Genomic DNA, 230686 nt, shown 5'->3' with positions numbered 1-230686 from the left:
GCATATTCTTTGGCAAATATTTTTAATAAATTTTATGCTAATTGTCCTATTACTAATATCACGGATCAGGAAATACAAGATGCAAGACTAGCACTTTGTGTAGCTATGGTTAAAGCGATGAGTATAGCATTAGGTGTGCTAGGTATATCGATACCAGAAAGGATGTAGTTTATGGAACTGTTGAAAACTAAAATTATACAGCACTAATTGTGTTAAAAATATTCTCAAAATGCTCATTTACTACATGTAAACTGCGCTTTTTCAAATATTTTTGCCTTATTATTATTTGCCTAATTTCAGCTTTCAACAGTCCCTTTATTTACTTTTTATCTCAGCTAAGATCCGATGATAATTTGTATAACGTAGCCTATTTATATTACCATTTTTTAGATGCTTAACTATTTCACATCCTTTTGAGTTTTCTTCATGAGAGCAATTTCTAAATTGACACATACCTTTGTATTTTTTGAAATCCAAAAAGCCATCAAAAAGTTCTTCCTGGGAGATATTCCATAGACCAAACTCTCGAATACCGGGAGAATCGATAATAGCGGTGGTTTCATTTATTTCATATAGCGTGGAACAGGTGGTAGTGTGGCGCCCTTTTTTTGTTGAGTCAGATACTTGACTTGTAATTGTAACTTGTTCACCCAGAATAGTATTTAAAGTTTCAGATTTACCAACTCCTGATTGACCTAAAAATATAGAAGTTTTACCATTCAGTGTATGTAGTAGATTTTTCATGCCAATATTATCTTTTGCTGATATATATAAGATTTTATAGCCAATTAAGCTATAAATTTCAGTTAATTGTTGTATAAGTTGTTTGTCTGATTCGCTTTGGTTATCAATCTTATTTATAACTATAACAGGTGTAATCTCACTACTATGTATAGCTGCTAGGTATCTATCTATATAGTGTTCAACAGGGGCTGGAGAGTGAGAAATAATTATAATAGCTTGATCTATATTTGCAGCTATATTTTTATTTTTACGTTGATAGGAGTTAGGGCGAGATATAAGGTTTCTTCTTTCTAGAAGATCAATTATTATGTAAGTTGTATCTAAATAATCAACGATTACATTATCTCCAACCGTTAATTCTCCTTTCAAGTGGCTTCTTAATAGACAGGAAACCTTTTGATTATCTTCTAATTTAACAATAAGATTGCCACCAAAGTTGGTTATAATTTTTCCTTGCTGTTTCAAAAAATATTATTCAAAGTATTAATCTAAGGTTTTTTAATTATAAACTTCTTTTACTAAATTTGCTTCGCAAAAATAAGTTATTTGAATAAAAACGCTATCTTTGTTACTATCAGTAAAGGGGAACTATTTGTTCACGAAGTTTTGTTAAGGAGAAAAAATGAAAAAATTTAAACTACTATCTTTAGTCATGTTAGCTGGTTTTTCTGTTAGTTCAGCATATGCAGAAGGTGCTAAAAATGCACCAGAAGACAAACTATCACCAGTAGGCTACTGGGTTCAGTTTGATGAGGATAAAGATGCTGGGATTGGTAAAGTTCAAGGTGTTGTACATTCTTATTTTGCTAAAAATAATAAATATGGAAATAAAGATACACTTGAGATGGAAATAGTTGTACCAATTATGGATGTTATTAACAACAAGATTGTACCCGCCCAGGTTCATTGCGATATTTGTGGTAAGGGAGATGTCAATGGCTTTAAATATAATTATACTAGTTCAAACGATAATTTGATGCAGGGTCTTGTTTTTGCTGGAAACTTGCAGCCTCAGGAAAATACAAATAGTTCTGACAAAAGTCTTGAATTTGATAAAGGTGGGGTGCTAAATCCAAATGACGGTAAAACTTATAATTCTAAAGCTCAAGTGCAGGATGGTGGAGAAACTCTATTTGCCAGAGCATATAAAGGAAGTGGTTGGTACGCTGTTGGTAAAAACGCTCACTGGAAGAGAATTACAGAGGCTCAGTATGAGCAAGTCAAACAAAAATGTGGGTTAAATGAAGAAACAGGTACTTATCCATATACAGATAAAGATGGTAAAGTGACAAATCAAAAATTATTTGAAGAGTGCTATAATTACGATTTTGGGGTAAAGAAACCAGTATAAGTTTTGGCAATACTTAAATTTATTTCTGTGTAAGATAGAGATTTCTTTACTAAATCTCTATAATCTAATTCTAGTAATTTCAAGCAGTTTTTGTCTAAATGAGTAATTATCGTCAAATAAAAATATTGCCACAAAATTTGGCTAATCAAATAGCAGCGGGTGAAGTAATAGAAAGACCTTCATCTGTAGTTAAAGAGTTAGTCGAGAATGCTATAGATGCTGGAGCATCAAATATTGTTATTGAAATCCAAGATGGTGGCAAATCATTTATACGGATACGAGATAATGGTAATGGTATAACAAAGCAAGATCTGGCTTTAGCTTTGGTGGCTCATGCAACCAGTAAAGTTTATACTTTAGAGGAACTTGAGGCGGTTGCAAGTATGGGTTTTCGTGGTGAAGCTTTAGCAAGTATAGCATCAGTCTCAAAATTAAAAATAATCTCTAAGCACATACAAGCACAGGACGCTTGGCAGATTAATAACCACACTAATGAAGTTGTACCAGCAGCTCACATTACAGGAACAACTATAGAAGTTAATGAACTATTTTATAATACCCCAGCACGCCGTAAATTTTTAAAAAAAGATAATACTGAATTTTTACACGTTTTCGATTTACTAAAAAAATATATGCTGTGTTATTTTGGTGTATCCTTCAAATTTATCCACAATGGCAGAGAAATAAAAAATCTAATAGTAGCTGAAGATATTCAACTTAAATATAACCGTGTGCTTGATTTGTACAGTCAAGAGTTTATTGAAAATGCTATTTATATTGATGAAAATGCAGGAGATGCACACTTATGGGGTTGGGTAGCAAGTCCACGTTATAATCGAGCTAAAGCTGATATGCAAAGTTTTTATCTTAACGGACGTATTATTAAAGATAAGATTGTAAGCCATGCAGTGAAAGCCGCATATAAGGATGTAATGTATGGTAATAGGTATCCAGCATTTTTACTTTATCTAGATATGGATTACAGAGAGGTTGATGTTAATGTTCATCCTGCTAAGAGTGAAGTTCGGTTTAGGAATCAGCGATTTATTTATGACTTTCTCTTTGGCAGGATTAATCAAGCTATAACTACTAGTGCGGATGTACAAACTACTAATGATGATTTAAATTATAATTTGCAACAAAAGAAAACATCAGTAAATAATCCTCTTAATATTGGTAATATGAGTTTGGATATCTCTGTAACCGAAGATACGCAACTAACATCTGAAGTATTTGAGTATGCTGTAACTGAAAATAATAACAACAATAGTAAAAATGAACTTCATATTAACCAACCTAAGAAAGAAGGTGGGTTAGGTCAAGCGATTTGTCAGATTCATGGTATATATATACTCTCTCAAGTTGATGATGGGGTTGTGCTTGTAGACATGCATGCAGCACATGAAAGAATACTCTATGAGGAAATGAAAAAAACTTGGCATGCAGATGCTGATAAATTTAAACAGAATTTACTGATGCCTCTAACTTGCCAGCTATCTAGTAATATAGTTGCCACTATTGATGAAAATCTACTAGTTTTTGAAAAGCTAGGTTTTGAGATCTCAATAGTAGCAGATGATGCTGTATTAGTCAGAGCTGTTCCTATATATGTTAAAAATAAAGACATTCATGATTTAATATCTAATGTTGCAACAGAGCTTACATCTTCGGGAAAGACAAAAAGCGTTGAGTTTTATCTAAATCATATACTTGCAACAGTGTCATGTCATGCTGCTGTCAGAGCAAATGATAAAATTAGTGTACAAGAGATGAATCATCTGCTTAGACAGATGGAAACAGTTGAAAACTCTGGTCAGTGTAACCATGGTAGACCGACCTGGGTAAAGTTATCTTTTGGTCAGCTTGATAGTTTCTTTTTGAGAGGTAGGTAACAAAAACTATTTTGTTGAAAATATTTAGTTTTATATTTATAGTGTGTAAGTAGCACTCTTCACAAGTAAGGGTTGTTATTGTTAATTTTCATTAATACATCCTCTAAACGTTTTTGATTTTTTGATAGGTTAAGAGCTATATAGTTTACACTGTTAGAAAATGTGGCCTGGAGATAACTTTTCAACACACTTAAACTACAGATTTATATCTTATTGATCTTACTAAATTATTAGTTTGTCATAATCTCATAGAGAAAAGACATCAAATATCTAAAAATTTTACAGCTAAAAGCAAAACTAGTACAGGTTGAGCCTTTTGCGCGTAAGAATCATTTTTTTAATTCAATCGCACCATTTTTTTGTGTTTTGCAATCAAAAGAATGTCTTTATTGATTCCAGGTATATTTTCAATACTCTCAATATATGCTTTAGTTGCTTCATCATGGCCTTCTTGCAAAGCCGCGCTTAATCCTGGTTTACCATTACTATCTCTTGCTATCAAAAGCATTTCTTTGTTGATCCCGGGTATATCTTTAATACTCTCAATATACGCTTTAATAGTTTCAGCATGATTGCATTGTAAAGCTAGTTTTAGTCCTGGTGTACCATTACTATCTTTTGCAGCCAAAAGTATTTCTTTATTGATCATAGGTATATCTTTAATACCCTCAATATATGCTTTAACAGTTTCAGTATGACCTTCTTGCAAAGCCATTAATAATCCAGGTGTGCCATCAATATCTTTTACGGCTAAAAGTATGTCTTTATTGATCATGGGTATATCTTTAATACCTTCAACATATGCTTTAACTGTTTCAGCATAACCTTCTTGCATAGGCATGAATAATCCAGGTTTACCATCGATATCTTTTGCAGCCAAAAGAATATCTTTATTAATCAGAGATATATTTTTAATACCTTCAATGTATGCTTTAACTGTTTCAGCATGATTATTTTGTAAAGCCATGTATAACCCTGGTACATTATCACTATCTTTCGCCGCTAAAAGTACATTTTTATTGATCGTAGGTATATTTTTAATACCTTCAATGTATGCTTTAACTGTTTCAGCATGACCATCTTGCAAAGCCATGTATAACCCAGGTGTGCCATCACTATCTTTTGCTGCTAAAAGTATATCTTTATTAATCATAGGTGTATTTCTAATGCCCTCAATATACGCTTTAACTGCTGCAGCGAAGCCATCTTGCAAAGCTATGAATAACCCAGGTGTGCCATCACTATCTTTTGCCGCTAAAACCTTTTCTTTTTCCCCATGACTAAGATTTACAGATAAGATCTGCTTAATGCAATTGGTTACGGCATCGACATCATTGTCATTTAGGGCTGAAAACAACAAATTAACATTATCATTTAGATTTTGCTTGTCTGTATAAGAGTAAGAGTAATGAATGTGTACTTGATATTTAGTATTAGTTTTACTATTTAAAATTGAAGTATGTGAGCAAGGATAGTGTTTAACGTAAGAGCTATTATCCCAAACAAAAAGTCCTGAATTAAGTATATCTGTGCTACTATGTATAAGATACGGTGCTAGGTAAGTATTAAAATCACTATTGACAGAGTCAGATAGGACGATATGATAATCTGAAGGTTTTGCCTGATTATTTTTTATATCATTGTATCGAATTTTTAATCTGTGATCAAAACATATTTCAAAAGAAAAATTTATCTGATTATCAAGCGTTAATGTATGGCCATAGTTTAAATTTAAAGGCATATAGATTGAATCAGTTTGCGATTTTTTTTCGTTCCAGAAACTTCGCTTATTATACTTATATACATTCTTTTTATTATAGATAACATTCAAAGTATTAAATACGAAATTCATTTGCTTAATATTATTAACGTCAAATTTGCTATACTCATTTCTGATGAAATTTGTAGCATTTAAACTACTTACTTTACTAACAGCATAAATATTTTGGAAATTAGTCTTCTCAAAAGCTTTTTTGTACACTTGATAACGGTAGTTGGCAAGAGAGTTTAGTTGTGGATATTTATTTGCTAAACGTGGCTTGTGATAATCAAGCTCCTGTTCGACGGTATTCTTTATTTGCTTTGAAATAGTGTTATCCTCAGTATCATTTTTTTGCACCAAACTAGTGTGAAGGTCTAGAAGATCATCGTAAATACTGTTAACAGGTTTTTTACGCATACATGTACCAGGCACTAAAATTACATATGCCGGAATGTTTGAAAGTCCTGTAAGGTATTTCTTGTACTCCTCCTTTGTGGAGCCAGGATGCTCCTTGTCTTTATAGGTTAAAAAATATTCAGGACAGATGACTAAATGCCTTTGTCCTATTTTATGCTGCACCAGAGTATTGGCATAACTCTTTATTGTATCGATTTGTGATTGGATGTAATCGTCAGGAGATAAATTAACTAAGTTCTTAGTGTGTACATGAGCGCCATGAATAATATGGACAACCATATCGCTATTATTTATTGACATGCGGGATTCCTTGCTTAATTTTATTGCTGCGTTGTAAGTTTTAGTTTATGCAACCTTAATGACATAACATAAATTTTAAAAATGTTTATATAGTGATTGAATATGATGGTCATCAGAAAATACGATTTTCAGGTTTAACTAAAAATTTTTCACTACCTTAAGATTTATACCTTTATTAAACTATCTAGATATTTTTCAGCATCTAAAGCAGCCATGCATCCTGTGCCAGCTGAAGTTACAGCTTGCTTATAAATATGGTCAGCTACATCACCAGCTGCAAATACACCTTTGATGTTTGTTTGAGTAGCATCACCAGCTAAACCTGATTTGACTTTAATATAGCCACTTTCCATTTCAAGTTGACCCTCAAAGATGCCAGTATTTGGCGTATGACCAATAGCAATAAATACACCGGTTACATCAATTTTAGATTCTTCATTGGTTTTGATATTTTTGATACGCAGAGCGTTAACCCCCATATCATCACCAAGAACTTCTTCTAAAGTTGTATTCCAAATAATATTTACATTACCATTTTGGGCTTTTTCCATTAGCTTATCTATAAGAATTTTTTCAGATCGTAATGAATCTCTACGGTGGATTAAAGTTACAGATTTAGCGATGTTTGATAAAAAAAGAGCTTCTTCAACAGCTGTATTACCGCCACCGACAACAGCAACATCTTTGTTCTTATAGAAAAAACCATCACAAGTAGCACAAGCTGATACACCTTTACCCATGAATTTTTCTTCTGACTCTAAACCAAGGTATTTAGCTGTAGCTCCAGTAGCGATAATCAAAGCATCACAAGTATATTCTCCTAGTTCACCAACTAATTTAAACGGCTTATTTTGTAAATCTACTGAATTTATTGTGTCATAAGTTATTTGAGTATCGAACCTTTCTGCTTGCTTTTGTAGTTTTTCCATTAGATCAGGACCCATGATACCATCAGGCTCACCTGGCCAGTTATCCACATCTGTAGTGGTTGTTAGCTGACCACCTGGCTGCATGCCTGTGATTATTATAGGGTTTAAGTTTGCACGAGCTGCATATATTGCTGCAGTATAGCCTGCTGGACCAGATCCTAAAATTATTAGTTTATGATGATTTGCCATGTTTTCTATAAATATAATAAAATTCTTTATTTAAAAAATTATAGCATAAAGTTATATGGTACTAAATTTATAAAAATGTATTTGCTATAAAATCACTAGTTCGAGGCATAATCATAAAGCGCATCACATTAGTGTTGATTTTAATTATTTTTTATTTAAAATAATAATAAAACTATAAGAATTATTATGCATTATTATAAAAAATTAAAAGAAAATGTAAAAGATATATCAGATAACTGTAATTGGGGAGATTATTATAATCATTTAGACTTACCAGGAGGGTTATGCTTTGGTTTTGCCGCCATGTGGGGTCAGGCTTGCTTAATAGGAGATACTAAAACTTTTTATGCTAGACTGGAATTGCTTACCAAAGACTATTCTAATGCCCACCAGAAGCTTAGTGATATAATAAAAGGGCATATTGCTTTACAGCAAAAAGCAACTTCTTATATAAAAAAAGATTTAGCTGAATATACTGTCCTTTATAGACGCGCCCTTTATGATCATGATTTGGTAATATCTATAAGAGCTTTCTTAGATGGGTTATTAGCTTACCATCGGCCTTATAATACTTTCTTTGAAGGCTTTGAGTACAACATAAAATCTCAAAATATACTTAAAATATCTCCATGGATAGTAAATCAGGGATTGTCGTATCGTAGTACTTATGGAAGCGCCTTGGGTTCTGTAGACTCTCCACTACTAGAAGTACATAATGAGCCATTCTATGGCAGTATGTCAGAGTATGCAGAGATTTTAAAATCTTTAATCGTCAAGTGTATAGCATCTAACTACCGTTTTTACATTCTTCTAGGAAGTATTAACCATACTATAGCAATAAGTTTTGAAAACAGTTACTTACTATTATATGATGCTAATAATATGCATAATAACCAGGTTGAAGCTAGTAAGTTTACAGCTAACTCTTATGGTTATGTACTACTATCAGATAAAGTGTTTAAATCTTTTAAATCTAATAAAGACGTTTCGAATTCATTAGCTTTAAACTTATCAATTTACATACATCCAAAATACCATCTTTCTAAATTTGAAGTTTATAAAAATAGTGCTAAAGTATTGAATTTTATATGGGTAAAAGCGGAAATTATTAGTTTGTTAGAAGAATATATAAGAATAAACAGTTGTAATTTTAATAAATATGATAATAACAAGGTATTTAATGATACCCTAAAAATGATTAATTGTTCTAAAAATTTGGAGGATATACTTTCATATATCGGTAAAGAATTAACTTTAATAAGAAGTGTCGAAAATTCGTTATCTAAACACGAAAATTATATAAAAAGTGAGATAACGAAATTAGATGAAAGAAATAACTATATTAACGTAATGAAGAAAATATTTGTAATAATTAGTAAAAATTTAAAAAGAAATTTTGGTTTTGAAACTTATAGAGAAGATCTGGTTAGCAAAATTATAAAGCAAAAACGTCTAGGTTATGGAGATTTATTTTGGATTGCTTGCCAAAATGGACATATGGATATAGTTAAGTTATTGTTAGATCATAAGGACATTAACCCAAATATAGCTAAAGGGGCGAAAAGAGGCACTCCTTTATATATTGCTTGCCAAAATGGTCACATAAATATAGTTAAGTTATTACTAAAACATAGGCTTACTGACCCAAACATTTCTACAACCGATGGGTGTGTCCCTTTACACATTGCTTGCGAAAATGGCCGTAAAGACATAGTTGCATTTCTGCTAGAAAATGGTGCTAATCTAGATGTTGTCACTAAAGATAACATTAGCCCTCTCGATGTGGCTAGTAACGCAGATCATAAAGACATAGCAGTATTGCTAAGAATGTGGAAGACGTATTTTGGTCAATAACGTTATAAAGGTATAACACATACTATAGGAAGATTACCACAATTATTTATTGCTCCATACAAACTGGAGTAATCGTCGAAGTTATTTGCAACAATAATAATAAAATCGGTATTGTCACTTAGTGACAATTGAGTAGAGCTTGGGTTTAGTATTTTGCCAGATATGTTTAAGCTGCGGTTATTGGTAAATATATTTTCCAAGTGTAAATACTGTGATGAGCCGCTGGAAAGATCTTTACCAAAGCATATTCTCCAAAACTTTTTAATGCAATCTACGTTTCCAAATATTTTGGCATATAGTAGGTTATGATATTGTTTTTTAATTTCTTTACATTTTTTGCTGGTAGGTAGTTGATTAAATATATCCAGTAATTTTCCGCTAAGTAATTCATTACGTGCATCACGAGCAATTTGTGTTTCGGAAGTAAAGTCACAAATACCATATCCTTGAAACCACCCATAATCGTTATAGTCTTTATATGTATGGCAATGAAGTGTGATGTGATCGGCTATTGGTTCTATGTTGCAAAGAGTATTTAATATAAATGAAGTATACGAATGAGCTTTACGAGGAAATCTTTCTATTTTTTTACAAATTAGATTAAATAAATTGTTAGGATCTGAAGAGCTGTACTTGTCATATTTCCAGTTTTGAATTTCATTGTTAAATGTATTTGCTCTTACTATCCCTTTATTACCATTGTGCCTAAAGAAATTTATAACCCCTCTGTTCTTACGCCACTCTAGGTATTCATCTGTAGCGATTTGAATTGCTTTTTTAATATTTTTCACACTCAGTGGTTCATCCACACCTACTTTAAGCTCAGTATACTTACCCCAAAATGCGGTTTGAAAGTAGGTTGGTATAATCGCATTAATTATTTCTTTAAACCAAGCTTGACAGTCACTTAAGTTCTGGAAAGGAGCTTCTGGGAGTCTGGCTTTATAATCATACCTCATTTCAGTTAATGGTGAGGTGCAAACTGCTCTGCAATATGGGCAAGTAGAATTAGCAAATAACCAGCTTTCTATGCATACTATATGTAATAAACGTTTACAACATGTAGTTTCACATGCTCTAGCATCTTTTTTACTTTTGTTATGGTATATGAGATCTTGACAAATACAACATTCTTCATCTTTATGAGCCAAGAGTTCGCTATAGCTTAGTGTTTTATATTCATTCATTTTGTTTAATCCTTATGCTGTAGGAGGTTATTTTTATAAATAAATTAACTAAATATAGTTAAATATATTTTAATAAATAAAAAATATATAATTAAATTATTATACGACAGTAGTCAAAAATTTCAACCAATATTTGTTTAAACAAAAAAATTTTAAATAAGTTGTATATATAATTATATTTTAATTGTATTAAATTAAAATATAAAAGCTATAGCATAGATTTGATTTGTTTGATCTCATTTTTTTGACTAATTTTAATCTCTAAAGCTGACTGAGGAAAAACACTAAAGTCATCAGTTCTTAATATCTTTTTAGAAGCAGAGCAATGGATATTTGTTACTTTTGTGGTATCTAAAATTTCTTTTATATTATTTGAGTTAATACCACCTCCAGGCATTATTTGTATTTGGCAGCCAAACTCTTGTTGTAGGGATTTTATGGTTTTTAATCCTTCTATTACATTTGTAGCTGCTCCTGATGTGAGAATTCTATCAAAACCAAGATCAACGATTTCTTTTGTACTAGTGTGTATTTCAGCTGTTAAATCTATAGCTCTATGAAAAGTTAGCTCTTTATTGGCTTGTTTTGTAAGTTTAATAAATGGCTCTAAGAACTCTTTATCGACTTTATTTTCTTTTGTTAAGGCTCCAATCACAATCCCATTTACATCTAGTTCAAGCATCATTTGCAAATCATCAAGCATAATCTGTTGATCAGTTTCATCATAATAAAAATCACCAGCTCGATGACGAATCATGGCTTGCAATGAGCCTGTGAAATTATCTTTAGCAAATTTTACTAAGCTAGGTGAGGGCGTAAGTCCTTCAACTCCAAGAGCAGAGCAAAGCTCTAGCCTATTGGCTTTAGCCCTTTGAGCATGTATAATTGACTGGTAGTTATCAATACATATTTCTAAAGTAATCATAGTTATACTAAAATCCTTCATCATTTAATTTTACTAACATAAATCTTATGCGATTATTATACCCAACTTACTCAAAAACGAAGATACCATATTTTAACCGGCATTTGTAAGTTAAGTCACTAATAATGTAGAGAACTTTATTATCAGGTCCCACTTGAGGTAACTATTAAAGCTGATCATAAAAATATAGTTATGTTGTATGAGTGTGAAAAACGTACTACCGTTAATAGCAGTGAATAGATATGGTTATCATCCTTGTCGCATAACACTTAAATTACACAACCCAAGCATTCCGTAGCCGCTTTTACAAGGGTTTCTTTTCAAATTTCATATCAATATGAGCTTACGGTAGTTATAAGTTGCTGGGATTAAGTTTATTAAGACTAATAATTTATATTTTATTAATAGTTAAATAAATCGCTATATTGCATTCTAACTTTAAAATTTTTATCTAAAGTATATTGAAATTAAGAAAAAATTATATAAAATAATTTAGTTAAAATACTAATAAAAAATACAAATATTTTATTTTATATTATTATTAAATAGGTGGTATTATGAATAAAAAATTAATAAGTATGGTAGCTCTACTAGCATCGACTTCATTATTAAGTAGTTGCGGCTCATCAGAAAAAGTAAAAGAGTATCAGATAGTTACCGACTGTAGTAGTGTAGTATGTAGCGTGGTAGTGGATGATGTTGATTTACTTAGATATACAAATGTGCTAGGTAAACACGTTGACCAAGTATTAAAATCAGAGCCTGTAGGAGCTGCTGAAGGTACACAGTTTGATGTCACATGGAATATATCAGGTGGAGATTATGCTTCAGCTCAGCAAATGTTAGATGCAGGGTTAACAGCATGTGAAAATGATGTGTGTTCAGATACAGCAAACCCTACAGGATATGTATTTGATTCTGTGGGATCAAAAGAAATAAGTGTTTCTGGGAGCATAGTTAATCCTGATGGTACTACTCAAGAGATAAGTCTTACAAAGACTTTTACAGTTGAGTATGGAGCTCCTAAGATAGTTTCTGAAGTAATCTCTGGATTAAATTACCGTTTTACGGCTGACATAACAGATACTGGAATACCAGATAATGCAACCTTTACTTGGAAAGTAAATGGTACAGAAATCGGTACAGGCCAAGAGATAAATTATTTTTTTCCAGTAGCAAATACAACTTACACAGTAACCTTGGAAGTATCTTTAGATGGTAAGGTGATAGCAACATCTACAGAGGATGTAATAACAGGTAACGCTATATCTGTTTTATATGAAGTTCCAAATGGGACCACAAAAACAGCAGAGGAAATAGCAGTAGAGTTTGTGGGTTACAGTGGTGATAAAAAGAACGTTGCAACGGTGGCTGCAGAAGGTGGTAAACTAAGGTTTACTTGTGAAACAGGTTACCATGTTACTCAGGAAATGGTTGATCTTGCACCAGATCGTGTAGTTCGTATTTCTGGAGTAACTGGAAGTAGCGGGACTGTAATGTATAGTGATAGCAGCTGGAGTAGTGGTGTTACTTACGCGGCAATGAATAATGCTTATAATAGTACAGGGATTGGCTGTATAGCTGATTAGTGGTTTAAGATTTATATCCACAATTTCTTATTAAGTAGCGGTAAGTAATGATTCTGTAAATAATATTGTTTTTATTAAATCTTAGAATCAATATTTTGTGAGTTATAAAAAGATCAGGTAGTTAGGCTTGTTGAAGTCTATACTTATATTTACCAGCCAGTAACTTCTTTAAGTTTTTTACCAATCTCAGCAGGAGACCTTGTGTAAGCGATACCAGCGGCTTCAAATGCAGCAAATTTCTCTTCTGCTGTACCTTTACCACCAGAGATAATAGCACCAGCATGGCCCATACGTTTTCCTGGAGGTGCAGTTACACCTGCGATATAACCAATAACAGGTTTAGTTACATTATGTTTGATGTATTCTGCAGCTTCTTCTTCAGCTGTACCACCAATTTCACCGATTAAAACGATAGCTTCTGTTTGAGGGTCATTTTCTAACAGCTTTAGAGCTTCTATTTGGTTCATACCAGGTATCGGGTCACCACCAATACCGATACAAGTAGATTGCCCAAAACCAAGTTTAGTAGTTTGAGCTACTGCTTCGTAAGTTAGAGTGCCAGAACGAGAGATGATACCAACTTTACCAGGCATATGAATATGTCCAGGCATGATACCAATTTTACATTCACCTGGAGTAATTATACCAGGACAGTTTGGACCAATAACTCTAACATCTTTACCTTCTAAATACTCTTTAACTACTAACATATCTAGAGTTGGTACACCTTCTGTAATAATTACCACTAATTTAACACCAGAATCGATGGCCTCTATAGCAGAATCTTTTACAAACGGAGCTGGTACATAAATTACAGATGCGTCAGCACCAGTAGCTTCTACAGCTTCTTTCATAGTGTTAAATACTGGTTTACCTAAGTGAGTTTGACCTCCTTTTCCAGGAGTTACACCACCAACGATATTTGTACCATATGCAATAGCTTGTTCTGAGTGGAAAGTACCGTTTTTACCAGTAAATCCTTGTACTAAAACTTTTGTATTTTTATTAACTAATACGCTCATTGTTTAATATCCTTTTAACTGTTTTAATTAATTAACCTAGTGATTTTACAACCTTATCAGCAGCATCAGCTAAACCATCAGCAGGAATAAGCTTTAATCCAGATTCAGATAAAATCTTAGAACCAAGTTCAGCATTATTACCTTCTAGACGTACTACTACAGGTACCGTCACGTTTACTTCTTTAACAGCTTCGATAATAGCTTCTGCAATCATATCGCAACGAACAATACCACCAAATATGTTAATTAAGACAGCTTTTACATTTTCGTCATCTAAAATTAGTTTGAAAGCCTCAATTACTCTCTCTTTAGTAGCTCCACCACCAACATCTAGGAAGTTGGCAGGTTTACCACCGTACAATTGAATGATATCCATAGTAGCCATCGCAAGTCCAGCACCATTTACCATACAACCGATATTACCTTCTAGAGCAACGTAATTTAACTCATGCTCAGAAGCTTTTAATTCTTTAGCATTTTCTTGAGATTTATCTCTAAGAGCTAGTAGCTTAGGGTGTCTATACAGAGCATTTGAATCTAGGTTGATTTTGCCATCAACACAAACTATATCGCCATTTTCTCTAACAGCAAGAGGATTTATTTCAAATAAAGCAAAATCACATTCGATAAAAGCTTTATATGCACCTAACATAGTTTTTGTAAAATCATTGATTTGCTTACCTTCTAGACCAAGTTTAAAAGCAACTTCACGAGCTTGGAAAGGTTGTAGACCAACCAAAGGATCAACTTCTACTTTAAGGATTTTTTCAGGGGAGTTATGTGCTACTTCTTCGATATCTACACCACCTTCAGAAGACGCCATAAATGTAACTTTACGACTAGATCTATCAACTACAGCGCCTAAGTATAGTTCACGAGATACAGGATAAACGTCCTCAAACACACCTACAGAGTTTACTGGCTGACCATCAGCATCTGTTTGGAATGTAACTAAATTTGTTCCGATAAGTTTTTCAGCAACTTCACGAGCTTCTTGAGATGACTTGACAACTTTAACACCACCAGCTTTACCACGACCACCAGCATGTACTTGAGCCTTTATTACAGCAAATTTACCACCGATTTGATCAAAAGCTTGAGCTGCTTCATTTGGATTAGTCGCTACAATACCTTTTTGAACCTTTAGACCATAACTTTCTAAAAGCTCTTTAGCTTGATATTCATGTAAGTTCATTGATTTTTCCTTATTTGATCTATTTACGAAATTTAAGTCAATACCTTGTAAATGATAACGTATTTAAGTACATTTTTCTAATAAAAATACGTTAGAAATGTTTATAGATTATATTATGTTTATTAGTTTTTATAGTCGTTGTTTGGTCCTGTGTTTGCTGCATGTAAAAGAAAAGATAAACTGTTTGTAAATTCTTTATAAAGTGACTGCTGCAAACTAAAATTATATGTTTCTAACTGTGTTAAAAATATTCTCCAAATGCTCATTTACTACGTGTAAACTGCGCTTTTTCGAATATTTTTGCCTTGTTACCACCCATCTAATTCCAGCTTGCAACAGCCCCATAAACTAGTTCTAGATTTCAAAATATTAGCTTAAATTGGTGGAATTTTCCTATCATATTCAGTATAGTGTGTTTGATGTTATAAGTAGAAAATTATTAGAAAACTATTCGTAAATTAAGGAGAGTTGCATGAATAAACTATATGATATGTTTGTAAAAGTTATATTCAGTCCATCAACGCCAGCACAACTTCTGTTAGTATCTATATTTGGTTTTGTATTTGGATTTATACCAGGCTTTAGTTGTGCACCATTTTTATTTTTACTAATAATAGTTTTAGTATTGATATTGCGTGTAAATATAGGGCTGTTTGTTATTATTGCATTTTTTGCAAAATTATTGTCATATCTCTTAGAGGGTATAAGCTTTACTATAGGTAGATGGCTATTGGATGGTTTTACTCAACCACTATTTAAAACTGTAGTTAATACACCTGTTTTGGCATATTTGGGTTTTGATTATTATTTGGTAACAGGCGCTTTTTTTGTCTCTTTAATATTAGGTATTGCATTTGGATTGCTTATTGCTAAAGCTTATAAAAAAATGGTTGCTAAAATGGTAAGTATGCAATCTCAAAGCCAAATGTACCAAAAAGTTACTAGCAAATTAAGTGTTAAAATAGCCTCTAAAATAATTTTTGGCAAAAACATCGCTAAAGTTGATTGGCAAAAAATCCAAGCTAGAAAATTTAGACAACCTATAAGAGTTTGGGGAGCTGTGTTGGTAATACTGTTTATTGCTGGTATAGCTTTTGCTCCACAAGTTTTAGAGACAGCTTTAGTTTCAAACATAATAAAACAGCAATTAACTAAAGCAAATGGGGCTACAGTTGATTATGATTCTATAAGTTTAAATATTGCTAGTGCAAATCTTCAGGTTAATGGTTTGGGAGCTGCTGACCCAGCTAATCTAAATAAAGATAGGTTTTATGCAGGGTCTATAAACGCAAGTTTAGATATATCTAAATTACTAACAAAGCAGATCTCTCTTAAGAATGTCGAGGTTACAGATGTTAGTCTTGATAAAACTAGAGATAAAAAAGGTTCGTTATATATTAAATCTCAGAATATAAATGCCTCTGCTACTGAAAAAAGCTCTCAAGAGGTTGCAAAAAGCATAAAAAAAGTTAGCACTAGTATGCAACAAATTGATATTCAAGAAATTACAAAAAAAGCAAAGGTGACAAAAGATGTTGCAAAAGGAATCAAACAGGTTGTAGAGTTTCTTGCGTACTTTAGGTCTCCTACACAATCACAGGGTGACAGCTCTAAAACAACAGCTGCTGAAATCAGCCAGCAGGCTAAAGTATATGGTTATGCTAACATTCAAGCTAAGCATCTACACGATAAGGCTCCAGACTTTACTATTCAAAACATTAATATTAAAGGTTATGAAAATGAGGGTATGGTTTATGATGTCAAGATTTCGAACCTTTCAACAAATCCAATTCTATTAGCTAAACCAACAGAAATTAATGTAAAATCATCAAGTAATGATAAGATGGCCGCGAGAGTAGTTATATCAAATCAAGTAGGAGTTGATAATACAGTAAGTTTTGATCTGAAAAACTTAACTGGTGAGCTTGCTAAGGGTTTGAGTATTCAAGGAGTTGGAATTGACGCAGATAGCTTAGATATCGCAGGTAGTGGTAAATGGCAGTTTAAGGATGCTAGAAATATTAGTTTTGACATACCTTTAAAGCTAAATTTCACTGACGTTGCTGTGAGTTTTCAAAAAACAAAGCAAAAAATTTCAGATTTGACTTTAGATGCTACTATTTCTGGTGATTTGGACAAAGTTAGTTTCACTGCAGACACGTCATCATTAACTAGTTTGTTAAGCACAGAGGCGGCTAAGAAAACAGCTGAAAACTTGGCTAAACAGGCTGGTTTAGATAAAAAAACAAAAGATCTGCTTAAGAAGACAACTATTAATGGTAAGTCTCTCAATGATTTAAAACCTGAGGACGTTAAGCAATTAGCTTCACAATTTGGTGTCAGTCTAAGTTAGAAAAAACTATTATTGTTTCTCAAAAATTTCTAAAGCTTTTAAAAAAGTATCAACATTGGAGTCTTTTTTTGTAGCATTTTCACTTAGATAACGTCTAAACACTTTAGCATTTGGTAAACCATTGAATAAGTTTAGAGTATGTTTAGTGATGTTATTAAGTTTAATAAGTGGGTCTTTTTTCATTTGTTCTTCTATATAGCTGGCCATATGATAGGCAACGTCTAAAGGGGTTATTTGATTATAATCGTCATTATGGTTATGAAAGAGCTTATCAAAATCTGTGAAAATCATTGGGTTGTGATAGGCTTCGCGACCAATCATAACACTATCAACATTCTCTAGATGTTCTTTAATTTCTACAGTAGTTTGTATCCCACCATTAATACCTATTTCAAGATTTGGAAAATCTTTTTTTATACGATATACAGTATCGTAATTAAGTTCAGGAATAGTTCGGTTTTCTTTTGGTGATAATCCACTTAACCAGCCTTTACGGGCATGGATACATATATAGTCAACTCCAGCATCTGCTTGCTTAGCTACAAAATTATGTAATTCTTGGTAGCTATCATTATGATCATATCCAGTACGGCATTTAACAGATATTGGGATACCTAATTTATCTTTCATAGCTTTAACACAGTCTGCTACTAGCTCTGGTTCAGCCATTAATGATAGCCCAAAGTTACCTTTTTTAACTCTCTCGCTAGGGCAGCCAACATTTATATTTATTTCATCATAACCTAAATCTTGAGCTAATTTGCCGCACTTAATAAAGTCTTTGGGCACACTTCCTCCAAGTTGGAGGGTTACTGGGTGTTCTATTTCATTATATTTTAGCAGAAAACTTTTGTCGCCATGTAAAATAGCATTTAAAGTTATCATTTCAGTGTAGAGCATGGTTTTTTTTGTGATAAAACGCATCATGTATCTATAATGCCTATCTGTCCAATCGAGCATTGGCGCTATGCAAATTTTTCTATTAGAAACTTTCATGAAATTTTAAAGTGCTTGACGTTTTTTTATTAAATCATCATTATAATCGATTCGTTTGATGATTTGGTCTATTTTTGAACGGTATTTTTCTGTATCTGCAGAATACCGTGCGTATTGAGGGTTCGGTCTATCATACAGCCAGTTTGCTAGATCCCAATTATAAGTAGTGTCAAAACATAGTTGTCCAAATTCACTAAGACGATAAGCAGCTTGTGTTTGCAAACATCCTGTCATAAATACGTCAGCATAAGTTTGTAATATAGGGAAATCTTTGTTGGGAAATTCAGCGTCTTTAAAGTCTTTAACATACATCCAAAAGTTACCCTTAGGTAAACTTTTAACACCTAGTGGTAAAATATCTTTACGCGGGATTTTAACTCTACAGTATGAAGCTTCACGCAAATCTGTAGCTAATATATCATTAGCAGAAGCTTTGTAGTAAATAGCATTCATAGTATAACCTTTATTTGGTATGGCTAATAAAAACGTTGCTCTAGATTTTTCACCACGAGAAGCCCAAATTCTCTCAAAACCATTTACTAGTACAGGAGGAGCATATTCAGAATTTGGTATTGTTAATCCTCTTGAGTCTTTGTTCATAAGGCTACCATAACCAATTACATAATTATCCACCTTAGTATTTATACCAGGACGACAGTTTATGCTATTCTCAGGAGTTTGAGAAACTTTACCTTTTTCTAGAATCTTTAATTCATTTTCACGAATTGATTTTGTTGCTATGGGACTAGTTAACCTTCCTAATAAAAAGCTTACCGATATGGTAAAAAAAATAACCACTATAATTAGGATATTTTTGCTTTTGTTGCTCAAAATAATCACTTTTTAGGTAAAGTATCCAAACTTACTTATCTATATTAGCACCTTTTTTTTAAATGAAAACCCGTTTGGGTTAGATATAAAAATAACAACAATTATAATCAATTAATATAAATATTTATTTGTGTTATAATCTTAACTAGTTATGTTTAGAATACCGAGAAATTTTTTGGAGCTTATTAATGTCAGAAAACAAAACTTATGATTCATCGAGTATTAAGGTACTTAAGGGTTTAGATGCTGTAAGAAAAAGACCTGGAATGTATATAGGTGATACAGATGATGGTAGTGGTTTACACCATATGGTTTTTGAAGTTGTTGATAATGCTATTGATGAAGCATTAGCTGGACATTGTGATGACATTAAGGTAATCATAAATGCTGATGGTTCTGTATCAGTATCTGATAACGGTAGAGGTATACCTACAGATATACATAAAGAAGAAGGGCGTTCAGCAGCTGAAGTTATTTTAACAGTGTTACATGCTGGCGGTAAGTTTGATGATAACTCTTATAAAGTATCTGGTGGGTTACATGGTGTTGGTGTTTCTGTGGTTAATGCGCTATCAGAAAATTTAAAATTAACTATTTATAGAAATGGTATAGAGCACTTTCAAGAATACGTTCATGGTGTGCCACAATTTCCATTAAAAGAGGTTGGTCTAACTACAAAAACAGGTACTACAATAACTTTTAAGCCAAGCAAAGAGACCTTTTCATTTGTGGATTTTGATTATGACATATTAATGAAAAGGATTAGAGAATTATCTTTTCTTAATTCTGGAGTTAAAATTGAGTTGATTGACAAAATCAACGATAGATCAGAAATTTTCAAATATGATGGTGGAATCATAGCTTTTGTTCAATATTTAAATAAAAGCAAGAAACCTATACATGAAAATGTGATTGCTGTAAATGGTATAAAAGATGATATCCAAGTTGAATTAGCTTTGCAGTGGAATGATTCATACACAGAATCTATATTTTGCTTTACCAATAATATTCCCCAGCGTGATGGAGGTACTCACTTATCTGGCTTAAAAGCAGCTGTTACTAGAACTATGAATAACTATATCGAAACAGAGGGCTTGAATAAAAAGCTTAAAGTAAACCTAACGGGTGATGATGCAAGAGAAGGTTTAGCAGCTGTATTATCAGTTAAGGTTCCTGATCCAAAATTTTCATCTCAGACAAAAGAAAAATTAGTCTCTTCGGACGTTAAGTCAGCTGTTGAATCATTAGTAAATGAAAAGCTTCAGGAATTTTTATTAGAAAATCCTAAAGAGGCTAAAATAATTTGTGAAAAAATTTTAGATTCAGCAAAAGCTCGTGAAGCTGCCAGAAAAGCTCGTGATATGACACGCCGTAAAGGTGCTTTAGATATAGCTGGTTTGCCAGGAAAGCTAGCAGATTGTCAAGAAAAAGACCCTGCTTTGTCTGAGTTATACCTAGTAGAGGGAGACTCTGCAGGCGGATCTGCTAAGCAAGCTCGTGATCGTAAATCCCAAGCTATATTACCTCTTAAAGGTAAAATATTAAATGTAGAGAAAGCACGATTTGATAAAATGCTTGGCTCGCAAGAAGTAGGTACTCTAATTAAGGCCTTAGGGTGTGGTATTGGTGTAGATGATTATAATCCAGATAAAACGAGATACCATAAAATTATCCTTATGACCGATGCTGATGTTGATGGATCTCACATTAGAACATTACTTTTGACATTCTTTTATAGACAAATGCCAGAGCTGATTAGAAGGGGTTATTTATACATTGCCCAACCTCCTTTATACAAAGTAAAACGTGGCAAACAAGAAACTTATCTCAAAGATGAGGATGCATTAGCAGAATACCTTGGTAACATAGGTCTTGAAAATGCTGTTATATATCTTGATGGCGGTAATGCTATTTCTGGGCAAGTATTGGCTAATTATTATGAATTATACCAAAAGTCTGAAAAGGTAATAAAAAAATACGCTAAGATTTATCCAGAAAAATTACTTAGAGTAATGTCATATAGCCCTAAATGTAGCGATGAAGATATTTCAATATGGTGGAATGCTATCGTTGATAAATGTAATCAAAAAGCATTGTCTTATGAAAGATTTAAACTAATAGAATCCAAATATATTGATGCAGAAGGTCAAGAAAGGATTTCATACGGTGTTAACCATTATATAAATGGTTACGATACAGATTATATTGTCAAAAATAATTTTTTTATGACTAAAGATTACGAATATTTAATTAGCTATGGTGAGGTTCTATCAGATATACCATTTAAAGGAGCGTATGTTGAAAGAGGTGGACGTAAAGAGTATGTTGATGACTTTGAGGCTGCTATAGATTGGCTATTAAAAGAGGCAAGAAAAGGTCATGATGTCCAACGCTATAAAGGTCTTGGTGAGATGAACCCAGAACAGCTTTGGGAAACTACTATGGATCCTGAAAATAGAGTTTTGCTGCAAGTATCTATAGCTGATGCTGTGGAAGCTGATGCCTTGTTTACTACGTTGATGGGAGATGAGGTAGAACCCCGCAGAGAGTTTATTGAGTCAAATGCTTTGAACGTTGTTAATTTAGACGTTTAAAGTGAAATATTTTAAATCAGAGACATAGATCTGTTTATCAAATAGTCAAACTTTTGGATAAACTTTTGATGAGTGTACGCTTTATTCATTGTTAACCATTTTGTTGCAGTTGATAAGTGGTGTATATCCACGAATCTATATTCATTATCATTGTGCTTTTTATATTCTATTGCGATTCTAGAATTAGAATTATGTGATAACATTTTAAAATGCTCAACTTTTTCTATTTGATATAGTAGGTTATCTAGGTTGTCATAAAATTTTATATCGTATTTAGCGATGTCATTTATTATGATCTCGATTTTTCTTCCATTTAGATTAGAAATTCTCAGAAAATAGTTTTTAATTTGAGTACTACCAGAATGCACACTATCATAAGTTTGGTATACGTCTGGATTTAACCATTTATCGCGGTGTAATATAATATTGGCATTTGGAATTTTTAATATTTTAAAGTTAGTATTTGCAATTTCTTGTATACCAGAGTTATTTAATTGCTGAAACAGTTTTTGCCTTCTTCTTCTTGAAAAATGATCTTTCACGCAATCAGCTATTTTAAAAAAGTTATTCATTTTTTCATAACCTGTGTATATAAGTGTTGATGGAGTGTATATATAAATACGAGTAAATTTATTCCAAAACAAATGGAGGTATAACATTTTATAATTTTGATCTATTGTTATAAACTCTTGGTTTCTACAAAGGTAATTATATGGGGCCTTAAATGTAACAATATCATAAAGACCTTTTGTAACGGTTTTAGTTACATCAAGTAAAGGTTTTGTACTATAATGTACTAAATCATATGCTGGTATACTGCCTAAGCTATATAAATCTTCAAAGTATTGTTCAGGATACGCATCACTTTTAAAATAACTACTGTATTTTCTCAAATTTTGTTTATTTATTTTTTTCTGTAGCTCATTTACACCCTCATAACCACTGTATTTATTATCTTGAAATAAGCCACTTGGAAATATTTTTCGAGTTTTTTCTTTGTATTCTTTAACATTCTTTTCGTAGTTAGCATAGTCACTTTTAAATTGTTCTGTTATGCTAAGGAGTGTATATGGAATGTAAAAATTTTTTCTTTTTACAGGTTCAAGGCAAATTTGAAACCCCACATCATATGAAGCTATTGAATCTATTTCACTATACTTAAGTTTACTAAGGGCACTTATTCTGCTTATGTTAACTTCCTTAGACTCGTCACTTATATCACAGTATTTAAGCAATACGAAAGTAAAGTTTTGCCGATTTTGAAATTTTTTATCCCTTAATTCAGAAGTGATTAGGTTTAATGAAGAATTATTATACTTTTCTGTTCTTATTTGGTTCATCGATTTAAAAAAATCTTCTTTTAATGGTAGAAAATCTATATCAAAATATAAACCTCCAAAGTTAGCAAGAAAATGAACGTTATAAGTATCTTTTACAAAAGCATAGAAATATGGTTTATTGTATAATTTATAAACTTTTAATAGAAATCTAAAATTTTCCGTTTCAACGTCAGTCTCGCCTAAATTGTATAAGTAACTTTCAAAGTTAACTACTATTGCAGGGATACATTTAAACCTATCTTCTACTTCTTTTTTTAAGACCCATTTTTCCTTATCTGCGAACTTTTCTTTGAAACCCTTATGACTCTCGTAGCTATATTTATAATTTAAGCCGTAGAAAGCTTCTGTTTTTTTAGGTAACAATGAATAAAAATTTTTATACGAAGTCTGGCGTCCACTTTTGTAGTGATTAATATCATTACCAATAAATAAACCAGAATTCCCTGTCGTAGGTAAAGAAATGTTTGTTAAACAACTAGTGATATTAGCTATTTTATTTTGAGATTTTAAAGTTTTGTAAACAGCTTCATTACACCATAGAATAGGTATGAACAGACTTTTAGAAGTGTATAAATGTTTAGCCCAAATATTAAGATTTTTATATACAAAATGCGGGACATCTTTCCCTTCTGGGCCAGCCCAATAAAAATGAATAAAATTACTTTCCATACTTATGCCTTTGGTTAATAGCCATTTCAAACCAGTAGTTTATTATTTAACTTATAATAAGAGTTGTATTTTTGTTAAATTATACATAAAAATTTATTATTTTAATATATTAAATACTTTAGAAATTTTTCTATAGATTTGACAAAACTGACATAGCTTTTCTATGGTCTACTAGTTCATTGCTCTTGCTGGTACTTTTATTTAGCCTAGATAAAATTGTGTTCATGGAACCTAAATAAAAAAGTCTATTTTTTAAAAGGGTTTTTCTTATCCATCCCAGTGAAACTGAAGTGGTTAGCAGTTATGTTACTTATCATAGTATTACTAAAAGTATGTTGTTCATCTAGCATTGATCTAAAATCCTCCACAGTAATTGCATATAATTTCTTAATTTCATATGCTTTCGCTAACTCTTTGATAGTACGTATTTTAAACCCATCTTTTGAACGATTATCTATTATATATCCATTTGTTATAGTTAATGCCACATGATCTACATCATTGATTATTAAAAAACTACCAGGGATTAGATCCTTTACAGAATTTAGATCAATTTCTGTAAGATAATTCTCATCTGATATAAGAAACTCACCTACTGAGTTACCCATTATAGAGTGTAAATATCTTTCATTACCCCATGGAAGCATTTTTGTCATAAGAAACTTCGAATAAATATGCGACTGTTGAGAAATATCACCTAGCTTTAAATCAATATAGAATTCTGCTAGATATACCGCATCCCAGCAATTAGCTTGTAAACTTATTGTAGCAGATAATCCATGAAACTTTTCTTCAAGAGACATATATTTAGAACCTACATCAAATTGTGTTCCTTTTCTCCAAGTAATTAAATCTCCTATTAATGCAGCCATTAAAAGTATGCGATATGATCCTTCAACTTTTTTTATATACTCTAAATTTTCCTTATTATTTAAGACCTTAAGACGATATTGCTTACGACACAACAATAGCTTTTGCAAGTATCCTAGTTTCTTTGGCATAGAAGGAGTCTTTATATATTCATGTATATAAGCAAGCGCTTCAATGTAACTCATAATAAATTATTTTTTATTAAATAACTTAAATATTATTATATAATATATTAAACTTTTTAAAATAAAAAATTCATTAAAATAAGTTAAATTTATATGTACTAGAGATTAGAATATATATTTCAATTTATAATTGGATTGGTATTACTGTGTTTTATCCTTTACCTATTAGTTATATAACGTAAATTTGCAAGGTTTTGATAGTACTACTTCTAATTTCTTGGGATCTATTTACTTATTTTGTTATCAAAATACCATCATATATGGCTTTGAAGGCTTTTCATGGAAGATTATTTAGGGCTATTTCTGACATTTCTTACAAAAAAAAGTATTTCTTTGTCCTATGACTAAGCTTTGTATTTCTGTTTTACAAGTATAACAAGGCTGTTTAACTCTGCCGTAAACATTCAGTTGTTGGGTAAAGTACCCGGGTTTACCTTCTGTGTTCTTATAATCCTTAAGGGTTGTTCCACCTTCTTTTATAGCTTTTTCAAGGATTTTTTTAATAGAAATTACTAGTCTGTTAGCTTCTTTTTTTGTGATAGTATTTGATTTTCTGGTTGGAAGTATACGACTATCAAAAAGAGCTTCTGAAGCGTAAATATTACCTACACCTACTACAATACCATTATCCATAATAGTTTGTTTTATTTTTCGTGAGGTTTTTGCTAGCTTTGAAAGTAGGTAATCACAGTTAAAGTCAGCTGTTAAAGGCTCTACACCATGAGATGCTAAAACTTGATGTTCTAATGGAAATAGAGTCTCATTGATTAACCAATAGCCAAACTTACGTGGGTCATTATATATTAGACTTAGTTGATTATTTAAATCTAAAATAATATGATCATGCTTAATTACAGTATAGGTTGAAGAGTTTTTAATCTTAATTACTCCGGACATACCTAAATGGATTATTAATTGCAGATTCTTTTCTAAAAAAACTATTAAATGCTTGCCTCTTCTTTGTACGTCTTTTATTTGTTTGTTTTTTAATTTACCTAACGCTACTTTATCAAGAGGATACCTTAACTTTTCCGTATTTATCTGTATATTTTTAATAGCATGGTTAATTACGCTATCTAATAAACCTTTTTTTACAGTTTCTACCTCAGGTAACTCTGGCATAAAATCCACATTAGTTATAAAAATTAGGATTACTATATGATAACATATTAGCGATGGTTAGTTTGCGAGTAATATGGGAGAAATATGCAATTAAGTCAGCTGAAATCCTCTATACATAAAAGGTTAAATCAAAAATATATTTATAGTTGTAACCAGGATATAGACTTTAAAAAGCTCAAAGAAACTTCTATTGTTATTGCTAACGATACCTCGATAGTTTCAGTGTTGGCACTTAAAACCTATTTACCAGATATGCATATAACAGTGCTAGATGATTTTGATAATAGAGCAAAAGGATTTGAGAGACTACTCAGTAGAAATAATATATCTTATATTAACCATATTAGTTTTTGGGACCATAATAGTTTACTTTTTGTAAAAAATAATTTTATATCCCAGATTGACCAAGATAAAAATAGGTTTATATTATTTATTTGTGGTCCAGAAATGCCTTATTATTCACAACGTAAAAATTTAGATAGGCAGGTTTTCTTTGATATTACAGAGTTAAAAAGTTTAAAAACACTAATAGAAGAGTTTGATGATTTATCAGTAAGAACTTGGGAAAAGTATCTATGTTTGCTTAAATCACCAGCTGAAATATGGTTTAGACAAATGTTAAACGCTAAAAATAATAAGGTTGTAAGTGATACTACGGGAGTTTGCTTAAACGGTTATAAATTCGTAACTGCTTCTATACTTATGGCCAAAAAATTCAAAACATTTCTTTCTAAAGAAGAAAATGTAGGTATTTGTCTGCCAACTAGTGCGGGTGGTTATTTAGCAATTTTATCTTTACTTATAAGCGCAAAAACAATAGTTAACCTTAACTATACTGCTTCAGAAGAGTCTCTAAGGCATGCTATAACAAGTGCTGGAATCAAAACGATAATAACCTCTAGAGCATTTGTTGAAAAGCTCAAACATAAAGGTTTTTTTGTTGAAGACGTTTTCTCTATGTGTAAAATTTTGTATCTAGAAGATATAAAAGGGCAAATATCAAAGTTTGAATCTATAAAAACATTTTTGGAAGTCAAATTGTTTTCTCCAAGTTTACTTGTTAAAAAGTACATTAAACCTACTAAGCTTGATGATCTGGCATTTATTATTTTTAGTAGCGGAAGCGAAGGCGTACCTAAAGGAATAGCTATTAAACACAAAAATTTACTAGCAAATGTTTACCAAAGTACTTTAGTTATTGAATGTAGGGAAACCGACTCGGTTGCTGGAGTGCTACCTATATTCCATGCTTTTGGTTTAACTATTTCCTTGGTTTCTTTTTTCCAAGGTGGATTCATTTCTTGTCATCCTGACCCTACAGACGCTAAGGGAGTTGCAAATTTGATTAAAGAAAATAAAGCCACAGTGCTATGTGCAACGCCGACTTTTTTGAGAATTTATACTAAAAATAAGTCAGTTAAAAAAGAAGACTTTGCTACACTAAGACTTATAATTACAGGAGCAGAGAAGCTTTCTAAAGAAGTTCGTTCGATGTTTGAGGCTAAATTCGGTAAAGTTATTAATGAAGGGTACGGTACTACAGAATTATCACCAGTTGCTGCAGTTAATAGACCAACAAAAGCTCCAAATAAAATTGGCACAGTTGGCTTAACGGTTCCTGGAGGACAGTTTAAAATAATTCATCCAGAATCACATGAGGAGCTACCGTTAGGTATAGAAGGTATGATTATTTATCGAGGTGTTAATAAGATGGATTATTACCTTAATGATCCTATCAAAACTAAAGAAGTCATGATAGATAAGTATGGGCACACTTGGTATATAACTGGTGATAAAGGTAAGATTGATGGTGAGGGCTATCTAACGGTTGTTGATAGGTATTCACGATTTGCTAAAGTGGCAGGTGAAATGATTAGTTTAGGACTATTAGAGCAGCAGATTTATGATGCTTTGCGTGGAAAAGGTTATGATTCTCAAGAAATGGACTTTGAGGTCTTAGCTGTAGCTACAAATGACTCTAAACGTGGTGAGATTATTAATTTACTTTATACCTTAGAAGAACTCGAACCTAATCAGCTTAAAGATATAGTAAGGCAGTCAAAGATAGAGAATCTGTATAAACCATCAAATTATTTTAAATTAATAGCTATACCAAAGCTTGGCTCAGGAAAAACTGATTTTTCTAGGGCAAAAAAACTCACTAATGAACTACTTAAGGTTTAGAATGCATTTTTCAGTATTATTGCAGGAATCTATAGAAGCTTTAAATATTAATCCTCAAGGAATCTATATCGATGCTACTTTTGGTAGAGGTGGGCACTCTAAAGCTATTTTAGATAAGTTAACTACAGGAAGTTTAATAGCTTTTGACAAAGATATAGAAGCTATAGAGTATGCTAAAAATAATTTTTATAAATACAATAATTTTAAGGTGGTTCATTCTAGTTTTACAAATATATATGCTTATTGCTATAAACAAGATCTTCTTGGTAAGATAGATGGAATTATTATGGATTTGGGGGTTTCTTCCCCTCAGCTAGATAATGCTAACCGAGGGTTTAGTTTTATGCATGATGGTCCTTTAGATATGCGTATGGACACCACTCAGGGACAAACAGCTAACGAAGTCTTGGAAACTTTAACAGTAGAAGAGCTAGCATATATTTTTAAAGTCTATGGTGAAGAGAGATTTGCCAAAAAAATAGCGATGAAAATTAAAGAGTATATAAGCGTAAATGGCTCTATTAACACTACTACTGAGCTAGCTGAATTTATAAGAAAAACGATTGGTCAAAGAGAAAAGAAAAATCCAGCTACTAGATGCTTTCAAGCGTTGCGTATATACGTTAATAATGAGCTTAAAGATTTAGAAATTTTATTAGATAATATACTAGATATTTTGAGAGTAGGTGGTAGATTAGCAGCTATATCTTTTCACTCATTAGAAGATAGAATAGTAAAACAAAAGTTTACTAACTTGACAAATCCTAAAGTAGAAATTAACAGAATTAGCCGTATGCTTCCACAAGATGAGGGTCTAAAAAAACTACAGTGGGTAGTTAAGAAAGCAAAGGCAACTGAAAATGAATTAGACAAAAATATACGCTCAAGAAGTGCTATTTTGAGGGTGGTAGAAAAGTTATGATGCTAACAAACCGGCAAATCAGGATAAGGCTTTTTGAATCTCTTAGAAATAGTTTTTTTAGGAAAACAGTTGCTATATCATTCGTGCTTTTATTTCTTTTACTTGTTACAGCTTTTAGTTTGATAGTTTTACGCTTTGAATATAAGATACAACTTAATGAACAAAAAGAATTGATCGTAGAAAAAACAAAATTGGATGAACAATGGAGCCAAATAGTTTTAGAGTATAGTTCTCTAGCTACACCCACGGTTGTTGAGAATTTTGCACAAAAAGAACATATGTCTTTGCCAACAAAAAACGATATCAAATTTTTAAATGAGGGTGTTGATGAGTAGTTACCGTCATAAACTAAGGCATTTAGTCATTTTAATTCTTTTGATATTTAGCTTTTTATTTTTGTTTTTTAAGCTTGTGTATATGGAGACAGCGCAGCACCAGAAATTAAAGCAAGAAGGTGATAATCGTAGTGATAGAGGTATAGACATTAAGGCTTACCGAGGTATTATTTTAGATAGAAATGGTAATCCTCTAGCAATAAGCACCCCCGTTGATACTATTTGGGTGGACCCTTACTATATAAAATCGTCGGATCCAAAGTTACAAAAAATAATGAATATTTTGGATTTATCACAAAAAGAGCAAGATAAGGTAAGAAACCAAGTTAAAGTTAGGGAAGGCAGGAGCGGGTTTGTATATATAAAAAGGAAAGTTCAGCCATATCTTTCTCAGCAGATTAAAGATTTAGACATAACAGGTATTCATGTGATACGTGAATTTAAACGTTATTATCCATTAGCAGAAGTAGCAGCACATATTATAGGTTTTACAAATGTTGACGGTAAGGGTCAAGAAGGCTTAGAGCTTCAATTTAATAAATTTCTTACAGGTGAAAATGGTTATTTTGAATATAAGAAAGATTTAAAAGGTGGAGTTGCGTCTAAGGTTGAGGATAAGTTTATAGAATCAAGAAACGGTAATAATTTGCAGTTAAGTATAGATTCAAGATTGCAATATGTAGCTTATAAATACCTAAAAGAGGGAGTGATACAGACAAACTCTGATGCCGGTTCAGTTATTATAGAAGATATTCGTACGGGCGAGATATTAGCAATGGCTAACTATCCATCTTATAATCCTAACACAATGGCAGATGCCTATCCTGATAGTCGTAGAAATAGGGCTGTTACAGATGTTTATGAGCTTGGTTCTGTTATGAAAGCATTTGCTGCAGCAACAGCTCTTACTTATGGTGTTGATGTTACGTCTGAGGAGCCTGTAGTAGATACCCATCCAGGATATTATCGTATAGGTAAAAACACAGTAAGGGACTCTAGGGATTATGGTGATATTGACTTAAGACATATTTTAATGAAATCTAGCAACGTTGGTATTTCTAAGCTTATCCTGGGATTAGAAGAACCTACTATATTAGAACCTTCTTTGAGAAATTTTGGATTTGGAAGTAAGACAGGCATAGAGCTTCCTGGCGAAAGAGATGGTTTTGTGCCAATTAAAGAGAAGTGGGGAGATTTTCAATTAGCAACCTTATCTTTTGGTTATGGTATGAACGCTACAGATTTACAACTTGTAGCAGCAACAACAGCAATAGCAAATAATGGAGAGTATATAAAGCCTACTATACTTAAAAGAAGGTCTGAGGATGTTGTAGATACTAGTTCTATAGTTTCAGATAAGGTTGCGCAAGAAATGATAAGTATGATGCAATCTGTAGTAGAAGATCTTGGTGGTACTGGTTCAAAAGCAGAAATTCCCCTTTATCATGTTGCAGGTAAAACTGGTACAGCACGTAAGCTTTCTGGAGGAACTTATGGAGCAAATTATCTGGCAAGTTTTATTGGTATGGCACCGGCAAGTGATCCTCAGATAGCTATTGCAGTTACCATAGATAATCCAAAGGGTGATAGCTATGGTGGTGGGGCAGTAGCAGCTCCAATATTTGCTAAGATAGCATTAAGTAGCTTACAAATCTTAGGTATCAAGCCAGACAAGATTGCTAAGTAGTTCTTTGTTTTTATTATCCAATAGTATATAATTATCCATTGGTAAACTGTTCCTTTGTGCGGTTTACTAGATGTTAATTTAGAAACAAACGGAGAAAATAATCATGTTAACAACTCAAGATAAGCAAAATATAGTAAAAGAACATCAAAGAACAGAAGGTGATACAGGTTCACCAGAGGTTCAAGTAGCACTTTTAACAGCTAGAATTAATGATCTTCAAGGTCATTTTGCAAAACATAAAAAAGATAACCACTCAAGAAGAGGTCTTTTAAGATTAGTTAGTCAACGTCGTAAATTGTTAGACTATCTTCATGATAAAGATGTAGAAAGATACCGTAGCTTAATTGACAAACTAAACCTACGTAGATAATAATCGGTAATTCATCTAAAATTTCTTCATCACATATTAAAAAATATCAAAAACATAAGGTTGAACTGTGAAAATATATAGAGAAGTCTTTGAATTAGGAAATAAAAAAATCACCTTAGAAACTGGTGGCATGGCTCGTCAAGCAGATGGTTCTGTAGTAGTTAGTTGCGGCAAGAATATTGTACTAGTAACTACAACAGTCAAAAAAACTGTAGCAGCTGGAGCTGATTTTTTTCCTCTTTCTGTACACTACTTAGAAAAGTCGTATGCAGCTGGAAAAATTCCTGGAGGATTTACAAGAAGAGAAGCTAGACCCCCTGAGGAGCAAATTCTTATTTCAAGACTTATTGATAGATCTATTAGACCATTATTTCCAGATGGTTTTTTTAATGAGATTCAGATAGTAGCTACGGTTATTTCTTATGATGGCAGTTTTTCACCAGATATACTGGCTTTAATTGGAGCGTCTGCTTCTTTAGCTATATCTGGAGCACCTTATGATGATGTTATAGCTGGTGTTAGAGTGGGTTACATTAATGGTAAATATATTCTAAACCCTAATAAAGAAGATTTAAAAGAATCAGCTCTTGATTTAGTAGTTTCTGGTACAGATGATGCTATTTTAATGGTGGAGTCTGAAGCAAGAAGTTTACCAGAAAGTGTAATGTTAGGAGCAGTCCTATATGGACATAAGCATCTTAGAACTATAATTTCATCTATTAACAAGCTAGTAAAAGTAGCCTCTAAACCGCGTATAGAATATACAGTTCATCAAATTAATAAGGTTCTTAAGGAACAGATTAAATCTAATTTTTTTGGTGAAATTAAGAATGTTTATATAATAGCTTCTAAGCAAGATAGAAATATTAAATTAGCAGAGATTAGAAAGAATGTGTTAGAACATGTCTTTTCTAATGATGTTGATAACAATGAATATACTGAAAAAGAAATTATAGAAGCATTTCATTCTATAGAAAAAGATCTAGTAAGATCAAATATCCTTGATGGTAAACCAAGAATTGATGGTAGATGTACAGAAACAATTCGTCCAATAAATGTAAAAATTGGCGTTTTACCGGGCGCTCATGGCTCAGCTTTATTTACTCGTGGAGAAACACAAGCTCTTGTAGTTACAACGTTAGGCAGTGATAGAGACGCGCAATTGGTTGAAAGCTTAGATGGAGTTGAAAAAGCTAGATACATGCTTCATTATAATTTTCCACCGTATAGTGTTGGTGAATGTGGAATGGTTGGAATGGCACCAAAACGCCGCGAAATTGGTCATGCTAATCTTGCTAAACGTGCTACTAATGCCGTATTTCCTAATGAAGATGTTTACCCGTACGTTGTAAGGGTTGTCTCTGAAATATTAGAGTCAAATGGTTCAAGCTCTATGGCGACTGTGTGTGGTTCATCGCTTTCGATGATGGATGCAGGTGTTCCTATAGCTGAGCCTGTAGCTGGTATTGCGATGGGACTTATTAAGGATGGTTCAAGATACGCAGTTTTATCTGATATTCTGGGAGATGAGGACCATTTGGGTGATATGGACTTTAAAGTTGCTGGTACTAGATATGGTGTCACAGCTTTACAGATGGATATCAAAATCAAAGGTATTTCTAGAGAGATTTTAGAGCAAGCTTTAGAGCAAGCAAGAGTCGGTAGATTACATATTTTAGGTATAATGAATGAAGTTATTAAAGAACATAAAGAAGATGTTTCATCTGCAGCTCCTCAAATTCATATACTTAACGTTAATCCTAGTAAAATAAAAGATATCGTTGGTCGCGGTGGCTCTACTATAAAAGCAATAATAGAAAGAACAGGTGCTCAAATTGATACAAACGATACTGGTGAAGTTAAGGTTTTTGCAAAAAATAAAAGTTCTCTTGATATGGCAGTTAGAGAAATAGAGGCTATTGTGGCAGAGGTCGAAGAAGGACAGGTTTATAAAGGTAAAGTTGTTAAAATCTTAGAGTCAGGAGTGTTTGTTAATCTAATGGGCGATAAAGATGGTTATCTATCTTTTCAGGATATCGAACAAACCGGTGTAAAATCAAACTCTATAGTTGAAGGTCAAGGTCTTGAAGTTATAGCCCAAAACATAGATAGAAATGGTAGAGTTAAACTTTCTCTAGTAGCAAGGTAATTTTATGAGTACAGAAGTTCAAAGCGTTGATCCTATTAATTTTACAGATGCAGCTTCTCTAAAAGTTAAAGAACTTATAGAAGAAGAGGGGGATGATTCTCTTAGCTTAAGAGTTTATATAACAGGTGGAGGGTGCTCTGGTTTTCAGTATGCTTTTGCATTTGATAATGAGATAAAGCAAGACGATATTGTTATTACTAAAAATGGAGTTAGACTTTTAGTTGATTCAATGAGTTTCCAATATCTAGTTGGGGCAGATGTTGACTACAAGGATGACGTTGAGGGAGCATACTTTGTTATTAGAAATCCAAATGCGAAAACTACGTGTGGTTGTGGCTCATCTTTTTCTGTATAATACATACTCATAATGTTTTATTAAATCTTAGTTTGGAATTTTTATGAAAATTGCTAATTTTGAAGTTGGAAATGGCAAACCATTTTTTTTAATGTCTGGTCCATGTGTAATAGAGTCCGAGCAGATGGCTATGGACACAGCTGGGTACTTAACAGAAGTAACAAAAGAGTTAGGTATTAATTTTGTCTATAAGTCATCCTTTGATAAAGCTAATCGCTCATCTATCGACAGCTTTAGAGGCTTGGGGGTTGATAAGGGTCTTGAAATTCTATCTAAAGTAAAAAAAGTTTATAATGTCCCAGTTGTGACAGACGTACACGAGGATACTCCTTTTGCGGAGGTTGCAGAAGTTGTTGATGTTTTGCAAACTCCAGCTTTTTTATGTCGTCAGACAAATTTTATATTAGACGTATGTAAGCAAAATAAGCCAGTAAATATTAAAAAAGGGCAGTTTTTAGCACCTTGGGATATGCAACATGTAGTAGCTAAAGCAAAATCGACAGGCAATGAAAACATAATGGTTTGTGAAAGAGGTGTTAGTTTTGGTTATAATAATTTAGTTTCAGATATGCGTTCTCTTGAGATAATGAAGTCTACAGGTTGTCCAGTGGTTTTTGACGCTACACATTCTGTTCAACTTCCAGGTGGCCAAGGTAGTTCTTCTGGCGGTCAAAGAGAGTTTGTGCCAATACTTTCAAAAGCTGCTATTGCAGTTGGTATTGATGGTTTATTTATGGAAACACATCCTAATCCTGATCAAGCAAAAAGTGATGGTCCAAACTCTTTTCCAATGTATAAAATAAAAGAGTTTTTAAAGTTATTGAAAGAACTTGATTTTTTAGTAAAATCTCAACCTAAGATACAGCTATGAAAGGAAGTAAGATATAGTGTCAAATAAAGTTTTTATAATGGGTATCGTAGGAGGTTCTGGTTCTGGGAAAACACTTTTTTCGAATGCTGTAGTTGAGATGTTAGAAACTCACCATCTTGATAAAGTAGCAGTTATCTCTGAAGATAGATACTATAAAGATTGGGGTACAATCCTTGGTCAAGAAAAAGCAGCTAAAGTTAACTACGATCATCCAGATGCTTTTGATCATGCACTTTTAAAGAAAGATCTTGTAAAATTAATAAAAGGTGAAGATATTTACGTTCCATATTATGATTATAATACTCATTCGCGGGTTAGCTGTATGTCTGAGAGGGTAACAAGTGGAGTTAACGTTATAATATTAGAAGGCATTATGCTATTTAACGATCCAGAGATACTTAATATGATGGATTTTAAAGTATATATGGATACACCATCAGATCTATGCTTTATAAGACGATTATTACGAGACCAAAATGAAAGAGGTAGAACAGTTGATTGTATTGTTAATCAGTATTTAGATACTGTTAGACCTATGCATATAAAGTTTATTGAGCCTTCTAAACGAAAAGCTGATATAATTATCCCCGATGGGGCACAAAATAAAACTGTAATAGATATTGTTTACAATAAGGTAAAACAATTATTAAAATAAAACGTCCTAAAATAAAGGAGTATAAACTATGGCTAGAGTAACAGTAGAAGATTGTTTAGATAAAGTAGAAACAAGGTTTGATTTAGTAGTATTAGCTTCTATGCGTGCAAATAATATCTTAAAGAGTGGCTACACTGAATCAGGAAATGAAAAAAAAGAGAAGGCAACAGTATTAGCATTAAGAGAAATTGCAGAATCAAAACTTACAGCAGAAGAAATACTAAAAAGTGAGATCGTTGGATAATTAAATAAGCCAAAAATTATTGACTTATTATAAAGTATATATATAATATGTTTTTGTCGGGTGCTTAGCTCAGCTGGGAGAGCATCGCCCTTACAAGGCGAGGGTCGGGGGTTCGAACCCCTCAGCACCCACCACGACAAATTCAAAGATTTTACTGTATTAATATCGTTATAAAATACTGCAAAAAAATGCTTAGTTATTTTAAACTTAATTCATGGTCTAACGAAAGTAACAGTAATAATGAGACATATCAAATCAATTCAGTAAATTAGTTTTTATAGTAGTTTAGCTATATTAAACCCAAGATATTTTATTAATAATTAAAAGCCCAACTTTGATTGTATTTGTTAAATTTATTACATAAAATTGCTCTAATTAATTTTTTAAACTAAAATCTAAATGGGAAGATCTAGAAAAAATAAGCTTAAAGAAGGTATCTTTGAAGCTGAAATTATATCCTTAAGCCATGATGGTAGAGGTATAGCAAAGGTTGATGGTAAAACCACTTTTATACCTTTTACACTCCCTACTGAAATAGTTAAATTTGAATATACGTTTTCAAAAACTAAGTTTGATGAAGGTCGAGTGATCGAGTTTGTTAAAAAATCACCAGATAGAATCGCTCCTAAATGTGAGTATTTTGAAACTTGTGGAGGCTGTAATCTACAGCATATGTCACCTATAGCTCAAATCGAGCATAAACAAAATACCTTATTTAACCAGCTAAAATATATTGGACAAGGGGTAGTTCCTGAAAGTATTTTACCGCCGTTACAAACGGAAAATACGGAAGGATATCGAAATAAAGCTAGGTTAGGTGTTCGTTATGTAAATAAGAAAAATAAAATCCTAGTTGGTTTTAGGGAACGTAATGGCAGATTTTTGGCAGAAATTGATAAATGTGTAGTTCTAAACCCTGTAGTGGGTGAGCAGATAGCATATATAGCAAGCTTTGTTGAAAGTTTATCCATTTATCAGCAAATAGCTCAACTAGAAGTGGCTATAGATGATTATAGGACAGCTATTATCTTTAGGCATTTAGAACCATTCACTAATGAAGATATTGAAAAATTAAAAAAATTTGGTAACGAAAATAACTATTGGATTTATCTTCAGTCAAAAGGACCTGACACTGTGTTTAGGTTGCATCCAGAAAAATCTCAAACACCAACTCAACTTAGTTATCAACCAGCTGACGGTATAAAAATAAACTTTGAACCAAACGATTTTACTCAAGTAAATAGCGACATAAACAGAAAAATGATCCAAAGAGCTATAACTCTTTTGGACGTATCAAAAGATGATTCAATTATTGATTTATTTTGTGGTTTAGGCAATTTTACTTTTCCGCTATCACAATATGCTAAATCTGTTATAGGTGTAGAAGGTGAACAGGCTATGGTTGAGCGAGCAATACAGACAGCAGATACTAACGGTATTCTTAATGTGAAGTTTTATACTGCTAACTTATTTGAGAGTTTCGAGGGTAAAGAGTGGTTCAGTAATTTTGAATATAATAAAATGCTTTTGGATCCACCAAGAGCTGGAGCTTTGGAAGTTTGCCAAAATATTGAAAAATTTGGTGTTCAAAAAATAGTATATGTATCATGTGATACAGCAACTTTAGCTAGAGATGCTGGGATTTTAGTTAACCAAAAAGGATACAAGCTAGTACATGCTGGAGTAATGGATATGTTTCCTCATACTATGCATGTTGAATCTATAGCAGTTTTTGAAAAAACTTTTTAAGCTAAAATTATATGGTGCTATAGAACTAATGGTAAATGATTTTGTTTAATTGTACAATTTTATAGCTATTGTTTTATAATTAAAAGGTAACCAAAATGCTAAGCATAATTTTAAGGAAATTTTATACTCAGACATATACATACTTGGCTAGTTTTAAAGATTTTAAAAAAGAAGATATCTTCGACGGCTGGAGTAAAAAAGAGATAACTTGGTTATTTGTTTGTATATTATTAACAGGTATAACAAGTATTTTAACCCAAGCAGAGGCTATTATCTTTATATATTCACTGTTAAGTATAATTAACCTTATATTGGTTGCAAAAGGTAAACTCTTAAACTATTTTATAGGTATAGTTAGCTGCTTTTTATATGCTATTATTTCTTTACAGAATCAGGTATATGGACAATTTTTGCTATTTATATTGTTTTTTACTCCAATGCAATTTTATGGTTGGTACATCTGGTCAGACCCTGAGAATATGCATACTAGCTCAACAGTAAAAGCTAGGCGATTGACTTTAAAACAGTTTTTATCGATTTTAATTATAGTCGCGATATGTGCGTCTTTATATGGCTATTTCATTTTATACAAACTTTTTGAGCAAAATATAGGTTTATTAGCTGATTCTGTGGTGGGAGTAGTTTCTGTAATAGCATTCTTACTGATGGTGAGATCTTACGCTGAACAGTGGGTGCTGTGGCTTATTATAGATATTTTAACAATTGTGATTTGGTTAGATGGTTTAGTAGGTAAAGAAATTACGTTAGCTTTGACTCCTGTTGTTATTACTAGGTCTTTAACTTTAATTAATGCATTTTATGGTTATATTAGTTGGTTGAAAATGAATAAAATGCAAACTAAGGAAATAAAATGGTAATAAATATGTTCTAGAAATTCTTTACTTAAATTAGAAGTTATTTATTATAGCCTGCTAAAAACAAATTTTATCTGCGTAATTAACTTAACTTGTAAATCACCATTCTATATAATTTACAATTAGAAGCAAAAAATATTTAATTTAAATGACTGTTAGGCAAACACTTTTTCTAATTTTGACACCAATTATAGCAATGTGCGTACTATCTTTTGGTAACGGCTTTTTTACTACTTTTTCTTCGATCGAGCTTAATACTCTTGGAAGATCTAATTTTATAATAGGGATTATATCGGCTGCATATTTTTTTGGTATGACTACAGGTTCTTATTTTTCTCAGTTTACAATTACAAGAGTAGGTTATATTAGAGCTTTTGTATTGTTTGCTTCATTAATGGCTATAAGTACATTAATACTTGGTATTTTTAAGGGCATTTTTGTTTGGGTATTTTTTAGGTTCACTTGTGGATATGCTTTAGCAGCTTTATTTCTAATTATAGAAAGTTGGTGTATTTTATCGTCTGATAAAAAAAATAGAGGGTTAGTGTTTTCAATATACCTACTTGTATATTACGGTACACAAGCTTTTTCTCAGCTAATGATAAACTTTAATTTTAGTGAAAATTTGCTAGCATATTGTTTTATATCATCTCTATGTAGTATAGCTATTGTACTTATGGCGTTTACAGGAACAGTAGCACCTGTGCCTAATTCAGAGCAGGTTTGTTCCCCTATGAAAATTATAAAAAAAGTACCACTTGCAATGGCAGCTAGTGTTATAGGGGGTGCATTGTTAGGCTCAATATACACTTTGCTCCCTATATTTTTAGTTAGAGTTGATATTACGCATAATATGCTTTCAATTTTAATGATGACGACTATTTTAGGAGGGATGTTACTACAAGTTCCTATAGGTAAGCTATCTGATTTGATCGATCGTAGAAAAGTTATATTATTAGTAGCATTGGGGCTTATAATAACTTCTGTTTGTATTTGTCTATTTTACAAAACTCATTTATTATTTTTTATAGCAGTCTTTTTATTTGGTGGGTGTGCTTTTGTGGTGTATCCTTTATCAATATCTCATGCTAGTGATTTTTTAGATGAGCATGAAATTTTAGGAGCTATAGGCGTAATAACCATTGCATATGGAGTTGGTTCTGTTATTGGACCTATAATAATTTCTAATATTATGGATTTTGTAGGCCCGTTTGGTTTTTTTATCATAACAGCTTTATTCAGTACATTATTATGTTTATATACATTTTATAGATTATCAGCAAGAAAATCAGCTACAGGAACGGTGCAATTCACACCGATATCCCCTGAAAGTGTAGGGTTTAGTGAAGCTCAAGAAGTTGTTTCAGATAAGCTTATAGAGTAGCGACGTACTAAGTATATTGATTGCAAAGCTATTACACCTAGCTTATAATGACACAATAGATTTTTCAAGATTTCAAAAGACTTAATTTACCTAAAGGAGAATAGTTATGTCATCGTTAATTAAGCAAGTTGTTGCTAGACAGATATTAGATTCACGTGGAAATCCTACTGTTGAAGTAGATGTTGTTTTAGAAAGTGGTGCTTTTGGTAGAGCTGCTGTACCTTCTGGAGCATCTACTGGGATTAAAGAAGCATTAGAACTTAGGGATGGTAATAAAGACATTTATTTAGGAAAAAGTGTTTATAAAGCAGTTGAAAATGTTAACACTAAAATTGCCCAAGTTATAAAAGGACTAGATGCTTTAGACCAAAGATTAGTTGATAAAACTATGATAGATTTAGATGGTACAGAAAATAAAAAAAACCTAGGTGCAAATGCTATCTTAGGTGTATCTTTGGCTACAGCTAGAGCAGCAGCTTCACATTTGAGAAAACCTTTCTATCGTTATTTAATGGATGTACAAGAATATCTCATGCCTGTACCAATGATGAACGTTATCAATGGTGGTGCTCATGCGGATAACAATGTTGATATGCAAGAGTTCATGATAGTACCAGCGGGCTTTGAAAGTTTTTCAGAAGCACTAAGATGTGGTACAGAGGTTTTTCATACCTTAAAGAAAGTTTTAATAGAAGATGGTTATAGCATCGCTGGGGTAGGTGATGAAGGCGGCTATGCTCCAGATCTTCCATCAAATGAAGCTGCTATAGAAGCGATACTAAAAGCAGTCAAAAAGGCAGGTTATGAGCCAGGTAAGCATGTATTTATTGCTTTAGATCCAGCTAGTAGTGAGTTTTACAAAGATGGTAAGTATGAACTTAAGTCAGAAAATAAATCTCTAACAAGCCAAGAAATGGTTGATTACTACGCTGCATGGGTTGAAAAATACCCTATAATTTCTATCGAAGATGGTCTTGCTGAAGAAGATTGGGATGGCTGGAAATTATTAACAGAAAAACTTGGCTCAAAAGTACAATTAGTAGGTGATGATCTATTTGTAACAAATCCTAGTATCTTATCTAAAGGTATTGAAAAAGGTGTAGCCAATTCTATTTTAATTAAATTAAACCAAATCGGGTCTTTAACAGAAACTTTTGAGGCTATGGCTATGGCTGGCCAAGCAGGGTACACTTGTGTGATTTCACATCGTTCGGGTGAGACTTCTGATACGATTATAGCGGATTTAGCAGTAGCTACTTGTTCTGGACAAATAAAAACAGGCTCTCTTTCTAGATCTGATCGTATAGCTAAATATAATCAATTACTTAGAATAGAAGAAGAGTTAGGTGAAAATGCAATCTACCCGGGTATAAAAGCATTTGTGTTTAACTCTGATGAAGAAGAACCTCAAGAAATAGTAGTACAAGAAACTGAAAATGAAAAAGTTGTTATTCAAGTTCAATAACAGTAGTAGTTTTTTGCAAAATGGGTAAATCTAATACTTTTTTCTATATTTTTATAACAATAGTGTTACTTTTGATTACTATCTTACAATATGATTTGTGGTTTAGTAATACAGGATTACTTAGTTATGAGCATTTAAAAAAAGCAGTAAAAACTCAAACAAAGGAAGTCCAAGAGCAATATCAGACCAATGCCCAATTATATTCTGAGGTTGTTTCTTTACGTAAAAACAGTGAAGTACTAGAGAGTCTCGCCCGCCAAAATATGGGTTTTATAAAGAAAGGAGAGGTCTTTTATAGTGTCAAATGATTCTAGTAAATATGTAATAATTCCAGCTGCGGGTATTGGAACTAGAATGGCACTTGATATTCCTAAACAGTATTTTAAGCTTTCAAATAATAAAACTATCCTAGATACAGCTCTAGAGAAATTTATAGAACCCGATTTTTTTGATAAGGTCATAGTAGCTCTTAATAAAGATGATAACTTCTGGAAAGATTCTATATATTTTAGTCATCCTAAAGTAGTTACTTGTTTAGGGGGGGAGACACGTTTTGATAGCGTCTATAACGCTTTAAAACAGATACAAATAAGATCTCAGACTACCTGGATATTTGTTCATGACGCAGCAAGACCAAATGTTACATTCCAAGATACTAAAAATTTGTATGAAGCTGTTAAATTGTCTAAATGTAAAAGTGGGATCTTAGGTATTAGAGCCTTTGAAACGGTTAAGCAGGTGACTTCTAATAGCCCAATTACTATAGATAAAACACTTAATCGTGATAACATATGGTTAGCTCAAACTCCACAATTATGTGAGCTTAGTTTGTTGTATAATGCTTTTGAATATTGCCGGCTTAATGATTTAGCAAAGCTAGTTACAGATGAAGCATCAGCATTAGAATTATATGGAAGCAGTCCTTTAATTATTCAAGGATCTAGAAGTAATATTAAAGTAACAACTCAAGAAGACTTAGAGCTAATAGATTGGCTTTGCCGAGCTTATACCAATTCCAACACATATTAGTACTTTCTAACTTTGTATTTCATACCTAATTTAATCCTTTGATATTTGCCAATAGCCACTGCTATTGCCTGCACATCAAAAACTTAAATTAGTCATAAACTCCTTTGTGATAAATGCACCAATTTATGTTGGAATTGATATTAGCTAAGTAGTAATCCTATTATGTATCCAAAAATTATTACACATCCTATTATCACTAATAATGAATCTAATACAACCTTGCGATACTCTTTGCATTTAACATTTTTATAGATGATTAATACAGGTAGTATATATAATAAAAAAGCTACTGTTGGGGCGACCAGGATCCCTATTATGCGGAGTATACTAAAATTACATATCGTACAAACCCATAAAACTAAAAAAATAATAGTTATACAAAGGGTATTAATTAAAGAGTCTTTTACTTGTATATTACAAACACCTTTAAATAAATATCTGAACAAAAACTTTAAAGCTTCTTTTGAACCTATATAGCAGCCAATAAAAGAACTTATAATAGCTGTAAATACTATCATTGGTGCTAATATCTTTAAAAAAGTATTAGGGTGTTGCTTTTGTATTAGAGTTACTATAGAAAGATTATTAACGTTAGCCATATGAAGGTCAGCTACTGTAGTGCTTAATAAACATGAAGTTACAAAAAGTAGTACAAAAATAAATAGGATTAATGAATTAACCTTAAGTATTTTATATACTTTAGCTTTTTCATCCTCATGTTTAAGTTTGATATTCTCTCTGTAGAATATTACTAAGCTAGAAATAACAGGTGAATGATTCATTGACAATACAAGGATAGGTAAGACCATAAGTAATCCTTTTATGTAACTAATAAAACTAAAACTACTTTCGGTTATAAATTTGCCATTCCAGTAAGGAATTATATATACAGACAGAGTAATAACTAATATTATAAGAAATAAAACAGTAAACTGCATAAATCTAAGTATTATATTTATTCCTAAAGATACTATTATTAAAAGGGTTGATAAAATAAAAAAACTAAACCAAATACTTTGAGAGAGGTTAGAGTCCGTAATATTGTAATATAATAAGAAGTTACCTAATTCGCTGTTTAGACCTATAGAGTACATGGGCATATTTAAGAAAATAGCAAAAAAGTACAGTACCACACATATTAAACCGAGTAGCTTTCCTAGATTATGTGTAAAAACCTCTGCGATACCGCCATCATTAGCTCCAATAACAGTGTTAGCCATGTTTTTATGAGAATAGTAAGTTAAAGGAAGTGCCAAGATGAGTACTGTGGTTAATGCCCAAAAACCACTATCACCAGCTTGAATAGGTAAGTAAAGGAGCCCCGCTCCAACAGCTGTCCCAAAAAGTGTGAAAATCCATTGAGTGTCTATTTTTATGGTATTTGTATGATTTGTTTTTTTCACCTTTTGCTCCAATCCAGTATTACTTTGCCACACTTGCCACTTTTCATAATTTCGAAAGCTTCTTGGTAGTCATCTATATTAAATCTATGTGTAATCACAGAATTCATATCTAGTCCAGCTTGGACCATACTAGACATTAGATACCAAGTTTCAAACATTTCTCTACCATATATGCCTTTTAATATAAGACCTTTGAACAATATTGCACCCCAGTCAATAGTGATATCTCCAGATGAAATACCTAATAAAGACACCTTACCACCATGATTCATTACATTTAACATCATTGAGATTGCTGAATTTATACCTGACATTTCTAAACCTACATCAAAGCCTTCTGTCATACCAATTTCAGACATTATATCTTTCATTTTTTTGGTCAATTCATCTTGTGATTTAAAATTTCCCACGTTAAAAGCAAAAGTAGCACCAAAATCTTTTGCTTTCTTAAGTCGATATTCATTAATGTCAGTTACAACGATTCTTCTAGCACCACAAAACCTCGCAATTTTAACAGCCATAAGGCCAATTGGACCAGCTCCTGTAATAAGGACATCTTCTCCAGTTAGGTTAAACGATAAAGCAGTATGCACTGCGTTACCAAGAGGATCAAAAATACTAGCAATATCATCACAGATGGTATCAGGAACTTTAAAAACATTAGCAGCAGTCATCACTAAGTATTCAGCAAAAGCTCCCTGTACATTTACTCCAATACCTACCGTGGACCTACACAAATGACGTTTTCCTGCTTTACAATTACGACAAAGTCCACATACTAAATGTCCTTCACCAGAGACTCTATCGCCTATATTTAATCCTTTTACTCCATCACCCTTGGCTGCTACTTCACCAACAAACTCATGCCCTATAATCATAGGCACAGGGATTGTTTGTTGAGACCACTTGTCCCAGTTATATATATGTAGATCCGTACCGCAGATAGCAGTTTTTCTTATTTTAATTAAAACGTCATTATAACCATATTCTGGTATAGGAGCGTCATTTATCATCCAAATTCCAGGCTCTTTCTTTAACTTTGCTAAAGCTTTCATATTTAAAAAAATCCTTTATGTAGTTTTGTTTATTAAAGTTGTTGCTTAAATCTTAGTACTATAGCTAACTACGCTAAAAAGTAGTACGTCATTCAGTTGGGATTGACCACGTAATCTACTGGAATAGCTTGATTTTAAGCTATTCCAGTTAGTACTGCTTTTTATACCTAGCAGGCTATAAATGCTCATAGATATATTAGAGTTAGTTTTTATTTTCATTTTCATCAAAAATGCTGAAAATAGTAAGCTTATTTAGCTCTAGCTTATTTTTTGTTGATATGAGTTTAAATTAACAAGCTTTTATTTCCTAAGTTCTGTCAAGCATTATATGATGTTCAGCTCTTTAGCTGCTTTTGTAAAGCTATCCACAGCTTTATCTATTTGTTCAAAAGTATGGGCAGCTGACATTTGAGTTCTAATTCGGGCTTTGCCTTTTGGAACTACAGGGTATGAAAAAGCTATAACATAAATACCATATTCTAGAAGTTTATCAGCAAGAATTGCTGCTGTTTTTTCATCATATATCATTACTGGGATAATAGGATGTTCCCCAGGAACCAGATCAAAACCAGCTGCTGACATTTTTGTTCTAAATCGTTGCTGGTTTAATTGGAGTTGTTCCCTTAGGTGGTTAGAATTTTTAGTTATTTCAAGAGCTTTTAGAGATGTTTTTGTAATAATAGGTGCTAAAGCATTTGAGAATAAATATGGCCGAGATAGATTTTTTAATAAATCTACTACTTCTTTTTTTGCACATATATATCCACCAGATGCTCCACCTAAGCCTTTTCCGAGAGTTCCTGTTAAAATATCCACACGACCCATAACATTACAATGCTCTATTGAGCCTTTACCATTTTTTCCTATAAAACCAGCAGCATGAGAATCATCAACCATAACTATAGCATTATATTTATCAGCTAGATCACAAATTGATTTTAAATCTGCGATTATACCATCCATAGAAAAAACACCATCTGTAGCAATCATCTTAAATCTAGCTCCAGCTTTATCAGCTTCGATAAGCTTATCTTCTAGTTCTTTCATATCATTGTTATCGTATCTAAATCTCATAGCTTTGCAAAGTCTAACACCATCTATAATACTGGCGTGGTTTAAAGAATCGCTAATAATAGCATCTTCTTTTGTGAGTAGAGTTTCAAATAACCCAGCATTAGCATCAAAGCAAGAAGGGTATAAAATAGTATCTTCAAATCCAAAAAAATCACTCAACTCTTTTTCTAATTGTTTATGCACACTATTTGTTCCACAAATAAACCTTACAGAAGCCATACCATATCCACATTCTTCAATATGCTCTTTTGCATAAGCAACTAGTTCTGGATTATTCGCAAAACCAAGGTAATTATTTGCACAGAAATTAATTAAAGTCTTACCATTTTCTAGAGTTATTAACGGTTCTTGGGGGGTTGTTATAATTCGCTCACTTTTGTAGGTTCCTGCATTTTTTATTTCTTTAATTTTATCTCTAATACTGCAATAAAAGCTTTTATCCATAATAGTTGACCTCATTTCTACTAATCACAAAAAATAATATAATATGTAAATATAGCGGAAACTAGTACATTTTGGAAATATTTTGATTAAAAGTACTTAAGAATATCAGGAACATAAAAAGAAGAAAGAAAAGTTCTCTCTTTTAGAATTTAATTACTCAGCAAAAGCATCTTGCGAGTAATTTGCTAAACTATTGACGTTATCACCAGTAATAACATTTTGGTAGTAAGTAGAAGCTGTACCCATCGCTGGTTGGTTTATAGCCCAGAACATAGATCCACCAAAACCTTTTTCGGCAACGTAGTCAATCATTTGTTTATCAAGCTCCAGTCCTTCCCATTCTCCAGATGCAGCTTGCCCACCTGGTTCAAAGCCAAGAACTACTAAGCTTGGATTTACGTATTTAGAGAAGCTATTTAACATATCCTCATAAACGGCTTTAGTCCAAGTTTTGCCATTAGGCATATCATTAGGACTTACATCGTAAGCCATTATATTTACCCAATTGACAACCTCATCTAATGAAGATCCATTGTCTTTTAACCATTTTTCAATAGCTATACCTTCTCCATCAGAATTAAAGTTGTTTGCAAAACCGTGATTTTTACTACTTTCAAAGAAAGCGTTAAATCTGGTAGTATAACCTATTTGCTTATCACTCATGCCTTCAGCATCTAGTTTTTCTCTTAAGGTTTTAAGAGTTTTAGCTAAAGTTGCTAGTTGTTGCTCTTTATTAGGGTTGGGTGAACCATCAGCCAATTGGCTTAAATGTTCCCAGTCAAAATCTACACCATCACCACCAAGTTTTAATAGTTCGATAACCTGATTAACAAAAGCGTCTATTTGATCATCACTAATTGTTTGTTGTAAATCAGACCAGCCACCAATTGCCCATATGAACTTACCATTATTAGAATGGGTTAGGTTTATGAGAGAGTCTATACGCACCCTCTGCCAATTATAGTTATTATCCCACGGGTTTTGATAGTTACCCATAACACTTAGAACATCAGCGCCAGCCATACTTTCATTTATATGACCACTATTCCATTTTTTATTAGCAGGATTTTCTGGATTTGGCGAGCTATCTAATGTTAAGAAAGAGTATAGTACATGAGTATATGGAGCCACATCTTCAGCACTACCTTTATAGTCACCACTTATTAAACCTGGCTTCCAGTTTTCCCAATAACCTATAACTTTTTTACTAGCTTCAATAGGAGCGACTTGTTCAAAAGTTAAATTAACATTTTGCTCGTTTTGATCAGCCACAAAAGAACTAGGATTTATACTATCTTTGTATCCAGAGATTTTATCAGCAGATACAGTCCAAGTATTACCATCTTTTGGTAGTTGCTCAGTATAAACACCACTAGCGTTAACCTTTAGTTGTTGAGAATCACCATTACTACTTGTGAATTTTAAAGTAGTCTCTTTACCTTTTGGTAGATCAGTAACAGTAATATTTACAGCTTCTGTTGGGATTTCTTCTGATGTAAATTGTAATTGTGCTTCTGACTTATTAAAGCTATAGACTACTACTTCAGTAGGTTCTGATACGTACGCTCTGCCATCATAAGTAAAGTCTTTAGCCGTAATTGTATATTTAACACCTTCAGTAGATGCAGGTAAGTTATCAATAACTGTTGGAGAAGTGAAATTTACGGTACCTTCTGAAGCGACATTTCCAGCTTCATCCTTAACTACATAATCTACAGCTTTTGAAACGCTTCTGTCTGCAGAGGCTATTAAGTTTATAGATCCTACTTGTGCTTGTTCATAACTTATTGCGATGTTTTTAGTTTCACCTTTAGCTATAGAGAAGTTATTAGGAGTTGCAGTACCACGGCTGGAACCGATAGAGCTAACAGAAACTTTTAATTCTCCTGCAGGGACTTTAAGGTCAACAGAAGAGCTCCAACTAACATTTTTCTCAGCTACTTTAGTGTTATTTTTATCAAATACAGTTACAGTAGGTAAAGAAGAGTCAGTAACAAAGGCAGGCTTTGCTGGTATAGTAATAGTAAGAGTAGCTTTTTCTTTAGCAGGATCTTCACCTACTAGTTTCCAAGGTCCCCATTCTCCAGAAGTTTCAGGGTTGTTACCTTGCGTCCACCATTTAGCCTCGTATATAGAGTTGTTATATGTTACTTGGTCACCTGCAGTATAAACAGCAGAAGGATCCCAGGCTTTTATACCTGGAGTAGGTTCAGGAGCAGGTTTTGCGGTATAAGTTAACGCAATAGTTGTAGTTGTAGCAGAAACTGTTACTGTAGAAGGAGAAATAGTACCTTCATCACCGTTAAGTTTAACAGTATAAGTTTCTGAGCCATCTTTTGGATATTCTAAAGTAACTTTACCATTTGAAACAGTAAAAGTACCTTTTGAACTTACAAAATCGATACCAGCTGTAGTAGGAAGTTGACCTTGAATAGAAACATTTGCTGTAATCTTTTCAGCTGGAGTTGGACTTGGACCAGGACCTGTCTCATCCCAAGCATCAGCGCCATATATACCAGAAGGTCTATACGCAGCTGATTTACACCAACCTTCATATGGCCAAGGTTTACATTTATAAGTTTTGCCTTGATCAGTTACAATAGTACCTGCAGAGTAGCTACTTAGGTCAGAAGTAGACCAAGCTTCAGTAGCAAAAGCTGAAGACCCCATTAGGCTTAAGGTTACTATTGAAATTAATTTTCTTTTTATATTCATATTTTTCTCCTTAGTTTTAACATAAACAATTATGTTTACTGACTATGATTATAACTATAAGTCAATAGATTTGGTAGGTGTGTAATTAATAGTCACTAGTTAAAATTAATTAGTAATATAAAAGTATATAAAGTGCTAAATATATTTAAACCACTTATTTACTTAAAATAATGAGCATTTGGAAAAATGTTATATGTTTCTAATTCTGTTAAAACTATAATTTTAGAATGTTTTTACCTTGTTATTCTTATCTAATAACAACTTGCAATAGCTTCACAATACATAATAAGCAATTACCTATAGAATTCTAAACGCTAAAAAATCGAAAAACCGTAAAAAACTTTAAAAATTTTAGAAAAAGCTCTTGCGTTGAGAGAGGGAGGTGTGTATTATATGTCTTCACTGGCTGACGGGTGATGTTAGCGGTAGAGAGGGTTTAGGCCTGGAAGATATTTAAGAGATATATTATATACAAACACTTTGTTGATAAATTTGAGTTTAGTAATTGAGTCAAGAAATAGATTAAACTGAAGAGTTTGATCCTGGCTCAGATTGAACGCTGGTGGTATGCTTAACACATGCAAGTCGAACGGTAGCAGGTCTTCGGATGCTGACGAGTGGCGGACGGGTGAGTAACGCGTAGGAATTTACCCATTTGAGGGGGATACCAGTTGGAAACGACTGTTAATACCGCATAATATCTGAGGATTAAAGGTGGCAACTTGTTGCTGTCGCGAATGGATGAGCCTGCGTTGGATTAGCTAGTTGGTAGGGTAAGGGCCTACCAAGGCGACGATCCATAGCTGATTTGAGAGGATGATCAGCCACATTGGGACTGAGACACGGCCCAAACTCCTACGGGAGGCAGCAGTGGGGAATATTGGACAATGGAGGAAACTCTGATCCAGCAATACCATGTGTGTGAAGAAGGCCTTAGGGTTGTAAAGCACTTTAGTTAGGGAGGAAGGTCTGTTAGTTAATAGCTAATGGAATTGACGTTACCTGAAGAATAAGCACCGGCTAACTCCGTGCCAGCAGCCGCGGTAATACGGGGGGTGCAAGCGTTAATCGGAATTACTGGGCGTAAAGGGTCTGTAGGTGGTTTGATAAGTCAGATGTGAAAGCCCAGGGCTCAACCTTGGAACTGCATTTGATACTGTCAAACTAGAGTATGGTAGAGGAATGGGGAATTTCTGGTGTAGCGGTGAAATGCGTAGAGATCAGAAGGAACACCGATGGCGAAGGCAACATTCTGGACTAATACTGACACTGAGGGACGAAAGCGTGGGGATCAAACAGGATTAGATACCCTGGTAGTCCACGCTGTAAACGATGAGTACTAGCTGTTAGGTTCGGTGTAAAGGGCCTAGTGGCGTAGCTAACGCGATAAGTACTCCGCCTGGGGACTACGGCCGCAAGGCTAAAACTCAAAGGAATTGACGGGGACCCGCACAAGCGGTGGAGCATGTGGTTTAATTCGATGCAACGCGAAGAACCTTACCTGGTCTTGACATCCACAGAACTTTTCAGAGATGAATTGGTGCCTTCGGGAACTGTGTGACAGGTGCTGCACGGCTGTCGTCAGCTCGTGTTGTGAAATGTTGGGTTAAGTCCCGCAACGAGCGCAACCCCTATTGATAGTTACCATCATTAAGTTGGGTACTCTATTGAGACTGCCGCTGACAAGGCGGAGGAAGGTGGGGACGACGTCAAGTCATCATGGCCCTTACGACCAGGGCTACACACGTGCTACAATGGGTATTACAGAGGGCTGCCAAACCGCGAGGTGGAGCGAAACTCAGAAAGGTACTCTTAGTCCGGATTGTTCTCTGCAACTCGAGAGCATGAAGTCGGAATCGCTAGTAATCGCGAATCAGAATGTCGCGGTGAATACGTTCCCGGGTCTTGTACACACCGCCCGTCACACCATGGGAGTGGGTTGCTCCAGAAGTAGATAGCTTAACGAATGGGCGTTTACCACGGAGTGATTCATGACTAGGGTGAAGTCGTAACAAGGTAGCCGTAGGGGAACCTGCGGCTGGATCACCTCCTTAAAGGAAATACGAAAAGAATAATAAGAATAGAGCTTAATTGCTAATTCAGATAAATTGATAGAGTGTTTGTAGATAATAGATTTTAGTGTAAATAAGATACGGGTCTGTAGCTCAGTTGGTTAGAGCGCACCCCTGATAAGGGTGAGGTCGGTAGTTCAAGTCTACTCAGACCCACCATTTTTTTGGGGCCATAGCTCAGCTGGGAGAGCACCTGCTTTGCACGCAGGGGGTCAGCGGTTCGATCCCGCTTGGCTCCACCATTATTTTATTTGCATGAAGATAGAGATATTTAACAATTTAGTATAGAGATAGACTTAAGAAAATAAGTGCAAGCGGTGGATGCCTTGGCATTCAGAGGCGAAGAAGGACGTGTTAGTCTGCGATAAGTCTGGGGTAGCTGACAAATAAGCATTGATCCCGGAATTTCCGAATGGGGGAACCCAACTAGAGTAGTCTAGTTACTTTATCTGATATAAGATAGAGAGCGAACGAGGGGAACTGAAACATCTAAGTACCCTTAGGAAGAGAAATCAATTGAGATTCCCATAGTAGTGGCGAGCGAAGTGGGAAGAGCCTGGTATGATATAGTCTTAATTATAGTAGAACAAGTTGGGAAGCTTGACGATAGAGGGTGATAGTCCCGTATACGAAATGATTAAGATGGAACTAAGCATACGAACAAGTAGGGCGAGGCACGAGAAACCTTGTTTGAACATGGGGGGACCATCCTCCAAGGCTAAATACTCCTGAATGACCGATAGTGAACTAGTACCGTGAGGGAAAGGTGAAAAGAACCCTTATAAAGGGAGTGAAATAGAATCTGAAACCGCTTGCATACAAGCAGTAGGAGCATGATTTAGTCATGTGACTGCGTACCTTTTGTATAATGGGTCAGCGAGTTACTTTTAGTGGCGAGGATAACTGAATAAGGGATCCGTAGCGAAAGCGAGTTTTAATAGAGCGCCTAGTCGCTAGGAGTAGACCCGAAACCGGCGCGATCTATCCATGGCCAGGTTGAAGGTTAGGTAATACTAACTGGAGGACCGAACCCGGTACTGTTGCAAAAGTATGGGATGAGCTGTGGATCGGAGTGAAAGGCTAATCAAGCACGGAGATAGCTGGTTCTCCCCGAAAACTATTTAGGTAGTGCCTCGTGAATTGACTGATTGGGGTAAAGCACTGTTTCGACTAGGGGGCTTTTACGAGCTTACCGACTCGATGCAAACTCAGAATACGATCAAGTTTTATCACGGGAGACACACGGCGGGTGCTAAGGTCCGTCGTGGAAAGGGAAACAGCCCAGACCGCCAACTAAGGTCCCTAAGTCATAGCTAAGTGGGAAACGAAGTGGGAAGGCCCAGACAGCCAGGAGGTTGGCTTAGAAGCAGCCATCCTTTAAAGAAAGCGTAATAGCTCACTGGTCGAGTCGGCCTGCACGTAAGATTTAACGGGGCTAAGCTATGCACCGAAGTTGCGGAATATATTTAATATATTGGTAGGGGAGCGTTCTGTAAGCCGATGAAGGTGAATTGAGAAGTTTGCTGGAGGTATCAGAAGTGCGAATGCTGACATGAGTAACGTAAAATAAGTGAGATTCTTATTGGCCGAAAACCCAAGGATTCCTACGCAATGTTAATCAACGTAGGGTAAGCCGGCCCCTAAGGCGTAGCTGAAGAGTGAAGTCGATGGGAAACAGGTTAATATTCCTGTGCTGCTTATATGAACGAAGGAGGGACGGAGAAGGCTAGGTAGGCTTGGCGCATGGTTGTCCAAGTGAAAGTAGGTAGGTAGAGGTGCTAGGCAAATCCGGCATCTTGATAATCTGAGATACGAGACGAAGCCGAATTTATTTGGCGAAGCTACTAATGCCCTGCTTCCAGGAAAAGCTTCTAAGTATATTGTATAAGTAACCGTACTGTAAACCGACACTGGTGGGTAGGTAGAGAATACTAAGGCTATGAGAGAACTCTGGTGAAGGAACTAGGCAAAATGACACCGTAACTTTGGAAGAAGGTGTGCCCTTAATGGTGAAGTACTTGCTACGTAAGCTGTTGAGGGTTGCAAATACCAGGTGGCTGCGACTGTTTATCAAAAACACAGCACTCTGCGAACTCGAGAGAGGAAGTATAGGGTGTGACGCCTGCCCGGTGCTGGAAGGTTAATTGAAGGGGTTAGCTTAGGCGAAGCTCTGGATCGAAGCCCCAGTAAACGGCGGCCGTAACTATAACGGTCCTAAGGTAGCGAAATTCCTTGTCGGGTAAGTTCCGACCTGCACGAATGGCGTAACGATGGCCACACTGTCTCCACCAGAGACTCAGTGAAATTGAAATCGCTGTGAAGATGCAGCGTACCCGCGGTTAGACGGAAAGACCCCGTGAACCTTTACTATAGCTTTGCACTGGACTTTGATCATTTATGTGTAGGATAGGTGGGAGACTAAGAAGCATGGTCGCTAGATCATGTGGAGTCGACCTTGAAATACCACCCTTGAATTATTGAAGTTCTAACTCAGCCGGAAGGCGAGGACAGTGTATGGTGGGTAGTTTGACTGGGGCGGTCTCCTCCTAAAGAGTAACGGAGGAGTACGAAGGTGCACTCGGTATGGTCGGAAATCATACCAAGAGTATAAAGGCAAAAGTGCGCTTGACTGCGAGAGTGACGGCTCGAGCAGGTACGAAAGTAGGTCTTAGTGATCCGGTGGTTCTGTATGGAAAGGCCATCGCTCAACGGATAAAAGGTACTCCGGGGATAACAGGCTGATTCCTCCCAAGAGTTCATATCGACGGAGGAGTTTGGCACCTCGATGTCGGCTCATCACATCCTGGGGCTGAAGCAGGTCCCAAGGGTATGGCTGTTCGCCATTTAAAGTGGTACGCGAGCTGGGTTCAGAACGTCGTGAGACAGTTCGGTCCCTATCTGCCGTGGGCGTTAGAGATTTGAGAAGAGTTGCTCCTAGTACGAGAGGACCGGAGTGAACGAACCACTGGTGTTCCGGTTGTTTCGCCAGAAGCATTGCCGGGTAGCTACGTTCGGACGGGATAACCGCTGAAAGCATCTAAGCGGGAAGCCTCCTTCAAGATTAGATCTCTCTAGCTATAAGCTAGTAAGGAACGTTGGAGACTACGACGTTGATAGGCTGGGTGTGTAAGTGCAGTAATGTATGTAGCTTACCAGTACTAATGATCCGAGAGACTTAAGTCTATTTCTATGCTGAATTGTTAAATATCTTTATATACCAAAACTCAAGTTTTGGCGATGATAGCTTGTAGGAACCACCTGATCCCTTTCCGAACTCAGAAGTGAAACTACAACACGCCGATGATAGTCTGGCAGTTGCCCAGGTGAAAGTAGGTAGTCGCCATCTTTTTTAAACCCCAAAAAAACAAATCTAAAGCCTCGTACTAAAATACGGGGCTTTTTTGTTTGGGAGACTTGAAGTTAATCGATAGCTACCCTTGAGATGGTTATTATTATAAATTCCAGCAATCAAATTAAACCTCAAACCAAATCGTTTTCTTCTGTTTCTATAACGATCGGCAATAATTTTAAATCGCTTAACCATGCCAATCACATTCTCATTTAGAACACGTTGACTAGACAGTTCACGGTTTTTCTTTTTGTCATCTTTGGTTAGTGGGTTCTTCCTTATTCTTTTCTTCGGCAATTCTGAATGCTGATGCAGCTTATGTATCCCTTGATAGCCCGTATCGGTGAGGCTTTTTATCTCTGGGTGGATATGAACACCAGATTCTTTAAATAATCTAAAGTCATGCCTCTTGCCATTGCAAAAATTGGTACAAATAATTTCCTTTTTCTTCTTATCCACGATAATTTGCGTCTTTAACGTATGTCGCTTCTTTTTGCCAGAATAAAAGCTTTTTTGTTTTTTTAGGTCGTTCAATGGGTGTTTCAGTTGCATCTATCAGTACAACCTCATAGTCAACATCACTTTTTAATAATGCCTTACGTCCAGGCAATGAGAATTGCCCATCTTTAATCAGAGTATCTTCAACCCAGCGTATATTACGATAACAAGCACTTTCACTTAGACCATAGCTGCGTGAAATATGAAAATATGTTCTATATTCGCGTAAATATTCCAGCGCCATAAGCAGCCTATCTTCTATAGACAATTTATTCGGCTTGCCTCCTTGTGCTTTTAGTTGGAATTGCGCTTCATTTAATATCATTGTCATGACAGTAAAAGTAGTGCGTTTAACACCTGTAAGTCTACGAAATCCTTCTGGTGACTCATCTTTAATCTGCTCAAATTTCATCAACACCATTCCAATAAAAATAAAAAGTTTAATCAATTCAGCAGGTTATGCAAGAGGTCTAATGACTTTATGCAGGGCAATTGCATTAAAAATGTCTTGACAACCTTATTATTTTACAGTTATAACTAGTAAAGTTACTATTTTTGGTAGAGTGTCCACCTAAAATGCCTATAAATACAGCTTATTTAACGAAGTTATAAATAATAAAGCGTCATTTTAATTATAACCAGTTAATTTTAGGAGATCTGAAACCGCTTGCATTGATCTTGTAAAGAAGTTAAAACTGTTTTTCTTTAATAAAGATAAATAGTTTCACCTCGTTGTAATGCAAGGAAGAGCTGATATATTTCTTCACTAGAAAATTTTTGGTTAATGATTGGTTGTTTATCATTGATATTTTTCTTTGCTAAAATATCCTTTTGTAATGATGTATCTTCTAATAAAGACAAGGTGTTAACTGGATTAAAAGTTTTATTACAATAAGAAGTAACTAAAGTAGTAAACATATCTCCTGAAAAATTGGTATAAATGATTTTGGGAATTTTCTTACTATAATCATCTTCTTTATACATAATAGATTCAAAGACCTCTATATATGAATGAGCATTAGTGACTTGTCGATCATAAAATTTATCCCAGAAAATGAGCATACTACAAGCTATAGTCATTTTTTCTGTAGCTGTTTTGCAGTCATGAATATCTAGGATAGAAGCCATATGACCACTTACCCCATTTCCAAGCACCATACCAGTTTCATAACAGGCTTTATTTCGTGTAGCTATGACATTTGAAGATTCAGTATAATGATTATAAGCCATATTATTGCTTGGAGCTTTTCCAAGAACTCCAAGTTTATATTCTTCCCTTTTGATAGTCTCCCAATTAGAGCCTGTATAAACTGTTGATATATCTACATTATGTTTATAGTCTGCCAATACAGAGGTAATAACTTTTCGTGTATCATTTATCAGCATAGCTCCTAATGCAACCTTAGGAAAAATTTTGAATAGAGCATTCTTTTCTCCTACGTTAATCTTTTCAAAGTCTTCGATGAAATGTTCAAGTAAATCATAGAATGTTTTAAGTTGAGGGGTGTTTATCTTTAGTTTAGCTTCTTTATTACTTCTATAATACTGGAAATATTCATTATTATTTAAAGATTCTCTATATTTTTTATTTTTTGCTATGTCGATTTGTCCGTTAATATATTTTTGAGCACCTTCCAAAGTTTGTTCTTGGATAGGCTTTTTTTGATAACTTTTTTTGTTTTTGTCAGTCAGAGTATCGATTTCTTCTGGCGATAATTTTGATAGTAATTTTTCATACTTACTTTTCCATTTTTTAAGTATTTTAACCTGTGCGTTATAAAGTTGATTATTTTTATCTTTAATAAGTTCCTCAACTAGCATTTTGGAACGAGTAAAATTACCAGTTGCAATATTTCTAGATTTCATAGCTATATGTTTAAAAGCAAGCTGTATACATGGGTATGTAATAAAGTATTCAGCTTCATTTATAAATGAAGCATCATTTTTGAAGTCAAAAAATATTTCATTATTCATGATTTTATTGACTTCAAAAATAAAATCTTCTTTTGTTGGCGTTTTATGCAAGTCCTTATTTTTGCCTGATAAATAATTGTATAATACGTTCAGTTGGTTTTCGTAATTCTTGTTTGCTAAAATATTGGCATTAACCTTAGTAGTAAGCAATTGTTCTGGAACTTTACCTAAAATTGGATGGAGAAAGATTAAACACTGCCGAATATAGATATCCTGATAGGTTAAAACAGTTGGTTCTTTTAAGTGAGCATCAAGCATCTCGAATTCATAAGCATACACTAAAAAATTATTAATTATTTCCTCTGGCTTGTACAAATAAAACCAAGGGATCATGTAATAGTCTTCATTATACATAATTGGTTGATCAATATGAGACTGTGTTATATTCCTCAAAAGGCTTCTATTAAGTGAGAAATCATTATTTTCTATTTCATTTTTATTGATTGCAAGTAAAAACATTATGGCTCCTTTTTATTGTTTTACAACCTTACTAAAGATACAGATTCAAAGTATAATTTGATATGGGGTGTATTTAATAAGAAGTAAGGATTTTTACTAGTTGTAATCTTCCTAAAAGACCATTTTATAGAGCCTAAAATATTTTAAAATAATATAAGTAGTTAGCTACGTAGTAAACTTAAAAGTTGAGGATACAATCTAGCATTTATAAGAAAAAAACACTTTAAGGAACTAGTTTATGAATTAGGTTATACTTTTGTTGGGATAAAATTAAGCTCAGTTTTTATTGGTAGAACCTAGTTTTCTAATCAAACAATAATAAAATCCATCACCATTTTCTTCAAATGGTAATATTTGGTAGCCAAATTCAGTTTCATAGTTTTCTAAGAGGTCTATTTTTTCAATTTTAGCATCATGATTTTTATTTAAAAACTTTTTTATTTGATCTTGGTTTTCTTGCTTTAGTATTGAGCAAGTTATGTATAAAAGATAACCGTCTTCTTCTAAATTATTATCCCATAAGTTTTGTAAAATCTGTTGCTGTAATATCTGGATATTTTCAATATCTTTAGGTTTGCGTAAAAGCTTAATATCAGGATTTCGTTTTAAAGTTCCTAAAGCTGAGCAGGGTGCATCAAAAACTATCTTGTTAAATTTCCCATCAAATGGTTTAGTCAAGTCATGTTTGACTACGTTTACACTATTACTTTGAGCAATTCTGTTTATACTACTTTTTAATAATTCTAATCTTTTATCAACAATATCTATAGCGGTAATTTTAGCTTCAGAATTTAATTCTAAAATATGGCTAGTTTTACCACCAGGAGCAGCACATGCATCTAATATCGTATCATTATTTTGAGGGTTAATTATCCAACCAGCGTATTGTGCAGATATATCTTGTACTGTGAAATAACCATCATTAAAAAGACGATTTTTTTGTATATCAAGAGCAGTTTCTAGTTCTATACAGTTTTCTATATTAGTAGTAGAAAATGCGATATTGTTTTCTTTTAGGTAATTAATAACTAATTGAGAGTCTTTATTTCTATTAAGACGTATAAACATATTAGCTTTAGATTTGACACCTTTAGCTACTTTGAGATAGTGTTTTGGATATTGCTCTTTGAGTATGTTGATTATCCAGTTAGGCAGATCTATAAGCTTGTATTCTAAATATTGAATTTTAATTTGCTCTATATTTCTTAGAATATTTCTTAATACCCCATTGACAAGTTTTTTTGCCCAAATAATTTTTAAATCTTTACAAGCATTTACAGTTTCATTAATAATAGCGTAGTGAGGCTGGTTAGTTTCTAAAAGTTGTAAAGTTCCAAGCATTATGAGAGTTTTAATGTTGGGTTTAGTATTTTTACTTATAAAGTTTTGAGCGATTCTTTCTATAGAATAATAATTTCTAAAAAACTCGTAACAAAGTAACTTTATAAAAGATTTATCTTGATTTGTTATTTGTAATTTAGATAGTTTATTATCGATAGTTAAAAGAGAATATTTGTTAGCTAAAATGTCTGTAATAGATTTAGCAGCAATAGCTCTAGTATTCATTATTTAACGTGTTTTGCTAGAAGTTTTATAAGCTTTGGTTGTATTTTTTTGTTCCCAGCAACTATTACTTGTAAATTGTGAATATCACTAACACCTTTAATGTCTGTAATAATAGCACCAGCTTCTTTTGCAATAACGTATCCAGCTGCGATATCCCATAATTCAACATAACTACAAGTCCAAAGTCCATCAATATATCCAGCTGCTAAATATGCCATATCCATAGCGATACTACCAGAATATCTGTAGCCTGCAATTTGCTGTTGAAGTTTTATTAATTCTGCTACGTAACTATCATTAAAAGTTTTGCGTGAATATTTTAATGATGCTGATATCAAAGTATCATCTAGCTCTTGACTTTGCGACACTCTGATTTTTTTACCATTTAGTTGAGCACCTTGACCTTTATATGCACTAAACATTAAATCCAAAAATGGATTATAGATTACACCAAGTACTAATTCATCATCTTTTTTAAGAGCTATAGAAATACAGCAGTGGGGCAGTCCATGAACAAAGTTGTTAGTGCCATCAATAGGGTCAATTATCCAAGAAAATCTACTTTCTTTGTTACCGAATTCGCCAGCTTCTTCTGTAATAAAATAATCATCAAAGCCTAGTTTTTTTATGTTATCCACAAGAAAGTTCTCTACAGCTATATCAATATTTGACATGATAGTATTATTAGCTTTCTTAGAAGTTTTTATAGAGCTTAGGTCATTTTGAGCTTGTAGAATTATTTTTCCAGCTTTTCTGGCAGTGGTAGTGATCGCATTTACGATTGGCTTCATAATTAGAATTTAAAGTTTTAAATTTTTTAATATGATACCTTATTTATCGCTAAAATAGCATAGGTAGATTTAAATAAACTTGTATTACACGTTATGCACAGCTGTTGAACGTTGACTAATTTAGAATCTATGATTCTAGTATCCAGCATTAAATTATAGCAGTTATTAGGTAGGTTATAGCAAGTCCACCAAAAAACAACCACGCAAATAATATTAAAGCTAATAATAAAGGTTTAATTCCAGCTTTGATAAACTTAGATACATGAGTTTCTAAGCCAAGAGCAGTCATAGCCATAGCTAAAAGAAATTGGTCTATTTGAACTATTGAGTGTACAGCAAAGTGTGGTAGGAGATCTAAAGAATTGAATCCTGCCACCACAATAAATCCAATAGCAAACCAAGGAATAATTTTCATAATAGAATCAGTAGACGGTTGAGTGTGTGTTTTATGTGCAACATCAATTACAGTTCTAGACAACCATATGCCTATAATTATTAGCATAGGAGCTAACATCATTACACGGATCATTTTTACAGTTACAGCTATTTCTTCAGCATGATGACCAACAGCACTACCAGCTGCTACTACTTGCGCGACCTCATGAATAGATCCACCAGCAAAGATGCCGTACTGTGTTTGGTCTAAATTCCCTAAAAGGCCAGCTTTCATTAAGACAGGATATAAGAACATACTAATTGTACCAAATAATACAACAGTACCTACGGCCATAGCAGCTTTATAGGATTCAGATTTTAGCGTTCCTTCAGCAGCTAATACAGCAGCAGCTCCACAAATAGCACTACCAGCGGCTACTAATATAGAACTATCTCTATCTAGACCAAAAACTTTTGTGCCTATAGCTATTCCTAACACTAAAGTTGAAACTAACATGATTATAGATACTAGAAGACCAGCTAACCCTACAGATGCTATAAGTTGGAAAGTTAAATTAAAACCATAAAAGATAATAGCTAATCTAAGTATTTTTTTAGCACTGAATACTATGCCATCTTTCCACTGGCTTATAATTTTACTGGCAGGTGTGTGGGTTAGTAACATACCTAGTAAAATACCAATAATTAAAGGACTAATTCCTAGTTTGGCAACAACTGGGACTTTTGCAATAAAATATGCAATACTAGCTACTGATGCAACAAATATGACACCATAAATTGTATTTAGAGAGAGATGTTTTGTCATTTTTAATACCTTGTTTATTATTATCTACTTATTTATAACTATACGCTATTAGTGATTTTTTTAAAAATAAAAAGTTTTTATAAACGTTATCAAAAAAACTAATATGTATATTTGTTATAAAGAGTAAGAAACCATTGAAAAGGATTTAGTGGGCAATCGACTTTATGTTTTCTTTTGAATAAATAGCAGCAAAAACAATCAATATAAAAGATATTAAATAAAAGATAAGCACAGCATGCATTACAGTTGTTAAGCCAAAAAATTTGTTTATAAAAGCTCCAGTTGTTGTTGATAAAGCTGTACCTGTTGTACCAAATAGAAGAATAGTAGTTATTAGTGTTGGTGGAGGATTCTGCATTTGGAAAGTTCCATAAGCTAGTAATCCAGCATAGATATAGCAGTTAAACAAACCAAATATAATAGCAGCTTTTAAGACTATGTTTATATCAGGGATATAGACAATACATGATAATGCGATTAATCCTACAAATGTAAATAATGGAAGAATAAGCCTTAAAGGAACTACTCTAGTTATCAATGGACTTATGAATAAACCTATACTTTGAGCTGTCCAAAAGTATGATAATGGTTTATTTGCATCTATGACACCCCATCCAAGTACTTCTTGGAAATATGTTTGAGCATAACTAGTCATAGTTATTTGAGCTAGCAAAAATAAAAAAGCGGAGAAAGCTATGCAATACAAACTAAAGTTCCATGAAGAAAAATTCAGATTAAGGTTTGAGCTTTTAACGTCGGTAGTGTGTCTATTAAGTATTGAAAAGTCAGAAAATACTGATAATAACAGAATTGCTATAGCTGTTATTTGTAAAATTGAGTATATAGTATACCATTGGAAATTTTCCGTAATTAAATATGCAGCAAAAATTGGTACTAATGCACCACCAAAACTAAAGAAAAAGTCAGTAAAAATAACATTCATAGCTCTTATTTTATGATCATTGTAGATATGTACAATCATATAGCTACTTATAGCCATAAATAGCCCTCCGGTAATACCCACACAAGTTAGTAATATCTTTAGTGTAAACATAGAAGGGAAAATGCTTGTAAGTAGTGAAGACATAATACCAATTGCTACAGCGACTAATAATAAAAGTTTTATTGAAAATCTATTCATTAGAAAACCAATTATAAGTATAGCAAACCACATTGATACATTAATAAAGGTAAAAGCAAAACCTATATTGCTATCATCAAAGTATTCTGATAATGGACGCATTACAGCTCCAGTAACTAAAACAACATTGGCTGTATAAAAGTAGCAAAGATAGCAAATTATGGTTAACAAAAGCTTATTTTTAAAAGAAGTTGTACCATTTGTTATATTTTCCATTAATGATTCCGCAGTATAGATGATATGAAGGTTTTATTCTTGCACATTGTTATGTTTTTAGCAAGAGACTTACTTACCACTTTTAATATAAACTAATTATATACTTTTTTAGTTTAGATAAAATATTGTAGTAAGATGATTGCTGTATAGAAGAGCTTTTATGGTTTTTTTTATACTGATTATTTTCTAGATATAAATTATTACAATTTTTATCCTGTTCTGGCCTAATGTAGACTCCACTTTCTAGTAAAATAATTTCATTTTCAATAATAGTCATTATCTGGAGTATACTGCTGCTATTTTCTAATAACTTAAGCACAAAAATAGCTCTGTCATTATAATGATGGTTACTAAATATATTATGAAAAGAATTATATATATATTTATCTTTGAGTATCTGTATACAATAAAGTTTTATATCTACTAGAGAGAGATTTTGTTGCTCTAAATTAATTTGGGGTGTTAGTGGTATTTGTTTTAATGGTTTCTTATCTATTTCATTATTATATTTAACTAATAAATCTTTGAGCATCTCTGAGAATTCACTAAAGTTTTCACATTTATGCATTTTATTTATACAATCAAAAGTTTTATTTACATCTAGGTTGAGGATATGTTCCAATAACAATAAAGTTTCTTTTATCGCATTTTCTGAATCGCCTATAATAGGGCTGTTTTTGTACATACTGTTTTTATTGATATTTTTATTAATTAGTGTGGAGTATATTTCGCTAACAGTCATTAACGTATAATCTAGTAAAGCTTCCATATTATTATTTATATGTTCATAGTTATCTTCCGAAATTTTACTCTCTAGTAATAACTTTTTAGCGTAAAATAAATTTTCACTATCTACATAAATGTAAGATTTATTTAAAAGTGGGTGTGTAATATCAATTTTGTTATTTGTTTTTTCAGCTAAGTATGGTTGTCCATACTTATTACATCCTATTTTATTATCTTTGTTAGTATATGCAGGTAAATACTCCATTATTCTATCGCCTTTTGGATTTCTTCCGAAAGGCATTTTCACATATGATATTCTAGTCATATTATAAATATATTGTTGTAGCTTGTGAGCAAATTCTTGAGCAAAAGGTTTTATGTGACTACTATTATATTCTTCATTATAAAGACCAGCTACGCACACATCTAACTCTACAAAATTTATAATCTCATTTTTCAATAAATTAACTTGGCCTCGATGATTGAAAAAGCTAGCACAAAGATACGCTAACTCGTGTGCTGATAATGCGCCTGCTTTTTGATAAGTTTCTCCATGCCCAGTAAAAAATAGTTTCATTTTAAAAGAAGGACTGTTTTTTAGCTGTAGTGAATCTCTTAGAGCCGGTATAACAACGGTATTTAGCTCTTTAATACATTGGCTATAACTGTCTGTACGTGACACTATAAATTTAGCGTTTTTATAACTATCTTTAGTCTTCTTTTTTCCATAGACAGTCATCTCTTCATATACTTGTTTAGCAGAGTCTTTTGAAATTAGTAATCTATTTTTAATAGAACTATATTCTTCAACAGTAGTTTCTACAAAACCATTATCGATGTTATTTTGGTAAGTTGGACCACCTACTCTCATGTCTATGGCATTATTTATAGGATTTATACCATCTTTGGATGTTGAATAGCTAGCTAACATCCATATAAAATCATACATAATCAACCTTTACTTATAGTTTTTATTATTTTAGCATGTGTATATTTTTTGACGTATCATTTGTAGTGAGGACCTGAATTTCTGGAGTTTTGCTTTGTAGCGAGACAATAATAATTATTGAGTTTCTGTAAATTTATATCTCTTTCTTTTATACTGCCTTCTTGCATCCATAAGGTTCTATTAACTTCGTATATATCCATGTTACGTTCAATGTATTTATCAGAGATCTCTCTTTTTTCCTCATGAAAGTGATATTTTACTAATGAGGAAGTCCCACTTAGCACATATATAGCATTTTGTAGGCCTATTTCTAATTCTTGAAATATCTGACTTTTAGTACTATTTCCACCCATGCTAGGGTAGTAAAACATACAAGGTTCGCCCAAATACTTGTTAGTTTCAATTTTTACAAACGCACCAAGAGTACGTGTGTTCAAATCATTTTCTAAGTGACATATTTCAAGGTTTTGTATAGCTTTAGCAAGTGCTTTAAATAACTTATTCTTTCTTGCAGAAGTATCATGGTAGAAATCAATTCCATCAATATCTCGATTATATATATTCATAATAGCTTCACACAGGGTAAAAGAATCTGTATTGGTTAAAATATTTCTTGTTTTATGTGATGAACCAGATATTCTTTGTCCTGGATGAGAGTACCGCTGAGCTGATGTCAACGTAACATTAGAAGCGTCATATTTTATTTTATTTAAAATAGTCGCATTGATACCTAATTCTTGTTTAAGCTCATTAGAATTTTCTATATATTCTTGCATTATAGCATTAGATGTTTCGTAATCTACCAGATCATAGCTGCATTGGCAACCCTGTTTTATAGATGAAGTATTAGCTTTTCCACCCGTTTTAGTTTTTATAATAGTGTGTAGTTCTTTATATTTTTCTGCATTCCATTTTTGAGTGGCTTGCATTTTTATTATAGCCTCAATTTGCGCAGAATAATAACCTGGTTCTTCTTTTTCATATTGGTCAGGTTTTTTAAGCCCATGTATATGGTTTTGCTTTTCTAATGGTACTTTTACCATATGACGACCGTCTGTAAGTAAAATTTTCCATAGACTTTCTTCACTTTTATCTGGAAATGGCATACTAAATATTTGTAATATTTCAAAATTAACCTTATCTTATACTTACATCGTCTAGTTTTATATATGGTTTTTTTAATAGAAGCCATCAATTTGGCACTGGGTATATAGTAAGGTTGCTGTTGCAAATGACCAAATTTATATCAAAAAATAAATTTAAATAGCATCACCCATTTGAAATATTGGCATGTACATACTTACTACTAAGAAACCAACTACACCACCTAAAACTACCATAATGATAGGTTCTAGCATTGAGCTTAGACTCTCAACAATTGTATCTACTTCTTCTTGATAGACTCTATTTAGATTGCCAAGCATAGTTTCTAATGCTCCAGATTCTTCACCTACAGATATCATTTGCTCTACTAAAAAAGGAAAGCAACCAGTCTCAACTATAGCATCTTTAAAAGAAGCTCCTTCATTAATACTTTTTTTAATATCAAGAGCCGCTTGGTCATATTTAGCATTACCTGTTGCTAGAGAAACCATATCTAAAGCTCTAGTTAAGCTCATACCAGATTGAACAGTAATTTCAAGTGTGCTAGAAAACCGTGCTAATGCAGATTTGAAAACCACTTCTCCAATAATTGGTATTTTAAGCATGAAGTGGTCTTGAAATATTTGGATCCGTGGGTATTTAAGTTTTAATGACTTGTAAACACCAATAACTATAAAGATTCCTAGTATTATTTTCCACCAAGCATCTTGCATAAAATTCGATGCATTAACAGTCATTTGTGTAATTGCTGGTAAAGGTTTTCCAGAGTTTATAAACATTGCTGAAAATGCTGGCACAGCAAAAGTTAATAAAATACCAGTTACCCCTGCAGCAATCACACATACAATTATAGGGTAAGATAGAGCTTTCTTAACTTTCTTTTTGATAGATTGTAAATTTTCCCGCTGATCAGCAATTTTATTTAGCATTAGATCAAGATTTCCAGATTCTTCACCAGCTGTTATCAAGCCTATATATAACTTATCAAAAAGTTTTGGAAATTGACTAAGAGCCTTAGAAAATGATTCTCCAGATTCAATAGACTGCTTAAGTTGGATTGTCATAATCTTTAAGCGAGGATGCTTTCTGATTCCCATTATAAATACCTCAAACGATTTTATAATAGGGATACCAGCTTTTGTCATAGTAGCAAGTTGACGAGTCATTTCAGTAATATCTTGGTATGAAATTTTTTTTGAAAATATATCTTTAGGTTGCTTTTTGAGCTTAATTTCAGAATAGCCTTTTTGTCTAAGTAAGATTTCAGCTTTTTCTTTTGTATCAGCATCAATAGAACCCTTTATTCGCTTACCATTTTTTAACTTTACCTTGTAATTCCAAGATATTATAGTTATTGTGTTTTTATCTTTTTTTCCAAATAACATAACTTTTTTTCCTTAACTTACACGGTATGCTTCTTCCATTGACGTTAAACCTTCAGCAACCCTGACAAGAGCTGATTGTCTAACGGTAGCTACACCTTCTTTTTGCGCTTGTTGAGCAATTTTCATAGTATTTTTGTCTTCTAAAATCATTCTGGATATTGCTCTAGAAACAGGCATTACTTCATATAATCCTAGACGCCCTTTATAGCCTTTAAAACATCTTGGGCAACCTTTGGGATTAGGTTTATATATAGTTGCTTTCTTTATTTCACTAAGTGTAGTGTTAAATGTTTCTGATAATATATAATCATTTAACCCACTATCTTCAACAAGCATAGCAAATTCAGTTTCAGTATCCTTAACTTTACACTTTGGACATAACTTACGTGTTAAACGTTGGGCTATAATCAACGTAACAGAAGTTGCGATGTTATAGCGGGGTAACCCCATATCTACAAGCCTATTGAGGGTTTCAGGAGCACTATTTGTGTGTAAGGTGGACATTACTAAGTGTCCAGTTTGAGAAGCCTTAATAGCAATCGAACCAGTCTCAATGTCCCGTATCTCACCCACCATGATAATGTCTGGATCTTGACGTAAAAAGGCTTTAAGAGCTGCTGCAAATGTAAGCCCTTGTTTATTATTTACACTCACCTGATTAATGCCTCTTACTATTAATTCCACGGGGTCTTCAGCTGTAGATATATTTTTCTCAATTTTATTTAGAATATTTATTCCAGTATATAAAGTCACAGTTTTACCAGAACCTGTAGGACCTGTTACAAGAACCATTCCTTGTGGTTGATGTATAGTATCTAGATAAAGCTTTTTTTGTTTCTCTGAAAAACCCAATGCTTCTATAGGAATTTGAGTGTTACTAGAATCCAAAATACGCAGCACTACTTTTTCACCAAAACTTACTGGGCAAGTACTTACACGAAAATCAATCGCTTTTTCGCGTGAGAGGGATATTTTAAATTTACCATCTTGAGGTATCCTTTTTTCTGCAATGTCTAGACTTGCCATGATTTTAAGTCTAGAGATAACTTTTGGTCCTAAGTTTTTTGTCGTGTTAAATGTCTCTACTAAAAGGCCATCAATTCTATACCTAATTCGGAAATTTTTTTCATAAGGTTCAAAGTGTATATCGGAAGCCCCTTTTTGTATAGCATCAACTATAGTATTGTTTATAAATCTGATAATAGGAGCTTCATCATCTTCTGTGTCTAAAAAAGCATCTCCTTCACGCTCTCCTTCATCGACAAAGTCAATGTCAAGCTCGACATTTTCCATTTTTTCACTGAGTGAGGAATCATCAGTTTTTTGACCTTCATCTTTCAAGTATTGATTAAATTCTAGTATTTTTTCTTTTAAGTGGTTTAGTTCACCAACTATTGCAATAAAAGCTTGATTATATTTGTTACGTAAGGTTTTTAATATTTGTTGGCTGTCTAGTGGGTTTGCAATTGCAACATACACAACGTGTTTTCTTATGAAAAGAGGTAAGCAATTATTTTTTTCACAAAATTCTAGATCAAAAAATTCTTGTGGTAAAAATTTAACATTAATAGCAGTTAAGTCTATATATTGTAAACGTAACAAAGTTGCAGATTCAAACATAAAATCTCTGCTGTTAACTATTTCGTGCTCTATTAAATAGCTTAAAAAACCTGTTTTGCCTAAGTCTTTTTCAAGGCTGACTTCTTCTAGCTTTTCTTTGGTTATAAGTTTACGATGTAAAAGTAAAGAGGCTAGTTTTTTGCAAATTTGAGGATTATTAATCATTTAATTAAATTTAGCTACAAATTACCAGAAATTATAACACGATTGCTTATATTATAAAAAAACAAAAAACAATTTATGTTTTATATATTCTAGTGGTTTGAAAAAAATATTTTACTAAAATTCAGTGGTTCATGTATAATCGCCACTGGCAAATGTTAAACAATATTTATATGAAAATAGATAAATTTATTTCCCACCGTGGGGCAAACACGGATTTTGTTGAAAATACAATACAAGCATTTGAACACGCTAAAAACTATGGTTTTAAATGGTTTGAGATTGATGTTCAAATGAGCAAAGATGGCGAACTGTTTTTGTTTCACGATAAAACTTGCCAAAGGCTGGCTAGTTTAAATTCTGAAGTTACTGAGATGACAATTGATAAGCTTAAAGATTTAGAAATTGTACATCCTATTTTGGATATTAAGGGCTCGATACCAACTTTTAAAGAATATCTTGATTGGGCTACCAAAAATGATGTTTATACAAATGTAGAAATAAAGATAAATAAAAGTTGTTTAGAATATGAAAAAACTATTGTCACAAAAGTTTTAGATGTTTTGGATGGTTATCCAGAGATTCAGAGTAAAATTTTTATATCAAGTTTCTCTAATTCTGTAATGAAGTTTTTGGAACAGGATAAAAAATATCAAAAAGGTAAGTTGTATTATACAACTAACTGGGATGAAGATTTCAATTATATAAACACTATTTTATACACACACTTTCAAGTAAATAAGTATTTAGCATTAATTATAAACTATGATTGCTTGAGTCAACAGAGGTTAGAATACCTTAGGAAAAAATTTGGCAATGTATTTGTCTACTCAGCTTGCTCTGATTATGAGGTTGAAACTTTATTATCATGGGGAGCAGATGCTATATTTGTGGATAAAAAAGAGCAACTTCACTTAAAGTCTATAAATACTGCTTAAGTAGTATTTCTACTTCTTTAATTATGTTCTCACTATGAGAGCACTCCGAAGAGTGAAAATATTTTAATTCGATATAAGGATCAGCAATCCTATATTTGAAGCTAACAAATGGATATTTTTGTTTTATTATTTCTAGTTTTTCAGCTAAAAAACTTTCACCTATCCTATAAATATCCCATTTTTTTCTTATGACTTTTTTATAGTGAGTTTGTTTTTCAAAGTCTAAATTTTCAAGCATAGGGATACATTCTTTAGGGGGGCCAGGAAAAGCATAAATATATCTATTTTTTTCAAACTCTAGCTTAAAACCATTTGCACTACCATTATTATTAATTATAGTTTTAGAGTCTTCAGGGAACAAAGCTTGCTTTTTTGCTCCTAAAGTAACTTTACCATATTTTCTAATCATTCTTTGCTCTATCTTTATCCAAGAATCTTGGTCTAGCACTAGCTCTTTGTTAGAAAAAGTAGCTATTGCTTCTGCTGTTAAGTCATCTTCAGTAGGTCCTAGACCACCAATAGTTATTATGCTATGATGTGAATTTTTTAAAAAAAATATACTAGATACGATATCTTTTACATTATCGTTACAGATTATATGAAAACCAATATTAAATCCATTTGCAGTTAGATGCTTGGCAAAAATGGTTGTATTAGTATTAACTATATCACCATCAGTTATTTCATCACCAATAGCTATAATTCCAAAATCGTACTTCATTTTCCACTCACAGGACTGGGTAACCAGACAGAATTTTAATTATTTTTATTTTATTTTATGATATAAATGTAGCCAAAGATATAAAAATATATGTTTTTAGAGCATATATATGTAACTCTAAGGAATAATTAAGATGAATATACTATCTACAAACGTTTATGTTGGACCTAACATTTACGCAAATTTTCCCGTTATAAGACATGAAATTGAGTTGGGGATTCTAGAAAACTGGCCTACTGCTAAAATAGGTAAAGAGTTTATTAATAGTTTAGTTAACAGTTTGCCTGGGCTTGCCGAGCACGGTTGTTCTTACCGTACTGAAGGAGGGTTTATCCGTAGACTTAGAGAGGATGAAGGTACTTGGATGGGACATGTGTGGGAACATGTGATCCTAGAGCTCCAGAGTATGGCGGGAAGTGAAGTAACTTTTGGACGCACAAGATCTACTGGTAAAAAAGGTCACTATAGTATGGTATATGAGTATAAGCAAAAGGACGTTGGCTTATGTGCTATGGAGTTAGCAAAGGATCTTTTGCTTTCTTTATTGCCAGAAAATCTTAAGCAAGAAGTTGGGTTTAAGAAAGAAGAATTTGATTTTGAAGAGGAAAAAGTTAAATTTATAAAATTCGCTCAAAGTAAAGAGTTTGGTCCAAGTACAGGATCACTTGTTGAAGCTGCTAAGAAAAGAGATATACCGTATATTCGATTAAACGAGCATTCTCTAGTTCAGTTTGGTTATGGTAAACACCAGCAAAGAATTCAAGCGACTATTACAAGCCAGACTACACACATTGCAGTGGAAATGTCATGTAATAAAGAGCAAACCAACAAAGTTTTGTCAGGCTTAGGTTTGCCAGTACCAAAGCAAAGAATGGTACGCACAGAAGAGGGAGCAATTAGTGCAGCAAAGCATTTAGGGTTTCCTTTAGTTGTTAAACCTTTAGATGGGAACCATGGTAGAGGGATTTCGATTAATTTAACTACATTTGAGCAGATTAAGGAAGCTTTTGTGGAGGCGAGTAGAATCTCAAGGTATGTGTTAATAGAGCAATATGCCACAGGTTTTGACCATAGAATGCTTGTTGTTAATGGAAAACTAGTTGCTGTAGCAAAAAGAGTACCTGGACATGTAATTGGTGATGGTAAACACACTATAGAAGAGCTTGTTGATATAGTTAACCAAGACCCACGTAGAGGTGTAGGTCATGAGAAAGTTTTAACTCGTTTAGAATTAGACTATCAAGCAAATACTTTGATGAAAGCAGCAGGATATACTAAAAATACTGTTTTAAACGATGGGGAAATGTTTTACTTACGTTCTACAGCTAATCTTTCTACAGGTGGGACAGCTATTGATGTTACAGATATAGTACATCCTGATAATAGGAATATGGCTGAAAGAGCTATCAAAGCAGTTGGTTTAGATGTGGGTGGAGTTGACTTTTTGATAGATGATATAACCCAATCTTACCATGAAATAGGTGGTGCAATCTGTGAAGTAAACGCAGCTCCAGGCTTTAGAATGCATGTGGCACCTAGTGAAGGAAAACCTAGAGATGTTGCTGGTGCTGTGATTGATATGCTATTTCCAAAAGAGTTGGGTAATGCACGTATTCCTATAGCAGCTATTACTGGTACTAACGGTAAAACTACAACTTCTCGTATGGTTGCACATATGTGGAAAAATGCCGGTAAGGTTGTTGGTCTTACTACGACTGATGGGGTGTATATAAATGGTAAGCTTACGGTTGCTGGAGATACTACAGGTCCAGTATCTGCCCAAATGGTACTAAAGGATCCCTCTGTGGAAATAGCTATTCTAGAAACTGCAAGAGGAGGGATCCTAAGAAGTGGTTTGGGATATGATTATTGTAATATTGGAGCATGCCTTAACGTTGCTTCCGATCACTTGGGCCTTAAAGGTGTAAATACTCTAGAAGATCTTGCTAAAGTGAAAAGTGTAGTTGTTGAAGCAGCAAAAGATGTCGCGGTATTAAATGCTGACGATCCACATGTTTTAAAAATGTCTGCTAAAGTAACTGCAAAAAACATTTTTTATGTAACAATCAATCCTGAGCATGCTTTGGTTAAACAACATATTAGAGCTGGTGGTAAAGCATGTATTATTGAAAAAGGAGTTAATGGTGATATGATTACGATCTTTGATAATCATATTCATATACCTGTATTATGGACGCACCTAATTCCAGCTACTATCGAAGGGAAGGCTATTCATAATGTTCAAAACTCTATGTTTGCTATAGCTATAGCTTATAGCATGGGTATGAGCTTAGATGATATTAGAGATGGTTTAAGAACTTTTGTTACAACGTTTTATCAAAATCCTGGGCGCATGAATTGGTTTGAAGAACATCCTTTTAAAGTTTTAATGGATTATGCTCATAATCCAGCGGCTATAAAACTAGTTAGTCATATGGTTGCAAATATGGATTTTACTGGTAAAAAAATATGTGTTTTAGCATCACCAGGTGATAGACGAGATGAAGATATTTATGAAATAGCTAAAGTTGCAGCACCTTTCTATGATTATTTTATCTGTAAGCGTGATGATAATCTACGAGGTAGAAACCCAGCTGAAGTGCCAAATATGTTAAAACAAGCACTAATAGAAGCTGGTGTTTCAGTTAATAATATCGAGACAATAGAAAATGAACAAGAAGCTGTAGATAGAGCCCTTTTTATTGCTAAAGAAGGGGATTTGGTGGCAATATTTGCAGATAAATTAAAAAGGACATGGAAGCAAATTATATACTTCAATAAAAAAGATGAATTTGCTGAAGAAACTAAATCTAAAAAGCAAGAGTCTTTTTCTGCTTCTATGATAGCTCAAGATCCTAGTTTATCTAAGGAGTTATCAGATGTAATAAAAGCAGGTATCATAACAGATGAAAGTGGCGTGCGAGTTGTTTATCATAATGAAGATAGTGATTAAAATTGTTTTTTGTTTAGGGAGAGTATACTACAATGATTCCAGAAGGCTATTCACGTAGATTAGTTGGGCCTAACTTGTTTTTTAAAGAAACAGGAACAGTTTTAGATGTGCCATTAACTGAAGATAAAGAAAAATTAACAAAGCTTTTTTATGAAGAAGCAAATAGAATCTTGCCAGCTTTAGGGTGGGAAGAAATTAAAATAGTACATAAATTTTTTAACAATGGTATTAGGCTAGCTATAACAGCACCTGTTGATATTACAATGCCAGCATGTGACGTTATAGACTTTATTTGGCTATCTGTGAGAGAATATATCGAAAAAGGAAGCTTTAAGACTTTAGAAGCTGCCAAAGAGATTCTTTTACCATTAATAAATGAGGATAAAAACTTAACTTATCGTAAATTGTACGAACTAGCTAAGTCTAAGGGATTTAATGCTTTTAGAGATAAAAATAAAGCATTTGTAGGTTCTGGTTCTGGTTGTTATGAATTTGATCTAGAACATGATGATGTCTCTTTGATTCCTTGGCAAAACGTTTATGATATCCCAGCAGTTATAGTTACAGGTACTAATGGTAAGACTACCACCGTACGGCTTACAGATTATATTTGTAGGTTCGCTGGTAAGGTTACAGGCTATACATCTACAGATTGGGTTAAAGTTAACGATGAGCTAATAGATGAAGGTGATTACTCTGGTCCTACAGGGCACCAGTTTGTACTTACTAACAAAAAAGTTGAAGTTGCTTTGTTAGAGTCTGCTAGAGGAGGTTTGTTAAAAAGAGGTTTGATAGAAACATTTGTTGATGCTGCAGCTGTTACTAATGTTTCTGCTGATCACCTTGGTGAAGATGGTATAGAAACAGTAGCTGAATTAGCTGAAGCAAAATCTATAGTCTTTAGAGCTATGGGAAAAAATTCCCATGCAATTATTAACCTTGACAATTCCTACATGAAAGAAAGGTTTGACTTGATAAAGTGTAATAAAATAGTTGTTACTCAAAATCCTGAAGCTCATGATATAAGTTACTATTTATCTAAATCAGATTATGCTTGTATCGTAGAAGATGACAAATTTAAATGGTTAGATAAAAATACAAAAACTGAGATTCTAAAAGTAGTAGATGCGCCTTTAACAGTAAGGGGTTTTGCAAAGCATAATATTGAAAATGCTATGGTATCAATAGCATTAGCATTTAAACTTAAGGTTAGTTTAGAAACTATTGCAGCCGCATTAAAAAGCTATAAGAACGACCAAAATGTTAATAGAGGTAGAGCAAACATTTTTGAATGGGATAATAAAGTGGTTGTGCTTGATTATGCTCATAATGAAGCTGGTGTGGAAGCGTTACTTTCAATGATGCAGCAAGCATATAATAAAGGTGGTAAAAGGTACCTTATGATGGGAACCACTGGTGATAGAAAGAATCTAATATCCTCCATAAATGATGTTATATTAAAGTATGGTGTGGATTTTATAGTAATTAAAGAAACTGATAAATACTTAAGAGGAGCAAAGCCCTTTGAATTACCATTGGCAATACGTGAAGACCTGCAAAAAAAAGGTTTTAATGTTGCAAATACTTATATATCACATGGTGAACTTGAGGGGGTTAAATATATTTTAGATAAGCTTGATGACAATGATATCGGAATATTTTGTTGCCAAGCAGAGCTTGAAAGTGTAGCTAATTATTTAGGGAATTATTGTGCAAAGGACTAAGTTTATCAAGGGTACAAAAATATATAAAAAACTTATGCTCAGGCTGTAATAATTGTAGGACTCATGGTTATTAAAAACTAATACTCTGTGTTAAAATAACTATATATAAAAAGAAAGTTTTAAAATGTAATATTTTATTAAGTTTAGAGCTTAAACAATATATAAAATATGGAACTACAAGAAATAAAAAATTTTATAGTCGGCTGTATAGATAATTACCTTAGCAGAATTTATAAAAATCATAAAAATAGAGCTAACGAATTAAAAACATTTGTGAAAAATTGTAGTTCATACCATGAAATATGTTTAAGGATTATTAATGAGCATAGTTTATTTAATTTAGGATACTCGTTAGTTAATGTGAATCTAAATCCAACCTTTGAGCATTGGATAAAAAATAAAAATACAGATGGAGCATATTACCAAACCGTTATTGAACCAGCTTTTAACACTATATTCTCTATTAATTACAATAGTTTACCTTTAAAAAATTCTAGTTCAAATTTTGGAAAAACGTTAATCTTTAGGGAGAATTGTGATTTCTATGACGATTTAGTGCCATTTTTAGAACAACAAAAAATACACTATAAAGTATTAAAAAAAGGAAATGAATGGCTACGAGATACTTTTTTTGTTGGCAAAGAAAAAATATATATTAGAACTAAACAAGAGATTAACGTTAAAAAACAGCAAAATAATCTTCCATGTAATGTAAATAGTAAAAAAAATTATACGCAAAATCAATTTAGAAACTTACAAGATGCATACCTTATTACAAATAAATTCTTATCTATGAATCATAATTTTTATGATAATCATGATTTTATGGCTCAACATAGTAGTAAAAGAGATTTACAGAATCTTATTAAACAAGATTTAAAAAAAGACACTATTAGACCATTAGAAGGAGGTAACCTTTTTGAGGCAATAAATTGTGAAGATGTTAAGTATTATTTTATAGGTGTCAACGTCTTACTTAATGAATCAGACTTTAGAAATATAAAATATGGGACTATGTCTGATCCAAGTAACTTATCTAATAGAGATATACTATCAAAATGTCATGTTGAGCTAGAAAGGTATAAAAAAATTTTTAAAACTGATAATGTTATATGTCTTCCTCAGTGGGCATATCACTTAGATTTGCAAATATCATATATGGGTGATTCTACATTCTTAATTCATAGCTTCAATGAGGTATTAAATAACATAGATGAAATTTCTTCAGATATAAATAAGAAGGATCAAGTTGCTAAATTTGCTAGAGATGCCTTGCAGCGAGAATTGGTAATAAAATATATAGACGCTATACTAAGATCTTGTAAATTCAAGACTATAAAATACGCTGGAATATTGCATAAAACTTACCAAGGTGTTGGTGAAAATGGTGAAATAGTAGAACTTAACCCCAAATATGCCCTAGGACAAGAAGCTATTTCAACGTTCATTAATGGTATAGATTTATGTACTCATAGTAATAAAAAGTTTTATCTCACGATAGATAGTCCATGTAATAATCATAAAGCATACTTTACTAAATTGTTGAAGAAACAAAATATAGAGGTTGTTTACTTAAAAGTAAACGGTAAATCTGCTGAAGATACAGTAAAACACATTAGTTATAGGGGAGGAGCATTACGTTGCCAGACAAACTTTATTCCATTTGACTATTTGAACCAGCTTTGAAGGAAATATTGATTAAACCTATATAAATAGTTTTACCAGTATGCCTATAACCTATCCTCAGAATAGATAATGAATTAAACATACTACATGCGTAGCAATTCCTTCTTTCCTACCTATGAATCCAAGTTTTTCAGTAGTGGTTGCTTTTATATTTAGCTGATTAGTTTCAATACTAAGTATTTGAGCTAAGCATATTTTCATTTTTTCAATATAAGGAAGCATTTTAGGAGTTTGAGCAATTATTGTACAATCTATATTGCCAATTTGATAATTTTTGGCATCAAGCATTTTTTTAATTTCTGATAAAAAAAATTTACTATCGGTATTTTTATATTTATTATCAGTATCAGGGAAATGTCTACCAATATCACCAAGACCTAAAGCACCTAACATAGCATCACAAAGAGCGTGAATTAAAACATCGCCATCTGAATGAGCTTCAAGACCGAGGTGATATGGGATTTCCACACCACCAATTGTTATGTTTTGCTTTTGATCAGTAAATTTGTGTACATCATAACCATGACCTATTCTAAACATTTTACTAATTATCCTTCTTGTGTAATCGGATAATTATTATTTACCCAATCTTGAATACCACCATTAACTGACACAACAGTAGTATACCCCATCTTTTGTAGGTTAAAAGCAGCTAGTGCCGAACGATAACCGCTACCACAATATAAATAGATTTTTTGGTCTTTATTAGGGATTAAATTTTCGATCTTGACTTCTATTTGACCTTTACTAAGGTGTGTAGCACCGGGAATATGAAATTGGGAAAATTCTGAATCTTCTCTAACGTCAATAACAATTCCGTCAAGCGATTTGTCTTTATACATATTGTATAAGGCAGTAGCAGATATTTCTTCTACGTTTGACCTTGCGTTATTTATAAGTTTGATATACTCAATAGGCTTAAAGTTTTCCGGTGTTGTAATAGGATAGTTTTTAGCATTCCAAGCTCTCCAACCACCATCAACAGATATTACATTTTTATAACCCATACTTTGCAAAAGTTCTGCAACTAGTGCGGATCTAAAGCCACCACCACAATAAAAATACATTTTTAGGTTTTTATTTGGTATTAGTTGTTCGATTCTACATTCTATTAAACCTTTGCTAATATGTATAGAATTTGGAATGTATCCATTAGCAAATTCAGATTCTTCTCTAGTATCAATTAGCAAACCATCAAGGGAGTCGGATATGTACATTTGGTAGATATCATCTACTGTACATTCTTTAATTTTTGATTTTGCCTCGTTTACTAGCTTTATAAAACCTTCTGAGTGTTGCATACTTACCCTTTAATATATTTTCATAGTTAAATATTTTATACATTTAAGAGTAAAAAAAGAATAAGTATTTAATTTGAAAAATTATAAGCATTACCAAGCAGCTATAGCAGCATCATTAGGATAAAGTTCTTGAACTAATTGTAGTATTTGATCATTATTTAAAGATTTGACATATTCTTCTAAATTTGGATTGTCTTTTTGACTGTCTTGAACAGCAATTATATTTGCAAAAGGTGAGTCTTTAGGTTCTACAAAAAGAGCATCTTTTAGAGTCAATCCTGCTTTGGGAATATAGTCATTGTTTACAACCCCTATATCTACATCACCTAAATTATTAGGAATTTGGTCAGCTTGTAGAGGTATTATTTTTAGTTTTTTAGGATTACTAGTTATATCACTAGGAGTAGCCTGCCAAGTAATACCATCTTCGAGCGTTATCAAACCAGCATCTTGAAGGATCATAAGTGCTCTACCTTGATTAGTAGGGTCATTTGGGATAGCAACTGTAGCACCATTAGGTAATTGATCAAAGTTTTTATATTTCTTAGAAAATACTCCCATAGGGTACAAAAATGTCTTACCAATATAAGTAATTTTGTAACCAAATTTTTTGATTTGATTTTCCAAGAAAGGTATATGTTGAAATACATTTGCTTGAATCTCACCATCATTTAGTGCTCTATTTGGAATGTTGTAGTCTCCAAATGTGACTAATTTAACATTAAGGTTATATTTTTCTTTAGCAATCTTTTTACTTAGCTCCATAATCTTATCTTGAGGGGGACTAGTGATATAACCAACCGTGATTTCATTTGACTGGTTAGAAACTACAAAATTTTGATATAGTTGTAATCCACTGGCTACTGTTAAAATAATAGTTACTAACCATAAAGCTGTTAGTTTTCTAGCAGAAACTAAATAGTTACCAAAAGATTGAGTTAGCTGCACTAGAATAACTAGCATCACTACACCACCAAGTAGCAAAGTATAATCCCCATAGTTATAGCCTTTGAAGTAAGTCAAATCACCTAAACCGCCACCACCAACTATACCAGCCATAGCTGAAAAACCAATTAGTGATATACATGTTAAAGTAGCTGCATCTATAAGAAGTGCTTTTGACTCAGGAAGTAAGACTTTGAAAATTATTTGTATTCTAGTAGCCCCCATAGCCTTTGCTGCTTCTATAAGACCATGGTCAACTTCACGTAGAGCCGATTCCGTTAAGCGAGCATAAAATGGTAAGGCAGCAATTGCTAGTGGAACTATAGAAGCAGTAGTACCGATAGTTGTGCCTACTATAAGCCTAGTTAGAGGATAAAGTAAAATTAATAAAATAATATACGGAATACTTCTAGTAACATTTATTACTATGCTAAAAACTTTATTAAAACTTTTTACCAGAATGTTTTTACTTTCTTGGGTGGTATACAGTAATATACCTAAGATTATCCCACCTATTACTGCTACAAGTGTAGCAATAAATACCATAAAGATAGTTTCCCATGTCGATTGAGCTATTAAGCTAAGTTCTTGGAAATTAAATATTGTCTGCTGGTGCATAACCTAATACCTTTAAATTAACATCTTGATTTGTTAGGAAGCGCAAAGCATTTTCCCAGTCTTGTCTTTCGCCAGTAATATGGCAAATTGCTATACCAACGATTTGATCTTGGATAGTCTCAATGTTCGCTTGGATGATGCTTGCGCTAGCATTAAACTGACGTGATATTTCAGCAATTATAGGCATTTTGCCTTTTTCCCCATAAAAAGTTAGTTGAACGAGAGGGTAAGTATTTTCGTAACTATAAGGGTTATCATAAAGTCTCTTTGCAATAAATTCTGGTATTTTTGTATGAATACTAGTTTCAACGAATGATTTTGTTACTTCAGTTTGAGGATTTAAAAATATGTCTAAAGTTTTACCTATTTCAGCAATTTGACCTTTATCAATAATTGCAACTCTATCACAAACTTTCCTTACCACATCCATTTCATGAGTTATAAGTACTATTGTTAGACCTAGTTCTTTATTTAGTCTTTTAAGTAGAGCTAAAATTTGTTTAGTAGATGTTGGATCTAATGCAGATGTAGCTTCATCTGAAAGCAAAACTAATGGATTAAGAGCTAATGCTCTGGCAATAGCCACTTTTTGCTTTTGACCACCACTTAATTCTTTGGGATATGCTAAAGCTTTGTTAGGTAACTCAACTAAGTCTAGTAACTCATGTACTCTTTTTTTTATTTCAGATTTTGGTATACCTTGTATTTCTAATGGCAAAGCTATGTTTTCAAATACATTTCTCGAAGAAAGTAGATTAAAATGTTGAAAAATCATAGCAACTTTCTTGCGAAATTCACGTAACTGTTTAGGAGTCTTTTTTGTAATATTTTCCTCAGCAATAAATATTGAACCATCAGAAGGCTGTTCTAAAAGATTTAAACATCTAAGTAAAGAACTTTTGCCAGCACCACTATGACCTATTATGCCAAATATTTCACCTTCTTGGATTTCAAGGTTTATGTTATCAAGGACCAGATTGTTAATATTATTGGTTATATATTCTTTTTTAAGATTTTTTATCTCTATCATTTTTTAACCTTTGTCTTGTCGCCTATTTTGCTTTCTTGCCCATTTATTAATCTTTGGATATTTCCTTTATGTTTTATAATTATAATTATCGCTATTATTAAAAAAGGAGCTGCGACCTTTAGATTTGCTAAAAATGTTACAGAAACACTAGCTATCATAGTTGCTACTAAAGCTGATAAAGAAGAGTAGCGTGTGATTATAGCTACACATAACCAAGACACTATAAATATAATACCTAATACCCAGTAAAAACCAAACAACGCACCTATTAATGTAGCAACACCTTTACCTCCTTTAAAGCCAAAAAATATTGGGAAAACATGTCCTAATATCGCATATAAAGCAGTACAAGCGATAATAAATTCATTATTAGTTAGCATTTTTGCAACTAGTATGGGTATTAAACCTTTGAGTATATCAAAAATAAGTGTTATAGTTGCTGGTAGCTTACCGCCTACACGTAAAACATTTGTTGTGCCTGGATTTCCTGAACCAACACTTCTTGGTGAGGGTAGGCGAAATACATAACATACAATAATAGCACTATTAATAGAGCCTAATAAATAAGCAAATATTAGCAAACCAAAATTTAATAAATTCATATACCACCGTTAAAAGTTTTAAAATCTTCAATATATTATAAAAGATAATATTATCTAGGCAATAGCTAAAACAACTATTTTTATTGCTTTGTTGATATTATTTTTATAGGATTAGTAGCTAAAAAATTATATTTATAAAAGTATATATCTATCTTAAGGATTAAGTTTTATGACAGTAATGAAATTCGAGATCTCTAAAAAACAAGGTAAAGCAAGAAGAGGAAAAATAACTTTCCCTCGTGGAGAAATCCAAACACCTGCTTTTATGCCTGTAGGTACTTATGGTGCAGTGAAATCATTATCACCAGTAGAGCTTAAGGAAATGGGTGCTGATATTATCTTAGGTAATACTTTTCATCTTTGGCTACGTCCAGGTACTGATATCATTAAAAAACATGGGGACTTACATGATTTTATAGGATGGGATAAGCCTATTTTGACAGATTCTGGCGGGTTTCAGGTCTTTAGTTTAGGCAAATTACGTAAACTTACAGAAGATGGAGTAACATTTAGTTCGCCTGTTAACGGCTCAAAAGTTTTTTTATCTCCTGAAATATCAATGCAAGTTCAAAAGGATTTAGGCTCTGATATTGTTATGTGTTTTGATGAATGTACACCATATCCAGCAACTGAAAAAGAAGCTAAAGAGTCTATGGAACTTTCTATGAGGTGGGCAAAAAGATCCAAAGATGCTCATGGAAATAACTCATCAGCATTATTCGGTATTATTCAGGGTGGTATGTATGAGCATTTGCGAGATGAGTCTCTAGAAAAACTTACAGAAATTGACTTTGACGGATACGCTATAGGTGGTTTATCTGTTGGTGAACCTAAAGAGGACATGATAAGAATATTAGATCATATTGCTTGTAAAATGCCAGAGGATAAGCCTAGATATCTAATGGGAGTTGGAACTCCAAAAGATTTGGTCGAAGCAGTATATAGAGGCGTGGATATGTTTGATTGTGTAATGCCTTCACGTAATGCAAGAAATGGACATATCTTCACATCAGAAGGAATAATTAGGATTAGAAACTCTAAATATAAAGAAGACACATCTGCATTGGATCCAAATTGTGATTGCTATACATGTAAGAATTTTAGCAAGAGCTATTTGCACCATCTTGATAAAACTAAGGAGATTTTAGGCTCAAGATTAAATACTATCCATAATTTAACTTTTTACCAAAGTTTAATGAAAAAGATTCGTAAAGCTATAGAAGAAGACAGTTTTGAAGAGTTTAGAAACGGATTTTTAGAAAATTATAAATAATTAGTCATTAATTATGTGTTTGATGGGTTTAGTTTTATAAATATTTGCCTTCTCTAGGATCTATATAAAGATGTTGCTTTAGTATTTCGTAAATGTTATATTATAATAATATAAAAGTTATTTATATATGATATCTTTGTTAAAGATGGCATTAAATAAAGGTAGATTTAACTTGGAGATGCTTTTGAAGTAAGATAGCTTTGGTTTGATACGGGTAGCTCTAAGTTAACAATTCACAATTTATTAATGTCATTAGAAACATATAATTTTAGTTTGCAACAGCCCCGCATTGTAAGGTAGACGATGGAAGGCTATTGACTTTATTGCTATGGGGTACAAAAATTTTTTAAAGCTTTATAAAAATGACAAATATAATATTTCAAACCCAGAAAAATAGAAATTATGAATTTGACAAATACGTTAATGACTATGAAAAGCAAGATATTTGTTACGAAGTTCCTTTTATTTACCAGAATAAAATAAACTTGTGCTCTATTTCTTCTTTTTATATGATGCTTTTGTTTTTTAAACGATATAATGAGCTAGACAAAAGTGAATTAGCAAAGTGTATAGAGCATTCTCCATATAATGCAAATATTTATCAATTTTATACTAACAAAGGTATACCATATATTCATAACGATAATAATTTTTTAGTAGAAATTAAAAAGAAGTTTGGTTTTAATATACAACATTGGGACATTAGAGATTATGGTGAAAGTAAAAATGGTATATATGAGCTTCTTGATAAGGAGGGACCATTTGCTGTTGTACACGAATGGAAACATGTAGTTTTGGTAAAGGGGATTATAGGAAATAATGTAATTTTTCATGATCCATGGAGCGGAAGGAATTTACAGTGTAGATACGATGATAGGTCATGGGATTGGACTAATGCATGGTTACATGACCCAGGACCTTTATTTAACAGAAACGGCATCATTGTTAAGAAAAATTTTAAAACTTATTTAACAGAAGCGATAAACGCTTATATGACTGCGTATAAACAACAAGGAAATAGAGGGTTATTCCATAGACACTCTAAATCAGGCCTAGATAGAATAAATAAATTCTTAGAAAATATAAAAACGATTACAACAAATGATAGCCTTATGCTTGAAATAAGAAGTTTTATGTTAAAAGAATACCCGTATAATCTATATAGTGGGCAAATTAATCTTAATAGGCATTCAGGAGCAACATATCTTCTACTTGCTATACGCTTATATCTTAAGCAAGCTGAAGAAAGTGATTTAGGTGTATATTTATCTAAAATAAACGAGTATTTAAAAACTATAAATCCTAGCATACTTATAATAGATTGGAGCTCTAAAATCAGAGAGAATATAAAGGATTTTATATGTAAAAATTGCAAGATGAGTTTTTAGGAAAACTCACGGAATCTGTAGGGCAATAGAGAATGGTGCGTTTAAAGAGTTCGGAAAAGATTTTTTCAAAGCTTGTGAATGATAGGTTATAAATTTGATGGGAGTGGTTTATTATAAGAATGGCTAAATTTCATGTAAAACTAAGTTTTGAAGCCGCGATCAGTTACAAGTGCTAACCTAAAGGCTGATCTTAATATTATATCAGGGATAGTATTTATGTAGTTTGCCCAATCATTAAATTGAATATCTACTGCCGGTAATATAGCAGAAGAGTTATTTAAACTTTCTATACTATTTAACATAGCCTGGTGTACTTCAAAAAAACTGTGTCCACTAAAGTAATACAATATTATTGGGGCGATTATCTCAAAATATTGATTATATTTTTCTTTATCTACATGAAGAAGAAATAATACTTTAACAGACATTAAACCTAACCCTGATATGCCAGATATATATAGTTGATTGTGTTCTTTTCTATAATTATTCCAATTGCTATTTATATCTTTAGGGCTATTAAATATGTATGCTTTAGGAACGTAATTATTAAATATTTTATTAGGCCTTTTAAATTCTTCTCCTGTATTTTCTTTGTTAATAAACCCCATCTTTTCATAGTTTTTGGGGCTATCGACTTTCTCTGGACCTTTATTTTTAAATTTGTCAGTAAGATATAATTTTTTTAAAACGTAATCAGCTATATACCCATTATTTTCTAGGAAAAATTCCTTTTTATCATTCAAAACATAAAGCATCCAGTTAATTGCTTGAACAAGCATAATGGACGCAGATGCTTTAATAATAAACAAATTTTCTTTTTTACTATAAAGTTCATAAATGACAGAATAATACTCCACTAAACGAGAATCTATATTTTTATTATAAATTTTCTGGTAATCTTTCTCTAAAACCAATTCATAATCATCGAAGTACTCTAAATATGCTTTTGCATAACTAAATGGAGAAGCTGAATTCGTTAAACAAACAAGGTTATATATTCTTTTAGAATCTAAAAAGTTGTTGATACGATCATGTTTTTCATATAAATAGTCTATTTTTACAAATGAAAATAAAGATTCTAAATAAGTAATCATTTGATTAAAGATTTTGTCAATAAAGGAAGCTAAACCCTGGTTTTTGCTTTTTTCTTTAATTAGAAGATAAGCTAATGAAGTTTCAAAGATTTTTCTAAAATCAGTATATTTTTCATCGTTTGGATTCAAAAAAGGATATAATAGGTCTTTTCCTCCATTTATTAGATATTTCTTAATATCTTTCGTTGAGGCACTAATAAGGTTAGGGTTGCAACTATAAATAGAATTGCTTTTTAACTTGCCCTTTATATAATCTAGAAAGTATCTCTGGTTTATTTTTTCTATTTTATATAAAGATGTTAAAAAATATTTATCAGCAAACAGATGAAGCTTATGTTTACTAAGGAAAGAATAACCTTGTCTTTGGGTATTATATGAATTAATCTCAGAACTAATAATATCTTTTATAATTAAATGTTTTTTACGTGGTTTATAAGTGTTACTGGTGAGTATTCCTCGAATTTTGTCAATTAAGTTCTTAAGCCGTTTTTTATGGTGGATATGCTTTGCTGTTAGGTACTCTTGATTTACCGTTTTAAGCTCTTTTTCAAAACACATAAAGTTATCGTCGTGGAATATTTCAATATATTGCCCATTCAACATTATTTCTCCTATAAAGTTTTACAGATGTGTATAATTTTTAGCTACATCCCATGCAAGATTAATTATAATTGTATAACAAAACTTACATGTAAATATATTAATTAATATTTATAATTTAAATTTGTTTAAAAATAATATTTATTTTAATAAGTATTCTATATTATAAGTTGGTTATGCGCAAAATTATTTTTATTTTTTTAATAGCTTACACCTTATTTCTTTAAAATTTTCATTAATAAGTAAGTAAAGCTTTGTTTATAATTTATATTTCATGAATTTTATTGAGATGAGTAGGGTTGGTCGTAATTTTAAGTTACAGTGATTCGCTACTACCTTTATTTTGGCTGGCGATATGTTTATCACAATTTTTTAATAAGTGATTAACACATTGATAATACTCCTTTACTAAGGTAAAATTCAAACGATTAAAATAAAAATTTTTGGAGAAAAATAATGAAAAAGATTATATTGTCTTTAGCGGCTATTGCGTTGTTTACTACAAATTCTTTTGCTGCAGATGCAGCGCAGTCTGCTGGTAGCCCGTATAGTGGTCTTTTAATGTTGGTAGTGTTTTTTGCTATATTTTGGTTTTTACTTATTAGACCACAGCAAAAGAAAAACAAAGAACTTCGTAAAATGTTATCTGAATTAGCTAAGGGTGATGAGGTTGTAACTAATGGTGGGATTATTGGTAAAATAGCTAAGTTAGATGACACTTTCGTTGACTTGGAAATTGCTGAAAATATAGTTGTAAAAGTACAAAGAAATGCTGTATCAAATATTTTACCAAAAGGGGCTACTAAGGCTTAATAAGCTTTGAATCTTATTTTTTTAACCTTTTTCTTTTTTATAAAAGGACCTTTCAATGAGCAATAATAAAAGTTTTCCTATAAATCAGTTTCCATTATGGAAAAACCTTTTGATAGCTTTTATATTAGTGATAGCTTTATTTTATGCTTTACCAAATATCTTTGGTAAAAGTCCAGCTTTGCAAATATCACAAAAAAATGGTGATATAACTAGCCAAACTCTTACTCAGATCGAGGACATTTTAGATAAAAAAAATATAATTTACCAAAAAGCAACCATAGCGGATGATAAAAGTAATATTGCTGTAATTTTTGGGGATGTTGCTGAGCAGCTTAAAGCTAAACAAATTTTAAAAGAGCAATTAGGAAACCAGTATATTATAGCTATGAATATGCTTACTAACTCTCCTAATTGGTTGTCAGTGTTAGGTGCTAATCCAATGAACTTAGGTTTGGATCTACGTGGCGGTATGTATCTTATGTTAGAAGCTAATACCCAATCAGCTATAGACGCTCAGCTTGGTAATACTTTAAGTATAATCTTAAATGCGGCCAAAGAAAAAGGTATAAATATAAATAATTCAACAAAAGCAGAAGATAAGACTGTTACTAATGTACCTACAGAGTACACTAATAATGGTTTTATTTCACTAACGTTGAATAACCCTTTAGACATGCAGAAATTTATAACATACCTAGACACAGATTTTAGAAAAAACCAAGATCCTGACGTTCTTTACACAGCTAAGGGTAACACAATATTTATTACTTATACGAGTCCAAAGATATTGCAGTTAGAGCAAGGTGCTATATCTCAAGTAGTAACGGTCATGCGTAATCGTATTAATGCTCTTGGTGTGGCTGAAGCGTCAGTAGCTCAAGCTGGACAAAATCGTGTTGTTATAGAAATACCAGGTTTACAAGATGCTACCCAAGCTAAGCAGATATTAGGTGGTACATCTACAGCAAATTTTTATTTAGTGAATCCTGTTACTAATCGTTTAGCTACAGAGGAGCAGGGTTATAAAGTTTATTCTTTAGATAGTGGCAGAGGTTATCAAAGTTACTATAGTTTAAAAGGAACTCCAGTTGCAGGTGGGGCTGATATTATTAGTGCTAATCCATCTATTGATCAACAGACTGGTACGCCAATCGTTATGGTTGAGCTAAGTAGGGGGGCGGCTAGTAATTTTAGAGAAATTACTGGTAAAAACGTTGGCAATCCTATGGGTGTAATGCTTATAAATACAACTTATGAAAAGACGTTAGATAAAAATGGTAAAGAGCAAAACACTGTAAATAAAACTGAAAAGTTGATTAATGTTGCAACTATTCAGTCGGCTTTAGGTTCACATTTTCAAATTACTGGATTAAATCAAAAGGAAGCAAATAATTTAGCTCTTATGATTAAATCAGGAGCATTACAAGTACCTGTTCATATTGTACAAGAGCAGCAAATAGGTCCAAGCCTTGGTAAAGATAATATTGAGAAAGGGACTCTTTCAATAGTGATAGCTCTTTTAGCAGTTATAATTTTTATTGTGATTTATTATAGAGTTTTTGGTGTTATTGCCAATATAGCTTTAATCATGAACTTACTGCTAATAGTAGCGGTTATGTCAATTATACCTGGTGCAACTTTAACTTTACCTGGTATAGCTGGTATAGTGCTTAATTTGGGTATGTCTATAGATGGTAATGTACTAATCTTTGAGAGAATTAGAGAAGAAATTCGTGCTGGTACACCACGCCAAAGCGCTATTCATATAGGTTATCAAAAAGCATTTACAACAATAGTTGACTCAAATATAACAACATTGATTGTGGCGGTAATTTTATTTTTTATCGGCAGTGGAGCAGTAAAAGGATTTGCCATTACTCTAATGATAGGTATAGTAACCTCTATGTTTACAGCTGTTACAGTGTCCAGAGCAATGACAAATTTTGTCTATGGTAAGAGAAAAAAACTAGATAAAATCTCTATTGGAATATAATTTTTAGGTTGGGTTTATAATGGAATTTTTTAAGCAAAAGACTCAGATAGATTTTCTAGGAATAAAGAAATATACAACTATCTTATCAGTGTTAATGATTGTTATATCATTGATTTTTATTTTCGCCAAAGGTCTAAATTTAGGGTTAGATTTTACAGGTGGTTATCAAGTACAAATCCATACACAAAAAAATGAAAATTCACAGACTTTAGCTGATAAGTTGATTAAGGTAGGTTTTGATAACACAACTATTACAACTTTTGGTGAAAATGGTGACTATTTAATCAAATTTGCTCCTAATGTAATTAACTTAAAAGCTAATGATTTAGATGATGCTCAACAACAATTGCAGCAAAAAATAGAAACTGTCCTTAACGCAAAGGTTCAAAGTGTTAACTATATAGGCCCACAAGTTGGTAAAGAACTAGCAAGCAATGGTATTTTGGCTATTATTATAGCTCTAGTGTGCATACTAATATATATTAGTGCTAGATTTGAGTTGAAATTTGGTATAAGTGCATGTTTAGCATTACTGCATGATCCTATAGTTATATTAGGTATATTTGCTGCATTTCAATTAGAATTTGACCTTACAGTTTTAGCAGCTGTGTTAGCTGTAATAGGTTATTCGTTAAATGATACTGTAGTAATTTATGATAGAGTCAGAGAAAACTTTAGAAAAATGCGTAATGCAAGTGTAGTAGAAGTAGTTAATAGAAGTATCAATGATACTTTATCAAGAACTATCCTTACATCAGGATTAACTATGTTAGTAGTTGTAGTATTGTATTTGTTTGGTGGTAGTTCAGTACACAATTTTTCTTTAGCACTAATCTTGGGCATAGTTGTTGGTACTTATTCTTCTATATATGTCGCAGGCGTTTTAGCAGTAGCTTTAGGATTAAGTAGGGAGTCACTATTACCTAAACAAGTTGAAAACAATGACACGTCAGTATTTTAATGAAGATGTAGTTAGTTTGCAGTTTTAATAGTGTATAATATCACTAAGAGTTTGTAATAAGGAAGTAATATGAAAAAAACTTTTTTAGCGGTAATACTGTCAATTTCTACATTAGGTTTAGTATCAGCTATGGCAAATGACTCTACCAAAGAGATTGCTCCAAAATCTCAGAAGCATTATAGTGATAAGCTTGTGAGTATTTATGCAGAGGATGTAAACGATTCTAAAGTTGTTGATACTATAACATTTAAAAATCTAGATGAATACAATATTTTTTATTGTAAAGATAATAATTGGTGTGAAGTTGTTAATCAAAAAGATGGTAACGTTGGTTGGATTAATTTAGAAGAACTAAAAAAAGCTCAGGATAGATATGCACAACAAATGTATAAAAAGAATTTAATGCAAAAATTACAACAAGACAACCAAGCACAAAGTCAACAAATAGCAGAGTTACAAGGAATTGTAGTTAGAATGCAAAAAGATTTCTCTGTGGCTTTACAAAATCAACAAATACAAATTAATCAATTAAAGCAGGCTATCTACCGCTAAAAAATAGGAGCCACATGGCTAAAAAAAATTGTTTTCCTATCGCAACTAAGTCTAAAACTTTACCTGTAGTATCCGATAATGATCTAAATTCATATCTTAATTTTGTTAATAGTTTACCTATATTATCGGTTGAAGAGGAGCAAGAGTTGGCAAGACTTTATAAGTATAAAAAGGATTTAGATGCAGCACAACACCTAGTAATGGCACATCTTAGATTTGTGACCAAAATTGCTAAAGGTTTTGCTGGATACGGCTTATCTATTGCTGATCTTATCCAAGAGGGTAACATTGGTCTTATGAAAGCAGTTAGTAAGTTTGATCCAGAACAGGGGGTTAGATTAGTTTCTTTTGCTGTTCATTGGATTAAGGCAGAAATGCATGACTATGTACTTAAGAATTGGAAAATTGTAAAAGTGGCGACTACAAAAGCGCAAAGAAAGCTATTTTTTAATTTAAGGAGTAGCAAGGGTAAGATTGGTTGGTTAAGCTCCGAAGATATAAAGCAAATAGCTGATGAGCTTGGAGTTAAAGAAGAAACTGTTATTGAAATGGAAAAAAGAATGTGTCAAGGGGATGCTAGCCTTGATCTACCATATAAAGATGATGAAGGAGAAGATACAAATCAACAAAGCTTATATCTTGAAGATAAAAACTCAGATGTTGAGCATCAGATAGTCCAGCAAGATTATTATGATAATCTTATGGAAGCTGTAAAAGAGGCTCTAAGTAATTTTGATGCTCGTACAAAAGATATTGTTATGTCTAGATATTTGTTGGAAGAGAAAACTACCCTTCAAGATTTAGCAGATAAATATAAAATTTCTGCTGAGCGGGTTCGTCAAATAGAAGAAGAGGCTTTAGTTAAACTTAAAAAAGCTATTAAAAACCGTAGTTAATAAACCTTTCTTTATCTTAAAATCTTTATCTTGAAATTACTTATGCTAATATAATAGCTATTATATTATAAATTTTTACTAGAGTAATCTGAATGAAAGATTGTATACCTAGACTAAGGTTGCAGGTAAAAAAACAAGTAACTTTAGATGGCTCAAAAAGCTTATCTAATAGAGCTTTAATAATTGCTGCTGTAGCTAAAGGTCAAACTAGTTTTGAAAATTTACCTAATAGTGCAGACGTTTTAGCTTGTGTGGCAGCGTTAAAAGAACTTGGCTGCGATCTCAAACATAATCGAGAAACAAAATCTTTAATTATAAATGGTTGTGACGGAGTATTTAAAAATAAAAAAGCTAAGATTTTTTGTAATGAATCTGGCACTTTAACTAGGTTTATAATTCCTATGTGTGCCACCCAAGACGGCGGTGAGTTTTATGTGTATGCGAAACAAAGAATGATGGAAAGACCTTTAGCTGATCAATTAAAACCACTAGAAAATCTTGGAATTCAAGTTACATACCATAATACTGAGTATGCGATGCCAATAACTATTCATTCAAATCTTTTAAATGGTGGCGGTATACAGGTTGATGGTAAAAAAAGTTCACAGTTTGCTTCGGGATTACTTATGGCAGCACCATTAATGCAAAAGGGATTATCTTTAGAGTCAATTACAGATCACAAGCAACCGTATTTAGAAATGACATCTAAGGTTATGTTAGAATTTGGAGTAAATGTTGAAGTTGATAATAACATTTATAAAGCTAAAAATTCTAATTATGTTTCACCTGGAAGATACGTAGTTGAGCCAGATGTTTCTACAGCTTCATATTTTTGGGCATTTGCTGCTATTACTGGTTCTGCCATTAAAGTTTTGAATGTAACTAAGCATTCAAAACAAGGAGATATAAAATTTTTAGAAGTATTACAGAAAATAGGTTGCGCTATTAATTATTATGATGATGGTATCGAAGTAATTGGAAATAACCAGTTAAAAGGGATACATGTTAATATGCGTAACTTTTCTGACACTTTTATGACTTTAGCTGCTATAGCTTGTTTTGCCGAAGGTGACACCTATATAGAAGGTCTTAGTCATACACGTGGGCAGGAGTCAGACAGGGTTGCGGCTATAGCAGAGGGTTTAACTAGATTAGGAGTTTATGTTGAAACTACAAAAGATAGTATATTAATTTCACCAGCAAGAAGTAGTTTAAAATCAGCAGAAGTTGATAGTTATAATGACCATAGAATAGCGATGTCATTAGCATTATTGGGTTTAAGGATTGATAAGGTTATTATTACTAATGCTGAGGCTGTTAATAAAACGTGTCCAGATTATTTTGATAGAATGAGAAGTTTGGTAAGTTAGCTTATGACAGCAAAAGACCGGATTATTATTAAATACCTTCAGCAACGATGGTATAAAAAAACTTTGGTAATTACAGGTTTAGAATGTAATTATTCGGGTAATATTAGATCTTTGAAAACAGTAGTTTGCTCAGGGTATTTAGAAACTGGTGAAAATGGGTGTATTTTTGATATACACGCTTGGCCATTTGAGTCTAGATTTTTCGATTTGATCATAATTGATAGTGCTTTTGTAGATAGTAGACAGAAGCAAAAAGCCTTATTAAAGCAGTTATATTTCTGTCTTTCAGATGATGGAGAAATTATCGTTGCAGGAACTACAAACATTCGAGCTTATAGGCTTGTTTCAAAATTTCTCTCTAGCGGTTTTCTTAGTAAAAAAATAGAGTTATTAACAAATTCTGACAGCGCTTTTATTAACTTATTTAAGAGAATTTTTAGCAAAAAATTTGTAGCTTTTTTTAAAAAAGATAATTTCTTTAAAATAGATCCTTTAGAGATTTCAGAGTTACTTGAAAAGCCAGCTAAATGTAAAGCATATAGTGGTGCAAGTGCTAAAAGTATATATAAGGGTTATTATGAAAAAAAATAGTTTAGTTGCATATACTGATGGAGCATGTAAAGGAAATCCTGGTATAGGCGGTTGGGGAGCTATCTTAAGTTACGGCGATATCACTAAAGAAATATACGGAGCAGAATTTAACACAACAAATAATAGAATGGAGCTTTTAGCTGCAATTGAAACATTAAAAACTCTAAAAAGAAAATGTCAAATTAGTATCTTTACAGATTCAAAGTATTTACAAAATGGAATTAATCAATGGTTGACTAACTGGAAAGCAAATGGCTGGAAAACTAGTGGTAGAAAAGAAGTTAAAAATAAAGATTTATGGCAAGAATTAGACCAGCTAACAAGGACACATGAAGTTAGTTGGCATTGGGTTAAAGGGCATAGCGGCAACCAAGGTAATGAAAAAGCAGATCAATTGGCAAATAAAGCAATACTGGAGCTTATAGAAAAGTCTCATGAAAAGTCTTAGTCATAAAAGGATTTTAGTTTTATATACTGGTGGTACTATAGGCATGGTTAGTACAGCTAATGGTTATGATGTAGAAGACGGTTACTTAACAAAAACAATTAACAGCATAATTGACTTTTATAATCATAAAATGCCAAAGTTTGTTATAAAGGAATACAGACCACTTATTGATTCTTCTAATATTAAGCCTACAAATTGGCTGACTTTAGCCTTAGATATTGTTAAAAACTATGATAATTATGATGGATTTGTAATTTTACATGGTACAGATACTTTAGCTTATACAGCTTCTATTTTGTCTTTTATGCTAGGAGAAATCCAAAAACCAGTCATTATAACAGGCTCCCAAATTCCTATTTCACAAATTCGCTCAGATGCTGTATCAAATATTCTAAATAGTTTTATATTTGCTTGTAGTGATATGATTAAAGAGGTCTGTGTGTATTTTAATAAACGCTTATTAAGAGGTAATAGAACTACAAAAATAAGTGCTACAGGATTTGACGCATTCTTATCACCAAACTATCCTGTACTAGCTCATGCAGGTGTAGATATTAGGGTGGATGATAGATTACTATGGCAACGCACTATAGATGCTAAACCAACAAAACTAGAGAATTTGGAAATACCTAATATTGCTATCTTGAGTGTTTTTCCAGGTATGAGTACAAAATTTTTAGAAAATATTTTAGAGCCTCCTATTCAAGGGCTAATCCTTAAAACTTATGGGGCTGGGAATATGACAGATGAACCTAAAATTCATGATGTTCTTGCTGGTGCAAACGATAGAGGAGTTGTAGTAGTTAATTGCACACAATGTATGTATGGAAGTGTTAAGATGGGAGCTTATAAAGCTGCTAGTGGTTTAGTCAAGGCAGGAGTTGTATCAGGGTATGACATGACAGATGAAGCAGCATTTGGTAAATTGTTTTATTTGTTGGGTCAAAAAGGTTTATCACAAAATCAGGTAAAAGAATCGTTTGAAAAGTCTTTGCAAGGTGAAGTTACTATTGAAATTTAGTTAGCGGTAAGCTAATGTAGCTAAAAATAAATGGAAAATAAAAAAGTTTCTTAGCTTAAACGTTTTTGTTTTCTAATCGTTTACTGAATAACTACTAACCACTAATATGCTGTGAATAAAATTAAAGTGCTCCGAATAAAATATTAAAATCTTCCTTTGTTTGAAAAGGGTAGATTGCGTAAGCAAGACAGTAGTAGTTTGGCAAAGTAAAAAATTAACAACATAATTTGATGATGAATAAAATAAGTTTTTTAAAAAAAATATAGGAGAATCGTATGAGTAATATAAATGAGTTAATTAAGGGTAATAGAGAATGGGCAGAGGAGGTTAAAAAAACTAATCCAAAATTTTTTGAAACATTATCAAAAGGACAATCTCCAGAGTATCTTTGGATAGGTTGCTCAGATAGTCGAGTGCCAGCTAACCAAGTTTGTGGATTGGTGCCAGGAGAGGTTTTCGTGCATCGTAACGTTGCAAACGTTGTTTCTTTGACAGACCTTAATTGCTTATCAGTTTTACAGTTTGCTATTGAAGTTTTGAAAGTAAAAAAGATTATTGTTTGTGGACATTACGCATGTGGTGGTGTGGAAACAGTTGTAAGAGATAAAAGTTATGGTCTTATTGATAACTGGTTAACGTCTATTCATGAAGTCAAGGAACAAAATAAAAAATTTATAGAAGAAACTTTAGGTTGCTTTAGGCAAGATGAAGAAAATTATATGAAGAAAAAAGTAGATGTTATGTGTGAGTTAAACGCTTTACATCAAGCTTTAAATTTATGTAAAACTACAGTTGTAAAAGCAGCTTGGCAGAAGGGGCTGAAATTTACTATACATGCAGCTATATACGGTGTTGCTGATGGTAAACTATATGAAATAGGTGGAGGTGTAGGCTCTAGAGAAGAGATGGATATCGTTTACGATCAAGCTATAGCATCGATTAAGTCTAGATACTGTCAATAAAATTACTAGTTTAATTCTATCTGCCAATTAATCTGTATAATACATATGCAATTAAACCAGTTGTGATATTTATAGCAAATAAAATAGCTATAAACTGGTTATGACTATCATCAGTTAATAATGTAAATGAGCTTAAAATGCTGTAAATACTAAAAAAAATCAAGCAAGCAGCTTTGAATGGTGGCTTTTTAATTATTGCAATTATTGAAAAGAAGCACATGCTTAATTGAAAAATACCAATTTGAAAAATTGCAGGAGTGAAAATCCATCCTTGAAATTTGCTTACACTATCCCCATATAACAAACACATGTAGCTGTTAATAAAAGTTATAATGCTGAAGTTGCAGGCTATAAAGTAGTTTGCGTATATTCTACTATGATTTTGACTGTAAATAATAATGCTGTGACAGAAAGCGAGGATAAAAGGTGTTATTAGTAGACATATACTTATAATAATAGTTACCATATAATGATCTTGAAAAGTTGTAAAATAAGTATGTCGAATTTTACAGTAAATATTTTGCCTTGTCATATATTTACAAAATAAAGATATAGACAATCTAGGTGATGATAGTTAAAATTTGCTACTAGGATATTTTGTTAAATAAAAATAGGAAAAAGTTAAAATGGATGTAACTGTTGAAAAGAAAGAAGGAATTAATTGTTCACTACTAATAGAAGTACCGGCTGATGAAATTGATAATATGGTGACTAAGAAAATAGCACAAACTGCTAAGTCAATAAAATTAGATGGTTTTAGGCCCGGTAAAGTTCCAGCAAACTTAGTAAAAAAGAAATATGGTGAGCAAATCCGTTTTGAAGTTATCTCTGAGTTGATACCTAAAAAATATACAAAAGCTATACAGGATGAAAAGCTTGAAGTTGCTGGCATAGAAGTTGATTTAAAAGAAAATGAAGAAGGTAAAAATCTTAAGTTTGTAGCTAACCTTGAGTTGTTTCCAGAAATTGAAGTAAATGGTTGTGACAATATAGCGGTTGAAAAACCAATAGTTGAACTAGGTGATAAAGAAGTCAAACAAATGATAGAAAACCTTAGAAAGCAATTTGCTACTTATTCTGAAGTTGATAGAGCTGTAAAATCAGATGATAAAGTTACTATAGATTTTGTTGGCAAAAAAGATGGAGAGGTTTTTGATGGCGGTTCAGCTAATGATACGGATGTGATTATTGGTTCTGGACAGATGATACCAGGCTTTGAAGATGGTATTATTGGTATGCTAAAAGATGAGCAAAAAACTATTACAGTTACTTTTCCGAAAGATTACCAAAATCAGGAGCTTGCAGGTAAAGATGCTCAGTTTGATATAACAGTGAAAAAAATCCAACAACCAGAATTACCAGAAGTAAATGAAGAATTTGTTAAGAAATTTGGAGTAAAAGGTGGGGTGGATAGTTTTGAGTCAGAAATCAAAGAAAATATGCAACGCGAATTGAAGTTTATAATCCAAAGGAAAATTAAAGAACAAGTTTTTAAAGGGTTAAGAGATATAGTTGAGTTTGACGTGCCAAAAGCTTTAGTTAAGAGAGAGATTGATGCTGCTAAGAAAAACCTACTAAATAGCATGGGTGGAGCAAAAAGTAACTTTGATGTTAACCAGTTGCCAGATAATTTATTTGAGGCAAATGCTAAGCAAAAAGTAAAAACAAGTTTGATACTTGATAGCATAATTAAAATTCAAAATTTTGAGGCTGATGATAGGGAAGTTGACAGCTTATTGGATGAAATGGTTCAAGCATATGAGGAACCAGAAAAAACTAAAGAGCAAATCAAAAAAAACCCGAGAGAAATTAATAATTTAAAAGCACTAGTGATAGAAAATAAGCTAACTGATTGGGTTTTAGACCAAGCTAAAGTTACTGATAAAAAAGAAGATTTCTTTGCGATTATTAAAGAAAATATGCAAGCACAACAAGCTGGGTTTTAAATTAAAATTCAGAGAGAAGAGGTTTTTTTATAGATGATAACTAATAATTTAGTACCTACCGTTATAGAAAAAAGTGCAGGTGGTGAGCGTGCTTTTGATATTTATTCAAGACTTTTAAAAGAGCGAATAGTTTTTTTAAATGGTGAAGTGAATGATCAATCAGCAAATCTTGTCATTGCCCAACTATTATTTTTAGAGTCAGAGGATCCAGACAAAGATATTTATTTTTATATCAACTCTCCTGGTGGAATGGTAACAGCTGGTATGGGTGTGTATGATACGATGCAATTTATAAAGCCAGATGTTAATACTATTTGTATAGGACTTGCTGCTAGTATGGGGTCTCTTTTATTAGCAGGTGGAGCAAAAGGCAAAAGATATAGTTTGCCTAGTTCACAAATAATGATTCACCAACCATTGGGTGGTTTTAGAGGGCAAGCATCTGATATAGAGATTCATGCTAAAAATATTCTACGGATTAAAGAAAGGTTAAATGATATTTTGGCTTACCATACAGGTCAAGATCTTGAAACTATAGTAAAAGATACAGATAGAGATAAATTCATGATGGCAGAAGAAGCAAAAGAATATGGTTTAATAGATAATGTTATTCAGTCACGTGAAGCAATGAAAAAAGTAAATAATTAAAGGAATCTAATTAATAAAGATGTCTAAAATCCTATATTGTTCTTTCTGCGGGAAGTCACAGCAAGAAGTAAAAAATATTATAGTTGGTAGAGAAGGTAACATTTGCAATGAGTGTATTGATAAATGTGTAATTAAAATTCATGGTGGTAATAAGATATTAGATGCTGAAGACATAAGTTTTGAGAAATTACCTAAACCACTAGAAATTAAAAAATATTTGGATGATTATGTCATTGGTCAAGATAATGCTAAAAAAGTTTTATCTGTGGCGGTGTATAATCATTATAAAAGAATTACTTCTAAAATACTAAATGAAGATGATACCGAGCTTAAAAAAAGTAATGTCCTTTTGATAGGGCCAACTGGTTCTGGTAAAACATTATTTGCGCAAACTTTAGCTAAATTACTTAACGTTCCATTTGCTATCGCAGATGCAACAACTCTTACAGAGGCCGGTTATGTGGGTGATGACGTTGAAAATATAATTGTTAGATTATTGCAGAACGCTGAGTTTGATGTGGCTAAAGCACAAAAGGGTATTATCTACATAGATGAAATTGACAAGATTGCGCGTAAATCAGAAAGTGCATCTATAACCAGAGATGTATCAGGAGAAGGTGTACAACAAGCATTACTTAAGCTTATAGAGGGTACAGTAGCTTTAGTTCCACCTAAAGGAGGTAGAAAGCATCCTAATCAAGAGATGATAGAAGTTGACACCACTAATATTTTGTTTATTTGTGGAGGAGCTTTTGCTGGTATTGAAAAAACTGTTAAACATAGAATGGATAAGGTAAGTATTGGGTTTAACGCGGATATAGTTGAGCAAAAAAACAGTCTTAACGTAGAAAAATTAATGCAAAAAGTAGAAAGTGAGGATTTAACTAAATTTGGTTTGATTCCAGAACTTATTGGGCGTTTACCTATCGTTACCGTGTTAAATGAGCTAAAAGAAGAGGATTTAGTAAGAATTCTTAAAGAGCCAAAAAATGCTTTGATAAAACAATATATTAAATTATTCAAAATTGATGGTATAGAGGTTGAATTTACAGACCAGGCTCTTATTGAGATAGCTAAAAAAGCTATAGTTAAAAAAACTGGTGCTAGAGGTCTAAGAACAATTCTTGAAGGGATATTACTAGAGCTAATGTTTTATATTCCATCAACTCAAGATATGAGTAAAGTTATAATAAGTGACAAAACTATCTTGGAACAAGAAGAGCCTATTTTAGTTACAAAAACACAAGAATATAAACAGTTAAAAGATATAATTTAATTTACAGGGGTTATATAAACTTATGTCAGAAATTTTAAGCGTTGTTCCTGTTATCCCACTACGAGATGTGGTTATTTATCCTGGTATGACGATCCCTTTGAATGTAGGGCGTACAAAATCTATAAACGCAGTAAAAGAAGCATCCAACAATTATAATAATTCTATATTGTTGGCTACTCAGAAAAATAGCTCTAGTTCAGGTGATGTTGCTGAAAATATTTATGATATAGCTACTTTAGCAAAAATCATACAGATAATGAAGCTTCCAGATGGAAGCTTAAAAATTATAGTCGAAGGAGTAGCTAAAACACGAGTAGATAAATATGTAGATGAAAAGGATTGCATTTATGCTCATATGGAAGATGCTGCTTCAAAGCCTATTCAAACACAAGACTCTATCCAGTTAAATAAAGAGTTAAAAGCTATAATTTTATCTATATCAGAGTCACTGAAAGAGTTTGTTGAATATAGTGGCACTATTACTAAAGAAGCATTGTCTACTTTAATAAATACTCAGCATCCGGAGAAATTTATATATGAAATAGCAGCTATTCTTAATTCTAGTATTGCTAAAAAACAAAAAATTTTAGAAGTAGAGGATTTAAAGGCTAAAGCATTAATTCTACTTACGTGCTTAGAAGAAGAGCTTGAAATACTTGAGTTAGAGGCAAAAATTAAAGATAGGGTAAAAGCTCAAGTTGATAAAAATCAAAGAGAGTATTATTTAAACGAACAAGTAAAAGCTATTTACAAAGAGTTAGGTGAGGCTGATGAAGAATCTGAAACTTCAGCTCTTAAGAAGAAAATAGAATCTGCAAAGATGTCTAAAGAGGCGAAAGAAAAGTGTTTAAAAGAGCTCAAAAAGCTAAAATCTATGCCACCGTCATCTTCGGAATCTGCCGTATCTAGAAACTATATTGAGACTATACTTTCTCTGCCATGGGGTAAGCGCACTAAAGTTAAAAAAGATATTAATTTGGCGGAAAAGGTTTTAGAAAAAGACCATTATGGTATCAAAAAAGTTAAGGAGCGTATATTAGAGCATTTAGCTGTCCAGATAAAGAGAGATTCTAATACTAAAGCTCCTATTTTATGTTTAGTGGGGCCTCCAGGTGTAGGTAAGACTTCTATAGGGCAATCTATAGCCAGAGCAACAGGGAGAGAATATGTACGTATGGCATTAGGTGGAGTCCGTGATGAATCAGAAATAAGAGGTCATCGTCGTACTTATATAGGATCTATGCCAGGACAAATAATCCAGAAGATAATTAAAGCAAAAGCTGAAAACCCGTTATTTTTATTAGATGAAATAGATAAAATTTCGTCTGATTTTAGAGGTGATCCGTCTGCAGCGCTGCTTGAAGTTCTTGATCCTGAACAAAATAATACTTTTAATGATCATTATTTAGAAATAGATTATGATTTGTCAAAAGTTATGTTTGTAGCAACAGCTAACTCTTTGGATATTGATCCAGCTTTACGCGATAGATTAGAGATTATTAATTTAGCTGGTTATACTGAGATAGAAAAGCAAGCTATTGCTAAGCAATATTTAATACCAAAAGCTTTGAAAAATAATGGCCTAAGTAATAAAGAATTAACTTTCACAACAACGGCAATTCTAGATATTATTAGATATTATACCAGAGAGGCCGGAGTGAGAAACTTGCAACAAAAAATTAACAGCGTTTGTCGTAAAGTAGTTAAAAATACACTTAAAAATCCAGAAATTACTAAAGCTTCGATTACTCAAAAAAATTTACAAGAGTACTTAGGGGTTTATCAGTACGATTATGGTGTTAAAAGTTTAAAATCTAAAGTCGGGCAAGTTACAGGTTTAGCTTGGACATCTGTTGGTGGTGAACTTTTAACTATAGAAGCTTTAGCTATGCCTGGTAAAGGGAAAGTTAAATATACAGGTAGCTTAGGTGATGTGATGAAAGAGTCTATTGATGCGGCATTTAGTGTTGTTCGTTCTATGTCAAAAGACTATAAGCTTGAGGATGATTTTTATGAGAAAAAGGATATTCATATCCATGTCCCAGAGGGGGCTACTCCTAAAGATGGTCCAAGCGCGGGTATTGCGATGACTACAGCTTTAGTTTCTGTATACACAAATAAGCCAGTTCGTAATGATATTGCAATGACTGGTGAGATAACTTTAAGGGGAGATGTTTTAGCTATAGGCGGCTTAAAAGAGAAACTTTTAGCTGCATTAAGAGGTGGGATTAAGGAAGTTTTAATCCCAAAACAAAATGTTAAAAATCTAGCTGAAATTGATAAAGAAATAATAGAAAAACTAAAAATAACCCCTGTTAACAACATAAAAGAAGTTTTATTAAGGGTTTTTTAGTATTTTAGTGTTGAAATGGCGTTTTTTTAGTGTTATAACCTTAATTGACAGTATGTCATTAAAAACAGAAGGAGTCTTAAAAATGAATAAAGGTGAATTAGTAAGTGCTATCGCAAAAGAAGCAGATGTTACTAAAGAAGTTGCTAGTAAAACTTTAGATGCTACGATCGCAGCAGTAACTAAAGCTTTAAAAGCAGGTGATAGTGTAACTTTAGTTGGTTTTGGTACTTTTCAAGTTAAAGAAAGAAGTCCAAGAGAAGGTAGAAACCCTAAAACAGGTGAAACTATCAAAATTGCTGCCTCAAAAGTTCCTAGCTTTAAAGCTGGTAAAGGTCTTAAAGACGCAGTTAAATAATAAAAAATCAAATTTTATTAGCGATTTTTTATATAAGCATACTTAACAGTATGCTTTTTTTATCTATAATATGATATATAGTCAACCCTTTACAATCCTGTTATAATAACTATAATTAAAAACATTAATCTAATGTTCGTTATACTCGTGTATGAATACGATAAGGATATCTTAGTTTATGGATTTTATATCTTGTGGATTCCTACTTATATGGGAATGATAGTGGTTTTAAATTGGGTTAGCTATATTTAGGTTATTAAGTTTAAGAACTTTTATTAAATAAGGTTGGAAAAATGTTACAGTCTTTTAATGATAGGCTAAAAGGTCCGTTTACTTGGATAATTATTATCTCAATAAGTTTTATTTTTGTAATAACTGGTATGAGTTTCTTTTTTACAAATGTAGGAGCTAGTAGATCATATGTTGCAAAGGTTGGAGATAATGAAATTAGTACAAGACAGTTTGAACAATATGCACAAAATGCTAAAACAAGAATTCAAAAGCAACAGTTGCTTGACCAGCTAGTTAGCCAGTATTTGGTTTTAGCTGATTCTCAGCAGCATAACGTTCAGGTTTCAAAACTAATGTTGCAAGCAACTATATTTAATAATCCTATGTTTTTTGAAAAGGGTAAATTTTCTAGTGATAAGTTAAAGCAGTTAGCTAATTACTTGGGCGGTTTAGGCAAGCTAGAACAGATACTTTCGCAAAACATCAAGGCTAGTATTATTCCTCAAACTATAACGGATACATCCTTCACCACTGAATACGAGTTAAAATCTTTATCTAATGTTTACTCAGTTAATAAAACAATTGAGTATATAAAAATTTCTCCACAAGCTTTAAAAGCTCAAGTTAAACCAAGTACTCAAGCATTAAATGCTTATTATAAAATTCATAAAAATGAATATATAAATCCTGCAAAGATCAATATTAGTTACTTTGTTATTTCAAAAGATGATTTTAAATCTAAAGCTAGTATTAGTGATTCACAAGTAAAAGAATATTATGAAAACAATAAAGATTTATTTGAAAAATTTGATGATAATACGAAAGCTACTATTAAAAAGATTATTCAAAATAGAGAGGCTTTACAACAATATAATTCTTTTATTCAAGACGTTGATGATATTAAATTTAACCAACTTGAAAAAAAGATAGGTAAGCCAAAAGTTGCAAACATTGTAGATAATAACGATACTGATATAGAAGGTGTTAAGAATAGTTCATTTTTTGTTAATGTAGAGAAATATTCAAGTATTTCATTGTCAGAAGACAAAACCTTGATCTATCAAGTAAATAAGCAACAAAAAGCAATATCACAGTCATTTGATAAGGTTAAAGATAAGGTTACCCAAGCTTATATTTTAGAAAAATCACAAACTCTAGCTTTAGAGAAAGCAGATAAGCTATTATCTGATTTGAATAAACAACAAAAAGTACAGCAAAGTTTTGAAAAAGCTGTAGTTTCTAGTGAAGCTAAAGACCTTTCAAAAGATTTTAGTGATTTTGTATTATTAAATAACAATACTGGTTACCATGAATATGAAGCTTTAGATGGAAGCGTCTACGTTTATAAGGTGATAAAAGTCCAACCAGAAAACTCTAAAAAAGCTACTATTCCTAATCAAGTTGAAGCAAGTTATAAGCAAGAAGAGCTTAATTTCTATCTACAAAGAATTAAACAAGACATTCCAGTAAAAATAAATTATAAAAATATCTAAATGAACAAGCTAGTTTATGGTATAGCTGGTCCTACAGCTTCAGGGAAGACTGCTCTTTCAATATCTATTGCTAAGCAGATTAATGCTGAGATTATTAGTGTTGATTCTTCTTTAGTTTATAAACAGATGGACATAGGCACAGCTAAGCCAACTAAACAAGAGCAAGATGGTATAAAGCATCATTTAATTGATATCATAGAGCCCACTGAAAACTTTTCGGTAGCAGATTTTATTTCTAGTGTTAATATTCTCAAAAAAGAAATACACTCTAGAGGGAAGCAAGTTTTATTAGTTGGTGGCACGATGCTTTACTTTAAAGGTTTAATAGAGGGACTATCAAATTTACCTGAAAGCCAACCTGAAATAAGATCTATTTTGGAACTAGAAAAAAAGGAAAAAGGCTTAGAGTACCTTTATAAGCAACTTTATAAGATGGATCCAGATGCAGCCCAAAAGCTTAATGCAAATGATCAACAGCGAATATTTAGGGCTTTAGAAGTTATTATGATAAGTGGTGAAAAATATTCACAACTAGTTAAAACATCTAAAGTAGGTCAGTTAGATGAAGAAATTAGATTGTGTGCTATAGTTCCAAAAAACAGAACTCTTTTACATAGAAATATCGAGTTGAGATTTAAACAGATGTTAGAAGATGGCTTTCTAGATGAAGTTAAAAATCTTAGAAAAAATCCAAATCTAACTAAAGATACTACTGCTATAAGAAGCGTCGGGTATCGTCAAGCATGGGAATACTTTGATGGTGATATAGATTATGACAGGTTTGTTGAAAAAGGTATTGTAGCAACAAGACAACTAGCAAAACGTCAACTTACTTGGATACGAAATTGGCAGGGAGATATTAACCTTATAGCAATGGAAGATATAAATAAAGAATCTAAAGTTATAAAGCTTTTTGGTTTGGATTAAATGGGTTTAGTATAATAGTTGGTAAAACTGATGTGATGGATTGACACCCTTTAGAAAGCTTATTAAATATTTCACAAATAAAATTTGCTGATAAATATAAATGTTGTTAAAATGTCTAGCTAAGTTTAATTGTTAAACTTGATAAAATAATAATTATAATTAAATAACTAAAAGGAAGTGAAACAATGTCAAGAATATCCTCTTTACAAGACCCATTTTTAAATGCGTTGAGAAAAGAAAAAATCAGTGTATCTGTATACTTAGTTAATGGAATTAAACTTCAGGGGCAAATCGAAGCTTTTGATCAATTTTGTATAGTACTTAGAAACACAGTAAACCAAATGGTTTATAAGCATGCTATTTCAACAATAGTACCAGCTAAAAGTGTAAGAATGGTTTATAGTTCATTTAATCCATATCATCAAAATTCTAATGATGATCAAGATGAAAATGTAGATGATATTCATACTGATGAACTTGAAGTTCAAGAAAGTAACGAACATATTGAACAATAATACTTTTTTCTTTTTCTTTAATAATTCCATTGTGAGGTATATTATTTAATGGAATTTTTCCAATCTTACGAAGCAGGCAGTAAATGTTTGCTTGTAAATATAAATTTTAAATATCACCGCGAATTAAATGCTGATCCGGCTGAGCTAGAAGGTTTAGTGTTGGCAGCAGATAAAGTTGTCTTAGAAAGTTTAGACTTTAATCACTCTGAACCTGATATCAAATATTTTTGTGGTATGGGTAAAATGGAAATGATAAAAAATAAGCGCGATGAAATAAAAGCAGATCTAGTCGTTTTTAATCATCCATTAAGCCCATCTCAAGAGAGGAATATAGAAAAATATCTTGAATGTAAGGTAATGGATAGAACACGCCTTATATTAGAAATATTCTCCTTACGTGCCAAAACCTATGAAGGCAAGTTACAAGTTGAGTTAGCTCAGTTAAATTATCAGTCAACGAGATTAGTTAAAGGTTGGACTCACTTAGAAAGACAAAAAGGTGGTATTGGTGTGCGAGGGGGACCAGGTGAAACTCAGCTTGAGATAGATAGACGTTTGATTAGACAAAGAATTAAGCAGATAACTCAAAAGTTAGAAAGAGTAAAACATCATAGAGATTTAAGCAGGTCTTCTAGGCGTAAAAATAATATTCCAACACTTTCTTTTGTCGGCTATACAAATGCTGGTAAATCAACGTTATTTAATAAAATCACAAATGCTCAGGTTCTAGTAAAAGATCAATTATTTGCAACTTTAGATCCAACTTTACGTAAAGTAATTGTGCCTAAGTTAGGTGAAGTAATTTTCTCAGATACAGTAGGATTTATCAAAAACTTACCTCATGATTTGGTGGAAGCTTTTCATGCAACTTTAGAAGAGGCTATAGAGTCAGATTTATTGATTCATGTTATAGACTATGCTGATGAGGATTATAAAAGTTATATAGACCAGGTAAACAAAGTATTAAATGAAATTGGTATAGGTGATAAAGAGAGAATTTGTGTCTATAATAAGATAGACAAGCTTGAAAATATAAAACCTAGTTTTGTAGCATTCGATAACTCAGAGGATAGTATCGTGGCTAGAGTTTATCTTTCAGCAGTAACAGGTGAAGGATTAGAGGAGTTTTATACGGCTTTAGCAACTTTTTTTAATAAGTCATGGTTTAAAGGAACCTTAGAGTTACCACCAAAACATTCCAAGATTAGATCTATGATGTATGATCTTGGTGTTATAGAAAAAGAACAAATATCTGAAGATGGTAATTATTTATTAGATATAAATATATCAGAATCTGATTTTGAACGCTTCAATAGAGAGTTTGAGTTAGACCTTCAGCAGTTTTTAATATAAGGTTTCATAGTATAGGAATATAAAATGATTAAAAAAATAAAGCAAAGATGGTTTTGGAGTAAAAATTCAGAACAGGGACCACCAGACTTAGAAGAGATGATTAAAAGATTCTTCTCCAAGAAGAAAAAGAATAATGGTGATGACAACGAGAGTATTTATTCAAAGAACGCTAGTAAAAATCAGAAGTTTCAAACACCTCCAATAGGTAAAATAGCAGCTATAGTAATAGGTTTGCTTATAGCTATTTGGGCGGGTTTTGGTTTTTATGTTGTGCAACCAGCTGAACAGGCTGCGGTACTTAGGTTGGGGAAGTTTTCTAAAATAGTTGAGTCAGGATTGCATTGGTATCCTATAGGCATAGATAAAGTTTATAAAGAAAATGTTCAAGAGCTAAAAACTATGTCACTACAAAGAGATATGTTAACTTCTGAAGAGAATATCGTACATATTTCTTTTACAGTACAATATCGTATTTCAAATTTAGAAGATTATTTATTTGCTAATACGGATCCGCTCCAGCTTTTACAACAATCATTAGAGAGTGCTGTTAGACAAGTAGTAGGCCAAAGTAACTTATCTGATATTCTAACAACAAAAAGAGCTGCTATAGCCATTCAAGTTAAAGACGAAATGGAAGCTTTATTGGGACAGTATAAATCAGGTATATACGTAAGTGATGTCATCATGCAACCAGCACAAGCGCCAGATGCTGTAAAAGACGCTTTTGATGATGTGATAAAAGCTAGAGAAGATCAAGCTAGGTTACAAAATGAGGCTGAATCTTATGCAAATAGAATTATACCAGTAGCAGAAGGTAAAGCTCAAAGGATTGTAGACCAGGCAAACGCTTATAAGCAACAAGTTGTATTAGAAGCACTAGGAGAGGTGGCTCAGTTTGAGCAACTGTTACCAATCTATAAAACTAATCCTGATATTGTAACTAACCAAATGTACTTTGATACAATTTCAAACGTGTTGCAAAATAATAAGATTTTCCTAATAGATGGAGATGGTGCTAAAAATATCTTTTATGGTTTAGATCAAGCTCAAAAAAATATACTATCATCTTCAAACGCACAGGGGAGTAATTAAAACATGAAAAATTTATCAAAAATACTCTTAGTACTTGTGGTAGTTGGCTTATTCTTAATTTTAAGTAGTAAATTTATAGTAAAACAAGGTACAGAATCTGTACTTTTAAGATTAGGTGAGCTTGTTAAAGAAGATGATAAAGTAATAGAGTATAAACCAGGAATCCATATCAAAATACCATTTTTAGATACAGTTAAAAACTATGATATGAGAAATAGAGTTTTAACAACAGACTCATCACGAGTAGTTACCAAAGAGAAAAAAGATGTTTTAATAAATGCTTATGTAGTTTGGAGAATAAATGATATTTCTAAATTCTTTACTAGTACAAGTGGACAGGTTTTTAGAGCAGAAACTTTATTAAAACAATTCTTAGAATCATCATTAAGAGCAGAAGTTGGTAAGAATGATATCCAAAGCTTAGTAAATAATGATCGTGATAAGTTGATGATAGCTTTGACAAAAGATGTTGCTGTCCAAGCTAAAGAAATTGGAATATCTATTGTTGATGTAAGAGTAAATCAAATTGATTTGCCAGAAACCATAACAGAGTCAATATATCAGCGTATGAAATCATCCAGACATAAAGATGCTTCTCGTATAAGAGCAGAAGGTGAAAGAGCAGCTGAAAAAACTAAAGCATCGGCAGACGCTACAGTAACTGTGACTATGGCTGAAGCAGAAAAGCAATCTAAAATTATAAGAGCCGAAGCAGACGCAAAAGCGGCTAAAATATTTGCAGATGCTTATTCTAGCTCAATACCATTGTATGAGTTTTTAAAGAGTATGAACTCGTATAAAGAAAGTTTTAGTGGTAAGAATGAAGTAGTATTTATGCTTAAACCAGACAGTAAGTTTTTTCAAGGTTTTAAATTAAAACCAGATAGTAAACTTGCTGAAGATATGAAAAAGGCTAAATAGGAGTCATTAAAAAATGAGTTTAGTAAAAATACTATTTGTATGTAAAGGCAATATTTGTAGATCACCAACTGCTCATGGGATATTTAGAGATATTGTTAAGCAAAATGGTTTACACGAAACTATTTTAATTTCTTCTGCTGGTACTTGCTCACGTAAATGGGGTCATGAAGGAGACTACGCTGATATCAGATCAGTAGAAATGGCAAAAAAATTCGACTGCGATTTATCAGATTTAATTTCAGAGCAGTTAGAAGAGTTTCATTTTAATGATTATGATTATGTATTAGTTATGGATCAAGAAAATATTGATACAATAAAACAGATGTTTCCTAGAGCAGATTTTTCAAAAGTTTCTAAAATTTTAGATTATGCACCCACAATCTCTTTAACAGATGTACCTGATCCATATTATGAAAATAATTTTGAAAAAGTTTTTCTAATGTTAGACACAGCCTGCCATGAATTTTTTGAAAAAATAAAAAAAGAGCATAATTTATGAATTATCATCATGCAAAATATATAATGGGTGCTGCTAAGGTTACTCAACTTCCAGAAGATACTGGAATTGAAGTTGCTTTTGCAGGTCGTTCTAATGCTGGTAAATCAAGCGCTTTAAATACTTTGACAGAGCAGAAAGGTCTAGCAAGAGTAAGTAAAACACCAGGTAGAACTCAACTTATAAATTTATTTGATCTGGGTGATAATAAACGTTTAGTAGACTTACCTGGATACGGCTACGCTAAAGTTTCTGAATCTATAAAGAAAGTATGGCAAAAAGAGATGGAGCACTATTTAACCTCACGTCAATGTTTGAATGGGGTAGTGCTTTTAGTAGATTCTCGTCATGAGTTAAAAGAGTTTGATTGCTTGATGATAGAGTTGGCAATTTCATGTGATTTAAATTTACATATTCTGCTTACTAAAGTTGATAAACTCAATAATAAGCAAAAAGCAGAAGCTAATAGAATGCTCGAAAGTTTCCTCAAAAACTTTAAATCAACAGAAAAAGTTTCTTATCAGCTATTTTCTTCTTTAAGTAAATTAGGCCTTGATAAATTTAAACAAAAGTTAGATTCTTGGTACCTATAAATATTACAAATCATTTGGTTTTATAAATGTTAATAAATAAAATAAAGGCGCATTTATAATAGCAACTATATACTTAATTAGTAGTGTAGAAGCTGCTATTTCTAAAGCGTATTGCATAGGAATAATACCAGCTAATGCAAAACCATAAGTGATTAAAGCAGTATCGATAATTTGTGAAATTAAAGTAGAACCTGTATTTCTAAACCAAAGCCATTTTAAATCGTTACTATAGCTTTTAAGTTTGGCATATATTAAAACATCAAAAAGCTGTGAAATTAGATATACCAAATTACCTATTATAACAGCCTTAAGAGCACCACCGCTTAGAGAGAAGAAAATATCAAGAGCATCACTAGAGCTTTGATAAAACTCATCATTACTAACCGTTTGGTAAAATGTTGAGACAAGCATCAGTAGAATAAAGGAGATTCCAAAGAAAATAGATACTAATACAACTTTGCGTGCCTCATTTCTTCCATATTTTTCATTTAGCAGATCATTAGCCACAAAAATACCACCAAACATTACATTACCCAAAGTCGCTATAATGTGTAATCCAAATATATCGTATTGGACTCCTTTATTTACTTGGATATTAGCAGCTATAAGACTAATGATTATAAAGATAGTAACCCCTTTTTTTCCAAATAACCTAAAAGCTAAAAAAAGGATAAAAAAATCAATAAAAGTATAAAATATAAGTAATTCAAAATTAGTCATGTTAACCCTTAGTTTTGATAACCCTGAGGGGCATAAAATTTGTTATAATATAGCAAACTAAACTTATAAAGGCAATTTTAGAGGGTGAAATTATGAGATTTGCTCATGTGATGATAAGAGTTAAAGATTTAGATAAATCGATAAATTTTTATACTAATATACTAGCCATGCAAGTTATTAAAAAAACTGACAATCCAGATTATAAATATACTTTAGTATTTTTAGGTTATGGAGATATTAATGATCATACAGTTCTGGAATTAACATATAACTGGGGTGATCATGAGTATGATCATGGTAATGCTTTTGGACATTTATGTATGGAAGTGGATGATGTTTATAAAGCTTGTCAAGATGTTATATCTAAAGGAGGTATTGTCACGCGTCAAGCAGGTCCTGTAAAAGGAGGTACGTCGATTATAGCGTTTATCAAGGATCCTGACGGATATCAGATAGAGTTGATAGAGAAAAAAGAGAGATAAAATCTATATATGAACGTTTTAGTGTTAAGAGGCTATTATAGTAAAGGTGATAGTGTTGAAACCTTTGAAATAAATGGTTTAAAAGTTAAAGTTACAACAGTAGCGTTAGGGAAACCTATATTTGTCAGACGAAAACTTAAGAAAATAATCAATCAATACCAAGTAAATGCTCAGAATTATGACCTTATTTATGCAATCTCAATGTCAGCAGGAATTTCTTCATTATTAGATAAGACCCTATATGACAGATTACATTTAGTTACACCTTTTTTTATTAATTACAAAACTATGTTTATTTTAAGGAAAGTTAAGGTTAGGAAATTTTTAGGAGCATATTTGCTGCTACTATTAAATGGTAGTCTAGGTAAACTTGACAAGGCAATAAGAATAACTCTTGCAGAAAATGATGATATAGTAGATAACAAGTTTTTTGAAAATGCTTTTAATAAACCTAACATCATAAAAGGATTAGGACATACCTTAAGTAATGAGATTATCAACGAGATTATAAAAAAAGATATTGAAACTATATATCTAGAACTCACCTTACCTACTGGTCACGCTTCATGACATATTTATTAAGGCAATTGGGTATTAGTCTCTTGAGATATTAGAGTGATGAATAATCCAATATATTAATAACCCCCAAACTCCAGATATTAAGCCAACCAAAATCCATATATTTTTAGGTAGTAATATTGTTGTAAGCCTTTTATCTAGGACTTTAGGTATATCTTTCGCTATAGCCAAGCCACAAAAAATATGTATGAGTACGGAGAAAACTGTAATTATAGGTAGGGAGTTATTTATTAGGGTTATAGAAATAGTATTAATATCCATATCAGATTCCTAAAATACGATTTTTGCATGCTCTTTAGAACTGTAGGTATTATTATAGTGCTCTTGTATAATTTCAACTACTTCTTCAGCACTATCAACTAAGGTTAATAATCCAACTTCTTGTTCTGTTATTACCCCTTTATTCACCATAGTAGTTTTAACCCAGTCTAAAAGCCCACTCCAAAATTCTTTACCAACTAATATAATCGGCATATAGGCTTTTTTCTTAGTTTGTACTAGTGTTGTTGTATCAAATAATTCATCTAATGTCCCAAATCCACCTGGCATAACAATATATGCCATTGAGTGTTTAATAAACATTGCCTTACGAGTGAAAAAGTATCTATAAAATAAAGATATATCTTGATGACTATTGGGAACTTGCTCAAAGGGTAAAGTTATATTTAACCCTATACTAGAAGAACACCCTTCTTGAGCCCCTTTGTTGCCAGCTTCCATTATACCTGAGCCACCTCCGGTAATAATAGAAAATCCACTATCAGAAAGTATTTTCGCTAGTTTCTCAGCTTGTATATAGTGATGATCATCTTCTTTTAGTCTAGCTGATCCAAATATACTTATAGCAGGAGTAATATTATCTAAGCGTTCATAACCTTCGACGAGCTCAGAGGTTATTTTCATTATGTTCCAACTTGCTTTAGCACGATCAAAACTTACTTCTCCATGAGCGTTAGCTATAATTTTTTTACTTTTACATTTCATATGTTTATTGCCTATACTGAAATTAATCTAGTGTTTTAATGTTTGATTATTTATAATTATAACTCATTAGTTTAAGGTATTCATACTATATGTCGTGTTAGAGTATGTCTATTAGGTTTTAGTTAAAATCCACAAAGGAGAATGTAAACATGGGTTTTTTAAAGGGTAAAAAAATATTAATTACAGGGCTTTTAAGCAATAAATCAATCGCCTATGGTATTGCAAAAGCTATGCATAGAGAAGGTGCTGAATTAGCTTTTACATATGTGGGCCAATTCAAAGAAAGAGTAGAAAAGTTATGCGTGGAGTTTAATCCTGCAGCCGTTCTTCCTTGTGATGTAACTTCAGATGAAGAAATCAAAAATTTATTTGTAGATCTGAATAAAGTATGGGACGGTCTTGATGGTATCATACACTCTATTGCATTTGCTCCTCGTGATCAGTTAGAGGGTAACTTTATTGATTGTGTTACGCGTGAAGGTTTTGCTATTGCTCATGATATTAGTGCATATTCTTTTGCTGCTTTAGCTAAAGAAGGTCGTCAGATGATGAAAGGTAGAAATGCTTCTATGGTTGCTCTTACTTACATCGGAGCTGAAAAAGCTATGCCAAGTTATAATACAATGGGCATTGCTAAAGCATCTTTAGAAGCTACAGTTAGATATACTGCTTTAGCTCTTGGCGAAGATGGGATAAATGTAAATGCTGTTTCAGCTGGTCCAATTAAGACTTTAGCAGCTTCTGGTATCAGTAACTTTAAGAAAATGCTAGATTATAATGCTATGGTCTCTCCACTAAAGAAAAACGTTGATGTTATGGAAGTTGGTAATACAGTTGCTTTCTTATGTTCAGATATGGCTTCTGGTATTACTGGTGAAGTTATTCACGTAGATGCTGGCTATCACTGTGTAAGTATGGGTAATGTTCTTTAGATATTTGTTAATTTAAGTTTATTTTCTAAGCGTCCAATTAGTGATGTGTAAATAAGGATATTGTAATAAGCTACTTTAATCCTAACTTCACTAAATCATGCATATTTACTACCCCTAATATATTTTTATCATTATCAACTACAGCAAGATTTGTTATTGCAAATTCTTCCATTTTTTCAAGTGCTGTAACAGCCATATCATCTTTTAAAATAGTTTTTGGATTTTTACTCATAACTTGATCGATAGATATTTGAGAGTTAAAATTTCCTGTTTCAAATATTCTTCTTAAATCACCATCAGTGAAAATGCCCAAAAGTTTATTATTTTCAACGATCAATGTATTACCTATACCTTTATCACTAATTTCTAAAATCGCTTTGCGAATAGTATCGGTAGGCTTAACTATAGGTATTTCATCGCCTTTGCGCATAATATTTTCTACTTTGAGTATTAGTTTTTTACCAAGCGAACCGCTAGGATGAGAGAAAGCAAAATCCCTAGCAGAGAAGTTTTTTGCTTTTAGTAAAGCTATGGCTAAAGCATCACCTAATACTAAACTGGCAGTTGTACTCGATGTTGGAGCTAAATTTAGCGGACAAGCCTCTTTATCAACATGTAAATTTAGTACTACATCACTATTTTTAGCCATCATAGAATTTTCATTACTAGTGATAGCTATTATGGGGATGTTTAAATGCTTTAGCATAGGCATCAACCCCATTATTTCGGCTGAATTGCCGGAATTTGATATGGCTATTAAGATATCATTAGATGTTATCATTCCAAAGTCTCCATGACCTGCTTCACCGGGGTGGACAAAAAATGCTGGAGTGCCTGTACTAGCTAAAGTCGCAGCTATTTTTTTTCCAATATGACCTGATTTACCCATCCCAGTGATGATAACTCGACCATGATTGTTAGCTAATATAATCTCACAAGCACGCTCAAATTCGCCATCAATCGCGTTTTTTAGTCTTTCTAGAGCTTTAATTTCAAGTTCAAAAGTTTTTTGTGCATTTTCTATATAGTTTCTACTCATTTCTTACAATCTCTTAGAATAAAAAATTTAACTAGCTTTTGTATTATAGTTTTAGAACCCGAATAGCTCAAATATTTTATACGATTATGTTAGAATTGAATTTTATTTTGTTATATATGAGAAGTTAGGTATGCAGGATTTTCAGATTAACCCGTCTATTTTGTCTGCTGATTTAGCTAGATTAGGTGATGATGTTAAAAACGTTTTGCTGGCTGGAGCTAATAATATTCATTTTGATGTGATGGATAACCATTATGTACCAAATCTTACTTTTGGCCCAATGATTCTAAAAGCTCTTAGAGATTATGGTATAACTGCAGGAATGGATGTGCATCTGATGGTTAAGCCAGTTGATAGTTTGATTGAAAGCTTTGCTAAAGCTGGGGCTAGTAGTATAGTTTTTCATCCGGAAGCTAGTGAACACGTTGATAGAAGTTTACAGTTGATTAAATCTTTTGGAATACAAGCAGGTCTTGCTTTGAATCCTGCAACAGGATTGGAGTGTTTGAAATATGTTGAGGCACATATTGATAGAGTATTGTTAATGTCAGTAAATCCTGGGTTTGGTGGACAGAAATTTATTCCAGCTATATTGAAAAAAGCAAAAGAAGTTTCCCAGTGGATAAACACTACTGGTAAAGATATCCTTTTAGAAATTGATGGCGGTGTAAATGCTGATAATATTGCTGAAATAGCTAGTTGTGGTGTAAGCGCTTTTGTCGCAGGTTCCGCTATTTTTAATTCTGAGAGTTATGAGAAGACAATAACTAAGATGAAACATGAGCTTGAGAAAGTTAATAATGGGACTGTTGCAAACTAAAATTATATGTTTCTAACTGTGTTAAAAACATTCTCAAAATGCTCATTTACTACATGTAAACTGCGCTTTTTCGAATATTTTTGCCTTGTTACCACCCATCTAATTCCAGCTTGCAATAGTCCCATAATTTATAAGTTAATATAAATATCTTTATTGGAAACCTAAAAAATAATGAAAACATATATATTTGATTTAGACAACACCCTTTATTCTTATAAAAATGGTCTATTTGATAGCCAACTTGAAAGAATGCGCGAGTACATAAAAATTAAGTTGAAAATTTCAGATGACGAAAAAGCTGATGCTATTAGAGATGAATTATATTATGAATGTGGCTCAACCATGCTGGGGCTTATGAGATACCATAATATTGATTATAAAGAATATCTAAATTTTATCGATGATATTGATATTGGTCATTTTAAACCTAATTTAAAGCTTAATAGTCACCTAAATACTCTCAAAAATACTAGTAATGTCTATGTTTTTACTAATGCTTCTAACTTTCATGCAAATAGAGTTATGAAGCAGTTTGGGCTAGATAACCTGTTTCATGGAGTATTGACATTGGAAGATACAGAATTAGTTGCTAAACCTAAAGAAAAATACTTTGAGGTAGGTAAAAATAAGTTTGGCATTGACTTTAGTAAAGCTATCTTCTTTGAAGATTCCTCTCATAATCTAGTAACAGCTAAATATTTAGGTATGGAAACGGTTCTTATACATGCAGATGACAAAAAATCTGCCGTTAATTTTTACGAAAATCAAGAAATTGATTATTATGTCAAAGATGTAGAATCTTTCTTAGAGGGTGACTATATTGCTACCAGAAATTAATAGAGATTTTAGAGTCTAATTCAGTATCAATCTTTGATTTTATTTTTTCCAGGTCTGTTATATGTTGTAATCCAGATTTAGCATCAGGATGTTGAATTACATGACAAGCGTTTATTAAGGCATATTTTATAGCTTCTTCTATGGCTAAGCCTTTGTATATGTTAGCACAAAAAGTTGAGCTAAAAGCATCCCCAGCTCCTAGGGTATTAACTACGTTACTGACATTAAGTGACTCACTGTGGTAAAATTTATCTTTAGTAGCTGCATAAACACCGTTAGCTCCATCAGTAACAACAATTATTCTAGGGCCAAGATCTAGACAGATTTTAAAAAAATCTTTTAACCTAAATGTGGCATTTAGGAAATCGCTATTTTCTTCATCCAGATTGGGCTGCTCTAGTCTATCTGTAGACTTGGTAATGCCTTGATCATCAATAGATAATAAAGAAAGCATCAGCTTTTGAGCTTCTTGGTAGTTTAGTACTAATATATCTATTCCAAACATAGAGTCCTTAATAAAACTCTCTCCGATACTGAGTTGGCTTGATCCTGGATTGATAGCTACTTTAGTATTATTTTGAGAAGCTAATTTTACTATTTCTGGGAGCCTAGCAGCAGAAGATTTACTTAAAGAGGTTATGTATATAAAGTCACTTTGAATTATTGCTTGAGTAGGTAAATCGTCTTTTAGGATATCTTTATTAGCTCCTCTATAGGCAAATATTGTCCGATCACCACTTAAAGTTGGTATTACGTAAGATGTTGCAGTCCCATACTTATTGGAGTAACGAATATTTGAGATATCTATATCAAAATCTTTTAGTTCTTGAATGATTTTCTCACCAGCAATATCTTTACCAATTTTTCCAAAGAAACTAACATCAAGGTTTTGTTTTTTGAAAGAAACAGCTGCGTTTGTAGCACCACCTCCTGTAAAAGAATTATGTTCTTTAACTTCAATTTTAGCACCTTCTTCTAACAGCATGAAAGATTGGGTATTATCTTTTTTTTGCATGTTCATGGTAAACATTTCCTCGTACTGTATTATAGTATCTAGGGTTGCTCCACCTATGGTTAAAACTTTTATAGTTTTGCTCATTTTTAAATTTAAAAATCATTTTTTAGTACTTTAGGAATAGCATATCATCAAATTTTGACAGCGTAAATGACCTGGGCGGTTATAAAAATAAAACTCTTTACGAGAAACAGATCATTTTTATAGAAAAGTCTGTAATTACTTAGTATTATTTTATAAAAATGTATTATTTCTAACAAAAGTTAAAATAAATAGGAGAAATTTAGATGCCTTCTAAGCCGGTTGCAAAAAATCAACGTGGATTTATTATGCCAATAGGGGGAGGAGAAGATAAGTTTGCATGCCCTACAGTTTTAGAAAAATTCGTAGATTTATCTGGAGGTAAAGATGCTAAAATCGCTGTAATACCTACAGCGTCTAAACTTCCCGATACCGGAGATATTTACGTTGATATTTTTACTAAAATGGGAGTAAAGGAAATTCATAACCTAAAGATAGAAACCCGCTTAGAAGCTACTAATAAAGAGCATCAGGATAAATTATCTGCATGTACAGGTATATTTATGACAGGTGGGAATCAATTACTATTGTCAACTACTTTGGGAGGCACTCCAATAGCCCAACTTATTCGAAAATTAAACGCAGAAGGCGTTAATGTAGCTGGCACTTCAGCTGGGGCTGCTTTTATCTCTGGCTTTATGATAGCAGGAGGTCAAGCTGGTCTTATGCCTAGGTGTAATATGGTAAATTTAGCACCAGGTTTAGGTCTAACAAATAAACTTTTAGTAGATCAGCACTTTTCTCAAAGAGATAGGTTAGGTAGGTTATTAGCAGCGCTTTCTTATAATCCATATATGGTTGGTGTGGGTATTGATGAAGATACAGCAGCACTTTTAGACTCTTCTAATGTGATAGAAGTTATAGGTTCTGGTATGGTGACGATTATAGATTTTTCACATCTTAAGCATTCATCGTTACATAACGCTCGCAATAATGCGCCTATAAGTTTAGTTGATATACGTATGCATATGTTATTAGAAGGTCAAAAGTTCGATTTAAATACGTCTCTAGTAGATTTTTAATTTAAGATTCTTTTTATTGTAAGCTGGGAGTAGTTTGTTATGCAAAAAATTATCATTCATGGAGGCTGTGGAGCAAGAGAGGATAAAAATACTTCTTTTATTGAGTATCATAGTCATCTTTTACTTATAATTGAGAAAGCTTATGAATATTTGCAGCAAATTGATGACGCTAATAAAGCGGCAATATTTGCAGCAAAGCTTTTAGAGGATGATGAGATCTTTAATGCAGGAACTGGCTCAAGGGTCCAGCAGGATGGCCAAATTAGAATGTCTGCTTCGATAATGGATAGTAAGCAACAAAAATTTGCTGGCGTCATTAATATCCAAAATATAAAAAACCCGATAGAAGTTGCAAATAGACTGATGCAGCAGCACCATAGTATTTTGGCAGCAGATCAAGCTACTGATTTTGCTCATAATATTATGGAATTACCTAAATATGATCCTATGACACCTAAAAGATATAAAGAATATCTTGAGTCAAAAAAAGGATATACTGGTACTATAGGTGTAGTAGCTTTAGATTCTACAGGAAAAATCTGTGCCATAACATCTACAGGTGGAGCAGGTTTTGAGTATCCAGGGCGTGTAGGAGATAGTCCAACAGTTGCTGGTAATTTTGCCACAAAAGAAATGGGTATTTCTTGTACAGGTATAGGTGAGCATATTGTTAATCAAGCTGTAGCAGCTAAAGTATGTACTCGTGTAAAAGATGGTATGAGCTTAAAAGAAGCTGTAGATAGATCTATTGCTGAAAGTAATAGTTTAGGTGATTATGTGGGGTTAATAGCTATTGATAAAAAAGGTAATATCTGTTCAGGATCTACTGATATAGCTCAAACATTATACGCATATGCTGAAGAAGGACAATTTAAAACGTTTTATCAGTAAAATATTATAAAAAACTTATTGACTTAAAAGCATTTATATAGTTATAATATACGTCATTGGCCAGATAGCTCAGTCGGTAGAGCAGAGGACTGAAAATCCTCGTGTCGGCAGTTCGATTCTGCCTCTGGCCACCATTATTAAGTTATTGTCGGAGCATAGCGCAGTTTGGTAGCGCATCTGGTTTGGGACCAGAGGGTCGGGGGTTCAAATCCCTCTGCTCCGACCATTGTTTGATGCGTCCGTAGCTCATCTGGATAGAGCATCGGCCTTCTAAGCCGAGGGTAGCAGGTTCGAATCCTGCCGGACGTGCCATTACGAATGTTGCAATTTGTAATGGTGGTTGTAGCTCAGTTGGTAGAGCCCCGGATTGTGATTCCGGTTGTCGTGGGTTCAAGTCCCATCAATCACCCCAGTTATTGCGGACGTGGCGAAATTGGTAGACGCACTGGATTTAGGTTCCAGCGGGTAACCGTGGGAGTTCGAGTCTCCCCGTCCGCACCACTGAATAATAAAATATAGTCTAAACTAGTCTAAAATTCCTTATAAGATAAAGCTTTCAGTATGATTATTAGTTAAATATAGTCTAATTTAGTCTATTTACATCTAATGCAAAGTGGTATACAAATTAGTTCTAAAAACTCTTGTATACCATATGAAGCTAAACAATGCAAAAATAAAGAATATATGTTTAACCCGAAATATTTTCGGATTAGCTATATATGGTTTTGAAGGTTTTTTTAGTGGTCATTAATTGTTTTTTATCTTATCTAAGACTTTATTAAAAACTTTCTCAATAGATAAATTAGAAGTGTCAATAATTATAGCATCAGTAGCTGGCTTTAGAGGAGCAATTTTGCGATTTCTATCTTGAAAGTCTCTTTTTTCAATATCTGCTAAGATAGTTTCAAAATTAGGGTGTTGATTTTTTTCTTCTAACTCGGTAAATCTTCTGGTAGCTCTGACTTGCGAGCTGGCATCTAGGAAAAACTTATATTTTGCATTAGGAAAGACTATTGTTCCCATGTCTCTGCCGTCAGCTACTAATCCTTGTTCAGTAGCGAAATCTCGCTGTTTATTTAATAAAACCTTTCTTACATTTGGGTATGCAGCTATCTTTGAAGCAAGCATGCCTATTTGCTCTGTACGAATTTCTTTAGAAACATCATCACCAGCTAGAATAATTTTTATCGAGTTAGAACCGTTGTCTATTTCAAACCTAATATCTAAATTGTCAAGAGTCTTACAAACGTTTGTTTCACTAGTTAAATCTGTATTGTTATTAAAACAATGCAACGCTGCTAGTCTATAAATTGCACCACTATCTAAAAGTTTATAGTTTAAATGTTTTGCTAAAGCTTTAGCTAAAGTACCTTTGCCAACCCCACTAGGACCATCGATAGTGATAATTTTAGAGTTGTTCATTTTCAAACTCCTGCATGAATTTAGTCAATGCTTTTACATCTTCTAAAGATACTGCATTATATAAACTAGCTCTACAACCACCTACAAGACGATGACCTTCTAAACCATAGAATCCTTTATTACCTGCATCTAGAAGGAATTTTTTAGTTAATTCCTGTGTTGGTAACTGGAATATTACGTTCATGTTTGATCTATATATTGGTTTTATGTCATTTTTATAGATCTTAGAGTTATCAATTGTTGAATATAAAATTTTTGCTTTGGTATGATTGAATTTCTCTACTTCATTCAAATCTTGAAATTTATCTATCAAATACTCTAACATTAGCTCAAAAGTAACCCATGAAATTACAGAAGGAGTGTTATAAAGGGAGTTAGATTTTCTAGTAGTATCATAGTCAAATACTATAGGTATATTTTCTTTCTTTTTAATTAAAGAATTTTGTACAATAACTATCGTAAGGCCAGGAATACCAGCGTTTTTTTGTGCTCCAGCGTAAATCAATCCATAGTCTCTAATATTAATAGGTTTTGATAAAAAACTTGAAGACATGTCACATACTAGCTTAGTGTTACAAGATTTGGCTAATTGGTTTATTTGAAAGCCATCTACAGTTTCGTTGTCTGTATAATAAACATAATCATACATATTAGAAACGAAAGTTTCAGCTATGCTATTACCATATGTGACAGATTCCACATTTATAAATTTTTTAGCTTCTTTGGCTGCTTTTTCTGACCATTGACCACTACATATATAAAGGGCTTTATTGTACTTATCTGACAAATTCATAGGTATAGCAGCAAATTGAGCTGTTGCTCCTGCTTGCATAAGTAACATAGAGTAATCATCCGGTATATTTAATAAATACTTAAGTTTGGTTTGTATAGAATCATGAACCTCTTCAAAAGCTTTATCACGGTGAGAAATAGATAATAATGAAACACCAGTATTTTTATAGTTAGTCATCATTTTTTGTAATTTTTCAATGATACAAGTTGGTATTACAGCAGGACCTGCACAAAAATTTATTTTCATGGTAATAATAATCTTTAATATCCAAATTTAACTATATTTTATCAGACGTAATTGGTTTGATATAAGTAAAATATTAGTAAAGTTGAAAAGAAGAGCAGTTTTTATATTGTTGCTTAAGAAGTTGGGAATTATCAAAGTATATTTTTTCAAATTTACTAAATAAATCTTCAAAAATAATAACATTATTACCAGAATTGTATGAATTTATATAAGAAACTCTAATGTAGTACTGATTATTAGTCCTGTATACTCTAAAAGATAAATCAGCACCGTATCCTGGATTTGTTGTTAGTATCGTTTTTATCTTATCAGCTTTGCTAAGTAGGTAAGCAATATTGAACTTAATACCAGTATCATGTCCAACAAATAGAATATATTTAGGATATTTTTTGTTGTTTGGATTTGAGATGATTTGTTTTATATCAAAAATTATTTGACTAATTACAACAGCGCCATTAGAGTTAATTGAATTTTGTAAATAATCTTCTGTAAAACCAGCAAAACCATCTGATTGTGATGGAATAGCAGAGTGATAGCTATTAAAATTAAATATATCTACTAAGGTATCTATATCTGAGTTTGTAAGGGCTTTATATGTCTTGAATATTGAGCAACCTGATTTTGAGCAATAATCTTTTAGCGGGATTAATTGTGCTGCAAATTTAGCGATTGGCTGTATGCATTTATAAGCCTGCTGTGGTGTAGAAACTGTAGTATCGCAGTAGTCATTTTTAGATATATAATTATTTTTAGCTAAAACTTCAGATAGATATCCTATTTTGCGCCATTCATCAAGCCATCCGGGTGCAGAATCAATATTTTTGATGTTTTTGTGCATACTTAACATTGGATCTTTAGCTTTAGGTATAATCTCGATAACATCTGAGTTTTTTATACGAGGGAACATTCCTAATAAAGCTGCTTGAGCACTAACGATATCTCTATTAGCACCACCAGCAACAATACAAATATCTTCGTGGTGATATTCACTGCCTAAAAGTTTATGATATTCTTTGCTAAAGTATTCGCCATTACACCTTTCCATCTCAAAGCCATATTGAGTTAACTGACCAGCTGGTATGTTATCTATATTCCATAGAGGAGGGTATTCTAGGTTTTGGTCATATTGTGTTGATGTGCGAGCGCCATGTCTGATAATATCCGCAGCAAATACCATATTTGCATTAGTTAATTGTAGTTGTTTGGGATAATATGAATCTTTTGCAAAGAGTGGTGCTATAGTTGTAAAGTATAGCACGCAGATAGCGATTTTTTTCATGACTAATCTTGTTGTAATGTTTACTATTTAAGCCAATCTTTAGGTTTAATATACTCGTAAATTTTAGCCTCTTCAGAGTCTTCTTCTGGATGCCAATTGTATTTCCAGGATGCCATTGGAGGCAGAGATGATAGTATAGATTCTGTTCTACCACCACTTTGTAAACCAAAAATAGTTCCTCTATCCAAAACTAGGTTAAATTCTACGTATCTACCACGGCGATAGAGTTGAAAATCTTTGTGTTGTTGAGAATACGATATATTTTTCCTTTTTTCCACAATAGGGATATATGCTTTTATATAAGCATTTGCACATTCAGTAACAAAATCATAACATTTTTCAAAAGATTCTTCATTTAAGTCATCAAAGAATAAACCACCCACACCGCGGCACTCATCACGGTGCTTTAGGTAAAAGTATTCGTCACACCATTTTTTAAATTCGGGATAATAGTTTTTATTGTGTTTGTCGCAAACATCTTTAGCAGTTTGATGCCAGTAGATAGCATCTTCTTCAAATGGATAATATGGTGTAAGGTCAAATCCACCACCAAACCACCAAATTGGATTATCTGTATCAGCTCCAGCAACAAATAGTCTAAAGTTAGCGTGAGAGGTTGGCACAAAAGGATTGCGTGGATGGATTACTAAAGATACTCCTGTAGCAATAAAAGACTTACCTGCTAAATCTTTACGTTTCTCTGTGGCAGATGGTGGCAGGGCTTCACCATGTACTTTTGAAAAAGCAACAACTCCTTTTTCAAGAATCTCAGCACCTTCGATAATCATAGAGTCGCCATAACCTTTAAGTTTTTGTTCAGGAGTATCCGGTTTTTGCCATTTATCGCTAATAAACTTTCGATTATTAGTCTCACAGCTTTCTAAAGCACTAGTAATGTTTTTTTGAAGTTGTATTAGAAAGTTTTCAAATTTCTTGATTTTATCTTGCATAAGGACACCTCTTGTGATGAAACTTTTATTTGCTGCCAAATAAAAGTAAAGCTAAATTTGATGTGTTTAATTTTACCATTAGGAAATGAAATTGCTTACAAAAATAGCCTTTTATTTTAGCTAGGTTTTTTATGATTAAAACAAGTTGATATCAGCACATATAATTAGTACAATATGGTTTGCTCTTTGCTACATAAATTAATTTATGTAGCTTATCAGTGTAGGAAAAATTAATGATAAACCGTAAGGAGTTTATAAAAATGAAACATTATGAAATCGTGTTAATGATACACCCTGATCAATCTGATCAGTTACAAACTATGCTTGATAAATACCGTAGTATCATCGAAGAAAAAGGCGGTAAAATTCATAGATTTGAAGACTGGGGACGTCGTCAATTAGCTTACCCTATAGAGAAACTTCATAAAGCACATTACATACTATTTAATATAGAGTGTGGGACTGAAGCTCTAGATAAGCTTCAAGAAAATTTAAGATACAACGATGCTATATTACGCCGCCTAGTTATATCAAAAAAAGAAGCTGTTACAGAGTCATCAGTTATGATGCAAACTAGTGAAAAAGAAGTAATTTAAATAAGTTTATAGAGGTATTTAAAAATGAGTCGTCGTAAAGTTTGCCGTTTCAAAGTAGATGGCGTTAAAGAAATTGATTATAAAGATGTAAATAAGCTAAAAGCTTATATAACAGAAACTGGGAAAATAGTCCCAAGTCGTGTGACTGGTACATCAGCTAAGTATCAAAGACAATTATCTACAGCTATAAAGAGAGCTAGATTTTTAGCTTTGCTACCATACTGTGATCGTCATTTTAACTAGTACTGGGGATTGATACAATGCAAGTTATTTTAAAAGAAAAAGTGGAAAACCTAGGTGTATTAGGTGATATCGTAAATGTAAAGCCAGGTTATGCAAGAAACTTTCTTATCCCTTTTGGGAAAGCTGTACAAGCAACTAAAGCTAATATAGAAACGTTTGAGGCTCAAAAGGCTGAACTTGAGAAAGCAGAAAAAGCTAGATATGAAGCAGCCGTAGCTACTGCTGAAGCTATAAAGGATAAAAAATTCACTATAGCAGCTAAAGCAGGTGACGGTGGTAAATTATTTGGTTCAGTTGGTACTGCTGAAGTTGCAAAAGCGGTGTCTCAAGCAACTGGTAAAGAGATTGAAAAAAGCCAAGTTCGCATGCCTGAAGGCGTTATTAGAAGTATTGGAGAGTTCGATCTTACAATTCATGTGTATACAGATGTTGATGCTGATATAAAAGTAAATGTTGTAGCTTCTGAAAGTTAGTTTATAATAATACAACTAACACATTTTTTAAATCTGAATATATAAATATAAACCATGTGTTAGGCATGGTTTTTTTGTATTTATGAAAAAGGTTTTTTATTATAATCTATGACTAACCAATTTAAGCCTGCAGAAACAACTTATTCTTTAGAAGCTGAAAGAGCTATACTAGGAAATATTTTATTATATAACCGAAATATTGAACTAGTAGAAGATTTACTTTTAATAGAAGATTTTTTTGATAGAAGGCATAAAATTATCTATAGTCAGTTAAACACTCTTAATCAATTAAACATACCTTTTGATGTGTTGATAGTAAGTGAATACTTAGCAACAGCAGGATTACTTGATGAAGCAGGCGGTGAAGGCTATATTATTGATTTAGCAACAAATACACCTTCTATTTCTAATATCAAAACTTATGCTAATATCGTTAAAGATAAAGCTAAATTGAGAAGTTTACAAAATAGTGTTAATGATATTATTCAAAAAATATATTCTGCAGAGTCAAAAAATCCTGACGAAGTGATTGATTACGCTGAAAGTAGAATTTTAGATGTTGCAAAAGAAAGAGACATCTTAACAAAAGGCCCTGAATCTATAAAAGATGTGATTCCAAAGCTTGTTGATAGAATGAGTGCAATAGTTGATTCTGGCACGGGTTTAACAGGAGCTTCTACAGGGTTTATAGATTTAGATAAAATGACTTCAGGGTTGCAACGAGCTAATTTAGGAATTATAGCTGCTCGACCATCTATGGGTAAAACAGTTTTGGGTATAAATATAGCTCAAAATATTGCTAAAGCTGCCCAAAAGCCAGTTTTAGTATTTAGTTTAGAAATGCCAGCGGAAGATATAGTCACAAGAATGTTAGCTAGCCAAGCTCGTGTTGAGATGAATTTGCTTAAAGAATGTAATAGGTTAAATGATGCTCATTGGGTTAAGATTACTACAGCTATGAAAAATCTAAGTGAAATGCCTTTGTATATAGACGACACTTCAACATTGACTCCAGCAGAAATGCGTTCACGAGCTCGTAGATTGTATAATGAGCATGGTGGTCTGTCTATGATTTTAATAGATTACTTACAGTTAATGAAAATTCCAGGTTATGAAACAAATAGGACTTTAGAAGTATCTGAGATTTCTCGTTCTTTGAAAGCTTTAGCTAAAGAATTAGATATTCCTGTAGTAGCATTATCACAATTAAATAGGGGGGTGGACGATCGTAAAGATAAACGCCCAATGATGTCTGATTTAAGAGAGTCTGGAGCTATTGAACAAGACGCTGATTTAATAATGTTTATTTACCGCGATGAAGTTTATAATAAAGATAAAGAAGATAATAAAAATATTGGTGAAATAATAATAGGTAAACAGCGTAATGGTCCTATAGGGACTGTACATGTGCGTTTTGATGGGCAATATGCTAGCTTTACAAATTTAACTAATGAGAACGACTATATTGTGCCTGGTGATATGGGATATAACGGCTAAATTCATATTATAGAAATTATTTAAAGAGAACTTTTATGCAACAAGATACTAAAGTTAATTTGCTGGGTTTAAATCAAAAGGCTATTGAGGATTTTTTTATATCAATAGGAGAAAAAAAATTTCATGCTAGACAAGTTTTTAAATGGATGCATAAAAAAGGAGTCATAGATTTTGATGCTATGACAGATTTAGGTAAAGGCTTACGAAATAAGCTAAAAAACTTATCATATGTGACCGTACCTAAAGTAGTTTTTAGTAAAGCTTCTAAGGATGGTACACATAAGTGGTTGATAGATGTTGGCGGTAGTGCAATCGAAACTGTATTTATACCAGAAGAAGGTAGAGGGACTCTTTGTGTATCTTCTCAGGTTGGCTGTACTTTAAATTGTAGTTTTTGTTCTACTGGTAAGCAAGGCTTTAACAGAAATTTGACAGTAGCGGAAATAATAGCTCAACTTTGGATAGCCGCTAGAACTTTATCTAAAAACAATGGTGAACATGATTTTACAGTTACAAACATTGTAATGATGGGCATGGGTGAGCCATTGATGAATTTTGAAAATGTCGTACCAGCTATGGATATTATGATGGACGACTTAGCTTATGGTTTATCGAAACGAAAAGTTACTCTTAGTACCTCAGGGGTTGTTCCTAGGATATATGATTTACTAGAGCAATCAGGGGTGTCATTGGCAGTTTCTTTACATGCTTCAAATAATAATTTACGTAATGAAATTGTACCTATAAATAAAAAATATGATATTGATGAATTATTGCAAGCTTGTAAATTATATGCAGAAAAAGGTCCTCATAAGCAAATAACTTTTGAATATACCTTAATGAATGAAATCAATGATAATTTAGAGGATGCCCAAGAGCTGGTGGAACTATTAAAATCTCGAGAAGTTCCTGCTAAAATAAATTTAATCCCATTTAATCCATATCCAGGAACTATTTATAAAAAGCCTAGTAATAATAGAATTCATAAGTTTAAAGAATTTTTACAGCAAAATGGTTTTGTAACTACAATCCGTAAAACACGAGGTGATGATATAGATGCTGCATGTGGCCAACTTGCTGGTGATGTTATAGATAAAACTAGAAGAAAAGAGCGATATTTAAAGAAACTAGGAGATAATAACAGTGCAAGCTAATTTAAAGAAAGCTGTATTGGTAAGTCTACTAGGCATTTTGGGAGCATGTTCTACACAGTTGCAACCTAATAACTCTAGTTCTCAGCAAAATACTGTTCAGGATAACTTCAAAAAAGAGCCTCAGATAGTAGAAGGTAACGTTGCAAAATATACTATATCTACTAAAACGACAGAGCAAAAAGCTGATTATAAAAAAGCTATTAGTTTAAACGCTGAATTAGTTATCATCTACTCACACGACGGGTATTTAGATAGAGCTAAAGATAAGTTGGTTAAAGCTCAACAGTTAGCAAAGCAGCATGGTTATAGATTAGCGATAGTAGATTACGCAGCAGGTTACTATTATCAAACAATAGGTTCTAAGTCTATAGCTGAAAAATATTATAAAGATGCTATCAGTAATGAACCTAAAAATTTTGAAGCAATGAATTTCTATGCCCAATTTTTATGTCAAATGAAGGATAATTTTTCACAAGCGGAAAAGTTATTTGAGAAATCATTATACATGTCGGACAATAATGATATGGCACAGACGTTTTTCCTTTATTCTGAATGCTTGTATAAACAGGATAAGAAAAAAGATGCTCTAAGTTTTATGAAAAAAGCTGACAAATTTAAATCAAACTATTTAGGTGCTAAATTACGTTTGGCAGAGATGTACTTTGAGCAGGGACAATATAAAGAATGTTACAAAGTAATATACGAAATGAGAAGTAATGAAGAATTTTTTAATAATAAACGTGTATTAGAGCTGAGGTTAAAGTTAGCAGAATATGCAAATAATAAAAATGAAGCTGCTACAGTGAGGTTAATATTTTCATCGAAAGATTTCAATGATGATGATATGGATCAATTTTTCTCAGCTTCTGATGGTGGTATAGAATAATGACTAAAACTAATAATTTTAATGATAATAATCAAGAAAGACTTCAAAAAATACTTGCTAAACATGGTATAGGTTCTAGAAGGAAAATAGAGGAATTTATAGAGCAAGGCAGGGTTAGAGTAAATGGTAAAGTTGCTAAACTAGGTGATAAAGCATCAAGTACAGACAAAATAAGTTTTGATGGTAAAGCGTTGCATTTATATGGTCAACCAATGACAAGACCTAGAGTGATAATTTACCATAAACGTGAAGGGGAAGTTTGTACAACTAAAGATGAAAAAGATAGAAAGACTGTTTTTGATTCATTGCCTAAGTTAGCTGGATCTCGTTGGATAATGATAGGAAGATTGGATATAAATACTACAGGTCTACTATTATTTACGACAGATGGAGATTTGGCAAACCGTTTAATGCATCCTTCTTATGAAATAGAGCGAGAATACGCCGTAAGAGTATTTGGACAGCAATTGTCAGATGATGTATTAAGTAAGCTTAAAGAAGGTATACAACTAGAAGATGGCTTAGCTAAATTTAATAGTGTTAGATTTTCTGGGGGAGAAGGGGCTAACTTATGGTATTACGTGACTTTATCTGAAGGGCGAAACAGAGAGGTCAGACGTATGTTTGAAGCTGTCGGTGTTACAGTAAGTAGATTAACACGAGTTAGATTTGGTGATGTAGTATTGCCGAAATATGTGTCTCGTGGAAAAACATTAGAACTTTCACCTACAGAAGTAAACAACCTACGTAAATCCGTCAAACTTGAACCGTATAGCTATCCAAAAAAACTAGTTGAAAGATTAGAGAGATAATATGGATTTTGAAAAGGAGCTAAAAGAAGTCTTTGATATAGATATATGGAATTTAAAGGATAAATACAGCTCTAATAGTCAAAAGTCGAAACAAGAATTATCTACTGTAGCTACTATAGTAACAAAAAAAAGCTTTTTTGTAGATGCCAAACTAGATAACAAGCCTATATATTCTAATAATCTCGATAGTGACAGGGTGATAAATATCTATATTTCAGAAGAATTGAGTATTAACTTTTTAAAAAATGTGATTGAAAGTCTATTTTTTAAAACAAAGGTTAATATGTATAAGGTATCTAAAAGTTTAGATCAACAAGCAGCAATTAATATTTATCAAAAAGACTTTATTTCAGATGAGTTTGAACTATTAAGTGTAGAGAGCAAAAAATATATTTTACAGAAACTATATCAGTATGCAGATTTTGGTCTTAGATGAAAGCTATTGTAATCAAGTTATTAACTTAATTCGTAAAACTGATAATTATATAAATTGGTCAGATAAACAAATATTTGAAAGTTTTAATAATAATGGTCTAGTTTTCGGGGTTTTGCAAGGTGATTATCTAAGGGCTGTAGCTATATTTAATTATATTCTTGATGTAGCAGAACTTTTGTATATTTGTGTAGATAAAAATAATCAATCAGCAGGTTTAGGGTACGAACTCCTAGAAACTGGTATTCAAGAGCTAAAGCTAAAAGGGATAAAAGAACTTTTCTTAGAAGTTGACGTGAAGAATTTTAAAGCTATAAAGCTATATGAAAAAATAGGTTTTAAGTGTATTTCTAGGCGTAAAAATTATTATGTTTATAGAGATGGAAATATTAGTGACGCTTTGATATATCAACTATGATATCCGGGATCCTTATATATGACAACTAGCTGTGACGCATCTAGTTTAGGCTTGTATAGCTTACTAATTATAAAAGTAGTATTAACTGGAATAGCTTAAAATTAAACTATTATGTCGATTACGCGGTCAATCCTAACTGAATGATGTACTATTTTTTTAGCGTAGTTAGCTATATAGTATGTGTATAGTTACAGTATCTTGTGACAACAATAGTTATTGCTTTAAAATAGAATAAAAACTAAAATCTATACGTTTAGATTTAAAAAAATAAACTATAAGGAAATATGATGGCTACTCTAAACAAAAAGATTCAGAACGTTTCGGCTTCTCCAACAACTGCTATGGCAGCATTAGCAAAGCAAATTAAAGACCAGGGTCATGATGTTGTTTCTTTAGCTATAGGCGAGCCCGGATTTAGCACCCCAGATACTATTAAAGAAGCTGGAATAGAGGCTATAAATGCGAATATTACTAAGTATACTAATGTTGATGGATTAAAAGAGTTAAGAGAAGCAGTAGTTAAGCGCTATAAAAGACAATACGGTATCGATTTTAGTGCTGAGCAGGTGTGTATAACATCTGGTGCTAAACATAGTTTGCATAACATTTTCAACTGTATCTTAGAAGAGGGAGATGAGGCGATATTTTTTGCTCCATATTGGGTTTCTTATCCAGATATGATTGCATTAACAGGTGCAAAGCCAGTAGTTGTAAAAACTAAGTTTGAGGATAATTTTGAAATAGATGTTGATGAATTAGAAAAATATATAACAAGCAAAACTAAGGCAGTTATTATTAATTCACCAAATAATCCTACAGGATTAATTTATACAAAAAAATGTATACAGGATCTAGCTAACTTGTTAAGAAAATACCCGAATATTTGGATTGTTGGTGATGATATCTATGATCAACTATATTTTACTCAAAGAATAACTTTAATTACAGAGGTTGCACCAGAGTTGGCAGATAGATATGTGATTGCTAGTGGTGTTTCTAAAAACTTTGCTATGACAGGTTGGCGTATTGGCTTCACTATAGCTCCAAAATTGCTAAATGATGCTATGAAAAAGTTCCAATCGCAATCAACTACATGTGCTTGCTCTATATCTCAATATGCAGCTATAGCAGCAATGAACATGCCGGTAGAAGATTTACAATATTTTGTTGAATCATATAAGCAAAAGGAGCAATTTATAACTAAATGTTTAAAAGAGATGCCTTATATTGATGTAAAAAATGCAGATGGTACTTTTTATTTATTTCCTGATATTAGGGATTTAATTAGACATACTAAGTTTAGTAGTGATATTGAGCTATGTAATGCTTTATTGGCAGAGGAGTATGTTGCGATGATGCCAGGTGTAGCTTTTGGTTTGGAAGGTTTTGCTAGAATCAGTTGTGCTAACGAAATGCCAGAACTAGAGAAAGCTATGGATAGGCTTAAGAAATTTATTATTAGACACGCATGTACCTAGTAGCTATTCCATAGTGTTTGATAACAAATTTACTAATATTTTTTATAAAGTAACAGTTTTTTAGCTAAAAGGGTCTTTAAGATGGCGGAGAAAGAGGGATTCGAACCCCCGGACCTGTTACAGTCAACGGTTTTCAAGACCGCCGCTTTCGACCACTCAGCCATTTCTCCGAATTGATGTGATCTATTATACAAAATTTTTTAAGCTTTGCAATACTATTTGTTAAAAATAGACTAACCCGACAAAAATGTTATGAAACTTTAGGTTATTACTCAATATTTGCAACCGAGTTTAAAATAGAAACGCAAATTAACTGATACTGGATTATTATACGCCTGTATAGTAATCATATCTGTCTACTTTAGGTTCAGTTTGTAAAAATTGACTTTTTTTAACGCTTTGATAATGTTCGTCAGCTTTTTTTGAAAAATTATTCTTGAACTTTATTAGTGTTTGATATAGTTCTTTGGATAGTGCTATATTTTCTAAACTTAGATAATAAGGAGATTTAGGTACTATATTAATACCTGAATAATACTTTTTTTTAGAATCCGGTATTCCAGCATATTCTATAGCATCCATTAGTTTAGAGCATAAAACATCAATAGTTTTTAACGTTATTCGTCCTTTTTGGGAGTTTATTGCTTCATTATACATATACAATAAAAAAGGTAGTTTTGAGGCATAAGCATTTATTATTTTATTTAACTCTTTTTTAAAGTTTTGTCTATAGGCTATTCTCCCCTCATATTCATTAGAATAAAAAGTAGAAAATTTTTGTACATTTTCATCATGTCTCGTATTTAATGCATTGCACATATTAATTTTGTTGTCATATCCAACAACAGAAAAATGAAATGGGAACGATAACTTTATCATTTCTTCATATAGAAATTTAGGTGTACCAACTTTATTGGCACCACACGCTATTAGACATATTTTTAGGTAAGAGATATTTTCATAACACCCGTTTGTTAAAAATGCTAGTATATCAACAATTTCTTTTATGGTTACATAACCTGAATTTAACTTATCAGTTCCTGTTCCTAAGGAGTTTATAGATTGTCCATGCCCAGAGATAAGTATTTTAACAAATTTATTAAAATGTGTTCTTAGCTCAGCTTTTACACTGTTCAGATATTTTGCAGTAAATTCCTTGGAGTTTAAAGGGTTAAAGCTTAAATTTATAATCGGGATACTGTTAGATTTATTTAGTTTATGGTAGCTTGATATATTAAGAGGTTTTGCAATCCCACTTGAAGTATCAATATGAGATATATAAGGATTAGTTCCATATAGACCATTGTATTTATATTCAAATAAATCGACACTTCCTTCATCATCGTCAAGACTGATTCCTTTATACATTACATTCCAATCATCAAAATAACCAAAATTTAATCCAAATATAAAATCATATAACTTACTCATTTTAAATCACCTGCCGATATATATATACTCTATACTATGTTAATTTATGATAATTAAAATCTATCAAAAATCCATACCAAGTATCAAATAAAAATAGTTTACTATATAATTATTTATTCATAAGGGGCTTAGTTTTAGGTAATTGTACACGTATTTCTTTTTTTAAAGCTAGTTATGGGCAGATATTAAATTTATTAAACTTTAGAAATACCTTAAAATAGTGGTTTTATGACTATATTATAATAGACATTAGCTTTTCTAAAAGTTATTATTTGCTTTGTGTAAGCTCTTTTCTTTTAAATTAAGAAGGTTATAAAAATGTCGAATAATAGATATCAGATTACCAAAAAGGTCACCCTTATTGGTATGTTTATAAATGCATTGCTAGCAATTGTTAAAGTCTTGGTTGGCGTGGTGGGTCGTTCTCCAGCGTTATTTGCAGATGGCATACATTCTTTTTCTGACCTACTAAGTGACGCGATGGTTTTATTTGCTGCAAAATATGCAAATAAAGAAGAAGATCACAACCATCCATATGGTCACGAAAGAATAGAAACCTTAGCGACTTTGATTTTGTCAGGGTTACTAATTGCAATTGGTTTTATGATAGTCTATCACTCAGTAGTTAGCTTAATGACTGGTGACTATAATCAACCTAACAGTTACACAGCTTTTGCTGCTATCTTTTCAATTGTGGGTAATGAGTTTATTTATCAATACACTATGGCAGCAGCAAATAAGATTAATTCCGATCTGCTTAGAGCTAATGCATGGCATAGTCGTTCAGATATGTGGTCATCAGTAGTGGTATTGGTTGGGCTACTTGGAGCATTTGCAGGTTTTGTATGGATGGATGCTTTAGCAGCTTTTGTAGTTTGTTATATGATTGTTAAAATGGGTATAAAATGGGGTTATTCAGCCGTTGCAGAACTTATAGATGAAGGTGTAGACGAGCAAACTTATAAAGCGATTAAAGAAATAATAGCTAGTATAGAAGATGTTAGAGATTTTCATTATCTTAGAACTAGAAAAATGGCTGGAAAAATAGTTTTAGATGTACATATTTTAGTTGATAAATATTGTACAGCATCTGAAGGTCACTATATAGCTGAAGTTGTCAAAAGTAATATTTATCATAAAGTAGGTGGCATTAAAGATATCACCGTTCATGTTGACGTTTTAGACCATGAAATTGGAGTAGTTAAGTTAGAAAATTTTGAGCCTTCACGTGCTCAAATATATAGTCTAATTTTAAACTTTTTTGCTACTAATGGGCTTAGCAAAAGCTTGATTTTAGATAAGCAAATATCTATCTACTATTTTGACGAGGAGATAATAGTAGACTTATATGTTAAATGGTCAAATGATCTTAGAAAATATATTGATCAGTTAAAGAATTTAGCTTATGAAAATTATAAGATAAGAGTAAACTTATACTGTCAGTTGTAAAATGTATCTACTGTAATAAAATGTTAAGAATTTAAGGTATTGTCAAAAATATGAAAATTAGAAAGGTTGTTTTTCCCGTTGCTGGTTGGGGTACTAGGTTTTTACCAGCAACAAAGTCTTGTCCTAAAGAAATGCTAACAGTAGTTGATAAACCACTAATCCAGTATGCTGTAGAAGAGGCAATAGAAGCTGGTTGTAAAGAGTTAATATTTGTGACAAGTTCAAATAAAAAATCATTAGAAGATCATTTTGATAGAAACTTTGAACTTGAATATTCTTTGGAAAAAAAGAAAAAGTATGAGCTACTCGAAGCTGTAAAAAATATTATCCCTAGAGATGTTAGTTTTTTCTTTGTTCGCCAACCAGAAGCTTTAGGTTTGGGTCATGCGATATTGTGTGCAAAACCTTTAGTTGGGATAGAGGATTTTGCTGTAATTTTGCCTGATGACCTTATTTATAACCATAATTGTGGTACGGGAGCGCTTAAACAGATGATAAAAACTGTTGAGGGTACTGACCTTAGAGGTTGTATAGCCACTCAACAAATTTCAAGAGATAAAACACAATCTTATGGCATAATAGCTAAAAATGATGAGAATATCATAGAAGCAATTGTTGAAAAGCCAACACCTGACAAGGCTCCGTCAACAAATGCTGTAGTTGGTAGATATCTCTTGCCGAATAAGATTTTTAGATGTTTAGAAATAACTTCTGAAGGTGCTGGTGGAGAGATTCAGCTTACAGATGCTGTAGCGAAACTAATTGATCAAGAAGAGAAATTATTAGCCTACGAATTTAAAGGAACTCGCTATGATTGCGGAAGTAAACTAGGTTTTTTAATAGCAAATTATGAGATTGCTTTGAAACATCCAGAGCTAGGAGAAAAGTTTAAAAACTACCTGTCTAATAGATAAAAAGTAACGATGTTTAATTTATGTGTGATAATATAAGTTTTAAATATTAACTCGTAGGTTGTTATTTATGTCATATTCTAAATTCCAGGTTTCACAGAAATTCATTGAAAATTCTCATGTTAACTCAGTAGTTTACGAGCAACAATATAAAGAATCTTTAAGTAACCCAGAGGAGTTTTGGTCTAAACAAGCCGATCGTATTTATTGGCATAAGTCATTTGACAAAGCATATAGTAGTAGCTTTGACCCAGTAGATATAAAATGGTTTGAAACAGGTAAATTAAACGTTTGTTATAACTGTGTCGATAGGCATCTAAAGGATAAGGCTAATAAAATAGCTTTTATATGGCAGGCTGACAACCCAGATAAATCTAAGAAAATCACATATAAAGAGCTGTATCACAGTGTATGTGAAATGGCAAACGTTCTTGAGGCAAATGGTGTTAAAAAAGGTGATATTGTTACAATTTATATGCCTTTAATACCCGAGTCTATATATACTATGTTGGCTTGTGCTCGTATAGGAGCTATCCATTCGGTTGTATTTGGCGGCTTTTCATCAGAAGCATTAAAGCAGCGTATAATCAATGCAAAAAGCAGTTTTGTTATAACGGCGGATGAAGGGGTCAGATCTGGTAAAAGAATAGCCATGAAAGCAAGTGTTGACAAGGCTATCTCTGGATTAGATTTTGTAAAAAATGTTTTAGTAGTGCGTAATACTAATACGGCAAATATCACCTGGAATGATAAAATAGATTTATGTTATAGGGATGAGTGTAAAAAGGTATTAAAAGAGCATGAGATACAAGCTTTTGATTCAGAAACACCACTATTTATGCTTTATACTTCAGGATCAACAGGTGCCCCTAAAGGTTTAGTACACACCTCTGGCGGCTACTTAGTTTATGCAAGTTTTACCCATAAAATAGTGTTTGACCATAAAGAAGATGATGTATATTGGTGTACAGCAGATATCGGTTGGATAACAGGGCATACTTATGTAGTATATGGACCTCTTGCAAACGGCGCTACTTCAGTTATTTTTGAAGGTGTTCCAACTTATCCAGATGCTTCAAGATTATGGCAAGAAGTAGACCAACATAAGGTTAACATACTATATACAGCTCCAACCCTAATTAGATCTTTAATTAAAGTGGGTGATGACTATTTGAAAGAAACTTCTAGAGAATCATTGAGAGTTCTTGGCTCAGTTGGTGAACCAATTAATCCAGAAGCATGGGAATGGTTTGTTGAAAAAGCAGGCAATAATCAAGCTCCTTTGGTTGATACTTGGTGGCAGACAGAAACAGGTGGTATTATGATTACTCCTCTACCAGGTACACATAAATTAAAAGCAGGTTCAGCAACAAAACCTTTTTTTGGGGTTGAGATAGCTCTTCTTGACACTGATGGTAAAGAAATAGTAGGCGAAGGTAAAGGAGCTTTATGTATTAAAAGAGCAACACCTGGTATGGCAAGAACTATTTATAATGACCATGATAGATATATAAAGTCATATTTTAGTAGTTTTAAAGGGTATTATTTTTCAGGTGATGCTGCTAGGCGCGATAAAGATGGTTACATTTGGATTGAGGGGCGTATGGATGATGTTATCAACGTTTCTGGTCATAGAATGGCAACGGCAGAAATTGAAGCGGCTTTAAATACGCATAAAGACGTTGCGGAAAGCGCGGTTGTAGGTATGCCTCATGAAATCAAAGGTGAGGCTATATATGTTTACTGTATTTTAAAAGATGGTATAGCAGACGATGAGCAAACTCTAACTGATATAAGAAAATCTTTAGTAATGTATGTAAGACAAGAAATAGGTCCAATAGCTACTCCTGAAGTTATACAATTTACTCCAGAATTACCAAAAACTAGATCAGGTAAGATTATGCGTAGAATCTTAAGAAAAATAGCAGCTGGGGATTATGATAACTTTGGTGATACATCTACCTTAGTAAACCCAAATATAGTAGAATATTTAATCAATAGTAAATAAACTGCTATACGTTATTATGGATACCTCCACTAAAAGTTACGTTAAAATATTGCTGGCTGTTACATTTTGGGCTAGCTTATATCATATAGCACCATTACCTTTAAAGTATGTAGATATATATATGGTGGGATTTATTCGTTATGTATTTGCCTCATTATTATTTTTACTTGTTCATTATTATTATACTAAAACACTGTTACCAAAATTAAATATAAAACAGTGGCTTTATATAATTGCTATAGGCTTCTTTGGTGTATTTTTATACAACATCGCATTCTTATGGGCTGAAAAATTAATATCAGGAAATATCATAGCTATTATATACGCATTTTCTCCTTGTTTCATAACAGTTTTATGTAGTTACATTTTTAAAATGAAGGTAAATTTGCAAGCTAAGCTAGGCATTTTAGTAGCACTCTTGGGAACTGTAGGTGTTGTATCATTTTCAGGTTATGGAACAGATGCAGAATGTGCGATTGGTCTATCAATTAATTTAGGTGAAGTACTAAGTATTTTAGCAGTTTTATGCTTTAGTGCTTATGCTATCTTAGGTAAAAGTTGTGTTAGACAAGGTATAAATATGATAACCATAAATACCTACGGTGCTATTGTTGGTATGGTTATGTTTGCTATTGTTAGTTTATTTAAGTCTGATTTTAGTAGGCTTGCAGATACGGATTTTCCTTTTTGGACAAGTATGATATATATATCAATTTTTGCTACAGTAATATCTTACGTGTGGTATTTACAATCGTTAGAAGAAATAGGTGTTTATAAGACAGCAGTATTTCAAAATGTTATGCCGTTTTTAGTTATAATTATAGGATTTATATTTTATGGTGAAACACTATCACCATTATCTTTACTCTTTGGTGCGGTAATATTTTTAGGTGTGTATATGACAAATGTTGCGATAAATAAAAAAGGTGGTTGTTAACTCCTATATATTTACACTATAATTTAGTTTATACCAAGAGGAGTATTTTGATGTTCTGTAGAGTAACTTTGTAAAGTTGCTACTAAAACTTAAATCTAGTAAGGTTTATTATCTCAATAAAAATATAGTTTAAAATTTTGATATGTTAAAATTGTCACAAATCATTTAGAGTTTAAAGTATTTATTTCAATTACTCATTATGGAAAAACAAATAAAAGCAGTTTCATTGATATCAGGTGGTCTTGACTCTATGTTAGCTACAAAGTTAATACAAGAGCAGGGTATCCACGTTGAAGGGATTAATTTTTTCACAGGGTTTTGTGTTGAAGGACATACTCACGCTATCCGTAAGCGTGATAAAGAAAAACAAAAAAGAAATAACGCTTTATGGGTCGCTGAACAGTTGGGAATAAAGCTACATATTATTGATGTGATAGAAGAATATAAAGATGTCCTTTTAAACCCCAAATATGGCTATGGTGCTAATATGAATCCATGTCTAGATTGTAAGATATTTATGGTAAGAAAAGCCAAACAGTGGGCTATTGAAAATGGTTTTGATTTTATAATAACTGGAGAAGTTATTGGTCAAAGACCAATGTCACAAAGAAAAAATACTATGCCAATAGTGCAAAAACAATCTGGTATCGATGATCTTCTACTGCGGCCACTTAGTGCTAAAAATCTTCCAGAAACTAAACCTGAAAGAGAAGGTTGGGTTGATAGATCTAAATTGCTTGGTATTACAGGAAGAGGTAGAAAAGATCAAATACGTTTAGCAAAAGAATATGCTATAGATGATTATGCCTCTCCCGCAGGAGGATGTTGTTTTCTTACAGATAAACAATACTCTGATAAGCTCGTGGATTTATGGCAAGCTAGAGATACACGAGAATATGAGTTTGATGATATTATGCTTCTAAAAGTAGGTAGGCATATTCGTTTTAAGCCAGGATTTAAGCTTATAGTTGGCCGAGAAGAGGGTGAAAATAACTATTTAAATGGTTATAAAAATCAGTTTATAAGTGTTTATTGTTCATCCCACACAGGTCCTTTGACCCTTATAGATGGTAAATTTGATAAAATTGATGAGAAGGTTACAGCAGAGATTTTAGGAAGGTTTACGCAAGGTAAAACTGAAGATTCTGTAACGATGGTGTTTAACTACCTAGATGGTACTAGTAAAGAGATTAAAGTTAAGCCTATGCAAGCTGAAAATATTAAAAAAGAATGGTATATATAAGAATGAAAGAATTAAATCTAGAAAGACTACTTTGTCCAATGCCAGTGATTAAAACTCAGAATATGCTTAAAACTATGAATCCAGGAGAGCTATTAAAAGTTACTTGTAGTGATCCTGGCACAATGCATGATATACCAGCTTGGTGTAAGGTTAATGATTATAAGCTTATAGCAGCTAAAGAAGTAAGTGCTAAATTTGAATTTATAATAGAGGTGAAATAAATGGATCAATCTGTTTTGGACATATTAGTTTGTCCGGTTTGTAAGTCTAACTTGCACTATGATAAACAAAAGCAAATCTTAGTGTGTAAAGCAGATAAGCTAGCATACCCTATACGTGATAACATACCGGTTATGCTTGTTGAAGAAGCTACTAAGCTAAACATTGAAGAGATAAAAAAATATGGCTAAAATTCATATTATTATTCCAGCTAGGTTAAACTCTACACGTCTACCAAATAAAATGCTTGCTGATATAGCAGGTAAACCAATGATTCAAAGAGTATTTGAGCAAGTCTCTAAATCTAAATTTGAAAGCATAGTTATAGCTACAGATTCGCATAAAATAAAAGATATAGCACAAAACTTTGGTGCACATGTGATTTTGACTAAGCCTGAACATGCATCTGGCACAGACCGGATAGCTGAAGCAGTCTTACAACTTGCTTATAACGATGAGGATATAGTTATTAATGTACAAGGTGATGAACCATTAATACCTATTGAAAATATAGAGCAAGTAGCAGAGTTGTTAGTAAATAAGACAGAAGCTGTGGTGTCAACTTTGTGTGAAAAAATAACTTCTTCAGAAGATATATATAATGCAAATAATGTAAAAGTGGTGTTTGACAAAGATAACTATGCTCTCTATTTTAGTAGAGCATCTATCCCTTTTGAAAGAGGTTTTTCAGAAAATAAACAAGTTCAACAAGCTGAGTATTTTAGGCATATTGGAATGTATGCTTATAGGGTAGAGTTTTTAAAAAAATACTCAAGTTTAAGTAAAGCACCTATTGAAAGCTATGAGTCTTTAGAGCAACTACGAGTTTTATATAATGGTTATAAAATAGCAGTTGCCAAAGCTATAAAAAGTACCCCAGCAGGAGTTGATACATTAGAAGATCTGGAAAAAATTAGGGAGTATTTTAATGTTTAAATTAGATGAACGTTTAGAAAAAGACACTTTTGAAGTTTATCAAATATTAGATTGTAAAATATTGGTGATGGATAATGTCACATTACCGTGGTTTATCATTGTGCCATTTACAGATAAAACAGAATGGTATGAGTTAGATGATTCTGTTCAGTACAATATAAACACTCTTATAAATAAGCTATCAGTATTTTTAAAAGATGAATATAAGGTTGATAAGTTAAATGTAGCTACTTTAGGGAATGTTGTAAAACAAATGCATATTCATGTGATAGGAAGATTCACTACAGATCCGGCTTGGCCTAACCCAGTATGGGGCAATATTCAAGCACAACCTTACTCCAAAGAGCAAAAGGTTAGTTTAAAAGAGAGGTTAAAAAAATATTTTTCCTAAAATGCTAGATGTTAAGTAGTAAAATTTATAAAAGTTGTAAATTTTAAGTAAATAATGTATCCTGTTGGGTGTAATTTGCAATAGTAAATAATAAAAATAAGGAACTTAATTATGAAAGCTTCAGCAAGACATTTGCTAGTACAGTCAGAATCTGACTGTGAACAAATAAAAAAAGATATTAATGAAGGTAAAATAACTTTTGAAGAAGCTGCAAAAAAACATTCTCTGTGTCCATCTGGAGCTAGAGGTGGTGATCTAGGTACTTTTTCCCAAGGTCAAATGGTTCCTGAATTTGATAAAGTAGTCTTTAATGACGAGTTAAACACTGTTCATGGACCAGTGAAAACGCAATTTGGCTACCATCTACTAGAAATTACATCACGTGGATAATTTTAAATTTTCATAATTTTCAAATTATTATTTCTCAAAATATTTAATTTACGGTTACAAAATGAATTCAGAAACAAAAAAAGATTTTAGCTCTTTAGGCTTAGATCAAAATATTGTAGATACTGTTATGAATCTAGGGTATGAGAACCCAACGCCAATTCAACAGTATGCTATTCCATATATATTATCGGGTAGAGATGTGCTAGGTCAAGCACAAACGGGTACGGGTAAAACAGCAGCTTTTGCATTACCATTGATAAACAATTTAGATTTGAATGATAAAAGTAGATCTCCACAAATCTTAGTATTAGCGCCAACTCGCGAATTAGCTATACAAGTAGCAGAACAGTTTGAAGCTTTTGCAAAAAGTGTTCCGAGCTTGTCTGTTGCTTGTATTTATGGTGGACAAGAATATGGCTCACAAATAAGAGCACTTAAAAATGGTGTCCAAGTAGTAGTCGGTACTACTGGTAGAGTTATGGATCACATCGAGAAAGGAACACTAAAGCTAGATAATCTAAGAGCGTTAGTATTAGATGAAGCAGATGAAATGCTTAGAATGGGTTTTATTGACGATGTTAGATGGGTTTTAAGCCATGTATCTGATGAGTGCCAACGACTACTTTTTTCAGCAACTATACCAAATGATATTGCTGACATTATAAAAGAATATCTAAGAAACCCATGCAAAATACAGGTTAAAGCAACAACTAAAACAGCTAACACTATTACACAAAAATTTATAGTAGTTAAAGGTTTTAAAAAGATAGATGCTTTAGATAGACTCCTAGAAATAGAAGAAACTGATGGCGTGTTAATTTTTGTTAAAACTAAGACAAGCACAATAGAAGTTGCTGATAATTTAAAAGCTCTTGGCTATAAAGTAGCTGCTATAAATGGTGATATGCAACAGTCTCAAAGAGAATATATTGTTGATCAATTTAGAAATTCTAGATCTGATGTTTTAGTAGCAACTGATGTTGTAGCTAGAGGTATAGATCTTGAGCGTATTAGTCATGTGATTAACTATGATATGCCTAATGATGAAGACACTTATGTCCACAGAATTGGCCGTACTGGTAGAGCAGGGCGTGAAGGAGTTTCTATCTCTTTAATAACGCTAAAAGAAATGCGATTCTTACGTTCGCTTGAGCGATTCACTAATTCAAAACTACAAGAAATGTTTATGCCAGGCGCTAAAGAGCTTGCTGATAGTAGAATCAATAATTTTAAAAATAGAATAATATCTGCTTTGGAGAAAAACAAATCTCTAGATAAATATAAAGAAATAATAATTGAAATACGTGATCAGTTAGAACTGGATTCAGAAGACTTATTAGCAGTACTTACACTTTTAGCACAAGATAAGAAAGGCTTTTTCCCAAGGGAAATCCAGGCTAAAGAAGAAAAGAGAGCTCCTGCTAAAAGAGATGACAGACCATCCAGATCTAGTGATAGATTTAATGATAGAGACAGAAATAGTAACTCTAGGTTTGATAAAAAGCGACCAAAGCGAGTAGATATAGATTTAACTACCTATAGAATAGATGTGGGTCGTGAAAATGATGTACAACCAAGAAATATAGTTGGTGCTATAGCAAATGAGGGTGGCATAGATAGTAAACATATTTGTAATATATCTATAGAAAAAGACTATACTCTAGTTGATTTACCAGCTAATTTGAGTGCAAAAGTTATAAATCATCTTAAAAAAGTTTGGGTAGCAGGTAAAAAATTAAATCTTACTGAGCATAGGTAGATTAGAACCTCTTCATTAAACTGTATTTAGGCTCTTAGGGAGTAGTGAATATCTCTGAGGAGCCAAAATTAGAGCCTACTTTCTGGCGTTTTTGCATAATATTTTCTCTTTTCTTTACTTTTTTTTATAGTATTAAGTTTTTGAATTTTTTTAATAAAAAATTCAAGGTTATCAGTGGGATTTCTAAATTCGATAACAATTTCGGGAATATTATTTTGCACCATTCTAATAGGCAAATAGGTTTCATTTCTTGCACCTGTAAGTCCTGTGATATCATAAGCTTCAATTAACTTGCTTATACTTTTAGATTTTTCTATATATTGTTGAAAATCAGGTTTATATTTTTCATCATTTTTTTTAAAAGCTAAATTATTGTGTTTGTTTATATTAGTTATGATTTGGTCTAGACTACTATATAAATTTTTACCTATGTCTAAGTTATTAAATGTAGAAATGTCATTGGCTACAGTGCTTATTCTTAGCTCAATAGCAGATTTTAAAGTATTGTTTATTTCATATATTATTTCTTCTTCTTTATTATGAGACTTTATAGTTAGTTCTTTTATTCTTCCTATATTGGATAACATTCTATTCATTATGCAAGCTATATATTTATCAAAAGGAAAAAACAGTTTGGAGCATTTATTAATATGAGAGGAAGATTTATCTATATTATATGTTTTACAAATTATTTCCATCAAAAACTTTGATATGTTATCCCTGTGTAAGCTAATCGTTTCATATATATCTGTACATAATTTTGCCCTATAGTTGGCAGGAATATATAAGCATATGCATGCGATTATGCCTTCTAGGCCTGTTTTAATCCAGAATTTATCAAAAGAATTACTTTTAATACTCGTTAATCTATGATGTGATTTCTCATATATTTCCTGTAAGTTTGGATCTCTTTCAATATGATGGAGATAATTGTATAAAAGTTTTTCTATGTAACTAGTTATTTCTATTATTTTCAGTGTTAGTAGTGCAGAACAAATTTCAGTATTAATATTTACCCCTTTTAAATATTTATCTAATGTGGACTTTAAACTAGTGTATATGACATATAATTTTTGTAATATTAGCTTATCATCTATATAGAACCAGTTTTTTGTACTTGGAGTTTTGTCGCGTGTATTTTTTTTATAAACACTCCTGAAAAAAGAAAAATTATTATCTTCTTCCAGAAGGTTATTAATTAAATAATCAAAAGTAATACCTATATTAAGGTGTGAACCGCGAATTTTATTGTTTATTTGTCCTTGATACTTGTGCTCGATCTGATAATTAGTGTTTATTAAATTTAGTAGTCCTGTTTTATTATGTTCACTTCCTATCTTTTCAATATTAATATTATACTTTTCATTAATTTTTTTAGAAAATATATTTAGGTTTCCAGAAGCTTTGGCTATATCTAATATTTCTTTAGTGTAAAATTCGAGAAATGTAAATGCTGCTATGATTTTTTGTGTAAAATCATATTTATTAGAAGTATAAAGACATAAAATAGGTGAAACTAGTTCTAATTCTTTCTGTGCATCTGTTTCAATTTTCCACTCATTTATAAAACTAGTTGAATCTTTCATGATTTCATTGTGTCCAGTGGCACAGAGATCCCGGGCTTCTTTATTCATTGAAAGAAACTGCTGTTTATTAAAACCTGCAAATTCATATTCAAAACCAAATGTTATAAGATTTTCATTTTTAAATAATGTATTAATTTCTGATTTTAAGCTTTTATTATAATATAAAAGCGTCTGCAAATTAAAAAGGTTATTTTTAAAAGTTTTATGGTTTGAGTATAATTGCAGAGAGTTTGTGTTGAAATTATTAACTCTTATAGTATTTAGTATTTCATCAGAATATTGAATAAACTTATTTAATAAAATATTTCCCTTATGTCTAGGAGTTATTGATTTAGTTTTTAGATTATGGATTATCGGTTCAATATAATCGTTTTTTGGTGTATGTACTATAGATTTATCTCTTATGATAAATTCTCTAGGAGTTCTATTAACTGATTTTGTTTCTATTCTATTGATAGTACTATAATTATTAATAGTATCTTTAACATCAAAGTTGTGTGCATGGTTCCTTTTATGTTTGTTTTTTGGTAATTCTAATATTGGTTTTGTTTTTATTATTAAGCTGTTATCTAAGATGCCTTTATTAATTATGGGATTCAATTTAGTTTGCTTCCGTGAACTAATAAAAGAATTTGTAAGGTAATCTTTTTTGATAAAGTTGCGTTTAATATTAATATTTTTTTTCTTGCTATGACAAGAACAAGAATCATTCCCACAAATGATGCATTTCATATATTATTAGTATTCCTTCTTCATGGATCATATAAATAAGTTTTATATAACAATATTATCATATTTAAATAAAATAAAAAGGTTTTAAATAACTTTATAATTAAATAAATTTTAATTGATATGAATTTTAAACAAACAAAAATTTTGATAATACACTGCAAATTCAAAAGCAAAACGAGCTCCTCAACAAATTAGAAAAGTTTTAAAACTTAAAATCTAACACACTACTTAATTTATAATTTTAAAAAATACACCACAACTAATTGTCAAATGAATAAAAAAATCTCAACTCAACCAGTTTAATAATGGGTAAATAAAAATAAAAATAAAAATAAAAATATTTATTAATAATAAATAATATAAAATATATATTTTATATCACTTAAATCAATATGAGGAAAAACATGTACCATTTAAAATTACCAAAAGACTTTATAAATCTTTTACATATATTAAATATAGACATTTATGCAATCCCATGGGATAAAAAATTTACTAAAAATATTTATCGACATCCATCATTCCAAATACCTTTTGACTACGTCCAATATGAGGTTTTTAACTTTGATAAGGCAAAAACAGTGGTACCTGAACAAAAGGCTAAACAAATTAGTCAAACCCTATTAAATGGCTCTAAATCATTGTCAGATTTATTAAGAGTTAACGAAGATAATTCATTATCTAAAGTAGCTTTATTTGATAAAGAAAATACCTTAGTACCTGATTCTATACTTCCGGCTCCTGAAGGCGCATTATTATTTGTGTGTAAGACAACTCACATGATCTTATCTGGGTTAGTGTATATGGGATTGGATAATATAAAAGATTTCATTCATCAAGGTTTAATGTGTCAAAAAAAACTTAAAAAAGTTCATATTTATCTTCTGTATTCTTCTCATTCATTGTATAAAAAATATAGGGAAGCGTATGAAAAATATATGGAAACTCGACCACCCATAAGTCAACTAGAAAACAATGAAAAAGAGGAAAGAAAAATAGGAGGCTTTGCTAGTGGGTATGCAGGATTATTATTAGCTGTTTTACTTGAAAATTTTCATGCTAAGTTAGAAGCTACTAAAGAAGCTTTAAGAGGTTACGGGGGTATGTTTGGTGATCAAGAAAAATATATAGGTTTAAAAGTGAATGCACAGGATATGTATGATATAAGTTTTGAATGCGGTGATGGACTAAAGATTTTTTATAATTTTTATACCAAATTTCTCCAAAAGCAAAGTATTAGACATCTATACAAAAGTACACTAATTAGGTTAAACGCAAATATTAAGGCTAAAGAAGAACAAATTGATAAATATAAGAAGCATTATGAAAAGGTCAAAATAAAGAATACTCCAGAAATAGGTAAATTAGAAATTGAACTAAAACAGTATATTTCTGATATCAATAAATTAAATAATGATAACCTTGAATCAATATTTTCTGACAACAGATTATTTAACATGATCTCGAAAACCATCCATAGCGTGATAATATTTCAAAGACTCTTTTTTCTATCTGAGTTAAGTGTTAATAATCTTAAAGAAGTTTATCCTAATGGAAATAAAGATATACATAAAGAAATACGCAAAGCCAAGGCTGTAGAAATAAATAATTATAAAGGAAAGCCAATTCCTCCGAAAATTGAACTACCGAAAAATAATCTTAAAAGCGAGATTATTAAGCATATTGAGTATAATCAAGGTTATAAAGATCAAAAGTTAATTGATCAATTTATACAAGAATTAAATAAATTTTTCATTAAAAACGATGGGCCACAAAAAAGAAAAAGTAGAAAATTACAGCGTAATAACATTAAAGATAATGGTGAGATAAAACGCGATGGTAACTGTTTTTATAATGCTGTAGTTAAACAAGTTCATCGTTTAGGAAGAGTTAATGATATTGTTGGCTTTCCTGACTCTGGTGAGGATTTAAGGGCTATATTAGCTTCATATATTCAAAATGACATGGTGGTACAGCAGTATCTAAGGCCTTTTGTTCCTGCTAGTAATTTTAATAAAGTTTACTATGATATAGCAAATTCAGGCTTATGGAATAATGAAGCTGGCGATTTAGTTATGTTTTTATTAGTAAATTTATACCCCAATATTAGACTTAATATACACAGGAGAATGGTAGAACTAGGACAAACATCTATTGAGCAAATAACAGCTATAGCTCCGTCAAATAATTTAATCGATATTGATGTTGGTTATGATAATACAGTAGCTGGCCAAGAACACTATTTTTTAATAGCTGATAGACAAATGGCCAATAATAGAATACAAATTTCTTTAGGTATGAATAAAAACCAAGAACAACCCTACATTGAAGTAAATAATAATACTATTAGCATACCACTACAAATACAAAAGGCTACTAAACAGTTAGAAAAGTCAAAAATAACAGATAAAATTTTAGGTAAAAGACAAAATAAACCTCAGCCAGTAGATATTCTTATGGAAGAAACATTAAATGGTGATAATGAAAACCCAACAGGGAATTTAGAAATACATACTAGAGAGAAAAAACATAAGTGTGAAGTCTGTGGTCAACATTTCAACAACGCATCAAACTTGAAAAAACATATGCGCATACATACAGGAGAGAAACCATTTCAATGTGAAGTCTGTGGTCAACGTTGCTCCCAATCATCAAGCTTGAAAAAACATATGCGCAAACATACAGGAGAGAGACCATTTCAGTGTGAAGTCTGTGATCACAGTTCCACATCATCATCAAACTTGCAAGCACATATGCGCAAACATACAGGAGAGAAACCATTTGAGTGTGAAGTCTGTGGTAAATGTTTCACCGACTCATCAACCTTGAGAAAACATAAGCGCATACATACAAGGTAGTGGGTATATAAGTGTAAAGTTGAAGGTTGTAGCGTAAGCTTTTCTCAATTGTCGAATTTGGAAACACATGAGAAAACACAACACATAAGTGATAAACAATAAGGGGTAATATTATTCTAGTAAATAAAGTCACTTTAACGGATACAGTTTATTTGGAAGCAGTGTTCTATTTACAGTTTTAAAATTGTATAATCTTGTGAATTAATATTTATTTTAGTTAATTACTATGCGTAATTATATCTTTATAGTTTCAGCTCCATCTGGTGCTGGCAAAAGTTCACTTTTAAAAGCTTTTTTGGGAACTCAAATGGGTAAAAGTAGCTTTGCAGTAGCAGTATCACATACTACGCGATCTCCTCGAGTTGGTGAGACTAATGGAAGATATCCTTTATATAGAGTACCAATTTTCTAAAATACTTTTTTATATTATAATATTTTCCTAAGTTTTTTTAACATATTTATTTTTTAAATATTATTACAAATTTAATATATATTTTTTATTTAAGTTGTGATTAAATAAACATATATTTTAATATAAAACAGATAATTTTATTTAAGATCTTGAATGGGTAATAAAGTTTATGATTATATATTACTTGGACTTGGCCCAAGTAATTTAGGGCTAGCAGCTTTACTCTATAAGACTAGTATAGATTTTTTAGTTATAGATAAAAAAGAAAGATTTTGTTGGCATGGTGAATCCCTTTTATACCATGCAAAATCGCAAACAAGTTTTCTAAAAGATCTAGTAACACCTATTGATCCAACACACCCATTATCTTTTTTATCATACCTTCATAATCATGGACTTTTATATGTTTTTATGTGGTTTAAAAATAAGGAGTAATACTAATGAATGTTGTTCAAAATAAACTTTTAACTGCTTTATCTGGGCTAGAAAATAACAATGTTTTTAAGTGTGAATATTTTGATTTTTTTAAATCAAATATTAATAGAGAAATATATGAGTTACATAGAGCAAATTTCTTTTTCAGAACTGAAGCTACAGTAAAAGGTATAGCATATGTTGTGTCTCAAGCTGCTTTATATGATGATATGGACACCCTTATATTTTTTACATATATTTTAAATGAGGAGTGTGGTGAAGGTGATAAAAATAAATGTCATGAAGTATTAATGGAAACTTCTCATAATGAATATGGTAAATATGAGTTTGGATTACCGTCATTATTTGTTAATGACGCAAAGAATGATCGACTAATAGTTGAGGAAACTCATAATTATAGACGTGAAATTATGAATATATTATCTGATAGCTATCATAGCATGTTAGGTTGTGTTTATGCACTTGAGACCCATGCTAATTTTATGTTAACTAATTTTAGAGACGCATTTAGAGCAAATAGAAAGAAAATGGATATTAATCAATACAAAAAAAACGTAGAAATATATTTTAATTGTCATATAGATAACGGTGTAGAGGAGAGGCATGCTAGTGATGCAAAGAGATGTGTGATAAATAATTGTAATTCGGATAATGATTTAGAAAAAATATTATATGGAGCACAAAGAATGTTAACTTTGCAAGTTGATATGTGGGATGGTTTATATCAAAAAGCAAAAACTTTAGTGTAGGATTGGATATGAAAATAAATCAAGAATATAAAAACGATTTTTATACTAAATTATTAAATATAAATGAGTCAGTAACACATGGGACTCATAAAAAAATTAATGAATTAAATAAAAATTTATCAAAAGAAGATAGGGTAATAGATTTAAGTATAGGAACTTTAGATGTACCTTGTGATAAAGAAATAGATAATGGAGTTATAGAGTATATAAAAAACCAGTCTAGTCTTATCCATCAATTTGCTCCAGTTAAAGGTTTTGATTTCCTGTTAAAATCTATCTCAGATAGAACAAATAGATTACATAATATTAACTATGACCCTAATACCGAAATAATGGTTACACCAGGTGGTATAAAAGGAAGTATTAGTGTAATTTTTAAGACTTTATTGAATGAGAGCGATGAAGTCATAATACCACTACCTAACTGGCCTCATTATTCTGATATGGTTGAAATAAGTGGGGCTAAGAAGATTTTTATTGAACAAGATAATGAGAGTCTTAGAAAAGGTATAACAGTAGATATATTATTAGAAAAGATTACAGATAGTACAAAAATAATAATACTGGGTGATTGTATAAATCCAACAGGAAAAGTTTATACAACTGATGAATTAACTAATATTGCAAACTTGATATGTAATATTAATAGTGAAAGAATAAATAATGGGTTAAATAACATTTATATATTATTTGATTGTCCTTATGAAGCACATATACTTAACAATAGATCAAAACATATTGCACTTAAAAATGATGGAACAAAACATGATTTTATTATAAATGTCACAGGACCAGGTAAAACATATGGGATGCATGGAGATAGAATAGGTTATATCCTGGCTAATTCAACATTTATTAAGATGGCAAGTATTTCGCAGGTTAATATGAATTCTTTTGCTAGTACTTATGGTCAAATATCAACTTTTTTTGCAATGCAAGAAAAGTTTGATGATATTTTACGAGATAGAGCAACAAAAGCAAGAAGTAATCTATCTATAGTCGTTGATGAATTACAAGCAATGAATTTAATAGTTGATATGCCTCAAGGTGGTTATTTTATTTTTGTTAGCTTTAAAAAATATGCTTCAAAATATAAAAGTATTGGGTACATGAGAGCTAGTGAATTTTTATTAGATAAAGCGAGAGTGGCATCTATTTCTGGGGAACATTTTGCTACTGGATACTCTAACTCGAGTATATATGGTGATTATGTAAGAATTAATTGTGGTAGAAATATTGATGTTTTAAAAGAAGCCCTTACTAGAATCAAAGAAGCTCTTCAAAATTTGGAATAATCAAATGAATAAATTTGCTATTGTTGGTGCTGGTTTTTCAGGAACTTGTGCATTATGGCATTTGGTTAAAAATATTGCTAATAATAATTGCAAAGACTATGAAATACATATTATAGAAAAATCTAATGTTTGTGGTCCTGGATTTCCATATTACAAATATAATAATATTCAAAGTTATTTATGTAATAATCCTGCTGATCAGATGTTTATAGATAACAATGATTTTGTTTCTTGGGTAGATGAAAATAAAGATTTTATATTAAATCAATACTCAGAGTTGGTTGATGGTTGTTACTCTGTCACCCAAAATAAAAGTTATATATTTGACCATAAAGCTTTTTATCCTAGAGAGTTTTTTGGCATTTACCTTACACATAGATTTAAGGAAGCTATTTATATAGCAAAAAATAATCGGGTGAATATTAAAACCTATAATCTTTGTGAAGTTTTAGATATGGATCTAAATACTTACAATAAAGTCAATATTTTATATATAGATAAAAAGAATAATTCTAAACATTTATTATACGATATCGATAGAGTGTTATTAGCTACAGGACATTGGAATAAAAATATATCAGAAAGAATAGACAATATTATTAATATGCCTTACCCACCTGAAATAGTTGCTAATAAAATAATAAATTTACAGAGAAAAAATAGAAGTAAAGATATTGATGTATACATTGAGGGTATGGGTCCTTCCGGAGTAGATTCTATTTTAAATATCTGTCAATATGGTAAATTTATTTATGATAATGGTGCTCCTATAGATTATGTCGCAAATTGGAATACATACGAAGCTAACAAGGTTAATATTGTTGCTATTTCAAGATCTGGAATTTTTCCAGGAGTTAGAACTGAAAAAGTTCTATATGAACCATATTTTCTTTCAGAAAAAGAATTATTTAAATCTTTTGTTGATGGCTATATACCCCTAAAATCTATAATCAATCTTATTGATTTAGAATTAAAGCATCAATCTGAGGGTCAGCTAACATTAAATGATTTTGTTAATGCTTCAAATATTACAGCAGAAGATAAACTAATGTTTGATTTAAAAGAAAGTAAAAATAGTAAATTACTATACACAATCATTCTTCATGTTAGAAGATTTAAATTTTATAGATACTTGAGCTCTAGAGATAAAAAAGAGTATGATCAGCTTTGGGATAGACATTTTATTAGGGTTGCTGTTCCAATTCCTAAAATTAATGCTATAAAATTAAAAATATTGTTTAGTAAAGGGATATTAAAAGCATTAAAGTTGAATGACTTGCCCGATGAATATTTTTATAGTCAAAATATTATAATAAAAGCATCAGGTATGGGTAGTGATGTATTACATCATAGTTCTGATTTAATAAAAAACTTATTGAGAAAAAAGATTATTACACCAGCTTTAGATAATCATTACAATATGGGGGGAATAAACGTAGATAGAGATAATAGTTTTAAGGTTTATCAATACATAAATGATAAAGAGGAATTATCTAGTAGAATATACTCTTTTGGTCCAATAATTGCACATTGGAAAAATACTGATAATTACGCAGGAGCTTTTGTGGAAGCAGCGAAAAGAATTTCACAAGAATGGATACAGAATAAAGAGTAGCTTATGAAATTTAAAGAATATAATTTAGATAATACTTTGAGAATATGTAGTTATATCGTCGACAATGAAAATTTAGATTTTCATAGACATCAATATTTGTCAGACATTACTTACTGTGTTTATGGAAGGCTATTATTAGAGTTACCAAGATTAAAGGAGTCTATGGTTATTAGCCCAGGTCAGATAATTCAAGTCCCCAAAAACGAGTGGCATAGAGTTACTAGCTATAATGGGGAAGAAGCCAAATATATTCTTATCCAAGAAGGACAATTTAATATTGAATTTAATGAGTCATTGGCATTGAAAGAGAATATGAATATGAATCATAATGTCCAACCCTCATCTAAATATGGTGATATAAATGCAAACATAAAGCATTTAAAGGATACTTTTCATAAGTATTTATTTTTCAATTGTGATGATAAAAAAGATATAGCAGAAGCCATTAATGTTTTATGTAATATTTTAAAATTAAATGTTTGAATCGATTTATTAAATATAGGCATTATTAGATGTATGAAGATAAAAAAAGTTTAGTTTTAGATTTTAAGCAAGAAATAGTATATAAAACTATAAAATCTTCTTTTTATATCAAGAAAAACAAAGTTTTATACAAAGATAATCTTAGATGGTTCCATCTGTGGGGCCCTGTGGGTAGAGGAAAATCTATGATCATAGGGAAAATTTTTAGAGAAATAGATATAGATAGTAAAACTAGATTTCATTATCAGCACTTAATGAAAGAAATTCATAAGAATATTTTTTTTCTTAATAAAAATGGATATAGAGGCAATTCTGCCAAGGAAGTTATTTCTAAAATTGTAAAAACAAATAAGGTTATCTATATCGATGAATTTTTTGTTGAAGACATTGCAGATATTATGATTATTAACTTATTTCTTAGCTTTGTTTATAAATATAAAAGATTACTTTTTTTAACATCTAATTTTGATCCTTTGAATATATATTCTAAAAATATAAAGTCAGATAATAGAAATTTAATTAGTGAAAATTTGTTACAAAATAGTAAGGTAATTGGACTAGATAACAGTGTTGATTATAGAAAGGAAGATATTTCAAATAAAACATTTTTATTTGAGTCCAATATCGATCGTGGATACGATTTTTTATTTAAAAAATATGTAAATATAAATAATATAAACGAACCAGTAAGAGGTTCTATAATTATAAATGGAAGGCTAATAGATGTTGAAGGTAAAAGTGATATCACGCTATGGATTACTTTTTGTAACTTATGTGAGACAAATAGAAGTTATTTGGATTATATTGAGATAGTCAGTAAATTTAAAGTAGTATTATTGCAGGATATCCCAAAATTTGATTTAAGAGGTGTAAATAACCATAGAGAGAAAGATAGTCTAAGAAGGTTTATTAGTTTTATAGATGAAGCTTATGAAAGGTCTATTATTTTATACGCTAATTTTCAATCATCTATAGATGATCTTGTTTATACCAATGATAGTAAAATAAAAAACGTTTTTATAAGGACTCAAAGTAGGTTATATGAAATGATGAAGAATATAGGAGCTTAATATGATAAGTCATATAACATTTAGTATGATAATAATGATTTTTTTAGCTGTATTCCTGGCATATATTGTATTTGGAATGACAGGTTTTGGAACATCATTAATTGCTAGTCCAATATTAATATATTTTTTACCATTAAGTGTGATCATTCCTATATTAGCACTGTTAGATCTTACTGCATCATATAAGCTAATGAAAGGAAATATACAAAAAGCAGATAGAAAAATTCTTGTTAGATTATTGCCCATGATTCTTATAGGTTCTATTTTGGGAGGAATAGCTTTATTAACTATAAATGTTTCTATTTTGATGTTACTATTGGCTATATTTATAGTTTTATATTCTTTATATTCACTTTTTAAAATAAACGTAAAATATAAATCTAGTAACAAAAGTATAACATATATGTTCGGTTTATTAGGAGGAGCATTAGGAACTTTATTTGGTTCAGGAGGTTTTATATATGCTATTTTTCTATCTAATAATTTGAGTGATAAAACGCAGATAAGAACAAACCAGTCTTGTCTAATAGCATTTAGTACCCTTACTAGAGCTACGCTTTTTTTATTATCGGGAGTATATTTTAATTTATTTATATTAATCATCGCATTATTACTAGTGCCAATTATGTTAATAGGAGTGCTTATAGGTAATAAATTACATTTATTAATACCTATTAAATTATTTAAAATATTAATTAATATTTTGGTTTTGATTTCAGGAATTACATTATTAATCCATTGTTTATATATACTTTGTTAATGTATCTATATTTATGGTTTTAGAAAGCTCAAATCATTAGCTAAAAAAATATACACCTTTTCATATCAGAACTAACAAAATTAAAGGTGGGAAGTTGCCATAAGGAGAATTATAAAATGAGAATAACTCTTAATGAAGTACCAACATTTGAAAAAATTATTAGTTTATATGAAGATTCTGGGATAATACGTCCTGTAGATGATTTTGACAGAATAAAAAAGATGTACAAAAATTCCAATTTAGTCGTTTGTGCATATGAGGGTGATGAGCTTGTTGGTATAGCTAGATCGTTAACAGATTTTTCATATTGTTGCTATTTATCAGACTTGGCTGTTTCTAAAAAATATCAAGGCAAAGGAATAGGAAAGAAGATAATAGATTATATTAAAAATGTTATCACTCCAAAATGTACTCTTTTATTACTATCATCGCCATCCGCTATGGGTTTTTATGAAAAAATTAATCTAGACAAATCTGACAATTGTTTTATGAAAAGAAGAGAGTTTTAAAAAATCGAAATTGGCATAATAGGGTAATGCTTTCATAAATAAAGCCACTTTAAAGGATACAGTTTATTTGGAAGCAGTGTTCTATTTACAGTTTTAAAATTGTATAATCTTGTGAATTAATATTTATCTTAGTTAATTACTATGCGTAATTATATCTTTATAGTTTCAGCTCCATCTGGGGCTGGCAAAAGTTCACTTTTAAAAGCTTTTTTGGGAACTCAAATGGGTAAAAGTAGCTTTGCAGTAGCAGTATCACATACTACGCGATCTCCTCGAGTTGGTGAGACTAATGGTAAAGAGTATTATTTTGTAGATACATTGGAGTTTGAAAATATAATAAAAAAAGATGGCTTCTTAGAATATGCTAAAGTATTTAAAAACTATTATGGAACATCAAAAACTGAACTAGACAGATTATTAAAAGAAGGTAAAAATATAATCTTAGAAATTGACTGGCAGGGAGCACAACAGACAAGAATAATCTATAAAGATAAAGTCAAAAGTTTGTTTATATTACCACCTTCTCTAGATGAGCTTAGAAATAGGTTAGAAGCTAGAAATACAGATACTAAAGAAACTATAGATTACCGTATGAAACAAGCTGAAAGCGAAATTGCTCATGCTAATGAATATGATTACCAGCTTGTGAATGATGATTTTGATAAGGCTTTAGTAGACTTATGTAAATATTTTAAAGAGAATACTAAAAGTTAAATATGAACAAAACTCAACAGCAAATCTTTAATTTCTTAAGTGACAAAGAATATGTAAGTGGGGAAGGGATAGGAAATAAGCTTGGAATTACAAGAGCAGCTGTATCTAAGAATATAAAAAAACTAAAAGACAAATATAAAATGAATATTTTTTCTAATCCCAAAATAGGCTATTTATTAGAAGAAAAATTAGATTTAATTGATGTAAATAAAATAGAAAAAGTTTTTGATAAAGTTATATATTTTTATTCGATAGATTCAACATCTAAATATGCTATAGAAAACCAAGGTAATTTTAGCAAAAATACTATCTTTATAGCAGAACATCAGAGTAAGGGTTTTGGTAGGTTTAATAGAAGTTGGAGTTCTCCTTTTGGTAAGAATATATATTGCACTTTGCTTGAATTTGTTGAATTAGACGTGTCAAGATTAACAGGTTTATCTTTAGTTATATCGATAAGCATTGCTAAAACGTTAGCCAGATTCGGGCTAGAACCTAAATTAAAGTGGCCTAATGATATTTTTATTAACAATAAAAAAGTTAGCGGAACTATTATAAATATTTTTGCTGAAATTAATGATAAAGCAAAACTATTTATTGGTTTTGGCTTAAATGTAAACATGCAGAAAAATGAAGATATAGCAAACCAATGGACTTCTTTAAAGTTAGAATCAAAGAAACATATTGATAGAACATGGCTGCTAATTGAGCTAATTAAAGATATCCAGCAAGAGCTAAATATCTTTATTAAACAAGGATTTGCTTATTTTAAACCAGACTATGAGAAGATAAACTACTTAAAAGATAAAACCTTTTCACTAAAAATAGGAGATAAGGTTTTTTCAAATTGTAGCTACAAAGATTTATCTGATATTGGTGAAATAATTGTTGAATCTAACAATAATACTTATACTTTTTCTTCAGGAGAGATTAGTATTTTAGACAACTCAATAAAATCTAGATAATTACTGTCTTTGTCTATTCTTGCTAAACATTTCTCATTAGATAGTTGTTCTATTGTTTGTATTTGTTCATTAATATGGAGTGTTTTTTGACTATTACAATTAGCTACCCAACCTTTTAAATTAATATTATGACGCTTTAACTCATTGATTGTCAGCAATGTATGGTTTATACAACCAACTCTTATACTAGAAACTAATAAAACAGGTATTTGTAAAGATTTTATTAAATCTAGTTGTGTAAGCTTATTACAATAAGGTGTAAGCAATCCTCCGGCACCTTCTATAAGTAAAATATCATAATTATGACTATATTTATTTGTAATAAATTGGTTAAGTTCTGTTAGATTAATATTTTTGTTTAAATTCATGGCAGCTATATGTGGTGCTATAGCCTGATCAAATGAAATTAAGTTTATTTGCTCAGCAGTGAATTTATAATTATAAGCATTTAAAATGCTTTCAACATCTTCTGCTAAATCAGAAGTTTCACTTTTTCCTGAAGCTACAGGCTTTAAACACAGCGAGTTTATACCTTGTAATTCATAAGCTTTTATTAGGTTTGTTGAAATATATGTTTTACCTACTTCTGTGTCTGTCCCTATTATAAAAAATTTTTTCATAAATTACTCCTTGTAGCATATAAATAAACCAATATGGTAAGTTAATTTACAGTCATTAGATTGCTTGTAGAGGTTTTTTATGGTACTAAAACTTACCTTATTTAACGAACCTGTATATGTATTTACTCCTGTATTTTTAAGGTGTGTAGTTAATTGTTTAAAATTCTCAAATCTAAGAGTTAGATAGAATGATTTGTTATATAAACATTCTAGTTTATTATCCTTAATTATTTTAATAGTAGTATCTTTTGAAAGCATTTTATTTACTCTTAAAATATTTGAAATTTCATGGAAATTTCTAGAAAGTAAAGTAGTGAAAGTTAGCAAAGATTTATTATTTAGCTTTCTTTTTAGATTGGATATTAAATTGTTTAGGTTATTACTCCATTGAAAAGACATATTAGAAAAAATAAGATCGTAGTTTTTAGTCAATAAATGTAAATCTTGATCAAAATTTAGTTCAAAAAGATTTATATTTTTATCCTTATATACTTGTGAATTAGATAAATTTGGCAGGGCTAAATCAACAATATCAAGTGTATTTGGTTGAAACATATTATTTAGTTCTAAGAGTTCTGAAGTACTTCTCATCCCAAGGCATAAAATGTTATTCACTGGAGTATTAACAAATTCTAAACTTATATTTAGAAGCTGTTTTCTTACTAGATTTTGTACAGTTGCATTATTCGAATATTCATTGGCATAAAAGAAATTTTGCTTAATCTTATTGTATTTATCCATTGCTAGATACCTTTAGATAAAATAGTTAGAGCTTTTTGTATCTCTTCAAATGTATTATTTGCATGTATTGAGAACCTAAGTAATGATTGGTTTTTTGGTACCGTTGGATATCTAAAGCATGATACAGCTATATTATTTTTGTCTAAATCATCTTTTAGTTTTATAGCTAAGCTAGAATCTCCTATTAAAATGCTTCTAACAGGAGAGACGTCATCAGATACTAGTTTTAAGTTTTTTTCTTGACACAAGCTATTAAAAAAATAAATGTTATTTTTTAAATTCTCTCTTTGAATATTTGCATTTTTTAAGTTTTCTAATTGAATCATTGATGCTTCTAAAATTAAAGCAGGTAAGGCGGTAGTATAGATATAATGTCTAGCAAATTGTATTAGATAATTTGCTATTTTGTTGGTAGTGCATACAACAGCACCAACCCCACCAAAAGCTTTGCCTAAAGGAAAAACGGCTATTGGACATTCTTTATGACTTAGATTGTGATAATTAATAGAGCCAGAACCTTGATTACCAATAACTCCAAAACTATGTGCTTCATCTACAATAAGTTTATTATTATCTATAAACTTAGATATTTTATTTAAATCCGTAATGCTGCCAGTAGTACTAAATACTCCTTCTGTGATTACAAAACTCTTATGGTCGTAGATGGTTTTTAAATGTTCTATGCTTTGGTGTTTATACCTTTTAAGTTTTGCTTCTGAAAGTTTAATTCCATCAATAATAGAGGCATGAATATTTTTGTCTGTAAAAATAGTATCTTGTTTAGTAAATAGAGTTGAATAAATAGCTAAATTGGCCATAAAACCAGAATTGAAGAATATAGCCTGAGGGTAACCTACAAAGTTAGAAAATATCCGTTCAAACTCTTTAATGCTATCGTTATACCCACAAACTATAGCTGAACCTTTACTTCCAAAACCATATTTTCTGAATCCTTGGGTAAAGGCTTTTTCAAGGTTTTGTGAGCTAGATAGATTTAAGTAATCACTAGTAGTAAAGTCTATAATATCGTTACTATTTTTATAAGTTTTTAGCTCCCTTAGCAAATTAGCTTGCTGATATTCAAAATATTTTTTTTCTAAATGTTCCATAATTACCTATAATTAAGCAACAGCATTAGAGTGTAAGCCAAGTTTAGATATTAAATATTTATCAGAATTTATAGAAGCATTATTTTCAGTAAGTAACTTATCACCATAAAATATAGAATTTATTCCAGCTAGGAAGCAAAGGGTTTGAGTTTCAAAAGACATATGCTCTCTACCTGCTGAAAGCCTTAATCTAGCTTGTGGAAATAAGATTCGGGTGGTTGCTATAAATCTAACTAAATCAAGATTATCAACTTGAGCTTGTGAATATTTATCACCTAAAGGAGTTCCTTTAACAGGTATTAATGTATTAATAGGTATACTTTTAGGAACTGTTGGTAAATTTAAAAGTTCTAATAGTAGATTTAGTCTATCATCTAAAGACTCTCCCATACCCAGAATGCCGCCACAGCAAACATTGATATTAGCATTAGCTACATTTCTAATAGTTTCTATCCTTTCTTCAAATTTACGCGTTGATATTATGTTTGGGTAAAACTCTTTTGATGTATCTAAATTGTGGTTATAGTAATCAAGTCCAGCTTCTTTTAATAAATTTGCTTCATCGCTACTTATGCTTCCTAATGTGACACATGTTTCTAAACCTAAGCCTTTAACTTCAGATATGATTTCAGCTACTTTATCTAAGTCTTTTTTAGGTATACTTTTCCAAGCAGCGCCCATACAAAATCTTTTTGAGCCATTAGATTTTGCTTTTTGAGCTTCTTTTAAGATCTCATCTTTATCTAAAAGCTTATGTTTTTCTATATTGGTATTGTAATGTCCACTTTGTGGGCAATATTTACAATCTTCTGGACAAGCTCCAGTTTTGATACTCTTTAGCGCGCATAATTCAATGTCATTAGTAAAATGTTTTTTATGTGTTTCTAAAGCAAGGAAAATTAGTTCCGTCAGTGGTTTATTATAAATCTCTTGTATTTGTTCTAACGTCATGTTTTTTTATTGTAATTTGTAATTGTGAACAATTCTATCTTGCGTGTATAATATTTGTCAACTTTAATATCTAATAATGGTTTACAAATGACTTATAGTACAAATATATGGCATCCATGCACCCAAATGAAAGATTTTGAAAGAATCCCGCCTTTAGAAGTCATAAAAACACAAGGAAGATACATTTATACAAAAGATAATAGAAAACTTTTTGATGCTACTTCTAGTTGGTGGTGTAAATCATTAGGTCATAGACATCCAAGTATAATTAGTAAGTTAAAGGATCAGCTAGATAAGTATGAGCATACTATATTTGCAAATACTACAAATGATGAAATAAACACTTTTAGCCAAAAAATATGTAAGCTAACTAACATGGATAAAACCCTGTATGCTAGCGATGGTTCTTGTGCAGTTGAGATAGCCTTAAAAATGACCACGCATGTTAGAAAATTTAATAACCAAAGTAATAAAACTAAGTTCTTATGTTTAGAAAATTCATACCACGGTGAAACATTAGCTACAATGAGTGTTAGTGATTGTAGTTTATATTCAGAACCTTATAAAGCATTATTATTTGAAAGCTTTATTTTAAAGGGTATCCCTTATGTAACAGGAAAAAATGATCCATTATGGGATAATGCAGAGCTTTACTGGCTAGAATCAAAAAAATATCTAGAGCAGCATAAAGATAATATAAATGCTTTAATAGTAGAACCAATATGTCAAGGTGCTGGAGGGATGTTAATATATAGTAAAGATTACCTAAACAGACTTTGCAAATGGTGTAAAGAAAATGATATTTTTATAATTTTTGATGAAATTATGACCGGAATAGGGCGTCTTGGTAAGATGTTTGCCTTTGAATATTTAGACGTTCAACCTGATTTTTTATGTTTATCAAAAGGCTTAACTTCGGGAAATTTTCCGTTTAGCGTGGTTGTAACAAAGAATGAATATTATCAACTGTTTTATAGTGATGATTTAACTAAAGCATTTTTACATTCACATACCCATAGTGGTAATGTCTTAGGTGCTGTGTGCGCAAATGCAGTTTTAGATATTTTTGAGCAGGAGAAAATTTTAGAAAACGTATCAAACCTTGAAGAGTGGTTTCTAGATTCATTTTTAGAAATACAGAAAGAGGTACCTATTTTAAAAAATATTAGAAATATTGGAGCAATAATAGCCGCTGATTTAGATGTGAGCAAACATAGGTTTGGCTTAGATGTTTATCGTGAAGCTATAAAACTTGGTGCTTTACTTAGACCATTAGGGAATACTATATATTGGCTACCACCTTTAAACTCTACAAAAGAGGAAATACAGCAGCTAAAGGTAATAACAAAAGATGCTATCTTAAAATCTTTGAGAACTTAATTGAGAAACTGGACGCTAAAATAGGGTATGTTTGTCAGGTTAAGTTTAAGCTTTTACATATTACAATTTAGATATAAAATCTTGTTTCATTAAATCATAACTACCATAGGTTTTGGATAACTTTCTTGCAGCATCCATAATTTGTCTAATATGCTTAGTAGGTTGGTAATATTTATCCTTAGTAATTTCACTAAGCTTACCATTTAGAATTCGGCTCATAGTTAGGTTTTTAATTTCAGCATATTTTTTTACGCAATAATAGTAATTCTCAGCATGGCCTACCCTGGATGTAGCTTTGTTCAAGTTTTCTAGTTGTTGATCGTACAATGTGTTAAGTTTATTAGATTTCTTTGTGTAATTAACCATTTTCGCAGCATGAAGCCACTGTAATTTAGCAGCTTTAGCTTTATTAGCTTCTTCTTCTAATATACCAGTTTCAAGAGATAGAATTTCTTCATCTAGTTGATCATTGATCCGATTTAGATATTTAGAAAACTTCGATATTTCTTTTGTATCAAAATTGCTCGGATTTTTTATGCTTATGAGGTCGTTAAGTCTATTTTGAAATCCTTGTTCTTTATTTGTATCTGGTGAGTAACGCTGGTATAGACGTTCTGTATAGTAACCATCTTTTATTCCACCACGTAAAGTTTGATCAGCAGCAACAGCTAAAAAAATTGCTCCTTCATTTATATTAATAGATTCGGTGATATTATAAAACATGCTTTCGTTAGAGCTTCCATTTTCTGCTGCTGAACATGAGACTAGTTCTAGCACAACTTGTTTAAACCCCGATTCAAAAATTTTTGTAAACGCCTGCGAAACATAAGTAAGGCTTAAGTTAAATCTATGATTAGGATCATGATCATTACTTTGAATGTGAGACGAATTTTTAGCACCATGTCCTTCAATCAAGAAGTGTATTAATTCATCCTTATTGGTTGCTTGTGGTATTAGGTTTAGTAATATTTCGCTATTCTTTTCTTCATTCCAAAGCTTCGCATTAACTCCAAAATAATGTGTTTGTCCCCCATCTTTTTCTAAGATTTTATTATATCTAGACCCTTTAGACATTAAGCTAATTCCAAGTTTCACCATGATTTTTACCTCTTCGAAATTGTTTATAGTTCTATATATAAATAACTCACCTTACGCAATTTGGTCATGAATTTCTAATTTCATATAACTGCTTAAGAGCAATAGCGTTAGATCTAACCAAGAGCTTATATTTCAGGGCAAAGTGGTTTAGTGAAGTTTTTATCTTGAGCATTTCTAGTTTACAAAAAGCTACTAATGAGCAAAAAATATGATTTCTTTGAGTTTTCTCAACTTTAGTTGGTGATGCTGATAAAGAAGTATTTTGCTTAATTGATTTATGATAAACCTCTATTTGCCATCTTTTTTGATAGTCATGATATAACTGATTAGAATCTATTTCTAAATCATTTGTTACAAGATATAAAATTCCTTTTGCACCGTTCTCGTTTATGAAAATCTTTTTTGTTAAAAGGACAGGGAAATTCATATCTTTAAGCCATATCTTTAAAGATTCTCCATCAGCAATATCAAGTTCAGAGAGTTTAATAAAATCCTTACTCTTTCTAGCATAATCACTCAAGGCAACAACTCTATTTGACTTCATACCAAGTATGAATTTCTTCGATAATGTGTGATGTATGAAATTCATATTATCTTTAGAGCAAAACCAGCTATCTGCCAAAATATATTTAAACTTAACATGATTAATAACTGCTCGATTTATCATGTTTTGAAACATTTGGTTTTTAGTAACTTTAGATCTTCTTTTATACCGCTTATCTTTTTCATCATAATATCGCTCATCCTTTTTCACTATTTCATAGTCTATTGGAATAGATAAATTTGATGTACTAAGCATACATGAGACTATATTAATACCCTTTACATGAACACCTTTAGCATGAGAGTGATGCCAACAGACTATATCATTTTCATCTGTACTTGGCTTTTCACTAATTGTATCATCCAAACAAAGAACATCGTATTCGCTGTTATGTTTTCTAACTAAAGGCTTTATATACTTCCAAAATTCTAAGCTTGTTAAATCTGACTTACTTAAAAACCTTGTTATTTTGTCATGGGATACTTCTTGATCTAATATATCTGATAATTTTGTAGCCGTAGCATACTTAGTTTGGCTTATAAGATAATCTGTGTATATGTCTAGTAAATCCTTGTCCATCTCTTAGATAATACAATTTTTTTCTATGATCAGTATTCTAAATATCTTTTTAAAATTTACAATCTTTTGCGTAAGGTGAGTAAATAATATCAGCTCAAAGCATAGTTTTATATAGACATATTTGATAATACGTATTGATTTATGATAGAATTTTTAATAAAAATGATAAAATAACTGTGAACTTTGGAAACTAAACTGAGTTGTATTTGATTTATTTTTAGCGTAGCTAGCTATAGCTACAGACACAACTTAATGAGAGTATCATCTTTTTATTAAACTTTAAAAACCAAATTTAGCTTCCCTAACCACAACTAAAAAAAGGGTAGACTGCGATTATCTTATCGTCGAGTAAAATGACTTTTGCTTTATGTCTACCTTCGGCAGGTATTTTCAGCTCTTGAAAAAGGACTTTTAAATTATTAGTTTTATGTCTTCCTATGTATTTACATTTATCTGAACTTTTTCTATCTCTAATAACTACCTTGGTGAAATCTTTTTTTCCATCAAAATATTGTTCCAGCCAATTTATGACGGTCTGTCTATCTGTAGGAGGTTCTGTTAAAACTTTCTGGTTTATCTTTAGTAAACCATATTCTACAACTAGCTTGTAATCGTAATTTATATCAAGTTGCCAACCAGTAGTTACTTGGTTACTATTAAGGCTCAAAATAATGGTATCAAGTTGTTTGGATTTTAGACTTAAACAAGTATTTTTTTTAAACCACAAATGCAATAAATTAGTTTGAATATCTTTATCAAGTTTTATTAGTAAGTCTACGTTGATATGTTTATTATCTGATATTTCTGTTAATTTTTCTGCAAGCAATTTGTTTAAAATATTATTGCTCTGGGCACAAATACTTGCACTGCGAGAAAGAGTTTTACTTATACTTGGATTAAACTCCTTTAATACTGGGATGATTTGGTTACGTATCAGGTTACGACGATATTTATTATCTTGATTACTGTCATCATATATATGAGTAATATTATTGTTTATAGCAAATTTTTCTATTTCAGCTTTAGGGTAGTTAAGTAGTGGTCTTAGAAGTGCTCCATTTTTTAATTTTTTATAACACGGCATAGCCGAAAGCCCAGCAAGCCCAGCACCTCTAATAGCTTGTAATAAAAAAGTTTCTGCTTGATCATCTAAGTGATGCCCTAATAGTAGTATAGGGTTAGGGTAGTTATTAGACATTATCTTCTGAAAAAATATCATTCTTTGCTTACTAGCCCATGCTTCAAAGCTTTCTGATTTAGGAGCTTTATCAAGAGTATGAGCTATAAATTCAGCTTTGTAGTGCTTGCATGTCTGTTGACAATGATTTTGCCAATTATCAGCTTGTGGATGAATACCATGGTTAATATAGATTGCTACTATAGGTATGTTAGTTGCGGCAGATATATTTAAAAGTACACTAGAGTCAACTCCACCACTATATCCTATAATGATGTGAGAAGGATTTAAAGAAGTTATTTCTTTTACAATTTCGGCTTTGTTGATAGCTGCCATCTATATCAAATAACGTGCACGTATAGTTGCTTTTACTTTTTTAAATTCTTCGACAAGATCTTTTGCTTGATTATCCGTTGAACGAATATCCATAACGACATAGCCTATACCTTCTAATGTTCTAAGATATTGTCCCTCAACATTTATATTTTTCTCAGCTAAGATTTTATTTAGCTCATTCATTATACCAGGGATATTCTGATGTATATGCAAAATTCTATGGCTGTTAGTGTGGAGTGGTAGAGATAATTCTGGGAAATTTACAGCATTTAAAGTAGAACCATTATCAGAGTATTTGATAAGTTTGGCGCTAACTTCGTTTGCTATGTTTTCTTGAGCTTCTATAGTGCTTCCACCAATGTGTGGTGTTAAAAACACATTATCAAAATTTCTTAAAGGGCTGTCAAAAACTTCATTTTTAGAAGAGGGCTCTTTAGGAAAAACGTCTATAGCAGCTCCTTTAAGCTTTTTAGTTTCTAAAGCTTTAACTAATGCATCAATATCTATAACATTACCACGTGAAGCATTTATAATTACAGAATTATTTTTCATTAAGCTAAATTCATTATACGAAATCATATTTTTAGTAGTAGATAATTGAGGCACGTGTAAAGATACGATATCAGACTGTTTCAGTAGTTTCTCTAAGTTAGAAACTTGGGTAGCATTGCCTAGAGGAAGCTTTTCTTCAATATCATAAAAAATAACATTTAGACCTATACTTTCAGCAAGTATTCCAAGTTGCATACCGATATGTCCATAGCCAATTATTCCTAAAGTTTTGCCTCTAATTTCATTGGCATTTTCTGCTGATTTTAACCACTCACCACGGTGAGCTTTAGCATTTTTGTCTACGACATTTCTTACTAGTAAGATAGCTTCAGCTAAAACTAATTCCGCAACACTTCGTGTATTTGAAAAAGGAGCATTAAAAACAGGTATACCTAACTGTTGAGCAGCCTTTAAATCTACTTGATTAGTTCCGATACAAAAACAGCCTATAGCTGTAAGATGCTTAGAATTTTCTAAAACTTCTTTAGTTAATTGAGTTTGTGAGCGTAAGCCAACTATTTTAAAGTCTTTTAATTTTTCTATTAACTGTTGGCCTTCTAAAGCAGTATTTAAAAGTTCAACGTTCTCATAACCAGCAGTTTTAAAGGATTCTATAGCGTTACTATGTATCCCTTCGAGCAATAATATAGGAATTTTCTTTTTACTAAGTGAAAGTTGGCTCATTGGGAAAAGCTCCTTTATATGGATATTTTTGCTTTAATAGCAGGGTGGTAATTATAATTTACAAACTCAAAATCGTCATACTTATAATCAAAAATTGAGTCTGGTCTTCTCAAAATCTTTAGGATTGGTAGCTCTAGAGGTGTACGATTAAGTTGTTCGTTAACTTGATCTATATGATTATTATAGATATGACAATCTCCACCAGACCATATAAACTCACCAACATCTAAATCGCATTGTTGTGCTACCATATGTGTAAGTAGTGAATAGCTAGCAATGTTAAAAGGTACGCCTAAAAACGCATCTGCACTACGCTGGGTAAGCATACAGGATAGTTTATTATCAGCTACATAAAACTGAAACATAGCATGACATGGTGGGAGGGCAGAATTACCGATTTTTACGTTCTCTTGAGGAGAAAGTTTTTCAGTAGGTACCACACATGGGTTCCACGCTGACACTAATATTCTACGCGAATTAGGATTAGTTTTTAAAAGCTCTATAACTTCAGCAATTTGGTCAACTCCTTGACCATTAAAATCACGCCATTGCTTACCATATATTGGTCCTAGCTCGCCATTTTCAGTTGCCCATTCATTCCATATTCTGACTTTGTTTTCATTAAGGTATTTAACATTTGTATCGCCACTTAAAAACCATAGTAACTCATGGACAACACTTGGTAGATGAACCTTTTTAGTAGTTACAAGAGGAAAACCTTTTTGTAAATCAAAACGCATCTGAAACCCAAAAACACTTTTTGTACCGGTACCAGTTCTATCTCCTTTATCTGTACCATTTTCTTTGATATATCTAAGGAAATTTAAATATTCAAGCATGTTTTTTACCTTTAGTTTTAACAAACACAGCGATTAAGATTGTTGCTCCTAATAAAACCATAGGCGCAGATAATATTTGCCCCATAGTTACCCAATTAAAGAAAATGTAACCATACTGTGGGTCTGGTTGTCTGAAAAATTCGCAAATAAACCTAGCAGATCCATATAAAAACATAAATAAACCTAGTACCAAATATCTAGGGCGTTTTTTTATAGTTACAATCCAAAGGATACTAAAAAGAACTACACCTTCTAACAAAAACTCAAAAAGTTGAGAAGGGTATCTTGTGAGGGGACCCCCAGTTGGAAAAATCATGCCTATAGGAGAATCGGTAACTCTCCCCCAAAGTTCACCATTGATAAAATTACCTATCCTGCCAGCACCTAGACCTATTGGTATAACTGGAGCAACAAATTCACCAAGGTCAAAAAAATTGACATTATATTTCTTTGCATATATACCAAAAACAATTAATACGCCAATAAAACCTCCATGAAATGACATACCACCATCCCATAAAGAAAACATGTTTAGAGGGTTATGTATATAAAATAAGAGATTATAGAAAACTATATAACCAATTCTCCCACCTAAAATTACACCAAGAGCTATATAGAAGGTTAAATCTCCAACTTGCTCAGGTTTAACTGGAGACCAAGACTTTCTTTTAGCTCTATATTTCAGTAGAAACCAGCCAGCAAGAATGCCAATTAGGTACATCAACCCATACCAATGAATTTTAATTGGTCCTAACTGTAGAGCAACAGGATCTATATGTGGGTATTGTAACATTCTTAAAACCTTATATTAGTTTTTGAGACTCAAAGTCCACAGCAGCAGAATAATTTATAAATCCATCAGCTGGTTCTTGCTTTACTTTTTTATTTTCAGATTTTTCTTTAGCAGGCTTTGCGGCTTTTGTAGTTTTTTTAGAAGAATCTGCTTTTGCTTTTGTAGTTTTATTAAAGCCTTTTTCTTCTAAGTTTGTATCTACTTTTTCTTCACTGGTTGCTAGAGTAGTTTTTTTAACTTCTGTTTTCTTTGTATCTTTAGGTCTTTCAGTAGTTTCAATAAAAGTTTGCTCTTTAGAACTTGTTTCAAGTTCAATACTGATTTGAGTTTCTTTTTCATTTACATCTTTAGCAACATTAGCTAATTCTGCATCAACAGAAACAGTGTCAAATTTTAGGTATTTTTGAGTTTCAACCTTTTCTTCTGTTTTTACTTTCTTAGCGCCATCACACTTTAAACTATTATAGTTATCTAAAATATCTTTAACCATAACAGAGACAAACTCATCTGGGTTCTTTGAGATAACTTTTTTAACAAGGTCTATTTTATTGTCAATAGATTGAGCTTCATACTTTAATTGTGTTATATTAACCACTTCTTCAGCGTCGTTAATGTTTATGTTGCTAGACCTGCTATTATTTTTGTTGGGTGGGCGTTTATCAGTATCATCATTTTTCTTAGTTTTATTACTACGATCATTACGCTCATTGTTGTAACTATTTTTTTTGTGATGTTGATTATCACGCTCATGACGGTTTTTTTTATTACTACCGTTACTATTGTTATCTCTAGTTGTATTACTTAGAGGTTTGTTGAGCTCAATTTTCTCGACAGCTTTATCTTCTTTATTTTTATTAGGTTGGTTATTTCTTTGCTGGTGATTTTTATCGTCTTTTTTCTTATTCAGCTCAGTTTCAGAAGTTTTTGCACTATCTTTAGTACCAAAGATGACATTTGCTAATTTAGCAAATAAGCTTTTTTTCTTAATATTATTAGTATTAGTATTAGTATTAGTATTAGTATTAGATTCTTTGGGCTGATAGCTTTGATCTTCTTGTTTTTGTTCTTTTTTTTCAAAAACTTTGGTTTCAACAGCTTTAGTTAAATCAACAGCTGCAACTTTTTTCTTACCAGCTTTTGGTACTTCAAGGTTATATACGTCTTCTATAAGTTCTGGGCTTGTACGATTTGATTTGTAGCTTGCACCCCAAATTCTTTGCATTTGGAACTTAGGAGATTCCATATTAAAGTTAGGAATAATCATGACTTTAACATTAGATATTCTTTCGATATCAACTATATTTTCTCTTTTTTCATTTAGTATATATGCAGCTATATCTACAGGAACTTGTACGCGGATTTCATTAGTATCATCCTTCATGGCTTCAGCTCTAATTTTACGTAATATTGTAAGAGCCGTAGCTTGAGTGGTCTTAATAAAACCATGACCTTCACAACGTGGACACTTTTGCATAACACTTTCATTTATAGACGAGCTTAGACGTTGTCTTGATATTTCAATAAGTCCAAGCTTAGAAATACGAGACATTTGAATACGAGCTCTATCTTGCTGTAAAGCTTCCATAAGCTTTTCTTCAACTTGTTTTCTATTTTGATAAAAAGACATGTCAATAAAATCGACAATTACAAGTCCACCAAGATCCCTGATTCTAAGTTGTCTAGCAACTTCCTCAGCAGCTTCTAAGTTTGTTTTAAAGGCTGTAGTTTCAACATCTTCAGCTTTATTAGATCTGGAAGAATTTACATCTATAGCCACTAAAGCTTCAGTTGTATCTATTACTATAGAGCCACCTGAAGGTAGACGTATTTCTCTTTTGTAAGCATTTTCTATTTGCTGATCAATACCATGTTGAGTAAATAAAGGTAGCTCTTCATTGTATAATTTAACCTTGTTGGTGTCAAAGCTTTGTCTTAGTAAGCTAAGTTGCCTTTTGACATCATCAAAGCATTCTTTACTATCTATTATGATCTCTTTTACATCTTCTTTTAAATGATCTCTAACAGTTCTAACGATAATGTCGCTTTCTTTATGAAGTAGAGCAGGTTTTTTTATCTTATGGTAAGCTTGTGTGATAGATTGCCATAATTCAACTAGTGTATCAAAATCATATTTTAACTCCTCAAAAGAACACTCCACACATGCCGTTCTAGCAATTACACTCATGTTTTTAGGGATATTTAAATCTTTGAGATATTTTTTTAACCTTTCTCTTTCTTCACCTTCAACACGACGTGAAATACCACCACCTTCAGGGTTATTTGGTAAAAGCACCATATATGAGCCAGCTAGTGTAATAAAAGTAGTCAAAGCAGCTCCTTTATCACCACGTTCTTCTTTGTCTATTTGTACTATTAGTTCTTGACCCTCAGATAAAAGATGAGCAATATTTTCACCTGTAGGAGTATCTTTTAAATAGTATTCAGATACCTCTTTGAATGGTAAAAAACCATTTTTTTCTTCACCATAATTTACAAAAATAGCATTCAAACTTGGTTCTATTCTTGAAATATAACCTTTGTAGATATTAGCTTTTTTTTGTTCTCTATCAACGTTTTCAATGTCTAGATCAATTAGTTTGCCGTTATCTAAAGTAGCAATTCTAATTTCTTCGCTATTTTTACTGTTAATTAGTATTTTCTTCATTTTTTTAAATTCCTTAAGTAATATTCATAGCTGACTTTTTAACGAACCAGCTTGTTTTTTTGTTGACCTCTATGGTCTTCTTAATTTAATCACTATTTTTATGAACTAAGCAGATTCCAAACTTGTGAAATTAATCAGATTTACCATCTCTGATTTAGAGCTTAGACGTGTTAGTGATTTTGTTAAAGTACTATGTACGCAATTATTTGATATAATAACAATATTAGCTATTAATTGAAAGAAATATCGGGGTTAAATGAGCTTTATCTATCTGGATTATGCTGCTACTACACCACTAAGTGAAACGGTTAAAAATAAACTCATAAACTATATAAATAATGATAATAATTATTTTTTTAACTCAGGGTCATCTACTTATGAAGAAGCTGAAAAAATAAAAGATCAAATTGAAACAGCAAGAGAAGATATCGCTAAAACTTTAGGGGTTTTAAGTAGAGAAATAATATTTACATCAGGAGCTACTGAATCTAATAATTTAGCTATAAAAGGTATCGCTGAAGCTTATAGTGATAAAGGGAAGCATATAATTACATCTAAAGTTGAACATAAAGCTGTTTTGGATGTTTGTAGGTATCTAGAAACAAAAGGGTATGATGTGACCTATCTAGATGTGAATAGTAAAGGTAAAGTGAGTATTTTAGATCTTCAAAAAGCTATTACTAAACGAACTATATTAGTGAGTTTAATGGCTGTAAATAATGAGCTAGGCACTATGAATGACTTAACTAAAATAGGTGAGATTACCAAACGTAGTAAAGTGTTTTTTCACGTTGATGCAGCTCAAGGCTATGGTAAGGTAAACTTAGATATTAAAGCTATGAATATTGACTTGTTATCAGTATCTGGACATAAGATATATGCGCCTAAAGGAATAGGTTTTCTATATGTCAGATCAAAGGCTCCTAGGGTTAAGTTAGTGAAACAAATTCATGGAGGCACACAGGAATTTGGAATGCGAGCTGGAACATTACCTAATTATCAGATTTTTGCGTTAGCTGAAGCTTGCAAAGATATATTCAGTAATAAAGATGAAAATTATAAGCGTATTAATAAGTTACGCGATATATTTTTAGAGCAACTTAATAAAATCCAGAACATAAAGCTCAATACAGATTTACAACATAGTTATCCAGGTATTTTAAATGTAACCATTAAAGGTGTAAAAGCAGAAACTTTACTAGCTATGCTTGATGGGGTTTGTTTATCAACGGGATCAGCTTGTAACTCTCAAGCAATAGAACCATCTCATGTCTTAAGGACAATAGGTTTAAGTGCAGATGATGCTGATAGTACAATTCGTGTCTCTTTTGGGTTACCAACAACTGAAAAAGAAGTTGCCAAAGCAGCAGAGCTCATTAAAGAAAAGGTGAATACTTTAAGAGTAGCGTCACCTTTTGGGTGATACTGATATAAATACAAGGGTTAAGATAAGTGTACAATAGTCTAGTAAAAGAAATGTTATCAAAGATATCAGTAGATGATGCTGAGATTTTACCTACTCAAGTAAAATATAATGTTAGTGATAACTTTTTAACAGTAGAAATTTACGTAAGTAAAGAAAAAACTTCTTTTAAAGTTTTTGGTGATGCTTACATAACAGCTATGGCAAAATGGTTACAGCTAAAATTGCAGGCTAATGAAAGTGTAAAAGTATCACTAGAAGATTTAATAGATATATTTGGGTTACCTGAAATAAAATATAGAAATGCTGTTCAGCTTATAGAATTAATAGAGAAATTAAATGAAAGATAAGCTCTATGATTTTTATATCTTGCATCAGCGTAAATATAAGGAAAGTTCTTTACTAGTTTCCATATTTACAAGTGAATTTGGTAAAATTTCTGGGGTCATAAGAACTAATAAAAAACAGCAAAATTTGTATCAACCATTAGTTAAACTTTGTGGACAGATAAGCCTAGCTAGGCGAGACTCTGGATTAAATAAGATTTATAACATAGAGTTTATAGAGTCTTTTTATAAAAAATCATACATTAATCTTTTAGCTTTACAGTATATAAATGAACTTATTTTTTTACTTTTAAGCTACTCTGATGAGGATGATACACTTTTTAAAAAATATGATTTTGTTATGAGTAATATGAGTGAGGATAATTATAAGTATTTATTGAGATTTTTTGAATTGGAACTTTTAGAGAGTTTAGGACAAGGTGTTTATGTTGAGCATGACCTTGACGGTTACAATATAGAGCCAGCTAAAAATTACAATATTTTATTTGCTGGATTTAGAGAGGCTGTGGTAGCTGGTGCTAACTCGGTTAAAGGATTAAGTCTCATGAAGATAAGGGAACCACTCTATAAGTGGACAGAACAAGATTTAAAGGTTATAGCTAGAGTTACAAGATTAAAGTTAGACAATATTTTGGTAGGTAAGCAGCTTCAAAGTAGGAAACTTTTATTAGATTATTTAAGTTTAAAGAGACGAGCTGTTATTTGTTGAAAATTTAGTTCTATAAGCTTTAATGAAAGATATGGTTGGTGGTATTAAAGAGACAACGACTATCAAAATTATAAATACGCCAAAGTATTTTCTTACAAAAGCATTATTGCTAAACCAGAAAGCTATATAGATGATGGAATACACCCAAATAAAAGCTCCTACTGCGCCTAATACTACAAATTTGATGTAACTCATCCTACTCATACCAGCAGTAAAAGGTAGTAAAGTTCTAATTAGTGGTGTAAATCTAGCAATAATTATTGCTCTACCTCCATATTTATTAAAGAAATTTTGGGCTTTAATAAGGTGAGTTGTTTTAAGTATTCTAGCGTCATCCTTAAAAATCCTTTTACCAATAAATCTACCCAAAAAGTAGTTACAAGAGTCTCCGCAAATAGCAGCTAAAACTAAAATAGGGGCAACTAGATGAACATTTAGTGTAGTGACAGCACCTGTTAAGCCAATTGCAAAAAGTAGTGAATCGCCCGGTAAAAATGGCGTAACTACTAATCCTGTTTCACAAAATATGACTATAAAGAGTAGTAGATAAGTCCAGTCGCCTAATATATTAATATAAGTACTTATAAATTGGTCTAAGTGTAAGATAATATGCAATAGTGCTGTTATAGTGTCCATCAATAAATTTTTCCAAATGATTTAGATTTATACATAAAATACTTGAAAATACAGTTTTCTATTTTTGTCTTTATTGATGATTTTAGTACTCTAAATTTTGATAATAGCTAGCTATTATCTGTAATCCATAGCACTAAACTCATACAAAAATACTTTGATATAAATCCCGCATTTTCAAGTATTTTATGTAAGATTATAAAAAAATAATTATCAAAGGTTAAGATCTTTTTGTTTTTATTTTATTAAGGATGTACTTGAATATCACTTGTCCTATGACTGCGACTATCACAAGAATAATTATTAAGCTTAAGTTTTCTTTTATAAACTTATTTTCACTGAAAAAATAAACAGTGTAAGTAATAGAAAAAGACCAGATAATAGCTGAAAGCGAGCCTAGAATAACAAACTTAGGATAATTCATCCTACTAATCCCTGCTACGAAAGGTGTTAATGTTCTTACAAAGGCAATAAAGCGTGAAAATATAATCGCTTTAGTTCCATTTTTTTCTAAAAACAATTTAGTTTTCTCTAAGTATGCTGATTTAAGTATAGGTGCATGTGGGCGGAACATCTTTTCACCTATAAATTTGCCTGTAATATAGTTACAGGAGTCACCTATTATAGCAGCTATGCATATTGTAAAAACAGCTACATGTATATTAATACTAGTAGCAGCTGCTGTTAAGCCAATTGTGAAAAGTAAAGAGTCTCCTGGAAAAAATATTCCTAAAACGATTCCAGTCTCACAGAATATAATTATAAAAAGTAGAATGTAAAACCACACTCCTAGAGTATCAACAAAATAGTTTATGTAGGAGTTAAAATGTATTATAAAATCAAACATCGACTTGCTCCGGTTTAATTTTAATAGATAAGGCATGGATATATGCCATTAAATCACCAATTGCTATATATACTTGTTTATGTGAGGATAATTTAGCTATAGAATTAAGTTTATTGGACTCTATTTCTATTAGTAAATGATACTTTTCTTTTGTGTAGCCTTTGTGCTTAATATGCTTATAAGTCTCATCTGTTAGTTTAATATTTGCTTTAGGATCAAGTTTAGATAATATACGTTGCTTTATTTGATCTACTAAAGTCGAAATGTCCATTTACAGAATCCTTGTTGGGGTAATTATTACATCAAGTTGTATGTCATGTCTATCTATGATGATATCATTATTTTGTTGTTCATCAAAGGCTATACCTATACTTAATGGGTAATTAAAGTTTTTTTTAAAATCTAAAGAATAGTCATAGAACCCGCCACCCATACCCATACGGTATTTTTGTTTGTTGAATCCTACTAATGGGATTATTATTATATCAAGTTCCCAAGGTGCTATAACTTTAGTTATTGAGTATATAGGCTCATTAATCTTATATTTATTTTTGTAGTATGATTTGGTGTCTTTTGCAAACCATAGTCCATGCTTAATGAAAGGATGTATTATCGGTAGGTAAACTTCGAAATAGTTATTTACAGTTTTTGTATTAACCTCATTTTTTAAGGAGAGAAAACTAGCAATTTTAGGAGTTGTAAAATTTTGGTTTATGTAATTAATAACCTTATTAGCAATATCTTCAGATAATAGATCTTTATTTGGAAGGTCATTACGAATTTGTAATAGTTGTTTTCGTATTTGTGACTTATTCATAAATAAATTAGCTATCCAGGTTACCGTTTTGGTCCAATGTGCTTGATCCCTGTGGTATCAAGTGGGTGTCATAGTTCCACCGTTGGGCTTCTTTGCTAATATCTAAAAGATACCAAAGCTTGCTCTCTAGGCGAAACACCAAAACTCCCTTTAGTAAAACTATCGGCTCAAGATTGTAACCAAATTACGAATAACCCAGACAGCTAAACTTATGTATCTATTATAAGATAAGTTGATTTTAGTGTGCAAGAGGATAAATGGTAAATATATGAAAATATTTAGAATATTTGAAACAAAAAGCTTATCTTATATGATAGTTTAGAGGATGTTAGGTTAAAACCTGCTTATTGGTTATGGATTTATTATATATAAGACCTAATACAGCTTTGCGGGAGTTTTCTCTTAAATTAATGACTGCTTGGACCGTTTAATAAAATGTATTTTTTATGATCCTATGTGTGAGAGTATTACCTAGATATCTGTTTTTATTATTAGTAAAACTATCATAAATTTACATGCTTTATCAAATACATCATATATAAGCCACCGTGCTTAAATTGTATAATTTTATCTATACAAGCTAAGAAACATACCAAGGGGACGCAATATGTATGATAGGCAAGTAGTAATTTCAATAGATGATACTGATGATTATAAGCTGTTACTTGAAAAATGGACTTATTCACATAAGCCAAACTGTCTTAATTTTGACGTTATACACTGGAAAGGCGGGAATGATTTTAGTAATGTTGATAGTTTAAAGAAAATAACAGCAAATTCTAGAATTTACATAGTTGGTCATTGTATGCCAGGAGCCAGCGTAATTTCTAAAACGCAAGATTTGACCGGCCTTTCGATTTCTTACAAAGACTTAGGTGATTTTTTGGTAAAGCATATCCCCTTTGATGTTGGAATGAGTAAGGTTAACCATCTTACGATATCATTAATCTGTTGTTATGCCGCTGTTAATAGTAAATATAAGCATGACTCATTGTTAGATGTGTTAAATATAAACGACAAAATACCTTCAACTGGGTCATTTGCTTTGAAATTCATAACACACCTTAAAAACAAGAATTTTTATGCTAAGGTTCTAGCCCGTTCTCACGCTTGCCTTGTATATAACCCTTACGACATTGACACCCGTGATATTGTAAGGGATTTAGGATATAAATTTCCAGGCAATGCAGGCAGAAAAGCCACTAAACACGACAGCAAAGTATATAACAGTAAAGATATCAGATATAAATATGTCTATTATTGGGATAACGATATTCTAAAAACAAAAGGCATTTATGGTAATGACAAGAAAAGTCACTATCGTGGTGATCTTGAACCAGCATTTAACGCAGGATTAATTATAAAAGATGTTATTAAGGAATTGGAGCGTTTATCTAGCATTACCAAAACCAAAGCAAAACAAGGTGTTCTTGCTCACGCTTCTAGACTTGTCACTGAAAGTGAAACGATACATGACGTATTATGGCAATTGAATCAATTAACTAATAACCCAGTAATTCTGGAAACTCGAAATTTTTGGACTTCAACTTCTGCGACAGAAAAAGCTTTACGCTTACTAATAAAGACCGTTAAAGAAAGTATGTGATTTGAGGTATTTGCTTGACTGCTCCAATAATATTTATAAAAACTTCTTTAAAATAGCCGTTATAGGCTTATTTCAAAATGATATCTATAACATGGCTACTTTCCTCTATGAAGTCTATAATTTTGTTTTTTTCTGTAGTAGTTATAAAAACTTGTGAATTTAGTTTATTTAGATAGGCAAACAATGTTTGAGTGTGATTATTGTCTAGTTCAGAAGTTATATCATCTATTAAATAGATACATTTGTTTTCATTTTCAAGGTTATGGATTTCTCCTTGAGCTAATTTTATAGCGCAAATAAGTAATTTTTGTTGTCCTCTTGAAAATATATCTTGTATAGGTTTGTTATTTATAGTCAAGACAATATCAGCCTTATGTGGACCATGATTAGTGATCTTATATTTATTGTCATAATCAAAAGATTCTGTTAAAACTTCCATTAGACTTTTATCACTATTCCAACCGCGATAATATTCTATACTTAATTGCAGGTCCGGGTTAAATTTGGTAAGTATTTCGTAGATTTTAGGTTTTAGTTTTGTAAAGTAACTTTCCCTTTTTAAATCAAGGATATTGCCGAATTCATTAAGTTTTTTATCTATACCTACTATGTAAGTATGAGGGTAGTTTTGTTTTAGAGCAGAGTTTCTTTGTTTAATAAGAAATTTAGTTTGCTGCCATATTTTTAAAAAAGTTTTATCAAGGTAAAAAGCCCCCCAATCAAGGATTTTGCACCTTTGTTGGGCTCCAGAATTGATCAGATTAAAAGCTTCAGGATTGATTAATTGTATAGGTAGATTTCTAGTAATTTCAGTATGGTTTTTTTGTATTTCCAAATTAAGCTTAGAAACACTATTGCCATTTTTCTTACGTGATAAAGCTATAGTTATTTCGTTAGGGTTATAGGCTTTAGCAAATATGATAAATTCATCAGCATCATGGTTGACTATTTTGTTAAGCTGAGAGCTACGAAACGATCTACTATGAGATAAAAAATATATAGCCTCAAGTATAGAAGTTTTTCCAGAGCCATTTTCACCAATAATAAAGTTGATACTAGAGTTAAAATCAAAACTTTTAGATTGTATATTTCTAAAGTTTTGAAGTTGTAAATTAGATATATACATTTTTAGATAAACTCTAAGCTAGTATTATAAATTTGTTGTTTTAGTATATCAGGATTTAATTTATAAATATTGCTTACAAGCTCAAAAATTTTAGGTATGTTTTGGGGCGTATTAGTACTTTGCTGCTCTGTATAAAGTTGCATATCTGGAGAGTCAGTTTCTAAAACAATATTTTTGGGGTCTATATTTTTTAAGGTTTGTTTTAGCTTTGAATGTGGGTGCGAAATAATACCACCTATGCCAAGTTTAAAACCAAGATCAGTATATATTTTAGCTATACTGGTGTTAGCATTAAAGGCATGAATTATACCTCCATTGGTAAAGTTAGTATCTTTTATAACCTTGATAATTTCATTATGAGATCTAACGGAGTGAATAATAACTTTTTTATTAAGATTTTTTGCAACATTAATTTGGCTTTTAAAAAACTTAACCTGCTTATTAAAGTTTTGTAGACGCTTGTCTAAACCAATTTCACCTATAAGTTTAGTTTTAGTATTTTGAGTATATTCTTCTAATTTTAAAATGTCAGAATCTTGATGCAACTCTATAAAAATAGGGTGTAAACCAAAACATATATGAATATTATTAAATTGCTTATTTATAGTTAGTAGTTTGTCCCAACTGGAGCTTTGAGTTGCTGGATTTATAAATTTTTTAACACCAAGTTTACCACACTCAAAAATCAAGTTTTGGCGGTTTTTATCAAAAACAGTAAAATCCAAATGGCAATGTGTATCGATAAACATAGTAGTTTTATTAAAATCTTATCTGGATTAAGATATAATACATCAAGTTATTTAAACGTTGTAGTTAAGCTAATTAGGTTTGGTGGGGTTTGATTTATGTGTTTTATTGCACTTCAGCAAGCTCAGGGTACCTAAGTTTAGTTGTAGAATAGAAATTTATTAAAGGTTTTATAATGAATAATAATAATGTTACAAAAAATTTTTTATTTGAATTGGGTACGGAAGAGCTACCACCAAAAGCTTTAAAAAATTTAGCTCAATCATTGCTAATAAGTGTTGAGGATCAGCTAAAAGAAGCAGAGATTGAATTTGCTCAAACTAAATGGTTTGCATCACCGCGACGTTTAGCATTTATAATAAATGATTTAGCAGAATCACAAAAGGATCTAACAGTTGAAAAACAAGGACCTTTAGTAAGTATCGCATATAAAAACAATCAGCCAACACCAGTTGGTTTAGGGTTTGCAAAATCTTGTGGAGTTGAGTTTGATCAATTACAAAAAATAGATACTCCAAAAGGTGAAAAGCTTTTTTATAAAAGCATCCAAAAAGGACAAAAAACGGTAGTTTTACTTCAAGAAATTATAACAAAAGCTCTAAAGCAGTTACCAATTCCAAAAATGATGCGTTGGGGTGCTTCTGAGGTTGAGTTTGTAAGACCTGTACATTGGGTTTTAGCTTTGTACGGTGATAATATCGTAGATATAGAGATTTTAGGTCATAAAGCCGCCAATATTACATATGGTCATAGATTCCATAATCCAGCTGCTATCATAATAACATCAATAGCTAGTTATGTAGATGCTTTAGAGGATGCTATGGTTATAGTAGAGTGGGATCAGCGTAGACAAAAGATTATAGAACAAGCTCAAAATCTAGCAAAACAGCATGGCTATAAAGTTGTCCTTGATAGTGATCTTGTTGATGAAGTCTGTGCTATAGTAGAATATCCAAATGCTATGCTATGTGGTTTTAATAAAGACTTTTTAAGGGTGCCACAAGAAGCATTAATTTCATCGATGCAAGAACACCAAAAATGCTTTGCACTTTTAGATAATCAAAATAAATTAATTGCTAACTTTATTACAATTTCAAACATTAGAAGCACTAAACCAGAACTTGTAACAACTGGTAATCAAAAGGTTATGAATGCTAGACTTGCAGATGCAGCATTTTTTTATGATACAGACCTTAAAAATTCTTTAGATAGTTTACTACCAAGGTTAGAGAATGTTACCTTTCACAATAAGCTTGGTAATATGTATCAAAAAGCGCAAAGAATAGCTAAAACTTCCAAAGAGCTAGCTAAGCTTAATGATATAGATATACAAGCGGCATATAGAGCTGGTTTGCTTGCTAAAGCAGATTTAATATCTGATATGGTTTTTGAGTTTACTGATTTGCAGGGTATTATTGGTAAATACTATGCTAAAGCGCATGGTGAACCTGATATTATAGCTAATGCTATAGAGCAACAATACTGGCCAAAGTATTCCGGGGCAGAGTTGCCAACAACTGCGGTGGCAAGCTGTGTAGCTTTAGCAGAGAAGTTAGATACTTTAGTAGGTATCTTCGGTATTGGACAAAAACCAACTGGTAATAAAGATCCTTTTGCACTACGCAGATCCGCAATAGGTATATTGCGTATTTTGCGAGATACAAATTTAGATATATCTCTAGATAAAGTTATAGATATTGCTTTAGATAGCTATAAAGAAGTGAATGATTTGTATTTAAATTCTAATACTAAAGAAGTAATGTCCTTTTGTTTAGACAGGTTAAAAAACCTTTATAAAGAAGAGGGTGTATCGATAGATATATTTGAGTCAATTAGTAGTACTGGTTATCAATCTATAAAAGACTTTGATAGACGTGTCAAAGCGGTTATAGAGTTTGGAGATTCTGAAAAATCACAAAGCTTGATTGCTTCAAATAAACGTGTTGCTAATTTACTAAGTAAAAACTCACAAGATGTTACTTCAAGTTACGATGTTGAGTTAGCTAAAACTGTAGATAATGATTATGAGCTAAACCTAGCTAACCAGATAGATAAAGTGGCTAGTAAAATAAAAGAGTTAGTATCTAAAAGAGAGTACTCACAAGCATTAGAATTATTAGCAACTCTGGATGAAACAATTAGTAAGTTTTTTGATAATGTAATGGTGATGGATGAAAATTTACAAATCAGAGTTAATAGAGTAGCTTTATTAAGTAAGCTACGTCTACTATTTACTAGCGTGGCGGATATTTCTAGGTTGCAGTAAAAATTCCTCAATCATTGATTTTTGAATCTATATTCATTTTATAAATAATAAACAATATTAAAATAGTAATACCAATAAAACCTAATTGTACAATAGGAGAGGCTAATATTAAATCTCTACCATGGTAATAGCTGACTATAAAACTACCTGATGCTGCTATCATATTTTTAATAAAGTTTGATATTGAGTTAGCCGTACCAAAATTATGATCCACTTGGTTTATAGAAAAAGAGTAAAGTATAGTGCAAATAAAAGCTACTGTAGCGCATAGTATAAACATTACTATAGTATAAATAAAAGCATTATCTATATTTAGGTAATTAAATATCGCTAGAGCTGTGCAACTAACCGCTAATACAGCAATACTATAATAAGTATATTTAATATCTTTGATTTTGTGAGAGTGTTTTTTTATCAAAAGGTTAGCAAGTATCGAAGCTATAGCACATATTCCATAATATATACAATATAAAATTGAACCAGTTGAATATTGTTCTAAGTATATAATTGCAGATGAAGATATATAAATTAATAAAGCCGCAAAAGTAGAGCCACCGGCTATAGTTGCTAACATAAAACCAGGATTTGTCAGATGTTGAAAATAGCTAGGAGCAATTTTTAAAATACTTATTTGCCTATTTTTGGGCTCAAGAGTTTCCTCTATAAGTAAAGCAGCTATTAATATAATTACCCCATAGAAAGTTAAAAAATAAAAAGTACTTTGCCAAGTGCCTGTAAGATTTGTAAATACAGTTCCAATGATAGGTGCTACAATTGGAGCTATCAGCATAATAATAACTATACTAGCTACCATATTTGTAAGTTTAGTGCCTTTATAGCAGTCTCTAGCTATAGAAAAAGCTATAACACCACCAACAGAGTCGGATAAGCCTTGTATAAACCTCAATGTTTCAAGCATTGTAAAGCTGGTACTATGAGAACATAGTAGTGTGCTTAAAATGTAAATAACACTACCAATAATTATAATTTTTTTACGGCCATATTTATCTGAGATAGCCCCCCAAAAAAGCATTCCAAATGAAAATCCGACAAAATAAGTAGCAAAAGTTGTTAGTACTTGGCTATCTGGGACACCGAAATCTTGAGCTATCAATGAAATAGCAGGAGCATAAGTATTGACAGCTAATGGAGGTAAAGCAGCAAAAAGTGCTAAGATTATAGGGAAAATTTTAGATTCACGTGTTATATATTTCATAATTATAAAATTTTTATATATTTTTATTTAATGTTGTTAAGTATATACTCTTTTAAATTTTTACCAACTATTTTGTAACGCCAACCATTAAGCAGTTTATTATTAATATTTTGGCTGTCTAATTTAAGGTTGTAAACTAACGAGCGAATGTCTTTTTTTGAAGCAATAATACTGCTGTCAAAATTAAAATCTGTAATCTGAGAGTTAAAAAAATCTACAATTTGTTCGATTAACTCGTTTGATAATTTACTCGTAGATTTTTTCTCAGTTATTAGATTCTGAATGCATTTATTTGAATTTATTGTGCTAATTATGCCTTTTTTAATCCAAGGTTTAAACTTTTTTAATTCTATATGCTCAAAATCATTTAGAGAGGTAGGAGATATATGAGCTATTAGATAGAGCAACTTATTATCAAATATATATCTTAATGGAATGTTTTTTTCTTGGGCAATCTTTTCACGCCATTGAGCTAATAATATAATATTTCTTTGAGTTTGTTCATTAAACTTTTGAATATTACCTATTCTATTATGAACATTTTCTCCAGAATTAAATTCCATAGTGGCTATCTGAGATAAATCTTCTAAAAACAGCTTATGGTAACCTACATCAGTGAGTTTCTTTTCTAGGAGTTGCGCTAGAGTTATAAGGTGTTTAACATCGTTTATGGCGTAAATTATTTGATTGTCAGAGAGAGGCCTTTTTCGCCAATCAGAAAATTGAGATTCTTTTTCCATTTCTATATCTAAGATTTCTTTAAGAAGGTTTTTCAAAGAGATCTGAGGTTGCAACCCCAAAAAACCTGCTGCTAGCTGAGTATCAAAAATATGGTTGATATTACACTCCAAAAAATTTCTAATAATAGGGACATCATTAGTGGCTGAATGAATAATTTTTTGTATATTCTTATTTTCAAAGATGGCTTTTAAAGCTGAAAAATCTAAATTTTCTAAGGTATCTATTAAAAAAATGTCATTTCCTGTAGCTATCTGGATTAAGCAAAGTTCGGGGTAATAAGTTCGCATCCAATAAAATTCAGTATCTACAGCTATTTGAGGATATTGGGATATCCTTGCAGTGGCCTTGTTAAGTTCATCTTGAGATTGAATCAGCATTAGTATTTAAACAATGTATTAAAAAACTTTAATATGCTAACATTTTTATATATTTATTAGTATTTAAAATAAGAAATTATCTATACAAATGATCCTTAGTGAAACAAAAAGCTTTGATTTGAAAAGTTTTTTAGCAAATTTAACAACACATTCTGGTGTTTATCGTATGCTTGATAAACATGGTGAGATTATTTATGTAGGTAAGGCAAAAAATCTTAAAAACCGTGTAAATAGTTATTTTTCAAAAGGTGCTAAAGATAGTAAGACTTTAATGATGGTTTCACAAATAGCAAAAATAGAGATAACTATAACACCAAGTGATTATGAAGCTTATTTATTAGAAAATAATCTAATCAAACAACACCGACCAAAGTATAATATTTTATTTAAAGATGATAAAAGCTATCCATATTTAGTTATTTCGAGAGATAAGTTCCCAAGGATAGCATTTTATAGAGGAAAATCTGCCTATAAAAAAGGACAATGTTTTGGACCATTTGTATCCATATCATCTGTGAAAAATACTCTTAATATTATTCAAAAAATTTTCCCAATTAGACAATGTGAGAATTCATATTATAAATCACGAGTTAGACCATGTTTACAGTATCAAATAAAGCATTGTCTTGGACCATGTGTAGGGTTAGTTTCCAAAGAGCAATATGATGAGCAGTTAGCTATCTTAAAAAAATTTTTAGCTGGTAGATTTAGTAGTGTTTTAGAGGAGATATCCCAAAAGATGCATCAAGCTTCTGAAAATATGCAATATGAGAAAGCACAAGTTTACAGAGATCAATTAGTAGTACTTAGAAAGTTACAACAGCAGCAAATAGTAGATATTCAGTTAGATAAAACTTTTGATGTGGTTGGGATATATTTACAAGATAATTACGCAAGTATAGCTTTATTGCAGATCCAAAATGGTGATGTGGTTGCAGATAAACATTGGAGTATAGACGCAAAAGGGCAAGATAAAACGTCTATTATGCATGCTTTTTTATCGCATTTTTACCTTGGTGATGAGATACGTAATATTTGGCCAAAGAATATAATTTTGTCTAAAGTTGATTTTAGTAAGATTCAGGATTTGTTAGTAAGTATTTCACAAAAAATTGGCCAATCTATAAATTGGATAATAGCCCCAGCAGCTGATAACTTAAAATGGTTAAAATTAGCAGAAGTAAATGCTAGACAAAAGCTAAATATTTATACTACATCAAAAACACAGTATCAAAAGAGACTAGCTTCTTTAAAAGAATTTTTAGAGCTAGATAAAGATATTAAGCGTATAGAATGTTTTGATATTTCGCATTTTCAAGGCGAAGCAACTGTAGCATCTTGTGTAGTATATACAGATGATGGTGAAGATCGTAAGTCACATCGTCGATACAATATTAAAGATATTAAAGCAGGTGATGACTATGCAGCAATCTACCAAGTGGTATATCGACGTGTAAATTCAGGATTGGAAGCAAACAACCTCCCAGATATTATGATAATAGATGGTGGTAAAGGGCAAATACATCAAGCTGAAAAGATCATCGAAGAATTTGGTTTACAAGATAAAATTCAACTAGTAAGTTTAGGTAAGGGTGTAGAGCGTATAAGTGGTAAAGAAAAAATCTATAAAGGTTTTGATGATACAGAATACATTTTGGGTGAACATAATTTAGGATTTTTATTATTGCGTCAGATACGAGATTCTGCTCATGATCATGCTATAAAAGGCCAACGTAAAAAGATTACTTCTAATAAGCAATCATCGATTATTGAGGAAATAGAAGGCGTAGGACCAAAACGTCGTAAAGCTTTAATAATGCACTTTGGTGGCTGGCAAGAGCTAAGCAAAGCTTCTGTAGATGAGATAGTAAAAGTGAAAGGAATAAGTAAAAAATTAGCTCAAGAAATTTGGGAGAGTTTTCATTAAACAGAGCTTTAAGATTTTAATTTTAAAAACAAAAATAAGGTAGATTTGTTATACTGACACCTAAAGTTAGAATTTTTAGGTTAAAGGTTAGATTGATGACATTAATAATAGAATTAGCTTTATTTACTATTGTTTTGGGCATGGTGCTTCTTTTTTTGTGTGGTAAGAAAGCTAAAGAAGTTAAAAATATCAAACAAGTTTTTGAGGAGTATAAAAATTCGGCACAATCCCAGATATTAGCTTTACAAAGTGAGAAATCAACGTTTGATATTTTGTTATCTACTGAAAGACAAAAAAATACTGAGCTAAAGGAAGATAGCGTTCAAAGGTTTGAAGAACTAAAACAAGATTTAAGAGCAGAAAGAATTAAGGTTGATAAATATATTGAAGAGATAAAAGAGTATAAATCGCAAATTTCAATGTTACAAACTCAGTTAAAGGAAAAACTAGAGCAATTACAAAACAATGAGGTAAAACTAAAAACTGAATTTGAGAATTTGGCAAATAGGATATTTGAAGATAATTCTAAAAAGCTAAATGAACGTAATCATGAAAGCCTAAATAACGTTTTAAACCCTGTAAGAGAACAGTTAAAAGATTTTAAACAAAAAGTAGAAGACGTTTACGATAAAGAATCTAACGCTAGAAGTGCATTACAAAATGAGCTAAAAACTCTCAAAGAACTAAATCAAAAGATGACTGTAGAAGCTCATAACCTTACAAATGCTCTAAGAAGTAGCACTAAGCAACAAGGTATCTGGGGTGAGATGGTACTTGAGAATGTCCTTGAAAAATCTGGTCTTAGAGAAGGGTTTGAATACTTTAGAGAAAAGCACACAATTGATCATGAGGGTAAAGCTTTTCGCCCTGATGTAGTTGTGAAACTACCTGATGATAGAGATATTATAATCGATGCAAAAACTTCATTAGTTGCTTATAATGACTATATAGCTGTTGATGATGAATATAAACAAGCACAATTAAAAGCTCATATAAAATCCATAAAAGACCATATAAAAGGTTTAGCTGATAAAAAATATGAAAATCTTAAAGGTATAAATTCATTAGACTTTATATTTATGTTTATCCCGATAGAAGGAGCTTTACTTTTAGCTTTAGATAATGATGTAAATTTATATGATGAAGCATTCAAGCAGAAGATAATTTTAGTAAGCCCAACTACTTTATTAGTAGCTTTACGAGCAGTTGAAAATACTTGGCGATATGAAAAACAAGCTCAGAGCATCGCTGATGTATACAGCAGAGCAGAAGAGTTATATAAAAAGTTTGTAGGTTTTATTGAAGATTTAGAGAAAGTAGGTAAGTCTATAAATGATGCTAATAAATCTTATGAAAATGCTTTTACTAAACTAAAAACTGGACGCGGTAATTTAATTGGTCAAGTTGAAAAACTTAAGCAAGTTTCAAGTATAAAACCTAAAAAAGAAATTGATAAAAATTTAATAGAGAATGCTGTAGTTGATTTTGAGTAAATCTGTTAGTTTTCAGCCAGAGCCTCTATAAGCCATTGATAGTGTAATGACCTTCTATGGGGTGATGGGATTTTTTTATCTTTGATAATATTAATATTATAAGATTATTTCTACACACTTTTATACCTAGTAGGCCATATTAGTAAAAGCGCTCCTTTATGATTTTGAATATTGTTACAAAAACTATACTAATTCCAATAACCAAAAATATCAAAGACATACCAATTTTTAACCAAATTGTTTCAAAATCATTAAGATAAATTTCTGATTCTAAAGTAGCTTGAGTATCTTTAGGAAGCTCTTTAACAATAACACCGCTAGGATCAATGATGGCGGTTATACCATTACTAGTAGTAGCTAATACATATTTGGAAGTTTCTATTGCTCTAACTTGAGATATTTGTAGTTGTTGGTCACGAGCTATAGAGTCACCAAACCATGAGTCATCACTTATTACGGATATAAGTCTAGCACCTTGTAATTGGTCACGAATTTGTTCAGGGTAACCGATTTCATAGCAGATAAAGTTAGCCAAAGGATAGTCAAAAGCTTGCATTACAGGTTGAATCCTTGTACCAGCATTAAAATTGCTAAGACCAACACTATCTATGTAACCAAAAAACTTAATCGGAAAATATTCTCCAAATGGTACTAGGTGGTGTTTATTGTATATACCTTTACCTTTACCTAATATTGTAGAACTATTATAGATTTTTGAGTTTTCAATACTGAGTGAGCCTACTAATATAGCATTATTATTTTGGTTTGCTATTTTTGTTAATTCCTCAAAGTATAAGTGTTGATATTGACGATAATCAGGCAGGGCATTTTCTGCTAATATAATTAATGAATTTTGATATTTACTTGCCATGCTTTTATAGTAAGCTTGCATTTTAATAAAGTTATCCTGGTTCCACTTAAATCCCTGGATGAAATCGCCTTGAACTAAGACTACTTTTTGGACTTTATTAGTTTGAGTGCTAGGTTGGTTTTTAGAAATAACATAACCACCTATGTATATTAAAGTTACTGTAGTAATAATAAGACTAGTTTTTCTTATATTTTTAGCTTTGTTAAATAGGTATAAAACTATAAGTGCTGAAATTAAAGCAAGAATATATGTAACAAAGTACACACCGCCAACGTTAGCATACCATATTAAAGATGATTCTGTTTGTGAGTAACCAAGAGATACCCAAGGAAAACCTCCCCATAGTAAGTTAGCTTTTACTATTTCAAATAATGTCCATAAAGCTGGATATATTAATAGTTTTATAAAGTTGTTAGATTTTTTTGTTAAAAGATAGCTACCTATGCCAAATGGAATAGTATGTAAAAAACTTAACAAAATAACCAAAGCTATAGCTGCAACTATGCCAGCTACTGCTGAATCTGTAAATAAATGTATACTTATATAAACCCAGGAAATACTTGTGCCAAAAAAACCGATACCAAAAAAAGCTGATATCAAAAAGCTGCTCTTGAGTTTAGAACATTTATTCAATAAGTAGAAGAAAATACATAATGCTACTATCGCAATAATATCTATGCGAAAAGGAGCAAACGCAAGAGTAAGTAGGCTACCGCTTAAGGTAGCTAATATTAAGTTAAGGATAGTTTTTTTCATTATTTTTTAGATTTTTCTACTAGAATTTTTATTATTTTACGGTTATCAGCTTCTTGTATAGTAAATCTGAAGTCTTCAACAACTATGCTTTCGCCTTTTTTGGGAAGGTATTCAAGAGTTTGGATGATCATCCCAGCAATAGTATCAAAGTCGTTCTCATCATCTATAGATGTATTGAAATACTCATTAAAATCCTCAATTGCAGTGGTAGCTTCAACTAAGAACGAATTGTCTGCTATTTTAGTTATATTTTCATTGATAGTATCAAACTCATCCTCAATATCACCAACTATTTCTTCTAAAATATCTTCTATAGTTATCAACCCTGAGATTGCTCCGTATTCATCAACAACTATAGCTATATGATTTTGACTATTTTTAAAATCTTTTAACATAGAATTAAGTTTTTTTGTTTCAGGAATGAAAATAGCGGGTCGAAGTATATTTTTTATATCCTCAGATTCAAGATGAGTTTTTGTATATCCTTGTATCTCAACATCAAAAATTAGTTTTAATAAGTCTTTAGCATGTAATACGCCTAATACCTCTGTTTTATTTTCGCAATAAACAGGCAAACGTGTATGGCTTGAGAGGATAGTCTTTTCTAAAATCTCATTTATACTCATAGACATATCTACCGCCACTATTTTAGTATGAGATACCATGATATCTCCCACATCAAGAGAAGATATCTTTATAGCGCCTAGTAGCATGTTTTGTGAGGTTTTATCTATAACTTCATTATTTGTGGCTTTAGTAATCGCACTAATTAGATCTTCTTCATCTTTGATGCTAAAAATACTAGAGGTAAGTTTTTTGATGAAATGACTTTTATCTTTTTTAAGTTGATCGTGACTATTATTATCCGTCATGTTTACTCTCTTGTAAGATATGGGTTAAGTATACTTAGTTTAGCTAATAGTTCAATTTCTAAATTTTCCATTGTGTTAGCATCGGTGTCAGTTTGATGATCGTATCCTAGTAAATGTAATAAACCATGAATAAAAATGTGACACCAGTGATCTTCTAAATTTTTGTGTTGCTCTATAGCTTCTTTTTCTAATACATTTGGAGCTATAACAATGTCTCCTAGAAAATCTTCTATAATACCATCTGGTAGCCCTTGGGGTTTCTCAAATTCAAATGATATTATATTTGTTGGTTTATCTTTATTACGAAATTGCTTATTTATATTTTTTATTTCATCATCTGAGACAACGTTTAGATTAACGCTAGCAGCTTTGACATTATGACGTTGTGCAACAAGCTCAAAGCAGTTTAATAAGACCTGCTCATTTGGTATGGGGTATTCATCATCATTAATAATATTTAGATCTAAATTACCCATGGTTTGTATTCTCTTCATGCTTATCATAGGCGTTGACAATTTTTTGTACTATTTGATGTCTAACTATATCAACAGATTTTAAGTAGCTAATAGCGATACCGTCTATATCTGTAAGGATTGAAAGAGCATGTTTTAAACCTGAAGTAACACTTTTTGGTAAATCTATTTGTGTAATATCTCCTGTAATTACAGCAGTAGTATTAAAGCCTATTCTAGTTAAAAACATTTTCATTTGTTCTTTGGTAGTGTTTTGACTTTCATCTAACACTATAAAAGAATCATTAATAGTTCGTCCACGCATATAGGCTAAAGGAGCTATTTCAATAGCTTGTTTCTCGATAAGTTTAGTAACTTTCTCGACGCCCATAAAGTCAAATAAGGCGTCATACATCGGACGTAAGTAAGGATCTATTTTTTGAGCTAAATCGCCAGGAAGAAACCCTAGTTTCTCACCAGCTTCTACAGCTGGACGGACTAGCACTATTCTTCGTACTTCACCACGCTCATAAGCAGCAACTGCACATGCTATAGCTAAATAAGTTTTACCTGTACCAGCAGGACCTACTCCAAACGTTATAAAGTTGGTTTTAATATTATCTAGGTATGTAGCTTGGTTAGAAGTTCTAGCTTTTAGTTTTTTACTTCTAAGTTGCACTTCGGCTTCATCAGAAGGCCTTTTTGCCTTAACTTGAGAAATTTTTTCTTTAGCTGTAGCATTTAAGATAGTAGTTATTTGCTCTAAATCTAACTCTGTATTTCCAGATAAGATTTCTGCATAGCATGATTTGATAAATCTTTTAGCTTGAGTATTATTTGCACTAGATTCACTAGAAATCTCAAATTCATCAGCACGGTGTTTTATTTCAACGTGAAAATAGTTTTCAATAGCACGGATATTTTCATCAAGGTTGCCACAAAGTAGCATCATGGAATCATAGTTGTATGGTTCTAAAACAAACTGAGTTTTATTCATATGTTAGATAAGTTCTCCTCTAAGAGAGTGTGGTAAGCTTTCTGTTATTTTAACTTCAGTAAACTGACCAATCAAAGACTTATCACCTTTAAAATTAACGATTCTGTTATTCTCTGTTCTACCAGATAATACGTTATCATCTTTTTTAGACGTTCCTTCTACTAGTATACGCTGCTTAGTTCCTACCATTTGTCTAGAGATGATTTGGGCATTACTATCTAGTAGATCTTGTAACCTTTTAAGTCTATCTTTTTTGACTTCTATAGGTGTATCATCTAGTAAATCAGCAGCAGGAGTACCTGGGCGTTTACTATATATAAAGCTAAATGACTGGTCAAAGTGAACATCTTTAACAAGATTTAATAGCTTTTGAAAATCTTCTTCTGTTTCACCTGGAAAGCCAACTATAAAGTCAGATGATATCGTAATATCTGGACGTATAGCACGTAGTTTTCTGATTTTTTGTTTAAACTCTAAGATAGTGTGGTTTCTTTTCATATTTATAAGAATTCTATCAGAGCCATGTTGAACTGGTAAATGTAAATGATTTGCTAGCTTTGGTACAGTTGCATAAGCATCTATTAAGTTTTGAGAAAACTCAACTGGATGAGATGTTGTGAATCTAATTCTTTCAATACCATCAATTTCAGCTATAAAGTGTATAAGTAAAGCAAGATCTGCTACCTGACCATTCTCCATTGGACCTAAGTAGTGATTAACATTTTGCCCAAGTAAAGTGATCTCTTTAACTCCTTGTTCAGCTAAAATAGCACACTCTGCTAGTACATCTTCAAATGGTCTATTTACTTCAGGACCACGTGTGTATGGAACTACACAATAAGAACAATATTTATCACAACCTTCCATGATAGACACGAAAGCTTTAGCTCCCTCGGCTTTTGGTTCAGGAAGATAATCAAATTTTTCAACTTCTGGAAAAGATATATCAACCTGTGATTGCTGAGTTTGATTTTTTTGTTTGATCATCTCAGGTAATCTATGGATAGTTTGAGGGCCAAATACTAAATCCACAAATGGAGCTCTTTTAATAATATTTTCACCTTCTTGAGATGCAACACAACCACCGACACCTATGACTAGATCTTCTTTTGTTTTTTTAAGGTTTTTCCATCTACCAAGTTCATGGAAAACTTTTTCTTGAGCCTTTTCTCTAATAGAGCAAGTATTAATTAATATAATGTCAGCATCTTTATAATCTTCTGTTTTAACTGTATTAAAATGCTCATTTAGAACTTCATGCATTCTAGATGAGTCATACTCATTCATTTGGCAACCCAAAGTTTTAATAAAAACTTTTTTTACTTCTTTCATTTAATAAAAACCTTTAAATGTTATTTTATTTTTATAGTTTGAAATTCTGGATCTAGTTTGGAATTATATAATAACTACCATTTAGAACTTGATTCAGAAACTTATCAATTTATTAACAACTCAACAAGCTTATCGAGAGTTTTTTATAATAAAATTCATCGAAATTCTAACATAAAAAATATTCAAAAGCACTTTCATTATCTAAATTGGTAATGCAAAATACTAAGAGTTTTAGTTAGATCCTTTTAAATATCAATGAAACAAAACCTGTTCGCAGAAGATAGTATTTGGCAGTATTGCATTGAGCATACTAGTAATTTATCTGATAATTTGAAGCAGCTTGTATCCTCTACCAAAGAAAATGTCCATGGTGCTCAGATGCTATCTGAAAAAATTGTTACAAAGCTTTTACAGTTTTTTGTATTTAGTACCCAAGCTAAAATATGTGTTGATGTTGGTACATTTACAGGTATGTCAGCAATAGCAATGGCTGAAATGTCTCCAGATTTAAAGGTTTATACTATTGATAAACCAAACCAAGCTGGTGAGAAAGTAGCTAAAAAGTTTATTGCTAAATATCCAAATATTGAATACTTAGAAGGAGATGCTAGTGAAATATTGTCAAGTATGCCAAATTGTATTGATGTTGCATTTATAGATGCAGATAAAAAGCAAACTCAAAAGTATTTTGATATTTTAATAGATAAGCTTTCTGATAAAGGGATCATAATTGTAGATGATATTTTATGGCGGGCAGAAGTTTTAGATCCACAAGATAAAAGAGCAAAAGCTTTAGATGATTTTAATAAGTATGTGAATCAACGAAGAGATATTGAGACATTAGTTTTGCCTATTCGTCATGGAATTAATATAATAAGAAAGGTTTAGAATGTAGGAAAAGACTAATGGCAAAATTATATTTTAGATATTCATCTATGGATGCAGGTAAGACGTTAGATCTACTAAAAGTCGCTTATAATTATGAAGATAGAGGTAGGCATCCTCTTGTTTTAACGTCTGCTATAGATAAAAGAGCTGGTCTTAATAAGGTTAAATCTCGTATTGGTATAGATCAAGATGCGTATTCTCTTACAGATAAAGATAATATTTTTGAGTTTGTAAAACAGTATAATTTAAAAACAAAAACTGATTGTATATTAATAGATGAAATACATTTTTTTACAGTTAAACAAGTATGGCAATTATCGGAAATCGTAGATGATTTACAGATTCCTGTAATTTGTTATGGTTTGCGTACCAATTATTTAGGACAACCTTTCGAAACAGCAGCTTTACTTTTGTCTATAGCTGATACCTTAGAGGAAGTTAAGACAATTTGTCATTGTGGTAAAAAGGCAAGCTTTAATATGATAGTTCAAAATGGTAAAGTATTAAAACATGGTAACCCAATAGTTATTGATGATGATTCTCTAAAAGAAATTGATACCAAATATTTTTCTGTATGTAGAAAGCATTGGAAAGAGGGCGTTTACGAATAGAAGTCTTAAACCTAGAGTGTAATAGCTTAGACTTAATCTGGCAAACACAAGCGTAAAGGTTTTTGATAATACTATCCACTAAATTACGCTTATAGATTTTTTGTTGCATTTCTTGCTATAGCTAACAATCTTATCTTGTTTTTTGCATTAGGCTCCTTTCTAAATGGTATTAAAGTCATCTAATGATCTTTTTGACGTTCTTTTATTGATTATAGCCTTCTCTAACAAGTATTCGTATATCTTAATGTTTTCTTCCTTCATATCTGGATGGCTTTGCATGCCAAGAAAATTTTTATATATGAAAGACTCAATAGCTGTCTCATAACCTACTTTTATTCTACTTGGGTTTGTAATATCCACTTTTTCAAAGCTTTCAACCCCATGATTATTAAAAAACTTATTTAATCCATAAATTTTTGTAGCTTTTTTACTATGTAATGGGTGCAAGGCTAAAATTTTTACCTCTTGTCTTAGGAAAGGCGATGGATACATTCCCCAGGAATGATCATAATTGATATGATACTCTAGTTTTTCTGTATGTGACAAGGTATGCCATGAATCCATAATATATTCTTCTACATCCCAACTATCAAACGATTCACCTACTTTAACTTTTCCATCAAAACAAGATATTTTATTCTGTATTCCATCTTTTTCTGTAAGATAAACACCATTGCTATATTTTTTAGTAAGATCCATGTCACGTATTGCCCCCCCTAAATAACACCAAATCATTTGGGCCCCGTTACATGATCCTAAGACAGAAATTCCTAATTCCTCTGCACACCGTAACAATAAAAAAACAAAAAAATTATAAGAGAGGTTTTCATTAGATAAATAACTTTCTTTAATAGTGTTTGTATGTATAGCTAAGAAGTCTCTATGAACGCCAATTTTATCACCTCCTGTTTGATCAATAACAATGACATCAATATTTAATAGTGCTTGTTTCATTTTTTGGTACACTTTAATTTCAGGCAGAAAAGAATACAGCCAGCCACGGGTCTTTTTTTGTCTCTTTAACTGCAGTTTAAGTATATTAATATTATCATGAAAAAAATCGATAATAGAGCCAAAAGTCTCTTTATAAATCGCAGCATCAAGGTTTTCAAGACCCTCAGCTGTTTGCTTTCCTGAAAAAATAAAACTAGAATTTTTTGAGTGGACTAAATCATAAAAAGGACAACAAGTGATGTGTTGTATTTTTTTTCCTAGAAAACGATCTGGAAAAGAATTGCAATGATACGATATGCAGCCAAAACTTGGATTGTTTCCAATGTGTAATACTTTCATTTTAATACCTCTTTATTTAGGGTCATTATTAAGTATGTATAAATTTATATATACAGTTTTTGTTGGTTGGTATTTGAACTTCTAGAGCAGAAGGAGAAGCCCAACTTTTGTATTAGTTGGTGATTACCAGTAATTATTCAAATTAGCTATAATATGTGCTGTAATAGCTAAAATGTAATCTGACAAACACCCTTATTTTGCATGGATGAATATACAAGTTAAATACATGATTTTATATAGGACATATTTAATAAGACATAAGGATTTTTGATAATACTATCCACTAAATTACGCTTATAGATTTTTTGTTGCATTTCTATTTGGAATTGAGGGTTTAATCTGAAGATTTTATAAAAAATGCATTTTTATTAGTGATTTTTAGAAGTAGACTGATCCACTATACTTTGATTATAATTTGGAGATAAGACAAAGTTTAAAAACCTACCAGTCCCTGATATATAAGAATAATTATGATAAACGCCAGCAGGGATATATACAGAAGCAGGACTTTCAATGACTTTTGTAGTAGTTTGATTTTCTTGTCCAAATGTAACACTTACTTTTAGTCCAGTGCCATCAGTATTGTTTCCCATAAATACAAATGTACTATCACAATTATGAGCATGTGAATCAACATGAGATTCATAGGAGGTAGAGTAATCTTTGTCAAATATTCTTTCTATAATGTATATTTGGCTTCTAGGATCGATACGACTATCCATAAATACCCACCTAGCGCCGACACCATCACGGTGATGAAGTAGTTCAGATGCTCCTTTGACAAATGGAGTTTTTACTTCTAAGTCATTTTTTATTCTTTGGGTTTCTGCTCTGTTTAGCTCATTTATTATAATCTTTCTTTGCTCACCAAACTCACTAGGATCTATTATTTCATATGCTTTTGGATTATTTACTGTAGCTTTCGCGTGATATTTAGAAGTATGTGTAAATACGTTTCTGCCAACTAGAGGATGGTGGGGCTCAATGTTAAAACAGCTAACTCTTGATATCATATCTGCTAGCTCTTGACTAAGTTTAAAATTAAACTTTTTCACATCATAAAACTTATCTAAAGATTTAGCTAAAGGTATTAAGTCACATATACCAGCTCTTTCACCAATACCTAGTATAGAGGTATCGATCACTGTTGCACCAGCTTGTATAGCCGATATAGCATTTGCTTGAGCTAATCCAAGATCATTATGAAGGTGTACTTCTATCTCACAATTAAGTTTTGATTTCACAGCTTTGACTATATCGTAGCATTCTTGAGGGTGCCAAGCACCAACGCTATCTGTTAGGCTGATTCTATCTGCTCCGGCTTGTATGGCAGTGGTAGCTAAATTAAGAATTTGTTCTAAAGGCGTTCTAGAAGCATCTTCTATACTAAATCTTATCTTGAAACCAAAATCTTTTGCTAGCGTTACCGTTTTTTTAACTTGGCCTTTAATCCAGCCTCTAGATTTATTATTAAACTTACTTGAAAGAGATATATCATTAAACGATGTCCAGATACCAATCCATTGAGCATTGGTTTTAGCAGCAGCTTCTACATCTTCTACTAATGCTCGAGAGTGGACTAGTATATCTATATCTTTAACATTCTCAATTATTTTTGCACAGTTGAGTTCTTCTTGTTTAGATATTCCAGGATGTCCAATTTCTATAACATCTACACCAAAATCTTTAAGCTTGTTAGCTATAGTTATCTTCTCTACTACAGAAAAACAAGTGTTTTGTGATTGCTCTCCCTCACGTAACGTACAGTCGAGTATTTTGATTTTGCTCATAATTATTTCTTATCTAAAAAATCTAACATAGTTTGAATAAATTGATCACGGGCTTTTTCATAGATTAGCCAATGTGTTGCGTGTTTTATTTTTACTTCCTGTTTAATTTTTACATTAATTAATTTGCTGTACAACTCTTTATCAGCAAATAAATCTTGGTCACCATAAATAACTAATGTAGGAGTTGTTAGCTTTGAAATATCATATATTGGTTTGCCGTTCCATATAGAATACAAATCTTTCATAGGACCCATAGGACGACGTAAACTATCTGGAATGTATGGAGCAGGATCTATGTTGATATATGCTTTTCCAACTTGATTTATAGTTTGATCACTAACAATAGATTTATCATCTTTTAGCATCATTTGCCAGTGATGTTTAATCATTTGCCAAGGTATATTTTGGTAGTCTGGCAACTCTTCATTAAATTCATCATTTATACCAGCAAATGGTTGGATAAACATTGGTTCTATAGGCTTTTCTAGACGAGAGGAATACATTGACCCATATAAAACCAGATGGCTTACTTTGTGTGGATTTTCAGTTGTATACATAGCTGCAACTACAGAACCCCAAGACCAGCCTAATATAGCCATATTCTTTTGCTGGGTTTTGTTAAGTACAAAATCTATAGCTTTATCTAGTTGTTTTATTGCTTGAGTTGCCTGTAGTGGATAAGTGCCTTTTGGTGCAGGATCTATTTGCATTATTTTAGGGTAAGAGGATTTGCCCTCTCCAATAAAATCTATAGCCCAAACATCATAGCCACTCTCAGCTAGTGAATCCATAAGGGAATAATTAGGAACATCAAAAGCAACTATAGATGGGATACTCAAAGGGTTTATAAGCATAATTACGTCTTTGGTATTTTTTGTAGTAAGTTTTTTTTCTTTTAAATGAATTTTTTGAGTACCATAACTAATATAGTAGTCTGATGATACCAAGTTAGAGTCTTTAGCATTCTTACTTATAAGTGAAGTAACAAACACAAATAGCAAGCAAATTAACGCAAAAGCAAATATTTTAGAGAGTTTTTTAGAGTTCAGCATTATCCCAAGTTCCATTTTCTGGGGTTATTTCTTCTATCATAGTAGTTTTAGCCATATCTATCTTAAGCAGGTTTGGAGCATAAACTGGCTTTAGGGTTTTACGATCTAAGATTATTTTAAAAGCTTCAAAACTAGCACAAATACCAACGATATTTGCAACAGGGCAGATAACAGCCCATGGAGCATTACCATTTATATATGAATCTGCCCAGTCAGCAAGAGCTCCATGCTCTACAGAAATTTTTGCGCGTCTATCTTTGATAGCAGATATTTCTTTTTTTACTTCTTCTGTTAGCTTTTTACCATATGATGGATGACTTAATACAAGCTCATATGCAGGAGTCCTATCAGAAAAAACCATTACACCTCCTCTAAAAGGAGGAGTTACAGCTATCCAAATAGAATGTATTTTTAGCTTTTGAGCGGCTCTGTGAATAATTACTCTACTAACAAGGTTATCAGTAGCATCTATTACCAGATCAGAACCAGTTATGATTTCTTCTATATTATCTTCGGTCATCATCTCTTGACGAATGGTGACATGTATGTTTGGGTTGATATCTAGTATCGTTTCTTTGGCACATTGAGCTTTATTTTTGCCGATACGCGATACACCTGATAACATTTGTCGATTAATATTTGAGTACTCAAATTTATCACCATCTATAACTTGTATATTTCCAAATCCCATCCTTGCTAAGCTTATTAATGTAATACCACCAACACCACCAGCACCTATTACAGTAATTTTGGAATTTTTTAATTTGGCTTGTTCGTGATCAGTAATTACACCTATATTTCTTGCATAGATTTGTTTTTCAATATTTTCCATGAACTAATTCCTTTATCTATATTTTATATGCTTCCCAAAAACCACATTCTGGATTTATTACTTGAACAGGGTTTGTTAGATTATCCATATCTATATATATGCCTTTAGGAGCGACAGCTAGTGGTTTTTGTCCTATTAATATCTGTATGGCTTCATGACAGCTAAAAGAAGCAATGAGACTAGCTCTTATTGGGGTGATTATCCAACCAGCTTTACCGCTACAGAAATCATCCGCCCACTGTTGTGGAGCTCCTTGTGTAACAGAATATTGAGCTCTCTTCTTTTTTATGTCATAAACAAAATTTGCTACTTCAGGGTCAGACATTGATTTGCCTTTAGTAGGTATATTAAGTGCATCCTCGTATGATATACCATTTGGTAAAAATGAAGATACAAATCCGCGATGTGGGGGACTTCCTGACATCGAAATACTAGGGACTTCAAATTTTTTAGCAGCACGGTGGACAACTATTCTTGATGGCATATCATCAAGAGCTTCTAGCACAAGATCATGACCTTGTATTAGTTCATCAACATTTTCTTCAGTGACTTTGACGTTATGAAAGTTTGTGCTAAGGAAAGGGTTAATATCTTTTAGATATTCTTCAGTTGATTGGCTTTTATACTTACCTATAGTTGAAGTCATGGCTATCATTTGACGATTTATGTTAGATAGTTCAAAAATATCAGGATCAACACCATTTATATGCCCTATACCACTTCTAGCACATAATATTGCTTGCATACCGCCAACGCCACCTAAACCAAATATTATTATTTTACTATTTTGTAGTTTAGTCTGTTCTTGTTTAGTATATACACCAATGTTTTTTTTGGTAATTTCGTTATAAAACTCGTCTGGGGTTAAATCCAGCATCTAACTTCCTTTTAGGCTTTCAAATTAATTTTTAGAATCTTACTACTTAAGCTGATTTTATTCAATGTCTTAAATAGCATATTAACTTTGTGTATAATAACCAAGAAATTTAATATAAGAATGTTATTTATTTGATTCAATTAGCATCAGTATACTTTTAGCGTTACGTATCCCTAATCCAGCAGCTTTTTGGTAGTATTTAATAGCTTTTTCTTCATTATATGGGACGCTATTTTGCTCTTCATTATAATAGATGTTAGCTAATTCGTAATATGCTTTACCGAATCCAGCGTCAGCAGCTTTATTAAAATATTTTAAAGCTTCAGTATATTCTTTTTCTTCATAATAATATTTACCAAGGTAATAAATAGCGTATACATCCTCAGCATCAGCAGCTTCTTCTAATTTATTAAATTCTTTGTAATCTCCTTTTTGAGCAAATATCGCCATTCTTTGGATTTTTTCTTCATGTGATAGTTCTATTGGCCTTTTAATATTTTCAGAATTTAAAGTAGGAGCAGACGTTATTGGATCAGGTATGGGTCTATTATTTAACGCAAAAGTACTAATATTAGGTATTAGTGAAGACGGTTTGGGCTTTTGCATAATTATCATATTAAGTAAGTCTTGGGAGTATTGATCTTTATCATTATAGAAGTAATAAACTAAACCTTCATATTTGTTATCATCAGTTTGGTTTTCGAAGTTAAACCATAGAGAAGACTTATTATGCTTAAGCTTTGCTAATTCTAAGAGTTTATTCGTGTAACTTATATCCAAATTAGTTGGGCTGGGTAGAAGACTACTATTAAAATATATATCAGCAATCTCTTTATGAAAGTTTACTAAGAAATCTTTGTTTATATTAGATAAATTTAGGTACATTAAACCGGTTAGGTTTTCAATTTGTCTTTTTGGTATAGATAAACCAACTTGTCTTTTGTATTTTATGTGTTTCTGAATGGCTCTTTTTTTTAATAAATCTTCTATAAATTGCTTTTTTTGTAAAGACCTTTTTATAAGAACTTCTTCTTTATTACGCTTTTGAATTACATTCTGAAGTTCTGGTATTTTTGACTTTGCTAACGCAGAGATTTTAGGATTAGAGCTGTAAACTAAAGTTTTCCATAGTGTTAAAGCTTGATTACTGTCCCCATTTCTAGCAAGATCTTCAGCTTGAATAGCTAAAGCTGGTTCATAGCCTTTAGAAATAGCAGCAAGTAAAAATTTGTCTTTTAGGCTGCTACTGTTAGTCTTTAGAATTTTACCATCTTTATATGCTAAGTACGTCTCAAATAAAAGCTTAGGTTCTACCTTGGGAATAAGCTTTTGATTAGATTCGAGCAATTTATCTAAAGGTATTAATGCTTTTGTATCACCTAAGTTATACGCTTTTGTAAAATAGCTAATAGCTTTTTCATCGTTTTTATTAACACCTTGTCCATCTTTATATAAGATGGCTAGCTGATAGTAAACTTCAGGATTCTTATCATCAATGGCTTTTTGATAATACTTATACGCTTGGAAATAATCTTTGTTTGTGGCTAACCCATATTGATACATATATCCTAAATAATAGTAATCTTTAGTTGTTGCTTTATCAGAGTCAGCTAATTTTTTAAAAATTTTATATGCTTGGTTATATCCTTGTTCATTTTTGTTTTGTATATCAGCTATAGCTGTAGAATATTGTTCTAAAAAAACTTGATGCTTATAGCTAAAGTACCTATTAAGCCCACTAATAAAAACTAATATAAGCCCTATAGCAATAAAGACTCTGATGACATTTTTTTTTGTTAATATTATAGGACCTATTTTTTTTGGTGCCTTAGTGGAATCATCTTTGTCAAACATAAATACAAGTTACAAATTAATTTACTTACTAAATTATATAATAGCTTGATATTACATTTAAGGGTTAATTTATAATATCTTATTGTTTTAGTTGTAGCTGCTCTTTTTCAAGTATAGCTGTTTCAGGATTCTCAAGGGATAGTCTACCGAAATGTCCGTTTCTATAATCATGAACTATATTTTTAGCAGCTTGCTTAATATTTAAGTTAGTTTTAGTATTAGCGATTTCTTTTAATATTTCTTGAGGGTGTTTTTGGTCTGTCTCGATACCGTCATGACGGTAAAGAAAAGCTTTAGGGCTATTCTTAAGTAAAAAATCTATCAAAAAACAAGCTGTTGACTCATAGTCCATAGCTGTATCTCTAATAGACCCTATACTTGCGATTCTAAATCCACTAGCCTCATTTTTAGGACTTGGGAACATAATTCCAGGTGTATCAAATATTATAAAACCTTTGTGGACATCTATACGTTGCTGTAGTTTTGTGACAGCTGGCTCATTACCAGTTTTTGCAACTTTTCTGCCAGCTAATTTGTTTATCATAGTCGATTTACCGACGTTAGGTAAGCCAAATATTATTGCACGTATAGGTTTTAGCGCCGTTCCTCTATTAGGTAGTTTCTTTTGGGCAAGATCAAGTATTTTTTTTACTATATTTTTATCTGTTAGAGTATCAACAGCTATAGCATTACCTTTATAGTAATTCAGCCATAATTTAGTTATATTAGGATCTGCCAAATCATTTTTAGAAAGTATTTTTATGATAGGTTTATCACCAACTATTTGCTCTAAAACATGATTGCTACTTGAATCTGGGATACGTGCATCAACTATTTCTATAGCTATATCTATAGATGGCATTTTTTTGCGAAACTCTTTGGTCGCTTTGTGCATATGACCAGGAAACCAATGTAACATATTATAGATAAAAACTGTAAATTTGGTTAATATAAGTAAAGATTTTACCTATAAGAGTTTTTTTATGCAAAGTTATATTCTCAAAGGAGCTAAGATTTATAGTGATATAGCATTTGAGTATAAAGATGTAGTAGTTCGAAATAATGTTATCGAAACTATTGCAGAAGATATAAAGCAAAGTAATTACAATCTGCCTGTGATACAACTTTTAGCTAGTGATTTTGTGATACCAGGGTTTATAGACATTCATATTCATGGCTCAAAAGGAGCTGATGTTATGAATGCTAATATTGAAGCACTAGAAACTATTTCAAAATCTATATACACTCAAGGTGTTACAAGCTATCTTGCAACTACGATGACAGCTTCAGATGAGCATATTACAAAAGCTATGCAAGTTATAGCTCAATATAATAAGCTTGACCATACAAATACAGCAAAAATATTAGGGGTTCATGTAGAGGGACCATTTATTTCTCCAGGTAAAATTGGTGCTCAAAACCCTAATTATCTACAAAAAGCAGATATCGATAAGTTGGCTAAATGGCATAAAGCATCTAATAATTTAATAAAAAAAATAACTATTGCTCCAGAAATTGAAAATGCTGATGCAGTTATAGCATACTGTAATAGTCAAAAAATAATTAGTTCAATAGGGCACACTAATTGTACGATGGCGCAAGCCTTGAAGGCTATAGATCAAGGTTGTAGTCATGCAACCCACCTTTTTAACGCAATGAGTCCCATAGACCACCGAAATCCAGGTGCAGCTACAGCGCTTTTAATGTCTAAAAAAGTTCTAGCTGAACTTATCGTTGATGGCGTTCACCTTCACCCAGATACAGTTAAATTTGCATATGAGATTAAAGGAAGCAATAATCTAGCATTAATTACAGATGCTATGTCCGCTCAAGCAGCAGGAGAAGGTATATTTGAGCTTGGTGGGCAAAAAGTTATTGTTAAACATAATCAAGCAAGGTTAGAAAATGGTGTTTTAGCAGGTAGTGTACTAACTATGAATAAAGCATTAGCTAATATGTTAAAATTCTCAGGTTGTGAGCTTTTTGAAGCTGTAAAAATGACTAGTACAAACCAGGCAAAATCTTTAGGTTTAAAGAAAGGGCAACTTAAAGTAGGTTTTGATGCTGAATTTGTTATTTTAGATAAAAATTATCAAGTTAAACAGGTGATTAGTTAGATTATATGAATTTTTTAATTTTAGACACCTCAAGTGCCTATTGTTCACTAGCACTTAGAGTTAAAGATAAGACTTATTCTAATACAAAATATATTCCTCGTCAGCATAATAAGTTTCTTTTAGAGATGATAAAAGAAGTTTTTGAAAGTGCAGGTATTGATAAAAAAAACCTAGATTTTATAGCATACGGTGTAGGACCTGGAAGTTTTGTAGGAGTACGTTTGGCAGCTGCTGTGGCTCAGGCTTTTGCAGTTGGGTTGGATATTCCTATAGTAGGTTTCTCAAGTATGTTTGCTATTGCAAAAAGTACGTCTACTAATTCAGATAAAGTAGCAGTAGTTTTAGACGCTAAAATGGGAGATTTTTATTTAGGCTTGTACAATAAAAAAACTGATGATGTGTTTTTAGAGAATGTTTATAAGCTACAAGAGTATTCAGCTGAATTGTATCAAGGATTTAGTTTGGTGGGTGAGGCTATTGAGGCTATTGAACAAATAAAACTGGTACCGGAGGTAACAGATTTTAAGCTTGATGTTAGTAATTTAATTGACTATGTTTACAGACAATATTTTTTACAAAAACAAAACAATAAACTAACGCAAGAAACGTTTCCGGTTTATCTTAGAGGAAATGCTCATTGGAGTAAATAAAATTTATACTTCAAATCATATAATTCCAAGCAACAGCCACTTTCTGGATGAAAATTCTAAATAATGAGGTTTATTATATAAATAGATGTTTCTAATTATCAGAGGTGAATATAGGATGTAAATGCTTTTTTATTTATGTTATATTAGTGCTTACAACAGGGGTGCTATTTATAAATTTATTAGTAATAGCTGAGAGATACCCTTTGTACCTGATCTAATTAGTATTAGCGTAGGGAGTTTGTTTGGTACCCTTTGGTAGAAAGGCCAAAATCATGCAAATTCCTATTAATTTAATAGGAGAATTTTAGTGCAGAACATAGGCTTTATAACTTTAAACATTTCTCTAATAATATATTTTGTGCATTTCTTGCCTCAGATGGTTCATAATCAGTTTAAACATAAAACTTTTGAGATAAGCTTGTGGACACATTCTTTAATGATTTTAGCAAACTCTTTTGATTTGATATATGCTGTAGGTTTTAGTTTACAATGGCAATATGTGTTAGTAGATATTATTTTATTAAGTTTTTTAGTTATTCAACAATTTCAAATTTTAAATGATAGAAAAAACAAATATATAGCTGCACATACAGTATTTATAATAACATTTTTATTGTTAGTAATATCTGTAGCTTTATATAAAAACCTCGATTCTAAGTATTTGCTAGTATTAGGGTCGATAAGTGGAGTTATTTATAACGTATATTGGTTGCCACAAATATATAAAAATTATCGTCAAAAACAAGCTGAAGGATTTAGTATAATTTTTTTAACACTATCTTTAGTAAGCGTAGTTTGTGATATAAGTAGCGCTATATTTTTGGGCTGGCCAACTCTATCAGTAATAGTATCTTGTAGTTTAGCTATACTGCTTTTGTTCCAAATTTTGCAGTATTTTTACTATAAAAACCGGGTCCAAATTTGTATCATATAAATTAGACAGGAGCAAATAATAGAAAAAACTCAATAAAAATATTTCATTAAAATTTGAGGTTTTAGCTTTTAATGTTTTTAAAAAGCATTAAAATTAGTTTTGTGGTGTGTAAGTATATTGAGGTTTTTTATAAATGTCTGATGATTTGATGATTTTTAGTGGTAATGCGTCAAGAAAGCTTGCCAATGAGGTTGCAAAGGAATTAGGAGCAACTCTTGGTAATGCAACAGTTGATAGGTTTAAAGATGGTGAAATACACGTTGTGTTAAATGAAAATGTTCGTGGTAAAGATATATTTGTAATACAGTCAACTTGTCCACCAGCAGATAATTTAATGGAACTTATTTTATTGGTTGACGCATTAAAAAGATCATCAGCTGAAAGGGTAACAGCAGTTTTACCATATTTTGGTTATGCTAGACAAGATAGAAGATCAAAATCTGCTAGGGTTCCAATTTCAGCAAAAGTAGTTGCAAATATGCTTCAAGCAGTTGGCCTTGATAGAATACTGTCAGTGGATATTCACGCTGAGCAAATTCAAGGTTTTTTTGACATACCTTTTGATAACGCTTTTGCTACAAAAATATTTTTAGAATATGTGCGTAAAAATCCGTCAAAATATGAAAACATTAAAATAGTATCTCCTGATATGGGTGGAGTGGTTAGAGCCAGATCAGTAGCTAAAAATTTAGGAGTGGAGATAGCAGTAGTAGATAAAAGAAGACCCAAACCGAATGTTGCTGAAGTTATGAATATAATAGGAGAGGTGGATGGGAAACATTGCATTTTAGTTGATGACATAATGGACACAGGTGGTACCATATGTCAAGCAGCTCAGGCTTTGGTTGATAAAGGTGGGGCGACTAAGGTAACAGCTTTTTGTGTTCATCCTTTGCTCTCTGGTGATGCGATTAAAAATATCGAAAATTCAGCTATAGATGAGCTTATAGTTACTGATTCAATTCCACTTAAGGTAAATGCTCAAAACTGTAATAAAATAAAGGTTATTTCTTTAGCTCCTTTGTTGGCTCAGATAATAGAGAAAACGAATGGAGAAGAGTCTGTAAGTGATATCTTCCGCACCGATGGCTTGGTAGATTAAGTTTTTTAAACTTGAATTATAGTCCTTAATTTAATACAATAGCTCAGCTAATCTAGGGTCGCATAGGTTAGCATTTAATTGTTTGTTTAAAAAAATAAGGAATAAAAAATGACAAATTTTGTTTTAAAAGCACAAAAAAGAGAAGATTTAGGAACAGGTGCGAGCCGCCGTCTAAGAAGTGCTGGTAAAATTCCAGCAGTTGTATATGGTGGTGAAAAAGAAGCTATATCTATAGTTATGGATCATGATAAACTTTTACATGCTACTGAAGATAAAATATTTTTTTCAAGCGAAGTAGTTTTAGATATAAATGGTAAAGAAGAAAAAGTTATTATCAAAGCTTTACAAAGACATCCGTACAAAGTTAAGCTTATTCACGCTGATTTTATGAGAGTTTAATCTATAAAAAAATTATAATAGAGCTAATAAATTACCAATGCTCAATAAACCGTATCTTATAGCTAAAGAATCAAGCGTCCTACCCGTTTTCCCATCTTTAAGAATATATTTATCTTCTTCATTTAATTTATAAATACTAAAATTAGTATCATAATCACTTTTTTTATGTGCGATTAGGTTATCTAATTTGTTTAAAGCTGCAAGTTTCTGTTCTTTGGAGTAACCTATTCGGAAAATATTGCTATAACTGCTCGTTTTTGCCTCCTGATAGTTTTTAAGTTCTTTAATTTCCATTTGTAGGTCTGGTAAGATTTTTTCGATATGTTCCGATATTTTTGAAGTTAAAGTGAAGTTAAAGTTTTTTTGAGATATAGTTTTAAGTACTTCTAAGTCACTTTGTAAAACTAAATCTGTGTAAAAAAATAATGCTTGATTGACATATGAGGTCATAGGTGTAACGAGGTACTTTTTTTTATTTTCTAATAGCGCTCCCCATAAACAAGTAAAACTATGATCAATAGTCTCTAAGGCTTGAGAATAATTATTGTAAGTTGTTGGCGATAGCTTTCCATTTATTTTTTGAGCATTATAATAATTTTTCACGTTATTCACATAGTGTTCTGTTAAACCATTTAATACGTTAACTTTACTTGCTGTAGCAGGAAGAGAAGGTTGTGAAGTGATATCAGATATTGATGAAATTAGACTTCGGAGTCCTTGCTTATCTTTAGACAATTTATAATCTATGCTTGTTGTACAAGCATCAATTCTGGTGACGTGACATTTGTAGGCTGAAAGATTTAAATTACTTTCACATACTGAATCAAGGTTACAGATTGAGTTTATTCGTTTATTTAAAGAAAGTATTGAATCTCGAATAATGTATAAATTCTCAATATTATGACTGCTTCTACATGTGTCTGTTTGTATACTATCCCAATCTTGTGGAGACATTTTGTTAATAAGTTTAATTAGTTGCATAGTGCTTTCTCCTATAATAATTTATTTATTTATCGACTTTTATTAATACCTTTGATCGGTGGCTACACAATCGCAGTAATTTTTTCTTATGATGCATTTTAATCTTTCCCTCTTTCCGTAACTTTTATGATTATATTAGAGTGACTTAAGAAAGGTATCCCGAATTTTTGATAAGAGATATTGATTTTTAATAAACTATGAACTATTAAAGGAATTAATTAGGGGTCAACATATGATAATTATTGTATACTTTCCAATGATTTCATAAACTCTTGATAATATTGATTATGTACTTTTTCAACAGAAGTTGTGTTATCGAAATCTGCTATCTGGCACATCTTTAAACTACTATAACCACACGGGTTGATATAGCTAAAAGGAGTTAAATCCATGTTTGTGTTGATAGCTATGCCATGATAAGTTTTACTTTGCTTAATTCTAAGACCTAGGGAAGCTATTTTTTTATTATTGATATAAATTCCGTGAGCATTTTCAATTGTATGAGCTTGCAAGTTATAATGTTTAGCTAACATATTTATGCAAGCCTCTTCTACTATTGAGACTAGTTTTTTGGCTCCAAATTTACTTCTTTTTATATCAAGTAAAAAATAAATCACAGCTTGCCCAGGTCCATGGTATGTAACTTGACCACCTCTATCTGTGTTAACTATAGGTATATTATGTAGGTTTAAAATATGCTCAGGCTTACCATGTTTTCCTTGTGTAAAAATAGCGGGGTGTTCAACCAACCAAATCTCATCAGTAGTTTCATTGGTACGGTTTTCGGTAAAAGTGATCATATCCTTAAAAACTTTTGAGTATTCTTGTAATTGAAGATTTTTTTTAGTTATTTTCATATTTAATAAATTACTCGTTATATTTATGATTGTATTTATGTAAAAAATCGCTGGTTTTACACGTAGATATAAATTTCTGAAGCAAAGAGATTTCTGTCGTTGTAAGGATAATTATATTCGATTAACGTTTCTAAATTATATATTATACCAGCTTGTTTATATAGTATACCTGATCTTATAAAACCATATGTACCTCAGGGTAAGCAGATATTTCTTTGTATATATTATCTAACTGCTCTTTACTATTAGCCTCAAAGATGGCTGTGATAGATATATACTTTCCTGTTTTACTTTCTTTTGTTTTAAAGTCAATTTTATCATGATTGGGTACATACTTCTCAAAAACACCCAACACAAATTCAATAGTTTCTTTTTGAGGATTTGCCATGATTTTTATAGGAAATTGACAAGGGAATTCAAAGAAAGTTTCTTTTTGCTCTTGCTCAGACATTTAAAAAAATCCTTATTTTAATTTATTAAATTACCACCAACCTTTTTTTGCAATATCATTTTGTGCTGTAACAGGTATACTGGCTATTTTTTCTTTAGTGTCACCTACAGTGATCACTAGATTACCAACTACTTGACCTTTATTGATAGGAGCTTTTATACTTGAATCAAATGCCACCCCTTGTTTTAAGTAAGGAACATAGTTTTTCGGTACGGTTTTGTATATGTTTTGGTCAGATGCTACAGTTATCTTTTGGCCTGATTTAGCATTTAGTATATTATCAGCATTTATTGTTATAGGTGTGTTAGCTTTGTATAATAGAACATTTTCAAATTTAGTTAGAGCATATCTAAGTAATTTAGTAGACTCTAGCTCGCGGGTAGTTGAGCTAGGAGCTCCTAACACCACACCTATGTATCTTTCGCTGTCTTGTACTGCAGAAGACACCAGACAATATCCTGCATCGCCAGTGTGGCCTGTTTTCATGCCGTCTACTCCATCAAATGTAAATAGTAGTCTATTTCTATTATTTTGTAATACAAATTTGTCACCAGTAGGGAAAAGTTTAGAGCATTTATTTTTGGTAGCATCATCTAGATTGCTTGCCGTATAGCTACTGATTACACCACCGTCAGTACGATCAAATTTGGGTAAGCACTGCTTACGATCTGCTATACTTACAGATTTTTGTTCAGTTGCATTCCAAACTAGACCCTTTTCTCCATATATTTCATATGCTTCTGGGAAGTTATATATATATGATCTTGCTAATAAAGCCATGTCATGGGCAGTGGTATATTGCTCACCCCCTGGTAAACCATCTGGATTAGCAAACTGGGTGTTATCCATGCCAATAGCTTTAGCAGTTTGATTCATAAGTTCAGTAAAGGCTTTAGGAGAACCAGCAATATACTCAGCTAAAGCTACTGTTGCATCATTACCAGATACTACATCCATACCTTTTACTAGATCTCTTACTGAAACTTTTGCGCCAGCTTTGACGTACATTTTTGACCCACCAGTAGCAGCAGCATTGTGGCTTATAGGGATCATAGTGTCCCAAGTTAAATTACCAGCTTTGATCTCACTAGCTACTATATACGATGACATAATTTTAGTTAGACTTGCAGGTGCTCTTCTTACATCCATATTGTTTTGACTAACGATATCTCCTGTGCGGTAATTCATAGCTACCCAGGCAGGGACATTTAACTCTAAATCTATAGGTTTAACGATAATATCTTTTTGTTTAACACTATTAGCATTATCATTAAAATATGGATCGCTAGCAGATATATTTGGCGCTGATATAGCAATACTTGTACTCAAACCTGCTATAGTTAGCAAAGAGACTTTTTTTAGTTTTATCATTTGTTATTCCTTCCTTTACCGCTTAAAGATATAGTGTCTAAATTTAAAAGTTCTTTTAGTATTTTAATATTTATGTATTATAAATACAAAGGTTTTTGTGGTAGACTGGGGTTTATGAAATATTTATGTCAAATCGGTGAAAATTATATAGGAGTAATTCACGATGATTAAAAATATACCTTGTGGAAAAGATGTCCCGAATGATTTTAATGTTGTTATTGAGATACCTCAAGATAGCGACCCTATCAAATATGAATTTTGCAAAGATACTAATATGATAGTAGTAGATAGATTTATGTCTTCTACTATGAGGTATCCTTGTAACTATGGTTTTGTACCAAATACATTATATGATGACGGCGATCCAATAGATGTGCTTGTTTTAGCTCCTTATCCGTTAGCAGTAGGTTGCGTGATTAACTGTAGAGCAGTAGGTGTTTTTAAAATGGAAGATGATGGTGGAGTAGATGCTAAAATAGTCGCTGTGCCAAGCTCTAAGTTAACTAAAGAGTATGATCATATCAATGATGTAGATGATCTACCTGGAACATTAAAGCAAAGAATAGAGCATTTCTTTACTCATTATAAAGATTTAGATTCTGGTAAATGGGTAAAAGTAGAAGGTTGGGATAACGCAGCTTTTGCTAAAAAAGAGATCGAAAAATCTGTCAAAAACTATAAGTAAATAAAAATAATATTATACTATTTCTAGTAAAGTTTTCTTTACTTAGAGTATTTTCTGTAGCATTAGATAAAACACTTCAAACTTTCTTGTTTATTTATTATAGAAGTGTAAAAATCTAGATAGTTAAAAAAACCTAGTTGGTTGAAAATGCAAGATTCTCTAAAGCTAAGTGAGTTCTTAGAACTGATAAAAAGCACTATAGAAATAAGTTTTGGCTATGATGGCTTTTGGGTGGTGGCTGAACTATCAGAGTGGCGAGCATCTGGTAAACACTATTATGGTGAACTTATTGAGCATGATGGTGTAAGTAAATATCCAGTAGCTAAAATTAGGTGTAATTGCTGGGCAAATATAGTTAGCTATGTTAATAACAAATTTAGTGCTGTAACAGGTGAACTATTAAGACCTGATATGAAAGTACTACTGAAAGTTGCTGTTAGCTACCATATAAGTTTTGGGCTTAGCTTAAACATTATTGATATAGATCCAAGTTACACTTTAGGAGATAGGCAAGCTCGTAAATTAGAAATCTTAGAGCAACTAGCAAAAAAGGGTATTTTAGATAAAAATAAAAAACTTCAATTACCAAAAGATTTTACAAATATAGCTGTTATAACTAGTCTGACAGCGGCAGGTAAGGGTGACTTTTTTGAAGAAGCCGATAAGTTACAAAGTTTAAAGTTATGTGAGTTTGATATTTATGAAGCAAAAATGCAAGGTAAGGATTGTGCTGTTAGTGTATCTAAAGCTTTTGATGAAATAGCAAATAATTCTAATAAATATGACACTATAGTACTTATCCGTGGCGGTGGTTCTCAAGCAGATCTAGATTGGTTTAATAACATTTTATTAGCAGAAAACGTATGTAATAGCACATTACCTGTAATGGTTGGTATAGGACATGAACGAGATAGCACAGTTTTAGATGATATTTGTACTAAACGGTTTGACACACCATCAAAGGTTATTAATTTTATTACTAGATCTATAATTGATAATGCAACTCAAGCAAAATACAACTATGATTCTATAGTCGGGATTACAAGAACCTTGGCAAAACAAAAAAATAGTGAATTAGATACTTTATACATTAGCTTGAGAACAAAGCTAAACCATTATTTGCAATATATAGAACAAACAGTACACCACAATTATAAAAATACTTTAGCTACGTCAAAAGGGGTGATTAAACTATATAGTCAGTCACTTGATACTCAATACAAAACATTAGTTTCAAATACTAAAAATTCCATTAAATATTATGGCTATAAAATAGATGAGTACTATAATCAGTCTGTACAAAACTCCAAGCATTATTTAAGCTTTTATAACAAATCTAGCGAATATTTGTATAAGCAAATATTATCCTTATCAATACAACCGACATTAAAACGAGGATTTAGCCTTACAAAGGCTATAGATGGCAAATATATAACAACCAAAGAGCAAGCTCAAAGCCAAATAGATTTTGAGGTTATTTACCATGATGGCAAAGTTAATGTAGAGGTAAAAAAAGATGGCAACACAGAGTAAAAAATTTGCAAAAAACTACGAAATCTTAGAACAGATAAATGAAAAATTACAGGATAGTCAAGATAGTCCAGCATTACTTGATGAATTAGCATCCATACTTGAACAAGCATCAAAGAGCTATAAGCTATGTAAAGAGAGAATTGATGCAGCTCAGGAATTTATAGATGAGTTTGAAAGTTAATTTAATATCAAGTTATTTATTTCGAGAAATTAAATGTTTTTGTTTTATTAACTAGAAGATATTTAACCTGTTTATAGCTTTGACGTTTACAGTAATTATATACTTCAGAGCTTATAATTATCCGAGGATTATGGCTAAATGAGGATATCGTATTAATACCAGGTTTGTTTGCTTCTATATTAATTTCGTTCCATAAAGTTTTGTCTATTCTAAATTCTTTAATACTAAATGGTTTGTATTTGTAATATATATCTAATGGCTTAACTTGTTTTTTATTATTTAATACCTTTGATCCATTTTTCATATCACAATAAACAACTATTCCACCAAATAAAGAAGTGACCCTATTAAAAAAAGTTGCAGGCATTCCATCAGCTAATATAAACCAAATTTTAGGTTTCTTATGATCAGGTAACCTTTCTACTTGTCTTAGAACTATGTTTGTATCACTACATATGCTACAAACAACTTTCTCACCGTTAATATCAATACTTTCAGTCAACTCATCTCCATTTATATATATACCATGGATTTTATCATTAACGTTAGTTTTAATACTGGCAACTTGTTTAGTGTAAGATTTGCGAGTAACACATCCTTTTAAATTATCAAAGTAAAACATATATGCTTTATTTTTATAAGCTTTTTTTGTTACGTAGTCTGAAAGTATAGTTTGATATTCTAATCCAATAACTATTAAAATATTTCTATACTTATCGATGATATCTTCTATTTGAATAAAGTATGAATGTTTGTAAGAATTAGATACAGATCTATTATGTTGAGGTGATAAAAAATCTTCCGGGAAAGCTACAATTGTATCAATACAACGTGCGTGTGGCTCGATATTCATGTGGTTAACAAAGTCTTTTAATGGTTGACATGAATATTGTCCTGTAATAGTGAAAATTTTCAGCATCAATGTAAATTTTGTTTAAAATAAATTGTTTTTATTTTAGTTTTTTACTTAGTTTATTGCAACATTTTTTGTATTTAAATATTAAAATAAAAGTAAACCAAGCCAGACAAGAGAGTGCCATTTAACAGCTGTGTGACCGGAGTTTTGCAAACTAAAATTATATGTTTTTAACCGCCAATTAATCAATAAGGATGATTTTTGTAATTACTATAAACATTGAGAATTTAAACTAAGTCATATAAAATTTATAATTATTTTTTAAATTTAACTAAATATGCAAAATATTTCATCTAAACACCCCAAAGCACTCTGGTATATAATGGCTATATATATGTGGGAGTATTTTAGCTTTTATGGAATGAGAGCTCTTTTGATTCTTTATCTGACTAAAAAACTACTACTTACAGATAATATGTCTTACTCTATATATGGATCTTTTGTAGCACTAGTATACTTGACCCCTATTTTTGGTGGGGTTTTAGCTGATAAATTTTTAGGGTTTAAACGTACTGTAGTTATAGGTGCTATTTTAATGTCTTGTGGTCATATTATAATAGGGATAGATGGCGAAAGCTTACTTTTTTTAGGCATGGCATTTATTATATGTGGTTATGGTTATTTTAAAAGTAATGTTCCTTGTTTAGTTGGAGAACTTTATGCAAAAGATGACCCTAAAAGAGATTCTGCTTTTACACTTTTATATTTAGGTGGGAATATAGGAAGTTTTATAGCTCCTTTAGCTTGTGGCATAGTCGCCGAAGTCTATGGCTGGGACTATGGTTTTGGCTTAGCTGGTATAGGAATGATTATAGGGATTATAATCTTTTTATCTGGTAATAAATATATTCCTTGTCCTAGTAATGTTAAAGTATCTTTACGTAGAAAAACTATAGATACCTTCTTTATATCAGCAGCTATTATTTTACTTTGCTACTTTGCACTAGAGTATCATTTTGAAAGTCACTTGATATTTGTAGTAACTGTAGCAAGTACATTATGGTTTATAAAGATATGCTATAGTGCAGACAAACATACACGTAAAAGACTAATGTTATTAATACCATTTGTAATGTTTGGGATATTGTTCTGGGTATTTGATGAACAGATTTTTACCTCAGTAGAATTGTTTATAGAGAGAAATGTTAATACGGCAGTATTTGGTTATAATTTTCCAGCTAGTGCAGCTGCATCTATTAATGCTTTTTCTATTATCATAGGGGGGGCAGTAGTAGCTTGGATCTGGAAAGTATACAAAGCTTTAGATAGTGATTTTGGACGTATGGTCAAATTTATGTTTGGTTTTATATTTCAGCTTATTTGTTTTGTATTGCTTATTTTAGCAGCAAAAGAAGCTACTATTTATGGTAAGGCCTCTGTAATATGGATAGTAATAGGAATAATGGCTTTAGGAATATCTGAGTTATTTATAGATCCTATTGCTTTATCAGAAATTACATCGATTGATAGTTCACACAATACGAGTTTCTTAGCAGCTATATATATGCTATTTACAGGTAGTATAGCTGGCTTTATTGGGGCAAAAGTTGCTGATATGGCAGCTTTTAAAAATGTTGAAAACCAAGTTGATTTAGTAACACAAGCTCATTTGTTTGAGAATTTATTCATTAATATAACTATAGTGCTTGTTTGTATGGTTGTATTATGGGCTGTCATAGCCCTAGTTATAAGAAAAATGAAATAAATTTTCTCAAATAAATTTCTAATCTTCTAAGAGCGAATCAGAGATAATCTTAAAACTAGTATTTTAAACATATATATTATCTGAAACCTCTAAATAGAGAAATAATATCATAATAGGGCAAAAATTCTTGTATAGGACTGGTACAGAGATATAATATCAATTAGAGCGGGATTAAAATAGTTAGGTTGTATTTATGAAAATAACCAAATGCCATAGTTGTGGAGCTAAATGGAATTCACTATCTGTTTTTTCTGATTTAAGAAGAGATTCTTGTTATAGATGTGGGTCAACTAAAATTTATACGATTCAAGTTAAGGAGTTTAACCCGAAACCTGACGCTAACCTCAACGCTACGGTTTATAAACCATTAATCCTAACTAAAGAATCTTCTTTAAATGAAAATGCTCTACAAAAAGGGATGGTTACCCATTGCGGTGCTTTGAATCAATATGACCAAAAAGGACATTTGTTTAAAGTAGGTACCTATATAGTTAAAGATCCATATACAACTAAGTACCAAGACTTAAGATCTACTGAATTTACAGAGGAATTTAAAGGAAAGTGTGGTGGTATGACCGGCACAGTAAAAGTCTTAGTTTGTGATAAATTTATTTTTTATAAGAAACATTCTGACAAGATGTCACACGTTAATTTATGGAACAAAATATATAAAGGAACTGGTTATGATGTTGCGTTTTATTTACCTTATGCAGCATATTACCCAGAAGTGCCAGGAACTACTATTAATATTTTAGGACATAACAACGTTGAATTAGATTTGAAATCCGAATTATTGCGAGCTTCTCATACGTGGCTTATAAAAAAAATGGGGTTATTTCAGCAAGATTTTTGTTCGCCTGGGGGTACTATTTTTAATTCACAGAATGTGTTATACCAAGTATGTAATTTAAGTAAAACTATAACATTTTACCCAATAGATGTGGCAACAATTTGTGAGTATGGTGAAATTTGTGAAAAAAACCAATCGCCAGAATGGCTTAGAAATCTTTAGCCGCCTTTCAAATAGAATGACATTATTATGTTATAAAAAAACATCAGAAACTTTATTAAACTAAAGTTACAAGCTCCTCGGAGCTAGTAGGGTGGATAGCTATAGTATCGTCAAAATCGCGTTTAGTAGCACCCATGTTGATAGCTACTGCAAACCCTTGTAGTATTTCATCGACATTTAAACCTATCATATGACAGCCAATAACTTTTTCATTTTCACCAGTTACAACTAACTTCATCACTGTAGGCATTCTATGACCAGATATTGCACAATATAAAGCTGTAAAGCGACTCTTATAGACTTTTACATTTTCTTCACCATATTTTTTTTTAGCATCTTTTTCAGATAAGCCGACAGTACCGATAGCAGGGTGGGAGAAAACAACTGTTGGTATATACTCAAGTTTAGGTTTAAGTCCTTCTTCGCCATTAAAAAGCCTACGTGCTAACCTACGACCGCAAGCAATTGCTACAGGTGTTAGCTGAGCGCCACCAGAAGCATCACCTAAGGAATAGATACCTTTAACATTTGTCTCTTGCCATTGATTAGCTGGAATTACACCTTTAGTTGTAATTTCAATATCAGTGTTTTCAATACCCATATTATGAGTGTTTGGCGCGCGCCCTGTCGCCCATATTAAAGTATCAACATTCTCTAAAATACCACTTTTATCTGTAGTTATTTTCAGGGTATCACCAGTTTTTTCAACTTTAGTGATATTTGTATGGTTCATAAGTTTTAAATCAGTCATTTCCATACATTCAACTAGAGTATTACTAATATCATCATCAAAATCCATAAGGGGTTTTTCTCTACGACATATTAGCGTTACATCAGTACCATGAGCATTTAACACTCCAGCAATCTCAACACCAATGTAACCACCACCAACGATCACAGCTTTTTTAGGAGTATCTTCTAGTTCAAAGAATTCATCTGAAGTAATACCAAATTCAGAACCAGGTATGTTTTTAGGTACAATAGGATAAGCACCTGGTGAGATGAAAATATTATCAGCTGTTAGTTCTGTTCCATCATCTAGGATGATTGTTTTATTATTTTTAAATTTGCCCCAATTATTAAAATGGATGATATTCCATTTATCTAAAAGTCTATTATAAAAACCATGAATATTACCGATATATTTAGCTCTTTTTTCTTTCAAGGTAGCCCAATTGAAGCCTTTAACTTCAACATCAAAGCCGTAGCCAGCAACATCATGCTTAAATTGCTCAGCAAGCATGCCGCCATACCACATAGCTTTTTTAGGCACACAACCTCTATTTACACAAGTGCCACCAAGCTCACGTTTTTCTATGATTGCAACTTTTTTACCAAATTTAGCAGCCTGTACAGCAGAAGCTATACCACCTGAGCCACCACCTAAACTTATTACATCAAAGTGATTGTTTTTCATTTATTTTCCTCATACTTTTATTTTAAGTAATTTTATTAATTGTTCCAAAGAATCATCTATTTTCATATTAGCTGTATCAACTGTAATTACTTTTTTATCGGACCAGTCTTGATATTCTCTATCTAATACGTCTTGCCAAGAAGGGTATTTATTTTTATTTTCTTCAAACCTTAATTCTACTCTATTTCTATGAATTCGTTTATCACTACATAAAACTTCTATGTTTACTATTTCAGTAAAATTTAATTCTGACAATTTATTCCATAATTTTCTAGATTCATTAACTGGATTACAACAATCTATAACAACATTATTACCTAACTCTAAATTTTCTTTTGCTAAGAAAAAAGCTAATTCATAGCCTTGCTTTGTTAAATTATCAGAATATTCTTTTTTTAAATAATGCTCTATAGTATCTATTCTATAGTAAACCGCATTGATATATTTAGCTATATTTTTGGCTAAAGTAGTTTTTCCAACACCAGGCAAACCTGAGAAAATATAAGCATAAGGCATGACGATTCTTACTCAACCTCATAATCATAACAAATACTAATTGGAGCATGGTCAGAAAACCAGTTTTCTTTGTAGATATGATCTGATTGAGGTATTACTTTATCTTTTAAAGTAGGTGTTGAGATATGGTAGTCAATCCTCCAGCCAACATTTTTTGCTCTAGCTTGTCCACGATTAGACCACCAAGTATATTGTAGCGGCTCTTGATTAATTACCCTAAAGGTATCTACCCAACCTAAATCATAAAAGATATGATCTAGCCATGCTTGTTCTTCTGGTAATACTCCTGAAGTTTTACCATAGTTAGATTTCCAGTTTTTTATATCTATCTCTTTATGCACTATATTAAAGTCACCACAAACTATAAAATCCCTTCCGGATTGTATCTGCTGTTTTAATACTTGTGTGTATTTTCCTAAAAATTGCATTTTATATTCTTGGCGCACATCACCACTAGAGCCAGATGGTAAATACAAGCTTGCGATACTAAAATTTTCATAGTCAAACTGAATATATCTTCCTTCTTCATCTGCCCAATCTATACCAATTTCTTTGATTACTCGTATAGGTTTCTTTTTAGCATAAATAGCTACACCACTATAGCCTTTTTTTATAGCATCTTTATAATCGTAAAAATACCCTTCAGGAAAGTATGTAGGGTCAGATTCTAATTGATGAAATTGAGCTTTCGTTTCTTGGATACATAAAAAATCTATATTTTGAGTTTTAAACCAACCCCAAAAGCCTTTTTTAGTTGCAGCACGAATTCCATTAGCATTAAAGCTTGTTATTTTCATAAAAACAATAAAAATTATTAATGTTTATTATTCTAACATATTAAATGACACTTGTGATTTTAAATAGTTTAGTTAGAATACCATTCCAGGCATTTGCCATAGTCCAGCAGTCCGTAGAGTATCTTTGATAATTAGAATCTTTTTTTGCATATTTGCTGGTTTATCTGAAGCGTAGTTTTCAGTTATAGATGCAGGATTATAAATTTTAAAAGGCATTTTATTATTAGCGCTAGATTGTAGTCTGAAAGTTTTAAAATAGTTGAAAGAGAGTTCCAGATGTAGTTTATTAGGTTTGAGAAGAACTTAAATAAACGAACAGGAACTAAAAATGGCACATAGACATTTAACTCTTTCAGATAGATATTATATAGAAAGTTTACTTAAATTAGGATACTTAGAAGCAGCAATAGCTAATAAAATAGGATTTAGTAAAAAAAGGAATTAAGTTGGAAAGATGATTTTTTTTATTATTACTTTTATTCACTTAATAAATCTTTATCCATCAAATGACTTGGTAAAACATTCGAAAGAGAGTTTAAAATGTTACTTGGTACTTTAGGATTTTCATGTGCTAAGTCTTGGATAAGTTTTTTGACTTTCTTTCTCTTTAGATTTTCTTGTGAACCACAGAGGTTACATGGAATTATTGGGAAATTTTCTTCTTTTGCAAATTCTATAAGATCACGTTCTTGAACTAATACCATTGGACGAATAACAGTATTTTCACCATCTTGAGTTACAAATTTTGGTGGCATTGATTTTATTTGTCCTTGGTACAGTATCGACATAAGCAAAGATTCGATTAAATCATCACGGTGGTGTCCCAAAACCACCTTATCCATTTTATTATCTTTTGCATACCTATAGATATTGCCACGACGCAATCTAGAGCAGAGCGAACAATAAGTTTTACCTTCTGGTACTTTATCAACAACTACACTGTAAGTGTTTTTTGTCTCGATTTCATAAGATACACCTAAATCATCAAGATATTTTCTAAGCTGACTATCGTCCCACCCTGGTTGAGATTGATCTAGTGTATACACGTGAAGATCAATATCATAGGTCTTATCTTCAATTAGCCCATGTAAAACTTTCAATAGGCCAAAAGAGTCCTTACCTCCAGACAGACAAAGCATAACTTTATCACCTTTTTGTAAAAGGTCAAAATCAGCAACAGCTTTAGTAATATAATGACGTAATTTTTTTTCAGTTTTTGTCATTTAGCGATGTACCTTTTTAAATAGCCTATCTTTTTCACGTGCCCAATCTTTATCTTTTTGAGCTTGACGCTTATCATGAACTTTTTTACCTTGAGCTAGGGCAATCTCTACTTTTACTCTAGGACCTTTCCAATACATCGCCAGTGGTACACAAGTAAAGCCTTTTTGTTCAACTCTACCCATGATTTTGTCTATTTCACGACGATTAAGTAAAAGTTTACGTGTTGCTGCTGCATCAGGTGTTATATGCGTTGAGGCTGATAGTAAAGGAGTGATTAGACAATTAAAAAGCCAAGCTTCACCATGTTTTACATGCACATGACTATCGACCATTTGTACTTTACCAGCTCGTATACTTTTAACTTCCCAACCTTTAAGTACAATTCCAGCTTCAAATTTTTCTAGAATAGTATAGTCATGGAAGGCTTTTTTATTTTTAGCAATAGTTGCTGAAGAAACCTTATGTTTACTCATAACTTTATTATTTTTTGTAAAAGATATACAATGTAATGCTATATATTATCAGCAAAACGTAAAAGATTAAATAAATGAATAAGGTTAATAAATTTGCTGTTGTAAATTACAGTGCTGCTCAAATGTATGATTTGGTGAATGATATCAAAAACTATCCGCAATTTTTGCCAATGTGCTATGACGTTGAAATTTTTGAACAAACTGAAACACAAGCAAAAGCTTCTTTGAAAATAAAGTCTGGATTTGCAAAATTAGATCTAGCAACTCATAACACTATGGTAAAAAACCAACATATTCATTTAAATCTAATAAGTGGTCCTTTTAAAACTTTAACAGGTGATTGGAATTTTGAACCACAAGATGAAAATTCGTGTAAAGTTTCTTTAGATATGGAATTTACATTTGAAAATAAATTTGTAGAAATAGCTCTTGGTCCAGTATTCCGTGGTTTAGCAAATAAGATGTTAGAAGCGTTTTGTAAGCGTGCAGAAGAGGTTTATAAATAAGTGAGAGTAGAAGTTATATATCCACTTCCTAATGAGCAAAAATCTTTTTTTGTGGAGTTTATAGATAGTCTTACTGTTAGGCAAGCTATAGAGAAATCTAAAATTTTACATAAGTATCCTGAATTAGAAAAAATAGCAGATTTTAAAATAGGTATATATGGGGAAATTGTTGATTTAAATGACCCTGTAAATGATAACGATAGGATAGAAATATATAGAGAATTGACTATTGACCCTAAAAAAGCTCGGATGCTAAGAGCTGAACAAAAGCGTAAAAAAGAAGGTATTAAGCTTTTCGGCGCATGATTAGGCAAAAAATAGCTATTATAGGGGCAGGGCTTGCAGGTTGTTCTTTAGCTTACGAGCTTAGTAAAATAGGTAATTTTGATGTAACGCTATTTGATAAAAATTCTCAAATAGCTAATGATGCTTCAGGTAATTTTGCTGGAATTTTAGCACCATATTTGACTTCTGATAATAATTATTCAGACCAGTTTCATACATTAGGTTATAAGTTTTTATTAGAGTTTGTAAACAGCTATAAGGAAGAGTTAGAAATTTGTAACAAAGGTGTGTTACAAATATTAAGTGATGAAAAAGAGCAAAAAAGATACGAAAAAATATTTAATAAAAGAAATATACCTTCTAATTTAGCCAAAATTTTATTAGCTCATCAACTTTCAGAGTTTATAGATATAAACACTTCAAATCAAGCTGTATATTATCCTAATGCATTGTCATTAGTGCCTAAAAGTATTTGTCAATTGTGGTTAAAGTTATCAAATGCTAAATTAATTTTAGATACTGAGCTAGTAGATATTAAAAAATTTGATTCTAATGGTTGGCTTCTTGAGTTTGACAATTTTAATGAAAAGTTTGATATTGTTATTTTTGCAGGGGGATATGAGCTTTTTAAAAAAATCTCCTATCTTCAAAAAATTCCAGTTTACCCATCTCAAGGGCAGCTAACTGTTATTAATAAAGCTTTTGATATAAAAAACACAATTAAGGATAAAGGATACATAATTCCAAACTATAAAAATAATCTACAAGTTATAGGAGCAACTTTTAGAGAAAATAATGATATAACAGCAGAGGTTAGAGATTCTGATGATGAATATAACTTATTTCAAATTAAACATATGCTGCCAGGTTTATCCAAAGCCGACATAAATATAGTAGATTCAAGAGTAGCAACAAGATGTGTCACTGCAGATCATTTACCATTAGTAGGCAGGCTTGTAGATTATGATAAATTTAAGCAAGATTTTTATAAACCTCTCTCAAAAGGTTATCCAAAATCAAAAATGCCACAAGTAGAGTATGAAAATGGCTTATATTTGTCTTCTGGATTTGGTTCAAAAGGTCTATGTTCATCTTTATTGTCTGCAAAAGTTATTACCTGCCAAATTATGAATCAACCAAACGTAGTTTCGAATAAATTATTAGAAGCCTTGTCACCGCAAAGATTTTGGGTTAGGAGTTTTAAGAAGGCTTGAAATAAAATTTTTAATAGAGAAAATGGTAGTTTGACTTTTACATTTAAGGTGTATTTTTAAATCATACCTCTAGAGGCTTTTTTGCGATCGCTTTCTGTAAGATGCTTCTTTCTTAGTCTAATTGATTGAGGTGTTATTTCTACAAGTTCATCATCTTCGATAAACTCTAAAGCATATTCTAAAGTTAGTTTTATAGGTGTAACTAAAACAACAGCATCATCTTTACCAGAAGCACGTACGTTGGTCAGCTGCTTACCTTTACATGGATTTACAGCTAAATCATTATCTCTACTATGGATGCCTATAATCATTCCTTCATAAACTTCTGTACCATGCCCTATAAACATTTTTCCACGTTCTTGAAGGTTAAATAAAGCAAAAGCCAAAGCTTTACCAGCACACATAGACACTAAAGTTCCATTTTGACGAGTTTCTAAAGCTTGTTTTTTCATTGGTCCATAATGGTCAAACACTTTATTTAATATACCTGAACCAGATGTAATAGTTAAAAACTCCGTGTAGAATCCTATCAAACCTCTAGAAGGTATTATAAACTCAAGTTTTACACGACCTTTTCCATCTGGTTCCATATTTTTAAGCTCACCCTGACGTAAGCCCATTTTTTCCATTACAGTACCTTGATGCTCTTCATCTATATTTATAATCGCATGCTCATATGGTTCATGCTTTTCACCATTAACTTCTTTAAAAATCACATGTGGACGTGATACAGCTATTTCAAAGCCTTCACGACGCATATTTTCTAGTAAAATAGATAAATGTAACTCGCCACGTCCAGAAACTTTAAATTTATCAGGGTCATCTAGCTGCTCAACACGTAAAGCAACGTTATGGATCAATTCTTTTTCAAGCCTTTCTTTGATCTGGCGAGAAGTTACAAATTTACCTTCTTTACCAGCAAAAGGGGAGTTATTAACCTGAAATGTCATACTAATTGTTGGCTCATCTACAGACAGTGGTGGTAGAGCTTCAAGGTGCTCAGGATTACATAGAGTATCAGATATTTTTAAACCATCCATACCTGTTACACATACAATATCCCCAGCACTAGCTTCAGAAACTTCATTTCTATCTAGACCTAAATATCCTAATATTTGTAAAACTCTACCGTTTCTTTTTTTTCCATCAGCGTTGATTATAGTTACAGGAGTGTTAGTTTTTACAGAACCTCTTTGAATACGACCAATACCTATAGTTCCTAAAAAGCTTGAATAATCTAAAGATGATATTTGCATCTGAAAAGGACCAGTTTCATCTACTTTTGGCGGTTCAACTTTATTGATAATAGTGTTAAAAAGATCACTCATATCAGTAGTTTGCTTTTCTAGATCATCAGTAGCAAAACCATTTATAGCAGAAGCATAAATTATAGGAAAATCTAATTGATCATCAGTAGCACCAAGTCTATCAAATAAATCAAATACTTGATCAACAACCCAGTCAGGGCGAGCACCATCTCTGTCAATCTTGTTAATAACCACGATTGGTTTTAATCCTTTCGCAAAAGCTTTCTCAGTTACAAACCGTGTTTGTGGCATAGGACCATCTACAGCATCTACTAGTAAAAGTACAGAGTCCACCATTGAAAGTACACGCTCAACCTCACCTCCAAAATCAGCATGCCCTGGAGTATCAACAATGTTAATGCGGTAATCTTTATAATTAAGAGCTGTATTCTTAGCTAGAATCGTAATACCTCTTTCTTTTTCAATATCATTTGAGTCCATAACTCTTTCAACTTCTGGACCACGATTTTTTAAAGTCCCTGACTGCTGTAGTAGCTTGTCAACAAGAGTTGTTTTTCCATGGTCTACATGGGCGATAATAGCAATGTTTCTTAAATTTTTAAGCATGTAATTTACCTATTTTTATAAAATCAAGGATAATTATAGACTAATAAGGAAAAAAAGTACCTAAAAATAGTTTATAAACTTTAGGTTTTGCATATTTTAAAAATATACGGGTATGACGAAATTTTTTATAACAAAGAAAATTGAGACTCTTCTTTAACTTCTTTTTTTTCTTGAGAAATTCTTCTTTGTTGTACAGCTTTTGATAACATTTCTAACATTTCTATTGTTTCATCAAAGCTTACACAAGCATCTGTAACACTTTTACCATATTCAAGTGGTTTTTTATTAATGTCTTGATTTCCTGCTACAAGGTTACTTTCTATCATAACACCAAACACATCATTACTTTGAGCTATTTGCTTGCAAATATCAGTAAGTACAGTTTTTTGTTTGGAGTGATCTTTTTGACTATTACCGTGGCTACAATCAATCATTACTTTAGTATCTAAGCCTGCTTTTTTGAGTTTTGCGATGCATTCATCAACATGTTCTTTGCTAAAATTAGGTCCAGATGCACCACCACGTAGAATTATATGACCGTTTTTATTACCTTTTGTTGCAAATATTGCCGTTGATCCTGATTTGGTAGTGCTTAGAAAATGGTGTGGGTAAGTAGCAGACTTAATAGCGTCTACAGCTACTTGAATATCACCATTAGTAGCGTTTTTAAAGCCTATAGGCGCAGATAAACCTGATGCAAGTTCTCTATGGATTTGGCTTTCTACAGTTCTAGCTCCAATAGCTCCCCAAGAAATTAACTCAGCAAAATATTGGGGTGTTATTACATCCAAAAATTCAGTAGCACATGGTAAACCCATATTAGTAATATCGGATAATAATTGACGTGCTATCTGTAACCCTTTATTTATACGATATGAATTATCAAGGTCAGGGTCATTTACAAGTCCTTTCCAGCCAATAGTTGTACGTGGTTTTTCAAAATACACTCTCATTACAATAATGATATTTTTTTCAAATTTTTTGACTTGTTCTTTGAGCTTAGTCGCATATTCAAGTGCAGCTTTAGGGTCGTGTATAGAGCAAGGTCCAACAACAACTATAACTCTATCATCATTACCATGAATTACATTAGCTACTTCTTTACGGGATTTTTTAACTGTTTCATATGAACCTTTTAAAAGAGGTATTTCTTGAATCAGTACTTCAGCAGGGATCAACACTTTTTCTTTTTCTATATTTATATTAGAAACTTTATCAAATCTTTTATCACCTATCATTAAATAATTTCCTATACTTATTATTTTTTACCTAGTAGATTTGCCATGCCACCCATACCTTGCATAGCAGACATACGCTTCATTATATTTGCCATACCACCTTTTTTACCAACTACACTTTTCATCATTTTTTTCATTTGAGTATGTTGTTGTAATAATTTATTAAGGTCTTGAACAGTGGTACCAGAACCTCTAATAATTCTTTGTTTTCTGCTATGTTTAATAAGTTCTGGCTTTTTACGTTCAAGTGGTGTCATTGAATCTATCATAGCCTCTATTTTTTTAAACATTTTATCACCAACGTTGCCAGGCATGTTTGGTATATTTGGTAAATTTGACATTATAGAGTCAACACCACCCATTTTTTTCATTTGTGAAATTTGGTTCTTAAAATCTTCTAGATCAAAATTTTTACCACTTTTTAGTTTTTTAGTAAGTTTTTGAGCAGCATCTTTTTCTGTTTTTTGTTCTATGCTTTCTATTAAACTAAGCATATCACCCATACCTAAGATTTTAGAAGCAACTCTATCCGGGTGGAAAGGCTCTAAAGCATCAGTTTTTTCACCAGTACCTAAGAATTTAATAGGTTTACCGGTTATCTCTCTAATTGATAGAGCTGCACCGCCTCTAGCGTCACCATCAGTTTTAGTTAGTACTATACCAGTTAGCTCTAAAGCATCGTTGAAAGCTTTGGCAGTTATAGCAGCATCTTGACCGGTCATACTATCTACTGTAAATAGCGTTTCTATAGGTTTTGCAATTTTGTGAATTTGTTTGATTTCATCCATCATGGATTCATCTATATGTAATCTACCAGCAGTATCTATTATGAGCACATCAGCTAGTTTAGTTCTTGCTGTTTTGATAGCTTGAGTAACTATAAAATCAGGCTTTTGGTTAATATCAGACTCAAAAAAATCAATATCTAAGCTATTTGCTAAAGTTCTTAGTTGATCAATAGCAGCAGGGCGGTAAACGTCAGCACTTACTACCATTACTTTTTTCTTATACTTTTCTTTAAGATATTTAGCTAGTTTTGCTGTAGATGTCGTTTTACCAGCACCTTGTAAACCAGCCATTAAGATAATAGCAGGGGGCTGAGTTTTTAAATTTATAGGTACTGCTTCTTCACCAAGAGCTTTTTCTAACTCTTTTTTTACAAAAGATACAAAAGTCTGATCTGGTGTAAGGCTTTTTTTAACTGTCTCACCAATGGCTTTTTCTTTGATATTTTCAATAAATTTCTTTACAACAGGTAAAGCTACATCGGCTTCTAATAGTGATACCCTGATATCACGTAAAGCTGATTGAATATTCTCTTCTGTAAGAGAAGTCTGTCCTTTTAATTTATTAAAAGAAGATTGTAATTTTTCCGATAAACTAGTAAACATAAGTCTATAAGTATTCCAACCCTTGGGGTGAATTAGTTATTAGTTAGGAAAATGTTAACATTTTTAGAGAAAATATACTATCTTAAGAGATTATACTTATCCCAATAACACTAAATAATAGTAAACAAATTATAATGTATGTATAGTTTTTTTCTTTTATAAAGAAACAAAATTCTAAAAATATTCGCAGAACTGGGAAAATAATTATTAAGAATAGCCCAAAATTTATAATTTTTATCGCTACAGTCTCTTGATAATTTATTATATATTGACTACTACAATTAATGACTTCATAGCTCCTATAGAAAAAACCTATAATTAGAATTACTATAGAAATGATTAAGTTAGATTTTAAAACTTTATATATAATTTGATTTTTTGTCATAAAAGTAGCCCTTTACTGATCATTTGGATAGCTGCTAATAAAATAATAATAAAAAATGTTAACCTTAAAACCTTTACCGAGACAAAAGGCATAATTTTAGAACCTACTGTAGCTCCTAGTAAAGTTCCTAATGCAACTGGTAGAGTGATTACGCTATCAATGTAACCAGCAAAGTAATAAGTAGAAGTAGCAGCAAAAGCAGTTATTCCCATGATAAAATTACTTGTAGAAGCACTTACTTTAAATGGAATTTTCATGATTTTATCCATGGCAATAACTTTAAATGCTCCGGCACCTATACCTAGTAACCCACCAATAAATCCAGCACCTAGCATACTTAAAAAACCTAAGCCAGGTTTATCAACGTTATAGTGTATTTCTTGATTATCAACCATAAATTTATCATTAAGTTGTAATTTTTCTGCTAGTTTCGAAGAAAACTGCTGCTGAGAAGTTTGTCGTTTTGAGAAACTTAAAAATGCTACCACGACAAGTACTCCTCCAAAAATTAAGAACAAAGTAGCTGGTTTTATAGATATTGCTAGTTTTGCTCCAAGTGTTCCTCCAATTCCTGCTGCTAATGCTAAGAAAACACCAAGTTTTTCTTTTGTGAACCCGTGGGATTTTAAAGATACTATAGAAGTTGCTGAAGATGTACATATTATAGCAACTAAAGATGCTCCAATAGTATAGTGTAAAGGAACTCCTAAAACTGTTGATAGTAGGGGGGTAATAACTAATGCTCCCCCTAATCCAACAACAGATCCTACGGTTCCACCTAACACTGCTACTAGAAAAATAATTAATTCAAATAAAAGGTTATTTTCCAAAATAAAAGAGTTTTAAGTAACATTTTAAGTGAGAAAAGTATATCATTCCTAAAAAAGTTTGTTTTGCAAATATTGTGTTTTTATTGAAATGCTTTAGAATATAAAGCTGTTTTATATTTAATTATATAAGTTTAAAAATAATATAGGAGAATTAGCCACTATGGCAAAAGAAGATTGTATAGAAATGGAAGGGGTGGTTTTAGAAGCTCTTCCTAACACAATGTTCAGAGTTGAGTTAGAAAATGGTCACATTGTAACAGCTCACATTTCTGGGAAAATGAGAAAAAATTATATTCGTATCTTAACGGGTGATAAGGTTGTTGTTGAAATAACTCCTTATGATTTGACAAAAGGACGTATTAAGTTCCGTAGTAAATAAACTTGTTTCCTAAGCTAGTCACTTAATCATAACATTTTCTGGTTTGAACATTTTAAATAGATTAGAAATTTACTTAAGAACTAAACCCTTTTAGTTTTTAGTCTAACATAATCACTTCTTTTGTCGATCTACAGAATGTTTCTTTGATAAAAAACACACTAACAACTATACCTAAAGCTGTAAAAACAAGTAAAATGCTTAGACTTATTTTGTAATCATATATCGACACTTTATTTCCATTAGAGAGCATACCTAATATACTACTAATAATCGGCGAACCAATTGCAACAGACATTGTTATTAGAAAATTATTTATTCCTAATCCAGTAGCTCTATATTTGGATTTACACTGTTCAGCAATAATTGCAAATCCAATACTTTGACCACTTGCGCCAAATCCTAAACAAATAAATGATATATATAATATAAGGTTATTTATAGGAAAAAATATTATCGTAACTAAAGAAATAAATGTTAAGCAAATAGCAAGAATCATGATTGGTTTTCTTCGTTTTAAGGTATCTGATATAAACCCTAAACTTGGACAACCTAATCCATAGCCAAGCCAAGCTATTGTAATTAAATAAGATCCTAACTGTGAGCTATAGCCATTTAACCCTAAGAAACTTTTTGTAGTATTTTCAGATAAATACTCTATAGCTAGATATGTTGTAGCAGAAAAAATAGCAATTAACCATATTTGTGTATTAGAAAATAAGGCTTTTATTTCACTAACAATAGATGATGGGTTACTTAATATAATAACTTTGTTTAATTCTTGATTATTATTTTTTACTGCTATTATGGTTACAGCTGCTAATATTAGCCCTATAATAGCTAGTGTTATGGATATAAAGCGCCAACCTACACCGCCAGCTTGTGATAATGAATCCAAAGGCCCAGCAGCTAACATTGGACCCATTACACCTATAAACTGAGATAATCCTATATATAAACCAGTATGCTTATGTGGTAGCCAATCATAAACAGCTATTAGTAGACATAAAAAACCAAAAGAAGCACCAAAACCTATCGTCATTCTATAAATAAGCGCTGCAGTAAAGCTATTACATAAACTAAATAACCCGACACCTAATACACAGATTAAAATAGCTAAGCTAAGAGTTTTTTTTAAACCTAATTTATCAGTAATTACACCGACTGGAATTTGCATTAATCCATATGTTATTTGGTATGCGGTTGAACTAAGGATACTAAAGGTAAACAAGTTTAGGTTCAAATCAGTAATTATTTGATGTTCAAATGTTCCTAGGATAGTTCTAAGTAAAAACTCATACATAAAAAAACTAGCACAAGTCAACCAAACTATT

Annotated in this window: 207 protein-coding genes, 9 tRNA genes, 3 rRNA genes, 1 other RNA gene, 3 pseudogenes and 1 riboswitch (1 of these 224 only partly in view); of the genes and pseudogenes, 128 read left to right on the top strand and 95 right to left on the bottom strand. The window is 31.7% G+C overall.

Annotation, left to right across the window (positions count from 1 at the left end; translation table 11 throughout):
• Positions 1–168 carry the end of an arginine--tRNA ligase gene (gene argS / locus FRA_RS05345; protein WP_035719641.1) on the top strand. It extends 1578 nt beyond the left edge of the window, so the window shows 168 of its 1746 coding nt (coding positions 1579–1746); the start codon falls outside the window, past its left edge; its stop codon occupies positions 166–168.
• Positions 169–315: 147 nt separating this feature from the next.
• On the opposite strand, the gene rsgA is transcribed toward argS, so the two are convergent.
• A complete protein-coding gene (gene rsgA, locus FRA_RS05340) occupies positions 316–1209 on the bottom strand; it encodes a ribosome small subunit-dependent GTPase A (protein ID WP_035719640.1) in 894 nt (297 codons plus the stop codon).
• Positions 1210–1366: 157 nt separating this feature from the next.
• Between rsgA and FRA_RS05335 the strand changes: the two genes are divergently transcribed.
• Together FRA_RS05335 and mutL are read left to right on the top strand one after the other, a co-directional pair.
• Positions 1367–2095 carry a DUF2147 domain-containing protein gene (locus tag FRA_RS05335; protein ID WP_035719637.1) on the top strand — a complete coding sequence of 243 codons (729 nt, stop codon included), beginning with the start codon at positions 1367–1369 and terminating at the stop codon, positions 2093–2095.
• 98 nt (positions 2096–2193) lie between these two features.
• Positions 2194–3987, top strand: coding sequence for a DNA mismatch repair endonuclease MutL (gene mutL, locus FRA_RS05330; protein ID WP_035719636.1), 1794 nt, complete (start codon positions 2194–2196; stop codon positions 3985–3987).
• Between the two features lie 337 nt (positions 3988–4324).
• Here the strand turns inward: mutL and FRA_RS05325 are convergent, their stop codons facing one another.
• Both FRA_RS05325 and trxB read right to left on the bottom strand, forming a co-directional pair.
• Complete coding sequence (locus tag FRA_RS05325; protein WP_051686759.1) at positions 4325–6466, bottom strand: ankyrin repeat domain-containing protein; 2142 nt, start codon at positions 6464–6466, stop codon at positions 4325–4327.
• A gap of 164 nt (positions 6467–6630) precedes the next feature.
• Complete coding sequence (gene trxB, locus FRA_RS05320; RefSeq protein ID WP_035719635.1) at positions 6631–7584, bottom strand: thioredoxin-disulfide reductase; 954 nt, start codon at positions 7582–7584, stop codon at positions 6631–6633.
• 186 nt (positions 7585–7770) lie between these two features.
• Between trxB and FRA_RS05315 the strand changes: the two genes are divergently transcribed.
• Entirely contained in the window at positions 7771–9438 is a 1668-nt protein-coding gene (locus FRA_RS05315) for an ankyrin repeat domain-containing protein (protein ID WP_051686758.1), read from the top strand.
• A 2-nt stretch (positions 9439–9440) separates the two neighbouring features.
• Here FRA_RS05315 and FRA_RS05310 read toward each other — a convergent pair whose 3' ends face one another.
• Entirely contained in the window at positions 9441–10625 is a 1185-nt protein-coding gene (locus FRA_RS05310; RefSeq protein WP_035719634.1) for an RING finger protein, read from the bottom strand.
• A 208-nt stretch (positions 10626–10833) separates the two neighbouring features.
• On the bottom strand, positions 10834–11550 hold the full coding sequence (locus tag FRA_RS05305) for a copper homeostasis protein CutC (RefSeq protein WP_035719711.1): 717 nt from the start codon (positions 11548–11550) through the stop codon (positions 10834–10836).
• A 557-nt stretch (positions 11551–12107) separates the two neighbouring features.
• On the opposite strand from FRA_RS05305, the gene FRA_RS05300 reads away from it, so the two are divergent.
• Positions 12108–13139: a DUF3281 family protein gene (locus FRA_RS05300; protein WP_035719633.1), complete on the top strand. Its 1032-nt coding sequence runs from the start codon at positions 12108–12110 to the stop codon at positions 13137–13139.
• 149 nt (positions 13140–13288) lie between these two features.
• On the opposite strand, the gene sucD is transcribed toward FRA_RS05300, so the two are convergent.
• Together sucD and sucC are read right to left on the bottom strand one after the other, a co-directional pair.
• Entirely contained in the window at positions 13289–14161 is an 873-nt protein-coding gene (gene sucD / locus FRA_RS05295) for a succinate--CoA ligase subunit alpha (protein ID WP_035719631.1), read from the bottom strand.
• A 31-nt stretch (positions 14162–14192) separates the two neighbouring features.
• Positions 14193–15356: an ADP-forming succinate--CoA ligase subunit beta gene (gene sucC, locus FRA_RS05290; RefSeq protein ID WP_035719629.1), complete on the bottom strand. Its 1164-nt coding sequence runs from the start codon at positions 15354–15356 to the stop codon at positions 14193–14195.
• 472 nt (positions 15357–15828) lie between these two features.
• On the opposite strand from sucC, the gene FRA_RS05285 reads away from it, so the two are divergent.
• The gene (locus FRA_RS05285) at positions 15829–17709 is read left to right on the top strand and encodes a TIGR03546 family protein (RefSeq protein ID WP_035719628.1); all 1881 of its coding nucleotides are present in this window, start codon (positions 15829–15831) and stop codon (positions 17707–17709) included.
• Positions 17710–17718: 9 nt separating this feature from the next.
• On the opposite strand, the gene dusA is transcribed toward FRA_RS05285, so the two are convergent.
• Together dusA and chaC are read right to left on the bottom strand one after the other, a co-directional pair.
• Positions 17719–18705, bottom strand: a complete 987-nt coding sequence (dusA, locus tag FRA_RS05280; protein ID WP_035719626.1) for a tRNA dihydrouridine(20/20a) synthase DusA — start codon at positions 18703–18705, stop codon at positions 17719–17721.
• Between the two features lie 6 nt (positions 18706–18711).
• The gene (gene chaC, locus FRA_RS05275; RefSeq protein WP_035719623.1) at positions 18712–19536 is read right to left on the bottom strand and encodes a gamma-glutamylcyclotransferase ChaC; all 825 of its coding nucleotides are present in this window, start codon (positions 19534–19536) and stop codon (positions 18712–18714) included.
• A gap of 188 nt (positions 19537–19724) precedes the next feature.
• Between chaC and gyrB the strand changes: the two genes are divergently transcribed.
• A complete protein-coding gene (gene gyrB / locus FRA_RS05270; RefSeq protein WP_035719621.1) occupies positions 19725–22130 on the top strand; it encodes a DNA topoisomerase (ATP-hydrolyzing) subunit B in 2406 nt (801 codons plus the stop codon).
• An 11-nt stretch (positions 22131–22141) separates the two neighbouring features.
• Here gyrB and FRA_RS05265 read toward each other — a convergent pair whose 3' ends face one another.
• The 3 genes from FRA_RS05265 to mutM form a co-directional block, all read right to left on the bottom strand.
• Positions 22142–24139, bottom strand: coding sequence for a hypothetical protein (locus tag FRA_RS05265; protein WP_035719619.1), 1998 nt, complete (start codon positions 24137–24139; stop codon positions 22142–22144).
• A gap of 245 nt (positions 24140–24384) precedes the next feature.
• Positions 24385–25194, bottom strand: a complete 810-nt coding sequence (locus FRA_RS05260; protein ID WP_464110822.1) for a hypothetical protein — start codon at positions 25192–25194, stop codon at positions 24385–24387.
• A 297-nt stretch (positions 25195–25491) separates the two neighbouring features.
• Positions 25492–26316: a bifunctional DNA-formamidopyrimidine glycosylase/DNA-(apurinic or apyrimidinic site) lyase gene (gene mutM, locus FRA_RS05255; protein WP_035719616.1), complete on the bottom strand. Its 825-nt coding sequence runs from the start codon at positions 26314–26316 to the stop codon at positions 25492–25494.
• An 84-nt stretch (positions 26317–26400) separates the two neighbouring features.
• Between mutM and migR the strand changes: the two genes are divergently transcribed.
• The 17 genes from migR to ispD all read left to right on the top strand — a co-directional run bounded on the left by migR (position 26401) and on the right by ispD (position 42590).
• Positions 26401–28500: an iglABCD operon regulator MigR gene (gene migR / locus FRA_RS05250; protein ID WP_035719608.1), complete on the top strand. Its 2100-nt coding sequence runs from the start codon at positions 26401–26403 to the stop codon at positions 28498–28500.
• Between the two features lies 1 nt (position 28501).
• On the top strand, positions 28502–29422 hold the full coding sequence (rsmH, locus tag FRA_RS05245; protein WP_035719709.1) for a 16S rRNA (cytosine(1402)-N(4))-methyltransferase RsmH: 921 nt from the start codon (positions 28502–28504) through the stop codon (positions 29420–29422).
• Positions 29419–29757, top strand: a complete 339-nt coding sequence (ftsL, locus tag FRA_RS05240) for a cell division protein FtsL (protein ID WP_035719606.1) — start codon at positions 29419–29421, stop codon at positions 29755–29757. Before rsmH ends, ftsL begins: the two co-directional genes overlap by 4 nt.
• Entirely contained in the window at positions 29750–31444 is a 1695-nt protein-coding gene (locus FRA_RS05235; RefSeq protein WP_035719604.1) for a peptidoglycan D,D-transpeptidase FtsI family protein, read from the top strand. The genes ftsL and FRA_RS05235 overlap by 8 nt, the downstream gene beginning before the upstream one ends.
• A 103-nt stretch (positions 31445–31547) precedes the next feature.
• The gene (gene rpsO, locus FRA_RS05230; RefSeq protein WP_081835921.1) at positions 31548–31814 is read left to right on the top strand and encodes a 30S ribosomal protein S15; all 267 of its coding nucleotides are present in this window, start codon (positions 31548–31550) and stop codon (positions 31812–31814) included.
• 67 nt (positions 31815–31881) lie between these two features.
• Positions 31882–33963, top strand: a complete 2082-nt coding sequence (gene pnp / locus FRA_RS05225) for a polyribonucleotide nucleotidyltransferase (protein ID WP_035719593.1) — start codon at positions 31882–31884, stop codon at positions 33961–33963.
• Positions 33964–33967: 4 nt separating this feature from the next.
• Complete coding sequence (gene erpA, locus FRA_RS05220) at positions 33968–34318, top strand: iron-sulfur cluster insertion protein ErpA (RefSeq protein WP_035719590.1); 351 nt, start codon at positions 33968–33970, stop codon at positions 34316–34318.
• A gap of 43 nt (positions 34319–34361) precedes the next feature.
• On the top strand, positions 34362–35189 hold the full coding sequence (kdsA, locus tag FRA_RS05215) for a 3-deoxy-8-phosphooctulonate synthase (protein WP_035719589.1): 828 nt from the start codon (positions 34362–34364) through the stop codon (positions 35187–35189).
• Positions 35190–35205: 16 nt separating this feature from the next.
• A complete protein-coding gene (gene udk / locus FRA_RS05210) occupies positions 35206–35844 on the top strand; it encodes a uridine kinase (protein WP_035719588.1) in 639 nt (212 codons plus the stop codon).
• A 28-nt stretch (positions 35845–35872) separates the two neighbouring features.
• The gene (gene rpoZ / locus FRA_RS05205) at positions 35873–36088 is read left to right on the top strand and encodes a DNA-directed RNA polymerase subunit omega (RefSeq protein ID WP_035719587.1); all 216 of its coding nucleotides are present in this window, start codon (positions 35873–35875) and stop codon (positions 36086–36088) included.
• Between the two features lie 58 nt (positions 36089–36146).
• Positions 36147–36222: transfer RNA gene (locus FRA_RS05200), tRNA-Val, on the top strand.
• 265 nt (positions 36223–36487) lie between these two features.
• Positions 36488–37837, top strand: coding sequence for a 23S rRNA (uracil(1939)-C(5))-methyltransferase RlmD (rlmD, locus tag FRA_RS05195; RefSeq protein WP_035719585.1), 1350 nt, complete (start codon positions 36488–36490; stop codon positions 37835–37837).
• A 95-nt stretch (positions 37838–37932) separates the two neighbouring features.
• Complete coding sequence (pnuC, locus tag FRA_RS05190) at positions 37933–38715, top strand: nicotinamide riboside transporter PnuC (RefSeq protein ID WP_081835920.1); 783 nt, start codon at positions 37933–37935, stop codon at positions 38713–38715.
• 145 nt (positions 38716–38860) lie between these two features.
• The gene (locus FRA_RS05185) at positions 38861–40096 is read left to right on the top strand and encodes an MFS transporter (protein WP_035719584.1); all 1236 of its coding nucleotides are present in this window, start codon (positions 38861–38863) and stop codon (positions 40094–40096) included.
• Positions 40097–40202: 106 nt separating this feature from the next.
• Positions 40203–41561, top strand: a complete 1359-nt coding sequence (gene eno / locus FRA_RS05180) for a phosphopyruvate hydratase (protein WP_035719582.1) — start codon at positions 40203–40205, stop codon at positions 41559–41561.
• A gap of 20 nt (positions 41562–41581) precedes the next feature.
• Positions 41582–41869, top strand: coding sequence for an FtsB family cell division protein (locus FRA_RS05175; protein ID WP_035719580.1), 288 nt, complete (start codon positions 41582–41584; stop codon positions 41867–41869).
• Positions 41859–42590, top strand: a complete 732-nt coding sequence (ispD, locus tag FRA_RS05170; protein WP_035719579.1) for a 2-C-methyl-D-erythritol 4-phosphate cytidylyltransferase — start codon at positions 41859–41861, stop codon at positions 42588–42590. The genes FRA_RS05175 and ispD overlap by 11 nt, the downstream gene beginning before the upstream one ends.
• A 140-nt stretch (positions 42591–42730) precedes the next feature.
• On the opposite strand, the gene FRA_RS05165 is transcribed toward ispD, so the two are convergent.
• The 4 genes from FRA_RS05165 to FRA_RS05150 form a co-directional block, all read right to left on the bottom strand.
• The gene (locus FRA_RS05165) at positions 42731–43993 is read right to left on the bottom strand and encodes an amino acid permease (RefSeq protein WP_035719578.1); all 1263 of its coding nucleotides are present in this window, start codon (positions 43991–43993) and stop codon (positions 42731–42733) included.
• Positions 43990–45048: an L-threonine 3-dehydrogenase gene (tdh, locus tag FRA_RS05160; RefSeq protein ID WP_035719577.1), complete on the bottom strand. Its 1059-nt coding sequence runs from the start codon at positions 45046–45048 to the stop codon at positions 43990–43992. The genes FRA_RS05165 and tdh overlap by 4 nt, the downstream gene beginning before the upstream one ends.
• 324 nt (positions 45049–45372) lie before the next feature.
• A complete protein-coding gene (locus tag FRA_RS05155) occupies positions 45373–46566 on the bottom strand; it encodes a glycine C-acetyltransferase (protein WP_035719576.1) in 1194 nt (397 codons plus the stop codon).
• 153 nt (positions 46567–46719) lie between these two features.
• Positions 46720–49281, bottom strand: coding sequence for a glycosyl hydrolase family 18 protein (locus FRA_RS05150; RefSeq protein WP_464110821.1), 2562 nt, complete (start codon positions 49279–49281; stop codon positions 46720–46722).
• 524 nt (positions 49282–49805) lie between these two features.
• On the opposite strand from FRA_RS05150, the gene FRA_RS05145 reads away from it, so the two are divergent.
• From FRA_RS05145 to rrf, 5 genes are all read left to right on the top strand, one after another.
• Positions 49806–51335: ribosomal RNA gene (locus FRA_RS05145) — 16S ribosomal RNA — on the top strand.
• Positions 51336–51435: 100 nt separating this feature from the next.
• Positions 51436–51512 (top strand) — tRNA-Ile (locus tag FRA_RS05140).
• Between the two features lie 7 nt (positions 51513–51519).
• Positions 51520–51595: transfer RNA gene (locus FRA_RS05135), tRNA-Ala, on the top strand.
• 52 nt (positions 51596–51647) lie between these two features.
• Positions 51648–54536, top strand: a 23S ribosomal RNA gene (locus FRA_RS05130).
• A gap of 47 nt (positions 54537–54583) precedes the next feature.
• Positions 54584–54699, top strand: a 5S ribosomal RNA gene (rrf, locus tag FRA_RS05125).
• The 16S, 23S and 5S rRNA genes sit together here with 2 tRNA genes alongside, the layout of an rRNA operon.
• A gap of 24 nt (positions 54700–54723) precedes the next feature.
• On the opposite strand, the gene FRA_RS05120 is transcribed toward rrf, so the two are convergent.
• The 10 genes from FRA_RS05120 to pilB all read right to left on the bottom strand — a co-directional run bounded on the left by FRA_RS05120 (position 54724) and on the right by pilB (position 68497).
• A protein-coding gene (locus tag FRA_RS05120; RefSeq protein WP_464110820.1) for an IS5 family transposase occupies positions 54724–55612 on the bottom strand; the annotation gives its coding sequence in 2 pieces (ribosomal slippage) (positions 54724–55225 and positions 55224–55612; 891 coding nt in all).
• Positions 55613–55905: 293 nt separating this feature from the next.
• Positions 55906–57633, bottom strand: a complete 1728-nt coding sequence (locus FRA_RS05115; protein WP_035719557.1) for a hypothetical protein — start codon at positions 57631–57633, stop codon at positions 55906–55908.
• A 276-nt stretch (positions 57634–57909) separates the two neighbouring features.
• Positions 57910–59199 carry a 16S rRNA (cytosine(967)-C(5))-methyltransferase RsmB gene (gene rsmB, locus FRA_RS05110; protein WP_035719556.1) on the bottom strand — a complete coding sequence of 430 codons (1290 nt, stop codon included), beginning with the start codon at positions 59197–59199 and terminating at the stop codon, positions 57910–57912.
• The gene (locus FRA_RS05105) at positions 59199–59990 is read right to left on the bottom strand and encodes an inositol monophosphatase family protein (RefSeq protein ID WP_035719554.1); all 792 of its coding nucleotides are present in this window, start codon (positions 59988–59990) and stop codon (positions 59199–59201) included. Before FRA_RS05105 ends, rsmB begins: the two co-directional genes overlap by 1 nt.
• 148 nt (positions 59991–60138) lie before the next feature.
• Positions 60139–61191, bottom strand: a complete 1053-nt coding sequence (locus tag FRA_RS05100; RefSeq protein ID WP_035719553.1) for a YeiH family protein — start codon at positions 61189–61191, stop codon at positions 60139–60141.
• Between the two features lie 145 nt (positions 61192–61336).
• Positions 61337–62548: an MFS transporter TsgA gene (gene tsgA / locus FRA_RS05095; RefSeq protein ID WP_081835919.1), complete on the bottom strand. Its 1212-nt coding sequence runs from the start codon at positions 62546–62548 to the stop codon at positions 61337–61339.
• Positions 62549–62630: 82 nt separating this feature from the next.
• The gene (locus FRA_RS05090) at positions 62631–64223 is read right to left on the bottom strand and encodes a hypothetical protein (protein ID WP_035719551.1); all 1593 of its coding nucleotides are present in this window, start codon (positions 64221–64223) and stop codon (positions 62631–62633) included.
• Positions 64224–64279: 56 nt separating this feature from the next.
• Positions 64280–65329, bottom strand: a complete 1050-nt coding sequence (locus FRA_RS05085) for a hypothetical protein (protein WP_035719549.1) — start codon at positions 65327–65329, stop codon at positions 64280–64282.
• A 153-nt stretch (positions 65330–65482) separates the two neighbouring features.
• Positions 65483–66712 carry a type II secretion system F family protein gene (locus tag FRA_RS05080; RefSeq protein WP_035719547.1) on the bottom strand — a complete coding sequence of 410 codons (1230 nt, stop codon included), beginning with the start codon at positions 66710–66712 and terminating at the stop codon, positions 65483–65485.
• Between the two features lie 12 nt (positions 66713–66724).
• The gene (gene pilB / locus FRA_RS05075; protein ID WP_035719546.1) at positions 66725–68497 is read right to left on the bottom strand and encodes a type IV-A pilus assembly ATPase PilB; all 1773 of its coding nucleotides are present in this window, start codon (positions 68495–68497) and stop codon (positions 66725–66727) included.
• 170 nt (positions 68498–68667) lie between these two features.
• Here pilB and FRA_RS05070 point away from each other — a divergent pair, with 170 nt between their 5' ends.
• Positions 68668–69432: a glycerophosphodiester phosphodiesterase family protein gene (locus FRA_RS05070; protein WP_035719544.1), complete on the top strand. Its 765-nt coding sequence runs from the start codon at positions 68668–68670 to the stop codon at positions 69430–69432.
• Here the strand turns inward: FRA_RS05070 and FRA_RS05065 are convergent.
• Positions 69416–70153 carry a competence/damage-inducible protein A gene (locus FRA_RS05065; protein ID WP_035719542.1) on the bottom strand — a complete coding sequence of 246 codons (738 nt, stop codon included), beginning with the start codon at positions 70151–70153 and terminating at the stop codon, positions 69416–69418. The genes FRA_RS05070 and FRA_RS05065 overlap by 17 nt on opposite strands.
• Positions 70154–70286: 133 nt before the next feature.
• Here FRA_RS05065 and cphA point away from each other — a divergent pair, with 133 nt between their 5' ends.
• The 3 genes from cphA (at position 70287) to FRA_RS05050 (ending at position 76516) form a co-directional block, all read left to right on the top strand.
• On the top strand, positions 70287–73106 hold the full coding sequence (cphA, locus tag FRA_RS05060; RefSeq protein WP_035719539.1) for a cyanophycin synthetase: 2820 nt from the start codon (positions 70287–70289) through the stop codon (positions 73104–73106).
• A gap of 32 nt (positions 73107–73138) precedes the next feature.
• The gene (locus FRA_RS05055) at positions 73139–74830 is read left to right on the top strand and encodes a Mur ligase family protein (protein ID WP_035719535.1); all 1692 of its coding nucleotides are present in this window, start codon (positions 73139–73141) and stop codon (positions 74828–74830) included.
• Positions 74831–74998: 168 nt separating this feature from the next.
• Positions 74999–76516: a hypothetical protein gene (locus FRA_RS05050; RefSeq protein ID WP_035719533.1), complete on the top strand. Its 1518-nt coding sequence runs from the start codon at positions 74999–75001 to the stop codon at positions 76514–76516.
• Between the two features lie 57 nt (positions 76517–76573).
• On the opposite strand, the gene ispF is transcribed toward FRA_RS05050, so the two are convergent.
• The 5 genes from ispF to plsY all read right to left on the bottom strand — a co-directional run bounded on the left by ispF (position 76574) and on the right by plsY (position 81012).
• Positions 76574–77056 (bottom strand): 2-C-methyl-D-erythritol 2,4-cyclodiphosphate synthase, encoded by a 483-nt coding sequence (gene ispF / locus FRA_RS05045; protein WP_035719531.1) that lies wholly within the window; start codon positions 77054–77056, stop codon positions 76574–76576.
• An 8-nt stretch (positions 77057–77064) separates the two neighbouring features.
• Positions 77065–77817 (bottom strand): rhodanese-like domain-containing protein, encoded by a 753-nt coding sequence (locus tag FRA_RS05040; protein WP_035719528.1) that lies wholly within the window; start codon positions 77815–77817, stop codon positions 77065–77067.
• A gap of 90 nt (positions 77818–77907) precedes the next feature.
• Positions 77908–79380, bottom strand: a complete 1473-nt coding sequence (locus FRA_RS05035) for a MetQ/NlpA family ABC transporter substrate-binding protein (protein WP_035719527.1) — start codon at positions 79378–79380, stop codon at positions 77908–77910.
• Positions 79358–80410, bottom strand: a complete 1053-nt coding sequence (locus tag FRA_RS05030) for a methionine ABC transporter ATP-binding protein (protein WP_035719525.1) — start codon at positions 80408–80410, stop codon at positions 79358–79360. The genes FRA_RS05035 and FRA_RS05030 overlap by 23 nt, the downstream gene beginning before the upstream one ends.
• Positions 80407–81012 carry a glycerol-3-phosphate 1-O-acyltransferase PlsY gene (plsY, locus tag FRA_RS05025; protein ID WP_035719522.1) on the bottom strand — a complete coding sequence of 202 codons (606 nt, stop codon included), beginning with the start codon at positions 81010–81012 and terminating at the stop codon, positions 80407–80409. The genes FRA_RS05030 and plsY overlap by 4 nt, the downstream gene beginning before the upstream one ends.
• 169 nt (positions 81013–81181) lie before the next feature.
• Between plsY and tgt the strand changes: the two genes are divergently transcribed.
• The gene (tgt, locus tag FRA_RS05020; protein ID WP_035719520.1) at positions 81182–82285 is read left to right on the top strand and encodes a tRNA guanosine(34) transglycosylase Tgt; all 1104 of its coding nucleotides are present in this window, start codon (positions 81182–81184) and stop codon (positions 82283–82285) included.
• A gap of 362 nt (positions 82286–82647) precedes the next feature.
• Positions 82648–83673 carry a C39 family peptidase gene (locus FRA_RS05015; protein ID WP_035719518.1) on the top strand — a complete coding sequence of 342 codons (1026 nt, stop codon included), beginning with the start codon at positions 82648–82650 and terminating at the stop codon, positions 83671–83673.
• 140 nt (positions 83674–83813) lie between these two features.
• Here FRA_RS05015 and FRA_RS05010 read toward each other — a convergent pair whose 3' ends face one another.
• On the bottom strand, positions 83814–85370 hold the full coding sequence (locus tag FRA_RS05010; RefSeq protein ID WP_035719514.1) for a hypothetical protein: 1557 nt from the start codon (positions 85368–85370) through the stop codon (positions 83814–83816).
• 453 nt (positions 85371–85823) lie between these two features.
• Here FRA_RS05010 and yajC point away from each other — a divergent pair, with 453 nt between their 5' ends.
• The 10 genes from yajC to FRA_RS04960 all read left to right on the top strand — a co-directional run bounded on the left by yajC (position 85824) and on the right by FRA_RS04960 (position 94974).
• A complete protein-coding gene (gene yajC, locus FRA_RS05005) occupies positions 85824–86180 on the top strand; it encodes a preprotein translocase subunit YajC (RefSeq protein WP_035719511.1) in 357 nt (118 codons plus the stop codon).
• A gap of 55 nt (positions 86181–86235) precedes the next feature.
• On the top strand, positions 86236–88173 hold the full coding sequence (gene secD / locus FRA_RS05000) for a protein translocase subunit SecD (protein ID WP_035719509.1): 1938 nt from the start codon (positions 86236–86238) through the stop codon (positions 88171–88173).
• Between the two features lie 19 nt (positions 88174–88192).
• Positions 88193–89134 carry a protein translocase subunit SecF gene (secF, locus tag FRA_RS04995; protein ID WP_035719506.1) on the top strand — a complete coding sequence of 314 codons (942 nt, stop codon included), beginning with the start codon at positions 88193–88195 and terminating at the stop codon, positions 89132–89134.
• A gap of 69 nt (positions 89135–89203) precedes the next feature.
• Complete coding sequence (locus FRA_RS04990; RefSeq protein ID WP_035719504.1) at positions 89204–89686, top strand: hypothetical protein; 483 nt, start codon at positions 89204–89206, stop codon at positions 89684–89686.
• A gap of 14 nt (positions 89687–89700) precedes the next feature.
• Positions 89701–90582 (top strand): RNA polymerase sigma factor RpoH, encoded by an 882-nt coding sequence (gene rpoH / locus FRA_RS04985; protein WP_035719501.1) that lies wholly within the window; start codon positions 89701–89703, stop codon positions 90580–90582.
• Between the two features lie 92 nt (positions 90583–90674).
• The gene (gene aroA / locus FRA_RS04980; RefSeq protein ID WP_035719499.1) at positions 90675–91952 is read left to right on the top strand and encodes a 3-phosphoshikimate 1-carboxyvinyltransferase; all 1278 of its coding nucleotides are present in this window, start codon (positions 90675–90677) and stop codon (positions 91950–91952) included.
• Between the two features lie 3 nt (positions 91953–91955).
• Positions 91956–92543, top strand: coding sequence for a hypothetical protein (locus FRA_RS04975; protein WP_035719497.1), 588 nt, complete (start codon positions 91956–91958; stop codon positions 92541–92543).
• Complete coding sequence (rnhA, locus tag FRA_RS04970) at positions 92530–92991, top strand: ribonuclease HI (RefSeq protein WP_155960869.1); 462 nt, start codon at positions 92530–92532, stop codon at positions 92989–92991. The genes FRA_RS04975 and rnhA overlap by 14 nt, the downstream gene beginning before the upstream one ends.
• Positions 92978–94012, top strand: a complete 1035-nt coding sequence (gene ansA, locus FRA_RS04965; RefSeq protein WP_035719495.1) for an asparaginase — start codon at positions 92978–92980, stop codon at positions 94010–94012. Before rnhA ends, ansA begins: the two co-directional genes overlap by 14 nt.
• A gap of 275 nt (positions 94013–94287) precedes the next feature.
• On the top strand, positions 94288–94974 hold the full coding sequence (locus FRA_RS04960; RefSeq protein ID WP_035719492.1) for a carbonic anhydrase: 687 nt from the start codon (positions 94288–94290) through the stop codon (positions 94972–94974).
• A 16-nt stretch (positions 94975–94990) separates the two neighbouring features.
• On the opposite strand, the gene FRA_RS04955 is transcribed toward FRA_RS04960, so the two are convergent.
• Positions 94991–95440 carry a DUF6790 family protein gene (locus tag FRA_RS04955; RefSeq protein WP_035719490.1) on the bottom strand — a complete coding sequence of 150 codons (450 nt, stop codon included), beginning with the start codon at positions 95438–95440 and terminating at the stop codon, positions 94991–94993.
• A 160-nt stretch (positions 95441–95600) separates the two neighbouring features.
• On the opposite strand from FRA_RS04955, the gene tig reads away from it, so the two are divergent.
• From tig to yihA, 13 genes are all read left to right on the top strand, one after another.
• The gene (tig, locus tag FRA_RS04950) at positions 95601–96920 is read left to right on the top strand and encodes a trigger factor (protein ID WP_035719489.1); all 1320 of its coding nucleotides are present in this window, start codon (positions 95601–95603) and stop codon (positions 96918–96920) included.
• A gap of 33 nt (positions 96921–96953) precedes the next feature.
• Positions 96954–97568 carry an ATP-dependent Clp endopeptidase proteolytic subunit ClpP gene (gene clpP, locus FRA_RS04945; protein ID WP_035719486.1) on the top strand — a complete coding sequence of 205 codons (615 nt, stop codon included), beginning with the start codon at positions 96954–96956 and terminating at the stop codon, positions 97566–97568.
• 19 nt (positions 97569–97587) lie between these two features.
• Positions 97588–98844 carry an ATP-dependent Clp protease ATP-binding subunit ClpX gene (gene clpX, locus FRA_RS04940; RefSeq protein WP_035719484.1) on the top strand — a complete coding sequence of 419 codons (1257 nt, stop codon included), beginning with the start codon at positions 97588–97590 and terminating at the stop codon, positions 98842–98844.
• Between the two features lie 22 nt (positions 98845–98866).
• The gene (lon, locus tag FRA_RS04935) at positions 98867–101197 is read left to right on the top strand and encodes an endopeptidase La (protein ID WP_035719482.1); all 2331 of its coding nucleotides are present in this window, start codon (positions 98867–98869) and stop codon (positions 101195–101197) included.
• 82 nt (positions 101198–101279) lie between these two features.
• The gene (locus FRA_RS04930; protein ID WP_035719481.1) at positions 101280–101552 is read left to right on the top strand and encodes an HU family DNA-binding protein; all 273 of its coding nucleotides are present in this window, start codon (positions 101280–101282) and stop codon (positions 101550–101552) included.
• A gap of 293 nt (positions 101553–101845) precedes the next feature.
• Positions 101846–103276: a peptidylprolyl isomerase gene (locus FRA_RS04925; protein ID WP_035719477.1), complete on the top strand. Its 1431-nt coding sequence runs from the start codon at positions 101846–101848 to the stop codon at positions 103274–103276.
• Positions 103277–104203 carry a tRNA (adenosine(37)-N6)-dimethylallyltransferase MiaA gene (gene miaA / locus FRA_RS04920; protein ID WP_035719475.1) on the top strand — a complete coding sequence of 309 codons (927 nt, stop codon included), beginning with the start codon at positions 103277–103279 and terminating at the stop codon, positions 104201–104203.
• A gap of 185 nt (positions 104204–104388) precedes the next feature.
• Positions 104389–104718 (top strand): RNA chaperone Hfq, encoded by a 330-nt coding sequence (hfq, locus tag FRA_RS04915; RefSeq protein WP_035719472.1) that lies wholly within the window; start codon positions 104389–104391, stop codon positions 104716–104718.
• 48 nt (positions 104719–104766) lie between these two features.
• Positions 104767–106071, top strand: a complete 1305-nt coding sequence (gene hflX / locus FRA_RS04910) for a ribosome rescue GTPase HflX (RefSeq protein ID WP_035719470.1) — start codon at positions 104767–104769, stop codon at positions 106069–106071.
• A gap of 24 nt (positions 106072–106095) precedes the next feature.
• Positions 106096–107163, top strand: a complete 1068-nt coding sequence (hflK, locus tag FRA_RS04905; protein WP_035719468.1) for an FtsH protease activity modulator HflK — start codon at positions 106096–106098, stop codon at positions 107161–107163.
• A gap of 3 nt (positions 107164–107166) precedes the next feature.
• Positions 107167–108084, top strand: coding sequence for a protease modulator HflC (gene hflC, locus FRA_RS04900; RefSeq protein ID WP_035719465.1), 918 nt, complete (start codon positions 107167–107169; stop codon positions 108082–108084).
• 13 nt (positions 108085–108097) lie between these two features.
• Positions 108098–108583 carry a low molecular weight protein-tyrosine-phosphatase gene (locus FRA_RS04895; protein ID WP_035719462.1) on the top strand — a complete coding sequence of 162 codons (486 nt, stop codon included), beginning with the start codon at positions 108098–108100 and terminating at the stop codon, positions 108581–108583.
• Entirely contained in the window at positions 108580–109173 is a 594-nt protein-coding gene (gene yihA, locus FRA_RS04890) for a ribosome biogenesis GTP-binding protein YihA/YsxC (protein ID WP_035719461.1), read from the top strand. The genes FRA_RS04895 and yihA overlap by 4 nt, the downstream gene beginning before the upstream one ends.
• Positions 109174–109176: 3 nt before the next feature.
• Here yihA and FRA_RS04885 read toward each other — a convergent pair whose 3' ends face one another.
• On the bottom strand, positions 109177–109893 hold the full coding sequence (locus FRA_RS04885; RefSeq protein WP_035719460.1) for a queuosine precursor transporter: 717 nt from the start codon (positions 109891–109893) through the stop codon (positions 109177–109179).
• Positions 109894–109985: 92 nt separating this feature from the next.
• On the opposite strand from FRA_RS04885, the gene gloA reads away from it, so the two are divergent.
• Positions 109986–110375, top strand: a complete 390-nt coding sequence (gloA, locus tag FRA_RS04880; RefSeq protein WP_035719458.1) for a lactoylglutathione lyase — start codon at positions 109986–109988, stop codon at positions 110373–110375.
• A 9-nt stretch (positions 110376–110384) separates the two neighbouring features.
• The gene (locus FRA_RS04875; RefSeq protein WP_035719457.1) at positions 110385–110945 is read left to right on the top strand and encodes a hypothetical protein; all 561 of its coding nucleotides are present in this window, start codon (positions 110385–110387) and stop codon (positions 110943–110945) included.
• A 24-nt stretch (positions 110946–110969) separates the two neighbouring features.
• Here FRA_RS04875 and FRA_RS04870 read toward each other — a convergent pair whose 3' ends face one another.
• Both FRA_RS04870 and FRA_RS04865 read right to left on the bottom strand, forming a co-directional pair.
• Positions 110970–111215, bottom strand: a complete 246-nt coding sequence (locus FRA_RS04870) for a hypothetical protein (RefSeq protein WP_035719456.1) — start codon at positions 111213–111215, stop codon at positions 110970–110972.
• 9 nt (positions 111216–111224) lie between these two features.
• The gene (locus FRA_RS04865; RefSeq protein WP_035719454.1) at positions 111225–111938 is read right to left on the bottom strand and encodes an LOG family protein; all 714 of its coding nucleotides are present in this window, start codon (positions 111936–111938) and stop codon (positions 111225–111227) included.
• Positions 111939–112087: 149 nt separating this feature from the next.
• Here FRA_RS04865 and FRA_RS04860 point away from each other — a divergent pair, with 149 nt between their 5' ends.
• Positions 112088–112870: an enoyl-ACP reductase FabI gene (locus FRA_RS04860; protein ID WP_035719453.1), complete on the top strand. Its 783-nt coding sequence runs from the start codon at positions 112088–112090 to the stop codon at positions 112868–112870.
• Between the two features lie 70 nt (positions 112871–112940).
• On the opposite strand, the gene FRA_RS04855 is transcribed toward FRA_RS04860, so the two are convergent.
• Positions 112941–113909: a KpsF/GutQ family sugar-phosphate isomerase gene (locus FRA_RS04855; RefSeq protein WP_035719451.1), complete on the bottom strand. Its 969-nt coding sequence runs from the start codon at positions 113907–113909 to the stop codon at positions 112941–112943.
• Positions 113910–114039: 130 nt separating this feature from the next.
• Between FRA_RS04855 and rpe the strand changes: the two genes are divergently transcribed.
• Entirely contained in the window at positions 114040–114729 is a 690-nt protein-coding gene (rpe, locus tag FRA_RS04850) for a ribulose-phosphate 3-epimerase (RefSeq protein ID WP_035719448.1), read from the top strand.
• Positions 114730–114900: 171 nt separating this feature from the next.
• Positions 114901–115566: a pyrimidine 5'-nucleotidase gene (locus tag FRA_RS04845; RefSeq protein ID WP_035719446.1), complete on the top strand. Its 666-nt coding sequence runs from the start codon at positions 114901–114903 to the stop codon at positions 115564–115566.
• Here FRA_RS04845 and FRA_RS04840 read toward each other — a convergent pair.
• Positions 115553–116665: a carbohydrate kinase family protein gene (locus tag FRA_RS04840; RefSeq protein WP_035719444.1), complete on the bottom strand. Its 1113-nt coding sequence runs from the start codon at positions 116663–116665 to the stop codon at positions 115553–115555. The two genes, FRA_RS04845 and FRA_RS04840, sit on opposite strands and share 14 nt — an antisense overlap.
• 203 nt (positions 116666–116868) lie before the next feature.
• Here FRA_RS04840 and FRA_RS04835 point away from each other — a divergent pair, with 203 nt between their 5' ends.
• The 7 genes from FRA_RS04835 (at position 116869) to FRA_RS04805 (ending at position 119076) form a co-directional block, all read left to right on the top strand.
• Positions 116869–117684, top strand: a complete 816-nt coding sequence (locus FRA_RS04835; protein WP_035719441.1) for a cyanophycinase — start codon at positions 116869–116871, stop codon at positions 117682–117684.
• A gap of 39 nt (positions 117685–117723) precedes the next feature.
• A complete protein-coding gene (locus FRA_RS04830; RefSeq protein WP_035719438.1) occupies positions 117724–118575 on the top strand; it encodes an isoaspartyl peptidase/L-asparaginase in 852 nt (283 codons plus the stop codon).
• 58 nt (positions 118576–118633) lie between these two features.
• Positions 118634–118709, top strand: a tRNA-Phe gene (locus FRA_RS04825).
• A 15-nt stretch (positions 118710–118724) separates the two neighbouring features.
• Positions 118725–118801 (top strand) — tRNA-Pro (locus FRA_RS04820).
• Positions 118802–118810: 9 nt separating this feature from the next.
• Positions 118811–118887, top strand: a tRNA-Arg gene (locus FRA_RS04815).
• A gap of 24 nt (positions 118888–118911) precedes the next feature.
• Positions 118912–118987: transfer RNA gene (locus tag FRA_RS04810), tRNA-His, on the top strand.
• A 6-nt stretch (positions 118988–118993) separates the two neighbouring features.
• Positions 118994–119076, top strand: a tRNA-Leu gene (locus FRA_RS04805).
• A 246-nt stretch (positions 119077–119322) separates the two neighbouring features.
• Here the strand turns inward: FRA_RS04805 and cmk are convergent.
• The 4 genes from cmk to hemF all read right to left on the bottom strand — a co-directional run bounded on the left by cmk (position 119323) and on the right by hemF (position 123265).
• Positions 119323–119997 carry a (d)CMP kinase gene (cmk, locus tag FRA_RS04800; protein WP_035719436.1) on the bottom strand — a complete coding sequence of 225 codons (675 nt, stop codon included), beginning with the start codon at positions 119995–119997 and terminating at the stop codon, positions 119323–119325.
• Positions 119984–121036, bottom strand: a complete 1053-nt coding sequence (serC, locus tag FRA_RS04795; RefSeq protein ID WP_035719433.1) for a 3-phosphoserine/phosphohydroxythreonine transaminase — start codon at positions 121034–121036, stop codon at positions 119984–119986. Before serC ends, cmk begins: the two co-directional genes overlap by 14 nt.
• Before the next feature lie 73 nt (positions 121037–121109).
• Positions 121110–122315, bottom strand: coding sequence for a histidine-type phosphatase (locus tag FRA_RS04790; protein WP_035719432.1), 1206 nt, complete (start codon positions 122313–122315; stop codon positions 121110–121112).
• 23 nt (positions 122316–122338) lie between these two features.
• The gene (gene hemF, locus FRA_RS04785; RefSeq protein WP_035719430.1) at positions 122339–123265 is read right to left on the bottom strand and encodes an oxygen-dependent coproporphyrinogen oxidase; all 927 of its coding nucleotides are present in this window, start codon (positions 123263–123265) and stop codon (positions 122339–122341) included.
• Between the two features lie 260 nt (positions 123266–123525).
• Here hemF and rpsF point away from each other — a divergent pair, with 260 nt between their 5' ends.
• The 10 genes from rpsF (at position 123526) to FRA_RS04735 (ending at position 131255) form a co-directional block, all read left to right on the top strand.
• On the top strand, positions 123526–123861 hold the full coding sequence (gene rpsF / locus FRA_RS04780; RefSeq protein ID WP_035719560.1) for a 30S ribosomal protein S6: 336 nt from the start codon (positions 123526–123528) through the stop codon (positions 123859–123861).
• Positions 123862–123885: 24 nt separating this feature from the next.
• Entirely contained in the window at positions 123886–124104 is a 219-nt protein-coding gene (gene rpsR / locus FRA_RS04775; protein ID WP_035719428.1) for a 30S ribosomal protein S18, read from the top strand.
• A 17-nt stretch (positions 124105–124121) separates the two neighbouring features.
• Positions 124122–124577 carry a 50S ribosomal protein L9 gene (gene rplI / locus FRA_RS04770; protein ID WP_035719426.1) on the top strand — a complete coding sequence of 152 codons (456 nt, stop codon included), beginning with the start codon at positions 124122–124124 and terminating at the stop codon, positions 124575–124577.
• Positions 124578–124685: 108 nt separating this feature from the next.
• Positions 124686–126074: a replicative DNA helicase gene (dnaB, locus tag FRA_RS04765; RefSeq protein WP_035719422.1), complete on the top strand. Its 1389-nt coding sequence runs from the start codon at positions 124686–124688 to the stop codon at positions 126072–126074.
• Positions 126075–126109: 35 nt separating this feature from the next.
• Positions 126110–127228: a dual-specificity RNA methyltransferase RlmN gene (gene rlmN / locus FRA_RS04760; protein WP_035719420.1), complete on the top strand. Its 1119-nt coding sequence runs from the start codon at positions 126110–126112 to the stop codon at positions 127226–127228.
• Positions 127218–128114 carry a CDC27 family protein gene (locus tag FRA_RS04755; protein ID WP_035719417.1) on the top strand — a complete coding sequence of 299 codons (897 nt, stop codon included), beginning with the start codon at positions 127218–127220 and terminating at the stop codon, positions 128112–128114. The genes rlmN and FRA_RS04755 overlap by 11 nt, the downstream gene beginning before the upstream one ends.
• Complete coding sequence (gene rluB / locus FRA_RS04750) at positions 128114–128926, top strand: 23S rRNA pseudouridine(2605) synthase RluB (RefSeq protein ID WP_035719414.1); 813 nt, start codon at positions 128114–128116, stop codon at positions 128924–128926. Before FRA_RS04755 ends, rluB begins: the two co-directional genes overlap by 1 nt.
• A gap of 1 nt (position 128927) precedes the next feature.
• The gene (locus FRA_RS04745) at positions 128928–129362 is read left to right on the top strand and encodes a hypothetical protein (protein ID WP_035719411.1); all 435 of its coding nucleotides are present in this window, start codon (positions 128928–128930) and stop codon (positions 129360–129362) included.
• On the top strand, positions 129340–129777 hold the full coding sequence (locus FRA_RS04740; protein ID WP_035719409.1) for a GNAT family N-acetyltransferase: 438 nt from the start codon (positions 129340–129342) through the stop codon (positions 129775–129777). Before FRA_RS04745 ends, FRA_RS04740 begins: the two co-directional genes overlap by 23 nt.
• Before the next feature lie 287 nt (positions 129778–130064).
• Positions 130065–131255, top strand: a complete 1191-nt coding sequence (locus tag FRA_RS04735; RefSeq protein WP_035719407.1) for a pyridoxal phosphate-dependent aminotransferase — start codon at positions 130065–130067, stop codon at positions 131253–131255.
• A gap of 82 nt (positions 131256–131337) precedes the next feature.
• Here FRA_RS04735 and FRA_RS04730 read toward each other — a convergent pair.
• Together FRA_RS04730 and FRA_RS04725 are read right to left on the bottom strand one after the other, a co-directional pair.
• Positions 131338–131425: transfer RNA gene (locus FRA_RS04730), tRNA-Ser, on the bottom strand.
• A 157-nt stretch (positions 131426–131582) separates the two neighbouring features.
• On the bottom strand, positions 131583–132686 hold the full coding sequence (locus FRA_RS04725) for a hypothetical protein (protein ID WP_035719405.1): 1104 nt from the start codon (positions 132684–132686) through the stop codon (positions 131583–131585).
• Positions 132687–133004: 318 nt separating this feature from the next.
• Here FRA_RS04725 and FRA_RS04720 point away from each other — a divergent pair, with 318 nt between their 5' ends.
• The 11 genes from FRA_RS04720 (at position 133005) to FRA_RS04670 (ending at position 142929) form a co-directional block, all read left to right on the top strand.
• The gene (locus FRA_RS04720) at positions 133005–134135 is read left to right on the top strand and encodes a cation diffusion facilitator family transporter (RefSeq protein ID WP_035719402.1); all 1131 of its coding nucleotides are present in this window, start codon (positions 133005–133007) and stop codon (positions 134133–134135) included.
• Between the two features lie 50 nt (positions 134136–134185).
• A complete protein-coding gene (galU, locus tag FRA_RS04715) occupies positions 134186–135049 on the top strand; it encodes a UTP--glucose-1-phosphate uridylyltransferase GalU (RefSeq protein WP_035719401.1) in 864 nt (287 codons plus the stop codon).
• A gap of 67 nt (positions 135050–135116) precedes the next feature.
• Complete coding sequence (gene acs, locus FRA_RS04710) at positions 135117–137054, top strand: acetate--CoA ligase (RefSeq protein ID WP_035719399.1); 1938 nt, start codon at positions 135117–135119, stop codon at positions 137052–137054.
• Between the two features lie 16 nt (positions 137055–137070).
• Complete coding sequence (locus tag FRA_RS04705; protein ID WP_035719398.1) at positions 137071–137991, top strand: DMT family transporter; 921 nt, start codon at positions 137071–137073, stop codon at positions 137989–137991.
• 199 nt (positions 137992–138190) lie between these two features.
• Entirely contained in the window at positions 138191–139234 is a 1044-nt protein-coding gene (locus FRA_RS04700; protein WP_051686756.1) for a tRNA (5-methylaminomethyl-2-thiouridylate)-methyltransferase, read from the top strand.
• A gap of 2 nt (positions 139235–139236) precedes the next feature.
• The gene (locus FRA_RS04695) at positions 139237–139455 is read left to right on the top strand and encodes a sulfurtransferase TusA family protein (protein WP_035719559.1); all 219 of its coding nucleotides are present in this window, start codon (positions 139237–139239) and stop codon (positions 139453–139455) included.
• Complete coding sequence (locus FRA_RS04690) at positions 139456–139644, top strand: Trm112 family protein (RefSeq protein ID WP_035719393.1); 189 nt, start codon at positions 139456–139458, stop codon at positions 139642–139644. It begins immediately after the preceding gene.
• A complete protein-coding gene (kdsB, locus tag FRA_RS04685; RefSeq protein ID WP_035719390.1) occupies positions 139637–140389 on the top strand; it encodes a 3-deoxy-manno-octulosonate cytidylyltransferase in 753 nt (250 codons plus the stop codon). Before FRA_RS04690 ends, kdsB begins: the two co-directional genes overlap by 8 nt.
• Positions 140382–140780 carry an HIT domain-containing protein gene (locus FRA_RS04680; RefSeq protein ID WP_035719389.1) on the top strand — a complete coding sequence of 133 codons (399 nt, stop codon included), beginning with the start codon at positions 140382–140384 and terminating at the stop codon, positions 140778–140780. The genes kdsB and FRA_RS04680 overlap by 8 nt, the downstream gene beginning before the upstream one ends.
• Before the next feature lie 111 nt (positions 140781–140891).
• A complete protein-coding gene (locus tag FRA_RS04675; RefSeq protein ID WP_035719388.1) occupies positions 140892–141170 on the top strand; it encodes a peptidylprolyl isomerase in 279 nt (92 codons plus the stop codon).
• A gap of 61 nt (positions 141171–141231) precedes the next feature.
• Positions 141232–142929 (top strand): DEAD/DEAH box helicase, encoded by a 1698-nt coding sequence (locus FRA_RS04670; RefSeq protein WP_035719385.1) that lies wholly within the window; start codon positions 141232–141234, stop codon positions 142927–142929.
• A gap of 68 nt (positions 142930–142997) precedes the next feature.
• On the opposite strand, the gene FRA_RS04665 is transcribed toward FRA_RS04670, so the two are convergent.
• Positions 142998–145247, bottom strand: coding sequence for a hypothetical protein (locus FRA_RS04665; RefSeq protein ID WP_035719382.1), 2250 nt, complete (start codon positions 145245–145247; stop codon positions 142998–143000).
• A gap of 404 nt (positions 145248–145651) precedes the next feature.
• Between FRA_RS04665 and FRA_RS04660 the strand changes: the two genes are divergently transcribed.
• From FRA_RS04660 to FRA_RS04605, 12 genes and pseudogenes are all read left to right on the top strand, one after another.
• On the top strand, positions 145652–148105 hold the full coding sequence (locus tag FRA_RS04660) for a C2H2-type zinc finger protein (protein ID WP_464110819.1): 2454 nt from the start codon (positions 145652–145654) through the stop codon (positions 148103–148105).
• A 226-nt stretch (positions 148106–148331) separates the two neighbouring features.
• A pseudogene (locus FRA_RS04655) lies at positions 148332–148487 on the top strand (guanylate kinase); the annotation flags it as partial.
• Positions 148488–148670: 183 nt separating this feature from the next.
• Positions 148671–148952: a SidA/IucD/PvdA family monooxygenase gene (locus FRA_RS04650; protein WP_035721743.1), complete on the top strand. Its 282-nt coding sequence runs from the start codon at positions 148671–148673 to the stop codon at positions 148950–148952.
• A 5-nt stretch (positions 148953–148957) separates the two neighbouring features.
• Positions 148958–149701 carry an iron-containing redox enzyme family protein gene (locus FRA_RS04645; protein ID WP_051686808.1) on the top strand — a complete coding sequence of 248 codons (744 nt, stop codon included), beginning with the start codon at positions 148958–148960 and terminating at the stop codon, positions 149699–149701.
• Positions 149702–149709: 8 nt separating this feature from the next.
• A complete protein-coding gene (locus tag FRA_RS04640) occupies positions 149710–150996 on the top strand; it encodes a pyridoxal phosphate-dependent aminotransferase (RefSeq protein WP_051686807.1) in 1287 nt (428 codons plus the stop codon).
• A 4-nt stretch (positions 150997–151000) separates the two neighbouring features.
• Positions 151001–152611, top strand: a complete 1611-nt coding sequence (locus FRA_RS04635) for an FAD/NAD(P)-binding protein (RefSeq protein ID WP_035721737.1) — start codon at positions 151001–151003, stop codon at positions 152609–152611.
• A gap of 3 nt (positions 152612–152614) precedes the next feature.
• The gene (locus tag FRA_RS04630; protein WP_035721734.1) at positions 152615–153094 is read left to right on the top strand and encodes a cupin domain-containing protein; all 480 of its coding nucleotides are present in this window, start codon (positions 152615–152617) and stop codon (positions 153092–153094) included.
• Positions 153095–153123: 29 nt separating this feature from the next.
• Entirely contained in the window at positions 153124–154164 is a 1041-nt protein-coding gene (gene zapE, locus FRA_RS04625) for a cell division protein ZapE (protein ID WP_035721731.1), read from the top strand.
• Position 154165: 1 nt separating this feature from the next.
• Entirely contained in the window at positions 154166–154924 is a 759-nt protein-coding gene (locus FRA_RS04620; protein ID WP_035721728.1) for a sulfite exporter TauE/SafE family protein, read from the top strand.
• A 116-nt stretch (positions 154925–155040) separates the two neighbouring features.
• Complete coding sequence (locus FRA_RS04615; RefSeq protein WP_035721725.1) at positions 155041–155433, top strand: GNAT family N-acetyltransferase; 393 nt, start codon at positions 155041–155043, stop codon at positions 155431–155433.
• 141 nt (positions 155434–155574) lie between these two features.
• Positions 155575–156147, top strand: a complete 573-nt coding sequence (gene gmk / locus FRA_RS04610; RefSeq protein ID WP_035719357.1) for a guanylate kinase — start codon at positions 155575–155577, stop codon at positions 156145–156147.
• Positions 156148–156149: 2 nt separating this feature from the next.
• On the top strand, positions 156150–157112 hold the full coding sequence (locus FRA_RS04605) for a biotin--[acetyl-CoA-carboxylase] ligase (protein WP_035719356.1): 963 nt from the start codon (positions 156150–156152) through the stop codon (positions 157110–157112).
• On the opposite strand, the gene bioD is transcribed toward FRA_RS04605, so the two are convergent.
• The 4 genes from bioD to bioB are packed head-to-tail and all read right to left on the bottom strand — an operon-like array spanning position 157055 to position 160533.
• Complete coding sequence (bioD, locus tag FRA_RS04600; protein ID WP_035719355.1) at positions 157055–157732, bottom strand: dethiobiotin synthase; 678 nt, start codon at positions 157730–157732, stop codon at positions 157055–157057. The genes FRA_RS04605 and bioD overlap by 58 nt on opposite strands.
• A 3-nt stretch (positions 157733–157735) precedes the next feature.
• Positions 157736–158473, bottom strand: a complete 738-nt coding sequence (locus tag FRA_RS04595; RefSeq protein ID WP_035719354.1) for a methyltransferase domain-containing protein — start codon at positions 158471–158473, stop codon at positions 157736–157738.
• Positions 158474–158475: 2 nt separating this feature from the next.
• Positions 158476–159582 (bottom strand): aminotransferase class I/II-fold pyridoxal phosphate-dependent enzyme, encoded by a 1107-nt coding sequence (locus FRA_RS04590; protein WP_035719352.1) that lies wholly within the window; start codon positions 159580–159582, stop codon positions 158476–158478.
• A gap of 12 nt (positions 159583–159594) precedes the next feature.
• A complete protein-coding gene (gene bioB / locus FRA_RS04585) occupies positions 159595–160533 on the bottom strand; it encodes a biotin synthase BioB (protein ID WP_035719351.1) in 939 nt (312 codons plus the stop codon).
• A gap of 87 nt (positions 160534–160620) precedes the next feature.
• On the opposite strand from bioB, the gene bioA reads away from it, so the two are divergent.
• Positions 160621–161913 (top strand): adenosylmethionine--8-amino-7-oxononanoate transaminase, encoded by a 1293-nt coding sequence (gene bioA, locus FRA_RS04580; RefSeq protein ID WP_035719350.1) that lies wholly within the window; start codon positions 160621–160623, stop codon positions 161911–161913.
• Between the two features lie 60 nt (positions 161914–161973).
• Here the strand turns inward: bioA and FRA_RS04575 are convergent, their stop codons facing one another.
• The 7 genes and pseudogenes from FRA_RS04575 to FRA_RS04545 form a co-directional block, all read right to left on the bottom strand.
• On the bottom strand, positions 161974–163011 hold the full coding sequence (locus tag FRA_RS04575; RefSeq protein WP_035719349.1) for a hypothetical protein: 1038 nt from the start codon (positions 163009–163011) through the stop codon (positions 161974–161976).
• Positions 163012–163075: 64 nt separating this feature from the next.
• On the bottom strand, positions 163076–164134 hold the full coding sequence (locus tag FRA_RS04570) for an IS701 family transposase (RefSeq protein WP_035719347.1): 1059 nt from the start codon (positions 164132–164134) through the stop codon (positions 163076–163078).
• 301 nt (positions 164135–164435) lie between these two features.
• Positions 164436–165647 carry a tRNA lysidine(34) synthetase TilS gene (gene tilS, locus FRA_RS04565; protein ID WP_035719344.1) on the bottom strand — a complete coding sequence of 404 codons (1212 nt, stop codon included), beginning with the start codon at positions 165645–165647 and terminating at the stop codon, positions 164436–164438.
• Positions 165648–166883, bottom strand: coding sequence for a phosphoglycerate dehydrogenase (gene serA / locus FRA_RS04560; protein ID WP_035719342.1), 1236 nt, complete (start codon positions 166881–166883; stop codon positions 165648–165650).
• 14 nt (positions 166884–166897) lie between these two features.
• Positions 166898–167722 carry a thymidylate synthase gene (locus tag FRA_RS04555; RefSeq protein ID WP_035719340.1) on the bottom strand — a complete coding sequence of 275 codons (825 nt, stop codon included), beginning with the start codon at positions 167720–167722 and terminating at the stop codon, positions 166898–166900.
• Complete coding sequence (gene lgt, locus FRA_RS04550) at positions 167715–168515, bottom strand: prolipoprotein diacylglyceryl transferase (protein WP_035719338.1); 801 nt, start codon at positions 168513–168515, stop codon at positions 167715–167717. Before lgt ends, FRA_RS04555 begins: the two co-directional genes overlap by 8 nt.
• 364 nt (positions 168516–168879) lie before the next feature.
• Positions 168880–171180: pseudogene (locus tag FRA_RS04545) on the bottom strand (Rne/Rng family ribonuclease); the annotation flags it as partial.
• A 256-nt stretch (positions 171181–171436) separates the two neighbouring features.
• Here FRA_RS04545 and FRA_RS04540 point away from each other — a divergent pair.
• From FRA_RS04540 to recO, 3 genes are read left to right on the top strand one after another with little or no spacing between them, the layout of a single operon-like run.
• Positions 171437–172603, top strand: coding sequence for a cysteine desulfurase family protein (locus FRA_RS04540; protein ID WP_035719332.1), 1167 nt, complete (start codon positions 171437–171439; stop codon positions 172601–172603).
• A gap of 29 nt (positions 172604–172632) precedes the next feature.
• Positions 172633–172953 (top strand): hypothetical protein, encoded by a 321-nt coding sequence (locus tag FRA_RS04535; RefSeq protein ID WP_035719330.1) that lies wholly within the window; start codon positions 172633–172635, stop codon positions 172951–172953.
• Positions 172943–173659, top strand: a complete 717-nt coding sequence (gene recO / locus FRA_RS04530) for a DNA repair protein RecO (RefSeq protein WP_035719328.1) — start codon at positions 172943–172945, stop codon at positions 173657–173659. The genes FRA_RS04535 and recO overlap by 11 nt, the downstream gene beginning before the upstream one ends.
• Here recO and FRA_RS04525 read toward each other — a convergent pair.
• The 5 genes from FRA_RS04525 to ssrS form a co-directional block, all read right to left on the bottom strand.
• The gene (locus FRA_RS04525; protein WP_035719325.1) at positions 173633–174295 is read right to left on the bottom strand and encodes a VTT domain-containing protein; all 663 of its coding nucleotides are present in this window, start codon (positions 174293–174295) and stop codon (positions 173633–173635) included. The genes recO and FRA_RS04525 overlap by 27 nt on opposite strands.
• Before the next feature lie 217 nt (positions 174296–174512).
• Positions 174513–175139, bottom strand: coding sequence for a VTT domain-containing protein (locus FRA_RS04520; protein ID WP_035719323.1), 627 nt, complete (start codon positions 175137–175139; stop codon positions 174513–174515).
• Positions 175132–175410, bottom strand: coding sequence for a BolA family protein (locus FRA_RS04515; protein WP_035719321.1), 279 nt, complete (start codon positions 175408–175410; stop codon positions 175132–175134). Before FRA_RS04515 ends, FRA_RS04520 begins: the two co-directional genes overlap by 8 nt.
• A complete protein-coding gene (locus FRA_RS04510) occupies positions 175411–175956 on the bottom strand; it encodes a 5-formyltetrahydrofolate cyclo-ligase (protein WP_035719318.1) in 546 nt (181 codons plus the stop codon). It lies immediately after the preceding gene.
• Positions 175957–175964: 8 nt separating this feature from the next.
• Positions 175965–176161, bottom strand: a non-coding RNA gene (gene ssrS / locus FRA_RS04505) — 6S RNA.
• Between the two features lie 402 nt (positions 176162–176563).
• Between ssrS and FRA_RS04500 the strand changes: the two genes are divergently transcribed.
• Positions 176564–177562: a hypothetical protein gene (locus FRA_RS04500; RefSeq protein ID WP_035719316.1), complete on the top strand. Its 999-nt coding sequence runs from the start codon at positions 176564–176566 to the stop codon at positions 177560–177562.
• 67 nt (positions 177563–177629) lie between these two features.
• Here the strand turns inward: FRA_RS04500 and recF are convergent, their stop codons facing one another.
• The gene (recF, locus tag FRA_RS04495; protein ID WP_035719314.1) at positions 177630–178688 is read right to left on the bottom strand and encodes a DNA replication/repair protein RecF; all 1059 of its coding nucleotides are present in this window, start codon (positions 178686–178688) and stop codon (positions 177630–177632) included.
• A gap of 2 nt (positions 178689–178690) precedes the next feature.
• Positions 178691–179437 (bottom strand): TatD family hydrolase, encoded by a 747-nt coding sequence (locus FRA_RS04490; protein WP_035719309.1) that lies wholly within the window; start codon positions 179435–179437, stop codon positions 178691–178693.
• A gap of 173 nt (positions 179438–179610) precedes the next feature.
• Between FRA_RS04490 and glyS the strand changes: the two genes are divergently transcribed.
• Positions 179611–181701, top strand: a complete 2091-nt coding sequence (gene glyS, locus FRA_RS04485) for a glycine--tRNA ligase subunit beta (protein WP_035719307.1) — start codon at positions 179611–179613, stop codon at positions 181699–181701.
• Positions 181702–181708: 7 nt separating this feature from the next.
• Here glyS and FRA_RS04480 read toward each other — a convergent pair whose 3' ends face one another.
• Entirely contained in the window at positions 181709–182917 is a 1209-nt protein-coding gene (locus FRA_RS04480; protein WP_035719305.1) for a multidrug effflux MFS transporter, read from the bottom strand.
• Positions 182918–182940: 23 nt separating this feature from the next.
• Entirely contained in the window at positions 182941–184035 is a 1095-nt protein-coding gene (locus tag FRA_RS04475) for a ribonuclease D (protein ID WP_035719302.1), read from the bottom strand.
• Positions 184036–184123: 88 nt separating this feature from the next.
• Between FRA_RS04475 and uvrC the strand changes: the two genes are divergently transcribed.
• Together uvrC and FRA_RS04465 are read left to right on the top strand one after the other, a co-directional pair.
• A complete protein-coding gene (gene uvrC, locus FRA_RS04470; RefSeq protein WP_035719300.1) occupies positions 184124–185962 on the top strand; it encodes an excinuclease ABC subunit UvrC in 1839 nt (612 codons plus the stop codon).
• Between the two features lie 95 nt (positions 185963–186057).
• A complete protein-coding gene (locus FRA_RS04465) occupies positions 186058–187455 on the top strand; it encodes a DNA recombination protein RmuC (RefSeq protein ID WP_035719297.1) in 1398 nt (465 codons plus the stop codon).
• 139 nt (positions 187456–187594) lie between these two features.
• Here the strand turns inward: FRA_RS04465 and lnt are convergent, their stop codons facing one another.
• The 5 genes from lnt to miaB are packed head-to-tail and all read right to left on the bottom strand — an operon-like array spanning position 187595 to position 192735.
• Positions 187595–189082: an apolipoprotein N-acyltransferase gene (lnt, locus tag FRA_RS04460; RefSeq protein ID WP_035719295.1), complete on the bottom strand. Its 1488-nt coding sequence runs from the start codon at positions 189080–189082 to the stop codon at positions 187595–187597.
• Positions 189082–189954 (bottom strand): HlyC/CorC family transporter, encoded by an 873-nt coding sequence (locus FRA_RS04455; RefSeq protein WP_051686755.1) that lies wholly within the window; start codon positions 189952–189954, stop codon positions 189082–189084. The genes lnt and FRA_RS04455 overlap by 1 nt, the downstream gene beginning before the upstream one ends.
• 2 nt (positions 189955–189956) lie before the next feature.
• Positions 189957–190430 (bottom strand): rRNA maturation RNase YbeY, encoded by a 474-nt coding sequence (gene ybeY / locus FRA_RS04450; protein ID WP_035719292.1) that lies wholly within the window; start codon positions 190428–190430, stop codon positions 189957–189959.
• Positions 190423–191403 (bottom strand): PhoH family protein, encoded by a 981-nt coding sequence (locus FRA_RS04445; protein WP_035719290.1) that lies wholly within the window; start codon positions 191401–191403, stop codon positions 190423–190425. The genes ybeY and FRA_RS04445 overlap by 8 nt, the downstream gene beginning before the upstream one ends.
• 3 nt (positions 191404–191406) lie before the next feature.
• Positions 191407–192735 carry a tRNA (N6-isopentenyl adenosine(37)-C2)-methylthiotransferase MiaB gene (miaB, locus tag FRA_RS04440; RefSeq protein WP_035719289.1) on the bottom strand — a complete coding sequence of 443 codons (1329 nt, stop codon included), beginning with the start codon at positions 192733–192735 and terminating at the stop codon, positions 191407–191409.
• Between the two features lie 255 nt (positions 192736–192990).
• Between miaB and FRA_RS04435 the strand changes: the two genes are divergently transcribed.
• Both FRA_RS04435 and FRA_RS04430 read left to right on the top strand, forming a co-directional pair.
• Entirely contained in the window at positions 192991–193623 is a 633-nt protein-coding gene (locus FRA_RS04435; protein ID WP_035719288.1) for an O-methyltransferase, read from the top strand.
• 17 nt (positions 193624–193640) lie between these two features.
• A complete protein-coding gene (locus FRA_RS04430) occupies positions 193641–194234 on the top strand; it encodes a thymidine kinase (protein WP_035719286.1) in 594 nt (197 codons plus the stop codon).
• A gap of 159 nt (positions 194235–194393) precedes the next feature.
• On the opposite strand, the gene FRA_RS04425 is transcribed toward FRA_RS04430, so the two are convergent.
• From FRA_RS04425 to ylqF, 7 genes are all read right to left on the bottom strand, one after another.
• Entirely contained in the window at positions 194394–195527 is a 1134-nt protein-coding gene (locus tag FRA_RS04425; protein WP_035719283.1) for a hypothetical protein, read from the bottom strand.
• Positions 195528–195895: 368 nt separating this feature from the next.
• Positions 195896–197317: a homocitrate synthase/isopropylmalate synthase family protein gene (locus FRA_RS04420; RefSeq protein ID WP_035719282.1), complete on the bottom strand. Its 1422-nt coding sequence runs from the start codon at positions 197315–197317 to the stop codon at positions 195896–195898.
• Between the two features lie 2 nt (positions 197318–197319).
• Entirely contained in the window at positions 197320–198369 is a 1050-nt protein-coding gene (locus FRA_RS04415) for an alpha/beta hydrolase (protein WP_162173588.1), read from the bottom strand.
• On the bottom strand, positions 198356–199201 hold the full coding sequence (locus FRA_RS04410; RefSeq protein WP_035719280.1) for a HesA/MoeB/ThiF family protein: 846 nt from the start codon (positions 199199–199201) through the stop codon (positions 198356–198358). The genes FRA_RS04415 and FRA_RS04410 overlap by 14 nt, the downstream gene beginning before the upstream one ends.
• 16 nt (positions 199202–199217) lie before the next feature.
• On the bottom strand, positions 199218–200078 hold the full coding sequence (locus tag FRA_RS04405; RefSeq protein WP_051686753.1) for a HesA/MoeB/ThiF family protein: 861 nt from the start codon (positions 200076–200078) through the stop codon (positions 199218–199220).
• A 123-nt stretch (positions 200079–200201) separates the two neighbouring features.
• Positions 200202–201932: a tetratricopeptide repeat protein gene (locus FRA_RS04400; RefSeq protein ID WP_035719277.1), complete on the bottom strand. Its 1731-nt coding sequence runs from the start codon at positions 201930–201932 to the stop codon at positions 200202–200204.
• A gap of 79 nt (positions 201933–202011) precedes the next feature.
• The gene (gene ylqF / locus FRA_RS04395) at positions 202012–202851 is read right to left on the bottom strand and encodes a ribosome biogenesis GTPase YlqF (protein ID WP_035719275.1); all 840 of its coding nucleotides are present in this window, start codon (positions 202849–202851) and stop codon (positions 202012–202014) included.
• Positions 202852–202915: 64 nt separating this feature from the next.
• On the opposite strand from ylqF, the gene nagA reads away from it, so the two are divergent.
• The 5 genes from nagA (at position 202916) to rplY (ending at position 207134) form a co-directional block, all read left to right on the top strand.
• Positions 202916–204049: an N-acetylglucosamine-6-phosphate deacetylase gene (gene nagA, locus FRA_RS04390; protein ID WP_035719273.1), complete on the top strand. Its 1134-nt coding sequence runs from the start codon at positions 202916–202918 to the stop codon at positions 204047–204049.
• A 5-nt stretch (positions 204050–204054) separates the two neighbouring features.
• A complete protein-coding gene (gene tsaB / locus FRA_RS04385; RefSeq protein ID WP_035719271.1) occupies positions 204055–204699 on the top strand; it encodes a tRNA (adenosine(37)-N6)-threonylcarbamoyltransferase complex dimerization subunit type 1 TsaB in 645 nt (214 codons plus the stop codon).
• Between the two features lie 147 nt (positions 204700–204846).
• A riboswitch (TPP riboswitch) is annotated at positions 204847–204953 on the top strand.
• Between the two features lie 53 nt (positions 204954–205006).
• Positions 205007–205633, top strand: a complete 627-nt coding sequence (locus tag FRA_RS04380) for a PQ-loop repeat-containing protein (RefSeq protein WP_035719270.1) — start codon at positions 205007–205009, stop codon at positions 205631–205633.
• 133 nt (positions 205634–205766) lie between these two features.
• Positions 205767–206735 (top strand): ribose-phosphate pyrophosphokinase, encoded by a 969-nt coding sequence (locus FRA_RS04375; RefSeq protein WP_035719268.1) that lies wholly within the window; start codon positions 205767–205769, stop codon positions 206733–206735.
• 108 nt (positions 206736–206843) lie between these two features.
• Complete coding sequence (gene rplY / locus FRA_RS04370; RefSeq protein WP_035719266.1) at positions 206844–207134, top strand: 50S ribosomal protein L25; 291 nt, start codon at positions 206844–206846, stop codon at positions 207132–207134.
• A gap of 12 nt (positions 207135–207146) precedes the next feature.
• Here rplY and FRA_RS04365 read toward each other — a convergent pair whose 3' ends face one another.
• The 4 genes from FRA_RS04365 to FRA_RS04350 form a co-directional block, all read right to left on the bottom strand.
• Positions 207147–208115, bottom strand: a complete 969-nt coding sequence (locus FRA_RS04365) for a hypothetical protein (protein WP_035719265.1) — start codon at positions 208113–208115, stop codon at positions 207147–207149.
• Positions 208116–208354: 239 nt separating this feature from the next.
• Positions 208355–208972: a lipoyl(octanoyl) transferase LipB gene (gene lipB / locus FRA_RS04360; protein WP_035719264.1), complete on the bottom strand. Its 618-nt coding sequence runs from the start codon at positions 208970–208972 to the stop codon at positions 208355–208357.
• Between the two features lie 175 nt (positions 208973–209147).
• Entirely contained in the window at positions 209148–209423 is a 276-nt protein-coding gene (locus FRA_RS04355) for a YbeD family protein (protein ID WP_035719263.1), read from the bottom strand.
• 30 nt (positions 209424–209453) lie between these two features.
• Positions 209454–210791 (bottom strand): D-alanyl-D-alanine carboxypeptidase family protein, encoded by a 1338-nt coding sequence (locus tag FRA_RS04350; protein WP_035719360.1) that lies wholly within the window; start codon positions 210789–210791, stop codon positions 209454–209456.
• Positions 210792–210957: 166 nt separating this feature from the next.
• Here FRA_RS04350 and ppa point away from each other — a divergent pair, with 166 nt between their 5' ends.
• The 3 genes from ppa (at position 210958) to xseB (ending at position 213193) form a co-directional block, all read left to right on the top strand.
• Positions 210958–211479 (top strand): inorganic diphosphatase, encoded by a 522-nt coding sequence (gene ppa, locus FRA_RS04345; RefSeq protein ID WP_035719261.1) that lies wholly within the window; start codon positions 210958–210960, stop codon positions 211477–211479.
• A 147-nt stretch (positions 211480–211626) separates the two neighbouring features.
• A complete protein-coding gene (gene xseA, locus FRA_RS04340) occupies positions 211627–213012 on the top strand; it encodes an exodeoxyribonuclease VII large subunit (protein ID WP_035719259.1) in 1386 nt (461 codons plus the stop codon).
• The gene (gene xseB / locus FRA_RS04335; protein WP_035719258.1) at positions 212996–213193 is read left to right on the top strand and encodes an exodeoxyribonuclease VII small subunit; all 198 of its coding nucleotides are present in this window, start codon (positions 212996–212998) and stop codon (positions 213191–213193) included. The genes xseA and xseB overlap by 17 nt, the downstream gene beginning before the upstream one ends.
• Positions 213194–213209: 16 nt before the next feature.
• Here xseB and FRA_RS04330 read toward each other — a convergent pair whose 3' ends face one another.
• A complete protein-coding gene (locus FRA_RS04330; protein ID WP_035719256.1) occupies positions 213210–214112 on the bottom strand; it encodes a hypothetical protein in 903 nt (300 codons plus the stop codon).
• 274 nt (positions 214113–214386) lie between these two features.
• Between FRA_RS04330 and FRA_RS04325 the strand changes: the two genes are divergently transcribed.
• Together FRA_RS04325 and FRA_RS04320 are read left to right on the top strand one after the other, a co-directional pair.
• Complete coding sequence (locus FRA_RS04325) at positions 214387–215814, top strand: peptide MFS transporter (protein ID WP_081835918.1); 1428 nt, start codon at positions 214387–214389, stop codon at positions 215812–215814.
• Between the two features lie 193 nt (positions 215815–216007).
• Positions 216008–216826, top strand: coding sequence for a hypothetical protein (locus FRA_RS04320; RefSeq protein WP_035719254.1), 819 nt, complete (start codon positions 216008–216010; stop codon positions 216824–216826).
• Positions 216827–216881: 55 nt separating this feature from the next.
• On the opposite strand, the gene gorA is transcribed toward FRA_RS04320, so the two are convergent.
• The 4 genes from gorA to FRA_RS04300 all read right to left on the bottom strand — a co-directional run bounded on the left by gorA (position 216882) and on the right by FRA_RS04300 (position 219772).
• The gene (gene gorA, locus FRA_RS04315; protein WP_035719251.1) at positions 216882–218243 is read right to left on the bottom strand and encodes a glutathione-disulfide reductase; all 1362 of its coding nucleotides are present in this window, start codon (positions 218241–218243) and stop codon (positions 216882–216884) included.
• A gap of 9 nt (positions 218244–218252) precedes the next feature.
• On the bottom strand, positions 218253–218759 hold the full coding sequence (locus tag FRA_RS04310) for a P-loop nucleotide/nucleoside kinase family protein (RefSeq protein ID WP_035719249.1): 507 nt from the start codon (positions 218757–218759) through the stop codon (positions 218253–218255).
• 8 nt (positions 218760–218767) lie between these two features.
• Positions 218768–219556 (bottom strand): exodeoxyribonuclease III, encoded by a 789-nt coding sequence (locus tag FRA_RS04305; protein WP_035719247.1) that lies wholly within the window; start codon positions 219554–219556, stop codon positions 218768–218770.
• Between the two features lie 72 nt (positions 219557–219628).
• Positions 219629–219772, bottom strand: a complete 144-nt coding sequence (locus tag FRA_RS04300) for a hypothetical protein (RefSeq protein WP_155960867.1) — start codon at positions 219770–219772, stop codon at positions 219629–219631.
• Positions 219773–219884: 112 nt separating this feature from the next.
• On the opposite strand from FRA_RS04300, the pseudogene FRA_RS04295 reads away from it, so the two are divergent.
• Positions 219885–219989 (top strand): annotated as a pseudogene (locus FRA_RS04295) (IS30 family transposase); the annotation flags it as partial.
• A gap of 43 nt (positions 219990–220032) precedes the next feature.
• On the opposite strand, the gene ttcA reads toward FRA_RS04295, so the two are convergent.
• On the bottom strand, positions 220033–220779 hold the full coding sequence (gene ttcA / locus FRA_RS04290) for a tRNA 2-thiocytidine(32) synthetase TtcA (protein WP_035719246.1): 747 nt from the start codon (positions 220777–220779) through the stop codon (positions 220033–220035).
• On the bottom strand, positions 220780–221253 hold the full coding sequence (gene smpB, locus FRA_RS04285) for an SsrA-binding protein SmpB (RefSeq protein ID WP_035719243.1): 474 nt from the start codon (positions 221251–221253) through the stop codon (positions 220780–220782).
• A 74-nt stretch (positions 221254–221327) separates the two neighbouring features.
• Here smpB and FRA_RS04280 point away from each other — a divergent pair, with 74 nt between their 5' ends.
• From FRA_RS04280 to mnmC1, 3 genes are read left to right on the top strand one after another with little or no spacing between them, the layout of a single operon-like run.
• The gene (locus FRA_RS04280; protein WP_035719241.1) at positions 221328–221759 is read left to right on the top strand and encodes a type II toxin-antitoxin system RatA family toxin; all 432 of its coding nucleotides are present in this window, start codon (positions 221328–221330) and stop codon (positions 221757–221759) included.
• Positions 221760–222065 carry an RnfH family protein gene (locus FRA_RS04275; protein ID WP_035719239.1) on the top strand — a complete coding sequence of 102 codons (306 nt, stop codon included), beginning with the start codon at positions 221760–221762 and terminating at the stop codon, positions 222063–222065.
• Complete coding sequence (mnmC1, locus tag FRA_RS04270) at positions 222065–223258, top strand: FAD-dependent 5-carboxymethylaminomethyl-2-thiouridine(34) oxidoreductase MnmC1 (protein WP_459382048.1); 1194 nt, start codon at positions 222065–222067, stop codon at positions 223256–223258. The genes FRA_RS04275 and mnmC1 overlap by 1 nt, the downstream gene beginning before the upstream one ends.
• 56 nt (positions 223259–223314) lie before the next feature.
• On the opposite strand, the gene typA is transcribed toward mnmC1, so the two are convergent.
• From typA to FRA_RS04245, 5 genes are all read right to left on the bottom strand, one after another.
• A complete protein-coding gene (gene typA, locus FRA_RS04265) occupies positions 223315–225132 on the bottom strand; it encodes a translational GTPase TypA (protein ID WP_035719237.1) in 1818 nt (605 codons plus the stop codon).
• Positions 225133–225257: 125 nt separating this feature from the next.
• Positions 225258–226370, bottom strand: a complete 1113-nt coding sequence (locus FRA_RS04260; protein WP_035719236.1) for a 3-deoxy-7-phosphoheptulonate synthase — start codon at positions 226368–226370, stop codon at positions 225258–225260.
• 20 nt (positions 226371–226390) lie between these two features.
• Entirely contained in the window at positions 226391–227761 is a 1371-nt protein-coding gene (gene ffh / locus FRA_RS04255; protein WP_035719235.1) for a signal recognition particle protein, read from the bottom strand.
• Between the two features lie 82 nt (positions 227762–227843).
• Complete coding sequence (locus FRA_RS04250) at positions 227844–228146, bottom strand: DUF1634 domain-containing protein (protein WP_081835917.1); 303 nt, start codon at positions 228144–228146, stop codon at positions 227844–227846.
• Complete coding sequence (locus FRA_RS04245) at positions 228143–228976, bottom strand: sulfite exporter TauE/SafE family protein (protein WP_035719233.1); 834 nt, start codon at positions 228974–228976, stop codon at positions 228143–228145. Before FRA_RS04245 ends, FRA_RS04250 begins: the two co-directional genes overlap by 4 nt.
• Before the next feature lie 160 nt (positions 228977–229136).
• Here FRA_RS04245 and infA point away from each other — a divergent pair, with 160 nt between their 5' ends.
• The gene (gene infA / locus FRA_RS04240; protein ID WP_003033733.1) at positions 229137–229355 is read left to right on the top strand and encodes a translation initiation factor IF-1; all 219 of its coding nucleotides are present in this window, start codon (positions 229137–229139) and stop codon (positions 229353–229355) included.
• A gap of 97 nt (positions 229356–229452) precedes the next feature.
• On the opposite strand, the gene FRA_RS04235 is transcribed toward infA, so the two are convergent.
• Positions 229453–230655 (bottom strand): MFS transporter, encoded by a 1203-nt coding sequence (locus tag FRA_RS04235; RefSeq protein ID WP_464110818.1) that lies wholly within the window; start codon positions 230653–230655, stop codon positions 229453–229455.
• Positions 230656–230686: the final 31 nt, after the last annotated feature.

This window comes from Allofrancisella heilbronnii, assembly GCF_000710735.2.
GTDB lineage: Bacteria > Pseudomonadota > Gammaproteobacteria > Francisellales > Francisellaceae > Francisella > Francisella frigidaquae.
Note: the sequence above shows the minus strand (reverse complement) of the source record. Positions and strands in the feature narration are given on the sequence as shown.

What these genes read in the sequence shown, in the direction of transcription:
- FRA_RS05335 (WP_035719637.1), top strand. Translation starts at nt 1,367, where the DNA reads ATGAAAAAATTTAAACTACTATCTTTAGTCATGTTAGCTGGTTTTTCT.
- mutL (WP_035719636.1), top strand. Translation starts at nt 2,194, where the DNA reads ATGAGTAATTATCGTCAAATAAAAATATTGCCACAAAATTTGGCTAAT.
- FRA_RS05325 (WP_051686759.1), bottom strand. Translation starts at nt 6,466, where the DNA reads ATGTCAATAAATAATAGCGATATGGTTGTCCATATTATTCATGGCGCT.
- trxB (WP_035719635.1), bottom strand. Translation starts at nt 7,584, where the DNA reads ATGGCAAATCATCATAAACTAATAATTTTAGGATCTGGTCCAGCAGGC.
- FRA_RS05315 (WP_051686758.1), top strand. Translation starts at nt 7,771, where the DNA reads ATGCATTATTATAAAAAATTAAAAGAAAATGTAAAAGATATATCAGAT.
- FRA_RS05310 (WP_035719634.1), bottom strand. Translation starts at nt 10,625, where the DNA reads ATGAATGAATATAAAACACTAAGCTATAGCGAACTCTTGGCTCATAAA.
- FRA_RS05305 (WP_035719711.1), bottom strand. Translation starts at nt 11,550, where the DNA reads ATGATTACTTTAGAAATATGTATTGATAACTACCAGTCAATTATACAT.
- FRA_RS05300 (WP_035719633.1), top strand. Translation starts at nt 12,108, where the DNA reads ATGAATAAAAAATTAATAAGTATGGTAGCTCTACTAGCATCGACTTCA.
- sucD (WP_035719631.1), bottom strand. Translation starts at nt 14,161, where the DNA reads ATGAGCGTATTAGTTAATAAAAATACAAAAGTTTTAGTACAAGGATTT.
- sucC (WP_035719629.1), bottom strand. Translation starts at nt 15,356, where the DNA reads ATGAACTTACATGAATATCAAGCTAAAGAGCTTTTAGAAAGTTATGGT.
- FRA_RS05285 (WP_035719628.1), top strand. Translation starts at nt 15,829, where the DNA reads ATGAATAAACTATATGATATGTTTGTAAAAGTTATATTCAGTCCATCA.
- dusA (WP_035719626.1), bottom strand. Translation starts at nt 18,705, where the DNA reads ATGAAAGTTTCTAATAGAAAAATTTGCATAGCGCCAATGCTCGATTGG.
- gyrB (WP_035719621.1), top strand. Translation starts at nt 19,725, where the DNA reads ATGTCAGAAAACAAAACTTATGATTCATCGAGTATTAAGGTACTTAAG.
- FRA_RS05265 (WP_035719619.1), bottom strand. Translation starts at nt 24,139, where the DNA reads ATGGAAAGTAATTTTATTCATTTTTATTGGGCTGGCCCAGAAGGGAAA.
- FRA_RS05260 (WP_464110822.1), bottom strand. Translation starts at nt 25,194, where the DNA reads ATGAGTTACATTGAAGCGCTTGCTTATATACATGAATATATAAAGACT.
- mutM (WP_035719616.1), bottom strand. Translation starts at nt 26,316, where the DNA reads ATGCCAGAGTTACCTGAGGTAGAAACTGTAAAAAAAGGTTTATTAGAT.
- migR (WP_035719608.1), top strand. Translation starts at nt 26,401, where the DNA reads ATGCAATTAAGTCAGCTGAAATCCTCTATACATAAAAGGTTAAATCAA.
- rsmH (WP_035719709.1), top strand. Translation starts at nt 28,502, where the DNA reads ATGCATTTTTCAGTATTATTGCAGGAATCTATAGAAGCTTTAAATATT.
- ftsL (WP_035719606.1), top strand. Translation starts at nt 29,419, where the DNA reads ATGATGCTAACAAACCGGCAAATCAGGATAAGGCTTTTTGAATCTCTT.
- FRA_RS05235 (WP_035719604.1), top strand. Translation starts at nt 29,750, where the DNA reads ATGAGTAGTTACCGTCATAAACTAAGGCATTTAGTCATTTTAATTCTT.
- rpsO (WP_081835921.1), top strand. Translation starts at nt 31,548, where the DNA reads ATGTTAACAACTCAAGATAAGCAAAATATAGTAAAAGAACATCAAAGA.
- erpA (WP_035719590.1), top strand. Translation starts at nt 33,968, where the DNA reads ATGAGTACAGAAGTTCAAAGCGTTGATCCTATTAATTTTACAGATGCA.
- kdsA (WP_035719589.1), top strand. Translation starts at nt 34,362, where the DNA reads ATGAAAATTGCTAATTTTGAAGTTGGAAATGGCAAACCATTTTTTTTA.
- rpoZ (WP_035719587.1), top strand. Translation starts at nt 35,873, where the DNA reads ATGGCTAGAGTAACAGTAGAAGATTGTTTAGATAAAGTAGAAACAAGG.
- rlmD (WP_035719585.1), top strand. Translation starts at nt 36,488, where the DNA reads ATGGGAAGATCTAGAAAAAATAAGCTTAAAGAAGGTATCTTTGAAGCT.
- pnuC (WP_081835920.1), top strand. Translation starts at nt 37,933, where the DNA reads ATGCTAAGCATAATTTTAAGGAAATTTTATACTCAGACATATACATAC.
- FRA_RS05185 (WP_035719584.1), top strand. Translation starts at nt 38,861, where the DNA reads ATGACTGTTAGGCAAACACTTTTTCTAATTTTGACACCAATTATAGCA.
- eno (WP_035719582.1), top strand. Translation starts at nt 40,203, where the DNA reads ATGTCATCGTTAATTAAGCAAGTTGTTGCTAGACAGATATTAGATTCA.
- FRA_RS05175 (WP_035719580.1), top strand. Translation starts at nt 41,582, where the DNA reads ATGGGTAAATCTAATACTTTTTTCTATATTTTTATAACAATAGTGTTA.
- tdh (WP_035719577.1), bottom strand. Translation starts at nt 45,048, where the DNA reads ATGAAAGCTTTAGCAAAGTTAAAGAAAGAGCCTGGAATTTGGATGATA.
- FRA_RS05155 (WP_035719576.1), bottom strand. Translation starts at nt 46,566, where the DNA reads ATGGATAAAAGCTTTTATTGCAGTATTAGAGATAAAATTAAAGAAATA.
- FRA_RS05150 (WP_464110821.1), bottom strand. Translation starts at nt 49,281, where the DNA reads ATGAATATAAAAAGAAAATTAATTTCAATAGTAACCTTAAGCCTAATG.
- FRA_RS05115 (WP_035719557.1), bottom strand. Translation starts at nt 57,633, where the DNA reads ATGTTTTTACTTGCAATCAATAAAAATGAAATAGAAAATAATGATTTC.
- rsmB (WP_035719556.1), bottom strand. Translation starts at nt 59,199, where the DNA reads ATGAATACTAGAGCTATTGCTGCTAAATCTATTACAGACATTTTAGCT.
- FRA_RS05105 (WP_035719554.1), bottom strand. Translation starts at nt 59,990, where the DNA reads ATGAAGCCAATCGTAAATGCGATCACTACCACTGCCAGAAAAGCTGGA.
- FRA_RS05100 (WP_035719553.1), bottom strand. Translation starts at nt 61,191, where the DNA reads ATGACAAAACATCTCTCTCTAAATACAATTTATGGTGTCATATTTGTT.
- tsgA (WP_081835919.1), bottom strand. Translation starts at nt 62,548, where the DNA reads ATGGAAAATATAACAAATGGTACAACTTCTTTTAAAAATAAGCTTTTG.
- FRA_RS05090 (WP_035719551.1), bottom strand. Translation starts at nt 64,223, where the DNA reads ATGTATGATTTTATATGGATGTTAGCTAGCTATTCAACATCCAAAGAT.
- FRA_RS05085 (WP_035719549.1), bottom strand. Translation starts at nt 65,329, where the DNA reads ATGCCATTTCCAGATAAAAGTGAAGAAAGTCTATGGAAAATTTTACTT.
- FRA_RS05080 (WP_035719547.1), bottom strand. Translation starts at nt 66,712, where the DNA reads ATGTTATTTGGAAAAAAAGATAAAAACACAATAACTATAATATCTTGG.
- pilB (WP_035719546.1), bottom strand. Translation starts at nt 68,497, where the DNA reads ATGATTAATAATCCTCAAATTTGCAAAAAACTAGCCTCTTTACTTTTA.
- FRA_RS05070 (WP_035719544.1), top strand. Translation starts at nt 68,668, where the DNA reads ATGAAAATAGATAAATTTATTTCCCACCGTGGGGCAAACACGGATTTT.
- FRA_RS05065 (WP_035719542.1), bottom strand. Translation starts at nt 70,153, where the DNA reads ATGAAGTACGATTTTGGAATTATAGCTATTGGTGATGAAATAACTGAT.
- cphA (WP_035719539.1), top strand. Translation starts at nt 70,287, where the DNA reads ATGAATATACTATCTACAAACGTTTATGTTGGACCTAACATTTACGCA.
- FRA_RS05055 (WP_035719535.1), top strand. Translation starts at nt 73,139, where the DNA reads ATGATTCCAGAAGGCTATTCACGTAGATTAGTTGGGCCTAACTTGTTT.
- FRA_RS05050 (WP_035719533.1), top strand. Translation starts at nt 74,999, where the DNA reads ATGGAACTACAAGAAATAAAAAATTTTATAGTCGGCTGTATAGATAAT.
- ispF (WP_035719531.1), bottom strand. Translation starts at nt 77,056, where the DNA reads ATGTTTAGAATAGGTCATGGTTATGATGTACACAAATTTACTGATCAA.
- FRA_RS05040 (WP_035719528.1), bottom strand. Translation starts at nt 77,817, where the DNA reads ATGCAACACTCAGAAGGTTTTATAAAGCTAGTAAACGAGGCAAAATCA.
- FRA_RS05035 (WP_035719527.1), bottom strand. Translation starts at nt 79,380, where the DNA reads ATGCACCAGCAGACAATATTTAATTTCCAAGAACTTAGCTTAATAGCT.
- FRA_RS05030 (WP_035719525.1), bottom strand. Translation starts at nt 80,410, where the DNA reads ATGATAGAGATAAAAAATCTTAAAAAAGAATATATAACCAATAATATT.
- plsY (WP_035719522.1), bottom strand. Translation starts at nt 81,012, where the DNA reads ATGAATTTATTAAATTTTGGTTTGCTAATATTTGCTTATTTATTAGGC.
- tgt (WP_035719520.1), top strand. Translation starts at nt 81,182, where the DNA reads ATGACAGTAATGAAATTCGAGATCTCTAAAAAACAAGGTAAAGCAAGA.
- FRA_RS05015 (WP_035719518.1), top strand. Translation starts at nt 82,648, where the DNA reads ATGACAAATATAATATTTCAAACCCAGAAAAATAGAAATTATGAATTT.
- FRA_RS05010 (WP_035719514.1), bottom strand. Translation starts at nt 85,370, where the DNA reads ATGTTGAATGGGCAATATATTGAAATATTCCACGACGATAACTTTATG.
- yajC (WP_035719511.1), top strand. Translation starts at nt 85,824, where the DNA reads ATGAAAAAGATTATATTGTCTTTAGCGGCTATTGCGTTGTTTACTACA.
- secD (WP_035719509.1), top strand. Translation starts at nt 86,236, where the DNA reads ATGAGCAATAATAAAAGTTTTCCTATAAATCAGTTTCCATTATGGAAA.
- secF (WP_035719506.1), top strand. Translation starts at nt 88,193, where the DNA reads ATGGAATTTTTTAAGCAAAAGACTCAGATAGATTTTCTAGGAATAAAG.
- FRA_RS04990 (WP_035719504.1), top strand. Translation starts at nt 89,204, where the DNA reads ATGAAAAAAACTTTTTTAGCGGTAATACTGTCAATTTCTACATTAGGT.
- rpoH (WP_035719501.1), top strand. Translation starts at nt 89,701, where the DNA reads ATGGCTAAAAAAAATTGTTTTCCTATCGCAACTAAGTCTAAAACTTTA.
- aroA (WP_035719499.1), top strand. Translation starts at nt 90,675, where the DNA reads ATGAAAGATTGTATACCTAGACTAAGGTTGCAGGTAAAAAAACAAGTA.
- FRA_RS04975 (WP_035719497.1), top strand. Translation starts at nt 91,956, where the DNA reads ATGACAGCAAAAGACCGGATTATTATTAAATACCTTCAGCAACGATGG.
- rnhA (WP_155960869.1), top strand. Translation starts at nt 92,530, where the DNA reads ATGAAAAAAAATAGTTTAGTTGCATATACTGATGGAGCATGTAAAGGA.
- ansA (WP_035719495.1), top strand. Translation starts at nt 92,978, where the DNA reads ATGAAAAGTCTTAGTCATAAAAGGATTTTAGTTTTATATACTGGTGGT.
- FRA_RS04960 (WP_035719492.1), top strand. Translation starts at nt 94,288, where the DNA reads ATGAGTAATATAAATGAGTTAATTAAGGGTAATAGAGAATGGGCAGAG.
- FRA_RS04955 (WP_035719490.1), bottom strand. Translation starts at nt 95,440, where the DNA reads ATGGTAACTATTATTATAAGTATATGTCTACTAATAACACCTTTTATC.
- tig (WP_035719489.1), top strand. Translation starts at nt 95,601, where the DNA reads ATGGATGTAACTGTTGAAAAGAAAGAAGGAATTAATTGTTCACTACTA.
- clpP (WP_035719486.1), top strand. Translation starts at nt 96,954, where the DNA reads ATGATAACTAATAATTTAGTACCTACCGTTATAGAAAAAAGTGCAGGT.
- clpX (WP_035719484.1), top strand. Translation starts at nt 97,588, where the DNA reads ATGTCTAAAATCCTATATTGTTCTTTCTGCGGGAAGTCACAGCAAGAA.
- lon (WP_035719482.1), top strand. Translation starts at nt 98,867, where the DNA reads ATGTCAGAAATTTTAAGCGTTGTTCCTGTTATCCCACTACGAGATGTG.
- FRA_RS04930 (WP_035719481.1), top strand. Translation starts at nt 101,280, where the DNA reads ATGAATAAAGGTGAATTAGTAAGTGCTATCGCAAAAGAAGCAGATGTT.
- FRA_RS04925 (WP_035719477.1), top strand. Translation starts at nt 101,846, where the DNA reads ATGTTACAGTCTTTTAATGATAGGCTAAAAGGTCCGTTTACTTGGATA.
- miaA (WP_035719475.1), top strand. Translation starts at nt 103,277, where the DNA reads ATGAACAAGCTAGTTTATGGTATAGCTGGTCCTACAGCTTCAGGGAAG.
- hfq (WP_035719472.1), top strand. Translation starts at nt 104,389, where the DNA reads ATGTCAAGAATATCCTCTTTACAAGACCCATTTTTAAATGCGTTGAGA.
- hflX (WP_035719470.1), top strand. Translation starts at nt 104,767, where the DNA reads ATGGAATTTTTCCAATCTTACGAAGCAGGCAGTAAATGTTTGCTTGTA.
- hflK (WP_035719468.1), top strand. Translation starts at nt 106,096, where the DNA reads ATGATTAAAAAAATAAAGCAAAGATGGTTTTGGAGTAAAAATTCAGAA.
- hflC (WP_035719465.1), top strand. Translation starts at nt 107,167, where the DNA reads ATGAAAAATTTATCAAAAATACTCTTAGTACTTGTGGTAGTTGGCTTA.
- FRA_RS04895 (WP_035719462.1), top strand. Translation starts at nt 108,098, where the DNA reads ATGAGTTTAGTAAAAATACTATTTGTATGTAAAGGCAATATTTGTAGA.
- yihA (WP_035719461.1), top strand. Translation starts at nt 108,580, where the DNA reads ATGAATTATCATCATGCAAAATATATAATGGGTGCTGCTAAGGTTACT.
- FRA_RS04885 (WP_035719460.1), bottom strand. Translation starts at nt 109,893, where the DNA reads ATGACTAATTTTGAATTACTTATATTTTATACTTTTATTGATTTTTTT.
- gloA (WP_035719458.1), top strand. Translation starts at nt 109,986, where the DNA reads ATGAGATTTGCTCATGTGATGATAAGAGTTAAAGATTTAGATAAATCG.
- FRA_RS04875 (WP_035719457.1), top strand. Translation starts at nt 110,385, where the DNA reads ATGAACGTTTTAGTGTTAAGAGGCTATTATAGTAAAGGTGATAGTGTT.
- FRA_RS04870 (WP_035719456.1), bottom strand. Translation starts at nt 111,215, where the DNA reads ATGGATATTAATACTATTTCTATAACCCTAATAAATAACTCCCTACCT.
- FRA_RS04865 (WP_035719454.1), bottom strand. Translation starts at nt 111,938, where the DNA reads ATGAAATGTAAAAGTAAAAAAATTATAGCTAACGCTCATGGAGAAGTA.
- FRA_RS04860 (WP_035719453.1), top strand. Translation starts at nt 112,088, where the DNA reads ATGGGTTTTTTAAAGGGTAAAAAAATATTAATTACAGGGCTTTTAAGC.
- FRA_RS04855 (WP_035719451.1), bottom strand. Translation starts at nt 113,909, where the DNA reads ATGAGTAGAAACTATATAGAAAATGCACAAAAAACTTTTGAACTTGAA.
- rpe (WP_035719448.1), top strand. Translation starts at nt 114,040, where the DNA reads ATGCAGGATTTTCAGATTAACCCGTCTATTTTGTCTGCTGATTTAGCT.
- FRA_RS04845 (WP_035719446.1), top strand. Translation starts at nt 114,901, where the DNA reads ATGAAAACATATATATTTGATTTAGACAACACCCTTTATTCTTATAAA.
- FRA_RS04840 (WP_035719444.1), bottom strand. Translation starts at nt 116,665, where the DNA reads ATGAGCAAAACTATAAAAGTTTTAACCATAGGTGGAGCAACCCTAGAT.
- FRA_RS04835 (WP_035719441.1), top strand. Translation starts at nt 116,869, where the DNA reads ATGCCTTCTAAGCCGGTTGCAAAAAATCAACGTGGATTTATTATGCCA.
- FRA_RS04830 (WP_035719438.1), top strand. Translation starts at nt 117,724, where the DNA reads ATGCAAAAAATTATCATTCATGGAGGCTGTGGAGCAAGAGAGGATAAA.
- cmk (WP_035719436.1), bottom strand. Translation starts at nt 119,997, where the DNA reads ATGAACAACTCTAAAATTATCACTATCGATGGTCCTAGTGGGGTTGGC.
- serC (WP_035719433.1), bottom strand. Translation starts at nt 121,036, where the DNA reads ATGAAAATAAATTTTTGTGCAGGTCCTGCTGTAATACCAACTTGTATC.
- FRA_RS04790 (WP_035719432.1), bottom strand. Translation starts at nt 122,315, where the DNA reads ATGAAAAAAATCGCTATCTGCGTGCTATACTTTACAACTATAGCACCA.
- hemF (WP_035719430.1), bottom strand. Translation starts at nt 123,265, where the DNA reads ATGCAAGATAAAATCAAGAAATTTGAAAACTTTCTAATACAACTTCAA.
- rpsF (WP_035719560.1), top strand. Translation starts at nt 123,526, where the DNA reads ATGAAACATTATGAAATCGTGTTAATGATACACCCTGATCAATCTGAT.
- rpsR (WP_035719428.1), top strand. Translation starts at nt 123,886, where the DNA reads ATGAGTCGTCGTAAAGTTTGCCGTTTCAAAGTAGATGGCGTTAAAGAA.
- rplI (WP_035719426.1), top strand. Translation starts at nt 124,122, where the DNA reads ATGCAAGTTATTTTAAAAGAAAAAGTGGAAAACCTAGGTGTATTAGGT.
- dnaB (WP_035719422.1), top strand. Translation starts at nt 124,686, where the DNA reads ATGACTAACCAATTTAAGCCTGCAGAAACAACTTATTCTTTAGAAGCT.
- rlmN (WP_035719420.1), top strand. Translation starts at nt 126,110, where the DNA reads ATGCAACAAGATACTAAAGTTAATTTGCTGGGTTTAAATCAAAAGGCT.
- rluB (WP_035719414.1), top strand. Translation starts at nt 128,114, where the DNA reads ATGACTAAAACTAATAATTTTAATGATAATAATCAAGAAAGACTTCAA.
- FRA_RS04745 (WP_035719411.1), top strand. Translation starts at nt 128,928, where the DNA reads ATGGATTTTGAAAAGGAGCTAAAAGAAGTCTTTGATATAGATATATGG.
- FRA_RS04740 (WP_035719409.1), top strand. Translation starts at nt 129,340, where the DNA reads ATGCAGATTTTGGTCTTAGATGAAAGCTATTGTAATCAAGTTATTAAC.
- FRA_RS04735 (WP_035719407.1), top strand. Translation starts at nt 130,065, where the DNA reads ATGGCTACTCTAAACAAAAAGATTCAGAACGTTTCGGCTTCTCCAACA.
- FRA_RS04725 (WP_035719405.1), bottom strand. Translation starts at nt 132,686, where the DNA reads ATGAGTAAGTTATATGATTTTATATTTGGATTAAATTTTGGTTATTTT.
- FRA_RS04720 (WP_035719402.1), top strand. Translation starts at nt 133,005, where the DNA reads ATGTCGAATAATAGATATCAGATTACCAAAAAGGTCACCCTTATTGGT.
- galU (WP_035719401.1), top strand. Translation starts at nt 134,186, where the DNA reads ATGAAAATTAGAAAGGTTGTTTTTCCCGTTGCTGGTTGGGGTACTAGG.
- acs (WP_035719399.1), top strand. Translation starts at nt 135,117, where the DNA reads ATGTCATATTCTAAATTCCAGGTTTCACAGAAATTCATTGAAAATTCT.
- FRA_RS04705 (WP_035719398.1), top strand. Translation starts at nt 137,071, where the DNA reads ATGGATACCTCCACTAAAAGTTACGTTAAAATATTGCTGGCTGTTACA.
- FRA_RS04700 (WP_051686756.1), top strand. Translation starts at nt 138,191, where the DNA reads ATGGAAAAACAAATAAAAGCAGTTTCATTGATATCAGGTGGTCTTGAC.
- FRA_RS04695 (WP_035719559.1), top strand. Translation starts at nt 139,237, where the DNA reads ATGAAAGAATTAAATCTAGAAAGACTACTTTGTCCAATGCCAGTGATT.
- FRA_RS04690 (WP_035719393.1), top strand. Translation starts at nt 139,456, where the DNA reads ATGGATCAATCTGTTTTGGACATATTAGTTTGTCCGGTTTGTAAGTCT.
- kdsB (WP_035719390.1), top strand. Translation starts at nt 139,637, where the DNA reads ATGGCTAAAATTCATATTATTATTCCAGCTAGGTTAAACTCTACACGT.
- FRA_RS04680 (WP_035719389.1), top strand. Translation starts at nt 140,382, where the DNA reads ATGTTTAAATTAGATGAACGTTTAGAAAAAGACACTTTTGAAGTTTAT.
- FRA_RS04675 (WP_035719388.1), top strand. Translation starts at nt 140,892, where the DNA reads ATGAAAGCTTCAGCAAGACATTTGCTAGTACAGTCAGAATCTGACTGT.
- FRA_RS04670 (WP_035719385.1), top strand. Translation starts at nt 141,232, where the DNA reads ATGAATTCAGAAACAAAAAAAGATTTTAGCTCTTTAGGCTTAGATCAA.
- FRA_RS04665 (WP_035719382.1), bottom strand. Translation starts at nt 145,247, where the DNA reads ATGAAATGCATCATTTGTGGGAATGATTCTTGTTCTTGTCATAGCAAG.
- FRA_RS04660 (WP_464110819.1), top strand. Translation starts at nt 145,652, where the DNA reads ATGTACCATTTAAAATTACCAAAAGACTTTATAAATCTTTTACATATA.
- FRA_RS04650 (WP_035721743.1), top strand. Translation starts at nt 148,671, where the DNA reads ATGGGTAATAAAGTTTATGATTATATATTACTTGGACTTGGCCCAAGT.
- FRA_RS04645 (WP_051686808.1), top strand. Translation starts at nt 148,958, where the DNA reads ATGAATGTTGTTCAAAATAAACTTTTAACTGCTTTATCTGGGCTAGAA.
- FRA_RS04640 (WP_051686807.1), top strand. Translation starts at nt 149,710, where the DNA reads ATGAAAATAAATCAAGAATATAAAAACGATTTTTATACTAAATTATTA.
- FRA_RS04635 (WP_035721737.1), top strand. Translation starts at nt 151,001, where the DNA reads ATGAATAAATTTGCTATTGTTGGTGCTGGTTTTTCAGGAACTTGTGCA.
- FRA_RS04630 (WP_035721734.1), top strand. Translation starts at nt 152,615, where the DNA reads ATGAAATTTAAAGAATATAATTTAGATAATACTTTGAGAATATGTAGT.
- zapE (WP_035721731.1), top strand. Translation starts at nt 153,124, where the DNA reads ATGTATGAAGATAAAAAAAGTTTAGTTTTAGATTTTAAGCAAGAAATA.
- FRA_RS04620 (WP_035721728.1), top strand. Translation starts at nt 154,166, where the DNA reads ATGATAAGTCATATAACATTTAGTATGATAATAATGATTTTTTTAGCT.
- FRA_RS04615 (WP_035721725.1), top strand. Translation starts at nt 155,041, where the DNA reads ATGAGAATAACTCTTAATGAAGTACCAACATTTGAAAAAATTATTAGT.
- gmk (WP_035719357.1), top strand. Translation starts at nt 155,575, where the DNA reads ATGCGTAATTATATCTTTATAGTTTCAGCTCCATCTGGGGCTGGCAAA.
- FRA_RS04605 (WP_035719356.1), top strand. Translation starts at nt 156,150, where the DNA reads ATGAACAAAACTCAACAGCAAATCTTTAATTTCTTAAGTGACAAAGAA.
- bioD (WP_035719355.1), bottom strand. Translation starts at nt 157,732, where the DNA reads ATGAAAAAATTTTTTATAATAGGGACAGACACAGAAGTAGGTAAAACA.
- FRA_RS04595 (WP_035719354.1), bottom strand. Translation starts at nt 158,473, where the DNA reads ATGGATAAATACAATAAGATTAAGCAAAATTTCTTTTATGCCAATGAA.
- FRA_RS04590 (WP_035719352.1), bottom strand. Translation starts at nt 159,582, where the DNA reads ATGGAACATTTAGAAAAAAAATATTTTGAATATCAGCAAGCTAATTTG.
- bioB (WP_035719351.1), bottom strand. Translation starts at nt 160,533, where the DNA reads ATGACGTTAGAACAAATACAAGAGATTTATAATAAACCACTGACGGAA.
- bioA (WP_035719350.1), top strand. Translation starts at nt 160,621, where the DNA reads ATGACTTATAGTACAAATATATGGCATCCATGCACCCAAATGAAAGAT.
- FRA_RS04575 (WP_035719349.1), bottom strand. Translation starts at nt 163,011, where the DNA reads ATGGTGAAACTTGGAATTAGCTTAATGTCTAAAGGGTCTAGATATAAT.
- FRA_RS04570 (WP_035719347.1), bottom strand. Translation starts at nt 164,134, where the DNA reads ATGGACAAGGATTTACTAGACATATACACAGATTATCTTATAAGCCAA.
- tilS (WP_035719344.1), bottom strand. Translation starts at nt 165,647, where the DNA reads ATGGCAGCTATCAACAAAGCCGAAATTGTAAAAGAAATAACTTCTTTA.
- serA (WP_035719342.1), bottom strand. Translation starts at nt 166,883, where the DNA reads ATGAGCCAACTTTCACTTAGTAAAAAGAAAATTCCTATATTATTGCTC.
- FRA_RS04555 (WP_035719340.1), bottom strand. Translation starts at nt 167,722, where the DNA reads ATGCTTGAATATTTAAATTTCCTTAGATATATCAAAGAAAATGGTACA.
- lgt (WP_035719338.1), bottom strand. Translation starts at nt 168,515, where the DNA reads ATGTTACAATACCCACATATAGATCCTGTTGCTCTACAGTTAGGACCA.
- FRA_RS04540 (WP_035719332.1), top strand. Translation starts at nt 171,437, where the DNA reads ATGAGCTTTATCTATCTGGATTATGCTGCTACTACACCACTAAGTGAA.
- recO (WP_035719328.1), top strand. Translation starts at nt 172,943, where the DNA reads ATGAAAGATAAGCTCTATGATTTTTATATCTTGCATCAGCGTAAATAT.
- FRA_RS04525 (WP_035719325.1), bottom strand. Translation starts at nt 174,295, where the DNA reads ATGGACACTATAACAGCACTATTGCATATTATCTTACACTTAGACCAA.
- FRA_RS04520 (WP_035719323.1), bottom strand. Translation starts at nt 175,139, where the DNA reads ATGTTTGATTTTATAATACATTTTAACTCCTACATAAACTATTTTGTT.
- FRA_RS04515 (WP_035719321.1), bottom strand. Translation starts at nt 175,410, where the DNA reads ATGGACATTTCGACTTTAGTAGATCAAATAAAGCAACGTATATTATCT.
- FRA_RS04510 (WP_035719318.1), bottom strand. Translation starts at nt 175,956, where the DNA reads ATGAATAAGTCACAAATACGAAAACAACTATTACAAATTCGTAATGAC.
- FRA_RS04500 (WP_035719316.1), top strand. Translation starts at nt 176,564, where the DNA reads ATGTATGATAGGCAAGTAGTAATTTCAATAGATGATACTGATGATTAT.
- recF (WP_035719314.1), bottom strand. Translation starts at nt 178,688, where the DNA reads ATGTATATATCTAATTTACAACTTCAAAACTTTAGAAATATACAATCT.
- FRA_RS04490 (WP_035719309.1), bottom strand. Translation starts at nt 179,437, where the DNA reads ATGTTTATCGATACACATTGCCATTTGGATTTTACTGTTTTTGATAAA.
- glyS (WP_035719307.1), top strand. Translation starts at nt 179,611, where the DNA reads ATGAATAATAATAATGTTACAAAAAATTTTTTATTTGAATTGGGTACG.
- FRA_RS04480 (WP_035719305.1), bottom strand. Translation starts at nt 182,917, where the DNA reads ATGAAATATATAACACGTGAATCTAAAATTTTCCCTATAATCTTAGCA.
- FRA_RS04475 (WP_035719302.1), bottom strand. Translation starts at nt 184,035, where the DNA reads ATGCTGATTCAATCTCAAGATGAACTTAACAAGGCCACTGCAAGGATA.
- uvrC (WP_035719300.1), top strand. Translation starts at nt 184,124, where the DNA reads ATGATCCTTAGTGAAACAAAAAGCTTTGATTTGAAAAGTTTTTTAGCA.
- FRA_RS04465 (WP_035719297.1), top strand. Translation starts at nt 186,058, where the DNA reads ATGACATTAATAATAGAATTAGCTTTATTTACTATTGTTTTGGGCATG.
- lnt (WP_035719295.1), bottom strand. Translation starts at nt 189,082, where the DNA reads ATGAAAAAAACTATCCTTAACTTAATATTAGCTACCTTAAGCGGTAGC.
- FRA_RS04455 (WP_051686755.1), bottom strand. Translation starts at nt 189,954, where the DNA reads ATGACGGATAATAATAGTCACGATCAACTTAAAAAAGATAAAAGTCAT.
- ybeY (WP_035719292.1), bottom strand. Translation starts at nt 190,430, where the DNA reads ATGGGTAATTTAGATCTAAATATTATTAATGATGATGAATACCCCATA.
- FRA_RS04445 (WP_035719290.1), bottom strand. Translation starts at nt 191,403, where the DNA reads ATGAATAAAACTCAGTTTGTTTTAGAACCATACAACTATGATTCCATG.
- miaB (WP_035719289.1), bottom strand. Translation starts at nt 192,735, where the DNA reads ATGAAAGAAGTAAAAAAAGTTTTTATTAAAACTTTGGGTTGCCAAATG.
- FRA_RS04435 (WP_035719288.1), top strand. Translation starts at nt 192,991, where the DNA reads ATGAAACAAAACCTGTTCGCAGAAGATAGTATTTGGCAGTATTGCATT.
- FRA_RS04430 (WP_035719286.1), top strand. Translation starts at nt 193,641, where the DNA reads ATGGCAAAATTATATTTTAGATATTCATCTATGGATGCAGGTAAGACG.
- FRA_RS04425 (WP_035719283.1), bottom strand. Translation starts at nt 195,527, where the DNA reads ATGAAAGTATTACACATTGGAAACAATCCAAGTTTTGGCTGCATATCG.
- FRA_RS04420 (WP_035719282.1), bottom strand. Translation starts at nt 197,317, where the DNA reads ATGAGCAAAATCAAAATACTCGACTGTACGTTACGTGAGGGAGAGCAA.
- FRA_RS04415 (WP_162173588.1), bottom strand. Translation starts at nt 198,369, where the DNA reads ATGCTGAACTCTAAAAAACTCTCTAAAATATTTGCTTTTGCGTTAATT.
- FRA_RS04410 (WP_035719280.1), bottom strand. Translation starts at nt 199,201, where the DNA reads ATGGAAAATATTGAAAAACAAATCTATGCAAGAAATATAGGTGTAATT.
- FRA_RS04405 (WP_051686753.1), bottom strand. Translation starts at nt 200,078, where the DNA reads ATGCTGGATTTAACCCCAGACGAGTTTTATAACGAAATTACCAAAAAA.
- FRA_RS04400 (WP_035719277.1), bottom strand. Translation starts at nt 201,932, where the DNA reads ATGTTTGACAAAGATGATTCCACTAAGGCACCAAAAAAAATAGGTCCT.
- ylqF (WP_035719275.1), bottom strand. Translation starts at nt 202,851, where the DNA reads ATGTTACATTGGTTTCCTGGTCATATGCACAAAGCGACCAAAGAGTTT.
- nagA (WP_035719273.1), top strand. Translation starts at nt 202,916, where the DNA reads ATGCAAAGTTATATTCTCAAAGGAGCTAAGATTTATAGTGATATAGCA.
- tsaB (WP_035719271.1), top strand. Translation starts at nt 204,055, where the DNA reads ATGAATTTTTTAATTTTAGACACCTCAAGTGCCTATTGTTCACTAGCA.
- FRA_RS04375 (WP_035719268.1), top strand. Translation starts at nt 205,767, where the DNA reads ATGTCTGATGATTTGATGATTTTTAGTGGTAATGCGTCAAGAAAGCTT.
- rplY (WP_035719266.1), top strand. Translation starts at nt 206,844, where the DNA reads ATGACAAATTTTGTTTTAAAAGCACAAAAAAGAGAAGATTTAGGAACA.
- FRA_RS04365 (WP_035719265.1), bottom strand. Translation starts at nt 208,115, where the DNA reads ATGCAACTAATTAAACTTATTAACAAAATGTCTCCACAAGATTGGGAT.
- lipB (WP_035719264.1), bottom strand. Translation starts at nt 208,972, where the DNA reads ATGAAAATAACTAAAAAAAATCTTCAATTACAAGAATACTCAAAAGTT.
- FRA_RS04355 (WP_035719263.1), bottom strand. Translation starts at nt 209,423, where the DNA reads ATGTCTGAGCAAGAGCAAAAAGAAACTTTCTTTGAATTCCCTTGTCAA.
- ppa (WP_035719261.1), top strand. Translation starts at nt 210,958, where the DNA reads ATGATTAAAAATATACCTTGTGGAAAAGATGTCCCGAATGATTTTAAT.
- xseA (WP_035719259.1), top strand. Translation starts at nt 211,627, where the DNA reads ATGCAAGATTCTCTAAAGCTAAGTGAGTTCTTAGAACTGATAAAAAGC.
- xseB (WP_035719258.1), top strand. Translation starts at nt 212,996, where the DNA reads ATGGCAACACAGAGTAAAAAATTTGCAAAAAACTACGAAATCTTAGAA.
- FRA_RS04330 (WP_035719256.1), bottom strand. Translation starts at nt 214,112, where the DNA reads ATGCTGAAAATTTTCACTATTACAGGACAATATTCATGTCAACCATTA.
- FRA_RS04325 (WP_081835918.1), top strand. Translation starts at nt 214,387, where the DNA reads ATGCAAAATATTTCATCTAAACACCCCAAAGCACTCTGGTATATAATG.
- FRA_RS04320 (WP_035719254.1), top strand. Translation starts at nt 216,008, where the DNA reads ATGAAAATAACCAAATGCCATAGTTGTGGAGCTAAATGGAATTCACTA.
- gorA (WP_035719251.1), bottom strand. Translation starts at nt 218,243, where the DNA reads ATGAAAAACAATCACTTTGATGTAATAAGTTTAGGTGGTGGCTCAGGT.
- FRA_RS04310 (WP_035719249.1), bottom strand. Translation starts at nt 218,759, where the DNA reads ATGCCTTATGCTTATATTTTCTCAGGTTTGCCTGGTGTTGGAAAAACT.
- FRA_RS04305 (WP_035719247.1), bottom strand. Translation starts at nt 219,556, where the DNA reads ATGAAAATAACAAGCTTTAATGCTAATGGAATTCGTGCTGCAACTAAA.
- FRA_RS04300 (WP_155960867.1), bottom strand. Translation starts at nt 219,772, where the DNA reads ATGCCTTTTAAAATTTATAATCCTGCATCTATAACTGAAAACTACGCT.
- ttcA (WP_035719246.1), bottom strand. Translation starts at nt 220,779, where the DNA reads ATGACAAAAACTGAAAAAAAATTACGTCATTATATTACTAAAGCTGTT.
- smpB (WP_035719243.1), bottom strand. Translation starts at nt 221,253, where the DNA reads ATGAGTAAACATAAGGTTTCTTCAGCAACTATTGCTAAAAATAAAAAA.
- FRA_RS04280 (WP_035719241.1), top strand. Translation starts at nt 221,328, where the DNA reads ATGAATAAGGTTAATAAATTTGCTGTTGTAAATTACAGTGCTGCTCAA.
- typA (WP_035719237.1), bottom strand. Translation starts at nt 225,132, where the DNA reads ATGCTTAAAAATTTAAGAAACATTGCTATTATCGCCCATGTAGACCAT.
- FRA_RS04260 (WP_035719236.1), bottom strand. Translation starts at nt 226,370, where the DNA reads ATGATAGGTGATAAAAGATTTGATAAAGTTTCTAATATAAATATAGAA.
- ffh (WP_035719235.1), bottom strand. Translation starts at nt 227,761, where the DNA reads ATGTTTACTAGTTTATCGGAAAAATTACAATCTTCTTTTAATAAATTA.
- FRA_RS04250 (WP_081835917.1), bottom strand. Translation starts at nt 228,146, where the DNA reads ATGACAAAAAATCAAATTATATATAAAGTTTTAAAATCTAACTTAATC.
- infA (WP_003033733.1), top strand. Translation starts at nt 229,137, where the DNA reads ATGGCAAAAGAAGATTGTATAGAAATGGAAGGGGTGGTTTTAGAAGCT.
- FRA_RS04235 (WP_464110818.1), bottom strand. Translation starts at nt 230,655, where the DNA reads ATGTATGAGTTTTTACTTAGAACTATCCTAGGAACATTTGAACATCAA.